This is a genomic window from Citrobacter sp. Cpo065, from assembly GCF_030332805.1.
Lineage (GTDB): Bacteria > Pseudomonadota > Gammaproteobacteria > Enterobacterales > Enterobacteriaceae > Citrobacter > Citrobacter portucalensis.
In genome coordinates this window covers 57672-288357 of record NZ_JAOWHC010000020.1, presented here as the reverse complement: position 1 = coordinate 288357, position 230686 = coordinate 57672, and the positions used below count along the sequence as shown (strand labels likewise).

The window sequence follows — 230686 nt, the reverse complement described above, 5'->3', positions numbered from 1 at the left end:
CTGAATCGAAAAGGAAAACGCGAACCGATCAGCATTGAACAGCACGTTTTTAAATACCACATCACCATTCAATACCTGGGTGACTGAGATGATCTACATTTCTGCCGTTGGCATGATTAATGCGTTGGGCAATAACACTGATGAAATCGCAGCCAATCTCACTCGTGGCATAGCGCCGGGAATGCGCCCGCGCACGGGCTGGCTGCAAGGACACCCATCCGCCGTGTTAGCAGGCGTTGACGGTGAGCTGCCCGCTATTCCTCAGCACTTTAGCGCTCATCGTTCGCGCAACAACCAGCTATTGCTGGCAGCCCTGATGCAAATCCAGCCGCAGGTGGACGACGCTATCGCCCGATTTGGTCGCGATCGTATTGCTGTTGTTCTCGGCACCAGCACCTCCGGCCTGGATGAGGGTGACGTTCACGTAGATTTGATGCTCAACGGCAAAGAGAGCACTGACTGGCGCTATCCGCAACAGGAACTGGGCGATCCGTCGCGTTTTCTTAGCCACTGGCTGGCGCTGGATGGCCCGGCCTTTACGCTCTCAACCGCCTGCTCGTCCAGTGCAAGAGCTATCATGAGCGGACGTCGTTTGATCGAATCTGGTCTGGTCGATATCGCCATTGTCGGCGGTGCGGATACGCTAAGCCGAATGCCAATCAACGGATTCCACAGTCTGGAATCACTCTCCCCAACGCTGTGTCAGCCGTTTGGCCGCAACCGTTGTGGGATCACCATTGGCGAAGGCGCAGCATTGATGGTATTAACCCGCGAGCCACAGCCTATCGCGCTCCTTGGCGTCGGCGAATCCAGCGACGCGTACCATATTTCGGCTCCCCATCCACAGGGGGAAGGTGCCATTCGCGCCATCGGCCAGGCGCTTAACGACGCAGGAATGACGCCGGAACATGTGGGCTATATCAATCTGCACGGTACCGCCACACCGTTAAACGATCAGATTGAGTCCAACGTCGTGAGCGCGCTATTTGGCGAAACGGTCCCGTGCAGTTCAACCAAACACCTGACCGGGCACACGCTGGGCGCTGCGGGGATCACCGAAGCAGCGATCAGTATGCTGATTCTGCAACGCGAGCTGCCGCTGCCGCCGCAGGATTTTAGCCAGTCGCCACGCGATGAAACATTGCCACCCTGCGGCATCATTGAACAGCCGCAGCCGCTGACTCGCCCGGTTATCTTGTCTAATTCGTTTGCCTTCGGTGGCAATAATGCCAGCATCCTGCTCGGGAGAATCTCATGAGCCACTATTTATCACCGGGCGATTATTTACCGCATGATGCGCCGATGCTGCTTCTTGAAGAGGTCGTCAGTGTGGCGGACGAAACCGCCACCTGCCACGTGACGGTATCAGCAAACAGCGTACTGGCCCCTTTTCTCGACCCTGATGGCAATCTGCCTGGCTGGTTCGCACTGGAACTGATGGCGCAGACCATTGGCGTCTGGTCTGGCTGGCACCGCCAGCAACAAGGTCAGGCGAGTATTACGTTAGGCATGGTACTGGGCGCACGTGAGTTAGTCTGTGCTACAGGTGTTCTGCCTGCCGGGAAGACGCTGAGCATCCATGTCAAATTGCTGATGCAGGATGCACGATTCGGTAGCTTTGAATGTGCCATCCAGGCAGACAACGAGACGCTGGCAACCGGTCGAGTCAACACCTTCCAGCCGACATCAGAAGAAATTAACACGCTATTTCAACAAGGAGCGTCCACATGAGCCGTTCAGTTTTAGTTACGGGTGCCAGCAAAGGTATCGGTCGCGCCATCGCCAGACAACTGGCCGCGGACGGTTTTGTGGTCGGCGTACACTATCATCGCGATGTGCAAGGAGCACAAGAAACGCTGGATGCTATCCTCGCCGCTGGCGGCGCAGGGCGCCTGTTGACATTTGACGTTGCCAATCGCGAGCAGTGCCGTGAAATACTGTCGCAAGATATTGAGGCAAACGGCGCATGGTACGGTATTGTCAGCAACGCTGGAGTCACTCGGGATGCCGCTTTCCCTGCGCTCAGTGATAACGACTGGGATTCGGTGATCCATACCAACCTCGACAGCTTTTACAACGTCATTCATCCGTGCATTATGCCGATGATCAGCGCACGCCAGGGGGGCCGTATCATCACATTGTCTTCGGTTTCGGGCGTGATGGGCAACCGCGGTCAGGTCAATTACAGTGCGGCAAAAGCCGGAATTATTGGTGCCACCAAAGCGCTGGCTATCGAACTGGCAAAACGCAAAATTACCGTAAACTGCATTGCACCGGGACTCATTGATACCGGGATGATCGAGATGGAAGAAGCCGCATTGAAAGAGGCGATGTCGATGATTCCCATGAAACGAATAGGTCAGGCTGAAGAAGTGGCCGGGCTTGCCAGTTATTTAATGTCGGATGTGGCGGGCTATGTAACTCGCCAGGTGATTTCCATCAATGGAGGGATGTTATGACACGTCGTGTCGTGATTACAGGCATGGGCGGCGTCACCGCCTTTGGGGAAAACTGGCAGGCTGTCTCCGCCAGGTTATTGGCATATGAAAATGCGGTACGCAAAATGCCGGAGTGGCAGGTTTATGACGGACTGCACACACTGCTGGGAGCGCCGATCGACGACTTCACTCTGCCGGAACACTATACCCGCAAGCGAATTCGCGCCATGGGGCGCGTATCGCTGATGTCCACCCGCGCAACAGAGCTGGCGCTTGAGCAGGCCGGGCTGATTGGCGATCGGGTACTGACTAACGGTGAAACCGGGATCGCTTATGGTTCATCAACCGGTAGTACCGGTCCAGTGAGCGAGTTCGCGACCATGCTGACCGAGAAACACACCAATAACATCACCGGCACGACCTACGTGCAAATGATGCCGCATACCACTGCCGTTAACACCGGATTGTTTTTCGGTCTGCGTGGGCGAGTCATCCCGACATCCAGCGCCTGCACATCCGGTAGCCAGGCAATTGGTTACGCATGGGAAGCCATTCGACACGGCTATCAAACGGTGATGGTCGCCGGCGGCGCAGAAGAACTGTGTCCTTCCGAAGCCGCCGTGTTTGATACGTTATTCGCAACCAGCCAGCGCAACGACGAGCCGAAAACCACCCCATCCCCGTTCGATGAAAAACGCGATGGTCTGGTCATCGGAGAAGGTGCAGGTACGCTAGTGCTGGAAGAGCTGGAACACGCTAAAGCACGCGGAGCAACGATTTATGGTGAAATCGTTGGCTTTGCCACTAACTGCGATGCAGCCCATATCACCCAGCCGCAGCGCGAAACAATGCAGATTTGCATGGAAAAATCGCTGAATATGGCAGGTATTAGTGCCCGGGATATCGGCTATATTTCAGCGCACGGAACCGCAACCGATCGTGGTGATGTTGCAGAAAGTCAGGCAACCTCTGCAATTTATGGTGATAATGTTCCGCTATCCTCGCTTAAAAGCTATTTTGGACATACCCTTGGCGCTTGTGGCGCACTAGAGGCCTGGATGAGTCTGCAAATGATGCGTGAAGGCTGGTTTGCGCCTACGCTAAATTTGAGTCAGCCAGATGCCAATTGTGGCGCGCTGGATTACATTATGGGTGAAGCCCGCAAGATTGATTGCGAGTTTTTGCAGAGCAACAACTTTGCGTTTGGCGGCATAAATACTTCTATCATCATTAAACGTTGGCCGTGATATGTACCGGATCGTTCTTGGGAAAGTTTCTGTTTTAAGCGCTGGTGCACTGCCTGCCGCACTGAGTGAGCAAGCGCCGCAAGGTGCTCGCCGTGCGCGCTGGCTGGCAGGTCGCGTGCTGCTTTCCCATGCCCTTTCGCCATTACCAGACATCGTCTATGGCGAGCAAGGAAAACCGGCCTTTTCTGCTGACACGCCGCTGTGGTTCAATCTCAGCCACAGCGGTGATGATATCGCCCTGCTGCTCAGCGACGAAGGGGAAGTCGGCTGCGATATAGAAGTCGTTCGCCCGCGCGATAACTGGCAAACGCTGGCAAATACGGTATTCAGTCTTGGTGAGCATGCCGAAGTCGAGGCCGAACGCCCGGAACAACAGTTGGCGGCGTTCTGGCGCATCTGGACGCGTAAAGAAGCGATCGTGAAGCAGCGCGGCGGCAGTGCCTGGCAAATCGTCAGCGTCGACAGTACCGCGTTAACTTCCTCACTCTCCGTCAGCCAGTGCCAGCTCGATACCCTGAGCCTGGCGGTGTGCACCCCCACGCCGTTTACCCTGACCGCAGACGCCGTGCAGCGACTGGAAGCCTTAGCGTAAATTTTCCGGGAAGTTTTTCGGCAGCTCGCTCGCCGCACAGGCAATAACGTCATCATTGTTCGCGCCGCAGTCACGTACGAAAGTGATGGTCGCGAACTCATCAATCACCTCGGTGGGATACGCCGGGCCGGCATCGCGGTACGACATCATCAGCGGAATATGGTCATTCTGGAAGCAGACCGTTTTTTCCGGATTATTGATCACCCAGCGAGGGAAAAAGATGGTGCCGTGAAAGAGTTTGTCACCCAGGTTTACGATCAGACTGACGTCGGTCCCGGTCGGTTCGGTCCACGAAATTTTATAAACGCTCTCCCCGACCCGCACAATATAGGCCCGCTGATCTTTCACCCAACGATTCCCCACAATACCGCTGTGAATGCGGTAGTCCAGCGTAGTGTCGTTTTTCACGTAGATCTCGTAATTCCAGCCATTATCGTAGGTATAGACCAGATGTTTGCCGACAAATCCGCTTAAATCATGTTTATCAAACGCACTCATATTCGTTCTCCTCTTACTTGATGCGAGGATCTTAACGCTTCAAAAATTGGATGAATAACGCTATGTTTGCATCAAATTCATTCAATTATTAGATGAGTTATGCACAAAACAACCCTCGAGCAGTGGGCCCTATTGGAGAAAGTGGTGGAGCTGGGCAGCTTCGCTAAAGCGGCGGAAGAGACCAACCGTAGCCAGTCTTCGGTAAGCTACAATCTGGCACTGTTACAGGAGCGACTTGGCGTAACGCTGCTGACCCCGGAAGGGCGCAGGGCTGTCCTGACACCGGCCGGAGAGCTATTGCTCAATCAGGTCAAACCGCTACTGAAGGCTTTTTTATGGGTGGAAACCCGGGCCGCAACGTTACAAAACGGTACGCGAACGCGGCTGGATTTGATGGTAGATAGCATCTTCCCACGCAAACGCCTGTTTGCCATTCTCAAACAGTTTCAGCAGGCCTGGCCGCAAACGCAGGTGCGTCTGACCGAAGTCCTGGAGAATGGTGATGCTCGACTGGCAGCACATGCCGATGCGGACGTAATGGTCCTGACCCGGCGTCAGGATGTCACCGGACGCGGCGAATGGCTGATGAATATTGACTTCGTGGCCGTGGCCCACCGCGATCACCCACTCTGCATGCTGGATGCGCCGCTGAATGAAGACGCATTACGCGCCTGGCCGCTGATTCGCATTGCCGATCGCGATAACCCACAACAACCGGCGCGTGATGCCTGGACCTTCTCGACCATTGATGCCGCGATTGATGCGGTGATGTATCAGGTCGGTTACGGCTGGCTGCCCGAGGAACGTATTCAGACGCAGCTTGATCAGGGGCTTTTACGCCCACTGCCGTTAAGCCATGGTGCTCGTCGCGCCACGCCTTTGCATCTGATCGTTAAAGATACTCTCGCTCCGCTGGATGAACAGGTCAGTACCCTGCTGCGTTTATTGCGAGAGCATTAACCTTTTCCCCGGATGCCGGACGTGTGTTACAAAATACGCTATTCCCCTTACCCCCTGTGCGCCAACGCGCCACATGAAAGGTTAACTGCAGATGCAACGAGTCACCATTACCCTCGATGACGATTTACTGGAAACGCTCGACGGCCTGAGTCAGCGCCGTGGCTACAACAACCGTTCCGAAGCGATCCGCGATATTCTGCGTGGCGCACTGGCGCAGGAAACTACCCTTGAACACGGCACTCAGGGCTTCGCGGTGCTCTCGTATGTTTATGAGCATGAGAAGCGTGATCTGGCCAGCCGCATTGTTTCTACTCAACACCACCACCACGATTTATCGGTCGCCACGCTGCACGTGCACATCAACCATGACGACTGCCTGGAAATCGCCGTGCTAAAAGGCGACATGGGCGATGTACAGCATTTTGCCGATGACGTGATTTCCCAGCGCGGCGTGCGCCACGGCCATCTACAGTGCCTGCCGAAAGAAGAGTAATTGCCTGTTTCGTTGCCGGATGCCGGATGGCGGCTACGCCTTATCCGGCCTACGTCCGTTATCGTTTGTAGGCCAGGCAAGCGAAGCGCCCCCGGCAATAATGATTACGCCATCGTGCCAATCGTCTTTCTGAAACGCAGCAGTGCAATCAGGAAGAACGCGCTACCAATCGCCAGTAGCGTCAGAAACTGCGGCCAGACAATGCTAAACCCGGCTCCGCGATAAAGTATCGCCTGCGCGAGACTGACGAAATGGGTAGTCGGCATGGTCAGCATAATGTCCTGCACCGCCTGCGGCATGCTTTCACGCGGTGTGGAGCCACCTGAGAGCATCTGTAACGGCAGCAGCACCAGAATCATCAGCAGCCCCAGCTGCGGCATAGAGCGCGCCAGCGTCCCCATAAAAATGCCGATCGAGGTGGTGGCGAACAGGCTCAGCGCCACGCCCAGCATAAACAACGGTATCGAACCTTCAATCGGCACCCCGAGCACGCCTTTTACCATCAGCATCAGCGACAGACCGGAAACCACCAGCACCACCAGCCCCATCGACCAGATTTTTGCCATCATGATCTCAAACGGCGTCACCGGCATCACCAGCAGATGTTCAATGGTCCCGTGCTCGCGTTCGCGGATCAACGCCGAACCGGTCAGCACAATCGCCAACATAGTGATGTTGTTGATAATCGCCATCACCGCGCCAAAGCGGGCGGGTTCCAGATTAGGGTTAAAGCGCATGCGCATTTCCAACGCCACCGGCGGCTCATTGTTATCGCGGTAACGCGCCACAAAGCTGTTCACCTCGCCGCTGATGATATTCTGGATATAGCTGTTGCCGGTAAACGCCTGGCTCATCCGCGTGGCATCGACGTTAACCTGTATATCCGGTTGTCGTCCGGCCAGCACATCACGCTGAAAATCAGGCGGAATGTTTACGGCGAAGGTATAGCGCCCGGCATCCAGCCCGGCATCCATTTCATCGGCAGTGATCATCTCCGGCGGTAAAAACCACGGGCGATAAAAGCTGTTCACAATCCGATTCGACAACTGCGACTGGTCCATATCGGCAATAGCAATCGGTGCCAGATGCAGCGAACCCGGCAGGACGGTCGCGGAAGAATAAACCGAAATCGTGAAGGCGAAGACGATCAGCGTCAGCATCGCTTTGTCACCCAGCAGGCTGCGCAACTCTTTGATGCCGAGGTTATAAATATTGCGTAATCGGCGCATCACCCCTCCTGTTTTTTCAGCAGTAATACGTTCAGACCAATCACCACCGGAATGGCTACCACCAGCGGAATAAACAGCTGCCAGAGATCGGTCAGATCCAACGCTTTAGAGAACGTTCCGCGCGCGATGGTCAGAAAATGGCTGGTCGGATAAATTTCACCAATCCACCGGCCCGGCCCTTCCAGCGAGGCAACTGGATCGATCATTCCGGAAAACTGCGTCGCCGGGATCAATGTAATAATCGCCGTACCAAAAATGGCCGCGATCTGGCTTTTCATAAACGTGGAGATTAACAGCCCCAGCCCGGTGGCAATGGTGACGTACAGCAGCGCAGCCAGCGTCAGGGTCACAAAGCTCCCCTTATGCGGAACGCCGAACACAAACACCGACAGCGCGCACAACAGCAGGAAGTTCAGCATGCCCAGCACGATGTACGGCAACTGTTTGCCGAGTAAAAACTCGCTGCGGGTCGTGGGCGTAACGTACAGATTGATAATCGACCCCAGCTCTTTCTCACGCACCACGCTGAGGGCGCTGAGCATGGAAGGGATCATCATCAACAGCAGTGGGATCACCGCCGGAACAATTGCCGGCAGACTCTTCACATCCGGGTTGTAACGATAGCGAGTTTCAATGGTCATCAGCCCGTTTTGCTCGCTGGCATTTGGCTGGCGCGCCATCACATCCTGCAGCCAGGTCTGGTGCATCGCCTGCACGTACCCCCTGACCGTTTCAGCGCGGCTTGGCATTGCGCCATCGACCCAGACGCCAATCTTCACCGGCGTTCCACGCGCGATATCGCGGCCAAAATTTGGCGGAATTTCAATTGCTACCGCAACTTCGCCTGAGCGCATCCGTTTGTCCAGCTCGTCATAACTGGTGAGCGGCGGTTGCTCGATAAAATAGCGCGATCCCGCCAGATTCAGCGTCCACGCCTGGCTGCTGACGGTCTGGTCGCGATCGAGCACCGAAAAACGCAGGTTTTCCACATCCATGCTGATGCCGTAGCCCATGATAAGCATCAGGATCACTGTGCCCATCAGCGCCAGCGTTGAACGTACCGGGTCACGTCGCAGCTCCAGCGCTTCACGACGGCTGTAGCTGAACAAGCGCCGCAGGCTAAAGCCTTGCCGCGGCGGCTTACTGTTTTCATGCACTGTCTGGACATTGGCTGGCGCTAACTGAGCTTCCGGCGCCGGGCCTGCCGCTTCCTGCAACCAGGAGATAAACGCCTCTTCCAGACTGGCAGCTCCACGCTGTTTCACCAGTTCCTGCGGCGTACCGCTGGCCAGTACTTTTCCGGCGTGCATCAGCGACATGCGGTCGCAGCGCTCCGCTTCGTTCATAAAGTGGGTGGAGATAAAAATGGTCACTTTGTCCTGGCGCGACAGATCAACCATCAGTTGCCAGAACATATCCCTCGCTACCGGATCGACCCCGGAGGTCGGTTCATCAAGAATGAGCATCTCCGGGCGATGGATCACCGCCACCGCCAGCGACAGGCGTTGACGGATCCCCAACGGCAGCGCACCGGGCAGCGCATCTTCGACATCGGTCAGCGAAAAGCGCTCACTCATCTCCTGCACCCGCCCAGGGATTTCTGCTTCAGGGATATGGAACAGCCGCGCATGTAGTTCGAGGTTTTGCCGGACAGTCAGCTCGCTGTAGAGCGAAAATGCCTGCGACATATAGCCTACCCGGCGGCGGGTATCGATATTTTTCGGGTCAACCGCTTGCCCAAACAGCCACGCCTCGCCTTCGCTTGCGGGCAGCAGTCCGGTGAGCATTTTCATAGTGGTGGATTTACCGCAGCCGTTGGAGCCGAGAAAACCGAAGATTTCCCCGCGCGGAATGCGGAAGTTAACGTGGTCCACCGCCACAAATTTACCGAAGCGCATGGTCAGGTTTTTCGCCTCGATGGCAATCTCTTCCTGCTCAGCGTGATACGGCGGGATCACTACCGGTTTATGCGCCTGGCGCTGGGCTTCAGGTAACAGCGCGATAAACGCCTGCTCCAGCGTGTTGCTGTTGGTTTGCTCACGTAGCTGCTGCGCGCTCCCGGTAGCTAACACCTCCCCGGCGTTCATCGCCACCAGCCAGTCAAAGCGCTCGGCTTCTTCCATATAAGCGGTCGCAACCAGCACGCTCATGTTGGTCTGCCGCTGACGAATACTGTTAATCAGATCCCAGAACTGGGCGCGGGACAGCGGGTCGACCCCGGTGGTGGGTTCATCGAGAATTAACAGTTCCGGGTCGTGGATTAACGCGCAGCACAGCCCCAGCTTTTGCTTCATCCCGCCCGAGAGTTTCCCGGCAGGACGGTCGCGAAACGGTGCCAGTCCGGTGCTATTCAGCAGCTCGGTAATCCGCGCCTCACGCTCCGCTTTGTCATGCCCAAACAGGCGGGCAAAGAAATCGACGTTCTCATATACCGACAGCGTGTGATACAGGTTTTTCCCCAGCCCTTGCGGCATCCATGCAATGCGCGGGCAGACATCCCGGCGATGTTTTGGGTCGCGCATATCGCCGCCCAGCACCATCACGTTGCCGTGTTCAATGACCCGCGCGCCGGAGATGAGCGACAACAGGCTCGATTTTCCGACACCATCCGGGCCAATCAACCCCACCATACAGCGGGCAGGGATATCCAGCGTGATATTGTTCAGCGCTACCGTTTTCCCGTAATGCTGACTCACGCCGTCAAGGTGCGCCACGGGAGGAACGGGAACCAGCGCCAGATGCGTCATTGCGGCAACCTCACCACCAGGTCGTCAGGCCAGGCGCGACTTTCATCAACACGCACCCACGCCATGCCCGGCAGACCGGTTTTCACGTACTCCAGATGCTGCTGCAACAGCTCTGGCGGGATACGCGCTTTGACGCGAAACATCAGTTTCAGCCGTTCATCGCTGGTTTCGACCGTTTTCGGCGTGAACTGCGCGACGCTAGCCACAAAGCTGATGGTCGCCGGAATACGCAGATCCGGCGCAGCATCCAGCACCAGCCGCGCTTCTCCGCCAATCTTCAGTAAACCAGCCTGTTCGGTTGGCAAGAAGAACGTCATGTAGACATCGCTGAGATCGACCATATTCAGCACGCGACCGCCCGCGGAAAGCACCTCGCCAGGTTCAGCTACGCGGTACTGTACGCGACCATCCCGCGGGGCTTTCAGCTCGCTGTCATCAATATCAGCCGCAATACGACGTTCGGTAGCCTGCGCGGCTTCTACGCGGGTTTGCGCCTGAATGATACTGGTGCGAGCGGCTTCAATGGCGGCTTTTGCCGCAGAGACCTGCGCCTTTGCGGATTCCAGTGCAGCGCGTGCGCTTTCTGCCGCAGCCCTGTCGTCATCCAGCTGTTGCTCAGACACAGCCCCACGCTGAGATAGCGAACGGGAGCGGACGTGGCGTTTAGAGACCGACTGCAGTTCCGCCTCACGCTGTTTTACCACCGACTGCGCGGCGCGCATTTCACTTTGGCGCTGCTCTAACAGCGCCCGCGCCGCCGCCACCGCACTTTCGGCCTCTTTGATTTGGGCTACCGCTTCCAGCCGCTGCTCCTGCAGCACGCGGGTATCCATTTTCGCCAGCACTTCGCCCTGACGAACAAACTGCCCTTCCGACACGAGGATCGTGTCAATTCGCCCGGCAATTTTGGTGGCAATATCCACTTCAGTGGCTTCAATTCTGCCGTTGCTGGCTGCAAACCCCTCCGGTATTCCCGCAGGGCGAAGCATCCACCATGCTATCGCGGCCACCACGACCAGGATGCCCACCACCCACCACATCATATGACGTTTAAACTTATCCATATTCGACCCGCCGTAATCCCTGTTATCAAACGATGCGTGTCACAAAGCCCACTGAACAGCTATTCAGCGGGAGATTCCATCCGGGATAAGAAGGAATGAGAAACAATGGCCAGAGAGCAGACAGGCATGTAAGCAACCTGCGCCGCGAAGGAAGTGAATGATGAAAATGCTGTGATATCGGGTAGTAATGTTGTCATCATCAGCGTTCCTGGCCGGAAATGAAACACGCATACTCATTACTGCTGTCTATTGAATACTAACACCTGGATTCAATATGTCTATTCGGTTGTAGCAGGTATGTTGCAGGCAAAAAACCGTGCCCGGCAATCCATTTACCGGGCAAATTTCACAAGTGAGCTTTATGTAAAACGCAGCGGGTCCACGCTCAACGTATCGTCTTCGCTTATTCAGATACCAAATCCTGCGCACATGCCCAGGCACTCGACCATGCCCACTGGAAGTTATAGCCTCCCAACCAGCCGGTGACGTCCATCACTTCGCCGATAAAGTAGAGCCCTGGCACTTTGCGGGCTTCCATCGTGCGCGATGACAGCTCGTTGGTATCGACGCCGCCCAACGTGACTTCAGCGGTACGATACCCTTCCGTACCGTTCGGCTGCACCCGCCACTCGGTCAGCGTTTCAACCAGCGTTTGCTGATCGCGTACGTTAAGCTGCTTCAGAGACACGTCAGGAATTTGCCCTAACTGTTGCAAGCATTCCACCAGACGCTTTGGCAACAGCATTGCTAAGGTGTTCTTTAAGCTCTGGTTAGGGTGTGCGCTACGTTGTTCGTCGAGGAAACTCGCCAGGTCAACATCCGGCAACAAATTAATGCTGACAAATTCGCCTGGCTGCCAAAAACTGGAAATCTGCAAAACAGCTGGGCCCGAAAGTCCTCGGTGTGTAAAGAGCAGATTTTCGCGAAATACGGTGCCGTCTTCGGCGGTGATAACGGAGGAGACCGACACGCCAGAGAGCACCTGAAGCTGCTCCAGCAGTGGCTTATGCAACGTAAAGGGCACCAGTCCCGCGCGCGTTGGCAACACCTTCAGACCAAACTGTTCGGCAATTTTATAACCAAACGGCGTTGCCCCCAAACCCGGCATGGAAAGCCCACCGGAAGCGATAACCAGTTTTTTCGTGCCGACCGTCATGCCGTTCAGTTCGAGGGTGAAACCTTCATCATCCTGCACCACGCTCAGGACTTCGCTCCGTAACCGCATAGTTACGTTACCTTTTTCACACTCGTCTACCAGCATATCGACAATTTGCTGAGCGGAATCATCGCAGAACAGCTGACCCAGCGTTTTTTCATGCCAGGCAATACCGTGTTTGCCCACCAGGTCGATAAAATCCCACTGCGTGTAACGCGCCAGTGCCGATTTGCAAAAATGGGGGTTTTGGCTCAAATAGGCGGCCGGTTCGACATAAAGATTGGTAAAGTTGCAGCGTCCCCCGCCAGACATGAGAATCTTGCGTCCTGGCTTTTTACCATTATCAATAAGCAGTACTCGACTACCTGCTTGTCCTGCCTGCGCGGCACAAAACATACCCGCTGCGCCAGCGCCTATAATAACGGTATCAAACCTTTCCACGTTGCGATCCTCTCTAAAAAGCGGGTGTGAATTGTAAAGATTCCTCAGTGGTCGCACCAGCACCAAACTACCGATAAAGGGTATTTAACTGAAATATATAGGATAATTCTTTAGTGGTGTAAAACAAAGCAGGAGACAAATCAAAAAAACTCTATATTTCACTTTGCCCGCGCCGCCAAAGTCACTGATAATGCGCCGCGTTCATGTCCTCAAAATGGCGTAACGTCCTATGCTACATTTGTTTGCTGGCCTGGATTTACATACCGGGCTTTTACTATTGCTTGCTCTGGCTTTTGTGCTGTTCTACGAAGCAATTAACGGCTTCCATGACACAGCCAATGCTGTCGCAACCGTGATCTATACCCGTGCAATGCGTTCGCAATTGGCGGTGGTCATGGCTGCGTTGTTCAACTTCTTTGGTGTTTTGCTGGGTGGTCTCAGCGTGGCGTATGCCATCGTGCATATGCTACCAACGGATCTGCTGCTTAATATGGGATCGTCACATGGCCTTGCCATGGTGTTCTCCATGCTGCTGGCGGCAATTATCTGGAACCTGGGTACCTGGTACTTTGGTTTACCTGCATCCAGCTCCCACACGCTGATTGGCGCCATTATCGGTATTGGTTTAACCAATGCACTGATGACCGGTACCTCGGTGGTGGACGCACTTAACATTCCGAAAGTTATCGGTATTTTTGCTTCGCTTATCATCTCGCCAATTGTTGGTCTGGTGGTTGCAGGCGGTCTTATTTTCATTCTGCGTCGTTACTGGAGCGGTACAAAAAAACGTGCCCGTATCCACCTGACGCCAGCAGAACGTGAAAAGAAAGATGGCAAGAAAAAGCCGCCGTTCTGGACCCGTATCGCACTGATCCTCTCCGCTATCGGCGTAGCGTTCTCTCATGGCGCTAACGACGGGCAGAAAGGCATTGGTCTGGTGATGCTGGTGCTGATTGGCGTAGCGCCTGCAGGCTTCGTGGTGAATATGAATGCTTCCGGTTACGAGATTACCCGTACCCGTGATGCAATCAATAACGTCGAAGTCTTCTTCCAGCAGCGCCCTGACCTGCTTAAACAGGCCACAGGCGTAGACCAGCTGATTCCGTCCCCGACGGACGCGGCACCCGCGACGACGACAGAGTTCCATTGCCACCCGGCGAATACCATCAACGCGCTGGAACGTGCGAAAGGTATGCTGGCGAACCTGGAAACCTACGACAAATTAAGCGTCGAACAGCGTGGTCAACTGCGCCGTATTATGCTGTGCATCTCTGATACCACCGATAAAGTGGTTAAGCTGCCTGGCGTAAGCGCTGACGATCAGCGTCTGCTGAAAAAACTGAAAGCTGACATGCTGAGCACCATTGAGTACGCGCCTATCTGGATCATTATGGCCGTCGCATTGGCGCTGGGTATTGGTACGATGATTGGCTGGCGTCGCGTTGCCACCACCATCGGCGAGAAAATCGGTAAGAAAGGCATGACTTATGCCCAGGGGATGTCGGCTCAGATGACCGCCGCAGTCTCTATCGGTCTCGCCAGCTACACCGGTATGCCCGTTTCCACCACCCACGTTCTCTCTTCTTCCGTTGCGGGGACGATGGTTGTTGATGGCGGCGGATTGCAGCGTAAAACGGTAACCAGCATTCTGATGGCCTGGGTCTTCACCCTGCCAGCTGCGATTATTCTTTCCGGGGTGCTGTACTGGCTCTCCCTGAAGCTTATCTAAGCGAATGCACGGTAAAAAAGCGGGTCAGGAAGCTGACCCGCTTTTTTTGTATCTGTTGTTGGCATCAGTGCCAGATAATCAGCGCAACCATGCTGATTAGCACCAGGCCGCATAGCGCGCTGGTGAGAATGAACTGACCGCGAACCCGCTCACAGCGGCGAATAAATTCATCATCATGATGATCGCGGTAACGCTGAGCGTAGATATACCACACCAGACGCATCTGCTTGTTCGGTTGCCCATGCGAGGTAAAAAAGCCCCCTCCATCTACATACTGGTAAAGTAATGGATCGCAACCACGAAGTACCACTAACAGTGCGCGTAGCGAAGAAAAATAGCGCGCCATATTAACAATGCAAACGACACATAAAGCCCAGAATAATGCAATGGTGCTTATCATACCTCCTCCCCGGCGACCCGCCCACGGAACTCCTTTCCGGGACTACCGCTCCCCGATACCCTGCCAAACCATTCAATGAAGAGTGCAGCCGAAACCGTTCGTGTTAGTATCACGCATCCGAACGCCTCTTTAGATAGTGTAGGAGATTAGTTAATTTTTTTGCCATAAGGTTAATCGCTATCAATGCAATTAACTAAAAAATTTGTTTAACTATTTGGCAAGCAAGGCGGATTGACGGATTATCCTGGTCGCTATAATGTAAGGATAGTCCTTATATGGTACGTTTTTTACGACTGGGCTAGCCCCGCGCACAAGGTTCGCAGGACGCGGATGACGCGGCGGCATATAACGCCAGCAGGCTAGTCATCGACAACTTATGGAAGGAGTAACACTATGGCTTATAAACACATTCTTATCGCGGTTGATCTTTCTCCGGAAAGCAAAGTTCTGGTTGAAAAAGCGGTTTCTATGGCGCGACCTTACAATGCTAAAGTCTCCCTTATCCACGTTGACGTAAACTATTCCGACCTGTACACCGGGCTCATCGACGTGAATCTGGGCGACATGCAGAAACGCATTTCTGAAGAAACCCATCACGCGTTAACCGAGCTGTCCACCAATGCAGGCTACCCTATCACCGAAACCCTGAGCGGTAGCGGCGACCTGGGTCAGGTTCTGGTTGATGCCATCAAAAAATACGACATGGATCTGGTCGTCTGTGGTCACCACCAGGATTTCTGGAGCAAACTGATGTCCTCCGCGCGCCAACTGATCAACACCGTCCACGTCGACATGTTGATTGTTCCGCTGCGTGACGACGAAGAAGCATAAAATGCTTGCCGCCGGAAGTTAACCCGGCCCACTGCAAGTCGTTAAGCCTGTAAACGCCCGCCTTCGCGGGCGTTTTTGTTTTTATCATTCGGTCACAATTAGTACATCAATCCAACAAACAAATCATAATTAGTGTGATCAACTAATTGGATCGAAAACTATCTCTATAATACTCTACCCTTGCGGCCAATAACCGCAGTCTATAACAAAATAAGACTTTTTCGGCGCGTTTAAGCATACGCGTTCATACTTTTCGGGATGGCTTTGAAAGGCGATGGAATATGAATAAAACTGCACCTACGGGCTTGCTGCAGCAACCTCGTCCGTTCTTCATGATCTTCTTTGTGGAATTATGGGAACGATTTGGCTATTACGGCGTACAGGGCATCCTGGCGGTATTTTTTGTTAAGCAGCTCGGATTTTCACAAGAACAGGCATTTGTCACCTTTGGTGCCTTTGCCGCACTGGTTTACGGCCTGATCTCGATCGGCGGCTACGTCGGCGACCACCTGTTAGGCACCAAACGCACGCTGGTACTCGGTGCCATTGTGCTGGCAATCGGCTACTTCATGACCGGGATGTCGCTGCTTAAGCCGGATCTAATCTTTATTGCTTTGGGTACCATTGCCGTTGGTAACGGGCTATTTAAAGCCAACCCGGCAAGCCTACTGTCAAAATGCTATCCCCCGAAAGACGCCCGTCTGGACGGTGCTTTCACCCTGTTTTATATGTCGATTAACATCGGTTCGCTGCTGTCACTGTCGCTGGCGCCGGTGATTGCCGATAAGTTTGGCTATGCTGTGACTTACAACCTGTGCGGAGCCGGACTAATCGTCGCGCTGCTGGTCTACTTTGCCTGCCGCGGAATGGTGAAAAATATCGGCTCTGAGCCAGACCATAAGCCACTGAATTTCCGTAACCTGCTGTACGTGCTGGCCGGTACGGTAGTGATGGTATTTATCTGCGCCTGGCTGATGCACAACGTGCAGATTGCCAACCTGGTGCTGATCGTCCTGTCGATTGCCGTGACCATCATCTTCTTCCATCAGGCATTCAAACTGGATAAAACCGGGCGCAACAAGATGTTCGTGGCCTTTATCCTGATGCTGGAAGCGGTGGTGTTCTACGTGCTGTACGCGCAGATGCCGACATCGCTAAACTTCTTTGCGATCAATAACGTACACCATGAAATTCTTGGTTTCGCCATCAACCCGGTGAGCTTCCAGGCGCTGAACCCGTTCTGGGTGGTACTGGCGAGTCCGGTACTGGCCGCAATCTATACCCGTCTGGGCAACAAAGGCAAAGACCTGACCATGCCGATGAAATTTACGCTCGGTATGTTCCTGTGCTCATTGGGCTTCCTGACGGCCGCCGCTGCCGGGATGTGGTTTGCCGATGCACAAGGGCTGACGTCGCCGTGGTTTATCGTGCTGGTGTATCTGTTCCAGAGCCTGGGTGAACTGCTGATTAGCGCCCTGGGACTGGCTATGGTCGCCGCTCTCGTGCCACAACACCTGATGGGCTTCATTCTTGGGATGTGGTTCCTGACGCAGGCCGCAGCCTTCCTGATGGGGGGTTATGTCGCTACGTTCACCGCCGTACCAGAGAACATCACCGACCCGCTGCAAACGCTGCCTATCTATACCAACGTCTTCAGTAAGATTGGCCTTGTCACCCTGGCCGTAACGGTCGTGATGGCGATTATGGTGCCATGGCTGAACCGTATGATTAATACGCCGAGCACCGAGCAATAACCTTCAGTGCCGGATGGCGGCTATTGCCCCTATCCGGTCTACATTCAACATGCCCGGTCGCCTTGCGCTATCGGGCATTTTCACTCACTACCCTTTACGCGCGTCTATCCACTCCTGCACTTCCACCACAAAAGTGTCCGGTGCTTTACGGTACATTTTGCGCGCCAAGTCCAGAATCGTATGCTGGCCGAGCGCTTCTTCCATTCGCTGCTGAGCCATGTCCATTACCGAACGCACGCCACAAATGCCTTCACAGGCCCACTCGGGTGGATGCTCCTCAAATACCGCCAGCCGCTGGCGAATTTCACGACACTCAAAGATGCGCTTATCGCCATCAATAGCATTCACCACATCCAGCACCGTGATGTGTTCAGCGGGTTTAGCTAACTGGAAACCGCCACCTTTGCCTTCAATGCTGCGCACCAGACCCGCTTTGGAAAGACGGGTGAAAATTTTTGCCAGATAGTCATACGGTACGCTTTGCAGTTCGGCTATTTCCCGCACGCTCATATCCCGCGCGTCGCCCTTACTGTCGACCATACACATCAGGCTATGAATGCCGTACTCAACTCCCGAACTGTAGAATGCCATTTTCTTATCTCAGCCAAAATGAATCTGAGTTTATTGTAGCTTTTTCATCTCATTCATTCCAGACAGCAAAGTGACCCCTTTTCACAAAACAAATTTAAACACATATTTATCAAACAGATAATCAAGAAACACCACCCTTTAAGGCAAAAAGGAGCTCGATCGCATTGCAATTCATAACTACGACAAATAAAATCCGAGTAAATAATTCGTAGTCACCAGTGAGAAAACCCCAATGCGTAAACAAATTCTGATCGTGGGCGCCGGCTTTGCCGGTATGTGGGCAGCATTAAGCGCCGCACGACTGGCGGATAAACATCAGCAGGCCATTGATATTACAGTAATTGCGCCACAACCGGAGCTGCGTGTCCGCCCACGCTTTTATGAAAGTGCCGTTCATACGCTGGTCGCACCACTGCAACCGTTGTTTGACGTTACCGGCGTCAACTTCCTGCAAGGTCACGTCGAGCAAATCCTCCCGGACTCTAAAGAGGTGAGCTGGAAAGATGCCAACGGTGACACTCATCTGCGTCGCTATGACCGCCTGGTGCTCGCCAGCGGAAGTCACGTAAACCGCGATACCGTCGCCGGTGCCGCCGAGCACGCGTTTGACCTCGACCAACTCGAGAGCGCCGCCGTACTGGAGCAGCACATTAACAAGCTGGCATTACAACCGGAAAGTGAGGCTCGTAATACCGTGGTGGTCTGTGGTGGTGGTTTCACCGGGATAGAGATGGCGCTGGAATTACCGGGTCGTTTGCGCGAAATATTGGGCGCTGATGCTAAGACCAGAGTTGTCGTAGTTGAACGCGGTGCTCAACCAGGAGGACGCTGGAGCCAGGAATTACGTGACGTGATTATCGAAGCCTCTGCTGAACTAGGCGTCGAGTGGCTGGTCAATGCGGAAGTAGAGTGCGTGGATGCCTCCGGCGTCACGCTGAAAGATGGGCAGGTGATTGCCTCTCAGACGGTTATCTGGACCGTCGGCGTACAGGCTAATAACCTGACAGCACAGATTAACGCCCCGCGCGATCGCCAGGGCCGTCTGCATGTGAATGCTAATCTGCAGGTTGTGGGTCACGATGATATCTACGCCACTGGCGATGTGGCCTATGCCGCCACCGACGACAAAGGCAACCATGCGTTAATGACCTGTCAGCACGCTATTTTGTTGGGTAAATTTGCCGGTAATAACGCTGCGGCAGATCTGTTGGACGTAGCGCCATTGCCATATCGTCAGGAAAACTACGTCACCTGCCTGGATCTTGGTGCCTGGGGCGCAGTGTATAGCGAAGGATGGGATCAGCAGGTGAAACTGACGCGCGCAGAAGCGAAGAAGCTGAAGGTGTCGATTGTCAGCGAGCTGATTTACCCACCGAAAGCAGACCGAGCAGTAGCATTTGAGATTGCCGACCCGCTGGCACCGTTTGTTTAATAGGTTATGCCGGATGCGGCTAACGCCTTATCCGGCCTACAAAGACACGCTGCCGTAGGCCTGATAAGCGCAGCACATCAGGCAGCACAGCGCACCAAGCCGGATGCGGCTAACGCCTTATCCGGCCTACAAAGACACGCTGCCGTAGGCCTGATAAGCGTAGCGCATCAGGCAGTTCAGCGCACCAAGCCGGATGCGGCTAACGCCTTATCCGGCCTACAAAGACACGCTGCCGTAGGCCTGATAAGCGCAGCGCATCAGGCAGCACAGCGCACAGATCTACAAACTATGCTGTCCCAGCGTAGATATCAAACCGATGCCCTTTCGTCACAACCGCATTCGGCGTAGCGACATCCGCCAGCGGCGGCGCGTAGTCTGGGCGCTTCACCACCACACGTTTGGTGGCCAACTGACGCGCAGGCTCCAGCAGCCCATCCGCATCTAAATCCGGCCCCACCAGCGACTGAAACACCCGCATCTCTTTTTTCACCAGCGCGCTTTTCTGCTTATGTGGAAACATCGGATCGAGGTACACCACCTGCGGGCGCGGCGTGATATCGGTTAACGCCGTCAGACTCGACGCATGGATCAGCTGTAAACGTTCCTGCAGCCACGGACCGATTTCCGGGTCGGCATAGCCGCGCGCCAGGCCATCATCGAGCAGTGCCGCAACCACCGGATTACGTTCCAGCATTCGTACGCGGCAGCCTACCGAGGCCAGTACAAACGCATCGCGCCCGAGCCCCGCGGTTGCATCGACCACATCCGGCAGGTAATCGCCTTTAATGCCAACCGCCTTCGCCACCGCTTCACCGCGTCCACCGCCAAATTTGCGCCGATGGGCCATCGCACCGCCCACGAAATCCACGAAGATACCGCCGAGTTTGGGTTCATCACGTTTGCGCAGTTCCAGATGTTCCGGCGTCATCACCAGCGCCATCAGGTTATCTTCATCGTGTTCCAGTCCCCAGCGGGCGGCAAGAACAGATAAGGCGCCGTCTCCGGCGCCTGTTTCATCTACTAAGCAGATTTTCAATTCCGCTTTACCCTAAATAATTCGAGTTGCATCAAGACAACAAGTGAAGGAATCCCTGGGAATGTACAAATAGTACGTGACCAGGGTGAGTAAGCGCAGTTGCCGAAGAGGCAGCTTGAAGTATGACGGGTAAATCAGCCTTTGATCCCGTAATGCTCCAGCATTGCATCCAGCTGTGGCTCGCGGCCACGGAAGCGCTTGAACAGTTCCATCGGCTCTTCAGAACCGCCACGGGTGAGGATGTTATCGAGGAACGATTGTCCGGTCTGACGGTTGAAAATCCCTTCATCTTCGAAGCGAGAGAAGGCATCAGCCGCCAGTACGTCTGCCCACAGATAGCTGTAGTAACCCGCTGCGTAGCCACCAGCAAAAATGTGGCTGAAGGCATGCGGGAAGCGGCCCCACGTTGGGCCCGGCACCACGGCGACCTGTTTTTTAATTTCCGCCAGCGTCTCGAGGATTTTAGCCCCTTGCTGCGGGTTAAACTCCACGTGCAGACGGAAATCAAACAGACCGAACTCCAGTTGACGTAGAATAAACAGCGCTGCCTGGTAGTTTTTCGCCGCCAGCATTTTATCCAGCAGTTCCTTCGGCAACGGCTCACCGGTCTCAAAGTGACCAGAGATAAACGCCAACGCTTCCGGCTCCCAACACCAGTTCTCCATAAACTGGCTCGGCAGTTCGACCGCATCCCATGGCACACCGTTGATACCGGAAACGCCCGCGGTTTCGACACGGGTCAGCATATGGTGCAGACCGTGGCCGAACTCGTGGAACAGGGTGATCACTTCGTCGTGGGTGAACAGCGCCGGTTTGCCGTTCACCGGACGGTTAAAGTTACAGGTCAGGTAAGCGACCGGCTTTTGCAATGTGCCGTCTGTCTTACGCATCTGGCCGACACAGTCGTCCATCCACGCCCCGCCGCGTTTGTGTTCACGGGCATACAGATCAAGATAGAAGCTGCCGCGCAGCTCGTTGTTTTCGTCGTACAGCTCGAAGAAACGAACTTCCGGATGCCAGACGTCAACATCGGTGCGCTCTTTGGCGGTGATGCCATAAATACGTTTAACCACTTCAAACAGACCGTTAACGGCTTTGTTTTCCGGGAAGTAAGGACGCAGCTGCTCGTCGCTGATGCTGTAGAGGTGCTGTTTTTGTTTCTCGCTGTAGTAAGCGATATCCCACGGCTGCAGCTCATCAACACCAAATTCCGCTTTCGCGAAGGCGCGCAGCTGAGCCAGCTCTTTCTCACCCTGCGGACGGGCACGTTTCGCCAGGTCAGTCAGGAAGTCGAGTACCTGCTGCGGGTTCTCCGCCATTTTGGTAGCCAGGGATTTAAAGGCGTAGCTTTCAAAGCCCAGCAGTTGTGCCAGTTCGTGGCGCAGCGCGAGGATCTCTTCCATTATCGGGCTGTTGTCCCATTTGCCCGCGTTTGGCCCCTGGTCAGATGCGCGCGTGGAGTATGCACGATACATCTCTTCACGCAGCCCCTGGTTATCACAGTAGGTCATCACCGGCAGGTAGCTTGGGATATCCAGGGTTAACAGATAGCCTTCCTGCTCTTTGGCTTCAGCCTGCGCTTTTGCGGCGGCCAGCGCGCTTTCCGGCATCCCGGCAAGTTCCGCTTCGTCGGTCACCAGCTTGGTCCAGCCCATCGTAGCATCGAGGACGTTATTGCTGTACAGGTTGCCGAGCTCAGACAGGCGGGTGGCAATCTCACCATAGCGCTGCTGTTTTTCCTTCGGCAGACCAATACCAGAAAGCTCAAAATCGCGCAGCGCGTTATCAACCGCTTTTTTCTGTGCGGTGTTCAGGGTGGCGTAATGATCGCCATCACGCAGGTCGCGGTACGCTTTGTACAGGCCTTCATGTTGTCCAACCCAGGTACTGTATTCAGACAGCAGCGGCAGCGTTTGTTCGTAGGCTTCACGCAGTTCCGGGCTGTTTTTCACCGAATTCAGGTGACTAACCGGAGAGAAAATACGCCCCAGCACATCGTCGACTTCTGCCAACGGCTGGCAGAGATTTTCCCAGGTGTACGGCGCGCCCTGCGCAACCACGCGCTCAACATTTTCACGGCAATCGTTCAGCGCCTTAGTGACGGCAGGCACAACGTGCTCTGGCTGAATTTTAGAAAACGGCGGCAGTTCGAAGGGAGTCAGCAATGGATTGGTCATTAGCACGGTCCTGTTGAAAAGAGTGAATGAAGCGCGTATCCGGCGCTGTGCATATTAATTTGTACAATGGGGTTAAGTGTAGAGGATTTCAATGCTAACCGTGATGGAAAGACGCCCGGTGACGCTACGCTTACCGGGCCTACGGGTAATCCGTGTCGATCTGCTGTAAACTGTGGCAAATCGTCATTTCAGCGGAATTTCATTACCCATGCTCAGTTATCGCCACAGTTATCACGCAGGCAACCACGCCGACGTCCTTAAACACACCGTTCAGAGCCTGATCATTGAATCGCTCAAAGAGAAAGAAAAACCGTTTCTTTATCTGGACACCCATGCTGGTGCTGGCCGTTATCAGCTGAGCAGTGAGCATGCCGAACGCACCGGTGAATACCTGGAAGGGATCGCCCGCATCTGGCAGCAGGACGATTTGCCTGCCGAGCTGGAACCCTACATTGGCGTGGTGCAACACTTCAACCGTAGCGGTCAGCTGCGCTACTACCCGGGCTCTCCGTTAATTGCTCGCCAGCTGCTGCGCGAACAGGACAGCCTGCAATTAACTGAACTGCACCCGAGCGACTTCCCTCTGCTGCGCGGCGAATTCCAGAAAGATGAGCGCGCTCGCGTGGCCAAAGCCGATGGTTATCAGCAGCTGAAAGCAAAATTACCGCCGGTTTCCCGTCGTGGGTTGATCCTTATCGATCCACCCTACGAAATCAAAAGCGACTACCAGGCAGTAGTGACCGGTATTAACGAAGGCTACAAACGTTTCGCGACCGGCACCTATGCGTTGTGGTATCCAGTGGTTCTGCGCCAACAAATCAAGCGCATGATCCACGAACTGGAAGACACCGGCATCCGCAAAATTCTGCAAATTGAGCTGGCAGTACGCCCGGACAGCGATCAGCGCGGCATGACGGCATCCGGCATGATTGTGATTAACCCACCGTGGAAGCTGGAGCAGCAGATGAACAACGTCCTGCCGTGGTTGCACAGCAAACTGGTTCCGACAGGAACCGGGCATACTTCCGTAAGCTGGATAGTGCCGGAGTAATCGCAGCCATCGGTGGAACCTTTTAATATCAGGTATACAATCGCGAATATTTTGGCGGATGGCGTAACGCTTCTCCGCCCTACAATGAACATAAAGGAGCGGTCATGACCAAGCACTATGATTACATCGCTATTGGCGGCGGCAGCGGCGGTATTGCCTCCATTAACCGTGCAGCAATGTACGGTCAAAAATGCGCACTGATTGAAGCCAAAGAGTTAGGCGGCACCTGCGTTAACGTTGGCTGCGTACCGAAGAAAGTGATGTGGCATGCCGCACAGGTCCGCGAAGCGATCCACATGTACGGTCCAGATTACGGTTTCGACACCACCATCAATAAGTTCGACTGGGATAAACTGATCGCCACGCGTACCGCTTATATCGATCGTATTCATACCTCGTACGACAACGTGCTGGGCAAAAATAATGTCGATGTGATCAAAGGCTTTGCGCGCTTCGTTGATGCAAAAACCGTTGAAGTGAATGGTGAAATCATCACTGCCGATCATATTTTGATTGCCACTGGTGGTCGCCCGAGTCGCCCGGCTGTCCCTGGCGCGGAATACGGTATTGATTCTAATGGTTTCTTTGAGCTGCCAGCGTTACCAGAACGCGTGGCTGTTGTTGGTGCAGGCTACATTGCCGTTGAGCTGGCTGGTGTGATTAACGGCCTGGGTGCCCAAACGCACCTGTTCGTACGCAAACACGCGCCGCTGCGTAGCTTTGATCCGATGATCGTCGACACGCTGGTTGAGGTGATGAACGCCGAAGGCCCGACTCTGCATACTCACGCGATTCCAAAAGCGGTTGTTAAAAACGCTGACGGCAGCCTGACCCTGCAACTGGAAGATGGTCGTAGCGAAACGGTAGACTGCCTGATTTGGGCGATTGGTCGTGAGCCAGAAACGGACAACTTCAATCTGGCTGTTACCGGCGTGAAAACCAACGAAAAAGGCTACATCGTCGTTGATAAATTCCAAAACACCAGCGTACCGGGGATTTATGCCGTTGGCGATAACACCGGTGCCGTTGAGCTGACGCCGGTTGCCGTTGCCGCGGGCCGTCGTCTGTCCGAGCGTCTGTTTAACAACAAGCCGGACGAGCATCTGGACTACAACAACATCCCGACCGTGGTCTTCAGCCACCCGCCAATTGGCACCGTGGGCCTGACCGAGCAGCAGGCTCGCGAACAGCACGGCGATGACCAGGTGAAAGTGTATAAATCATCATTTACCGCAATGTATACCGCTGTCACCACACACCGTCAGCCATGCCGCATGAAGCTGGTTTGCGTCGGTCCGGAAGAGAAAATTGTCGGTATTCACGGTATTGGTTTTGGAATGGATGAAATGCTGCAAGGCTTCGCGGTCGCGCTGAAAATGGGCGCAACCAAGAAAGACTTTGATAACACCGTTGCGATTCATCCAACGGCGGCAGAAGAATTCGTTACCATGCGTTAAGCAATAAATAAACCGGATGGTGCTTTGCCATCCGGTTTTCTCTTATTTACCCTGCATATATGGCGTATACACGCCGTTTAAGCTTTCGAGGAACGCCACGATATCGTCGATATCTTCCTGCGGCAGTTCTTTACCCACCTGATAACGCAGCATCAGTTTTACCGCGCCATCGAGCGTAGGCACATCACCGCGATGGAAATAAGGTGCGGTCAGCGCAACATTACGCAAGCCCGGGACTTTTTGACGCAGCTTGTCACGTAATTCATTAGTGACGTTCATGCGGCCAATATCTGCGGCAGTGACCTCACCGAAATTAAAGTCCTTTTTCAACCCCAATGGCTCAAATGAGCGCCCGCCTAAAATAATACCGCCATGACAGGTCGCACACTTATTATCTTTAAACAATTGATAGCCATGTTTCTGCTGAGCAGTTAACGCCGCTTCATCGCCGCGTAGCCATTTATCAAACGGCGAATTTGGCGTAATTAGCGTTTTCTCAAACTCAGCAATCGCATCGGTAATATTATCCCCGCTGAATCCCTGCGGATAAACCGCGATAAACTCTTGCTTCAATTGCGGATCTTTATCCAGTTTCTGGATAATTTCATCCCAGGATTTAGACGCCATTTCGATAGGGTTCAACGGCGGGCCGCCTGCCTGCGCCTGCAATGTTGGCGCACGACCATCCCAGAATTGTTCAACGTTGAAGACCGAGTTAAACACCGTCGGCGCATTAATCGGGCCAACGGCGCCGCCTACGCCGATCGACGTTTTCCGGCCATCCACGCCGCCTGCATTCAGGGCGTGGCAATGCGCGCAAGAAATCGTGCTGTCACCTGAAATACGCGGGTCGTGGTAAAGCGTAAAGCCAAGCGCTACTTTGCGGGCATCGGTTGGGATGCTTTCCGGTATCGGTTGTACCGGTTCATTACGATGCTGCGCGGCGGTATCGTTACTGGCGTAATACTGCTCACGCTGTTTCGCAATCCAGCCCAGGATCTCGGCTCGCTCCGTATCGCTGACCTTCCCGGCCCAGTGCAGCGCGGTATATCGCGTTGGCGGCATGGTGTCGTACTGCATCACCCATTCAATTTTATTCAGGTCGCTTTGCGAAACGGGTTTATCTGCGACCAGCGCCGCACGAACGGCTTCAAGATTGAATGATTTGTATCCCAGTTGAATATCATAATTCATCAACTGCTTAGCGACAGGAAAAGAAGAATAGAAAGGTAATTCAGCTGAAGGCGTGTGACAATAATCGCATCCTTTTTCGCGTAAAAATCCTAATACCTTATTATTTTCTTCCAGCGTAGAGGCCTGAACATCAGCCTGTTTGCTACGTTGATTATCGTGATACCACACATAACCGGATAATCCAAAATAACAAATCACGATGCCAGCTATGGCAATCGCGGTAAGACGGGTAATGATTTTCATTATTTTACCCTCACCGTTGTGAGTTATTGTGACCCAGAAAAATTAGAATAATTAATGCACAGTCTTTGTCAGACCTGACCATCATAGGAAATAAGTGGATTACTATTTTGATAAGTATCAAGCAATTACATGGAGGAGAACTATCAATAGAATAGCCTGCGCCTATTATAGAGATAAGGCGTTACCTGTCTCTGTTCACACCTCGTTGCAATCGAATGCTCTGAAAATGGAATATATTCAGATCATGCAGAACTTTGAATTATCCATTATTTTCATTGGGATAGTCTGATTCTTTAAATTTTGCTCAGCATTAAAACGTGATCAACCGCACGCTTTACTCACCCGACACCGAAGCGAATGTCTACGCTTAACTGACGACCGGGCAATAGCCTTAATCTTTCAACGTCCATCGGAGGTCTTTCTCATTATGCTCAACCAGAAACTACCCCACGCCCCTTCTGAAGAAATGACGATCGACATCGATCTGCTTTATGAAATGGATCCGTGCGAGTTAAAGCTGGATGAAATGATTGAGGCGGAGCCTGAGCCGGAGATGATTGAAGGACTTCCCGCTTCAGATGCGTTAACCCCTGCCGATCGTTATCTCGAACTGTTCGAACACGTCCAGTCATCCAAACTGTTTGCGGATAGTAAAACCTTCCCAGATTGTGCGCCCAAAATGGACCCGCTCGATATTTTAATTCGCTATCGCAAGGTTAAACGCCATCGGGACTTCGATCTGCGACGCTTCGTCGAGAACCATTTCTGGCTCCCGGAAACGCCCTCCAGCGAATACGTTTCTGACCCAGAAAGTTCGCTGAAAGAGCATATCGATCAACTGTGGCCGGTGCTGACGCGCGAGCCGCAGGATCACATTCCCTGGTCCTCGCTGCTGGCGTTACCGCAGTCATACATTGTGCCAGGCGGGCGTTTTAGCGAAACCTACTACTGGGATTCCTACTTTACCATGCTGGGTCTGGCAGAGAGCGGCCGCGAAGATCTGCTGAAATGTATGGCAGATAACTTTGCCTGGATGATTGAAAACTATGGTCACATCCCGAACGGCAACCGTACTTACTATCTGAGCCGCTCACAGCCGCCCGTTTTTGCCCTGATGGTGGAGCTGTTTGAAGAAGATGGCGTACGCGGCGCGCGTCGTTACCTTGATCATCTAAAAATGGAGTACGCGTTCTGGATGGATGGCGCCGATTCCCTGGTACTCAACCAGGCCTACCGCCACGTGATCAGAATGTCGGACGGCTCTCTACTTAACCGCTATTGGGACGATCGTGATACGCCGCGCGATGAGTCATGGCTTGAAGACGTCGAGACCGCCAAGCATTCGGGTCGCCCGCCCAATGAAGTGTATCGGGATTTACGCGCGGGCGCGGCTTCTGGCTGGGATTATTCATCGCGCTGGCTGCGCGACGCAGGCCGCCTTGCCAGCATACGCACCACGCAGTTCATCCCAATTGACCTGAACGCATTCCTCTACAAGCTGGAAAGCACTATCGCCAATATTTCCGCGCTGAAAGGTGACAAAGAAACGGAAGCGCTGTTTCGCCAGAGAGCCAGCGATCGTCGTGATGCGGTAAACCGCTATCTCTGGGACGATGAAAACGGCTGCTATCGCGATTACGACTGGCGGCGCGAACAAATGGCCCTGTTCTCTGCCGCCAGTATTGTGCCGCTGTATGTCGGTATGGCAACGCATGAACAAGCCGATCGGCTTGCTAACGCAGTTCGCAGTCGCCTGCTCACGCCCGGTGGCATTTTAGCCACGGAGCATGAAACCGGTGAGCAATGGGATAAACCCAACGGCTGGGCGCCGCTGCAGTGGATGGCGATCCAGGGCTTCAAACTGTACGGTGACGACCATCTCGGGGATGAAATCGCCCGTAACTGGTTGAAAACGGTGAATCTCTTTTATCAGGAACACCACAAGCTTATCGAAAAATACCACATAGCTGACGCCGCGCCGCGCGAAGGCGGCGGCGGGGAATATCCGTTGCAGGACGGCTTTGGCTGGACCAATGGTGTGGTGCGCAGACTCATCGGTTTGTATGGCGAACCCTAGCGGCTGACGGTCTGAGTCATCAGGCTTTCAGTTAATCGCATCGTACAGCTCGGCGTGAATTTTCTGCCATTTCTTGTTCTCAGGGCTTGGCTGGGCGCGAACACGCAGCTCGGCCTGCTCAAGATCATATTGCTGACGCGCAACGACCGCAGGCACGGAACAAAAACTTTGCAGATAACTTTTATGCAGCGAAGTGAGCGATGCCCCATTCGACATCGCATGGCTGAGCGTAGTCATAAACTGTCGGCATGGTTTGCTTTCATCCATCTGCGAAGGGTAACGCAGCAGCAGTCTCAACACCTCTGTATTGCCCGCAGAAAACGCCTGCTCCGTCCACGCCAGCTTCCAGTCCATCCCGCCCTGCAGGAACAGTGACGTCACGCGGGTGTCATTGCGATCGATAGCCGCACGCATGTTAAAGGCATCCCAGGTGATGCCCATTCGGGTCACCGCCTCCCGTGCGCTGGGGGCATCGCGTCGCGGTTCCTCCTGCACAATTTCAACGGATTGTCCGGAAGACGCCTGTGGCGCTGGCGAAGTGAATAACCAGAACGCACCCAGCGAAATCGCCAGCACCATCACGCCGACCGCTACCCACAACATACCGGAAATCAGCTGTTCACGTTCTTCCGCAGTGCGCTTGGCCCGCTTTTCCGGCAGATCAATACTGTCTGCGATTTCATGCTTATCGCCTCCCGCTTGCTCGTCTTTTTGCTTTGCTGTTTCCCAAAACTGGCGGACCATGGCCTCATCAGATTCCAGATACGACGCAGGATTAATGCGCGTACGCCGTTCTTCAAATGCCCGTTGCACAGGATGAGTTATCTGTCGGTACTGGTAGTCCAGCAACATCAGTTGTACCGACGTCAGCGGCTGCTGCGCGATAACGCAGTTACGAGCCAGGCGGCAATCATCCAAAAACATGCGTAGCGTGATACGCGGCTCAACAAATGACATGAGCACCGAAGTATCGTTAAAAATCTGCGTAAAGTGGCGAACGAATAATTTCTTATCGACGACCATCAGCGCCAGCTCGCTAAACATCATACCGTCCAGCGCATCTCGTCCTTCGCCCAACTTTAGCCAGCGACGCAGACGTTCACCACCAAAGTGCTGTTTCAGAAAGCTGTTGAGAGGATGTTGATCCGGCCATACCCGTGCAATCAGAGATTTGAGGGTTAATTCTATTGCGCGAAGTTGACGCTGCGCCCGCATCTGAGCATCCGGCTCCACAGGTGCAATTTCGGTTTGATACTTCAGGATGGGCTGTTGCTGGCGTAATTGTTCCAGAGAAGCCACAAAGCGCAGCGCTGAAATCAGCTGGTTTTCACTGACGTCCTGGCCATTTTCATATTGGGGTACACTCTGTTGAAGATGACGTAGCCGCAGAGTGAACTGGCTCAATTGCGCATCATTCATCTGCAACCGTCTGGCGACAGCCCCCCAGCCGCCCAGATTCAGTCGTGCCTGATCCAGTTGTTCGAGAAACCACCGTGGGTCTTTGCCTTCTGCGGCATGTACGCCTAGCAGCAGTAATATTTCTACCGACGCCTGGCGGATAATCCCCAGACAATGTTCAAAGGGTGTACATGTCGCTTGTAACGCGCTATTGGTCATCATCTTCCCTAAAAGGACCCAAAACGTGCGGCCTCACCATGGTATGTAATTATCTTTTTTAAACGCAACGTTGTGCCGATGTAGACTAGAACACATTCATATAGCAAATAAATAAGTTTTACAGTGACTTCCGCACAATCATTGAAAATTATTCTGGAGATAAGCCTGTGCCTGTACTGCAAACATCACGTCTGCTCTGCCGCCCACTGACAGAAAATGACTGGACGTTCTTCTTAACGCTACAGCAGAACCCAGATGTGATGCGCTTTGTCGCTGACGCACGTACTGAAGAGGAAATACGGACAGCCTTCGACTCCCGCCTGCCTGAATGGTATCCAGGCAGCCCACACTGGCTATGTCTGCTCCTGTGCGATAAGACATCGGGAGCACCGCTTGGCGTGACCGGATATATTCAGGATAACAATGAATGTGCCGAGGTTGGCTTTCTGCTCGCCCCACAGGCACAGGGTAAAGGTTATGGCGCTGAATCTCTGCATGCCGTGTGTGAATACGCTTTTGCCAGCGGCGGTCTGCGGCGGCTAACCGCCTGTGTCACCGCAGGAAACGAAGCCTCACGGCGTCTGTTGGAAAAGGTCGGGTTTATTCATGAAGGCACGCTACGCGCAAGCTATTGGCTACATCAAACCTGGCACGATGACTGGATTTTTGGTCTGTTAAAACAGGAATATCAGCCGCCCACGGCATAGGTCGTTTTGCGGTAAATACTGGCTGTCAGGCAACTAGCGTAACGGCGTGTTTTTTTTAGAATAGATCTCTTTGCACAGAGATGATTATGCCGCTGCGTTCGACGCATTTCACGCCCGCCTGTATTGCATTTATTAAGCAATGGCAGGGCCTGTCGCTGGAAAAGTATCAGGACAAAAAAGGCATCTGGGTCATTGGCTACGGGCACGAAATTACCGCCAATGAATCCTTTGATACCCCAATTACGGTGATGCAGGCAGAAACATTGCTGCTCGCAGATATGAGTATCTGCGAGGCATTCATCCATAAGGAAATGACGCAAATAAAAGACAGGTTTCAGCTGGAAGTATTAATTACGTGGATATTCAGCGTGGGAATTACCCAATTTTGCGCTAAAAATATCTGGCCAGTGTCTATTTCACAGCCAGAAACATTCTGACTGTGAAATATGTTCCTAGTAAATGGTGTTGTTTAACATCATTGCCGCCTGCGTACGGTTTTTTACCTCCAGGCGCTGGTACAACGATTCAAGATGGGCTTTTACCGTTCCGGTACTGATATTTAACAGTCGACCAATTTGTTTATTAGATTCTCCGGCGGCCAGCATGGTCAAAATCTCCCGCTGACGTGCGCTGAGCAATCTGATATTTTGCCCACCGCTTTCGGTAGCGGTTATGCAGTCTCTGGGGATAAACATCATACCCATCGCGACGCTATTGAGGGCCAGCGTAAAGGTTTCCGCGTCAGAATCGCGCGGAACAATGGCCAGCACGTTCAGTTTAGTGACCTCTTGCAGCCATTTTTTACGGCAGTCCGTTGCGGTCACCAGCACCTTCACCATCGCAAAGCGCTCTGCTATCTGTTGCAGCAAGCTACAGCAGAACTCAGCATCAAGGTCGCCATCCAATATAACTAATGCCTCGGGTTTATCTTCCAGCGTCAGCCAAAGTTCATCTGCCTGACTGACACCCTGAACATCCACTCCTGGAATACGTTGCTGCAAACTTACATTCATTCCATGAATAAATATTGACTGCCTGTCAAACATTACTACCTGCATTATTTATCTCCATCCGAATAGGATATTAGCCTTAACATGCGGAAGGGTATTACCCATAGGGTAAAATAAGAAGTCACCATTTGGCAGGGGGCCATTTTACCGATAGACGGAGAAGAAAGAAGCAGAAGTTATGAATAGTTACAGCTCAACCCGAAGGATCATACAAAGGAGCAAAAACAGGTTCGAAAATTAGGGAAAGTCTTAATATTCGACGCTCATGATAAGACAATGAATATTAATTAATATGATTTTATATTTTTAGCTAAAAATAAGATATCTACGACAATGGATAAATCTGTTACAAAATACAATCTAGCATTAAGTGCTTATTCAACGCATGCCGTGACCTGTTGAATAAGCACCTTATGGGTTTACAGGAACATTCCGCCGGATACCTCGATACGCTGTGCCGTCATCCAGGCCAGTTCATCGCTGAGCAGCGCAGCAATGGCATCGCCGATATCATCCGGCAAACCAACGCGTCCCAGCGCCGTTTGCGATGCAATGTACGCATTCAATTGCGCATTATCCCGCACATTTCCGCCGCTAAAATCCGTTTCTATTGCGCCTGGCGCAATAATATTCGCCGTTATACCGCGCTCTCCCAGCTCTTTTGCCTGATAACGGGTTAACACTTCCATCGCACCTTTCATGGCTGCGTATGCGCTGTAACCCGGTAGCGCAAAGCGGGCAAGTCCGGTCGAGACATTGAGGATGCGACCACCTTTATTCATCAGCGGTAGCAGGCTCTGCGTCAGGAAAAAGGGGCCCTTAAAATGGATGTTCAAAAGTTGGTCAAATTGCGCTTCAGTAAATGCCGGATACGGTGCGTTAATGCCGATTCCGGCATTGTTCAATAAATAATCAAACACGTTACTTTGCCACTGCGTTTGTAACGTTCCCTGCACCTGTTGAACAAACTGAGGGAATGTAGAAATATCACCGACATTCAACGGTAATGCCGCCGCTTTACCGCCAGATTGGCGTATTTCATCCACAACCTGCTGCGCTTCTTTTTCATTGCTGTTCCACGTCAGGATAATACCGATTCCTTTACTCGCCAGCTTCAGCGCCGCGTTTTTACCGAGTCCACGGCCGCCGCCAGTCACCAATGCGATACGTTGCGTCATAAGAAACCTCATTTCAGGTGTTGTGAAGATTGAGACAAAGCTTATTAGGTGATAGAAGAACAATAAATACTGCTAACTGCGCATTACTGTTTCATTTAGAACAACAATAGGGCATGAGAATGGATAAAATTCACGCAATGCAGTTGTTCATCCGCGTCGCAGAACTGGAGAGCTTTTCGCGTGCGGCAGACACCCTCGGACTTCCTAAAGGTAGCGTATCGCGCCAGATCCAGGCTCTGGAAAATCATCTGGGCACGCAGTTGTTGCACCGCACAACACGCCGCGTTCAGCTCACGCAAGACGGCATGATCTATTACGAACGCGCGAAAGATCTGTTGAGTAATCTGGATGAGCTGGATGGGCTGTTCCATCACGATCCGTCCAGCATCAGCGGCAAGCTGCGCGTTGATATGCCGGTCGGTGTAGCAAGAAACCTGGTGATGCCCCGCTTACCGAGCTTTTTGCATCAGTATCCGGGCCTGGAACTCGAACTCAGCAGCAGCGACCGTCTGGTGGATTTGGTCCGCGAAGGTTTCGACTGTGTGGTACGCGTGGGTACGCTGAAAGATTCAGGGCTGATTGCGCGCCCGCTGGGGAAACTCACGCAGATTAACTGCGCCAGCCCGCAATACCTCGCCCGCTTTGGTTACCCGGAAAGCCTGGAGGATCTTGCCTCGCATGCAGTGGTGCATTACTCGGTCAATTTGGGAACGCGTGCGCAAGGTTTCGAAGTGGCGACAGAAAACGGCACGCAATGGGTTAAAACCGGCGGCATGCTAACGGTAAACAGTACCGAAACCTATCACGCGGCATGCCTTGCCGGTCTGGGCATTATTCAGGTGCCGCGCGTTGGCGTGCGTGATGCCCTGCGCGCCGGTACGCTGGTCGAAGTGTTGCCGCAATATCGCGCCGAGCCAATGCCAGTCTCTTTGCTTTATCCGCATCGGCGCAACCTCTCCCGCCGGATACATCTGTTTATGGAATGGCTGACTGGCGTGATGAAAGACTATGTGGATTAGTCCATTTTTCAGGATGCGCCCCTGAGCAGGCTATAATGTCATGAGTGAACAAAATAAGGACAACCGATCGGATGACGCAGGAACAAGACGCAAAACACCCTACGCCAGAACATAAATCAGCCTCCGCCGCGCCGGAGAAAAACGCTAAAGCGAACCAGGCGCTGAAAACCGCGCTGACCTTCGCTGATAAAATTCAACGCCAGCCCATCATCGCCCATCTTATTCGTGCCGCAGAGCGGTTTAACGATCGTATGGGAAATCAGTTTGGCGCCGCCATTACCTACTTCTCGTTTCTGTCGATGATCCCAATCCTGATGGTGTCGTTTGCCGCCGCGGGTTTTATTCTCGCTTCGCACCCTACGCTGTTGCAGGATATCTTCAGCAAGATTCTGCTGAACGTCAGCGATCCGACGCTCGCCTCGACGCTGAAAAACACCATCAATACCGCCGTTCAGCAGCGTACGACCGTAGGTTTGGTTGGGCTGGGTATCGCGCTCTATTCCGGCATTAACTGGATGGGGAACCTGCGCGAAGCGATTCGTGCCCAGTCGCGGGATGTTTGGGAACGTACGCCGCAGGATCAGGAAAAAATTTGGGTCAAATATCTGCGTGATTTTGTTTCCTTGATTGGCTTACTGGTTGCGCTGATTGTTACTCTGTCCATTACCTCTATCGCCGGTTCCGCCCAGCAGATGATTATCTCTGCGCTGTATCTCGACGGTATCGAATGGCTGAAGCCCGCCTGGCGGCTGATCGGCCTGACCATCTCTATTTTCGCCAACTACCTGCTGTTCTTCTGGATTTTCTGGCGGCTACCGCGTCACCGACCGCGTAAGAAAGCGCTCATACGCGGTACCTTTATCGCGGCGCTGGGGTTTGAAGTCATCAAAATGATCATGACGTATACGCTGCCATCACTGGTGCAGTCGCCGTCGGGCGCGGCATTTGGTTCCGTGCTTGGACTGATGGCGTTCTTCTACTTCTTCGCTCGTCTGACCCTGTTTTGCGCAGCCTGGATTGCCACGGCGGAATACAAAGACGACCCGCGTATGCCGGGGAAAACACACCGCTAATCTTTGTTAACTGGCCGGATGGGGCTGCGCTGATCTGGCCTACGGGAGAGTTTTGTAGGCCGGATAAGCGTAGCGCCATCCGGCAATTATAATGCCGCCTGCTCTCACTGATTTAGTGAATAAATCCAACCCGTAACTTTTATTTAACCAAAAACCAGTTTTATCATCCAAGTTTTAAATTTTGTGAAGCATTTCATGGAAGTGAAATCTCAAGCCTAAAAATTATCCCCTTTTTGCTCCATTTTTGACCGATCTCAAAGTTTGTTACAGATTGAAATGTCTCTTTTGCTGTGCGTAATATGACCTTTCGTTCGGCCAAAAATAAGAAAATATTATGCAAGCAACAGCCACAACACTCGACAACGAACAGGAACACACCCCGGTCAACTCGCGCAATAAAGTTGTCGTCGCCTCGCTCATTGGCACCGCCATTGAGTTCTTCGACTTCTATATTTACGCCACCGCCGCGGTAATCGTGTTTCCCCATATCTTCTTCCCGCAGGGGGATCCGACCGCGGCTACGCTACAATCCCTCGCCACTTTTGCTATCGCCTTTGTGGCCCGACCAATCGGTTCCGCGGTGTTCGGACATTTCGGCGATCGCGTCGGCCGTAAAGTCACGCTGGTTGCTTCACTGCTTACCATGGGGATCTCGACAGTCGTCATTGGCCTGCTGCCGGGCTATGAAACTATCGGCATTTTCGCCCCACTGCTGCTGGCGCTGGCGCGTTTTGGTCAGGGTTTAGGTCTGGGCGGTGAATGGGGCGGCGCAGCGTTGCTGGCGACGGAAAACGCGCCACCGCGCAAACGCGCGCTGTACGGATCATTTCCGCAGCTGGGCGCGCCTATCGGTTTCTTCTTCGCCAACGGTACCTTTCTGCTGCTCTCCTGGCTGCTGACCGACGAACAGTTCATGAGCTGGGGCTGGCGCGTACCGTTCATCTTCTCCGCAGTGCTGGTGATTATCGGTCTGTACGTCCGCGTTTCGCTGCATGAATCCCCGGTTTTCGCCAAAGTAGCCGCGGCGAAAAAACAGGTGAAAATCCCGCTGGGTACTCTACTGACAAAACATGTTCGCGTGACGATCCTCGGCACGTTCATCATGCTGGCGACCTATACGCTGTTCTATATCATGACCGTCTATTCGATGACGTTCAGTACCGCCGCAGCGCCTGTAGGGCTTGGCCTGCCGCGTAATGAAGTGTTGTGGATGCTGATGATGGCGGTCATTGGTTTTGGCATCATGGTGCCGGTGGCGGGCCTGCTGGCCGATGCGTTTGGTCGCCGCAAGAGCATGCTCATCATCACCACGCTGATCATTCTGTTTGCGCTGTTTGCCTTTAAACCGCTGCTCGGCTCTGGCAATCCGGTGCTGGTGTTCGCCTTCCTGTTGCTGGGCTTAAGCCTGATGGGTCTGACATTTGGCCCGATGGGCGCACTGCTGCCGGAGCTGTTCCCGACCGAAGTGCGCTACACGGGGGCGTCGTTCTCGTACAACGTTTCGTCGATTCTCGGCGCATCGGTTGCCCCATACATCGCTGCATGGTTGCAGGCGAATTATGGTCTGGCGGCTGTTGGTACGTATCTGGCATCGATGGCGGCATTGACGCTGATTGCACTGCTGTTGACCCACGAAACCCGCCATCAGTCGTTGTAATTCTTTTGCCGGATGCGGCATAACCACCTTATCCGGCCTGGGTTGAGCATGAAATCCAGGCCGGATAAACATCCGGCCAGACATCACTTCTTCATCTGTGACAGGATCGTCCGGCACTGATTCGCGTCACCCTCTGACGGCGAAATCAGCGCCAACAAGGCCGCCGCAGGAGTGACTAACGTGGCTAATGCGGCAGCAACCGCACCGCGCGCAATCAGCGGTCCGGCCTTCACGCCAGCCTGTGGATTCTTAAAGGTGCCGCGAACATACAGCGGCGAACGCAGAGTAATAATACGAATCCCTTTGCTCTCCGGATCGATGGTTAAATCCAGTTGCTCCGACGCAAAGCTCGCCGTACCAGTGACATTAATGACTGCGTTTTCCGTGTCGAAAGCAAAAATCTGCGGACGCGCCACGCCGTTAACAATATCCAGATTCGCCGCCGCGCAGTTCACCCGCACTTCGTCATCACCAAATATCTGCCCAACAAGATAATTCCCCAGATTCAAGCCCACAATTTCCATCAGATTCCGGCTGATCAAGCCGTCATTCATCAGCAGTTTCAGGTTGCCATTGCTGTTACCCAGCAGCGCCGCTACCGAGTTTCCACTTCCGCTAAACCGGGCGTCCCCGTTCATTTCACCGAGCGTTTTCTGCATCAGTTCCACATCGGGCATCAGCGCTTTTAGCTTCAGCCGCCGCGCCTGAATATCCGCCTGCCCCCGCATCGGCTTTTTATCCCCTTCCAGATGGATGCTGGAAACAATGCTGCCTCCCGCAAGACCAAATTTCAGCGGTTGCAGGCGCAGGTCAGCATTTTTCAGGATGATATGAGTGGAGAGATCGCTGATCGGCAGGCTACTGCCATGCTCAATACGCCGTCCTTTGAAACGCACGTCAGCGTCCATCACGTTCCATTTATCGGTTTCAAAACGGTCATACGGCAAGACCTTGTCCACTGGCTGAACGCTCTTCTCACCTTTGCGCAGTTCAGATTGTTTTGCCCGTTCCGCCCCTTTGCCTGAATCCACCCCGATTAGCGGCCCCAAATCGGCCAGCCTCAGCTGGCGTGATTCCACATCGCCCTTCAGCATGGGTCGCGGCTTACCGGTGGTATAGGCCAGCGTTCCGTGAATATCGCTGTCGCCAATGCGGCCATTGAAATCGCGATAATCAAAAACAGAGGATTTTTCCGGGTCAATTTTCGCCACCAGACGTCCGTCGGTTTCAAACGGCGGCGTATCCGGGAGCAGTACGCCGGTCAAATCGTACAAATCCCCTAGCGAATCTCCCGAGAATTTAAGCCGCAGATCCGCCCCGCCCATATTCATCGGATCGTTTATCGTGCCGATAAACGCTACGCGCGTATTGCCCGAACGGAAATCAGCCTGAATCGGGAAAGGCGTATCTTCGCCACGCAGCGCCAGCATTCCGCCTATTTTTCCGCTACCGCTTAGCGGTTCGCCGTTATATCGCCCTTGCGCTTTCAGCCCAAACACGTAGTCCTCGACGCGGGCGTTGCTCTCTTTACCTTTTGCGCCGGTCACTTCGCTAAAGGGCAACGGTTTACCCAGCGGATCGACCAGGATCTCAATCTCCGACTTCGTCACCTTATCGTTAATGGCGATACGTCCCTGGTCGAACAGAATGTTATCCAGCCGGAAAGACCATGCTGATGGCGGCGCATCAGGATCGCGGTTTTCGTCCCCAGCTAAGTTAAAGGTCCAGTTATTGTTTTTCTCCGACAGGCGGATCAGCCGCGCATCGGGTTTGACCAGCTTGACCCACGGGAGCCAGACGGTTTTTGTCAGCAGTGCCAGCGGGGCGAGCGTAGCTTCAACACGCGGAAGATGCACCATGGTGACGTCGGGAATGTCCGGCGGGTTGCCGAGGATAATATCTTCAGCATGAACATGCGGCCACGGAACCCAGCTACGCCAGCCAGTTTCCTGCTTCTGGCGTTCCCAAACCACGCCCAGGTCACCCCGTATAGCAAAGGGCCGGTTGAGTTCTGTAGAGACTTTCTGGTTGATGGTCGGTTTGAGCCGGTTCCAGTCAAATGTCGCAATCACAATGATGAGTACGACGATCAACAACAAGAAAAACCCTATTACTGAAGTGGTTATTTTACCTGTTCTCGTCATGTCTAACCTCCTTACTTCCTTCCTTGCCTGTCCTAAAGATAGTCCAGCAGGATGAAAAGGAGGTGCACTACGCCCTCATCAAAGCGACAGGATCACCTCTTCAAGCGTATCCAGAGGCACTGGACGAGAGAGAAAATAGCCTTGCGCAGCGAAAGCCGGTGAGTTTTGCACATCGCGCCACTCTTCCAGCGTTTCAACGCCTTCGACAATGACACCGCGACAATAGCGGTTCATGAGCTGTAATAGTAGTGTGAAGAGATTACGTCCCTCCGGCGTCTTGCGCAGCATGACGAACAGATCCCGCGCCACTTTGATATAGTCATAACTCACTTCACTAAGCGCCGAGAAGTTCGCCATTCCGGTACCAAAGTCATCCAGCCAGAGCGGGCCGAACTCGCACATTGAGGCGAACGACGACCCCTTCGGCAAGCGGATATGTTCCACCAGCTCAAAACGCAGCCACGGCAGGCCTTCAATTATTTTCAGGATTTCGGGATCCTGACGCATCGCAATGAGTGTTGGTCCATCGACATTCACTGAAGCCAGCAGGTTGTTGGCTCTGAAAAAGCCCCCTTTCAGCTCAAGCTGCAGAAGTTGCTCTTTCACTACATCAACACGATGCCGTACAGCCACTTCAGCAAAATAGCGGTCTGGTGCAATACGTTGGGAAGGGTTATCAGGATGGCTCACGACGGTCAGCAGTTCAACGGCCATCAGCCGTCCGTTGGTCTGGTAAATTGGCTGGTAGGTGTAAGCACGCTCGCACTGCAGCCAATAGCGTCTTTCCAGCAAGCTTTCAATACTCGCATCGGGCGTAATGAGCTGCTGGGTAACCTGCTTTATCATCTGAGATGTCCTGTAAATAAGAGTGTGACTGACCGGACTCGTCAAAGGTTATCGGCGCTCAGACGAAGAACTTTACGTTCAGCTGTGCGCAAAAATAAAAACTAAGCGGCAAAAACAACGCAGAACACGTGCTGGCTCAAAAAAATAATGGAACGACGTTTTAATATAGTTGACCACTTAACACCCACAGCGCACACTAACGCTAATTTTTTTCAGAGCAGGTTACGACTATGTCCAGAAAGATTGCCGTGATTGGCGAATGCATGATTGAGCTGTCACAGAAAGGCGCTGACGTTCAGCGCGGATTCGGTGGCGACACGTTGAATACATCCGTTTATATCGCCCGTCAGGTCGATGCGGCGGCACTTTCCGTACACTATGTGACTGCACTGGGTACCGACAGTTTTAGCCAACAAATGCTGGAGTCCTGGCAGGGTGAAAACGTAGACACTTCATTAACCCAGCGCATGGAAAACCGCCTGCCAGGTCTCTACTACATTGAGACCGACAGCACTGGCGAGCGCACCTTCTATTACTGGCGTAATGAAGCCGCCGCAAAATTCTGGCTGGAGAGCGAGCAGTCTGCCGCGATTTGCGAAGAGCTGGCGACATTTGACTACTTGTATCTGAGCGGAATCAGCCTGGCGATTTTAAGCCCGGCAAGCCGTGACAAGCTGCTGTCATTGCTGCGTGAATGCCGTGCCAACGGCGGAAAGGTCATTTTTGACAATAACTACCGCCCACGTCTGTGGAGCAGCAAAGAAGAAACCCAGCAGGTGTATCAGCAGATGTTGGAATGCACCAATATCGCATTCCTGACGCTGGACGATGAAGATGCACTGTGGGGTGAAAAACCCGTTGCCGAGGTGATTGCCCGTACTCACGCAGCTGGCGTTCAGGAAGTGGTAGTGAAGCGCGGCGCAGACTCTTGCCTGGTTTCCATTGCAGGCGAAGAACTGATCGACGTTCCGGCCGTTAAATTGCCGAAAGAGAAAGTGATCGATACCACTGCGGCCGGAGACTCCTTCAGCGCCGGGTATCTGGCGGTCCGTCTGACCGGTGGCGATGCCGCCGAAGCCGCAAAACGCGGCCACCTGACGGCAAGCACCGTCATTCAGCATCGTGGGGCGATTATCCCCCGCGACGCCATGCCGCAATAATTTATTGTTCCTGTAGGCCGGATAAGGCGTTAACGCCGCATCCGGCACTGGGTAAGCCGGGAGCGCTTCACTTGCCCGGCTTACAGGTTACGATACCCTTTACTGTACAGGCGGGATATCCGTCACTTCAGGGTGTGATTCATCCGTTTCAACAGACGTTGCCGCTGCGGTAACGGGCGCCATAATGCTATCCCACGTCGCCTGCAGATCCTTCATATTGAATTCAGGTTCACCCTTCGGCTGCAGCAGAATTAACGCCATATCTTGCGACAGCTGCTGACGCAGGTCCTGATTCAGCATCTCAACGCTCAGGCTGTTGAGGAAGCTCTGGCGTAAACGCTGGTACTGTTCAGGCGCAATATCCACCACCTGATTTTGCAGCGAGCGCAAACGCTGGCTGATCAAAATATCGGTATCGGTACGACCATAGGTGGCAAACAGCTTCTGCAGTTCCAGATTCTTTTGCGCTACCAGCGCATTGAACTCTTCTTCCGGAAGTCCCTTATCACGCACTTTCGCCAGCTCACGCGCAACCGTACCCAGATTGGCGTTCAGCTTATCGTTCGGCGACTCCACGTTAATCGCGCACTGCGCGCGCAGGAACAGCACCCGGCAGTCAAATCCGAGGCCAATGTCTTTGGCATTGTTTTTGGTTAGCTCTTGCTGAATGTGCCAGAACAGCGCCTCACGAGCTAAATCAGCGCGCCAGTAACGTAACAGCGCGGCAGATTCACGGATCGGCTGCCACGGCGTATCCCACATAATAGACAGGCGATCCTGGCGTACCGCATCGGTCATAATACTCACGGCTTCTGCTCGCAGCGGAGAGAGCGTGGGAACCGGTGCAGGCGTTTCGCGTTTTCCTTTTAACTCGCCAAAGGTTTTATTGATTTGCTCAGCTACACTGCGTGCATCAACGTTACCGACGATGATCAGCGTCATCGCGTCCGGGGTATACCATTTCTGGTAGAAAGACTGAATTTTCGACGCGTCTACCGGCGTTTTCAGCGGATCGGCAGGATCGTGCCCCAGCAGGGTCGATCCCTTCAGACGGTAACGCCACCACCCTTCTTTGGTATCTGACGGCCAGGTTGCAACCATGTCTTCGCTACTCAGCGCATGATTGACCGTTTCAGAGGTGATGCTCAGTTTACCGGTGATATTTGCCAGATAAGAAAGTGACTCTTTCAGTAGGTCGTTACGGCTGTTAGGCAGACTGAGGTTATACAGCGTGGAATCATAGGAAACGATAACCGGCGGCATGGGACGTTTGGGATCGAACCCCTGCTGCCACAGTGAACGGGCTTGCGTGGCATCGAGGCCACCGCTTTGCGTCAGCGCGATACGCGGGATCGCATGGCTGAAACCACTCTGTTGCGCACTTTCGGTGAGTGAACCGGTATTGACCAGCAAGCGAACCTCAATACGGTCGCTCGGACGCTGGGGAGTGGCTAACACTTGCCACTGTAAACCATTTGCCAGCGTGCCCTGTTGCCACGCTGGATCAGGCTGGAGCGCATCTGCCTGCACATAGCCGGCAGTGGCCATCATCAGCAAGCCGCCCGCTAAAAGTCGAATTTTTGTGCCCTGCATGTGAACCCCTGATCAACTATCCTGGAAATAAAAAGACAGCCCTCGAAAGGACTCTCTGAATATGACGTTAAAAACACTTCGTGTTAGACCGCGAGAACATAAAAATGTCACGGAAGAAGTGAAAAAATCCCGAGCCGCCGAATCGACGGTTTCAGGCACAGGGGGTAATTATGCGCAAACGCCCGCAGTCCTGGAAGGGACTACGGGCATAAGTGACGAGATTAAGAGGATAAATCGTGCGTTTTGCCATCCGGCGCACGATTATTCAGCGTGTCATCCAGCTTTTTGGTATCCAATTCTTTCACCCATTTAGCCACAACGACAGTTGCAACACCGTTACCAATCAGGTTGGTCAGCGCACGGGCTTCAGACATGAAGCGGTCAATACCAAGAATCAGTGCCAGGCCAGCAACCGGTAAATGACCCACCGCAGAGATAGTCGCGGCCAGAACAATGAAGCCACTCCCGGTCACACCCGCTGCACCTTTTGAGGAGAGCAGGAGCACCACCAACAGGGTTATCTGATGGAAGATATCCATGTGGCTGTTGGTCGCCTGAGCGATAAACACCGCCGCCATAGTCAGATAGATTGATGTCCCATCAAGGTTAAACGAGTAGCCCGTGGGTATAACCAATCCGACAACCGACTTCCGACAGCCCAGTTTTTCCATCTTATCGAGCATACGCGGCAGCGCAGACTCGGAAGAAGAAGTACCCAGAACGATCAGGAGCTCTTCACGGATATAGCGGATGAATTTAAAGATACTGAAGCCGGTTGCGCGCGCAATTGAACCCAGCACCAGCACCACAAACAGAATACAGGTGATGTAGAAGCAGATGATTAGCTGACCCAGTTGCACCAGCGTTCCGACGCCATATTTACCGATGGTAAAGGCCATAGCACCGAAAGCACCGATAGGCGCCAGGCGCATGATCATATTGATGATGCCGAAAATAACCTGCGAGAAACTTTCAATCACGTTGAAAATCATCTGGCCCTTGCTGCCCAGACGATGCAGCGCAAAACCAAACATTACTGCAAACAGCAATACCTGCAGGATGTTACCGCTGGCAAACGCGCCAATGACGCTCGCCGGGATAATATCCATCAGGAAACCTACGATCCCCTGGTCTTTTGCCTGTTCGGCGTAAATCGCAACCGCTTTGGCATCCAGCGTCGCCGGATCGACGTTCATTCCGGCACCGGGTTGCACCACGTTAACAATGATAAGACCGATGATCAGCGCAATCGTACTGACCACTTCAAAATAAAGCAGTGCAACCGCACCAGTGCGGCCTACGGCTTTCATACTTTCCATGCCTGCAATGCCGGTAACGACAGTACAGAAGATGACAGGTGCGATGACCATCTTGATGAGCTTAACGAAGGCATCACCAAGCGGTTTCATTTGGGCGCCTAATTCAGGGTAGTAATGGCCAAGGAGAATACCAATGGCAATCGCTGTCAGGACCTGAAAGTAAAGGCTTTTGAATATAGAGGTTTTCATAGGGTGTCCTTAAAGTAAAAACCACAGGTCTTGTAAGGTTTTGTTTAACCTGCGGCCTTAAAGTAACACCCACACAACTTGACAGAAATGTACCTGGATCATAATTGATACAAAAATGTTAAAAATTTTGAGCTGGCTCGCACAAGCGAGACCTTTTTTAACTTTTGTAATCAGCGCTTTCCGGCGCCAGATAACGTTCTTCGAAGATATTTGCCGGAACCGGTCGGGCAAACAGGAACCCTTGTGCCACTTCCACCCCGGCATGTGATAGCCATTCACGCTGCGCTTCGGTTTCGACACCTTCGGCGATCATCTGCAAATTAAGGCTGTGGGCCAACTGAATGATGGCGGAGATCATGCTGCAATCCTCAGGTACTCCGTCGACAAACATCTTATCGATTTTGAGGACATCCACCGGTAGCGACTTCATGTGCTGCAGCTGTCGCAGGCCCGCATACCCCATGCCAAAGTCATCCAGTGCGATACGTACTCCCGCATTACGCAATGGGCGCAAAATGACCACCGCGGCGTGGGGATCATCGATATGTCGGCTTTCAGTCACTTCCAGGATCAACGTACCAGGCTTGATACGATAGCGGTTTAACAACTCCAGCAGGTCCGAGACCATACTCGGGTGCATCAGCTGTAGTGCGGACAAATTCACCGACAGCGGCAGCATCAGACCCCGTTCCTGCCACGCTGACAGCTGGCGACACGTCTCTTCCAACACCCAGTAACCAACCGTCACCATCAGGCCGCAGGACTCAATCCTGTCGATTAACCCTTCGGGCAGCTCCCAGCTTCCATCCGGCTGCTGCATCCGCAATAATGCTTCTGCGCTCAATACCTTACCGCTGGACATTTCCACCTGCGGCTGCATCCAAAGCGCGAACTGCTGGTTATCCAGCGCGCTGAGAATATCGTTCTCTTCCGTCAAACGCTGCTGCGCCTCTTCCATCTGTAACGGATCAAAGAACTGAATTTGATTTTTACCCTTATGGCGCGAGGTTAACACGGCCGACAGGGCGCGGCGGTAAAGCTGTTCTGCGGTCAAATCACCATAGAACATCGCTACCCCAATGTTGCAGGTAGGACGCAGTTGAATACCCTGAATAGGTAATCGCTCGTTAACGATAGTGAGTACTTGCTGACCTAGAGTAATAGCGTGCCAGGGTTCTTTTACGCCATGGGCGATGATGGCGAAGTCATAGCCACTCACCTGGGAAAGCACCATCCTGGGGGCTAATACCGATTTGAGTTTTTCGACCAGCGTAAGCAACAGGATTTCCCGCTGAGTTTCAGTTAACACACCCGCGGTATCACGTAAGGTTTCGCAGGTGACAATCATCAGCGCCGTCGTCTGCTGGCGGGTAACAACCTGCTCCAGCAACCCCATTAAAAACGACTTATTGGGCAGTTCAGAAACCGGGAAACGCATTGCAAAGTCGCTTTGCTCTTCGCTATGTCGCTGAATCAACTGCTGATTAAGATTGTAGCTACGCACCAGCATACCAATCTCATCATCCTGATGTAGACGCGGCAATGCCAGTTGATAGCCAATCAGATCCTGCTGTTGGATATCGTTCAGCTCACGGGCAATTTTACGTAAGGGGTGCACAATCAAGCGGTTAATGCACCAGGAGATGGCGACGGTCAGTATTAACGACAAAAGTAAGTAAATGGTCACTAACGTCGAGAGCGTACTCATCACGAATTTGTACATGCGGTACGAATCCGCCTGCAGTACCAGATACGCCAGCGGTTGCGGGTTAGCTGAACGCTCAAGAGAATAGATCGGCAGCGAAATTTGTACCGGAAGCTCAAACAGGCGAGTCACCGTAACAGGAACGGGGCGTTCAGGGATAAAACTCATCCGCAACGCCTGAAACTGATTGGGCAGCACCACATCGGCGCGACTGACTACACCCGCTGGCCGAATACTTTTTAAAATGGCTTCCGCTTCGGGAATATCCCCTTTCAGGATAGTGTCCGACAGAGGCTCACGGACGGAGCGAGCGATACTTTCCAGTTGCGTAGCCGTGTTATAGCGGTTTTGCTGGACCAGATGGAACAACAAAACGGTGCAAAAAATAAAAACGAACACCATAACAACGGCCGCAACCATTGCCATCTGCTTAATTGTTAACGAGCGACTGACACGCAAACTGACTCTCCACGGATAGACGAAACTGCCGTCAGAGTATACCCGATCGTAGCGGTATTAAGAGAGGCGGTATCTGAAAACTTCCCAGCGTGCATTATCGCGACAGGATAGGCACCTGGCGACGAGATTTATCTGCATTTAAGCCGAAAAAGGCCGCAAGGTCGCCCCCTGCGGCCTGGTTCGGGCGCATGTTGCCATCACGGCAGGCAGACGCCTACAAAGCGCATTACTTTCTGTTACGCAGCCAGCTCACAATCAGGCTGGCAATGGTGCCAGCGATGATTGGAGCCGCTAAATCGTGCCAGAAGGCCACGCCTAACTGTGCGAGCGTCATATAGCCGCCTGTGTTGCAATGGCAACTGTTCACGGCTATCCTTGAGTTGTTCAGGTTCAAGTCAGCCCCCGTTTTGTTGCCAGGTTTATACCGAACAACGTGCGGGGGTTTTCTCTTTCCAGCAACCGATGCCGCCGGGGATCAAGCCCCCGCAACATTGCGCCTCACCGGGAATTCCCGGCTTGCCGCTGATTCTACGGCAGCCCACTTGCCATATCACTGCGCAATATTGCGCTCTGCGTAGCGCCTCGCAATTCACCCATTTTCTTACCAGCACGCTGGAAAGATTCTTTCCAGTTGGCAACATTCCTGCCGACCATTAGTTCAGACAAAAACATAACACATTGATATCTATCAGTTCATTTTCTGGCGCAGCGATTGCTATTTGACTGTGAGCTGTTCTGTTCCGAATTAAAGGAGATATCATGTCTGACTGTCGTACTTACGGATTCAACACCCAGATCGTTCACGCGGGGCAACAACCCGACCCTTCAACTGGCGCGCTTAGTACGCCTATTTTCCAGACCTCAACGTTTGTTTTTGACAGCGCCGAACAAGGTGCCGCCCGCTTTGCGCTCGAAGAGTCCGGGTACATTTACACCCGCTTGGGTAACCCCACCACCGATGCGCTGGAGAAAAAGCTGGCGGTACTGGAAAGAGGTGAAGCTGGGTTGGCAACCGCGTCCGGTATTTCAGCTATCACCACAACGCTGTTGACGCTTTGCCAGCAGAGTGACCATATCGTTTCCGCCAGCGCGATTTACGGCTGCACCCATGCGTTTTTGTCGCACAGCATGCCGAAGTTTGGGATTAACGTCAGCTTTGTCGACGCGGCTAAGCCTGAAGAAATCCGCGCCGCCATGCGACCAGAAACCAAAGTTGTGTATATCGAAACGCCCGCCAACCCAACGCTGTCGCTGGTCGACATTGAAACGGTGGCCGGTATCGCCCATCAACAGGGCGCATTGCTGGTGGTGGATAACACCTTTATGTCGCCGTACTGTCAGCAGCCTTTGCAACTGGGCGCGGATATCGTGGTGCACAGCGTCACCAAATATATCAACGGTCACGGGGATGTGATTGGCGGCATCATTGTTGGTAAGCAGGAGTTTATCGACCAGGCGCGGTTTGTAGGCCTGAAAGATATCACCGGCGGCTGCATGAGTCCTTTCAATGCGTGGTTAACACTGCGCGGCGTTAAAACGCTGGGCATTCGTATGGAACGCCACTGTGAAAATGCGCTGAAAATAGCCCGCTTCCTCGAAGGGCATCCATCTATTACTCGGGTGTATTATCCTGGCCTGACTTCGCATCCACAGTATGAGTTGGGCCAGCGGCAAATGAGCCTGCCAGGTGGAATTATCAGCTTCGAAATCGCCGGCGGCCTCGAGGCTGGTAGGCGGATGATCAATTCTGTAGAATTGTGCCTCCTCGCGGTCAGTCTCGGTGATACCGAAACCCTCATTCAGCACCCAGCGTCTATGACACATTCGCCCGTTGCACCTGAGGAACGGCTCAAAGCAGGTATTACCGACGGGCTTATCCGTCTTTCTGTGGGTCTTGAAGATCCAGAAGATATTATTAACGACCTTGAACACGCCATCAGAAAGGCAACATTCTGACCAATATGGCCTGAACCGACGTCGTTCGGTTCAGGTTGTTGAGAATCAAGGCACAACAGTCTGGCAATACACGCGATCCTCTTTCGGGGAGAACGTGTATTTTGGGCAGGGGGTTCTATGCAGGACAACACATTACAATTAAGCAACAATACAGCAACCGCCGTACCATTCTCAAAAAAAATACCGTTTACGAAATACGATTTTGGCTGGGTATTACTGTGCATCGGCATGGCCATTGGTGCCGGAACGGTACTGATGCCGGTACAAATTGGCTTAACAGGCATTTGGGTATTTATCGTTGCCTTTATTATTGCTTATCCGGCAACTTATATTGTGCAGGATATTTATTTAAAAACATTATCAGAAAGCGAAACCTGCAATGACTACACGGATATTATAAGTCATTACCTGGGAAAAAACTGGGGCGTATTTCTTGGCGTCATCTATTTTCTGATGATTATTCACGGCATATTTATTTATTCTTTATCCGTGGTTTTTGACAGCGCCTCATATATTAAAACCTTCGGCTTGACCGAGGCTGATCTTTCACAATCGATAATCTACAAAGTGGCCATTTTTGCCGTGCTGGTCGCCATTGCTTCCGGGGGAGAAAAACTGCTGTTCAAAATCTCCGGCCCGATGGTGGTGGTCAAAGTAGGTATCATCATCGTATTTGGTTTTGCGATGGTTCCGCACTGGAACTTCGCTAATATCAGCGCCTTCCCTGAAGCATCGGTCTTCTTTCGTGATGTACTGCTAACCATCCCGTTCTGCTTCTTCTCGGCGGTGTTTATTCAGGTGTTGAACCCAATGAACATCGCCTACCGCAAACGGGTGGCGGACCGGGTGCTGGCTACGCGTATGGCAATCCGTACGCATCGCATCAGTTACATTACTCTGATTGCTGTCATTCTGTTTTTCTCCTTCTCTTTTACCTTTTCCATTAGCCATGAAGAGGCCGTTTCGGCTTTCGAACAAAATATTTCTGCACTGGCACTGGCGGCTCAGGTCATTCCTGGGCAGATTATTCATATCACCTCAACGGTATTAAATATCTTCGCAGTATTAACCGCGTTCTTTGGTATTTATCTGGGATTCCACGAAGCGATCAAAGGTATTATTCTCAACGTTCTGAGCCGCGTCATTGACATTGAGAAAATTAATCCGTTGGTGCTTACGCTGGGTATTTGCACCTTTATTGTTATCACCCTGGTCATTTGGGTGTCATTTCGCGTATCGGTACTGGTGTTCTTCCAGCTAGGTAGTCCGCTTTACGGGATTGTGTCGTGTATTATTCCGTTCTTCCTGATCTATAAAGTAACGCAACTGGAAAAACTGCGCGGACTGAAAACCTGGTTGATCCTGCTGTACGGAATTCTGCTGTGCCTGTCGCCCTTATTGAAGCTGATTGAATAACCCACGTATATCGCGCCGTCAGACGCTGGCGGCGCTTAACTCACACTCTCCAGCTGATAGCCGCGAATTTTATTCAGCACCGTGGTGTGCGACACGCCCAGCGCTTTGGCGATATGCCGTGACGACACATTATCTTCCACCATCTGTTCAATGAGCTGGCGTTCAGCACACAGAACCTGCTCTTTAAAAGGACGTTCTGTCGGGCCCCGCTCAACGGCAGGCAAATTCACCATCCCTAATTCTTCCCGCGTAATAACATCGGATTCCGCCATCAGCATCAGGCGAATAATGGTATTTTCCAGTTCGCGCACGTTTCCCGGCCAGGTGTGATGGTGCAGGGCATCAAAACAGGCTTTATCCAGAATGATCCGCCGCTGGAATTCCTTTGCGTATTTCTGCACAAAGTGGCGAATCAGCAGGCTGATATCCTGTGGACGCTCGCGCAAAGGTGGAATGGTCAGTGAAAGCACGTTGATGCGGTAATAGAGATCGGCGCGCAGCAGACGTTGTTCTACCATCTCTTCCAGATTGGCATTGGTTGCCACAATAATGCGCACATTGACCGGAATAATATGCGCTCCGCCAACGCGCCGAATCCCGCCATCCTGAAGCACGCGCAGGAGTTTAGCCTGTAAGCTCAGCGACATTTCGCCAAACTCATCGAGAAAAAGGGTGCCTTTATCGGCCATTTCAAACAGCCCTTTTTTGCCTTTACAATCCGCGCCGCTGAAAGCCCCTTTCTCATAGCCAAAGAATTCACTCTCCATTAGCGACTCAGGTAGCGCAGAGCAGTTGACCGGAATAAACGGATAAAAACGTCGCTGCCCGGAATTATGGATAGCCCGGGCCAGCAGCTCTTTACCGGTCCCCGTATCGCCACGTATCAGAACGGTATATTTGCTGTCGGCAATTTTTATCGCCTTTTCGATAAGCGCGTGCATGCTCTGGCTGCTGCAAATAATGTCAGAGAAATAGCGCGGGCGTTCCGGTTCCGGCGTTGACAGCTCACTTATCTCCTCACAGAGGTAAGCGACATGAATAATATCGGCGCGCTGGCTTAAACAGGATTGCACACAGGAAATATCCTGTAGCTGGCGGCACCAGGATTTAATCAGGATCCGCCCAGGCGTGACTTTCATGGAGATGATATTGATATCACAGCAGGAAAATTCCTTCAGGACATCCTCAACCATCGACAGACGATCAATTGTTTTAATATCCCAGCGTATCGTGACCACATTTGCTCCTGGTAGTTAGCAACTGCGAAATAGATATTTTTGTGACTAGAGGGAATCTGACTACATTCTAGACGCTGTGGAATAATGTTCTGCCAAAGGACTCACATTGTGGACGTAAAGAGAAAATATAAAAAAACCGGAGCACAAGGCTCCGGTTATCGGGTCATAACCCAGGTTTATTGCTGTGGGTTTTCATCCTGGTCAACGGCAAAACAAGCCACCAGTTGACCGCCGTAATCTTTCAACTGCGGCTGAAGCTGGGTACACGGACCAAAGCGACGACGGCAGCGGGCGTTAAACGCGCAGCCCGGCGGCGGATTCAGCGGGCTTGGCAGTTCACCGGTCAGCTTGATACGCTCACGGCGATCGTCCGGGTTCAGACGCGGCGTTGCGGAGAGCAGCGCTTGCGTGTACGGATGACGCGGATTATTGAAGATTTGGTCCTTCGTCCCTTTCTCCACGCAGCGGCCTAAATACATCACCATCACTTCATCGGCAATGTGCTCAACCACCGACAGGTCGTGCGAGATAAAGACGTATGACAGCCCCAGTTCCTGCTGCAAATCCATCATCAGATTCAGCACCTGCGCACGCACCGAAACGTCCAGCGCTGAGACCGGTTCATCGGCAATCACCACGTCCGGGTCAAGCATCAGACCGCGAGCGATGGCAATACGCTGACGCTGACCGCCGGAGAACATATGCGGATAGCGGTCGTAGTGTTCGGTTTTCAGCCCCACTTTCGCCATCATCGCCAGCGCTTTTTCACGACGCTCCTCTTTGCTGAGCGTGGAGTTGATCAGCAGCGGCTCTTCCAGAATCTGCCCCACTTTCTTACGCGGGTTCAGGGAACCGTACGGGTTCTGGAATACAATCTGGATTTTCTGCCGACGCAGCTTTTGCGCCTGCGGGTCGTGCTTAAGCAGATCCTGTCCCTGGTAATACAGCTCACCGCCGGTCGGGACTTCAATCATCGTCAGCAGGCGGCCAAGGGTGGATTTCCCACAGCCCGACTCGCCTACCACCGCCAGCGTTTTACCACGCTCTAAGGTAAAGGAGACGCCGTCCAGCGCTTTCACCAGGCGCTCCGGGGCGAACATGCCCTTTTTCACCGGGTAGTGTTTTTTCAGATCAATAGCCTGCAACAGCGGCTGTGACAAAGTGGCCTTTTGCGTACTCATAGCCCAGGCCTCCCGGCATCATCAAGTGGGTAGTGGCATTTCGACTGACGACCGCCTTCCAGCAGGTTCAGTTCAGGTTCTTCAGCGCGGCATTTGTCGGTCGCATAGGGGCAGCGTGGGTTCAGCAAACAGCCGCTCGGGCGATCATATTTCCCGGGAACCACGCCCGGCAGCGAGGCCAGACGTGCTTTATCCTGAGCAAACTCAGGCAGCGCGCGCAGTAGCGCCTGGGTGTAAGGATGACGCGGCGCGCGGAAAATATCCTGCGCGGCTCCGGTTTCTACCACCTGGCCGGCGTACATCACGATGATTTTGTGTGCCGCTTCAGCCACCAGCGCCAGATCGTGCGTGATTAAGACCAGCGCCATGTTCTCTTTTTGCTGCAATTCCAGCAGTAGCTCGATGATCTGCGCCTGAATAGTCACATCCAGCGCCGTTGTCGGTTCGTCGGCAATCAGCAGTTTCGGACGACAGGCTATCGCCATCGCGATCATCACGCGCTGACTCATCCCACCGGACAACTGGTGCGGATATACATCAAGACGCGAGGCCGGATCGGGGATCCCCACCAGCGTCAGCAGGTCTATTGCCCGCTGAATACGCGTTTTTTTGTTGCCGCCCTGGTGCACTTTAATGGCTTCCATAATCTGGTAGCCGACGGTGTAGCAGGGGTTAAGGCTGGTCATCGGGTCCTGGAAGATCATCGCCACTTCCGCCCCCACTAACTGGCGACGCTCTTTCTCAGAGATGCGCTTCAGGTCGCGACCATTAAACTCCAGATTTTCGGCCATAACGCGGCCTGGGTAGTCAATCAGTCCCATAATCGCCAGCGAACTGACGGACTTACCAGAGCCGGACTCTCCTACAATGCCAACCACTTCACCCTGATTCACACTGTAGCTAATGCGGTCTACGGCGCGGAATTCGGAACCTACGTCGCCGAAATGCACCGATAATTTATCTACATTTAATAACGCCATCTCGAACCTCTTACTGCTTCAGTTTGGGATCGAGCGCGTCACGCAGACCGTCACCCATCAGGTTAAATGCCAGCACCGTCAACAGGATCGCCAGCCCCGGGAAGGTCACAACCCACCAGGCGCTTTGGGCAAACTGCAGAACGTCAGAGAGCATGGTGCCCCATTCCGGCGTAGGCGGCTGTGCGCCCATCCCCAGGAAGCCGAGGGCAGCCATATCGAGAATGGCGTTAGAGAAGCCAAGCGACGCCTGAACAATCAGCGGCGCAAGACAGTTAGGAAGAATGTTGACGAACATCTGGCGCATCGCGCCGGCTCCCGCCACGCGAGATGCGGTGACGTAGTCGCGGTTAACCTCCACCAGCACGGCGGCGCGCGTCAAACGGACATAGTGCGGCAATGCCACGAACGTCAGCGCCAGCGCGGCGTTGCCAATCGAGGGGCCAAATACAGCCACCAGCACCAGTGCCAGCAACAGGCTCGGCAATGCCAGCATGATATCGACCACACGCATGATGACGTTATCGACAATCCCGCCAAAGTAACCGGCGATCAGCCCAAGAACCACGCCCATCAGCAGGGAGAGTACTACCACCAGACAGCCGACCAACAGCGACAGACGCGCACCGTACATCAGGCGGGACAGCACGTCGCGGCCTACATCATCAGTACCAAACAGATGCGCCATGGTACCGCCTTCCTGCCACGCGGGAGGAGCCAGCAGCGTATCGCGGAACTGGTCTGCCGGGTTGTAGGGTGCGAGGACGTTGGCAAAGACCGCAATCAGGATCATCACCACAACGTACACCAGCCCAACAACCGCACCTTTGTTGCGTTTAAAATAGTGCCAGAACTCCTGCAACGGAGTCATCGGCACCGGTGCAGCAATAACTTTATTTTCAGTAACCTGTGACATGATGGCCCCTTACTTCTTATGCCGAATACGCGGGTTCACCACGCCGTACAGCAGGTCTACCAGCAGGTTGACGAGGATAATCATCGTCGCGACCAGCAGCACCCCGCCCTGCACTACCGGATAATCGCGGCGTTGCAGCGCATCGATCAGCCAGCGCCCCAGTCCCGGCCACGAGAAGATGGTCTCGGTCAGGATCGCCCCGGCCAGCAACGTACCAACCTGCAGGCCGATAACGGTCACCACGGGCAGCATCGCGTTACGCAGAGCGTGAATAATGATGACGCGCATACGAGTCAGGCCTTTGGCGCGCGCGGTACGGATGTAATCTTCACCCAGCACTTCCAGCATCGATGAACGGGTCATACGCACAATGACCGCCAGAGGAATGGTACCCAGCACCATCGCAGGCAGGATCATATGCGCCAACGCATCAATAAAGTTGCCCTCTTCACCCCAGATGGCGGTGTCGATAAGCATAAAGCCGGTTAGCGGATTGGAATCATCAAGGAACACCATGTCGCTCACCCGCCCAGAAACTGGCGTCAGGTTCCACTGCACGGAAACCAGCATGATCAGCATCATGCCCCACCAGAAAATCGGCATGGAGTAACCGGTCAGCGCCAGGCCAACTGCCGTGTGATCGAAAATGGAGCCGCGCTTAACGGCAGCAAGTACACCCACTGGGATACCCACTGCGACGGCGAAAATCATCGCGCAGACGCCGAGTTCCAGCGTTGCTTTGAAGCGAGGTACGAACTCTTCCCACACCGGTAAGCGGCTTTTCAGTGAGATACCTAAATCACCATGCATAACCCCCCAGATATAGTGGAGGTACTGCTGCCACATCGGCTTATCCAGACCGAGTTCAGCCAACAGTTGAGCATGACGCTCAGGGGAGATCCCACGTTCACCCGCCATGATCATAACCGGATCGCCGGGGATCATATGGACAAAGGCAAAGGTGAGAAGAGTGATACCGATAAACGTGGGGATGACGAGTCCCAAACGTCGGAGAATGAACTGCAACATAACCCGGATTCTCTCTAATGACGCACGGCCTGGAACCGTGAGTCTGTATTGCTCACAAATCTTATCCCACGCAAACTGCATCGCGGGTAAAGCATTACGCCGGAGGGCACTGCGCTTATCCGGCCTACACAACACCGGGGCGCAGCGCTTCCTTAATTGCTTTTAATTATTCGACAGAGACGTTTTCGAAGTGGTGTTTGCCTAATGGATCAACCACATAGCCTTTCACTTCTTTACGCACTGGTTCGTACACGGTGGAGTGAGCAACAATCAGAGCCGGAGCCTGGTCGTGCATAACAACCTGAGCTTGCTTGTACAGTTCAATACGTTTGTTGTGATCGTCGGTCGCACGCGCCGGCTGGATCAGGTCTTCAAACGGCTTGTAGCACCAGCGAGAGTAGTTAGAACCGTCTTTCGCTGCCGCACAGCTGAACAAGGTCGCGAAGAAGTTGTCCGGATCCCCGTTGTCACCGGTCCAACCCATCATCACCGCCTGATGCTCACCCGCTTTGGCGCGTTTCAGATACTCGCCCCATTCGTAGGTCACAATCTTGGCCTGAACGCCAATTTTCGCCCAGTCAGCCTGAACCATTTCTGCCATACGACGTGCGTTCGGGTTATATGGACGCTGTACCGGCATAGCCCACAGCTCAACGGTAAAGCCTTTGTCCTGACCAGCTTCCTTCAGCAGCGCTTTGGCCTTCTCAGGATCGTAGGTGTAGTCTTTAACGTCGTCGTTATAGCCCCACATGGTCGGCGGGATCAGGTTTTTCGCGGCAACGCCAGCGCCCTGATAAACCGCTTTGATGATCGCTTCTTTGTTTACCGCGTAGGTCAGCGCCTGACGGACTTTCACGTCATCAAACGGTTTCTTCTCGGTATTGAAAGAGAGGTAGCCCACGTTCAGACCCGCCTGCTCCATCAGGTTGATGTTTTTATCCTGCTTCATGCGCGCGATGTCTGCCGGGTTCGGGTACGGCATCACCTGGCACTCGTTCTTCTGCAGTTTGGCGTAACGCACGGAAGCGTCAGGCGTAATGGAGAAGACCAGACGGTCGATCTGCGGCTTGGTGCCCCAGTAACCTTCGAATGCTTTATACAGAATACGGGAGTCTTTCTGGTACTGCTGCAGCTGGAACGGACCGGTACCAATTGGGTTCAGATCCACTTTCTCCGGAGAACCGGCTTTCAGCATGTTGTCAGCATATTCTTTGGAAAGAATAGAAGCGAAGTCCATCGCCAGGTCAGCCAGGAACGGCGCTTCCGGGCGAGTCAGCACGAACTGAACGGTTTTATCGTCCACTTTTTTCACTTCGGAGATCAGATCCGGCAGACCCATCCCTTCGAAGTATTCATAGCTGCCGCCAGAGACTTTATGGTACGGGTTCTGGGCATTTTTCTGACGATCGAAAGAGAACACCACGTCATCGGCGTTAAAATCGCGCGTCGGTTTAAATTCTTTGTTGTCCTGCCACTTCACGCCCTGACGCAGGTGGAAAGTGTAGGTTTTGCCGTCTTCGCTGATTTCCCACTTCTCAGCAAGGCCCGGGATCACTTCAGTCGTACCGGTTTTGAACTCGACCAGGCGGTTATAGATCGGTACGGAGCTGGCATCATAGGTGGTGCCAGAGGTGAAAAGCTGCGGGTTAAAGCCTTCAGGAGATCCTTCTGAACAATAAACCAGAGTTTTAGCCTGTACGCTTGCTGCGACGGTCATAGCCACCAGGCTCAGACCAAGCTTCAGCATCCCTGACTTCTTCAAGGAAATACTCATTCTTCTGCTCCAATGTGATGTTTGTTGTTTTACCCTTTGCAGTGGGTTTGCACCGCCTGGCCTTTTTTGTTTTTTACCCGGCCGGGTCGGCGTTAAGAGGATGGGGATTCCGTTCACATAAGCGACTGAGTTGCAGTGCGGATTCTCCATGAAATGCCCCTCATACCCTACAATCTGTCAACAGAATGTGAAAACGTCAATACAGGTCACCGTGATTTACGCCAACGGTGAGAATTCACAAACAAAGATTAAAAAAAGTGCGGAAGGACATTTTCAGCAGGGAAATTTGTGCTACGCGCACTATGCCAGAATAAACATCTTCATATTTCGCAACATTTGGTGATTAACATTTATGCAATTTATTCAAACTTTCTAAATTAATGCTGCATATCTGAGCGATTAATACCATGAACGTTAAAGCGCACAGCGGAAAATGCCAGCTTCAGCCATAAGTAGCGCAAAAAAAGTTTCAAGCAAATATAAAAAAAGGCAATGGAATATGTCACAGAATCGTTAACAGTCAGTGGGAAGTGGTGCACAATTTTTGCAGATAAAATGAAGGTCAAACGTGGGGTCGGAAAAACACAAAATACGCCCTGCCAGCGCTTCGCCTGTAGGCCGGATAAGGCGCTTGCGCCGCCATCCGGCAATGTCTGTTATAGCGTGATGTTTTGCCTGATGCCGCTTCGCCTGTAGGCCGGATAAGGCGCTTGCGCCGCATCCGGCAATATCTGTTATAGCGTGATGTTTTGCCTGATGGCGCTTCGCTTATCAGGCCTACAAAAGCCACAAATGCAAAAAGCCCGCTCAGAGAGCGGGCTTTTCTAATTTGGTCGGTGATAGAGGATTACTCGCCACTGCGTGGCTCGCCCTGCGGGCCGTTGCTGACGCAACGTTCTCTCGCTACGCTCGAGTCGAACCTCTTGCCCCCGGAGGTTCTCATCCTCGTGGATTCCGGAAAGCAAAAAGCCCGCTCAGAGAGCGGGCTTTTCTAATTTGGTCGGTGATAGAGGATTCGAACCTCCGACCCCTTCGTCCCGAACGAAGTGCGCTACCAGGCTGCGCCAATCACCGAATGCGGGGCGCATCTTACTGCTCAGCTGCGCGCCCGTCAATCCCTTAGTATCAAAATGCCATTTGATCGGCGAGAAAGTCAGCAGCTCAGTTACTGGGCTGTAGCCTTATTCGCGTCCGGGATACGACACCAGTTGTTATTCTCGTTAATACCGCCATTTGGCGAGGTATAACCGAGGCAACCCAAAATGGTGTCGTACAGTTCCACATGACGACGCGGCACCTTCATATCAGCTTCTTGCTTAAGGTGTGCAAACGCCTTCGCATGGTCGGGGTCTTCCAGATATTTGTCAGACATCCACACCATCATAGGAACGCGGAACTGCTCAGGTGGCGCCATTTTACGCGGCGTACCGTGCAGGTGCTCGCGCTCGTTAATCGACTCACCGTGATCGGCGGCGTAGAACACGATCGCTTTCTTATCACGTAGTTGATCAAATACTTTGGTAATAAAGTGATCAACATAGGTTACCGAGTTATCGAATGAGTTGATCATCTCAGCTTTCGAGCAACCGCTATCAACATTGACACATTCCGGCTTCCACTGCGCATAATCACGGGTATAGCGCTGGGTGTAGTTAAAATGCGAGCCCTTGGTATGCAAAATAATTAGATGCTTGCCACCATCTTCATTATTTTGCAGAGACTGCTGCATCTCGGTAATCAACAGCATATCGTCAACGTTCTTGCCACGGTTGCGCGGCTCTGCGCCAATCTGCTCACGATAGGCGATGTTTTCCGCCATGGTGTTACTGTAGAACCACATCTCGCTTTGCATCGCGTAAAGATCGGTCTTGAACCCTAACTGGCCGAGCACGGAGAAGACGTTTTGTTCTTTCAGAGTACGCTGCGGGTTTTCTTCTGCCCCACCCTCACGCACGAACATGCAACGCAGCGAAAGTTTTGTTGCCGTATCACAGGAATATCCACGGAAGGCGGCCAGATTTTTCTCCTGGGCGAGCCTTGGCGTGGTATTACGCTCATAGCCAAAAATCCCCATATGATCCCAGCGGGTCGTTTCGCCGATAATAAAGACCACATAGGTGTCGTCGAGGTTTTTGGGGGCAACATAGGTAAACTTCTTCGCCGGGTTCATCAACGATTTGTTGTCTGAGGATTCATCCACCTGTGCCCAGGCGTACAGACCCAGCGCGGAGAGCCAGTTTGACGGCAGATAGGAATTCGCCACTACCCCGCCATAGCTGGGTAAATCGATTCCCGTTGCTCGCTCAACGCTTCTCTGTTGCATGCTCAGCAGGCGAATCGGGACCCATACCATCAGACCAGCCAGTAAAACTACCGCCACGCTGCGCCATCTCATGCCAGGCGTACGGATCTGTTTCATCAGGGTATAGCGGCAGCGATTACTCCAAATCAGAACCAACGGTAAAATGCTGACCGAAACCAGCCATACGACAAAATGCCAGCCAACAACTTCTTTCGATAAATCAATATCCGTGGTCATTACGGAGGCAATAATACCGTAACCAATTACCACATTCAGGAAGGTCATGTAATAGCTGGCACCGGCAGAACACAGCACCACTAAGGTTGTCAGGACACGCCAGGCGCGCCGACCAAATAAAGAGAGAAGCCGTAGTAAAAAGAAGGTCACCAGCACAGTGCCGGCTAATTCAACAACCGCAGAGAGTCCTTTCCAGACGGTAAACTCGTGTGCGTATCCGCTAAAGCGCCGGAAAAATACAGCACAGTTCATAAACAAACCGATATAGATTGCCAGCAGGAAACTGAGTTTCTGCTGCGTCATCGACTTAATGTATCTCATGCAAACAAACCCTGGGAATCGGGATTAAAACACCCTGAGCAGTAGTCAAACAGACCAGGCAGGGGAAAATGCGACAACAGCAGAGGTGAAATGTCTACGGGCGCGAGTAAGTAGACCACAGGAGGGTGAAAAAGTGCTTATGGAGAATGCAAATAGCGCATATATTTTTGTAAATATATGCGCCAGGTATTAATCAGACTACTAATAGGTTTAGGCGTGCGCCTCGGTATATACGCTACGCTGTGGCTGGCGGATGGTGGTGGAGAGTGCCAGCGAGATAATTAACAGCGCAAAGATAACGCAGAAGGTCACATAGAAACCGCCGAACAGCGAGGCGATAATGGAACCACAAATGCTGCCGATACCGAAACCTAAGTAAATGACGCCGTAGTTTTTAGCCAGGTTATTCAAACCGAAGAACTCGCTCACCAGTGACGGGAACACGGTGATGGTACCGCCAAAGTTAAATGCTACACAGGCAATCGCCGCGAAGAAGGTCGCATCATTCAGCGGGGCGAACAGCAGTGCCGCCATACCGACCAGCGAAACGACCTGCCCAATGGTGATAACGCGAATACGAGAGATTTTGTCGGACAGAATCCCCAGCACCAGACGACCGGACAAGTTAGCGATAGAAATGACGGTAACCGCATTTGCCGCCGTTGCCACATCCATATGCGCCAGGCTTTGTGCAATATCTTTCGCCACGCCAATCACATACAGCCCACTCATACACGCCGTCAGGAACATCACTGCCAGCATCCAGTACTGCGGTTTACGCATGGACTGCGCCAGGGTGTAGTCATTCTCAACCACGCCATTTTTCGTTTTCACTTCCTGATTCGGCGCGTCTTTCATCAGCGTGGAGCCAAAGACGATCATCACCAGCACAATCGCGCCCCAAATCATGAAGGTTTTTTCCAGACCCACAGTGCTCAACAGTTGGCTGTCGATGAATTTAAAACCGAGGCTGCCAAGACCGTAAGAACCGATGGCAAAGGCGGAAATCAGCCCTTTACGCTCAGGGAACCATTTTACACAGTTGGAAAGTGTTAACAGGTAGCCTGCGCCATCCGCCAGACCAACCAATACACCGGCGCTCAGCCACAGCATAATCAGGCTGTCAGAGTGGGCGGTTAAGAAGAAGCCGACACCCAGTAAAATACCGGAGGCCATGGTGACACGTTTCACGCCAAAACGTTCCTGCAGTTTCCCGGCGACGGAAGAAGAAATCGCCAGCCCGAGGCTCAGCAGGCCAAAGGAAAAGGCAACCTGACTCACTGGCGCATCAAGCTTAGAAGAGAGCGCACCGTTAAACAGGCTCCAGGTATAAACAGAACCTAAAGCAAATTGGGTAATGATGGTGCCGATCAGTGTCAGCCAGCGGGTACGCTGATAATCAGAAGTTTTCATGGCAGTCTTCCTGCATAAACAAAATGGGAAATTCTCTGCCAACAACCATACCGAAGCGCTTTTATGAGCAGGAGAAAACGGCATGAAATGCCGCCAGGACGGAATGAAATGCCTGGAATGCGGAATGAATGACGAGACAAAAAGTCGGGTTACTGAATTTTATCGCATGAGTTAGTACACGCTATCGCTGGAGTGCGTGTGATTGTTGATCTCAACATGTAATCAAGATGTTTATATGCTGATTACTTACGTTAAAATTTGGCGCTCACTCCCATGGTGTACATATAGTCGCTGTTGTTGGTACTGTTTTCCGCCTGCGAAAGCGCCGCGTAAGCCGCCATGTGCGGGTTCAACAGCATATCTGCACCGACGGTGACATCCACCCAATTACCGCCCTGACCCGCTGCTGACATGCGGCTGAGACCCGACTGCGCCTTCCAGATATTCTCGCCAAACTGCTGGTTATAGCTGATTTGCGCCCACGGTCGCACATCACCGAACTGCGAATTGACTCGCCAGCCCAACGAGCTCACGCTGGCATGCCACAGCGGATCGTTCTGCGTTACCGACGTCGCGCTATCGCCAAATTCGTTGTAAGTAGATGTGGTTGAACCGTCATAATGCAGAGCGGCAACCGGACCAGTTGTCACCTGCCCGGAAAGCGGGAAGTTCCAGCCCATACTCATGCCGCTGGTCGCATCCATAGGCGTCTCATCCGCCAGATTCACCACGGGACCCGCCACGTTCTGAGTGGAACGAATACGTTCTTCCAGAATGTCGTTATAACGTGGTTGGTGATCGCTGTCCCATGTATAACGTTCAGCCGTATGCCCTGACATCGCATCAACGATATATTCTTGTTGCCAGCCATATGCTGTATTGATGGACAGCGCACAAACTACAACGCTCACCAGAGTTAACCTCTGATGACCACTACTGTTTCTTATAATCATCAACGCGACTCCAGAAAAGAGCCGAATTCGGCAATATTATTGTCATTGTATGAAGGATATGGGCCCATCAGGCCCTGTATTAAATATTGTCTTTTTAGCTGGCGCGTCAAGGCGGGCCGAATGAAATTTTTACGCCAGTAAAAACAGCGAGGAAGAATATGCAGCGTTGCGGATGGGTCAGCCAGGACCCACTTTACATTGCCTACCACGACAAGGAATGGGGCGTCCCCGAAACCGATGGTAAAAAGCTGTTCGAAATGATCTGCCTTGAGGGCCAGCAGGCCGGGTTATCGTGGATTACCGTGCTCAAGAAACGGGAAAACTATCGCCACGCCTTCCACCATTTTGACCCGGAAAAAGTGGCGGCCATGACCGAAGAGGATGTGGAAAGGCTGGTACTGGATGCAGGCATTATTCGTCATCGCGGAAAAATTCAGGCCATTATCGGCAACGCTCGCGCTTTTCTGACGATGGCGCAAAACGGAGAGTCGTTTAGCGAATTCGTCTGGTCATTTGTTGATAACCAACCGCAAGTGACTCGTGCCGCCAACCTGAGCGATATTCCCACCTCCACGCCTGCGTCAGACGCGCTGTCTAAAGCGTTAAAAAAACGCGGATTTAAGTTTGTCGGCACCACCATTTGTTACTCCTTTATGCAGGCGTGCGGCCTGGTCAACGACCATGTCACCAGCTGCATCTGTTATCCGGGAGAACAACATGATTCGTGAATCCAAGGCTGACGATCTGCCGTCAATTCTGGCGCTGTGGATGGAAAGCACAATCCATGCCCATCCATTTATCGAAGAGCGCTACTGGCGCGAAAGTGAATCCGTGGTGCGGGATGTTTATCTGCCAGCCGCGCAAACCTGGGTTTGGGAAGAAGAAGGCGAGCTCAAAGGCTTTGCCAGCGTGATTGACGACCGCTTTCTCGGCGCGCTGTTTGTCGCACCTGCCGCCATCAGAAGCGGGATCGGCAAAGCGCTGGTGCAGCATGTGCAGCAGCGCTTTTCGATACTCAGCCTTGAGGTCTACCAGAAGAATCAATCAGCGGTGAACTTCTACCATGCGCTGGGTTTTCGCATTGAAGACGGCGCATGGCAGGAAGAGACTCACCACCCCACGTGGATTATGGGCTGGCAGGCGGATCAAACGCCGTAAGCGCCAACGTTGGTCCGCTATATTTTTCAAGCCACGCCAGCGCCGTGTTGCCCGCGCAGCCATTCCCCAGCTTCGAGCTGGGGAGATCTTTGGTCAGTACGTTGACGGCGCCATTTTTACAAATACCGTTCGCTGCGAGATCCAAATCAGGCCAGGCGCCTTCATGAATACAGATGACGCCGGGTTTAATACCCGCCGTCACCACCGCGCCCGCCAGAACTTGCCCGCGCTGGTTCCACACCCTGACCGTATCGCCATCCGCAATGCCGCGCGCGTGGGCGTCCTGCGGATGAATCGTTATCGGCTCACGATCCGCTACCGCGTACTGCTCCCGTAGCGCACTGTAGTTAAGCTGACTATGCAAACGGTGCGCCGGATGGGCGGAAAGCAGCTGTAGCTGGTCCGGTTCGGCGTTACCGAACCACTCATCCGGCTCCAGCCACATCGGGTGTCCCGCGCAGTCCGCGTAGCCGTAACCTGCAATCCTCGCGGAGTAGATTTCAATTTTCCCGCTGTCCGTTTTCAGCGGATGCGCCTGCGGGTCGCGGCGAAAATCCGCAAAACGGATAAACTGCGCGCTGGCGGCGTTTTCCGGCATTTCGATCAGGGCGTTGCGCTGCCAAAACTCGGCGAAAGGCGGCAATGTCACCTGCTGACTGGCCCCACGTTGCCCGGCAATATTGTAAAAAGTCTCCAACCACGCCAGTTCGCTTTTACCTTCGGTGAACCGTTCATATCCGCCCTTTTCCCAGCGCTCACTCAGCTCGGCAAAGACATCAAAATCATTTCGCGCTTCGTCCTGCGGCGGTACGACCTGCTTCATCGGCACCAGGTGCTGGTTGCTGTAATCGCCAGTCATGGTCAAATCATTACGCTCAAAGGAGGTGGTTGCTGGCAGCACGATATCGGCATGCTTTGCTGCGGCGGTCCAGAAACACTCCGAGATGACCACCAGCTCCGGTTTTTGCCAGGCGCGAATTAAACGGTTAGTGTCCTGATGATGGGTGAAGTTAGCCCCGCCCGCCCACCACAGCATACGGATGTCCGGGAAATGACGGTCCATGCCGTTGTGCTGGTAAAAACCGCCGGGATTTTCCAGCGCTTCGACAATTCGCGCCACCGGGATTTTATCTACCGCGTCGGTGCCGCCTTTAACGCTGCCCTGCATTGAAGCCAGCACCGCAGCCCGGCGCGTTGGGTTGCCGCCGTTGGCAAAATGGTACGACAGCCCAAAACCGCCGCCTGGCGTCCCGATTTGTCCGAGCATGGCGGCCAGGGTGACAATCATCCAGTGTTTCTGCTCGCCATACTGTTGGCGCTGCATGCCCCATCCGGCCATCAGCATGGTGGTATTTTGGTGAAATATCGCCGCAAGTTCGCGTATCTTCGCTGCCGGAATGCCACAAATCTCTGCCGCCCATTTTGCCGTTTTTGCAACATCGTCAGATTTACCCAGCAGATAGTCGGCAAAACGGTCATATCCGGTGGTACACCGGGCGAGAAAGTCCTCGTCATGCCAGCCGTTTTCCACCAGCGTATGCGCGATGCCTAGCATCAGCGCTACGTCGGTCCCCATATGCGGGGCAATCCATTCCATCTTATCGCCAAAGAAATCGACGCTTTCCGATCGCATCGGATCGATACAGATCAACCGTTTACCGCTGTCGCGCAATGCCTCAAAGTACGCGAGGCCCTGCTCATCGGACGCGTTCCAGGCAATCTTCAGGGTATTCAGCGGATTGGCGCTCCACAACACCACCACCTCGCTGTTCTCCAGCACCACCGGCCAGCTGGTTTGCTGCTGGTAAACTTCGTTCCCGCCCACCACGTACGGCATGATCGCTTGCGCAGCCCCCGTCGAGTAATCCCCCAGATGCCCGGTATAACCGCCCGCCAGCGCCATATAACGCTGTAACAGGGTCGCCGCTTTGTGTAACACGCCGTTGGAACGCCAGCCGTACGAACCGGCAAAAATTGAGGCCGGGCCGTAGCTGTCACGGATGCGTTTATGCTGCGTATGGATAAGATTCAGCGCGTCGTCCCAACTGACACGAACAAACTCATCCTGCCCACGTACGCCCTGTGGGTTTTCCGGCGAGGCGAGAAACCCTTTACGCACCATCGGAAAACGTACCCGCGTTTTACTGTGAACCTGGTCGCGCACCACGGTTTGCAAAGAGTTGGGATGAGCGGTGGGCAGCGCGCCACGCGAGGAGAAAACCGTCTCACCATCAGTGTCGACGAGGATTGGTCCCCAGTGGGCGGCAGTTAACACCGAGTAATGTGCGGGTGAATTAGCCAAGATGGCGCTCCTGAATGCGATGTGACGGATTATTTATTATGCCGTTCAATGTTACTTACAAATTTCAGAGTCTTCCCTGGAATTTTCTTCATGTTCACACGTCATAATCAACCGCCACGGTCGCTGTGGCAAAGAAGAAAAAGTCATTAAGGAATTAAGATGAAGAAACGTGTATTTGTTATTGCTGCCATCGTGAGCGGCGCCCTGGCGGTTTCTGGCTGCACAACAAACCCTTACACCGGCGAACGCGAAGCAGGTAAATCCGGCATTGGCGCAGGTATTGGCTCTCTGGTCGGCGCGGGCATTGGCGCACTCTCTTCTTCGAAGAAAGATCGCGGCAAAGGCGCACTGATTGGCGCAGCGGCTGGCGCGGCCGTTGGCGGTGGTATCGGCTATTACATGGACGTGCAGGAAGCGAAACTGCGCGAAAAAATGCAGGGAACGGGCGTCAGCGTGACGCGCAGTGGCGATAACATCATTCTGAACATGCCAAACAACGTCACCTTCGACAGCAGCAGTGCCAACCTGAAGCCTGCGGGTGCTAACACCCTGACCGGCGTGGCGATGGTACTGAAAGAGTACAATAAAACCGCCGTCAACGTGCTGGGCTTCACCGACAGCACCGGCAGCCAGGATCTGAATATGCGTCTGTCGCAGCAGCGCGCAGACTCCGTAGCCAGTGCCTTGATCACTCAAGGGGTCGCAGCTAACCGCATCCGCACTCAGGGTATGGGCCCGGCAAATCCGATCGCCAGTAACAGCACAGCGGAAGGTAAAGCGCAAAACCGCCGCGTAGAAATTACCTTAAGCCCGATCCAGTAACGTTTTGTGCCGGATGGAAGCAGACCGTATCCATCCGGCATGAAGCACTTGCCATCGTTGATTTTCGCGTTAAGGTGTTGTCACCAAATTCAGGGAAATCAGCGATGAGCAAATCAACACGGGCAACCATCAGCGATGTGGCGAAAGCTGCAAAAACCGGCAAGACCAGCATTTCACGTTATCTCAACGGTGAAAAGCACCTGCTTTCCGACGCGCTGCTGGCCCGCATTGAACAAGCCATTGCCGATCTCGACTACCGTCCCAGCCTGATGGCAAGAGGCCTGAAACATGGTCGTACCCGCCTGATTGGCCTGATCATCGCCGATATTACTAATCCCTACTCCGTCAACGTGCTAAGTGGTATTGAAGCCGCCTGTCGCGATAAAGGCTTTACCCCGCTGGTGTGTAACACCAACAACGAAGTGGATCAGGAGCTGCATTATCTCGATCTGCTGCGCAGCTACCAGGTCGAAGGGATTGTGGTCAACGCCGTCGGGATGCGCGAAGAGGGGCTGAACCGCCTGCAACAGTCTGCGCTGCCGATGGTGCTGATTGACCGTAAAATTCCCGATTTCGCCTGTGATATGGTCGGGCTGGATAACACCCAGGCGGCAACGGTTGCCACCGAACATCTGGTCGAACAAGGTTTTGAAGCCATCCTGTTCCTCAGCGAACCACTCGGCATGGTGAATACCCGCCGCGAACGCCTGAGCGCTTTTCGCGCCACGCTCGCGCAATACCCCGGCGTTATCGCGCAAAATGCCGAAGTCCCGCTCACGGACAATACGCAACTGGACGACACCCTGCGCCAGTTTCACCAGCAGCATCGTGGAATGCGCAAAGCCGTTATCTCTGCCAACGGTGCCCTCACGCTACAAGTAGCCCGCGCCCTGAAACGCATTGGCCTCAACTGGGGGAGCGACATTGGCCTACTCGGTTTTGACGAGCTGGAATGGGCCGAGCTGGCGGGCGTTGGTATTACCACATTGAAACAACCCACCTGGCAGATTGGTTACACCGCCGTTGAGCAGGTTGTGCGCCGGATTGATGGCGGATCCGCTGCCATTCAGGAACAGGTCTTCTCCGGCGAGCTGATCGTGCGCGGCTCTACCGCCCGTTAAATTACCTTCGTGATGGTGATCATAAATTCGATATCATAGGCTTTCCTTTGGAACCGGTTCCATCTAGCGTTATAACAAGAACGCTAGTCTGGAGTTTCCATGAAAAGAAAAATTATGGTGGTCACCGCCGCTTACGGGCATGACCAGGTACGGGCCGCAGGCGGGCAAACGGCAATGCTGCCCATCATCGCTGAAGCCGGTGCTGACGGCGTCGAAATCCGCCGCGAGCTATTAAGCGACGCCGAGCTGAAGACGCTGTCAACGATGGCTTCTGCGATCGAAATCTTCGGCCTGCTGGCCTGTTACTCAGCGCCTGAACCGTTGTTCCTTGAGGATGGTAACCTCAACCCCCGTCTTCCAGAACTACTTGAGGAAGCGCAGGCCTTGCAGGCACTGTGGTTAAAAGTCTCCCTCGGCCATTTTTCCTATACCGAACAGTTCGACGTTCTACGCCAATGGCTGGACAACAGCGGAATGGAGCTGGTTGTCGAGAACGATCAGACCGACTGCGGACGCCTGCAGCCAATGCAGCGCTTTAACGAAGCCTGTCAGGCGCAAAACCTGCCGATATCTCTGACCTTCGATATGGGCAACTGGCTGTGGGTGGGCGACTCCCCGGAAGAAGCAGCACAAAACCTGGCGTCAACCGTTGGCTATATCCATGTCAAAGCCGCAGTTGCATATCACGACAGCTACCGCGCCGTACCGCCTGATGAAGCCGATCCGCGCTGGCTGGCGCTGCTAAAAACGCTGCCCAACGATGTCCCACGCGGCATTGAGTTCCCCCTGGAAGGGCAGGATTTGGTGGCGGTTACCCGCCGCTACGTTGAGCTGTTACGCGAGGAGTAACGCATGAAAAATTCACTGGATGTGGTCACTATTGGTGAAGCGATGGCGATGTTTGTCGCCACGCAAACCGGCGAACTGGCGGATGTGGAGCAGTTTATCAAGCGCGTTGCAGGCGCGGAGCTTAACGTAGCGACCGGTCTTGCCCGTCTGGGCCTGAAGGTCGGTTGGGTGAGCCGTGTAGGCAACGACAGTTTTGGACGTTTTATCGTTAAGTCGCTGGAAAAAGAAGGGATTGATGCGCAGGGAGTCACCCAGGACGGGCGTTACGCTACTGGCTTTCAGCTTAAATCTAAGGTCGAAAATGGAACCGATCCCATTGTGGAATATTTCCGTAAAGGTTCCGCTGCCAGCCACCTCAGCATTGAAGATTATCACGAGGACTATTTCGCCAGCGCGCGCCACCTGCACCTGAGTGGCGTAGCGGCAGCGCTTTCTGCCAGCTCTTATGAACTACTGGCGCATACCGCCCGCACCATGAAGGCCCAGGGGAAGACCATCTCGTTCGACCCGAATTTGCGCCCGGTGCTGTGGAAAAGCGAAGCCGAAATGGTGGAAAAACTGAACCGGCTGGCATTCCAGGCAGACTGGGTTTTACCAGGGTTAAAAGAGGGCATGATTTTAACCGGTCAGCAAACGCCTGAAGCCATCGCCGACTTTTATCTGCGCCATGGCGTGAAGGCCGTGATCGTGAAAACCGGGGCTGATGGCGCCTGGTACAAAACCGCCAGCGGCGAACAAGGCTGCGTGGCACCGGTAAAAGTCAACAACGTGGTCGATACGGTCGGCGCAGGAGATGGCTTTGCCGTAGGCGTTATTAGCGCCCTGCTGGAAGGCCACTCGTTGCATCAGGCGGTGACACGCGGCAATAAAATTGGCGCACTGGCCATTCAGGTTCAGGGCGACAGCGAAGGATTACCCACACGTGAACAATTAGGGGAATAAACTCCCGGCCAACTCTGTACCCTACATACAGAGGCGGCGTATCAGCATAACCAGAGGGCAGTCTATGAATAGCTCAACTAATGCAGCAAAACGCTGGTGGTACATCATGCCAATCGTGTTTATCACGTATAGCCTGGCGTACCTTGACCGCGCGAACTTCAGCTTCGCCTCCGCCGCCGGTATCAACGAGGATCTCGGCATTACCAAGGGGATCTCTTCCCTGCTGGGCGCGCTGTTTTTCCTCGGCTATTTCTTCTTTCAGATCCCGGGCGCAATTTACGCTGAACGCCGCAGCGTACGAAAACTGATTTTTGTCTGTCTGATCCTCTGGGGCGCATGCGCGTCGTTAACAGGCATGGTCAGCAATATTCCAATGCTTGCCGCCATCCGCTTTATTCTTGGCGTCGTTGAAGCCGCCGTGATGCCGGCAATGCTGATTTATATCAGCAACTGGTTTACGAAATCTGAACGCTCGCGCGCAAACACTTTCCTGATCCTCGGTAATCCGGTCACCGTCCTGTGGATGTCCGTGGTTTCCGGTTACCTGATTCAGGCGCTGGGCTGGCGAGAAATGTTCATCATCGAGGGCTTCCCGGCCATCATCTGGGCGTTCTGCTGGTGGGTGCTGGTAAAAGACAAACCGTCTCAGGTCGGTTGGCTGTCAGAATCTGAAAAAGCCGCTCTTCAGGCACAACTGGAAAAAGAGCAGCAAGGCATCAAAGCCGTACGTAACTATAGCGAGGCTTTCCGCTCACGTAACGTCATCCTGCTGTGTATGCAGTATTTCGCCTGGAGTATTGGCGTCTATGGTTTTGTCCTGTGGCTGCCGTCGATTATCCGCAACGGCGGCGCAAACCTGGGGATGGTGGAAGTTGGTTGGCTGTCATCCGTACCGTATCTGGCGGCAACGGCGGCGATGATCCTCGTCTCCTGGGCGTCCGATAAGCTGCAAAACCGTAAGCTGTTTGTCTGGCCACTGTTACTGATCGCGGCGTTCGCGTTTATCGGCTCCTGGGCCGTAGGCGCAGACCACTTCTGGATTTCTTACACGCTGTTGGTTATTGCAGGCGCGGCAATGTATGCCCCCTATGGTCCCTTCTTCGCCATCATCCCGGAAATGCTGCCGCGCAACGTCGCCGGTGGGGCAATGGCGCTGATCAACAGCATGGGCGCGCTAGGTTCATTCTTTGGTTCATGGTTTGTCGGCTACCTCAATGGCGCTACCGGCAGCCCGTCTGCCTCGTACATTTTTATGGGGGTAGCGCTTTTTGTCTCAGTGTGGCTAACTCTCATTGTTAAGCCTGCTAATAATCAACAGCTACCTATTGGCGCACGCCACGCTTAAATTTTAACTTACGGAGATTCGCATGAAGCCGTCCATTATTCTCTATAAAGCGTTACCTGGCGATTTACTGCATCGCCTGGAAGAACATTTTACTGTGACTCAGGTGCCTAACCTGCGCCCGGAAACGGTCGCACTGCACGCCGACGCTTTTGCCAATGCAGAAGGTCTGCTGGGCTCCAGTGAAGCCGTTAATACCGCTCTGCTGGAGAAAATGCCCAGGCTGCGTGCGACATCCACGATTTCTGTAGGCTATGACAACTTCGACGTCGATGCCCTCAACGCGCGTAAGGTGCTGTTGATGCACACGCCAACCGTGCTGACGGAAACCGTCGCCGATACGGTAATGGCGCTGGTGTTAAGCACCGCTCGCCGCGTAGTGGAAGTTGCTGAACGGGTAAAGGTCGGCGAATGGACCAAAAGTATCGGACCGGACTGGTTTGGTACCGATGTACACCACAAAACGCTGGGGATTGTCGGTATGGGCCGCATTGGGCTGGCGCTGGCACAACGTGCGCATTTCGGCTTTAGCATGCCGATTCTCTATAATGCGCGCCGTCATCATCAGGAAGCAGAAGAGCGCTTCAATGCACGTTACTGCGACCTCGATACGCTGTTGCAGGAGTCTGATTTTGTCTGCCTGATCCTGCCGTTGACCGACGAAACGCATCATCTGTTCAGCACCGAGCAGTTTGCCAAAATGAAGTCTTCCGCCATTTTCATTAACGCCGGACGTGGCCCGGTGGTCGATGAAAAAGCGTTGATTGCTGCCCTGCAAAAAGGCGAAATTCATGCCGCTGGCCTGGATGTATTTGAGCAAGAGCCATTATCGGTAGACTCACCGCTGCTGTCACTGCCCAACGTGGTGGCCGTACCGCACATTGGTTCAGCCACGCACGAAACGCGCTACAACATGGCGGCCTGTGCGGTGGATAACTTAATCGATGCGCTGCAAGGACACGTTGAGAAGAACTGCGTAAACCCGCAGGTCGCATCATAAACAAAAGGCCGGGTAGCGCTTACGCTCACCCGGCCTTTCATGTATTACCGTATCTTAATTACTGAGCGGCATTCACCGCAGCAGTCCAGGCCTGATTAAATGCCTGATGCTGAGCAGCCAACGGGCCAATCAGCGTATTGTACTGACTTGCCTGCTGTGGCGTTGGGAACTGGATACCGTTGGCGACAAAGCTCACCTGCGTATCCTGCTGTGCCACAAAATCACCAACCTGCACCAACTGCTGCGTGAAAATTTGCGCGGCAGGGATCAGCGGCTGTAAGGCCTCTGCTGGTGCAGTAACAACTTTGTTGTAGACCTGATCAAAGACCGGCTTCAGATCTTCGCCCTGCTTCAGCGCGCCATGCGCAGCATCTGCCTGTAGTTTCGCATTCTGCAACTGTTGCCCTAATACACCTAGCGCACCATTTGCCTGACGCAGCGGTTCACGCTGAGTCACATAATCCTGAGGAACACGAATCGCATTTACGCTATCAACCACCGGACGCAGACCGGAGTCCATCGCCTGATTAACCTGCTGCGAATAGCCATACAGAATCGCGTAATCGGACACAAACGGGCCAAACTGTTTTTTCTGATCGGCGGTCAGCGTTGGTAAACGCTCTCCGCTACGCATTGCAGTATTCTGCAGAAAATCGATAAACGCTTTGCGTTGATCGCCTTCTTTATCAAAACACCCACTCAGGCCAACTACCATTAAGAGCGCCAAAACAGGCGCAAACCAGCGAGAGCAGGACTTACCTGTCGCCATTTTAATACTCCTTTCACCCAAAAATGCGCACAACGACACCCGCGTGCCTGACGTTGACAAGGATAGTCCAGGTCAGCCCCGCAAGATACCCTTTCCGCGTAATCTTGTGGGGGAAAATAACCGTTCCCGCCACCGTTCGTTTTGCTAAACAATGCTGCATTTACCACTCGGCGTCATATTTTAGTCATCTTTACAATCGGAATCGATCGTTCGGAGATCCCGACCTTTATCAGTTCGTTAGCCAGCAAAAGATTGTCACCTGCGATCCGCTGAAACGAATCCATCACACAACCCTTAAATCCGGCTTCATTTTTTCCGACTACTCTTAATGAGCTTCGAAGAAATTCACGATCCCGCTGTGTGATTTGTAGGAGTTCTCAATGGAATACAAAGATCCTATGTTTGAACTGCTAAGCAGTCTGGAGCAGATTGTTTTTAAAGATGTATCGCAGACGGTCACTCTGCCGCAAAAAACCAACCCTTTCACCGAATTTGAACAGCTACGACGAGGGACAGGTTTAAAAACAGATGATTTTGCCCGAGTGATGGGCGTGACGGTCGCGATGGTTCATGAATGGGAGTCTAAACGCGTAAAGCCTTCCACTACCGAATTGAAGTTAATGCGCCTGATTCAGGCAGACCCTAGGTTAAGTAAGCAACTGATGGATTGAACTATTTTTCAATTTTGCTTAAGAACGGTCCTGTTTCAGGGCCGTTCTCTTACGAAGGTTATCCACAAAAAAGAAAATAGTAGTTGCATCCACATGCGTAAAATGAGTTAATGCCCTCAACGGTTTGACGTACAGACCATTACAGCAGTTAGTAAGGCAAGTCCCTTCAAGAGTTATCGTTGATACCCTTCGTAGTGAGCATTTCCTTTACTGTTAAAAAATCTGTAAAGCACGCCATATCGCCGAAAGGCACACTTATTTTTTAAAAGGTAATACACTATGTCCGGTAAAATGACTGGTATCGTAAAATGGTTCAACGCTGACAAAGGTTTCGGCTTCATCACTCCTGACGATGGCTCTAAAGATGTGTTCGTACACTTCTCTGCTATCCAGAACGATGGCTACAAATCTCTGGACGAAGGTCAGAAAGTTTCCTTCACCATCGAAAGCGGCGCTAAAGGCCCGGCAGCTGGCAACGTAACCAGCCTGTAAGCTTAAAAAGCTCAAAATTCTGAATCCCTGCCAAACGGCGGGGATTTTTTTTATCTGTACTTCGCAGCACATCCCACCTAAACGCTTCTTTGCATTACTTTACCCGTCGCCCCTTTGACCTTTCCCTAAGGGTAAGCTTTATAGTGAGCCAGTCTATATTCCACAATTTTCACAAGGAATTGAAGCTATGTCGAAATCCTCACTGCTGCTGATTTTAGGTTTGCTCACTACAGGTACTGCGTTCGCGGCAACGCCGGAAGCTACTTTTCTGGCCGAACACGGGCTTAGCGGGAAATCCGTCGAACAAATCGTAGAGACGATTGATCAGTCACCGCAGAGTCGCCCGCTGCCGTACTCCGCGTCCATCACCAGCACCGCGTTGAAGCTCTCTTCGGGCGATCAGGTTTATACCCTGCCGCTCGGTGACAAGTTTTATCTGTCGTTTGCCCCGTATGAATGGCAAACACATCCTTGCTTCAACCACAGCCTTTCTGGCTGCCAGGGCGAAATGCCGGAGAAGACATTCAATGTCAAAGTGACGGATAACAAGGGTGATGTGGTGGTACAAAAAGCGATGAAGAGCGGCCGTAATGGCTTTGTCGGGGTATGGCTACCGCGCAATATGGAAGGCACCATCGCAGTGAGCTACAACGGTAAAACGGCGGAGTATCCTATTAAGACGATGGAAGACAGCCAGACCTGTCTGACAAAATTGCAGTTGCGCTAATAACATAAAAAAATGCCGGATAGCGCAATGCTTATCCGGCCTACTGGTGTTTCTCTCGTAGGCCGGATAAGGCGAAGCCGCCATCCGGCATTTTCTAAGTCAGCGCAGGGTCGTTACTGCAGCAGAGAAATATCTGCCACGCGCAAGAACAGCTCGCGCAGTTTTTCGAGCATAGACAGACGGTTAATACGCAGATCTTTATCTTCTACGTTGACCATCACTTTCTCGAAGAACGCATCAACCGGTTCACGCAGTTCCGCCAACTCAACCAGCGCTTCCTGGTAACGACCGGCAGCGAAGACAGGCTCCAGCTTATCGCGCAGCACAACCACCTGCATCGCCAGCGCAATTTCTTCCGGCTCTTTCAGCGTTGCCGCATTCACGCGGTCATTCAGCGTCTCTTCAGACTTCGCCAGGATGTTCGATACACGCTTGTTCGCGGCAGCCAGCGCGTACGCGGCTTCCAGCGTACGGAAGTGCGAAACCGCCTTCATACGTGCGTCAAAATCAGCCGGACGAGTCGGACGACGTGCCAGCACGGCCTGAATGGTGTCGACGGTATAACCTTCGTCCTGATACCAGGCGCGGAAGCGACCGAGCATAAAGTCGATAACGTCATCCACCACGTTGGCGTTGGTCAGCTTGTCACCATACAGACGAACCGCTTCTTCGGTCAGCGTTTGCAGATCCAGATTCAGGTTCTTCTCAACGATAATACGCAGCACACCCAGCGCAGCACGACGCAGCGCAAACGGGTCTTTGTCGCCTTTCGGATGCTGACCGATACCGAAGATACCCGCCAGGGTGTCCATCTTGTCAGCAATCGCCACGGCACAAGCTACCGGGTTCGACGGCAGATCATCACCAGCAAAACGCGGCTGATACTGTTCGTTCAGCGCAACAGCTACATCTTCCGCTTCACCATCGTGACGCGCGTAGTGCATGCCCATCACACCCTGGGTGTCGGTGAATTCGAAGACCATGTTGGTCATCAGATCGCACTTGGACAGCAGGCCAGCACGCGTTGCGTGGTTAACATCCGCGCCAATCTGACCAGCAATCCAGCCCGCCAGCGCCTGGATACGGTCAGTCTTGTCGCGCAGCGTACCCAGTTGCTGTTGGAACAGCACGGTTTGCAGACGCGGCAGATGGTCTTCCAGACGTTTTTTACGGTCGGTATTGAAGAAGAACTCGGCATCCGCCAGGCGCGGACGAACGACTTTCTCGTTACCGGAGATAATCTGGATCGGATCTTTCGATTCGATGTTGGCAACGAAGATAAAGTTCGGCAGCAGTTTGCCGTCGTTCGCGTAAACCGGGAAGTACTTCTGGTCACCTTTCATGGTGTGAACCAGCGCTTCAGACGGAACTGCGAGGAATTTCTCTTCGAATTTCGCGGTCAGCACTACCGGCCATTCTACCAGCGAGGTGACTTCTTCCAGCAGGCTCTCGCTCAGATCAGCGTTACCGCCAATCTTACGCGCCGCTTCTTCAGCATCGGCTTTGATTTTCGCTTTACGCTCAGCGTAATCCGCAATTACTTTGCCGCGCTCACGCAGGATTTCCGGGTACTGATCGGCAGAATCGATGGTGAATTCCGGCTCGCCCATAAAGCGGTGTCCACGGATCACGCGATCGGACTGAATGCCCAGAATCGTTGCCGGAATCACTTTGTCGCCCAACAGCAGGGTCACGGTGTGAACCGGACGCACGAAGTGGACATCAGACGCGCCCCAGCGCATCAGTTTCGGGATAGGCAGCTTCGCCAGTGACGTGGCGATCATGTTTGGCAGCAGCGTTTCTGCGCTTTCGCCTTTTACATGCGCACGGTACAGCAGCCATTCGCCTTTGTCGGTAGTCAGACGCTCAGCCTGATCAACCGTGATGCCGCAGCCACGTGCCCAACCTTCTGCCGCTTTGCTCGGTTTACCTTCAGCGTCAAACGCCTGGGCAATGGCCGGACCGCGTTTTTCAACTTCGCGATCGGGTTGAGATTCCGCCAGATTCGCGACTTTCAGCGCCAGACGACGCGGCGCGGCGAACCACTCAACGTTGCCGTGCGCGATGCCAGCGTTATCTAGCTCCGCGGTAAAGTTTGCAGCAAAGGACTCAGCCAGGCTGCGCAGTGCTTTTGGTGGCAGCTCTTCAGTGCCGATTTCCACCAGAAAAGTTTTCTCAGACATGGCCGCCTCTTATTTGTCTTTGTTGCACATCGGGAAGCCAAGGGCTTCACGGGAAGCGTAGTAAGCTTCTGCCACTGCTTTGGTCAGGGTGCGAATTCGCAGGATATAGCGCTGACGCTCAGTGACGGAGATGGCTTTACGCGCATCCAGCAGGTTGAAGCTATGGGCGGCTTTCAGAATGCGTTCATACGCAGGCAGCGGCAGCGGATTTTCCAGCGCCAGCAGCTGCTGCGCCTCTTTCTCGTACTGCTCGAAGCAGGTGAACAGGAAGTCCACGTCGGCGTATTCAAAGTTGTAGGTGGATTGCTCCACTTCGTTCTGATGGAACACGTCGCCGTAAGTGGTTTTACCCAGCGGGCCGTCGCTCCAGACCAGGTCGTAAACGCTGTCTACGCCCTGAATGTACATGGCCAGACGTTCCAGACCGTAAGTAATTTCCCCGGTTACTGGTTTACATTCCAGGCCACCAACCTGCTGGAAGTAGGTGAACTGCGTCACTTCCATGCCGTTCAGCCACACTTCCCAACCCAGACCCCAGGCACCCAGCGTCGGGTTTTCCCAGTTATCTTCCACGAAACGGATATCGTGAATGGTCGGGTCCATACCCAGTTCTTTCAGAGAACCCAGGTACAGCTCCTGAATGTTGTCCGGAGACGGCTTAATCACTACCTGGAACTGATAGTAGTGCTGTAAGCGGTTCGGGTTTTCGCCATAGCGGCCATCGGTCGGACGACGAGAAGGCTGCACATAAGCAGTCGCCATCGGCTCCGGCCCCAGCGCACGCAGGCAGGTCATTGGGTGAGATGTTCCCGCGCCGACTTCCATGTCCAATGGTTGAACGATGGTGCAGCCCTGGCGAGCCCAGTAATCCTGTAAGGTCAGGATCAAGCCCTGGAAGGTCCTGGTATCAAACTTTTGCATATTATTTCGTGCTGGATACGTGTGGATTTAAAGGAAGCGGTCAGTATACCCGCTGGCTGCAAGATATACAGTACGAAACGGGAAAAAGGGGGAACTTAGCGCATGGAAAGGTGCAAAAACTGCCCGTCTGCATCAAAAGAGCAGACAAAACTCTCTTTACGGAAGGTAGAACCACGCATCTCATAGCTGCCCTGGAATTGCTCCAGGCCGGAGATATCAATTTTCTGCACGCCAGTGTTGTAGCGTTGCGCCGCCTCATTTTTGCACAATGACTCCATATCCAGCGAACGTGTGGCACTGACCTTAACCTTTTGCGCTTTCTGCGCAGGTGCAGACGATTGTGTGTCAGCGCACGCTACCAGCAAAAGGGCAGCGATCGCGGGAAAGAAATACTTCATCATCATTTTATTACCGCCTGGTTTGCTGGTCAGTCTTATTATTAGTGTCTGGAAACAGATCCTATTTTGAGAATCTCATCAGACCATCTCAAGCTTTAGCGTAAGAACTCGGATTATTCCAGTGAGCTACGTTCGCAAAATATCGGTCAGACTTTTTTTAATGGACACAGAGGAACTGATGCAGCCCAAAATTTTCTGGATTGATAACCTGCGCGGGATAGCCTGTTTAATGGTCGTGATGATCCACACCACAACCTGGTACATCACCAATGCGCAAAGCGTCAGCCCGTTGAATTGGGATCTGGCTAACGTGCTCAATTCAGCTTCTCGCGTCAGCGTTCCGCTGTTCTTTATGATTTCGGGCTATCTGTTTTTTGGTGAGCGTAGCGCCAAACCGCGCCATTTCCTGCGCATCGCGCTTTGCATTCTGTTTTACAGCAGCGTGGCGCTGGCCTATATCCTGCTGTTTACCTCGATCAACGCTGAGCTGTCGCTGAAGAACCTGCTGCAAAAGCCGGTGTTCTATCACCTGTGGTTTTTCTTCGCGATCGCCGTCATTTACCTGGTTTCTCCGCTGATACAGGTGAAAAATATCAGCGGCAAGATGCTACTGGCGCTCATGGTTGTGATTGGGGTGATTGCCAATCCCAACACCGTCTCGCAAAAAATCGGCGGCTTTGAGTGGCTCCCAGTCAACCTGTACATCAGTGGCGATACTTTCTATTACATCCTGTACGGCATGCTGGGCCGGGCGATTGGCATGATGGATACGCAAAAGCGTGCGCTCAGCTGGCTCTGTGCGGCGGTATTTATTACCGCAGTATTTATTATTTCTCGTGGCACATTGCATGAACTGCGCTGGCGAGGCAATTTTGCCGACACCTGGTACCTCTACTGCGGCCCAACGGTATTTATTTGCGCCGCCTCGCTCCTCACGCTGGTCAAAAATACGCTCAGCACACGTACCCTGCCGCTACTGGGCCTTATTTCTCGCCATTCATTGGGCATTTATGGTTTTCATGCGCTGATCATTCACGCACTACGTACCAACGGAATTGAACTCAAAAACTGGCCACCGCTGGATATACTGTGGATTTTCAGCGCCACGCTGGCAGGAAGTTTACTTTTGTCTATTCTGTTGCAGCGTATTGATACGCGTAGGCTGGTGAGTTAGGTGTCTCCAGGCAGCGCCTGATTACGCGAACGCTGCAGTAAAAATTGCCCCATTAAACACACGAAGAATGCTGCCGGGTATAACCCTATTTCGAAGGGCGCCAACGGGGCATTCCACACCCCCACCAGCAACAGCCCTGCCGTGATGAGCGCCACCATCTGACATACGGAAACGAAGCGTTCATCGTTTTGATTGAGATTTACTGCGCGCTGATAGGCATACGTTACGAACATCCCCGTCATCAGCGCCCCCAAAAAATACCCCTTGCCGCTCAATAACGGGCATGCACGCCATAAACCGATACTGTAAGTCAGTATGCCTGAGAGGAATAATATCCATGGCAACAGCCTGGTTGTCTTCATTGGGATCTCCTTATCCATCATGGATACAATATGAATAACCCGCTAAAGACAACACAGAAAAAAGCGACTACACAGGACTTTCAGAATACATCCATACGTGTAACTTATTATTTTCGTGAATATATATATGCAGCAAATTCCCCTCTGCTAGCCAGAGGGGAAAGTGGTCAGGACATCAGCGGTTGTAATTGCTGATAGATACGACGGAAAGTTTCTCGACGCTGTTGATAACGAGCATGACGCTCCGCGTCAGGATAATGCGCCTGCTCCAGCGTAAGCTGAGGCAGTAACTCTGATAACGACGTTTGCGGATTCATGGCAACTTGCGCCAGGCGCGCCGCGCCGAGAGCAGGGCCAACGTCACCGCCGGTACGGTAATCCAACTGCAATCCGCTGATGTCAGATAGCATCTGACGCCAGTATTCACTACGCGCCCCACCGCCGATCAGCGTAATGCTGGCGGGCTGAACGCCACAGGCATGTACCACGTCCATACCGTCAGCCAGCGCAAAACCCACACCTTCCAGCACCGCCTGTGCCAGTTCTGCCGGACCATGCTGATGTGTCAGACCGAAAAATACGCCCTTGGCCTGCGGATTGTTATGCGGCGTACGCTCGCCGGACAAATAAGGTAAAAACCAGACCGGCTCCGCGTGTTCATCCGCCTGTTGCGCAGCGTCAATCAACGCAGGAACGCTCGCCAGTCCGGTTAATTTTGCCGCCCAGTCCAGACACGATGCCGCACTTAACATTACAGACATCAGATGCCATCGCTCAGGCAAAGCATGGCAAAAACTGTGAACCGCACTTTCCGGTTTGCTAAGGAAACCATCACTCACCGCAAAATAGACGCCGGATGTCCCCAGCGAAAGCATCGCCTGACCGGCATTCATCATGCCTACGCCAACCGCGCCCGCCGCGTTATCACCACCTCCGGCAACAACCGCAACCTCCTGCATTCCCCAGGCTTTAGCGACGTCTGGCAATAAGGTTCCGGTAATCTCGCTGCCTTCATAGAGCGCAGGCATATGTGCGCGAGTCAGTTTACAGGCAGCCAGAATGACATCGCTCCAGTCACGCTTCGCGACATCCAGCCACATTGTCCCTGCAGCATCAGACATATCGCTGGCAAAATCACCGGTCATGCGCAAACGCAGGTAATCTTTCGGCAGCAGGACTTTATCAATCTGGTTGAAAATCTCCGGCTCGTGGCGTTGCACCCACAGCAGTTTTGGCGCGGTAAAGCCAGGCATCATCAGGTTGCCGGTGATGGCACGAGACTGCGGAACCTGACTCTCCAGCATCACGCACTCTTCAGCACAGCGGCCGTCGTTCCATAAGATAGCCGGACGCAATACCTTCTGTCGTTCATCCAGTAGCGTAGCGCCGTGCATCTGCCCGGCAATCCCTAACGCTTTCACCTCGCGGAGTGAATGCTGCTGACCCAGTGCTTTTACCGCGCGATCCGTTGCCAGCCACCACTGCTCAGGGTCTTGTTCTGACCATAACGGGTGCGGGCGCGAGACGGTGAGTTTCTCCGTTTTTGAAGCCACCACATCGCCCTGCTCATTGAGCAGAATGGCCTTTACGCCTGATGTGCCAAGATCTATCCCGATATACATAAGGCATCGTTCCTTAAAGAAAGGCCCGGTAGCGCTAGCTGACCGGGCTTACGGACGTTCTCAGAGACCCGTTATTTGTCGAACAAATAATGGTTTACCAGATTTTCCAGCAATTCCTGATGACCGCTCTGGTGCACTGGCGCCAGGTTGTGTTGTTCAGCGTACTGCGCAATTTCTGTCAGCGTCATCTGGCCTTTCAGAATTTGCTGGCCCAGCTCACCATTCCAACCGGCATAACGTTTAGCCACACGCTGATCCAGGCCACCGTCTTCAATCATACGGGCCGCAATTTTCAGCGACAGCGCCATGGTATCCATCGCGCCAATATGACCATAGAACAGATCGTATTTATCGGTGCTCTGACGACGTACTTTGGCATCAAAGTTCAGGCCGCCGGTAGTGAAGCCGCCCGCTTTCAGGATTTCGTACATCACCAGCGCATTCTCTTCTACGCTGTTCGGGAACTGGTCGGTATCCCAGCCCAGCTGTGCGTCGCCGCGGTTGGCATCGACAGAGCCAAACAGACCCAACGCGATAGCAGTGGCGATTTCGTGATGGAACGAATGGCCTGCAAGCGTAGCGTGGTTGGCTTCGATATTCAGTTTGATCTCTTTTTCCAGACCGAACTGCTTGAGGAATCCGTACACGGTCGCCGCATCGTAGTCGTACTGGTGCTTGGTCGGTTCCTGCGGTTTCGGCTCGATAAGCAAAGTGCCCTGGAAACCGATTTTGTGTTTGTGTTCCACGACTAATTGCATGAAACGACCAATCTGCTCACGTTCCTGACGCAGATCGGTATTCAGCAGTGTTTCATAACCTTCACGGCCGCCCCACAGAACGTAGTTTTCACCACCTAACTTGTGCGTGGCATCCATGGCCGTAACCACCTGCGTGGCGGCCCAGCTGAACACTTCTGGATCTGGGTTTGTGGCCGCACCCGCACCGTAGCGTGGGTTAGTGAAGCAGTTTGCTGTACCCCACAGCAGCTTCACGCCGCTCTGTTCCTGTTTTGCCGCCAGCACATCAACCATCTGCGCAAAGTTGTTTTTGTACTCTTTCAAAGACGCGCCTTCCGGCGAAACATCCACGTCATGGAAGCAGTAGTAAGGCACGTTCAGCTTGTGGAAAAACTCAAATGCCACATCCGCTTTGCGTTTCGCCAGCGCCAGAGCTTCACCAGGCTGCTGCCATGGACGATCGAAAGCGCCCATACCGAACATATCCGCCCCGTTCCAGCAGAAGGTATGCCAGTAGCAGGCCGCAAAACGCAGATGATCTTCCATGCGCTTGCCCAATACGATTTCGTCAGGGTTGTAATGGCGAAATGCGAGCGGGTTGGTGGATTGAGTGCCTTCGAAACGAACACGATCGAGTTGGTCAAAATAAGCCGGCATAATAAGCTCCATAATCAGGTAATACGGCAAGTAAACTGCGATATGGCTATACTGGAATTTCCTGATTTATTGCTCAATTACGTTATTTCACACCGCCATTAAGAGAATACCCAAACGTGCGCTGGCTCCCAAAAAAACGCGCTAAATAAAGAAATAAAAAAGCGATCGCGATCGAAGGTTAGTCATTAAACAAAAAACCGTAATGCGCAGATAAAAAATGACAATTGTCATCCCGCGACCAGTATGTAAATTTTGCGTAGCCTCAGGCAATCAGGAATTTTGTCACGCTTCATCAAGCAGTCGTACCTGCGATTTTGCTAGTATCGACAGGCCCACGTTAACCTTTCCAGGACAGGTTCTTATGTTTGATAAACGTCACCGCATCACTCTGCTATTTAATGCCAATAAAGCCTACGACCGCCAGGTGGTAGAAGGTGTGGGTGAATATTTACAGGCATCGCAATCCGAGTGGGATATATTCATTGAGGAAGATTTCCGCGCCCGTATCGATAATATTAAAGACTGGTTAGGCGACGGCGTTATTGCTGATTATGACGATGATGATATTGCGCAATTACTTGCCGATGTTGAAGTTCCCATCATCGGCGTTGGAGGCTCCTACCATCTGGAGCAAGATTATCCACCGGTACATTACATCGCCACCGACAACCATGCGTTGGTAGAAAGCGCTTTCCTGCACCTGAAGGAAAAAGGGGTTAACCGCTTTGCATTCTATGGTCTGCCATCGTCAAGCGGCAAACGCTGGGCCGCGGAACGTGAATATGCGTTTTGCCAGCTGGTTGCCAAAGAGAAGTACCGCGGCGTTGTCTATCAGGGGCTGGAAACCGCACCGGAAAACTGGCAGCACGCGCAAAATCGTCTGGCGGACTGGCTACAAACACTACCGCCGCAAACCGGTATTATCGCCGTTACCGATGCACGAGCACGACACGTCCTGCAAGTTTGCGAACACCTGCATATTCCGGTTCCGGAAAAGCTGTGTGTGATTGGGATCGACAACGAAGAACTGACCCGCTATCTGTCGCGGGTGGCGCTTTCATCCGTGGCTCAGGGAGCCAGGCAGATGGGGTATCAGGCCGCTAAGCTCTTACATCGTTTACTGGCAAATGAAGAGCTGCCGCTGCAACGTACACTGGTTCCTCCGGTGCGCGTCATTGAACGCCGCTCAACCGACTACCGTTCATTAACCGATCCGGCGGTGATTCAGGCGATGCACTTTATCCGCAACCATGCCTGTAAAGGTATTAAGGTTGAACAAGTGCTGGATTCAGTGGGGATTTCTCGTTCGAATCTGGAGAAGCGTTTTAAAGAAGAGGTCGGAGAGACTATCCACGCCGTGATTCATGCCGAAAAGCTGGAAAAAGCGCGCAGCCTGTTGATATCTACCACGCTTTCAATCAACGAAATCTCACAGATGTGCGGCTATCCGTCTCTGCAATACTTTTATTCGGTCTTTAAGAAAGAGTATGACACGACGCCAAAAGAGTATCGCGATGTGAACAGCGAAGTGTTGCTGTGAGGATTATTGCCGGATGCGGCAAAGCCGCCATCCGGCACACAGAATTACATATGCGCGGCGATTAAACGCTGGTTATCCTGATACATTGCGAACAGATAGTTGTTGTAGCTCTGTCCTTTAGTGGAATAACCCTTCAGCTTATGAATCATCGCGGTAGCGGTGACTTCCTGATCGGCTTTACGCAGTTGCGCACGTGACTTACGGAATGAAGAGTAAGCCGGATGCGTGTTCAGGTTGATGACGTAAGCATTCACCGACTCTTTCACCGATTCAAACTGTGAGTAGCCTTTCACCTTACCCGGGGCATTATTACAACGACCTTTGCCACATTTCATGCCAAACAGGTTGTTGTTGCTACGCGCCAGCTTCGACGTACCCCAGCCACTTTCAGCCGCAGCCATGGTTGCCACCATACTGGTCGGGATAATGTCTACGCGCTCAAGCAGCGTATTCCATGGGATTTTACGCGTGTTGCCAGACCAGCTCACCTTGTAGCGCTTCGCGATGACTTTCATACGCGTACGCTCAGTCGGTGACCAGCGGTTCTGGTACTGTTTTGAAATCAGCCAGTTACGGTCCGCCGTAATGGCAGCATTTTGACTGGTAATATAAGGCATAACCGTCCGGAGAAACGCTTTTTTCCTTGGTGTTCCGGAAGGGTATTTTCGCAAATCAGGAAGTGAACTACTCTTTGCACTATTGCGAGAATACTCTTGTTTACTGCTTACCTGTGTATTACTTGTCTTGATTACCTGGGGCTTGTGACTCGTTGTCGCCGTGTGTGTCTTTGCCAGCACCTCACCCGAAAATGCAACGGTGAGTAACATAAGAATCATTGCCCCATATCGTCGAATGGGAGTCAATATCATTAGGTCTCCTGGTCGGATTTATACATTCCAACACCTTATATTTTTCACAAAAATGAGAGATGAATCTCAAATCATATCAAAAATAGCCGTCAAGAGCACCCAAAGGAATAGTCCAATTCTGAAACCATGTCACGCATTAACGGTTCAGGGTGCTATTAATTCGAAGAAAATGTGGAGGTTATCGCAAAATGAGTTCATTTTTTGCGCGCGATCGCTCACCCTCACTTCTCCTCCTGGCGGAATCGACCCAAAGGAGGAGTTTCCGACCTGATTTCACTGGCAAACTGGCGAAAATCGCAGCACCAAGGACAGCATTATGAAACTTGCCGCCGTTGCGCTGGCGCTCATGCCCGGCATTGCCATCGCCTCATCATGGACTTCTCAGGGACTCCCCACCTTCGAAGCGGAAGGTACGGGTAAATTCGTCAGCCATGCAGCGTTGACGAAGGGTACGCGTCCTTTAATCCTAAATTTTGACCAACAGTGCTGGCAGCCTGCTGATGCGATAAAACTCAACCAGATGCTGTCGCTAAAACCGTGTGAAGGCGCCCCGCCGCAGTGGCGCTTATTCAAAGACGGCGATTACACACTGGAAGTGGATACCCGCTCCGGAACGCCAACGTTGATGCTCTCGGTAAAAAGCGCCGCAGACCCTGTCACGACCCAGATTCGCCAGTGCCCGAAATGGGATGGTTCGCCGTTAACACTGGATGTGAGCCAGACCTTTCCGGAAGGTGCCGTGGTGCGCGATTTCTACAGCCAGAAAACGGCAACGGTAAAAAATGGGACAATTACCCTACAGCCTGCCGCAGCCAGTAACGGACTGTTGCTGCTGGAACGGGCGGAAACCGATGCCCCGGCCGCTTTCGACTGGCATAACGCTACGGTGTATTTCGTCCTGACAGACCGCTTTGTAAATGGTGACCCGAGCAACGACCACAGCTACGGTCGGCGCAGCGATGGCATGCAGGAAATTGGCACCTTCCACGGGGGCGATTTACGCGGTCTTGCCAGCAAACTCGACTATCTGCAACAACTGGGCGTCAATGCGTTATGGATCAGCGCGCCGTTTGAGCAAATCCACGGCTGGGTCGGCGGTGGCACCAAAGGCGATTTCCCCCATTATGCTTACCACGGCTATTACACTCAGGACTGGACCACGCTCGATGCGAATATGGGTAATGAAGCTGACCTGCGTGCGCTGGTTGACGGCGCGCACCAGCGCGGCATTCGCATCCTGTTTGATGTCGTCATGAATCATACCGGCTACGCCACGCTGGCGGATATGCAGGAGTATCAGTTTGGGGCCCTGTACTTGTCGGGCGATGAACTGAAAAACACGCTCGGTGAACGCTGGACGGACTGGAAGCCAGCCGCCGGGCAAAGCTGGCACAGCTTTAATGATTACATCAACTTCAGCGATAAAGCAGGCTGGGAAAAATGGTGGGGGAAAAACTGGATCCGCACCGATATTGGCGATTACGACAATCCGGGTTTTGACGACCTGACCATGTCACTGGCTTTCCTGCCCGATCTGAAAACCGAATCCACCACGCCTTCCGGGCTGCCAAACTTTTATCTACACAAACCAGATACGCACGCTAAAGCTATTGCTGGTTACACGCCCCGAGATTATCTGACCCACTGGCTCAGCCAGTGGGTGCGTGATTACGGGATTGACGGGTTTCGGGTCGATACCGCCAAACACGTCGAACTTCCCGCCTGGCAGCAGTTAAAAACACAGGCCAGCGCGGCGCTGGTTGAATGGAAGAAAGCGAACCCGGATAAAGCGCTGGATGACAAACCTTTCTGGATGACCGGCGAGGCCTGGGGTCACGGCGTGATGCAAAGCGACTATTACCGTCACGGCTTTGATGCGATGATCAATTTCGACTATCAGGAGCAGGCGGCAAAGGCCGTCGATTGTCTGGCAAATATGGATGTCACCTGGCAACAAATGGCTGAAAAACTACAGGATTTCAACGTCCTGAGCTATCTTTCCTCGCACGATACGCGCCTGTTCCGCGAAGGTGGAGACAAAGCCGCCGAGCTATTGCTGCTGGCGCCAGGCGCGGTACAACTCTTTTACGGCGACGAATCGGCCCGGCCCTTTGGACCAACAGGTTCAGACCCATTGCAGGGTACGCGCTCAGAAATGAACTGGCCGGATGTGGCCGGGAAATCTGCCGCCAGCGTCACTCACTGGCAGCGCATCAGTCAGTTCCGGGCCAGACATCCCGCCATCGGTGCTGGTAAACAGACCACGCTGACATTGAAGCAGGGATACGGATTTATCCGCGAGCATGGCGACGATAAGGTGATGGTGGTGTGGGCCGGTCAGCCCTGATCCCAACAGGCTTCTCGCTGTGCATACAGCGGGAAGCCCAACACAAAATAAAAAACCAGCCAGGCAAACATCTGTAGCACAAAACATCAATCTAGCTCGTCCCCCCTGATTTGCACCCTGCCATAGGTAGCGCTATGGTTAGCCACTTTACTACTCAGTTCGACAGACCCCCTGCTATGACATTCTCACTTTTTGGCGACAAATTTACCCGCCATTCAGGCATCACCCGCCTGATGGAGGACCTCAACGACGGTTTACGCACCCCAGGCGCCATCATGCTCGGCGGTGGTAATCCGGCGCAAATTCCAGAGATGCAAAATTACTTCCAGTCTCTGCTGACAGATATGCTGGCAAACGGCAAAGCCACTGATGCGCTTTGCAATTATGACGGTCCGCAAGGGAAAACCGAGCTACTGTCTGAACTGGCGAAACTGCTACGTGAGAAGCAGGGTTGGGATATCGAGCCACAAAATATTGCACTGACAAATGGCAGTCAGAGCGCGTTTTTCTACTTATTCAATCTGTTCGCCGGACGCCGCGCTGACGGAACAACGCAAAAAGTGTTATTCCCGTTAGCCCCGGAATACATTGGCTATGCCGATTCCGGGCTGGAAGAAGATCTCTTCGTCTCAGCACGTCCGAACATTGAGCTGCTACCGGAAGGCCAATTTAAGTATCACGTTGATTTTGAACACCTGCACATCGGTGAAGAAACGGGCATGATCTGCGTGTCGCGCCCCACTAACCCGACAGGCAACGTGATCACCGACGACGAGTTGATGAAGCTGGACCGGCTGGCCAACCAGCATGGGATCCCGCTGGTGATTGATAACGCCTATGGCGTACCATTCCCTGGCATTATCTTTAGCGAAGCACGCCCACTGTGGAACCCCAACATTGTGTTGTGCATGAGCCTTTCCAAGCTGGGTCTGCCAGGTTCCCGCTGCGGCATCATTATCGCGAATGAAAAAATCATCACTGCGATTACCAATATGAACGGCATCATCAGCCTTGCACCTGGCGGAATGGGACCGGCGATGATGTGCGAGATGATTAAACGTAACGATCTGCTGCGCCTGTCCGAAACGGTTATCAAGCCGTTTTACTATCAGCGCGTTCAGGAGACGATTGCGATTATTCGCCGCTACTTGTCTGAAGATCGCTGCCTTATCCATAAACCTGAAGGCGCGATTTTCCTGTGGCTATGGTTCAAAGATTTACCGATCACCACCGAACTGTTGTATCAGCGTCTGAAAGCGCGCGGCGTACTGATGGTTCCTGGTGACTACTTCTTCCCGGGGCTGGATAAACCCTGGCCGCATACCCATCAGTGCATGCGGATGAACTACGTGCCAGAGCCGGAGAAAATCGAAGCTGGCGTGAAGATTCTGGCTGAAGAGATCGAACGCGCCTGGCTGGAAGGCTAACGCAAACCCGACCCAAGTGCGGGTCGGGCTCACTTCACAGCGGCTGTGAACGCAGGCGCTGGCGCTGAATACTGACGGCATCAACACACTGCAACGCGCTGGTCGGGCAGGCTTCGACACACGCTGGTCCCGCCTCGCGATGCCAGCACAAATCGCATTTTATCGCCTGCACCCGCGACGAACGGGCAACGACATTCATTGCCCCAAACGGGCAGGCCAGCATACAGCTTTTACAACCAATACAACGTGCCTGTTCAACGAAGATATGCCCATGTTCACGACGAATGGCGTGAGTTGGACAAACATTCGCACAGGGAGCGTCTTCGCATTGATGGCAGGCGACCGCCGTGGTAAAGGCGTCGTCTTTGATGACCCGAATCCTCGGTATAAACGCAGAAGAAGAGACCGAAGCACAGTCCTGATTTTGCTGATGCGCGACGACGCAGGCAACTTCGCAGGTACGACACCCAATACATTTTGCCGCATCCGCCATAATAAACGCGTTCATTGCCCCCTCCCTCTGCGTGAAAACCACAGAGTGCCAGAGAGACCGCCCCTGACGCTTTGATCGGACAGGGGAAACGGTTAAATACTGTCAGGTGCCTGAACGACTTTGGGGATTGCCTGCAATTTTGTAGGCCGGGTAAGCATAGCGCCACCCGGCGATCCTCATTTACGCCGAATTAATATGCTCTTTGCAGTAGCGCCTTTTCCACGCCGCAGGCGTCAGGCTGGTATGCTTACGAAAGATTTTACGAAAGTAACCCACATCATTAAATCCACATTTAATCGCCACTTCGGTAAGCGACAGCGAGTCACTGATCAACAACTTTTCCGCTGCCCTTACCCGCTGGCGATGCAATGCTTCAGTTAGCGTCAGCCGGAAAGCGCTACGGAATACACGCCCCAGATAATCCGCATTGCAATGCAGCTCTTTCGCCAGAGTTGAAGCACTAATCGGCAGGTGGAACTGGGTGTGGATTATTTGTTGCGCTTTCCATGCCAGCGCATTACCGGGGCTATCTGCGGGTTGCTCGCTAGCCGCCGCGGAGATTTGCTGCAAAATCAGCAGTAGGATCAGTTCCAGCGCAACGCTGCGATGAATATTTTCCTGCTCGCGTAAGAACTGGCGAAACAGCGAAATAATATATTGTGGCTCGCTAACCCGCGCATGCTGAGGAATCGCAAGCAACGGTTCTGTAAGTGAAGCATCGTTTTCTGCTGTCACCTCAAAGTGTAGCCAGTAAAATTTCAAATCAGCCGGAAACTGTCCCACACCAATATGCGAACGCTGCGGCCATAACAGCAAACTTTCTCCAGCATTCACGCAAAAAACGGTCTGACCTTCGCGAATCGTTAATGTCCCTTTTTCGACAAAGATGATTTCCCAGGATTGCAATTGCCGCGCCGGATGGCTTCCCACACCTCGGGAAATAAATAGCCCACCATTTTGCACTTTAATCGGAAGAGACATGGATAATTCGAGCATATATATTCAAATTCCCGCTTTTTGCATTATTTAAACTGCTCTTTATTATTGATTATTCACGATAAACTTGCTTTTCGCTGGATCGAAATCACATTTTTATAATGAAGTCGGAATTGTCATCTTTTTATACTTTTCTCTTCCCTTGTTGACCCAAACATTTCGTGCAGAATAAATAACGTACTTTGCAAATTACAACAAATAACCCGCAACGTAGCGGGATACTTTCTGAACATCCTCTCCGGGAGTTATTTATGACTTCGGCTCCGATTACGACATCTGATTTGGCACAGCGTGCCCAGGACGACAAATTATCCCTGCGTGAAAAAATAGGTTATGGGTTAGGCGATGCAGGCGGGACGGTAATTACCTGTCTGATCATGAACTTCCTGACATTTTTCTACACCGATGTCTTCGGGTTAACGCCCGCGCTGGTCGGCACATTGTTTATCGCCCTGCGCGTATTTGATGCGATTTCCGACCCCATCATGGGCGTTCTCGCCGACCGTACGCAAAGCCGCTGGGGGCGTTTTCGCCCATGGCAGCTGTGGGTGGCAATTCCCATTGGCATCATTGGCGTACTCACGTTTACCGTCCCTGACGCCAGCATGAGCGTAAAAATCGCCTGGGCATTCGGCACCTATCTACTGCTTTCTGTCGGCTATACCGCCATCAACGTACCGTATTGTGCGCTGATCAACACCATGACGACCCGCCATAACGAGGTGATCGCCTGTCAGTCCTGGCGCTTTGTGCTGTGCGGCGTGGCGGGATTCCTTGTCTCCGTTGGTCTGCCGTGGATGGTGGATATTCTGGGTCAGGGCAATGTCGCGCAGGGTTATCAGTTCGGCGTGGGCATCCTGTGCGCTATCGCTGTGGTGATGTTCCTGTGCTGCTTCTTCTGGGTTCGCGAGCGTGTGCCGCTGGCGATGATGGGGAAATTTACCCTGCGTGAACACATTGGTGGGCTACGCAAAAATGACCAGTTGCTGCTAATGCTGGTGATGTCTTTCCTGCTGATTAACGTCTTCAATATTCGTGGCGGCGGGTACATGTATTTCATTACCTACGTGCTGGAAGGCAGTACCGCTTACACGTCGCTGTTTTTCACCATGGTGACCTTTGCGTCCATCATCGGTTCAGTGGTTGTCAGCCCGCTGACCCGCCGTATAGATACCGTCAAACTCTATTACTACACCAACCTGGTGCTGGCAGCCCTGGCAGTGATGATGTGGTTCCTGCCGACCGGCCCGGCTTATCAAACATTATGGCTGGCGGTTATTCTCGGCAACGGCATTATTCTGGGCTTTACGCTGCCTCTGCACTTCTCGCTGATGGCCTTTGCAGACGATTACGGCGAGTGGAAAACCGGCGTGCGTTCTTCCGGCATGAATTTCGCCTTCAACCTGTTTTTCATCAAGCTGGCCTGGGCCTCAAGCGCGGGGATCATCAGCCTGTTATTTATTTTTGTCGCCTATCAGCCAGGCGCTGGTAACCAAACCGCCAGTTCGCTGCAAGGAATTACCGCGATGGAGACGCTGCTTCCCGCGCTGTTCCACCTGCTGTTGGCGCTGTCTATCCGCATCTGCAAACTCAATAATCCGATGATGTCGCGCATTGCCACCGATCTGCGTCAGCGTCATGTACAGCCTTAAGGAGCACGAAATGAACGTACTGGAAGTCGACCTGCATAAGCTCACCGTCAGCGATCCGTTCCTCGGACAATACCAACAGTTGGTCCGTGATGTAGTGATCCCCTACCAGTGGGATGCGCTGAATGACCGCATTGCAGAGGCGGAACCAAGTCATGCGATAGAGAACTTTCGTATCGCCGCAGGACTGCAGGATGGCGAATTTTACGGCATGGTTTTTCAGGATAGCGACGTAGCGAAATGGCTGGAGGCAGTCGCCTGGTCCCTGTGCCAGAAACCTGATGCGGAACTTGAGAAAACCGCAGATGAGGTCATCGAGTTGGTGGCCGCTGCGCAGTGTGAAGACGGCTATCTCAATACATACTTTACAGTGAAAGCCCCGGATGAACGCTGGACTAACCTCGCCGAGTGTCATGAGTTGTACTGTGCAGGTCATTTGATCGAAGCAGGCGTCGCGTTCTTTCAGGCGACGGGAAAACGTCGTCTTTTAGATGTAGTGTGCCGTCTGGCAGACCACATCGATAACGTTTTCGGGCTTGGTGATAATCAACTGCGCGGCTATCCGGGACACCCGGAAGTTGAGCTGGCGTTAATGCGCTTATACGAAGTGACCCAACAACCACGCTATATGGCGCTGGTAAATTACTTTGTGGAACAGCGCGGCGCGCAACCCCATTTCTATGACGAAGAGTACGAAAAACGCGGCCAAACCTCTTACTGGCATACTTACGGCCCGGCATGGATGGTGAAGGATAAACCCTATAGCCAGGCTCATCAGCCCATTTCAGAACAGCAAACGGCGATCGGTCATGCAGTACGTTTTGTTTATCTGATGACCGGCGTGGCGCATCTGGCACGCTTGAGTCAGGACGAAGGCAAGCGTCAGGATTGCCTGCGTCTGTGGAAAAACATGGCCCAGCGTCAGTTGTACATTACCGGCGGGATCGGTTCACAAAGCAGCGGCGAGGCGTTTAGCAGCGATTACGATCTGCCTAACGACTCCGTGTATGCGGAAAGCTGCGCCTCAATCGGTCTAATGATGTTCGCCCGCAGAATGCTGGAGATGGAGGCAGACAGCCAGTATGCCGACGTGATGGAGCGCGCCCTGTATAACACCGTATTGGGCGGGATGGCGCTCGATGGCAAGCACTTCTTCTATGTGAACCCGTTGGAAGTGCATCCTAAATCATTAAAATTCAATCATATTTATGACCACGTGAAACCCGTTCGTCAGCGCTGGTTTGGCTGCGCCTGTTGCCCGCCGAATATCGCCCGCGTACTCACCTCTATTGGTCATTACATCTACACACCACGTCAGGACGCGCTGTATATCAATATGTACGTGGGCAATAGCATGGAAGTCCCCGTGGCGGATGGCTCGCTCAAGCTGCGCATTAGCGGGGATTATCCATGGCATGAGCAGGTGAAAATCGCCATCGAATCACCGCAGTCGATATATCACACCCTGGCCCTGCGCCTGCCAGACTGGTGCACCGCACCGCAGGTTTTACTGAATGGTCAGCCAGTTGAGCAGGATATTCGTAAAGGCTATTTGCACATCAGCCGAACCTGGCAGGAAGGCGATACGCTCAGTCTGACCCTGCCAATGCCGGTGCGTCGTGTGTACGGAAATCCATTAGTGCGTCATGTTGCCGGTAAGGTCGCCATTCAGCGTGGACCGCTGGTGTATTGCCTGGAGCAGGCCGATAACGGTGAGGAATTGCATAACCTGTGGTTGCCAAAAGAGAGTGAGTTCAGAGTATTCGAGGGTAAGGGATTGTTCAGCCATAAAATGTTAATTCAGGCTGAAGGCGTGAAGCAAAGTACTGCCGATGCAGCACAACAATCGTTGTGGCACTACGATGTTTCCCCAGCTTCGCGCCAGGCGCATACATTGACGTTTATTCCGTGGTTTAGCTGGGCGAACCGTGGTGAAGGCGAAATGCGTATCTGGATAAACGAGCAGTAATAATAAGGCGGATGGCGGCGGTTAGCCCCCATCCGTCAATGTCTCATGAAAAGATTGCCCTCCTCCCTGAGGACAAACGGGTGAGAATCAGAAACGCCAGGTCAGACCGGACATAAAGGTGAAGCTGTCATCACGATCAACCATCGGACTATTTTTAATGTCATCCGGCAGTGCGCTATAGTTGGCGCTTGCCAGCAGCGTCAGGTTAGTGGTTAATGCGTATTTAGCGGACAGGCCAACATACGGTGTCCAGCTATCGCCTGGGGAATAGCTTGATAAACCACTACGACGGGACTCATTACCCGAAATGCCGTAGTAGTATTCATTGAATTTTTCGTCATAGTAGAGCACGCCAATTGATGGCGTCAGCGTCAGCTTGCCCATCGGCATTGGACGGAACAGTGAAACTTCCCCTACCCAGCCATTACTGTTGTCCAGCACATCCGCAGCGGCGGAGACTTTCACGCTACCCCATCTTTCATGGTGATACCACGCAGCACCCGCCATTGCAGTTGCGTCACGCTTATCCAGCGTTTTCATCGCGTGATCGTCATTGTCGCCGGGATCAAACTCCAGCGGCATATAAGAGGCAGTAATACTAAATTCATTACTTTCACTCTTAGACAAAATATAACCTAGCGTTGTTTGCCTAAAATAAAATGATTCACTTTCATAACTGACAAGCGGTACTGCGTGAACATTATCATTATACCCGCGATAAGGTGATTCATTATATACAGCGCCAGCGCCAATAGAAAATTCTGCGGCAGTTGCACTCGCCATAAAAGAAAAGGCGAGCAGCGCCACAATATTGTGTTTAATTAACATGCCAACATTCCATTTTAAAATAAGCTACAAAGCGGGTGCATAATAATGCTTACAATTTCATCGGTGCAAGGTTCATATTTATATAGTAATATATATAAAATTATATATATTGGGCTTGGCGATGAATAAATTACAACTTAAACACCGGGAACTGAAGATTATTTCGGTAATTGCTGCCAGTGAAAATATCAGCCATGCCGCTACTGTTCTCGGCATTGCTCAGGCCAACGTAAGTAAGTATCTTGCTGATTTTGAATCAAAAGTGGGGCTAAAGGTATTTGACCGCACCACCCGACAACTGACCCTCACGCCGTTTGGTATTGCGTTACTTCCTTACATCAATGACATGTTAGACAGAAATGAGCAGTTAAATAATTTCATTGCTGATTATAAGCACGAGAAACGTGGCAAAGTAACTGTATATGCACCAACCGGAATTATTGCTTACTTATCGCAACATGTTATTGCAAAAATTATGGATATTGGCGATATCAGTCTGGTGCTAAAAACCTATAATCTGGATCGCAAAGCATTTTATGAAGGCGTCGACTTTCCTGACGATTGTGATATTTTACTTTCCTATGCTCATCCTAAAGATGAATCACTGGTCGCCAGTTTTATCACTAAATATGCGGTTATTGCTTTTGCCAGTCGGGAATATCTCACCAAGAATCCTATTAGTAGTCCTGATGAATTAGTTAACCATTCCTGCATTCTAATTGATTCTATGATGATTGATGATGCCAACATTTGGCGATTCAATTCTGCTGAAGACAAAAAGATGCGCGACTATCGTGTGACGGGAAATTACATCTGCGACAATACACAATCCGCACTGGCGCTGGCACGTAATCATTTGGGGATTGTTTTTGCGCCAAATGAAAGTGTGCAAAGAGATTGTCGTTCCGAGATGCTGGTCCCGTGTTTCTCGGAGCAACATGAATGGTGGCTGGATTTAGTGGCGATTTTCCGCAAGCGTGAATACCAGCCCTGGCGAGTGCAGTATATTCTCGATGCAATGCTCGCGGAGATACGTCAGCAGCTTGCTCAGGCGATACGACAGCCTGAGCAAGCGAAATAGCCTGCGCTTAGTGGTCGAGATACAGGTAATGCACCCAACTGGTCATCCGCAGCAACACCTTGCGCATTACCGACACATGTTCGAAGTGGTCAGAGTAAACGGCGACCTGCGCGTAGATCCCATCAGGCAACGCATTCACATCCGCATTGTCGTTCAGCTCAATCGTGGCGATTACCCCTTCCGAACCAGGCGTAGAGTTTAAAGATTGCAGTGCCCCGTTCGACTGGTATGTACCACCCGGTACTGCCGGACTAATGGCGGCCAGTTTACCGCTAAACACCTTACCCGGCAGGGCATTAAACACCACTTCCGCTTCATCGCCTGGCTCCAGTCGCAACAACGAGTTTTGACGGAACTGGGCGATAATTTGTCGTTTCTGATCCGGGATGAATACCATGACCGGGCGCATCGGCAGCGCGGCGGCATAGGTTCCTGGGCGCATCAGCACCTGAGTGACGTAACCATCGCTGGGCGCGCGAACCACGGTCTGGTCCAGGTTGAACTCTGCTTCCGCTAGCTGTGCTTTCAGGCTGGCAATTTGCGAATTCTCACCCAGTACCAGGCTGTCCAACTGGCTCTGAATTTGCTGTTGTTCTGCAACGGAGGATTTCACCGAGGCTTCCTGCGCCAGGTAGTTTTGGCGCGCCGCGTCGATATCGCGTTCAGAAAAAGGATTCACCTTCGCCTGACTCCCCTGCGCATAGCGCTGGTAATCTTTTGCCAGTTTGTCACGCGTGGCCTTTGCCCGCTGCGTGTTGGCTTTCATTTCGTCTAACTGCGCAACCAGAGCCTGCTCTTTATGCTGTGCGGTAACAATATCAGCCTTCAGGCGATCGACCCGCGCCTGATAACGCCCTGGATTAAGCTTAAACAGAACCTCGCCTTTTTTGATTAGCGTATTCTTCTTATCCGTCACTTCTGTCACTACACCCGTTACCTGCGGCACCACGGGAATAGAAATTACCGCTTTTTGTGCCTTAAATGTATACGGATGGTTATAATTCATCAGTAATATAAGTCCGCAAACAATGAATATACCGCCTAATGCCGCGGTAGGAACTGTCCATTTATTTACAGGAATTTTAAAAATTTTAAATATTGACCATGCACACGCCACATAGGTCAGAACAATCAGTAAATCCATCGATATTACTCCGCCGGAGAGGTCTTGGCCTCACCCAGTTTCTTTTCCAGATCCGCAACCCTTGCCTGAAGCTGGATCAGGGAAGAATCCGCGCTCTGCATGCCCCACCCGCGTTCCGGGCGATAAAGCGTTGCCCAGATCCATAAAAAGGGCCAAATAACATGTAAGGTAAACAAACTAACCCAACCCGCAACATGTATTGCGTCGGCATGAGGATGGTTACGTTTCTTTGCAATTAGATAGGGAATATCATGCAGAATAATAATCCCGTAAAAAATGACCAGGAATACAAAAATAAGCACTCCTAATGCAAAATAATTAAGGAACATATTTGCCTCAGGGATTTAAATTAAGGAATTCGGATGCAATTTGATTTAAACAATAGAGTTGATAATAGTATTGGAATGACCAGATTGGATGCAATTATCTTATTTATATAACGATATATGGGTTTCTATATACCCGTCGTCTTTCGAGCTGCTTCTTTGTTGGCTGCGTTCGTTCACCCCAGCCACTTACCTGAGGACATAACTTGATGCCCGGTACGCTAAACGCGACCGGGCAGTAGGTGACGTGAAATTAAAACAGCCCCAGTGGTTTATCAGAGTAGCTCACTAACAGGCATTTGGTTTGCTGATAATGCTCAAGCATCATCTTATGCGTCTCGCGCCCGATACCCGACTGCTTGTAGCCGCCGAACGCCGCATGTGCCGGGTAAGCATGGTAACAGTTGGTCCAAACTCGCCCCGCCTGAATCCCACGCCCCATTTTGTAAGCCAGATTTCCGTTACGACTCCAGACGCCAGCGCCAAGTCCATATTGGGTGTCATTAGCGATTTCCAGCGCTTCCTCCATAGTTTTGAAGGTCGTGACGGCCAGCACCGGTCCGAAGATCTCCTCCTGGAAAACCCGCATGTTGTTCTTACCAAACAGAATAGTCGGTTCGAGGTAGTACCCCTCTTTTAACTCGCCATCCAGCTGCTTGCGCCGCCCGCCGGTGAGAACATCTGCCCCTTCTTTTTTACCAATGTCGATGTAATTCAGAATGGTTTCCAGTTGACCATGCGACACCTGCGCGCCCATTTGCGTCACGCTGTCTAACGGGTTGCCGCTACGGATACTTTCCACCCGACGTATGGCTCTTTCCATAAAACGTTCGTAAATGGATTCTTGTACCAGCGCCCGACTCGGGCAGGTACATACTTCGCCCTGGTTGAAGGCAAACAATGCAAAACCTTCCAGCGCTTTGTCAAAGAACGCATCTTCTTCATCCATCACGTCCGCGAAGAAGATATTGGGGGATTTCCCGCCCAGCTCCAGCGTGACAGGGATAATGTTCTGCGTGGCGTACTGCATGATCTGCTGCCCAACTTCCGTTGAGCCGGTAAACGCCACTTTTGCAATGCGTTTTGACGTCGCCAGATACTCACCGATTTCCCCTCCCGCGCCGTTTACCACGTTCACCACGCCTGGCGGGAGCAGATCGCCGACAACTTCCATCAGCAACAACACGGACAGCGGCGTCAGGCGCGCAGGTTTAAGCACGACACAGTTACCGGCAGCCAGGGCGGGCGCCATCTTCCAACTGGCCATCAACAGCGGGAAGTTCCACGGGATAATTTGCCCCACCACGCCAAGAGGTTCATGGAAGTGATACGCCACGGTATCGCTATCAACTTCGCTTATTCCCCCTTCCTGTGCACGAATACAGGACGCGAAATAGCGGAAATGGTCAATCGCCAGCGGCACATCTGCCGCGCTGGTTTCACGGATGGGTTTACCGTTATCCCAGGTTTCAGCCGTCGCCAGCAGCTCCAGATTTTGCTCCATACGATCGGCAATTTTGAACAAAATCGCCGCCCTGTCCTGCACGGAAGTCTGCGCCCATTTATCTTTTGCTTTGTGTGCGGCATCCAGTGCCAAATCGATGTCCTTTTTGCCGGAAGAGGCCACTTCGCACAGTAATTGCCCGGTTACCGGCGTCAGGTTTTGGTAATACTCACCGTCCACCGGTGCGACCCAGTCACCGCCGATAAAGTTATCGTATCGGGCTTTTAACTTCAGAGGGTAACCATACTCGCCGGGATAAATACGCGTTGAAGGGGGGTTATTGGTCATGACCGTCTCCTTGCTGTAGGGGTACTACAAGGGTAGACGGGACTGGCGAATTATTCGCCAGCCTTTTACTGCTTTACGACAGGTATCACGAATTACATGGCAGCACGATAAATCGCCATGATTTCTTCATGTGTCGCCTGAATCGGGTTAGTGAAACCACAGGCATCTTTCAGGGCATTAGTCGCCAGAACGGCAAAATCTTCTTCTTTCACGTTCAGCTCACGCAGCCCAGCCGGAATATTCACTTTCTGCGCCAGTTCGCGGATCGCCGCGATGCAGGCTTCTGCCCCTTGCTCTTCGCTCAGACCAGCAACGTTCACACCCATTGCCGAGGCGCAATCGCGCAGGCGGGCGGCAGCAACTTTGCTATTAAATACCTGTACGTGCGGCAGCAGTACGGCATTACATACTCCGTGTGGCAGATCGTAGAAGCCACCCAGCTGGTGCGCCATCGCATGCACGTAGCCAAGAGAGGCATTATTAAAGGCCATGCCTGCGAGGAACTGCGCATAGGCCATGGCTTCACGCGCCTGAGCATTGCTGCCCTCTTCCACGGCGACCGGCAGGTTTTCCGCAATCATGGTGACAGCTTTAAGCGCGCACGCATCGGTAATGGGGGTCGCAGCAATAGAAACATAGGCTTCGATAGCGTGAGTCAGCGCATCCATACCGGTAGCCGCCGTCAGAGACTTCGGCATACCGACCATCAGCGAGGAGTCATTGACGGACAGCAGCGGTGTAACATGCTTATCCACAATCGCCATTTTAATGTGGCGTACTTCATCAGTGATGATGCAGAAGCGGGTCATTTCAGATGCCGTACCCGCCGTGGTGTTGATGGCGATCATCGGCAGCTGCGGTTTTGCAGAGCGGTCTACGCCTTCGTAGTCACGAATATCGCCACCATTAGCCGCCACCAGCGCAATGCCCTTCGCACAATCATGAGGAGAGCCGCCGCCGAGAGAAATAACGCTATCACAGTCATTTTCTTTCAGCATTTTCAGGCCAGCGGCAACGTTACTGGTCGTGGGGTTAGGATGCGTACCATCGTAAATTACGCTGGAAATATCATGTTCCTGTAGCGCTTTTTGAATATCGCCAGCCATACCTAATTTCGTCAGCATGGCATCCGTAACAATCAGCGTACGGCGAAAACCATATTCCGCCATTGTATTCATTGCGTCTTTTAATGCGTCAGCGCCGATTACATTCACGGAAGGAATAAAAAATGTTGAAGCAGCCATTGTACGATCCTTAATTACTCTAAAGAGGTAGGAAGCATACGAGTGAAATTTCCAACAAAATATGATCGTGGTTGTTATTTTAATAACACTTACAATTAAAAAGCACATTAGGTTCATAATCTAATGTGCTTATTTCAATCAATATCTATTTTGTATTAATTCATTTAATCCATGAATTAATTGTTTCATTATTTTTCAGGGAACAGCAACGCATCGCGTAATAAATGATCATTTCCCCGACGGCGAGTAAAACCAATGCGGTCAAAATATTCCAGAATTTGGATAGCCAATTTGCGCCCAACGTTAAGCCTGTCGCGAAAATCGGCGGCACATGTCGATCCCCTTTCCTGATCCAGTTCGCGGATCATATTGGCAAAGGCCACAATCCGATCGTTACGGTAATAACGATCTTTCACGATCGCGGTAATGATGCCTTGCTGTGCCGCTTGTCGTAACGCCACACGCATCATCTGTTCATCCGTTCCCGTCTGTTTTGCCAAATCGCGCACCCACCACGGCTCATCGCCAAAAAGCGGTTCTACTTTTTGCCAGATTGCCAACTGCTCATCGCTGAAACCCGCCTTATGTTCCGGCAAATGCAACCAGCCATGATGGCTATGGATCGCGCCACTCTCGCGCATCTTTTCAATTAGCAGCAATACCAGCGCTTCGTCTTCCATCGGCAAAGCCATACGGCGCAGGCGCTCGCGCCCGGGCCCTGGTTCATCACGGTGCTGCTCATGGTAGGTCGCCAGCGTATCGAGAACTTTCCGCTGCCAGCGCGCGGCAACGGGGGCATTCAACAGGCTGTATCCCGCCTGAATAAATCCATGTTGCTCAATCAACGGACGCATACCATTGCCATTGAGCTGACGCGCCCAGGCAAAGTCAGGAATATTCACCGCCCCACGCGCCAGGTGCAGCGCCAGAGCGTCACCGTCAGTCTGCGCGTTTTCCAGCGCCGACAGCCACTGTAAATATTCCGGCTTACGCTTTCCGCGTCGCGGCGGATTAAGCGTCACAACACGTGCACCTGCCAGCGTTGTCCGGGCAGAAATATCACGCAGCACCAGACGGTCGTTATCAGCAAGCCAGAGTGGTGTATCAAACACCAGTTCCGCCAGCGTTCCTTCAAGCAGAGAGATGCGCCCGGTGACATGGCTGGCCGCGTGGTGAATATGCAACGGTTGCCACTGCATCAGCGGCACGGCATGTTCTAAAGAAACAATCACGCGGGTAAAAGCCTCTGGCGGCGCATCGGAAAGCAGCCAGTCGCCGCGGTTTAGTTCTTCTTTTTGCGCATCGCCGGCAATATTCAGCGCAATACGTTGTCCCGCTTGCGCGCGGTCGGTGGCCTGGTTTTGTGCATGCAAGCTACGTACGCGCATCGGTTTGTTGACGCCCGTGAGCCACAGCGTGTCACCGACATTCACTTCACCGCTGAGCGCCGTCCCGGTTACCACCAGTCCTGCGCCTTTGACCGTAAAGGCGCGGTCAATCGCCAGGCGGAAGCTGTGATCGCGGGCATGCTCGCGCGACGTTAATTGCAACAAATGGTCACGCAGTTCCTCGATGCCACGGCCTTCACTGGCCGCAGTGACGAAAAGCACCGACTCCGCGAAACCATAATTCCCCAGCGTGGCCTGAATCTCCGCACGCACCTCTTCAATTCTTGCTTCGTCTACGCGGTCGGCTTTCGTGAGTGCCACGGTGATCTGCGGATTGCCCGTCAGCTGCAGAATTTGCAAATGCTCACGGGTTTGCGCCATTACGCCATCATCACACGCCACCACCAGTAACGCGTGATCGATGCCGCCGACCCCCGCCAACATGTTGGACAGAAACTTTTCGTGTCCAGGAACGTCGATAAACCCCAGCACCCGCCCATCCGGCTGCGGCCAGTAGGCATAGCCGAGATCGATGGTCATGCCGCGCTTTTTTTCTTCCGGCAGACGGTCGGCATTCACACCGGTAATCGCCTGTAATAACGTTGTTTTTCCGTGGTCAACGTGTCCGGCGGTTGCAATAATCATTTCAGCATCATCTCCATAAACCGGGTCTCGTCTTCAAGGCAGCGCAGATCCAGCCATAAGCGGCCATCATAAATTCGCCCAATAACCGGCACGGGCAGCGTACGCCAACGGGCTGCCAACGCTTCAAGGCGGCTCCCGCGCCCGTCATGTGGGGTAAAGGTTAGCGCCGCGCTGGGCAGCCTATCAACAGGTAGTGAGCCGCTGCCAATCTGCGACAGGCAAGGCATCACATTCAGGGCGAACTCATCACCATAATGCTCTGCAAGCTGTGCCTGTAATTGCTGTGCCTGCGCGTGGATCGCTTCTTGTGAGCGGGTGAGCTGGCGCAACGTCGGCAACTTCTCCGCCAGTGCTTCCGGGTGCAGATAGAGCCGTAGCGTCGCTTCCAGCGCAGCCAGTGTCATTTTATCTGCCCGTAATGCGCGTTTCAGCGGATGGCTCTGCAAACGAGCGATCATCTCTTTTTTACCGACAATTATCCCAGCCTGCGGCCCGCCCAGCAGTTTATCGCCGGAGAAACTCACCAGACTGACGCCAGCGGCAATCAGTTGCTGCGGCATCGGCTCCTGCGGCAAACCATACTGGCTGAGATCGACCAGCGAACCACTGCCCAGATCCGCCACCACCGGTACATCCAGCTCCTGGCCAATTACGGCCAGCTCCGCCTCATCCACCGACTTTGTGAAGCCTTCAATGCTGTAATTACTGGTATGCACTTTCATCAGCAGACCGGTGTTTTCATTCACCGCCTGGCGGTAATCTTTCGCATGGGTCCGGTTGGTGGTCCCCACCTCGCGTAGAATGCATCCGGCCTGACACATGACGTCCGGAATACGAAACGCGCCGCCAATTTCCACCAGCTCGCCGCGAGAAACAACCACCTCTTTGCCGTTCGCCGTGGCGGCCAGCATCAGTAGAACAGCTGCCGCATTGTTATTGACGATACAGGCATCTTCCGCCCCCGTCAGACGGCAGAGTAAATCCGCCAGGGCCCGATCCCGATGTCCCCGCCCGGCATCATCCAGACTATATTCCAGCGTCACCGGCGTGCGCATCGCCTGTACCACCGCTTCAATTGCTTCTTCGGCCTGCGACGCGCGCCCAAGGTTGGTATGCAGCACCGTTCCGGTCAGGTTAATCACCGGGCGTAGCGCGCTTTGCGATTCTCGTTCCAGCCGGGCGCTGGCTTCTTGCGCCCAGTCCTCACACCATGCCGGGAGCGCGTGCGTGTCGCGAATAGCTTCTCTGGCTTCGTCGAGCATGTGACGCAGCAGGTCAACCACCCGGGTATGGCCGTGAGATTCACGTAAGGCTGGGAAGGCGCTATCGCGCAATAAACGATCGATAGCAGGAAGCTGGCTGTAGAGTGAACGCATGTCGGTTGTCATGAAAGGGCCTGGCTGTTGGTGGCCCTCTCCACCGTGGAGAGGGATATCGATATAGGAAGGATTGTACCGTGACTTTGCTCAGGCGGACATAATACGCATCAAGCCTTTGGCGGTTCTGTACGGGCAAAACTCTCGCGTTGAAAGAGCGTTTCCACCAGTTTGACCAGACGGGGGCGATCAACACACCAACCGGGCGCAACCCGACGGAAATTGAGATAACCGACGGCGCAGGCAATCGCAATGGTTGCCAGGTTAACCGTATCCGTTTTCAGCGTACCATCCGCCAGATAGCCTTCCAGCACATCCAGACTACGGGTGATCTTCTCACGCTGACGTAACAATTCAGTTTCTGACTGCTGCGCGGCAGGGCGAGCCTGTTCGCGCACCGAAACTAAACCGGCATCCATAATGCCGTCTGCCAACGCTTCCAACTGGCGTACCTTCAGCGCAGCCAGCGGATCACGCGGCAGCATGGCTGGTGCAATATCCAGTAGCTCTATATATTCCGCAATGATAGGAGAATCAAACCAATACTCGCCCGCATCGGTGACCAACGCGGGTACTTTACCTAACGGGTTATAGCGCGCCACGCCGCTATCCGCGTTATAGGGGAGTTCATTCACAAATTCGAAGGTGATGCCCTTTTCCAGTAACAGAATAGAAATTTTACGCACAAAAGGGCTGGTATAGCTGCCAATGAGTTTCATGCCGGGTCCTTTTTACCAACAAAAAAGCGGTGCCCAACGATAGTGGGACACCGCTTAGTATGGCTCAGGTCACTGAAAATGGCAGGTGATGGCAGTCTCAATGATCCAAATAAAGGTAATGCATCCAACTGGTCATGCGCAGCAGTACTTTACGCATTACCGACACGTGGGCGAAATGGTCGGAATAGACTGCAACCTGAGCATAGATACCGTCCGGCAGCGCATCCACATCGGCATTCGGATCCAGCTCAATCGTGGCCAGCACGCCATCGGTACCCGGCACCACCGTTAAGGACTGTAATGCGCCCTGCGCCTGATAAGAACCGCCCGGAACGACCGGAAGAATACTGGTCAGCTTGCCGGTGAAAACCTGTCCAGGCAGCGCATTAAACACCACTTCCGCTTCATCGCCCGGCTTAAGGCGCAGCAGCGAGTTCTGGCGGAATTGCGCCACGATTTGCCGTTTTTGTTCAGGAATAAACACCATTACCGGACGCAAAGGTAATGCTGCTGCGTAAGTCCCCGGACGAATTAAAATCTGCGTGGCATAACCGTTGCTGGGGGCACGAACTACCGTCTGTTCAAGATTGTATTTAGCCTCGGCAAGCTGGGCACGTAGGGACGCAACCTGAGATTGCTCACCGTTGACCATACTGTCTAATTGGCTCTGTATCTGCGTCTGTTCTGCAACAGAGCCTTTGACCAGCGCATCCTGTGCCAGATAGTTTTGCCGGGCGTTATCGATATCGCTTTCAGAGAACGGGTTAACCTTCGCCTGACTGCCTTTCAAATAGCGTTGATAATCTTTATACAGACGGTCACGTTCAGCAGATACACGGGTGGTATTGGCGACCGCTTCCGACAACTGTGCTTTCAGGTTGTCGATGTTGTGCGTAGCGGTAACCAGATCAGCCTGCAGCCTGTCGACACGCGCCTGATACCGTACCGGATCGAGCTTAAACAGCACATCGCCTTTTTTAATTAGCTGATTATTTTTATCCGTTACCTCACTAACAATTCCTGTGACTTGCGGAGTGACCGGAATTGAAATAACCGCTTTTTGCGCCGTAAAGGTATATGGGTGGTTATAGTTCATTAATAAAATCAATCCCGCAACAATGAACACCCCACCTAATGCAGCGGTAGCAAGCGTCCATTGGTTTACCGGAATACGGAATATTTTAAAGATGGCCCAGGCAAAGGCCACATAGGTCAGGACTATCAACAAATCCATGATTAAATCTCCGGAAAGGTGGAGTTATCGGTTTTTTTCTCCCCATCCAGTCTTTTTTCCAACTGGGTGATTCGCGCTGCCAGCGCGGCAATCTCAGGGTCTGACTCCTTTCCGGTCGGTGTGATATGTGACTGCATTCCCCATCCCTTTTCAGGCTGGTAGAGCGTGGCCCAGATCCACAGGAACGGCCAAATAACATGAAGAGTGAACAAGCTCACCCATCCTGCAGTATGGATGGCATCGGCATGGGGATGGTTACGTTTTTTAGCCATGTTATAGGGAATATCGTGAATGGCGATGATTCCGTAAAACAGAACCAGAAAAACGAAGATCAGCACGCCCAACGCGAAATAATTTAGAAACATACCTGCCTCGAATTCACGCTAATTAGAGTTTTTTTATGCCGGCAGCCGTATGCACCCTGGCTGATGTTTTGAACATAACTGGAGTTAAGGGTTTTTGCCATACCACAAAATAAATATTTTATCTGGTGAGAAGTTGCTTTGTTTTGCAATAAAAAATGTCGGGGGTAGAACCTGCCGCAGATCACATCTGAAAAATTTCAGATGAAAATACTTTGCGATTCACATCACAAAAATCCAACAAACAAGGAAAGCAAAAATGTGAATCACTTCACATTTAATCCTCATTTTCAGCGAATTATTGCACTGCGATGTTTTTTTGTACCGGTATTTTGTGATGAAAATCACATTAACTAACGCCATACACCCTATATTTACGTGACGAATGTCACATAAAAGGCCGTCGACTGGACAGTTGAACGATTCAGTGCCAGATTTCGCAGTATCTACAGGGTCCGGCTACCTCCTGCCGCTACATTAACAAACCTCGGGCTTTCAGCCTGCGTGATAGCAAACATAAGAAGGGGTGTTTTTATGTCATCCGATATTAAGATCAAGGTGCAAAGCTTTGGTCGATTCCTCAGCAACATGGTGATGCCAAATATCGGCGCGTTTATCGCGTGGGGTATTATCACCGCATTATTCATTCCGACAGGGTGGTTGCCGAACGAAACGCTGGCGAAGCTGGTCGGCCCGATGATCACCTATCTGCTGCCGCTACTGATCGGTTATACCGGTGGTAAACTGGTTGGCGGCGAGCGTGGCGGCGTAGTTGGTGCAATCACCACCATGGGCGTTATCGTCGGTGCGGATATGCCAATGTTCCTCGGCGCGATGATTGCAGGTCCACTGGGCGGCTGGGCGATCAAACACTTCGACAACTGGGTAGACGGTAAGATCAAATCCGGTTTTGAGATGCTGGTGAATAACTTCTCCGCTGGCATCATCGGTATGATCCTCGCCATTCTGGCATTCCTCGGCATTGGCCCATTGGTTGAAGCACTGTCCAAAATTCTGGCGGCAGGCGTTAACTTCATGGTTGTCCATGACATGCTGCCGCTGGCGTCTATCTTCGTTGAACCGGCGAAAATCCTGTTCCTCAACAACGCCATTAACCACGGTATTTTCTCACCGCTGGGTATTCAGCAGTCCCATGAGATGGGCAAATCCATCTTCTTCCTGATTGAAGCAAACCCGGGTCCGGGTATGGGCGTCCTGCTGGCGTACATGTTCTTCGGTCGCGGCAGCGCTAAGCAGTCTGCAGGCGGCGCGGCTATCATCCACTTCCTGGGTGGTATCCACGAAATTTACTTCCCGTACGTGCTGATGAACCCGCGCCTGATCCTGGCCGTTATTCTCGGCGGTATGACTGGCGTATTTACCCTGACTATCCTGAACGGCGGTCTGGTTTCTCCGGCGTCTCCGGGTTCTATCCTGGCCGTGCTGGCAATGACACCGAAGGGAGCTTACTTCGCTAACATCGCTGCTATCTGTGCGGCTATGGCAGTCTCCTTTGTGGTCTCAGCCATTCTGCTGAAAACCAGCAAAGTGAAAGAAGATGATGACATTGATGCCGCAACCCGTCGTATGCACGACATGAAAGCGGAATCCAAAGGCGCATCCCCGCTGGCGGCTGGCGACGTCACCAACGACCTGAGCCATGTGCGTAAAATCATCGTTGCCTGCGATGCCGGTATGGGTTCCAGCGCTATGGGTGCGGGCGTACTGCGTAAGAAAGTACAGGATGCAGGGCTGTCTCAGATTTCCGTCACTAACAGCGCGATTAATAATCTGCCGCCGGATGTGGATCTGGTCATTACCCACCGTGACCTGACCGAACGCGCGATGCGCCAGGTGCCTCAGGCACAGCACATTTCGCTGACCAACTTCCTCGACAGCGGTCTGTACTCCAACCTGACCGAACGTCTGGTCGCTGCGCAGCGCCACAACGTGAACGAGGAGAAAGTTCGCGACCACCTGAAAGACAGCTTTGAAGAGGGTGATACCCACCTGTTCAAACTGGGTGCGGAGAACATCTTCCTTGGCCGTAAAGCGGCTAACAAAGAAGAAGCGATTCGCTTTGCTGGTGAGCAACTGGTGAAAGGTGGTTACGTTGAGCCAGAATACGTCGAGGCGATGCTGGACCGCGAAAAACTGACCCCGACTTACCTGGGTGAGTCCATCGCAGTACCGCACGGTACGGTTGAAGCCAAAGACCGCGTGCTGAAAACCGGTGTGGTGTTCTGCCAGTACCCGGAAGGCGTTCGCTTCGGTGAAGAAGAAGACGATATTGCCCGTCTGGTTATTGGTATCGCAGCGCGTAACAACGAGCACATCCAGGTGATTACCAGCCTGACCAACGCTCTGGATGATGAATCCGTGATCGAACGTCTGGCCCATACCACCAGCGTGGATGAAGTGCTGGAACTGCTGGCAGGTCGTAAGTAAGCGTTATTGCCCGGTGGCGCTCACGCTTACCGGGCCTACAAAATCCTCTCCCTTGTGGAGAGGGTTAGGTTGAGGGAAAAGCCTCACCCCAGCCCTCTTGGGTAAAAACATTAATGAAGGTTAATACTATGAAAGCATTACATTTTGGCGCAGGTAATATCGGTCGTGGCTTTATCGGCAAACTGCTGGCGGACGCGGGGATACAGCTGACGTTCGCGGATGTAAATCAGGTCGTGCTCGATGCCCTGAATGCCCGTCATAGCTATCAGGTTCATGTCGTGGGTGAAAATGAGCAGGTTGATACCGTCTCCGGCGTCAACGCTGTAAGCAGCATCGGCGATGATGTTGTTGAACTGATTGCCCACGTAGATTTAGTCACTACCGCCGTCGGTCCGGTTGTACTTGAGCGTATCGCTCCAGCCATCGCCAAAGGACTGGTTAAACGCAAGGCGCAGGGCATCGCTACTCCACTAAATATCATCGCTTGTGAAAACATGGTGCGCGGAACGACCCAGTTGAAGGGCCATGTAATGAACGCGTTAGCAGATGAAGATAAAACCTGGGTTGAAGAACATGTTGGCTTTGTCGATTCTGCCGTGGACCGCATTGTTCCGCCTTCGGCTTCAGCAACCAACGATCCGCTGGAAGTTACCGTCGAAACCTTCAGTGAGTGGATTGTCGACAAAACACAGTTTAAAGGTGAACTGCCAAATATCCCAGGAATGGAATTAACTGATAACCTGATGGCATTTGTCGAACGTAAACTCTTCACGCTGAACACCGGGCATGCTATAACCGCGTACCTCGGAAAATTGACCGGTCATCAGACCATCCGTGACGCGATTCTCGACGAGAAAATCCGCGCAGTGGTAAAAGGTGCGATGGAAGAGAGCGGCGCGGTACTGATCAAACGCTATGGCTTTGATGCAGCAAAACATGCGGCATACATTCAGAAAATCCTCGGTCGTTTTGAAAACCCGTATCTGAAAGATGACGTTGAGCGCGTGGGTCGTCAGCCGCTGCGTAAGCTGAGCGCAGGCGACCGCCTGATTAAACCGCTGCTGGGTACGCTGGAATATGGTTTGCCGCATACGAATCTGGTTACCGGTATTGCGGCAGCGATGCACTATCGCAGCGAAGAAGATCCGCAGGCACAGGAACTGACCGCGCTGATTGACGAAAAAGGTCCACAGGCCGCGCTGGCGCAAGTTTCCGGGCTGGATGCCAATAGTGATGTCGTGCTTGAGGCTGTTAACGCGTATAACGCAAAGAAATGATGCAGGACCTGGCGCAGGATATCCTGCGCCTGAATAATAGATTGTCAGATATGCAGGCAATAATGGAACAAACGCAGGCCTTTGAAAATCGTGTGCTTGAGCGTCTGAATGCTGGCAAAACCGTACGCAGCTTCCTCATCACCGCCGTAGAACTGCTCACCGAGGCGGTGAATATCCTTGTGCTTCAGGTATTTCGCAAAGACGACTATGCGGTGAAATACGCCGTAGAACCGCTGCTCGACGGCGATGGTCCGTTGGGCGATCTTTCCGTTCGTCTGAAGTTAATCTACGGCCTGGGCGTACTCAGTCGCCCGGAGTACGAAGATGCGGAGCTGCTGATGGCGCTGCGGGAGGAGCTGAATCACGACGGCAACGAATACGCATTCACCGACGACGAAATTCTTGGACCGTTTGGTGAACTTCACTGCGTGACGGCACTCCCGCCGCCACCCCAGTTTGATACCTCAGACTCTGGTTTGCATGCCATGCAGATCCAGCGTTACCAGCAGATGGTACGATCCACCATGGTCCTTTCCCTGACCGAGCTGATTTCTAAAATCAGCTTAAAAAAAGCCTTTCAAAAATAAGACGATGTTTGCTTATTTCTCTTCCTGCTGCGGTCGATACAGCTGCCGATAGTACGCCAGACGTTGCAGATACAGCTGCGCGTTTTCCTGCGGTATTTCTGAAGGGACAACGTTGCGCGGCGGTGTTTTATTCAAATATTCGCGAAAAGCCTGGCTTGAAGCCATAAAATCGACAGTTTTATCAATCAGGATTGAAACGTTCTCACCTATTTTCGCCATAATCTTCCCTCCTCCATGTATTAACCGCGCTCAGCCTGTGCGGTTGATCATTTAAGTTTAGGATCAGTTGGGTGTTTATATTGAGGAAAACGTGCTTCACCACGAACACGCCAATAAAAAGCACCACGGCCGATCTTATCGCTTAAAATTCCTTGTTAATCAATGCAGTAACATTATCATTAGCTAATTAATACTTACGGTATTTGATTATTTATCTTCGAGCAGTTGTGAATAATCCCGCTCTGCGCGCATACTATAGGATATTCATCCTATTTTTATCAGAAGCTATCCTATGAAAGAAGTCGAAAAAAACGAAATTAAACGCCTGAGCGATCGTCTGGACGCTATTCGCCACCAGCAGGCAGACCTGTCCCTTGTTGAAGCCGCCGACAAATACGCCGAGCTGGAAAAAGAGAAAGAAACTCTGGAAGCCGAGATCGCACGCCTGCGTGAAGTTCACGGCCAGAAGCTGAGCAAAGAAGCGCAAAAGCTGACAAAACTTCCGTTCCGTCGGGCCATCACCAAAAAAGAGCAGGCTGACATGGGCAAACTGAAGAAAAGCGTGCGCGGCCTGATCGTCGTCCACCCGATGACCGAGCTTGGCCGTGAAATGGGCCTGAAAGAGATGACGGGCTTCGCGAAGAGCGAGTTCTAATCTCCCACCGGGCAACATCCGCTTGCCCGGTCCTTCATTCTCCCCCTCCTTAATTGGCCCTACCAATTTTAGCCAGATCCTACCAGCACCTCACATTTCATTAAAATGTACGTACAATGCCGTTGCCAATAAATAACATTTGATTAACCATTCATTGTCATTACCCCTACACAACAATATTGGCAGGGCCACTTTTACACATAATGTGACGAAGATTTGAGCAAAGACTCATTCCATTATGTCAGCGGCCCCCAGGAGACCTGCAATGAATCTCTGGCAACAGAACTACGACCCGGCCGGTAATATCTGGCTTTCCAGCCTGATCGCATCGCTCCCTATCCTGTTCTTTTTCTTCGCCCTGATTAAGCTCAAGCTGAAAGGCTATGTTGCGGCGTCATGGACGGTGGTGATCGCTTTGTCGGTCGCCCTGCTGTTCTACAAAATGCCGGTCGATCACGCACTGGCATCCGTAGTGTACGGTTTCTTCTACGGTCTGTGGCCAATTGCCTGGATCATTATCGCCGCGGTATTCGTCTATAAAATCTCGGTGAAGACCGGGCAGTTCGACATCATCCGCTCATCAATACTCTCGATTACCCCAGACCAGCGTCTGCAAATGCTGATTGTTGGTTTCTCCTTTGGGGCATTCCTCGAAGGAGCGGCAGGCTTCGGTGCTCCGGTAGCGATTACCGCCGCACTGCTGGTTGGTCTTGGCTTTAACCCGCTGTATGCGGCAGGTTTGTGCCTGATCGTAAATACCGCGCCGGTCGCTTTTGGCGCAATGGGCATTCCGATTCTGGTTGCCGGTCAGGTTACCGGACTGGACAGCTTCGAGATTGGCCAGATGGTAGGTCGTCAACTGCCGTTCCTGACCATTATCGTGCTGTTCTGGATTATGGCGATTATGGATGGCTGGCGTGGTGTCAAAGAAACCTGGCCTGCGGTGATGGTCGCTGGCGGCTCGTTTGCTATCGCACAGTACCTCAGCTCTAACTTTATCGGGCCGGAACTGCCGGACATCATCTCTTCTCTGGTCTCACTGGTGTGTCTGACGCTGTTCCTGAAACGCTGGCAGCCGGTACGCATCTTCCGTTTTGGCGATATGGGCGCTTCGCAGGTCGATATGGATCTGTCACGCACCCGCTACACCGCTGGGCAGGTGGTACGCGCCTGGTCACCGTTCCTGTTCCTGACCGCTACCGTCACGCTGTGGAGCATACCGCCGTTTAAAGCGCTGTTTGCGCCAGGCGGCGCGATGTACCACTGGGTGGTCAATATTCCGGTTCCGTTCCTCGACAAGCTGGTTGCCCGTATGCCACCGGTCGTACACGAAGCTACAGCCTACGCGGCGGTGTACAAATTTGACTGGTTCTCCGCGACCGGTACCGCAATACTGTTTGCCGCCCTGCTGTCTATCGTCTGGCTGAAAATGAAGCCATCTGCTGCGCTGCAGACCTTTGGTAGCACGCTGAAAGATCTGGCGCTGCCTATCTACTCCATCGGGATGGTGCTGGCATTCGCGTTTATCTCTAACTACTCCGGGCTTTCATCCACCCTGGCACTGGCCCTGGCACATACCGGCAGCGCATTTACCTTCTTCTCGCCGTTCCTTGGCTGGCTGGGGGTATTCCTGACCGGGTCCGACACCTCATCAAACGCATTGTTCGCCGCCCTGCAGGCCACGGCCGCTCAGCAAATCGGCGTTTCGGATGTGCTGATGGTGGCCGCAAATACCACCGGCGGCGTGACCGGCAAGATGATCTCTCCGCAATCTATCGCAATCGCCTGTGCGGCAGTGGGATTAGTGGGGAAAGAGTCTGATCTGTTCCGCTTTACCGTGAAGCACAGTCTGATTTTCACCTGCATGGTGGGTGTGATTACCACGCTGCAGGCCTATGTCTTAACCTGGATGATTCCATGATAGTGATGCCCAGACGCCTGTCAGACGAAGTCGCATCTCGTGTGCGGGCGCTGATTGAAGAACAACAGCTGGAGGCGGGCATGAAGTTGCCCGCTGAGCGCCAACTGGCTGTACAGCTCGGCGTATCGCGCAACTCGCTGCGCGAGGCGTTAGCCAAGCTGGTGAGCGAAGGCGTGTTGATTAGCCGTCGTGGCGGCGGGACGTTTATCCGCTGGCAGCATGAGGCCTGGTCTGAACAAAACATCGTTCAGCCGCTGAAAACTCTACTGGCAGACGACCCTGATTACAGTTTCGATATTCTGGAAGCCCGCCACGCCATCGAAGCCAGCACCGCCTGGCATGCAGCTATGCGTGCCACTGCTGCCGACAAAGAGAAGATCAGACTCTGTTTCGAGGCCACACAAAGCGAAGATCCAGATCTCGCCTCGCAGGCAGACGTTCGCTTTCATCTCGCCATTGCGGAAGCCTCGCACAACGTGGTGCTGTTACAGACCATGCGCGGTTTCTTCGACGTATTGCAGTCTTCGGTGAAACAGAGCCGTCAGCGTATGTACCTTGTGCCGCCCGTATTTTCGCAACTGACGGCGCAGCATCAGGCCGTCCTGGATGCGATTGTTGCCGGAGATGCCGACGGAGCGCGTAAAGCAATGATGGCGCACCTCAGTTTTGTCCACACCACGATTAAACGATTTGATGAAGATCAGGCCCGCCAGGCGCGTATCACCCGCCTGCCCGGTGACCCTGGTGAGAATAGCAGGGAGAACAACACATGATTATTTCAGCAGCCAGCGACTATCGCGCCGCAGCCCAGCGCATCCTACCCCCCTTCTTGTTCCACTATATAGACGGTGGGGCGTATGCAGAGCACACTCTGCGCCGTAACGTGGCAGACCTGTCTGAAGTGGCACTTCGCCAGCGCGTGCTGAAGAATATGTCCGACCTGAGCCTGGAGACAAAGCTGTTCAACGAAACGCTCTCCATGCCGGTGGCCCTTGCACCTGTCGGTCTGTGCGGCATGTACGCGCGCCGGGGCGAAGTTCAGGCCGCCGCCGCCGCTGATGCCAAAGGCATTCCATTTACGCTTTCCACGGTATCCGTATGTCCGATTGAAGAAGTCGCCCCAACCATCAAACGTCCAATGTGGTTTCAGCTATATGTTCTGCGCGATCGTGGCTTTATGCGCAACGCGCTGGAGCGCGCCAAAGCGGCGGGTTGCTCCACGCTGGTCTTTACCGTCGATATGCCAACACCGGGTGCACGCTACCGTGACGCCCATTCCGGGATGAGCGGCCCAAATGCCGCACTACGCCGCTACTGGCAGGCAGTCACCCATCCACAGTGGGCATGGGACGTTGGCCTGAACGGTCGCCCACATGATTTAGGTAATATCTCGACTTATCTTGGTAAACCTACCGGTCTTGAGGATTACATCGGCTGGCTGGCGAATAACTTCGATCCGTCGATTTCCTGGAAAGACCTCGAGTGGATCCGCGAATTTTGGGATGGTCCGATGGTGATCAAAGGGATCCTCGATCCCGAAGATGCCCGAGACGCCGTACGCTTTGGTGCGGACGGCATCGTTGTCTCTAACCACGGTGGTCGCCAGTTAGACGGCGTGCTGTCTTCAGCTCGCGCGTTACCCGCTATTGCCGATGCGGTAAAAGGCGATATCACCATTCTGGCAGACAGTGGGATCCGCAACGGTCTGGACGTCGTACGTATGATTGCGCTGGGCGCGGATAGTGTTCTGCTGGGACGTGCTTATCTGTACGCGCTGGCCACCCACGGTCAGGCCGGGGTGGCGAATCTGCTGAATCTGATCGAGAAAGAGATGAAGGTGGCAATGACCCTTACCGGGGCGAAATCGATTAGCGAAATCAGCCGTGATTCGCTGGTACAGGAACTGGGCAAACAGGTGGCTGACTACCCGATGCAGCCCAAACGTGGAAATGCGGCGTAAACGTTAATTTGCTATGCTGCCCCGTACTTAAGGGGGCAGCATGCTAAACATCGTTTTATTCGAACCAGAAATCCCGCCAAATACCGGCAATATTATCCGTCTTTGCGCCAACACCGGCTTTCGTCTGCATATTATTGAGCCAATGGGCTTTACCTGGGACGACAAGCGCCTGCGTCGCGCGGGGCTGGATTACCATGAATTTACCGCTGTGCTACGCCACCCTGATTACGCCGCCTTCGTCGCCGCAGAAAATCCGCAACGTCTGTTTGCCCTGACCACCAAAGGTACGCCAGCGCATAGCGCGGTAAGCTATCAGGATGGGGATTATCTGATGTTTGGCCCGGAAACTCGCGGTCTGCCAGCCAGCATCCTCGACGCGCTGCCTGCCGAACAAAAAATTCGTATTCCGATGATGCCGGACAGTCGCAGCATGAACCTGTCGAATGCGGTGTCGGTGGTGGTGTATGAGGCCTGGCGCCAGTTAGGTTATCCCGGCGCGATATTGCGTAGTTGATTTTTGTCGGATGGCGGCTGACGCCTTATCCGACCTACGAAAGAATTTACCGTTATTTTTCGAGCGTTATCGGCGTAGTCAGGTTGGACACGGACTGCGCTTGCCGACCTGCGCGTACACGTAGTACGTGAGGATGGCGAGCACAGCCCGGGTTCAAGATGACAAGTAAGATAGCTCGAAATCAGATTCCATCGCCGTATTCGAAAGTATGATGAATCCCGTTGAAATGCTGATCCATATCCATAGACGGCTTATCGCTGTCTGGCTTACCGACGATGCGCGCCGGTACGCCTGCGGCGGTGGTATGCGGCGGTACGGGCTGTAGCACGACCGAACCTGCGCCAATCTTCGCGCCGCGTCCGACTTCAATGTTGCCGAGAATTTTTGCTCCCGCGCCGATCATCACGCCTTCACGAATTTTCGGGTGGCGGTCACCGCCGGCTTTACCGGTCCCGCCCAGCGTGACGGATTGCAGAATAGAGACGTCGTTTTCAATCACCGCGGTTTCACCAACCACAATGCCGGTGGCGTGATCGAGCATAATCCCACGGCCAATTTTTGCCGCCGGATGAATGTCTACCTGGAAGGTAACGGACACCTGATTTTGCAGGAAGATCGCCAGCGCCTGACGCCCCTGATGCCACAGCCAGTGACCGATACGGTAGGCCTGAAGCGCATGAAAGCCCTTCAGATACAGCAGTGGAGTGGAATATTTATCGACAGCCGGGTCACGCGTGCGTACTGCCTGAATATCGCAGGCCGCTGAGGCAATCATTTCAGGATCGGCCGCGTAGGCCTCTTCTACGACTTCGCGAATCGCAATGGCGGGCATAATTGGAGAAGCGAGTTTATTCGCCAGCATATAGCTTAGCGCACTGCCGAGATTTTCATGCTTGAGCAGCGTTGCGTGGTAAAAACTGGCCAGCATTGGCTCACATTCCGCCAGTGCCCGGGCTTCCGCTTTAATGTTTTTCCAGACGATATCCAGTTCTTCACACGGCATTGCGTACTCCAGAAGGTAGCAAAACGACCGATCCGTTCTTCGCGGATCGGGTCGTTATATTCAACAGTTCCTTACAGCTAGTGGCGACTCAGCTCGTCCTTGCGTGCACGGCCTAATAACGTCAATGCTGCCTCGCGCGCGTTTTTTCCGCAATACAATACTTGATAAATTTCCTCGGTTATTGGCATCTCAACACCAAAACGGTGCGCCAATTCACGAACTTCTTTCGTATTGCGATAGCCTTCAACCACTTGGCCAATCTTGTCCTGCGCACCCTGCACGTCCATCCCCTGGCCGAGCATCATGCCAAAACGACGGTTGCGCGACTGGTTGTCGGTACAGGTCAGCACCAGATCGCCTAAACCCGCCATCCCCATAAAGGTGGCAGGATCGGCCCCCAGCGCCGCACCAAGACGAGACATTTCGGTCAGCCCACGGGTGATCAATGCGGTTCGTGCATTCGCGCCAAAACCGATGCCGTCAGACATCCCCGCACCAATGGCAATGACGTTTTTCACCGCGCCGCCAAGCTGCACGCCAATGAAATCCGGGTTGCTATAAACGCGGAAGCTTTTGCCGCAGTGCAGCAACTGCTGGAGATCGTCAGCAAAAGTGTCGTCCGTCGAGGCCAGAGAAATCGCCGTCGGCATGCCCGCAGCCAGCTCTTTGGCGAACGTCGGGCCGGAAATAACCGCCAGTGGAATTGAGTCCCCCAGCGCTTCACGCGCGACGTCCTGCAGCAGACGCCCTGTTTCCGCTTCCAGACCTTTTGTCGCCCAGACCAGTCGTGCGTCAGGACGCATCAATGGTTTGATGTTACGCAGCACTTCGCCAAAGACGTGGCTCGGTACCACCACCAGAATATTACGACTGGCGGCCAGTGCAGTGGCTAAATCACTTTCCAGGCGCAGCGTGTCGGGAAAAGGCACATCAGGAAGGAACGCGACGTTGCAGCGATCGTGCTCGAGAGTCGCGATATGTTTAGGATCATGGCCCCACAGGACAACCTGATGGCCATTTCTTGCCAGGGTGATGGCAAGAGCGGTGCCGTACGAGCCGGCACCAATCACAGTCATTGAAGCATTACTTTGGTTCATCAGGCATCCTGATGTTCTTCAGTACCTTCGCCAGCCTGCTGCTGTAAATAGTTCATGAACAGCGCATCAAAGTTGACCGGCGCAAGGTTCAGTTGCGGGAACGTACCGCGTGAAACCAGGCTGGTGATGCATTCGCGGGCATACGGGAACAGAATGTTCGGGCAGTATGCGCCCAGGCAATGCGCCATCTGAGTCCCTTCGATACCACTGATGGAGAAAATACCGCCCTGCTGAACTTCGCACAGGAACGCAGTTTCTTCACCCAGGGAAGCCGTTACGGTGACACGCAGCACTACTTCATACACGTCATCTGCCAGTTGGGTAGATGCGGTATCAAGATCCAGTTTAACCTCTGGCTGCCAATCTTTCTGGAAAACATGCGGTGCATTTGGCGCTTCGAAAGACACATCCTTGGTATAAATACGTTGGATCTGGAAAGCCATTTCAGTGTTATTTTGTTCTGACATGTTGAGAAAACCCTTTAGTGTTGTCCTTTAAATACTTCGGTACGCCTTAACGCAGCAGTGGATCCAGTCCACCACGCGCATCCAACGCATACAAGTCGTCACAACCACCAATGTGCTGTGCATCAATAAAAATCTGCGGAACCGTAGTACGGCCACTGCGCTTGATCATTTCTTCACGCTTCACGGCATCGCCGTCAATCGGAAGCTCCTGGAAACTCACACCCTTGCTGTTCAGGAGCGCCTTTGCGCGATGGCAAAACGGGCAGGTTGCTTTGGTATAGATCTCAATATTGGCCATGACTTATCTCCAGTGTTCTTTTTACCCTGCGGCATGAAAGAAGACGGGTAAATTATTTGCCGCGAACCAGTGGCAGATTCTCACCACTCCAGCCCGCTACGCCATCTTTCAGTACAGACACCTGCTCAAAACCGGCTTTGATCAGCGCAGTTGCTGAATCCTGGCACTGCATGCCTGAACCATCAACCACAATCACAGGTTTGTTTTTGTGTTTTTCCAGTTCGCCAAAATTATTGGCTTTGATTTCGCTCGGCAGCAGGTTAGTGGAGCCTGCGATATGGCCTTTGCGGAAGTCGTCGCGCTGACGTAAATCCACGACAACGGCGTCTTCTTTATTGATGAGACGTGTGGCTTCTCCGCGCGTAATCACCTTCACTTTGGAAGTCAGGCTCTTAAACGTGGTAAATAATACAGCCGCCAGTAACGCAATCCAGGCGATACTCAATACAGGGTGGCGACTAACAAATTGCATAATTTCTTGCATGGGGGGTAACAACTCCCGACTCAGTGATTAAAAAAACCAGGAAAGGAGTATACCTGCGCGTTGGCGCAAATACAGCCAGAGCGTGCATTGGATTGCATTTTTGCGGGGCGCTACGGAAAAAAAAACCTAAAACCACGCCCTCTGCGGCGCGCTCTGGTCGATTATTTGATCTTCCGGGGCTACTTTATCGATTCAGCTGTAGTAAAATTACGCAATTATTTTTTATCTATTAAGTGTGAGGTTGTCGCAATGTCGGTTTCTAAAAAACCTATGGTACTGGTGATTCTGGATGGCTACGGCTATCGCGAAGACAGCCAGGATAACGCCATTTTTAGTGCTAAAACCCCGGTAATGGATGCCCTGTGGGCAAAACGTCCGCATACCCTGATTGATGCGTCTGGCCTGGAAGTTGGCCTGCCCGATCGCCAGATGGGCAACTCCGAAGTCGGTCACGTCAACCTGGGCGCGGGCCGCATCGTGTATCAGGACCTGACCCGTCTGGATGTAGAAATTAAAGAGCGTACTTTCTTCGCTAACCCGGTGCTGACCAATGCGGTCGACCAGGCAAAAAATAGCGGCAAAGCGGTTCACATCATGGGTCTGCTCTCTGCGGGCGGTGTTCACAGCCACGAAGATCACATCATGGCGATGGTAGAAATGGCTGCTGAACGCGGCGCGGAAAAAATCTATCTGCACGCTTTCCTTGATGGCCGCGATACCCCGCCGCGCAGCGCTGAACATTCACTGCAGAAATTCGAAGAGAAATTTGCCGCGCTGGGCAAAGGCCGCGTAGCGTCCATCATCGGTCGTTACTACGCGATGGACCGCGACAACCGTTGGGATCGCGTTGAACAGGCTTATGACCTGATGACGTTGGCCAAAGGCGAGTTCCAGTTCGCTACGGCGGTTGAAGGCCTGCAGGCTGCTTATGCCCGCGACGAAAACGACGAATTCGTGAAAGCGACCGTGATCCGTGCTGAAGGCCAGGCTGAAGCCGCCATGGAAGACGGCGATACGCTGATTTTCATGAACTTCCGTGCTGACCGTGCGCGTGAAATCACTCGTGCGTTTGTTAACGCTGACTTCGACGGCTTCGCCCGTAAGAAAGTCGTTAACCTCAACTTTGTGATGCTGACCGAATACGCGGCCGACATCAAAACTGCGGTTGCTTACCCACCAGCATCTCTGGCTAACACCCTTGGCGAGTGGATGGCGAAGCACGACAAAACGCAGTTGCGTATTTCCGAAACCGAAAAATATGCGCACGTGACCTTCTTCTTCAACGGCGGCGTAGAAGAGCCGTTCAAAGGCGAAGACCGCATCCTGATCAACTCACCGAAAGTTGCGACCTACGATCTGCAGCCGGAGATGAGCTCTGCTGAGCTGACCGAAAAACTGGTTGCGGCGATTGAGAGCGGAAAATACGACACCATCATTTGTAACTACCCGAACGGCGACATGGTTGGTCATACCGGAGTGATGGAAGCAGCGGTTAAAGCGGTTGAAGCGCTGGATCACTGCGTTGAACAGGTCGCGAAAGCGGTTGAATCCGTTGGCGGCCAGTTGCTGATCACCGCGGACCACGGTAACGCAGAGCAGATGCGCGATCCGTCCACCGGTCAGGCGCACACTGCGCACACCAACCTGCCCGTTCCGCTGATTTATGTCGGTGGTAAGAACGTTAAAGCAGTCGAAGGCGGTAAACTTTCTGATATCGCCCCGACGATGCTGACGCTGATGGGTATGGAAATCCCGCAAGAGATGACTGGTAAGCCGCTGTTCATCGTGGAATAATCCCTCCCCATGAGGGGAAAGGCGATTAATACCATCACTCGGGCCGTGAAACCGCGTAAGTTTTCAGTCAGGCCCTTGTTCTACGCCAGCGCGCTTAGCGCTGGCGTATTGCTGTGCGCCTTTTCCGCCCACGCGGACGAACGCGACCAGCTCAAATCTATTCAGGCTGATATCGCGGCAAAAGAACGCGCGGTACGCCAACAGCAACAACAACGCGCCACCCTCCTCGCTCAGCTTAAAGCTCAGGAACAAGCCATCGCCGTTGCCGCAAGGCAGTTGCGCGAAACGCAAAACTCACTGGCACAGCTGAATGCGCAAATCGCAGAGATGAATGCAGCACTCGCGAAGCTGGAAAAACAGCGGGCCGCGCAAGAACGCAGCCTAGCAGCCCAACTCGACGCAGCTTTTCGCCAGGGCGAACACACAGGCATTCAGCTCATTCTTAGCGGTGAAGAAAGCCAGCGTGGGCAACGCCTGCAGGCCTATTTCGGCTATCTGAACCAGGCGCGACAGGAAACCATCGCGCAGCTGAAACAAACCCGCGAAGAGGTCGACTCGCAAAAAGCCGAGCTGGAAGATAAGCAGAGCGAACAGCAGACGCTACTGTACGAACAGCGCGCTCAGCAGGCTAAGCTGGAACAGGCACGTAACGAACGCCAGAAAACACTTTCGAGTCTGGAATCATCGATTCAACAGGGTCAACAGCAACTGGGCGAAATGCGCGCCAACGAATCCCGTCTGCGCAACAGCATTGCTCGCGCCGAAGCCGCGGCCAAAGCGCGCGCGGAACGTGAAGCGCGCGAGGCGCAGGCCGTACGTGATAAGCAGAAGGATGCGTCACGAAAAGGCTCAACCTATAAACCGACCGAAAGTGAAAAATCACTGATGTCGCGTACCGGCGGTTTAGGTTCGCCACGCGGTCAGGCATTCTGGCCCGTTCGTGGTCCAACTCTACATCGTTATGGCGAACAGCTGCAGGGTGAGCTACGTTGGAAGGGTATGGTTATTGGTGCATCCGAGGGCACCGAAGTTAAAGCCATTGCCGATGGTCGCGTCATTCTGGCGGACTGGCTGCAGGGCTATGGCCTGGTGGTCGTCGTTGAACACGGTAAAGGCGATATGAGCCTGTACGGTTATAACCAGAGCGCACTGGTCAGCGTCGGTACGCAGGTTCGCGCCGGGCAGCCTATAGCACTTGTGGGTAGCAGCGGCGGTCAGGGCAGGCCGGCACTCTATTTCGAAATTCGTCGCCAGGGTCAGGCGGTCAATCCACAGCCGTGGTTGGGAAGATAAGTTTTGCCACAACAATTTCGTCGTCTACTACTCTCTCTCGCCAGTCTGCTGGCCTTCGCAACACCTGTATTTGCTGGCAAACTCGCCATCGTCATTGATGATTTCGGCTATCGCCCACACACTGAAAACCAGGTACTGGCGATGCCTTCTACCATCTCCGTTGCCGTTCTGCCTAACGCCCCACATGCGCGTGAAATGGCAATCAAAGCGCATAACAGCGGGCATGAAGTCTTAATCCATCTGCCAATGGCGCCGCTGAGCAAGCAGCCGTTAGAGAAAGACACGTTACGCCCTGAAATGAGCAGCGAAGAGATTGAGCGGATTATTCGCGACGCGGTAAGCAAAGTACCGAATGCGGTCGGTCTGAACAACCATATGGGCAGCGCGATGACCTCCAGCCTGTTCGGCATGCAGAAGGTGATGCAGGCGCTGGAACGCTACGACCTCTACTTCCTGGACAGCATGACCATCGGTAACAGCCAGGCAATGCGCGCAGCGTCAGGAACCGGTGTGAAGGTCATCAAACGCAAAGTCTTCCTGGATGACACGCAAAACGAAGCCGATATTCGCCGTCAGTTTAATCGTGCCGTCGAGCTTGCGCGCCGCAACGGTTCCGCAATCGCCATTGGCCACCCTCACCCGTCTACGGTTCGCGTCCTGCAGCAGATGCTGTATAGCCTGCCAGCCGACATCACGCTGGTTCGCCCAAGCAGTTTGCTCAATGAACCACAGGTGGATACCTCCAGACCAAACCTCACACCACCGAAGAACGGTACGCCTGATGCGCCGCGTAATCCTTTCCGCGGGGTGAAATTATGCAAACCGAAACAGCCGTTAGAGCCGGTGTACGCCAGCCGCTTCTTCAGCGTGCTCGGCGAAAGCATCACCCAAAGCACGCTGGTGCAGTATATGCGCCTGCAGTGGCAGGGCTGGCAATAATCAGTCTTTACTATCCAGCGTTAAATGGGCCAGGCGGCGCGGCGTCAATGATTTATCGCGCCACTGGCTAAAACGGATAGCCCACAACAGCACCTGATAACCCAGCTTAACGCTGCAGATATTACTCACCATACGCTTGAACATACCCGATACAAATACTTCAGCAATCATGCGCTGGCGGATCTGTGGATCGGGTTCTTTACGAATACAATGACATACTCGCAGTCCCTCATAAATCACTTGTTGCTTAAACTCAGGATGGATAGTGATGCGGTTAGCATAGCTATGATTAAGTTCGTCCAGCAGGCGAGTGATCTTTATATAGTGCCGTTGATAGTTTAAATTCGCTTCACCCTGCCGCTTCATGTGGCTAATTGAGCCATCGTGTTGGTAGTATTTATATAATGGTTTTTCCGTATATTTCACACGAGTGGCATTAAACATAAACACCGTACTCCACATGACATCCTGATGATGTAACCCAGGGATAAATCTTATATTGTGTTCTTTAATGAGGTCATTTCTATATACCCCCATCCAGAGAACATGCGTCCAGCGGCGCGAAGCAAGCCCCATACGCAACCAGTCTGGGCCGGAGAGAATACCGGTAGAGCGCAGACGATCTGTTGGAATGGATACCCAGACTCGGGATGTTTCCCGCGAACTCCAGTCTGCGTTGCTTTGTACAACGTCAAGGTTGTCATGCAAGGCCATTCCCATCAATGTCTCATACATCTCCGGATAGACTTCATCATCGGCATCAACGAATGCGATGTAATCCCCCACAGCGACATCCAGGCCAAGGTTTCGCGCGACAGAGACACCCTGGTTGGCCTGATGCAGCAGCCGAACATGGGGATATTTTTCCGCATAGTATTGCGCAATATCGACTGAACAGTCCGTAGAACCATCATTTACAATAATGATTTCAAGATCTTTCCAGGTCTGCGCAATTAATGACTCCATACAGTCACGAAAGTAACTACCGGCATTATATAACGGGATAATAACGCTTAATTTATATTTACTTTTCATCGTAGGGTAATCATCTAATCTATGGGATTGTCGTTACTCTATCACCCGATTATTAAGATATTATTAAGGCTTAGCAAGAGGTACAATTTCCAGAGAAATAGGCCAGCATTCCTATAAATTTATATTAGCTAGATTGATAACCTATTTACTTACACGTCCGAGAAACAAAAAACAGCACAAATAGCTAACTTAGTTGTTACCTGTGTATGACAAAGGATTTTGTTATACTAACTTGATCTCTATCACAAAATGAACAGTGCAAATGTAATGATGACCAAAGCACTCTTACTACATTGATGCTTTAAGTCATGAAATTTTCATAACGTAAAGCAATTAATCAATTACTTTCAATTAGATAGAACATAACACTGTTTTTTGTGTGCCTTTTACATAAAAGCATGTATTAACTAACCACCGTCGATACAATTTTGTATAATACAGAGCATAACTATCCACAACAGATTAATATACGAAGGCGAATTTAATGAACATTAGTAAGGCTGAATTAAATGACTTTAATGTTTATTTCAAGAAAGAAAAAATTAATTTCCCTTTGTTGATGGAAAAAGTATCAAATAATGAAATAAAAGGGAAACAACTGAATGCTGAAAATGGCTTTCGCAGCGTCCATCTTGTCGAATATGAAAATAAAAAGTTTATTGTCAAGAACGACCGTGAAATAGACAATCGCTTTGAAAAAAAAGCGCTAAACTTTATTTCCGGGCCCTTTTATTCACATATGATTAAACGACTGGCACGCTTAACTCCAGAGCAACGCGCCTGTACTGCAGACCTGTACTACGTTGCCGAAAAATGTCACTTTCGTCAATGTGTTGAAGTGTCAACCGTGCATGAATACATTGATGGTAAACCCCTTGCCGATATCAATGAAAGTAATGCCGAAGAGGTGAAAGACTGTATTATTAAGCTTCACAATGCAGGTCTTGCATCGAATGATATTCACCCTGGGAATTTTATTAGAACGTCATCAGGTGAACTTAAAATTATCGATCTTTCATGCAAAGGCATTATGAAAATATGCCAGGCGAACGATATCCTCACGCTCCGGAATAAATACAATATCGATATTCAGGGTCATGGCTTCGTTTATAACCTGATTTTATTGAAAGAAAAGCTTCGCCGACTTTCACGAAAAATTCGCGGCAAGTAAAAAATAGCCAGATATTAATCATATCTGGCTATTCATTCTTACCGGCTTAATACTAACCCCAGCTCAGGATCACTTTCCCTGACTGGCCTGAACGCATCGCGTCAAAGCCCTGCTGGAATTCATCGATGGAGAATCGATGGGTGATGATCGGCGACAAATCCAGACCAGACTGGATCAGTGCAGCCATTTTGTACCAGGTTTCAAACATCTCACGACCGTAGATACCTTTAATAAACAGCCCCTTAAAGATAACTTTGGTCCAATCGATTGACATATCAGATGGCGGAATACCCAGCATAGCAATACGGCCACCGTGGTTCATGGTGTCCAGCATGGCGCGAAACGCTGGCGGCGCCCCGGACATCTCCAGGCCCACATCAAACCCTTCGGTCATACCCAGTTCAGCCATCACGTCGGTCAGATTCTCTTTCGACACGTTGACCGCGCGGGTGATACCCATTTTGCGCGCCAGCTCAAGGCGATACTCATTAACGTCGGTGATCACCACGTGGCGTGCGCCAACGTGCTTCGCGACCGCCGCCGCCATAATACCGATTGGACCCGCACCGGAAACCAGCACATCTTCCCCAACCAGATCGAACGACAGCGCCGTGTGCACTGCATTACCAAACGGATCGAAGATAGACGCCAGGTCGTCGGAGATATTGTCCGGGATTTTAAATGCGTTAAATGCCGGGATCACCAGGTACTCCGCAAAGCAGCCAGGGCGGTTTACACCGACACCGGTCGTATTGCGGCACAGGTGAGTACGTCCACCGCGGCAGTTACGGCAATGCCCGCAGGTGATATGACCTTCGCCTGAAACGCGATCGCCGATTTTAAAGCCTTTAACTTCCTGACCGATGCCAACAACTTCGCCGACATATTCATGCCCAACGACCATCGGTACCGGGATGGTTTTTTGCGACCATTCATCCCAGTTATAAATGTGAACGTCAGTCCCGCAGATGGCTGTTTTACGGATTTTAATCAGCAAATCGTTATGACCGACTTCCGGTTCAGGAACGTCGGTCATCCAAATGCCCTCTTCCGCTTTCAGTTTGGATAACGCTTTCATTTCACATCCTCAGGCAATAACGCCCAGTTGTTTACCAATGCGTGTGAACGCCTCAACAGCACGCGTAATCTGCTCAGGGGTATGCGCCGCAGACATCTGGGTACGGATACGCGCCTGGCCTTTTGGAACCACCGGATAAAAGAATCCGGTAACGTAAATCCCCTCTTTTTGCAGTTCGCGGGCGAATGCCTGCGCCACTACTGCATCACCCAGCATAACCGGGATGATCGCGTGATCCGCACCGGCTAACGTAAAGCCTGCGGCAGACATTTGCTCGCGGAACTGACGTGCATTCGCCCACAGGCGATCGCGCAGATCGCTGCCAGCTTCAACCATTTCCAGCACTTTAATGGAAGCCGCAACAATCGCCGGTGCCAGTGAGTTGGAGAACAAATAAGGGCGGGAACGCTGACGCAGCCACTCAACAACTTCTTTGCGCGCTGCGGTGTAACCACCGGATGCGCCGCCGAGTGCTTTACCCAGCGTACCGGTGATGATGTCCACGCGACCCATCACGTCACAGTATTCATGGGAGCCACGACCATTTTCGCCGACAAAACCGACGGCATGGGAATCATCAACCATGACCAGCGCGTCGTATTTATCCGCTAGATCGCAAACGCCTTTCAGGTTAGCGATTACCCCATCCATAGAGAACACGCCATCAGTGGCGATCAGGATATGACGAGCGCCCGCTTCACGCGCTTCTTTCAGGCGAGCTTCCAGTTCCACCATATCGTTGTTGGCGTAACGGAAACGTTTTGCTTTACACAGACGCACACCATCAATGATAGAAGCGTGGTTCAGGGCATCGGAAATAATTGCGTCTTCTGCGCCCAACAGCGTTTCAAACAGGCCACCGTTGGCGTCGAAGCAAGAAGAGTAAAGGATGGCATCTTCCATACCGAGGAATGCCGCCAGTTTTTGCTCCAGTTGTTTATGGCTGTCCTGGGTACCGCAAATAAAGCGAACCGAAGCCATACCAAATCCGTGAGAATCCATACCCGCTTTTGCCGCTGCAATCAGTTCCGGATGGTTAGCCAGTCCCAGATAGTTGTTCGCACAAAAGTTAATAACGTGGCTTCCATCCGCCACGGTGATATCCGCCTGCTGGGCAGATGTAATAATGCGTTCTTCTTTAAACAATCCTTCCGCACGTGCGGTTTCGAGATCGTTCGTTAACTGTTTGTAAAAATCCCCACGCATTTCAATTCTCCAGACTGGGCAAATTTCAGCACATATTACCCAAAGCTATACGTTGATACGAGATGACGCATCATCACTTCTTCAAAATGAAGCATAAATCACGTGTACCCGCACGGCTTATCGGTGAATGGCTGAAGCCTAAGCCATGTAGTGATATGATAGAAGTATTCGTGTCTGAGATTGTCTCTGACTCCATAATTCAAAGGTTACATTTATGATCATCGTTACCGGCGGCGCGGGCTTTATCGGCAGCAACATCGTTAAAGCCCTGAATGATAAAGGTATCACCGACATCCTGGTGGTGGACAACCTGAAAGACGGTACCAAGTTTGTTAACCTGGTGGATCTGAATATTGCTGACTACATGGACAAGGAAGACTTCCTGATCCAGATTATGGCCGGGGAAGATTTCGGTGATATCGAAGCGATTTTCCACGAAGGCGCATGCTCTTCCACCACCGAGTGGGACGGCAAGTATATGATGGACAACAACTATCAATACTCCAAAGAGCTACTGCACTACTGCCTGGAGCGTGAAATCCCGTTCCTGTACGCGTCCTCTGCCGCCACCTACGGCGGTCGCACTTCTGATTTCATCGAATCCCGTGAATATGAGAAACCGCTGAACGTCTACGGCTACTCAAAATTCCTGTTCGACGAGTACGTGCGTCAGATCCTGCCAGAAGCCAATTCTCAGATTGTTGGCTTCCGCTATTTCAACGTTTACGGACCGCGTGAAGGCCACAAAGGCAGCATGGCAAGCGTTGCTTTCCACCTCAACACCCAGCTTAACAATGGCGAAACGCCAAAACTGTTTGAAGGCAGTGAAAACTTCAAACGTGATTTCGTTTATGTAGGCGACGTGGCTGCGGTAAACCTGTGGTTCCTGGAAAATGGGGTTTCCGGCATCTTTAACCTCGGTACAGGTCGTGCGGAATCTTTCCAGGCCGTTGCCGATGCTACGCTGGCGTACCACAAAAAAGGCAGCATTGAGTACATTCCATTCCCGGAAAAACTGAAAGGCCGCTACCAGGCATTTACCCAGGCAGATCTGACGAACCTGCGCGCAGCGGGCTATGACAAGCCGTTTAAAACCGTCGCCGAAGGCGTCACGGAATATATGGCCTGGCTGAACCGCGACGCGTAAGTATGAAAATTTTGGTGGTTGGCCCGTCTTGGGTGGGCGACATGATGATGTCGCAAAGTCTCTATCGCACGCTCAAGGCGCGCTATCCCCAGGCGATAATCGACGTGATGGCACCTGCCTGGTGCCGTCCGTTATTGTCGCGCATGCCAGAAGTCAACGAAGCTATCGCCATGCCGTTGGGGCACGGCGCGCTGGAGATCGGCGAGCGCCGTAAACTCGGCCACAGTCTGCGTGAGAAGCGCTATGACCGCGCTTATGTGCTGCCTAACTCGTTTAAATCCGCTCTGGTGCCGTTCTTTGCGGGTATTCCCCATCGTACCGGTTGGCGTGGCGAGATGCGCTACGGTCTGCTGAACGATGCGCGCGTACTGGATAAAGACGCATGGCCACTGATGGTCGAGCGCTATGTGGCTCTGGCTTATGATAAAGGCGTGATGCTGACGGCCAAAGATTTGCCGCAGCCTCTGCTATGGCCACAGTTGCAGGTCAGTGAGGGTGAAAAATCGCTAACCTGTAGCCAGTTCTCCCTTTCAGCCGAACGCCCCATCATCGGTTTTTGCCCAGGTGCGGAATTTGGTCCAGCAAAACGCTGGCCACATTACCACTACGCAGAGTTGGCGAAGCAGTTGATCGATGAAGGCCATCAGATTGTGCTGTTTGGCTCAGCAAAAGACCATGAAGCTGGCAATGAGATCCTGGCAACGCTGAGCACTGAACAGCAAGCCTGGTGCCGTAATCTGGCGGGCGAAACACAGCTGGAACAGGCCGTCATTCTGCTCGCCGCCTGCAAAGCGGTCGTCACCAACGATTCTGGATTAATGCACGTGGCCGCAGCACTGAACCGTCCACTGGTCGCATTGTATGGTCCAAGCAGCCCGGATTTTACGCCCCCGCTTTCCCACAAGGCACGTGTCATTCGCCTGATTACGGGGTATCACAAAGTGCGTAAGGGCGATGCGGCAGAAGGCTATCACCAGAGTCTGATGGACATCACACCCCAGCGCGTACTGGAAGAACTCAACGACCTGTTGTTACAAGAGGAAGCCTGACGGATGCGGGTTCTGATCGTTAAAACGTCGTCTATGGGCGATGTACTGCATACGTTGCCCGCATTAACTGATGCGCAGCAGGCTATTCCGGGTATTCAATTTGATTGGGTGGTGGAAGAAGGGTTCGCTCAAATCCCCGCCTGGCATTCAGCTGTTGACCGGGTTATTCCAGTAGCGATCCGTCGCTGGCGTAAAGCCTGGTTTTCAGCGCCGATTAAAGCCGAGCGTAAAGCGTTTCACGATGCGGTGCGTTTACAGCATTATGACGCAATAATCGATGCTCAGGGTTTAGTTAAAAGCGCCGCGTTGGTGACACGTCTGGCACGTGGCATCAAGCATGGTATGGACTGGAGCACAGCCCGCGAACCGCTGGCAAGTCTGTTTTATAATCGCAAACATCACATAGCCAAACAGCAGCACGCGGTGGAACGTACCCGTGAATTGTTCGCCAAAAGCCTGGGGTATGCTAAACCGCAGTTGCAGGGTGATTACGCGATTGCGCAGCATTTTGTAAAACAGCAAACGTCTAATTCGCAGCCCTACGCTGTATTTTTACATGCGACCACGCGAGATGATAAGCATTGGACAGAAGCGCACTGGCGGGACCTTATTACGCTGATACCGAAGACAGGGATTCGCATTAAACTTCCCTGGGGAGCAGCGCATGAAGAGGAAAGAGCAAGAAGAATTGCGGAAGGATTTGATAATGTCGATGTATTGCCAAGGATGAGTCTTGAGGAAATTGCGCGTATCCTCGCCGGTGCTAAATTTGTAGTTTCGGTTGATACAGGCCTTAGTCATCTGACCGCCGCGCTCAATCGCCCAAACGTTACGCTGTATGGTCCCACCGACCCAGGGCTCATTGGTGGCTACGGTAAGAATCAGTTAACGTGCATTGCTCCGGAAGGAAAACTGTCGTTACTCACCGCTCAGCAAGTACTAACACACCTACCGTCCGACGTATAATCCCCCGACTCGGGACGGGTGCTCTGCACGCTTATCAGAACATGCAGAGCATCGGTAAGCTTACTGCAGGAATGGTTTTACATGCGCCATGATCTCTTCGCAACTCACCTTCTCTAGCGCTGAACGATACTTAATTTCATCCAGCGTCGTATAGGCTTTGTAAACCACCTTGTGCAATTGAGGGTCCTGATAGGGGCCATAAAGATAGGGTGAGGTGATCACATACATACTCACCGTCGGTACCCGCATTGCCACGGCAAGGTGCATAGGGCCTGTATCAGATGTTACCAGCAGGTCCATATTCTTCACTTCCTGAATCAACCCTTTAAGCGTCGTTTTACCGATAAGTGGCTTTACGCGGTCATGAAAGCGGCTATCCAGCTTTTGCAAAAATTCGTCCTGCAGAGGCACTTCATTCGGCGCGCCAATCAGGACGACACGCACATCATCATGGGCAAAAAGTTGGTTTGCGAAAGTGACAAATCGCTCAACAGGCCAGCATTTCTTAAAGGATGATGCTCCCATTTGAAAACCAATCCAGCGCAGCTTTGAATCTTCCTCGCTCACCGTACGTTCGACAGGAAACGGCAGGTGCATACTGTTGTCTGGCTTTTCATTCAGCAACGGCATGATAAGCTCCAGCTTTCGCTGAATAGTATGCCCAACGAATTTACTGATTCTGTTGGTTGCCCATTTACTTACGAGTGGGATGTCCTGCTTATCGTTATCCACAAAGACATACTTTGTGCCAGCAATAATGGCGCTAAGGAAATCGTAAGGTGTATGTGAGTGAAGAATTACCGTCAGGTCTGGCGTTCCACGTTTCTTGATCTCTTTAACCAATGCCGGGAGGGTGGTGAGTTTATTATCCCATGAGATAAGATCGTCCCAGTCACTCCCCCCTTTGAGGAAGTCATACATCTTTTTGTGGCAAATCAGGGTGATTGTCGCAGAAGGATATGTCTGGCGGAGCGCATGAATTGCTGGAGAGTTCATCATGAAATCACCCAGCGCCGTTGAAGAATAAATCAGGATATTCTTCAGCTGATTTTTATCCTGATTTTCAAATTCTTGCTGACTAAAAGAAAAATCTTTCTTACGGGTGTATATCATTAAAAAAAGATTAACCAGTAATAGCTGAATTTTTTTTCTCAATGCTCTAATCATTAAATAAAACCCATTTAATCTATCGCCAGACAGGCATCAATATATCAACTTATCTATAGCAATAAGTAAACTTATGCTTCATCCATTGCGGTATTTTTACGCACTTGCTCCTGCAGACTTACAAACCGCGTAAATACATCATCGACGCTAATATTGCGAGCATCATAATCTTTTCCTTGCAGCATTTCGTACGGCACACCCCATGGCGTCCATAGCCATGCAGCCTTGTTGCCGAACAGCGCCACCACTGGTTTGCGCACCCCAGCAGCAATATGCAAGGCACCGCCGTCACTGGTCACAATCTGATCGCATAGTGACATACCGGCCATCAGCTCACGAACGCTATTCGTTCTTACTGGAATAATCGGCAGATCGGCACATTGCGCGCTGATAAAATCAGCCTTATCATCATCACCGGGATGTAATTTATTATCTGATTTTCCTGGAGACCAGAATAACATAATATGGCACGCCTGTATGGCTGCAAGTTTATGCGCAAGCTCAACAAACTTTTCTTTTTGCCATTGTTGTTCTTCTCTTCGGGAACTTATCTGCAACCCATAAACAGGTAAATTATCCTGTGGAAATTCTATCTTTGCTTTTATATCAGCCAGTTCTTGGGGTGTGACATACAGCTCCAGCGGACCTGGTTTAGAAGTACAGCCTAGCGGTCCCGTTAATCTATTCAATAAATTGACCAGATGAAGCTGCTCCTGAGTTTCAGGAATGGCATCGGTGACAATGTCCGGGCAGTCATTACCAATAGCGATAATTCTTTTAGCACCCGCTAATTTTGCCCACTGTAAAGGTCGTTTATCCCAATGCTCTTTGGCAATAATCGCGACATCATATTTAGCACGACGCAGATCGATAATCGTCTTCAGGCGCTGAAACAATACCTTAAGGCTAGATGTACCTTTAGAACGGTGGTGCAGCTTGCTGTATAAGAAAACTTTACCTACATGAGGATTATTTTCGATAATCGATTGATTGTAGGTGTTAACCAACAAATCAACTTTACAATTCATGTCTTTTGCAATAGTCGAGATCAGCGGCGTTGTCAGTATCAAGTCACCAATATTATCTCTACGAATAATTAAAACTTTCATTTTTTAGCCCGTGATATTTTATTACTCGTAAAGATCAGTCCCAGCATTAAACCTGATAACGCAAGGTTTTGCTCAAGATAGTGATCGCGCATCATGTTATCTACACCACTACGGAACAAGAAGCTCACCGTGAAAAGAGACAAGTACAGACCCGGAATTATTAAATCACGAGAGAATGCGCGCCAGCCAATAAGGATCATCAACATGACGAATGCCACCCAGTTGATAAGCCCAAGGATACCGTTCTGAAGCGCGACATCAATCAACCCGTAATGGCTGTTAGATTGCTGAATAATAGGGTCGTGATATTTTTCCTGCAGAAGCACTAAGAATGCATCTTTTCGCGGACCCGCACCAAACGGATATTCAGCGATCAGTTCGCTCCCCTGACGGAAGAACGATGCCCGGCAACTATTCGAGTCATCCATTATGCGGCCAGTGCTGTCCTGCATCAACGGGCCATCAAAACCGTTATAACAACGACTGTGCATACCCAGATCCCAGCCAGCAACCATATCCATGCTTAGGCTTTTCCAACGGGAGTCCTGATGCCAGGAAGTGTAGCCTATAATGCCTACTACCATCGCAACGACCAGTGCAGCCAGACAGAGCTTCGGCAAGTTCTTTCGGCTAATCGCTTTTAAGGCAATAAATACGCAGATAGAAATCGTACTACCAATCAGACCAATAGTTCCCCAGCGGGTCTTCGCTAATGCTGAACAGATGAAGCACAGCAAAATAAAGGCAGCCATCAATTTGTTGCTGAAAATTAGATACTTACGGCCCAGGAACAGTCGACAGGCAAGTTCTGCCAGTAAAATTCCCGAAACCATGTTTATCTGAAAGCTCATCTCGGTGCGAGTTGGTACAATCCACGTCTCACCCCAGAGTATCGTTCCCGTCTTGATATAAAAATAGATATTCTGCAGCAGGTGAATAAATATCACCCCTAGCGAACACAGAACAACTAAAGACAATACCTTATTGGCTGTTATATATTTAAAATGATACTTACAGATTGGATACAAAAAGAGTCCAACAAAGAATAATAGCCCCGCACGCAGGTACTGTCCCTGCCAGCTGCGCAGCATTTTCCCCACATCAACTGCAACAAATAATCCATTGATCAGTGTAAACACGAGAAAAATAAGAATTAAAGCGACAGCATATTTCGCCAGTTGACTAAGCTCAATAGATACATATTTTCTACAAACGCAAAAGTATAAAGTTAGAGCTGCACTTAAATATATGAAGAAATTCCTATTGGCTGGCAAGATAGAATTCTGTATAGGCCAAACAAAACATAGAACACAAAATGAAATTAACAACAAATAAACTGCAATACCTTTACATGAGGCTTGCGTTTGTGTATTTGAATTCATATAAACCCTATTGAAACAAAACCTGACACATATTTATAAATAAAAAATGCAAGAAGAGACATAGTATGAGTTCATTCCATGAAATACAAATTCCATTTACAACATATTTTTTCAGTTAATATTATAATGATTTGCGAATTGTTCTTTCGCGAATAGATCTGGCTTTTCCTTCAACCTGTTCAATGAACACACCCTCATTCTTAATAATATCTTTCAGGCTACGATTGAAGTATATTTTTAAAAATCTATAATAATCTCGGGCCGTCAATCCAATATTGTCGGACGAAAAATAAAGCCCGATAAGATCCTTATTACGCCAACGTAAAGGCACTTTATTTCTAATTTGTGCCCGATGCAGATCGATCACCGAAATTTTTAGACTATCTTCATTTTTATCATCAAATGGAAGATGAAGTAAGAAATGGCAAATATAACAATCACGATGGTTAACACCGCCAAGATGCATCGCGCGAACCATATCGGCTACACGTTGAATCAGCATTCTTTTTACGTGCGGATGCGGGGGTTCAACACACCAATTCGCACAATAATCTTCCAGGCTAATAGTTGGCGTTAAATCTTCGGTAATGATAAAAGAGGTTTTCTTTACCGGATTCCAACCCGTTTCGCCAAATGCAACGCCATGCATCGTATCAACGCCTAAGGAGGCTAAACGGTGTATGGCATTCCACTCACGGTCGGCACCCAGTACCGGCATACGAAGTGACAGTAGATTTTTAATGACTTCTTTATAAGTGGTACCTCGGTGCCACTTCAAAAAATAGCTCTTATTAGCAACGCTAAAACGAAGTGTGCGACGGGTTTCTAGTTCCCGAAAGACCTCACCCTGAAGCTTTCTAACCTCGATGAATGGGTCTTTTCCCTTCCACAATGTGGCAAAGGGTTCATTTAACTCAACCATGCAATTCACCTGTAATAATATCCGCTACATGTTCTGGCAAACTATAAAGATCCTGCGTATCCGCATAATGCCGCGCATTTTTCGCCCACTTTTCACGAAGAGAACTATCCGCCAGGACCTTATGCAAATCGTCATCAAGCGCATGTTGCTCAAAAGGTTCACTCAATACAACACCGCATCCTGCCGCCGCTACGTGAGGTGCGTACCCGCAGACCTCCGTCACGAGCACAGGCAAACCCGCCGCGATAGCTTCAACCAGTACAATTCCCGCAGCTTCCTGCTTCGCCGGATGTAATAACACGTCCGCAGCCGCCATCAGATGTGCAACATCATCACGCCCAGCAAAGAAATGGACGTTCTCTTTCACACCCATTCTTTCTGCCTGCGCAGCGAATGCGCGAGGTTTATCCTGACCAACAACAAAGAGCTGGGTTTGACGACGGAGAGCCTCAGGCAGTGCGGCGACAGCGGCAATTGAGCGGCCGACTCCTTTTCGTGAAAAATCAGAACCAACCTGCAACAATAAGAAGTGATCCGGAGTGATGCCGTTGGCTTCACGGTAGCGTTCACGGCTACCGGGGGCCTGGCTACTGTATTTTCTATCGGGATAGATGCCGGGCGGAAGAAGCTGAAAGCGCTCGTCTTCCGTATGGTAATACATTTTAAAATCAAGGATTTGTTTTGTAGTCAGCATCAGCAACTTTGTCTTCATCCCTGGTTTAAACACAGCTTGCTCAAAGGCTGAGTAGTGACGGTATCGCGCCGTTAAGCGATACAAGACCCCCTTTTCTTTCGCTACCTTCGCCGCATAACACACATCCGCTGCGTAGTAATAATCCAGCCCCGGCATTTTATTAAAACCCAGGACACGGTCTGCCGGGTACTGAGATAAATGCTGCTGAACCCACGTCTGATACTGTTTATCTCGTCCATGGTTGGAATGTGCGGTAACCGGGACATCAACGCACTCAAATTCCGCCGGGCGCTCCCCTTGCCAGGATCGTGTATAGACTCGGACATGATGCCCGCGCGCCGCGATCGTTTTAGCGATACGCATAAAGTCACGCTGTAGCCCACCATAGGGAAAATATTTGTACAGACAGAGGGCAACAATCATTGTGCATTCACCTCAATTTCTGGCGCGTCGCCATTGAGCACTTGCCAGGCGGCGTTAATAACATCTTCCGCAGGGATCACTGACGGATATTTATAACTGCGGTCCAGCTGCTCTCTTGGCGGTACTGGCTGATAGTTTCCAGCCCATAGCAGCGTGACATTTTCCGCCCATGGCCGCCACGCAATATGATCCGTCGCGCCAAACAAACAAATGATAGGGGTCTTCACCGCTGCGGAAATATGCATAGGCGCGGAGTCAACACCGATAAACAACGCAGCATGATCAATGAGAGCAGCCAATTCAGGAAACGTCGTTTTACCCGCAAGCGCGGTGACGGGAGATAATTTGCATCCCTCAGCAATATCATGGATACATTCCTGGTCTTCCTTCCCTGGTCCAGAAGTCAGCACAACCGGATAACCTTGTTCCTGTAAGGCATCAATAACCTCGCAAAATTTCTCGTTATCCCAACATTTAAAGATCTGACGTGCGGTTGGCTGAATAACCACATAGCGCTCACCCACGTTGAGCTGTTTTAGCTGTTCATGGATATTTTTCCAATGGGAAGGAGCGTAGTGCATGGACAGTTCGTGATTGAGTGTTTTAAGCCCAAGTGGATTCAGAATCGACAGGTTACGCTCGACGATATGGTCGCCAGTAATCGGCACAAGATGCGTAAAGCTCTTCTGCCAGAAAGGCTTCTGACGGTGCGGGAAATCAGGGGAAAGTTTTGTATCCGCGGACAAAAAGCGGACCAATAGTGCAACCAGCCACTGATCGGTCAAGTTGATTACTAAATCATATTGGTTTTGGCGTAACTTTTTTATTAATGAAATGAAATTAGCGATTTTCTTTTTTGTCGTGGCGTTTTTCTTACTGATTCCATATAGCGCATTAATTTCCGGATTTTCAGATAAAATCGGCTTTGTGTCTTCGTAAAGGAGCACATCGATTTTGGCATCAGGATAGTTACGTTTTAATGTACTTATGACGGGGGTTGTCAGCAGCATATCGCCATGAAAACGCATTTTAATGACTAGGATATTTCTGAATAACTTTTCCACAAGCGGCTCTTTTGTTGAGAGTGTCCGATACCGTTAAGCAAAAAAAAGCACGCTACCGCCCCAAGCTCAACAGTTGCCTGATTACTGATATCGCACTAAAATTTTGCGCGCTAGTGTACCACTTCTTTAGTGGCAATCCGATACGAATAAAAGTTAAGCACATTTTTCTTTTCGTCTTTCCAATCAATTCATTAGCGCAGATTGATGCCAACTTTAAAACCAATTTTGTTATCTTCTCTAGCCCCTGACTTTAATTTCAAAGAGTTACACCAGAATGTAACTTAATGGTCTATCACACGTCAGATTGACCACTTTAGCGTCTAATTGGTCCCTGAATGGCAAAAGTAATAGCAAAGCACCGGGTAAATACATAGAATCCACAGCACATCCATTAGCCAGCTAACGCCCATGCTTGAGTTGCTTTACACCACATTGCTCTATCTTATTCAGCCTCTGATCTGGATACGGCTTTGGGTGCGCGGACGTAAGGCTCCGGCCTACCGTAAACGCTGGGGCGAACGCTACGGCTTTTATCGCCGCCCGCTAAAACCTGGCGGCATCATGCTTCATTCGGTTTCTGTGGGCGAAACGCTGGCTGCAATCCCATTAGTTCGCGCTCTGCGACATCGTTATCCCGACTTGCCGATCACGGTAACCACCATGACGCCAACCGGTTCCGAGCGCGTACAATCTGCTTTTGGTACTGACGTTCAGCACATTTATTTACCATACGATTTACCGGATGCCCTGAACCGTTTTCTGAATAAAGTTGACCCCAAACTGGTGTTAATTATGGAAACCGAGCTGTGGCCAAATCTGATCGCGGCACTCCATAAGCGCCACATTCCTCTGGTCATTGCCAACGCACGTCTTTCTGCTCGTTCAGCCGCTGGTTATGCGAAATTAGGTAAATTTGTTGGCAGACTACTGCGTCGAATTACGTTGATTGCCGCACAAAACGAAGAAGATGGCGCACGTTTTATTACGCTTGGCGCCAGAAGCAATCAAGTCACCGTTACTGGCAGCCTGAAGTTTGATATATCCGTCACACCGCAACTGGCCGCAAAAGCGGTGACATTACGTCGTCAATGGGCGCCTCACCGCCCGGTATGGATTGCAACCAGCACCCACGACGGTGAAGAAAGCATCGTCATTGCCGCTCATCAGGCGTTATTAAATCAGTTCCCGAATCTTTTACTGATTCTGGTCCCCAGACATCCAGAACGGTTCCCGGATGCCATTAACCTCGTACGCCAGGCTGGACTAAGCTATACCACTCGTTCTTCGGGTGAAGTTCCATCATCAGGTACTCAGGTTGTGATCGGCGATACCATGGGTGAGCTGATGTTGCTGTATGGCATTGCCGACCTTGCTTTTGTCGGCGGTTCACTGGTTGAACGTGGTGGACACAACCCGCTGGAAGCGGCAGCACATGCTATTCCGGTGTTGATGGGACCACATACGTTTAATTTTAAAGATATTTGCGCCCGTCTCGAACAGGCAAGCGGATTGATCACCGTCACCGACGCAACTACGCTGGTGAAAGAGGTCTCTTCTTTACTGACCGATGCAGATTATCGTAATTTTTATGGCCGTCACGCAGTTGAAGTTCTGTATCAAAATCAGGGCGCGCTACAGCGTCTGCTGCAACTGCTGGAACCTTACCTGCCACCCAAAACGCATTGAGGCAAGTCATGCAAAAACGGGCGATTTATCCAGGAACCTTTGATCCTATTACTAACGGCCACCTCGATATCGTGACGCGTGCGACAAGCATGTTTGATCACGTGATTCTGGCGATTGCCGCAAGCCCCAGTAAAAAGCCGATGTTTACTCTGGAAGAGCGCGTTGAGCTGGCACAACAGGCAACGGCGCATCTTGGCAATGTGGAAGTGCTGGGATTCAGCGATCTGATGGCAAACTTTGCCCGTGATAATCAGGCGAATATTCTGATCCGTGGCCTGCGCGCGGTAGCCGATTTTGAGTATGAAATGCAGCTGGCCCATATGAACCGCCACCTCATGCCACAGCTGGAAAGCGTTTTTCTGATGCCATCTAAAGAGTGGTCTTTTATCTCATCGTCACTGGTGAAAGAAGTTGCCCGCCACCAGGGTGACGTGACGCACTTTTTGCCGGAAAACGTCCATCAGGCGTTAATGAGTAAACTGAAGTAATGCACCAGGCCGGATGCAGCATCCGGCCAGCAATGAAACTATTTCTGACAGCGACGACAATAGAACGTTGTACGCTGGGCGTGTTTTGTCGCAACAATCGGTGCGCCACATGCGTGGCAAGGTTCACCTTCTCTCCCATAGACCTGCAGCTCCTGGGCAAAATAGCCAGGCTTACCGTCACTTTGCAGAAAGTCCTTCAGCGTCGTCCCGCCCTGCTCGATAGAGCGCAGCAACACCGCCTTGATTACGCGTACCAGCAATTCACACTCATCTTTCGACAATGATGACGCAAGACGGTCAGGATGAATCCCAGCCGCAAATAGCGACTCGCTGGCGTAGATATTACCCACACCCACCACCAGCTTGTTATCCATCAGCCAGGGTTTAATCGCCGTTTTCTTCTTCGCACATTTCTGCTGTAGATAATTGGCGTTGAAATCGTCGCTCAGCGGCTCAGGGCCAAGATGAGCGAGTACATTATGTCCATCCAGTTCTTTAGCCCACAGCCAGGCGCCAAAGCGACGGGGATCGGTATAACGCAGAACTTTGCCGTTGCCCATCACTAAGTCAACGTGGTCGTGCTTGTCTGCCGGAAGCTCTTCAGGAAGGATACGCAAGCTACCCGACATCCCCAGATGAATGATTATCCAGCCATCCGCCAGTTCTAGCAGCAGGTATTTCGCGCGCCGCTGTACGCTGAGGACAGGTTGATCACTCAGACGATAGATTTCCTCAGATACTGGCCAACGCAAACGACCGTTACGCACCGTCGCGTGCATAATCGTTGCCCCCACCAGATGCGGCTCAATACCACGGCGGCTGGTTTCGACTTCAGGTAATTCAGGCATAGTATCTCCGGCGGTATGTGAGGTCTCATTAATATGGGGACGGCCAGAAAACAAAAAACCCCGCCGAGGCAGGGTTTTTCTTTACATCAAAACGAAAATTATTTGATTTTCGCTTCTTTGTATAAAACGTGCTGACGAACAACTGGATCGAACTTTTTCAGTTCCAGTTTTTCCGGCTTAGTACGTTTGTTCTTCGTAGTGGTATAGAAGTGACCAGTACCAGCAGAAGAAACCAGCTTGATTTTCTCACGAATACCTTTAGCCATGATTTATTTCCTCTTAGTACTTAGTACTTTTCGCCACGGGCACGCAGTTCAGACAGAACTGTTTCGATGCCTTTCTTATCAATAACACGCATACCTTTAGCAGATACACGCAGGGTGACAAAACGCTTCTCGCTCTCAACCCAAAAACGGTGAGAGTGCAGGTTAGGCAGGAAACGGCGTTTAGTCGCGTTCAGTGCGTGGGAACGGTTGTTACCGGTCACCGGACGCTTGCCAGTAACTTGGCAGACTCGGGACATGTCTATTCTCCAAAAATCAAATTAGCTCGAGCTTCGTATGGGGTATTGGCGCCTCGTCAGGCTTCTCAGCCCGGTTATCGCAGTTCAATACACTTAATCTTTCAATGTTGCCTCGTCATTGGACGCAACAAGAATGATTTTGCGTATTTGCGAACTCTCGATTGCCAGGCCCAAATGCCAAACCCGAGATTCTCAAAGGTGGCGTAGTATACGCTGAGTCAGCGATGTGCTCAAGTCCCGAACAGACAAAGATCCCGATGGATCGCGTAAAGTGCGTTAAATCCAACCGCGTTCCGCAAAAGAAACGTACTCTCCGCGCCCAATGACCAGATGATCAAGCACCCGGATATCCATGAACTGACAGCATTTCACAACACGCTCGGTGATGAGTTTATCTGCTTTACTCGGCTCTGCACACCCCGAAGGGTGATTATGCGCAAGGATCACCGCAGAAGCATTCATTTTTATCGCTTCACGGACAATTTCTCTCGGATGCACCTCGACATGGCTAAGCGTACCGGAAAAAAGTTTGCTGTGTTTAATCACGCGATGTTGAGAATCCATAAAGATCACCAGAAAGATCTCACGTTCCTCTTGCGAAAGCTGGCTTTGCAGAAATTCACGCGCCATTTCCGGACTAAGTAGAGCACGCTCCTCTATCACTCGCACGTTGTAGTAGCGTCTTGCCAGCTCAGCAATCCCCTTCAACTGCGCGTACTTCGCGATACCGATTCCCTGAACATAGCTAAAATCCATGTAATCAGCAGACAACAGGCCATACAGCGACTCAAAATGCTGAAGCATCTCTTTCGCCAGCGTAAGCACATCTTTACCCTGCATGCCGGTACGTAAAAAAAGAGCCAAAAGCTCAACATCGGTCAGAGAACTGGCCCCCTGCGCCAATAGCTTTTCCCGGGGCATCATACTTCCTGTATTTTCCATACTTCTCCCTCCTCTCGCGTCCGCATAGTGGCATAACACCGACGGTGATTCGACGCGTTGTTTTCACTTCTTCGTAGCGCCTCGCAAAGTGGAGCACGGTCAAAAGCACGACAAATTGCGGATTGTGATAAAATATCCGCCTTCTGGTGAAACCCAACAGGAAAGATCATGATGAGCCTGGCCGGTAAAAAAATCGTACTTGGCGTCAGTGGCGGTATTGCTGCGTACAAGACCCCTGAGTTGGTGCGTCGTTTACGGGAACGCGGCGCTGACGTCCGCGTGGCGATGACCGAAGCGGCAAAAGCATTTATTACTCCCCTGAGTTTACAGGCGGTTTCAGGTTATCCCGTTTCCGACAGCCTGCTTGACCCCGCAGCCGAAGCCGCGATGGGCCACATTGAGCTGGGGAAATGGGCCGATTTGGTCATCCTGGCGCCCGCTACAGCAGACCTGATTGCTCGTGTCGCCGCAGGTATGGCCAACGACCTGGTGTCAACGATTTGTCTGGCAACGCCTGCTCCTGTTGCTGTACTGCCAGCCATGAACCAGCAGATGTATCGCTCTGCCGCGACCCAGCACAACCTGGGTATTCTTGCCTCACGCGGTTTACTCATTTGGGGTCCTGACAGCGGTAGTCAGGCATGTGGTGATATCGGCCCTGGGCGCATGCTGGATCCGTTAACGATTGTGGATATGGCGGCAGAACATTTTTCACCTGTCAACGATCTGCAACATCTCAACATCATGATTACGGCGGGTCCGACGCGTGAACCGCTTGATCCCGTGCGTTATATTTCCAACCACAGTTCCGGGAAGATGGGGTTTGCGATCGCGGCCGCTGCCGCAAAGCGCGGGGCAAACGTCACACTGGTATCGGGTCCGGTTTCGTTATCCACACCACCATTTGTTCAACGGGTTAATGTGATGACCGCGCTGGAAATGGAAGCCGCTGTGCAGTCTACGGTGCAACAACAGCATATTTTTATCGGCTGCGCTGCAGTCGCTGATTATCGCGCTGAAACTGTCGCCCACGAAAAAATAAAAAAACAAGCGACGCAGGGCGATGAATTAACAGTAAAAATGGTCAAAAATCCGGACATTATCGCCGGTGTTGCCGCACTGGATGTTAACCGTCCTTTTGTCGTTGGGTTTGCCGCCGAAACAAATAATGTGGAAGAATATGCCCGGCAAAAACGCATCCGCAAAAACCTTGATGTGATCTGTGCGAACGACGTTTCGCTGTCAACTCAAGGGTTTAACAGCGATAGCAACGCATTACACCTTTTTTGGCAGGATGGAGACAAAGTCTTACCGCTTGAGCGTAAAGAACTCCTGGGCCAATTATTACTCGACGAGATCGTGACCCGTTATGATGAAAAAAATCGACGTTAAGATTCTGGACCCGCGCGTAGGGCAACAATTTCCGCTCCCGACGTACGCCACTTCTGGTTCTGCCGGACTTGACCTGCGTGCTTGTCTTGATGACGCCGTAGAGCTGGCGCCGGGCGCAACAACGCTGGTGCCAACCGGGTTAGCTATCCACATTGCCGATCCTTCTCTGGCAGCGGTAATGCTCCCGCGCTCCGGGCTGGGCCATAAGCACGGTATCGTGTTGGGCAATCTGGTTGGTTTGATTGATTCCGACTACCAGGGCCAACTGATGGTGTCCGTCTGGAACCGTGGTCAGGACAGCTTCACTATTGAGCCGGGCGAACGTATCGCGCAGATGGTATTTGTACCGGTCGTGCAGGCTGAATTTAATCTGGTGGAAGAGTTTGAAGCCACCGATCGTGGCGAAGGTGGCTTCGGCCATTCCGGGCGCAAGTAACCCGCAGAAAAGCATCCCATAGCGTAATAACGCAATAACACACCGCAAACAACAGTTTGCGGTCGCTGTGTGGATGCCTGCCTGGCAAGAGCTTATTTTCAGGGGTATTTTGTAACATGGTAGAAAAGCAAACTGCGAAAAGGAATCGTCGCGAAGAAATACTTCAGTCTCTGGCACTGATGCTTGAGTCCAGCGATGGTAGCCAACGCATCACCACAGCAAAGCTGGCAGCCTCAGTTGGCGTATCCGAAGCGGCATTGTATCGCCATTTCCCCAGCAAGACCCGTATGTTCGATAGCCTGATTGAGTTTATCGAAGATAGTCTGATTACGCGTATCAATCTGATTTTGAAAGATGAAAAAGACACCAACGCGCGTCTGCGTCTGATCGTTCTGCTGATTTTAGGGTTTGGTGAGCGTAATCCAGGCCTGACACGAATTCTGACCGGACACGCGTTGATGTTCGAGCAAGACCGTCTGCAAGGTCGCATTAACCAACTTTTTGAGCGCATTGAAGCGCAGTTGCGCCAGGTTCTGCGAGAAAAAAGAATGCGTGAAGGTGAAGGCTACACCGTGGATGAAACGCTGCTGGCCAGCCAGTTACTGGCTTTCTGCGAAGGTATGCTGTCCCGGTTTGTACGTAGCGAATTTAAATACCGCCCAACGGATGATTTTGACACCCGCTGGCCGTTGGTTGCCGCTCAATTGCAGTAGCGATTTCGTCTTGTCCGGCCTACGGGGTTACGTAGGCCGGATAGGCGCAGCGCCATCCGGCAGTTCTTAAACGCCGTACGCTTCGCGATAGGCCCGTACTGCCACCAGATGCTCCGCCATCTCTGGTTTCTCTTCCAGATACGCAATCAGATCTTTCAGGGTAATGATAGAAATCACCTTGCAGCCATAATCGCGTTCCACTTCCTGAATCGCGGAAATCTCGCCGCGACCGCGTTCCTGACGATCGAGAGAAATCAGTACCCCCGCCAGAGTGGCGCCATTCGCCTGAATAATCTCCATCGACTCACGAATCGCCGTACCTGCGGTGATAACATCATCTACCAGCATGACACGCCCCTCAAGTGCGCTACCTACCAGATTACCGCCTTCGCCATGGGTCTTCGCCTCTTTGCGGTTAAAGCAGTACGGCATATCTTTATCGTGATGTTCCGCAAGTGCTACAGCCGTAGTAGTCGCAATCGGAATACCTTTGTAGGCAGGGCCAAACAGCAAATCGAACTCAATACCGGAATCCACCAGCGCTTCGGCATAAAAACGGCCTAACAGTGCCAGGTCGCGCCCGGTATTAAACAGCCCGGCGTTGAAGAAATAGGGGCTTTTGCGCCCGGATTTCAGCGTAAATTCGCCAAACTTTAGTACCTGCTTGCTAAGCGCAAACTCAATAAACTGGCGCTGATACGGTTTCATGGATTCGCTCCTCATCTCACTTTATTACAGACAAAAAAAAGGCGACTCATCAGTCGCCTTTAAAATCAATTTTCTAACGCCGCCTTCTGCGTCGCTACAATGGATTCGATTCCCCCTCGGGCCAATGCCAGTAGGGTGAGAAGTTCTTCATGGCTGAACGGTTCGCCTTCCGCCGTACCCTGAACCTCTATAATGCGACCGTCCTCAGTCATCACTACGTTCATGTCGGTTTCAGCAGCAGAGTCCTCAACGTACTCAAGGTCACAGAGTGCTTCACCGTTCACAATGCCCACGGAAACCGCGGCAACCATCCCTTTCATCGGGTTAGTTTTCAGCTTACCGCTCGCCACCAGCTTGTTCAGCGCATCCGCCAACGCAACGCATGCGCCAGTAATCGATGCAGTACGCGTACCGCCATCTGCCTGAATAACATCACAGTCCAGCGTAATAGTGAATTCACCGAGCGTCTTCAGGTCAACGGCGGCGCGCAGCGCACGAGCGATCAGGCGCTGGATTTCCATGGTACGGCCGCCCTGCTTACCTTTCGCCGCTTCACGGGCGTTACGGGTGTGCGTGGCGCGTGGCAGCATGCCATATTCTGCGGTGATCCAGCCCTGGCCCTGACCTTTCAGAAAACGCGGTACGCCTTCATCAATAGAGGCGGTACACAGCACTTTGGTATCACCAAATTCGACCAGCACGGAGCCTTCAGCGTGTTTTGTATAATTACGGGTCAGGGTGACGGGACGCACCTGATTGGCACTACGACCTGCTGGACGCATGATAAAATCTCCGGCTTGAAACGAATGTGGCTGCGCATTATACGGACTTCCGACTGTTATTCCTATCCTGACAAGACGCGGATGGCTATAATCCTCCCATCTCATCTTTAAAAACAGGAACGTCTATGATCCGCAGCATGACCGCCTACGCCCGGCGTGAAATCAAGGGTGAATGGGGTAGCGCCACCTGGGAAATGCGCTCGGTAAACCAGCGTTATCTGGAAACCTATTTTCGCCTGCCGGAGCAGTTCCGTAGTCTCGAACCCGTTGTTCGCGAACGTATTCGCACGCGTCTGACGCGCGGTAAAGTCGAATGTACCCTGCGTTTTGAGCCTGATGCCAGCGCGCAAGGCGAGCTGATTCTGAATGAAAAACTCGCTAAACAGCTCGTTAGCGCTGCTAACTGGGTCAAAATGCAGAGCGATGAAGGTGAAATCAACCCGGTTGATATCCTGCGCTGGCCAGGCGTAATGGCTGCCCAGGAGCAGGATCTGGACGCCATTGCCGCCGAAATCCTCGCCGCGCTTGACGGTACGCTGGATGACTTCATCGTTGCGCGTGAAACCGAAGGTCAGGCGCTGAAAGCGCTGATCGAGCAGCGTCTGGAAGGCGTCAGTGCTGAAGTCACAAAAGTGCGTGCTCATATGCCAGAAATCCTGCAATGGCAGCGCGAGCGTCTGGTAGCCAAACTGGAAGACGCCCAGGTGCAGTTGGAAAATAACCGCCTTGAGCAAGAGCTGGTGCTGATGGCGCAACGTATCGATGTGGCGGAAGAATTAGATCGTCTGGAAGCCCACGTCAAAGAAACCTACAACATTCTGAAGAAAAAAGAGGCGGTTGGCCGTCGTCTGGACTTTATGATGCAGGAATTCAACCGTGAGTCGAACACTCTGGCATCGAAGTCTATCAATGCCGAAGTGACGAATTCCGCGATTGAACTGAAGGTACTGATCGAGCAAATGCGCGAGCAAATTCAGAACATCGAGTAAGCGACCATTCTACGTAGCCCGCCAATAAATGGCGAGGCTACGTATTTTTCCCGACGCTTTGATACTCCCTTGTTCAATTCGAATTATATTTTCTCATCATTCTTTATTGAAGGTCATAATACAAAGCGCATATCACCACGCATTTTCAGCAAACTCGCATTAGCTGTAGTTATTAAAATCACTTCACCTTAGAAAATCTCAATCGTGACAAGGCGCACAAATCGTTAACCTTAGCCCCCAGCAAATCAGGGGGAATACATGCTGTTACACGTTTTATATTTAATTGGTATTACTGCCGAAGCCATGACCGGTGCGCTTGCTGCTGGGCGTCGTCGTATGGATACATTTGGCGTCATTATCATTGCCACCGCGACGGCCATTGGCGGCGGATCGGTACGCGACATTCTTCTCGGCCACTATCCGCTTGGCTGGGTCAAGCATCCCGAATACGTCATTATCGTGGCAGCCGCTGCGGTACTCACCACCATTATTGCTCCTGTTATGCCCTACCTGCGTAAAATATTCCTTGTACTGGATGCGCTGGGCCTGGTGGTCTTTTCTATTATTGGCGCACAGGTGGCGTTGGATATGGGTCACGGGCCGATTATCGCCGTGGTCGCTGCGGTCACGACCGGCGTCTTCGGTGGCGTGTTACGCGACATGTTCTGCAAACGCATTCCGTTAGTGTTCCAGAAAGAGCTGTATGCTGGGGTTTCTTTTGCCGCTGCCGTGCTTTACATCGTGCTGCAACATTACGTCTCCAGCCACGATGTGGTGGTTATCTCTACCCTACTCTTCGGTTTTACCGCCCGCTTACTGGCGCTACGCCTGAAGTTGGGCCTGCCAGTATTTTATTATCGCCATGAAGGTCATTAAGGCATAAAGCCCGTAATACGCTGGGCAGCCAGCCAGTTGCTCAGCGCTATGACCTCCCTGGTCTCCAGCCACTGAATGATCTGTCGTGCCCGCCGTTCCCCCATGAAAGGGAGCTGCCGCCAGCTTTGCTCATCACGGTCCTGCAATTGTTGCCACGAAGCATCCCGACTGGCATTCAGGGTTGCCTGTGTTAACGGTATTCCCATGGCAATAACCCAACGTGTGAACGGGAGATCGCGCGACAGGTTGAACTGATGCCACAGCTTCTCCCCTTTGATTACACCAAGTGCAGACTCTAACTGTTCCTGAGTTAACCCAAGCCAGGAAAAGATATGTTCAAAGCGATACACCTGGTTGAGCTCTCGCCATCCCGCCTCGCCGATCCCCTCCAGCCCCAGCACCTCTTTGCCGCCCAGCCAGACCAGTCTGGCAACAAACTGTTCCTGGCACTCCGCTGTAGCATAAAAACAGGTTAATGAATTGAAGCGCCCCTCGGGGGGTATTGGCTTAGTACGCTGAGTGCTGCGCCAGACCACCTCGTCTATACGGGGTATCCCTTGTCCAGCCAGGCGCACCAGAATCTGATCGCCAGGCGCGATATCCCATTCATTCCAGCGTCGGACGGAGCCAATATTGACGCGCTGTACGCGTTTATCATCCAGCATGACGGGAGTCAGCAATGCAACCACCGCAATTTTCCCGCTTTTACCAACGGAGAACTGAATACCAGTAACCTCAGATACCCTCGTCACGGGAGGATATTTCCACGCCGCCAGCCACTCACCCTGCCCGGGTAGCCAATACTTTGCCCGTGGCTCTTTTGCCGTTCGCACCACGACACCATCTGTCACAAAAGGTAATGCTGAACTCCACCACCTGGCGCGCAACTTTTCGACTTCATCCGCATTCTTCACGGCGTGAGTATAACGTTGCGTGTAACTGAACCCGGCAGCCGTGAGCTGCTCCAGTCTTTCAGGCATGACCGCCGGACCATCAGGCCAGGCCCAGATAAAAATTGCCAGCGAGCGTAACATTTCCGGATTGCCCTGGCGCATCATTAATCCAGCAACCTTCGAGCGGGCGTTCATTCCCCCTCTCTGCTTCTGAATATGCCCCTCTTGCTGCAAAAATATCTCACCCTGCAACGTACTGTTAGCGAGTTTCCCCTTGGTGGAATGTGGTACGGAAGGGATCTGCAGAACCTTTTGCGTCCAGTCTTCGCCTTTCAGGCCATTACCACGGCTAATCGCCCGTACCAGATTGCCATTGCGATAGACTAACGTCACCGCCACACCATCCACCTTCGGTTGCACCCAGAGATCGCTGCGAGCGAGCATCCATTGCTGTAGCGCTTGCTTATCAGCAAGTTTTCGAACGCCCGTGTGGGGAACTGGATGCGAGACGGTGCCACTTATTGGGGGCACAGACAGATCTGGTGGGACTTCATCGCCAAAACAGCGCTGCCATTGAATTAGTTGCGCATTGAGCTGGTCATAAACGCCGTCGTCTACGGCACTTTCCCCTTGCTTCCAGTAACTGTCATTCCACTGTGTAATCTGCTGCTGTAGTCGTGAAATTTCCTCGTTTGCCCTGGCAGGCGACCAGACGGGGCATACCGCCCACGCAGGTAAATGCCACACCAGTAAAACCAGCCCTATGCATTTCCATAATCCCATGCTATCTCCGCTGAACGATACGTTTCCCGGCAGGTATAGCGCGAAGTGAAATAGAAACAGAGCGGCAAAAATTCATCCTGCGAACAGCTTTCCGGACATTTGCATGTATTGCTGCAAATCACCGATAAAACAGGAAACTGGTACGCAAAACGCAATAAACATGCGCAAAAAGTGTGACAAGGGCTACGTCACATAGCGGCTACGTGTATAATAAGCCCGTATGTAGGCTCTCTTTCGACAATCACATACATTAAGATACTCATGGCTCAAGGCACGCTTTATATTGTTTCTGCCCCCAGTGGCGCGGGTAAATCCAGCCTGATTCAGGCTTTATTAAAGACCCAACCGTTGTATGACACCCAGGTTTCTGTTTCGCACACCACGCGCGCACCGCGCCCGGGGGAAGTGCACGGTGAACACTATTTCTTTGTGAACCATGATGAATTCAGAACCATGATTGGCAGAGACGCGTTCCTGGAACACGCGGAGGTTTTCGGTAATTACTACGGCACCTCGCGTGAAACCATTGAGCAAGTATTAGCATCCGGCGTAGACGTCTTTTTAGATATCGACTGGCAAGGTGCGCAGCAAATTCGTGAAAAAATGCCGCATGCGCGCAGTATTTTTATTTTGCCACCGTCTAAGATTGAGCTGGACCGCCGCCTGCGTGGCCGCGGTCAGGATAGCGAAGACGTGATCGCGAAACGTATGGCGCAAGCTGTTGCAGAAATGAGCCATTACGCCGAATATGATTATCTTATTGTGAATGATGATTTCGACACCGCCCTGGGCGATTTGAAAACCATCATTCGCGCCGAACGTCTGCGCATGAGCCGCCAAAAGCAGCGTCATGACGCTTTAATCAGCAAACTGTTGGCAGACTGAACCCACATTCAGTATCATGCCCAGTCATTTCTTCACCTGTGGAGCATTTTAAGTATGGCACGCGTAACTGTTCAGGACGCTGTAGAGAAAATTGGTAACCGTTTTGACCTGGTACTGGTCGCCGCGCGTCGCGCTCGTCAGATGCAGGTAGGCGGAAAGGATCCGCTCGTACCGGAAGAAAACGATAAAACTACCGTTATCGCGCTGCGCGAAATCGAAGAAGGTCTGATCAACAACCAGATCCTCGACGTGCGTGAGCGCCAGGAACAGCAAGAGCAGGAAGCCGCTGAATTACAAGCCGTTACCGCTATTGCTGAAGGTCGTCGTTAATCACAAAGCGGGTCGCCCTTGTATCTGTTTGAAAGCCTGAATCAACTGATTCAAAACTACCTGCCGGAAGACCAGATTAAGCGTCTTCGGCAGGCGTATCTCGTTGCACGTGACGCTCACGAGGGCCAGACACGTTCAAGCGGTGAACCCTATATCACGCACCCGGTAGCGGTAGCCTGCATTCTGGCCGAGATGAAACTCGACTACGAAACGCTGATGGCTGCGCTGCTGCATGACGTGATTGAAGATACCCCAGCCACCTATCAGGACATGGAACAGCTTTTTGGTAAAAGCGTTGCAGAGCTGGTAGAAGGGGTATCGAAACTTGATAAGCTTAAGTTTCGCGATAAGAAAGAGGCGCAAGCTGAAAACTTTCGCAAGATGATTATGGCGATGGTGCAGGATATCCGCGTCATTCTCATCAAACTTGCCGACCGCACCCACAACATGCGCACGCTGGGCTCATTACGCCCGGACAAACGTCGCCGCATCGCCCGTGAAACCCTCGAAATCTATAGTCCGCTGGCACACCGTTTAGGTATTCATCACATTAAAACCGAGCTGGAAGAGCTGGGTTTTGAAGCGCTGTACCCAAACCGCTATCGCGTGATTAAAGAAGTGGTTAAAGCCGCTCGCGGCAACCGCAAAGAGATGATCCAAAAAATCCTCTCGGAAATCGAAGGACGTTTGCAGGAGGCAGGTATTCCGTGTCGCGTAAGCGGGCGTGAGAAGCACCTGTACTCTATTTACTGCAAAATGGTGCTCAAAGAGCAGCGTTTTCACTCCATCATGGATATCTACGCATTTCGCGTCATCGTTCATGATTCCGATACCTGCTATCGCGTACTCGGCCAGATGCACAGCCTGTACAAACCACGCCCTGGTCGCGTGAAAGACTATATCGCCATTCCGAAAGCGAACGGATATCAGTCTTTGCACACCTCAATGATCGGCCCTCATGGCGTCCCGGTTGAAGTACAGATTCGTACTGAAGACATGGACCAGATGGCAGAGATGGGTGTCGCAGCGCACTGGGCTTACAAAGAGCACGGCGGCGAAAGCAGCACCACTGCGCAAATCCGCGCTCAGCGCTGGATGCAAAGCTTGCTGGAACTGCAGCAGAGCGCCGGTAGCTCGTTTGAATTTATTGAAAGCGTCAAATCTGATCTCTTCCCAGATGAGATTTATGTTTTCACACCGGAAGGGCGCATTGTCGAACTGCCCGCCGGTGCAACGCCTGTCGACTTCGCCTACGCTGTGCATACCGATATCGGTCACGCCTGCGTCGGCGCGCGGGTCGACAGACAGCCTTACCCGCTTTCACAACCGCTCTTTAGCGGCCAGACCGTTGAGATTATCACCGCGCCGGGCGCACGTCCGAACGCAGCGTGGCTAAACTTCGTCGTCAGTTCGAAAGCGCGCGCCAAGATTCGCCAACTGTTGAAAAACCTCAAGCGCGATGATTCCGTCAGTCTGGGTCGTCGACTGCTCAACCATGCCCTGGGCGGTAGCCGTAAACTGGCTGAGATCCCGCCAGAGAGCATCCAGCGTGAGCTTGAGCGTATGAAGCTCGCCACGCTTGACGATCTGCTCGCAGAAATCGGTCTGGGTAACGCCATGAGCGTGGTGGTAGCGAAAAACCTCCAGCAGGGCGAAGCAACAGCGAACGTACCAGCACAATCTGGCCATGGTCATCTGCCGATCAAAGGCGCTGACGGCGTGCTGATCACCTTCGCGAAATGCTGTCGTCCAATTCCAGGCGATCCAATCATTGCCCACGTCAGTCCGGGTAAAGGTCTGGTGATCCACCATGAGTCCTGCCGTAATATTCGTGGCTACCAGAAAGAGCCAGAGAAGTTTATGGCGGTGGAATGGGATAAAGAGACGGAGCAGGAATTCATCACCGAGATTAAGGTGGATATGTTTAACCACCAGGGTGCTCTGGCGAACCTGACGGCGGCAATCAACACGACCACCTCCAATATTCAAAGTTTGAATACGGAAGAGAAAGATGGCCGCGTTTATAGCGCCTTTATTCGCCTGACCGCTCGTGATCGCGTGCACCTGGCGAATATCATGCGCAAAATCCGCGTCATGCCGGACGTGATAAAAGTCACCCGTAACCGAAACTAGTCTTATGAATGAACAGCGCTATGCACGTATCCGCGAGATGCTCGCACGTCGTCAGCCCGATCTGACCGTCTGCATGGAGCAGGTTCACAAACCTCATAACGTTTCTGCGATTATTCGTACTGCAGATGCGGTCGGCGTGCATGAAGTCCACGCCGTCTGGCCGGGTAGCCGTATGCGCACCATGGCCTCTTCTGCCGCAGGCAGCAACAGTTGGGTGCAGGTGAAAACTCACCTTACCATTGGCGATGCGGTCACACATTTAAAAAGCCGGGGCATGCAGGTCCTGGCAACCCATCTGTCAGATAAAGCCGTGGATTTTCGCGAGATTGATTACACGCGCCCCACCTGCATCCTGATGGGCCAGGAGAAAACCGGCATCACTCAGGAAGCGTTGGATCTGGCTGATCAGGACATCATCATTCCCATGACTGGCATGGTGCAGTCACTGAACGTTTCTGTCGCCTCCGCGCTGATTCTGTACGAAGCACAGCGCCAGCGGCAAAACGCGGGGATGTACCGACGAGAAAACAGCATGCTGCCACAAGAAGAGCAGCAGCGCTTACTGTTTGAAGGCGGTTATCCGGTGCTGGCGAATGTCGCTAAGCGCAAAGGTCTTCCCTACCCTCACGTAAACACGCAGGGCGAAATTGAAGCCGATGCAACGTGGTGGGCCACTATGCAATCTGCGAGATAAACGCGATGAAAGGCCGTTTACTGGATGCCATCCCACTCAACTCTCTGACCGGCGTTGGCGCAGCGCAAAGCAGTAAACTGGCGAAAATTGGCCTGCACACCGTGCAGGACCTCCTGCTCCACCTCCCTCTGCGTTACGAAGACCGTACCCATCTGTACCCAATTGGCGAACTGCTGCCGGGTGTCTATGCCACCGTTGAAGGCGAAGTGCTGAACTGCAATATTACCTTCGGCGGCCGCCGGATGATGACCTGTCAAATCAGCGATGGCTCGGGGATTCTCACCATGCGCTTTTTCAACTTCAGCGCAGCGATGAAAAACAGCCTCGCTACCGGGCGTAGGGTACTGGCCTACGGCGAAGCCAAACGCGGGAAATACGGCGCAGAGATGATTCACCCGGAATACCGCGTACAAGGCGATCTCAGCACGCCAGAATTGCAGGAAACACTCACACCAGTGTATCCAACCACCGAAGGTGTGAAGCAGGCCACGCTGCGCAAGCTGACCGATCAGGCACTGGATCTGCTCGATACCTGCGCCATTGCCGAACTGCTGCCGCCAGAGCTGTTACAGGGCATGATGAGCCTACCCGAAGCACTGCGCACATTGCACCGCCCCCCACCGTCGCTGCAACTCAGCGATCTGGAAACCGGACAACATCCGGCGCAGCGACGTCTGATTCTCGAAGAACTGCTGGCGCATAATCTCAGCATGCTGGCACTACGCGCCGGGGCACAGCGTTTTCACGCCCAGCCGTTAAGTGCTAACAACGCGCTAAAAGATAAGCTGCTGGCAGCATTGCCGTTCAAACCTACTGGCGCACAGGCCCGTGTTACCGCTGAGATTGAACGCGATATGGCACTGGATGTGCCGATGATGCGCCTGGTACAGGGTGATGTCGGCTCCGGTAAAACGCTGGTTGCCGCGCTGGCCGCGCTGCGGGCTATCGCACATGGTAAGCAGGTTGCGCTAATGGCTCCTACCGAACTATTGGCTGAACAACATGCAAATAACTTCCGCAACTGGTTCGCGCCACTGGGCGTTGAAGTGGGCTGGCTGGCGGGCAAGCGGAAAGGTAAAGCGCGTCTGGCGCAACAGGAAGCTATCGCCAGCGGTCAGGTGCAGATGATTGTCGGCACGCACGCGATTTTCCAGGAACAGGTGCAGTTCAGCGGGCTGGCGCTGGTTATCATCGACGAACAGCACCGCTTCGGCGTTCATCAGCGCCTGGCGCTGTGGGAAAAAGGTCAGCAGCAGGGTTTCCATCCACACCAGCTAATCATGACCGCCACGCCGATTCCACGTACCCTGGCGATGACGGCCTATGCTGACCTCGACACGTCGGTCATTGACGAACTCCCTCCGGGGCGTACGCCGGTCACTACGGTCGCCATTCCGGATACCCGCCGCAGCGATATCATTGATCGCGTGCACAACGCCTGTACCCACGAAGGACGTCAAGCATACTGGGTCTGTACGCTGATTGAAGAGTCTGACTTGTTGGAAGCTCAGGCGGCAGAAGCGACGTGGGAAGAGCTTAAACTGGCGCTGCCAGAACTCAATATTGGCCTGGTACATGGGCGCATGAAGCCCGCCGAGAAGCAGTCAGTAATGGCGGCCTTTAAGCAGGGTGAACTGCATCTGCTGGTTGCCACCACGGTGATTGAAGTGGGCGTGGACGTGCCAAACGCCAGCCTGATGATTATTGAAAACCCGGAACGCTTAGGTCTGGCCCAGTTGCACCAGTTGCGTGGTCGCGTAGGCCGTGGCGCGGTGGCTTCCCACTGCGTTCTGCTCTACAAATCACCGCTGTCTAAAACCGCGCAGAAACGCCTGCAGGTTCTGCGAGACAGCAACGACGGGTTCGTAATTGCGCAAAAAGATTTAGAGATTCGCGGACCCGGCGAGCTGTTAGGTACTCGCCAGACCGGAACGGCAGAATTCAAGGTCGCAGATTTACTGCGCGATCAGGCGATTATCCCGGAAGTTCAGCGCATTGCCCGCCATATTCACGAACGTTATCCGCAACAGGCCGCGGCACTGATAGAGCGCTGGATGCCGGAAACCGAACGCTACTCCAACGCGTAGTTAATTCATAGCGGCGGCGGATGTTACCCCGCCGCACAGCCGTTATTGCGCGAAAATCGGTAACAGCAGATACAGCTTAATTACCAGCGCGTTGACGATATCGATAAAGAACGCCCCCACCATCGGCACCACCAGAAACGCCATATGGGATGGTCCAAAACGTTCGGTAATCGCCTGCATGTTGGCAATCGCCGTCGGCGTCGCGCCGAGGCCAAAACCGCAGTGTCCGGCAGCCAGCACGGCGGCATCGTAGTTCTTACCCATCATGCGCCAGGTGACGAATATCGCGTACAGCGCCATGAAAATAGTCTGCACAACCAGGATTGCCAGCATCGGCAAGGCCAGTGAAGCCAGTTCCCACAACTTCAGGCTCATCAGCGCCATCGCCAGAAACAGCGACAGACTAACGTTACCCAGTACAGAAACCGCACGTTCGAACACCCGATAAAAGCCCAGTAGCGCCAGACCGTTACTGAGGATCACCCCAACAAACAGGACGCAGACGAAGGTCGGCAATTCCAGCACTGTTCCAACCAGCATTTGCGCAACGATTTTACCCACCGTCAGACAGATAGCGATCAGAGCAATGGTTTCAATCAGCACCAGCGAGGTGATCATGCGCCCAACGTCCGGCTTTTCAAATGCGGTCGGCACGGCCTGATCGTCCGGCATACCGTCTGGCGTGGTGGAGTGTTTGACCAGATAGCGTGCCACCGGGCCGCCAATCAGCCCACCCAACACCAGACCAAACGTTGCGCAAGCCATCGCCACTTCAGTCGCATTGGTGAAACCATAACGTTCAATAAACAGCTTGCTCCACGCGGCCCCGGTTCCGTGTCCACCAGAGAGGGTGATCGAGCCAGCGATCAGACCCATCAGCGGGTCCAGACCCAGCAGGGTCGCCATACCAATACCGATGGCGTTTTGCATCAGCAACAAGCCAACAACCACAATCAGAAAAATACCCACCACGCGGCCACCAGCACGCAGACTGGCGATATTGGCGTTCAGACCGATAGTGGCGAAAAAGGCCAGCATCAGCGGATCGCGCAGGGTCATATCGAAGTTCACTTCCCAACCCATGCTTTTTTTCAGCACCAGCAGCGCAATCGCCACCAGCAATCCGCCTGCAACAGGTTCGGGAATGGTGTATTTTTTCAGGAAGGAAACAGACTGGACGAGCTTACGTCCCAGCAGCAACACAAGGGTTGCCGCAACCAGCGTTGATAACGTATCGAGATAAAACATTTACAGCTCCATTAGTGCGTTTAGCACAATCACGCACGATGCATTCCAGACCGATTTTTAGCTCTTATTGAGTTTTCGGAGTGGATTTTAAGCAGAAAATGATGAAAAGTTATATAAAAATGTTTGTTTATCCGTTTTAAATATTAAGAATACCTGCTAGCAAACGTTTGCTTTTCTGCCCTGGTCAGATAAAATCACCGCTTTTCCACCATGGGATTGCCTCTGATGTCCGTTAACGCCGTAGAGTCAACAAATGCGCAACCGGTTGCGCAGACTCACAACAGTGAACTGATTTACCGTCTTGAAGATCGCCCCCCGTTAGCCCAGACCCTGTTTGCCGCCTGCCAGCATCTGCTGGCCATGTTCGTCGCGGTGATCACCCCTGCTCTGTTAATTTGCCAGGCGCTTGGTTTACCGGCTCAGGATACTCAACACATTATCAGTATGTCGCTGTTCGCCTCCGGCGTGGCTTCTATCATTCAGATCAAAGCCTGGGGGCCGGTCGGCTCAGGGCTGCTATCCATTCAGGGCACCAGCTTTAACTTTGTTGCGCCACTGATTATGGGCGGTACGGCGCTAAAAACCGGTGGCGCAGATGTCCCAACCATGATGGCGGCGCTGTTCGGTACGCTGATGCTGGCAAGCTGCACCGAGATGGTTATCTCGCGTGTCCTGCACCTGGCGCGTCGTATTATTACTCCGCTGGTCTCAGGGGTGGTGGTGATGATTATCGGCCTGTCGCTGATTCAGGTAGGTCTGACATCGATTGGCGGTGGCTATGCCGCAATGAGCGACAACACCTTTGGTGCGCCGAAGAATTTACTGTTGGCAGGCGTGGTGCTGGCGCTAATCATCCTGCTTAACCGTCAACGCAACCCGTACCTGCGCGTTGCGTCATTGGTGATTGCGATGGCGGCAGGCTATCTGCTGGCCTGGTTTATGGACATGCTGCCGCAAAATACCGCACCGGTAAGCCAGGACCTGCTGATGGTGCCAACGCCGCTGTATTATGGCCTGGGCATCGACTGGAGTTTACTGCTGCCGCTGATGCTGGTCTTTATGATTACCTCACTGGAAACCATCGGCGATATTACGGCCACCTCTGATGTCTCCGAGCAGCCGGTTTCGGGTCCGCTGTATATGAAGCGCCTGAAAGGCGGCGTACTGGCGAACGGTCTGAACTCGTTTGTTTCCGCCGTGTTCAACACCTTCCCGAACTCCTGTTTTGGCCAGAACAACGGGGTGATTCAGTTAACGGGCGTCGCCAGCCGCTACGTTGGTTTTGTGGTGGCGCTGATGTTGATCGCGCTGGGCCTGTTCCCGGCAGTCAGCGGTTTTGTACAGCATATTCCTGAGCCGGTACTGGGCGGCGCAACGCTGGTGATGTTCGGTACTATCGCAGCATCCGGTGTGCGTATCGTGTCCCGCGAGCCGTTGAACCGCCGCGCGATTCTGATTATCGCGCTGTCGCTGGCCGTTGGTCTGGGTGTTTCCCAGCAGCCGCTGATTCTCCAGTTCGCCCCGGATTGGGTGAAAAACCTGCTCTCTTCTGGTATCGCCGCTGGCGGTATTACCGCAATCGTTCTGAATCTGGTATTCCCGCCAGAAAAGCAATAAGCAAAATGCGGCGTTGGTTCTGAATCAACGCCGCTGTAACGCTCTTTCACCATTCCCGCCTTGAGCATTGCGCCTAAATCGTGCATAACTTGACTATGTGCACTTCGCGGGATGGAAGACCATGAAATTTATTGGAAAGCTGCTTCTTTACGTGCTGATCGCCCTTGCAGTGGCGATTCTCGGCCTTTATTTTCTACTGCAAACCCGCTGGGGGGCAGAGCACGTCAGCGCCTGGGTTTCGGAGAACAGCAGCTACCATCTGGCGTTTGATGCCATCGATCACCGGTTTTCCTCCCCTTCCCATATTCTGCTGGAAAACGTCACCTTTGGCCGGGATGGTCAGCCCGCAACGCTGGTCGCTAAAACGGTCGATATTGGGCTGAGCAGCCGCCAAATCACCGATCCGCTGCACGTAGACACCATTTTGTTGCAAAACGGCACGCTGAATCTTTCCCAGCAAACCGCGCCGCTACCGTTCCAGGCCGATCGCCTGCAATTGCAGGATATGGCGCTTAACAGCCCCGGCAGCGAGTGGAACCTCAGCGCCCAGCGCGTTAACGGCGGCGTCATTCCCTGGAGCCCTGAGGCAGGTAAAATTCTCGGGAGCAAAGCGCAAATTCAGCTCAGCGCCAGTTCGTTGACGCTCAACGATGTTCCAACTACCAACGTCTTGATTGAAGGCAGCATCGACCATGACCGGGTGACGCTAAGCAATATTGGCGCTGACGTGGCGCGTGGGGCATTAACCGGCGTAGCGCAACGCAATGCAGACGGAAGTTGGGTTGTGGAGAATCTGCGCCTGAACGATATCCGGCTGCAAAGCGACAAATCGCTGGCCGACTTTTTTGCCCCGTTAAGCACTATTCCTTCCCTGCAAATTGGTCGTCTGGAAGTGACGGATGCCCGTCTGCAAGGCCCCGACTGGGCGGTGACGGATCTCGATCTGAGCTTGCGCAACATGACCTTCAGCAAGGACGACTGGCAAACTCAGGAAGGCAAACTGTCGATGAATGCCAGCGAGTTTATTTACGGCTCTCTGCACTTCTTCGATCCGATTCTGAACGCCGAGTTCTCACCGCAGGGCATTGCGCTGCGCCAGTTCACCACCCGCTGGGAAGGCGGTATGGTCAGAACATCCGGAAACTGGATGCGCAGCAACAAAGCGCTGGTCCTTGACGATGCCGCTATTGCTGGTCTGGAATACACGCTGCCGGAAAACTGGAAGCAGCTGTGGATGAAACCCCTGCCAGCGTGGCTAAACAGCCTGACGCTGAAGAAATTCAGTGCCAGCCGCAATCTGGTGATAGATATCGACCCCAATTTCCCGTGGCAGCTCACCGCGCTGGACGGCTACGGCGCTAACCTCGGGCTGTTACAGAACAATCAGTGGGGGATCTGGAGCGGGAGCGCCACCCTCAACGCTGCCGCAGCCACCTTTAACCGTACGGATGTGCGTCGTCCTTCGCTGGCGCTAACGGCAAACAGCAGCACCATCAATATCAGCGAACTGAGCGCCTATACGGAAAAAGGACTGCTGGAGGGCACTGCCAGCATTTCGCAGCTACCTCAGCGCCAGACGCAGGTCAGCCTGAACGGGCGCGGCGTGCCAATGACGATCCTGCAGCAGTGGGGCTGGCCCGCACTGCCGCTTTCCGGCGATGGCAACATCCAGCTTACCGCCAGCGGCAATATTCAGGCCGATGCGCCTCTCAAGCCAACGGTCAACGGTCAGCTGCATGCGGTGAACGTGGAGAAACAGCAGGTAACGCAAACCATGCAGGCTGGCGTGGTTTCGGGGAGTGAAGTCACTGCACCACCACCTGCACAATGATTTATTGCCCGGTGGCGCTTCGCTTACCGGGCCTACTCACGCTCATAAGCGAATATATTCACTGCACAACAGCCATTTCACCGGCTCGTCTTCTTCAATCACCGGGAAGCGATCGCCAGGTTCCAGAAAGTGGTTGTCATGCTGGTCGTCATTGACCATCGAGATTTCCCAGCCCAGCACAAACGCCTTCTCCGCCCAAAAGCGATGATACAAGCGCGGCGGCAGACACACTCCTTGTCCCGGTTTCAATACCAGCGTCTCGCCAGCGTTAATTGTACGCCGCTGACCATCCACGCTAACCTCAACAACGCGTCGGGCGTCATACTCATCATCAGGCGTGGCCCACGCCAGCTGCATACATAAATCACCGCCGCCGCGATTAACGATATCTTCCATTTTATGGCGATGAAAATGCCATGGCGTTTGCTGATCCTGCTGAATTTGCAGCATCTTTTCGGCATACGGTTTGGGGTAATCCGCTGACCCCATCAGACCATTGCGCAACGTTAGTAACGTCAGCCCTGTTTGCGCAAAATCTCCGTGCCCGAAGTCGGTAATATCCCAGCCCAACTGGAGATCGCGCACTTCACGCCACAGAGTTTGATCCTGTTGCCGCCAGGCATCGACCGTAAAATACGCAAAATCAGGCAGACAGACCCGAAAAGTCTCAGCGATGGCATGCGCTTTATCGACGGCATAATTAATGTGTGAACGCTTCATTCCACTTTTCCTTGTTGCGAAAGAGGCGGGTCGCCCCGCCTGCATGCCGTTAGTAAAGTGATGCTTTGCCGGTTGAACCGAACAGTTTCATTTTGTGGCGGATCACGTCCCGCGCGGCGCTAATGGCTTCCGGGTAGATTACGTTCGGGTCCCACCAGGTTTCTTTCGCCAGGATTTCGCGGACTTTCTGGAAGTAGGCGTATTTCATATCGCTGGAAATGTTGATTTTGCCAACGCCCAGCGTCACGGATTCGGCAATTTCCGCATCCGGGTTCGCGGAACCACCGTGCAGCACCAGCGGAATATCCACACGTCCAGCGATATCGCGCAGGATGTTCATTTGCAGCTCTGGCTGCATCCCTTTCGGGTAGATCCCGTGCGCGGTTCCAATCGCCACCGCCAGCGTGTCTGCACCCGTTCGGGCGATAAAATCCTCTGCCTGAGCAGGATCGGTATAAGTAACCTTCGACACGCCGCCTTCCACTGACGTCCCGGTCTGGCCAATCGTTCCCAACTCCCCTTCCACCGAAACACCTACCGCATGCGCCAGTTTGACCACTTCGCGGGTCAGCGCCACGTTCTCTTCATATGGTAGCAGCGAGCCATCAATCATCACCGAGGTAAACCCACACTGAATCGCCCGCAGGACATGCTCAACCGAAGCGCCGTGGTCCAGATGCAGAGTAAAGGGAACCGGGCTGCGCAGGGTGATATCACGGACATAGCTAAAAAACGCATCGCCGACAAAATCATGTTCGCTGGGGTGAATGGAGATAATCGCCGGGGTATTGGTCGCTTCCGCTTCTTCCACTACTGCGCGTACAAAGCAGCTGTCCGCCACGTTGAATGCGCCGATGGCAAAACCGTGCTGACGGGTAGGTTGCAGTAATTCTTTCATCGAAACTAACATGTTAATTCTCCAGTTTCAGGGTGTAGAAAGCCCTGCCAGTGCGTCATCGCAGAGGCATAGAAGGCGTTACAGAAAATGAATCAGGCTTTGCCGATAGCGCCGCTGGCCTGCAGGTACGGAATAATGGCTTCCTCGCAGGCCTGCTCCATCAGGGCCAGGGCATCAACGAGTTCACCGGATGTGTCGCGACACAGGGTATGCAGTAGCGCAGCCTTTCCGGCTTCGAAAACCGCCGCACCAACGTTTATCTTGGCGACACCAAACGTCGGACAGCGCTGTAGCTGGTCAAACGGCGTCCCGCTGCCGCCATGCAGCGCCAGCGGCACCGTTGATAACCGGGCTATTTCCTCCAGCCGCTGGAAATCAATAGCAGGAGTGATACCCGGCGCGTACATGCCGTGTGCCGTACCCACCGACACCGCCAGCAAATCGATCCCGGTCTGTTGGATAAAGGGTTCCACGTCGGCGGCCTGGGTCATCAAATCAGCGTTAGCGGCGTGGTCATAGCACGGAGCATCGGCCAGATGGCCCAGCTCGCCTTCCACGCACAGAGAAACGCTGGCGGCAAGCTCAACCACCGCCCGGGTCTGGCGAATGTTCTCCTCCAGCGCAAAGGCGGAGGCGTCGATCATTAAGCCGCTGAATCCGGCGCGAAAAGCCTGGCGAATGCGTACAGGATCCTTTCCATGATCCAGCGCCAGCGCGACCGGAACCGAGGCTTCCTCTGCCAGCGTTTTGACCACCGCTGCCGCTATCGGGGCCGGAAAATGCTCCAGATGCCCCTGATACAAATTCAGAATGATGGGCGCACGGTGTTTCTCCGCCACTCGCACTGCTGCGCGGGCGCTTTCCAGGTTCATACAGTTGATGGCCAGCAGCGCGTACTGCTCGCGCCAGGCTTTGGTCACCATGCTTTTCATATCGGCAAACATACGGCCTCCGGTTATTCCAGGGTGAAGGTGATTTCTTCGTCTTTCAGCTTTTGATCGCTGAGTTCGTCAAACTCTTCATCACGCTCGGTTACCGGTTTCTTCCACAGCGACAGCATGACGCCACAAATCACCGTACCGATCCCCAGCGCCAGGCAAAACAGCAGCGGATGCGTAAAGAGCGGAACCACAAACATGCCGCCGTGCGGTACCGGGCTTTCAACACCCCACACCATAATCAGGCCACCCGCAATCGCCGAGGCCACCACGCAGGAGCCCACCACGCGCAGCAGGTCGCGCGCCGCAATCGGAATAACCCCTTCGGTAATCATGCAGATCCCCATCGGGAATGCAGCCTTCAGCGCCTCACGTTCCGCACGGGTGTACTTGTGACGCGTCAGCAGGAAAGAGAGCGTAATGCCAAATGGAGGGATCATCGAACCAACAAACTTCACCGCTTCCGGACCGTACACGCCGCTGACCAGCATGCCGTCAGCAAACAGCGACATGGTTTTATTCACCGGCCCACCGAAGTCGAATGTCGCCATCGCACCGAGGATAGCGCCCATCAGAAAGCGGGATCCGCCCTGCATGGACTCCAGCAGATGAATCAACGCGTCCTGCAGCCAGGCAATCGGCTTGCCAATCAGCGTCATCATCAACAGACCGCCAATGACGGTACTCAGTACCGGCAGCACCATAATGGGCATCAACCCCTGCATCGACTGCGGCAAACGGATATAGCGCTTGAGCAGCAGGACGGTATAACCGACCAGAAATCCGCCCAGCATCCCACCGATAAAACCGGTATGAATTTCTCCGCAGACGAAGCCGACAATCAGACCCGGCGCGAATCCCGGACGGTCAGCAATGGAGTACGCAATCGCCGCACTAATCAGCGGTACGATTAACCCCATCCCCCAGCCGCCAATCTGGTTGAGCATCCAGGGAATAGTTCCTGTTTTTTCACCGACGTTAGTGCCGCCAAGTATTTGCCCGAGAGCAATACAGATCCCGGCGGCGACAATTAACGGGATCATCCACGAAATTCCCGTTAATAAATGTTTTTTTATTTCCTGAGATAGCGGAATTTTATTTTCACTCATGTGAAACCCCTCCAGAATGAGGATCGCTACTGGTTATTATTAACTAATGATTTTTCGACCTTTTCAAGAAACTGAATGGGCGATTTTATGACGATTTCAGTTTTTACTCGCACAATGCGTTTGTTTGAAAATCGCTCCTCCCCTTTTATTTTTACATCGACGGCAAGAATCACGACATCAGCCGCAGAAATATCTTCTGTTAGCAGTTCATTTTCTGTGCCAATGGTGCCCTGGGTTTCAACTCTTATATTATGACCAAGTGCTTTGGCACCTTTAATTAACTTCTCACGGGCAATATAGGTGTGCGCAATACCCGCCGTACAGGCGGCAACACAAACAATATTCATAACATGCTCCACATTTTATTTAGCAGACATTGGATTCAGCATATTGGCTAAAAAGCTCAATAATTTTTTGTGGACTACTTTCAACTAATAGTTGTTCAATAATGTCGTCATCTGCCAACGCGCCAGCAACCTGCGAAAGCAGACGAATATGGGTGGTGTTTTGATCTTCAAGACGTACGGCAAACAGAATAATGCAGCGCACGTTGCTGCCGTCCAAGGTTTCCCAGGGAATATCCTGGCGGGTACGCCCAATCGCCAGCGTGGTATTGACCACCGCCGAGGATTTCCCGTGCGGGATCGCAATATGGTTTTCGAAGCCGGTCGAGCCTTCTGACTCACGTTGCCAGACATCCTGAATAAACGTTTCGCGACAGCTAATTGCTCCATCTTTTTGCAGAATATCCGTCAGTTCCTCAATAGCCTCCGTTTTGCTTGTAGCCTTCATGTCCAAAATAACGCGATTTGTATTGAGTATTTTCGTGATGTCCATCAATCATACCTCATGGAGTTCAGACATTAATTTTCAACGACCAGCGACGTCGCCCGATGTAATTTTTCCGTAATAACCGTTTCTGTTACCCGCTTAATATCCGCATCATTGAAGAAGGCAGTGACATACACGACCGGCATGGCAACCGCGGGTAAATTAATCGTCGATACCACCAGTTCAATATCGTCCGTCAGTACAGAGGGCAGGCTGCCTGCCGACACCACGCCGACGATAGTCCAGTCCGGAAAGGCGCGCAGAATACGGCTTTTGAGTAAGTGAGAAGTACCGATACCCGTTGAACAGACCAGTAGTACGCGTTTACGCGCTATCTGACGCTCCATTGCGGCCTGAAAATGCACGGTTAAATATCCCACTTCATCTTCCGACACGGCCCGCTCGCCCCAACCGCTAAACACCCGATTCACCGCACACTGGGTCAGACGCCACACGTCCTGCAACTCGCCTTTGATATCCTCCAGCAGCGGATTACGAATGCGGATCTGGTAGTTCAGTCGGTTAATCAGCGGCTTAATGTGGATCAGCAATCCGTCATACAGCGCCGTGTCCTGGCTAAGATCGCTGTCGACCATCTCGGCGAAGGTGGCAATCAACCGATGGGTAATCAAGCGCGCTTCGTCGCTGGAGTGCATATGGCCAATCACACTCACGTCATTATGCTCTTCAATCACCACACCCGAGGAGATAATGTATTGATATATAAACCAGACTTCGTCTTCCGGCAGCGGGTGGGCAATGCGCTTTTCGATATGCTGAATCATGCGACTGGCAATGGAAAATATGTTCTCATCACAGGTAGTGATGCTCTCTTCTTTTCTCGGAAGCGCATTGCCCCGCGTGATGCGGTACATCATGATCAGAATATGGGTAAAGATATTGACGTAATAAGGCTCGCCCAGAGACCAACACAGGTCGTTCTCCATTTCCTGCAATAACGTCTGGACAAATAAAACGTCTTCTTCGCCAAAGTAATGCACTAACGCTTTATAACTGCCCGGATCCAGGCGTGAATAAATCACGCTGCCGGGTTCATTATGGTTAATCACGCCGTTAATCAACGATGCCATCGCCTGGCGCACACCGCTCTCGCTACCTTCAATGTGCGTGCCGCTCTGACTACGAATCAACGACAGGCCCAACGGGGTAATCCAGGATTCAATTACTTTCAGATCGTTCACAATCGATGCGCTACTAATGAAATAACGTTCGGATAATTTACTGATCGACGTTTCATGCGGCGTTTCGCTTAATAACTGTGAAGCTATCTTGACTCGCCGTGAATTATTCATCATGCCGTCAGCATCATCACCCTCCGTTCCTAATAACTGGTCCATATATAAAAGGTCTGTAATATTATCAGCACTTAATATCACCCCAGCACCAGCACGTTTATCGATGGCTATTTTCCATTCTGATAACCATGGTTCCAGTAAGCGCAGATCGCGCTGCACAGTTTTCTCTGAAACAGATAAATATTCGGCAATTTTCAGCAGCGTGACATATTCCTTCTTAGACAGAAGAAATTTTAATAATCTGTTTTGTCGCGAGGTAATCATTTGCATTATTTACCCTTATTACATACCAGATTAAATATCTATACCCGTCATACTTCAAGCTGCATGTGCGTTGGCTTTCCTCGCTCACCCCAGTCACGTACTTATGTACGTTCAGGGGATTCGCTGCGTCGCCGCCTTCCTGCAACTCGAATTATTTAGGTTATAAAGAAGCATTGATGCTCCACGTGTAATCCGTGATGATAAATATAAGAGGACTACGATGCGCCAACAATACTAAATCGTGTCCTGTATTCCGGACAGAAATAAGACAAAAACGGGAAATAGTGAAATATTTACGGCGCAGATCACATTTTTCGTGGGATTCAGAGTGATATCGCTCGCAAATATGGGGAGATAAAAATTTAATTCAGGATGTTTTGGATTTTCAGATCTGGAATGCTGCTCGCAGCGTGGGCCGGATAAAACGCATTGCGTCGCCATCCAGCCCACGTTGAGATTTACTTACAGGGTAATCGTCAGCACATCCGCATCCGGCGTGACAACCGTTCCCCACTCACTGCCCACAGACGAGCCGCCCTTCACGCCGCTAACCTGCGTAATATTACGCAGACACAGCGTCCAGTTACGCGCTTCGCCACTTCCTTGCACGGTGATGGTATTATCCGTGCGCGTCGCTTTCAGCGTGAAGATAACCGAGCCGTCAGCCGCCGGGACTTCACAAATCGCCTCCCGACCCTCCTGCAGATGGAACAGCTGGAACGCCGTCCCTTCGTGCCAGGCGTAGTCCGGCTTCTGGTTGTTGCAGCCCAGCGCCAGCAGTGTATTGTCGCGCACATAAACCGGCAGACTCAGGAAGTCATGCTGCTGCTTATGCCAACGGCTGCCCACCACCTCGTCGTTACGCCACAGATGCGTCCAGCGTCCTTCCGGCAGATAGAACTGCACATCACCCGCCTCGCTAAACACCGGCGCAACCATCACGCTATCGCCCAGCATGTACTGGCGGTCGAGATAATCACATGCCGGATCGTCCGGGAACTCCAGCATCATTGCGCGCATCATCGGTGTTCCGAGTTCATTGGCGCGCGCCGCTTCGCGATACAGGTATGGCATCATGCGGCATTTCTGCTCAGTGAAGTAGCGTACCACGTCGCAGGATTCATCATCGTACGCCCATGGCACACGGTAGGATTTACTACCGTGCAGGCGGCTGTGGCTGGAGAGCAGCCCGAACGCACACCAGCGCTTGTAGACGTGCGCCGGGGCGGTATTCTCAAAGCCGCCAATATCGTGACTCCAGAAACCAAAGCCGGACAGACCAATGGACAACCCGCCACGCAGGCTTTCGGCCATCGATTCATAGTTGGCGTAGCAGTCGCCGCCCCAGTGCACCGGGAACTGTTGCGCACCCACTGAGGCCGAACGGGCGAACAGCACTGCCTCTTCTTCACCGACGGTCTCTTTCAGCACGTTCCATACCAGTTCGTTGTAGATGTACGCATAATGGTTGTGCATTTTCTGCGGATCGGCACCGTCAAACCACTGAACGTCAGTAGGAATGCGTTCACCAAAGTCAGTTTTGAAGCAATCAACGCCGATATCCACCAGACCTTTCAACTTGTTGGCATACCACTCGCAGGCTTCAGGATTGGTAAAGTCATAAATCGCCAGGCCCGGCTGCCATTTATCCCATTGCCACAGGGAGCCGTCCGGGCGCTTGAGCAGATAACCTTTCTCTTTCAGTTCATTGAACAGTGGGGATTTCTGGCCGATATAAGGATTTATCCATACGCAGACCTTCAGCCCTTTCTCTTTCAGGCGGCGGATCATACCTTCCGGGTCAGGGAAGGTCACCGGATCCCACTCAAAGTCGCACCACTGGAAGGCTTTCATCCAGAAGCAGTCGAAATGGAAGACGTGCAGCGGCAGATTGCGCTCGGCCATCCCGTCGATAAAACTGTTCACCGTCGCTTCATCGTAATTAGTGGTGAACGATGTAGTCAGCCACAAACCGAATGACCAGGCTGGCGGCAGCGCCGGACGACCGGTAAAGCGGGTATAGCGATCCAGCACCGCTTTCGGCGTAGGGCCGTCGATGACGAAATATTCCAGATACTCGCTTTCAACGCTGAACTGCACTTTTGACACTTTCTCAGAGCCAATTTCAAACGACACGCACTGCGGATGGTTTACCAGCACGCCGTAACCACGGTTGGTGAGATAAAACGGGATGTTCTTGTAAGACTGCTCGGTACTGGTGCCGCCATCGCGGTTCCATGTTTCCACCGTCTGGCCGTTACGTACCAGCGCAGTAAAGCGCTCGCCCAGACCGTACACCGTTTCGCCAACGCCCAGATCCAGGCGTTCAAACATATAGTTTTTCCCGCTGTTGGTGTCCTGCACGTAGCCGTTATTTTTCAGCTGGCTGCCGGTAATACGTTCGCCGTTACGCAGGAAATCCAGCGACCAGAACTCGCCTTTAGTGACCCGCACGCTCAAATTTCCGCTTTTCAGTTCGGCAAATTCAACGGTGTTTTGTATCTCTACGTTGACGTCCTGCAGCACGTTCAGCGGATAGTGCGGACCGTTATCCAACGCACCCTGGAAGTGTTCCATACGCACCCCAACCACGCCTTCCTGTGGCGAGAAAAAGCGCAGGGTGAAGAGTGGAGTATCCAGTTGCCAGGTACGTTCACGCACATCGCGCGGCGCAACGTAGACAATCATCTCGTTACCCTGCTGTTCGACCTCGAATACCTGAATCGGGTGAGTTAAATTCAGGCCAGGCTGCGTCAGCCAGTTTCCGTCGCTAATTTTCATCATTGGTTCCTTAGTTCTGTAATTCTTTCGTCGAAAAATCCTGCTGATTGCGGTGCGCACCCTGAGCCAGCTGACTCATGATTTCCGTCAGATACGGCGTTTTCAGGGTATAGAAGCGTTTGGCAATCACGGCACTCAACAGGTAACAAATAGCCGGGACAATCGTGAACAATGCGATAATGATGCTAATGGTGGCGCTATTCTGGGTTTTCGCTGCGGCATCGTAACCGCCGCCCGCCAGCATCCAGCCGATCATCGCCCCGCCGAGCGCCAGACCCAGCTTGAGCACGAACAGCGTGCCCGCGAAGCTGATCCCCGTCAGACGTTTTCCGTTACACCACTCGCCGTAATCAACGGTGTCGGACATCATCACCCACTGGATTGGCGTCACGAGCTGATGCAGTACGCCAATCACGAAGATGAAGGCGAACATGGTGAGATTTGCGTGCATCGGCACAAAGAACATTGCCAGACTGACGACCGCCAGCAGGGCGTTCGTCCACCAGAAGACGCTGACTTTGCATTTCCAGTCAGTCAGCGGTTTTGCCAGCGCAGAGCCGATAAGATTGCCGACGCAATAGGTGGTGAGGAAGGCGACAAACACTTCCGGGGTACCCAGAATCCAGGTGACGTAATACATCATCGCCCCGCCGCGAACGCAGACGGCAAGGATGTTGAGGATGGTCAGCAGGCCGACGATACGCCATTGGTCGTTCTGCCAGATGTCGCGCAGGTCTTCACGCATTGAGTTGCTGCTCGGCGGCGCTTCCACACGTTCTTTGGTAGTAAAGAAGCAAAACGCCAGCATCAGGAACGCCACAACCGAAAGCACGGCAATCCCGCCCTGGAAGCCCAGCGCTTTATTTTCACCGCCAATCAGATTCACCAGCGGCATCATCAGCACGGTGGAGAGCATGCCGCCCGCCGTCGCCAGCACAAAGCGCCATGACTGCAGGGAGATACGCTGCGTTGGGTCATTGGTTATCACACCGCCCAGCGCGCAGTAGGGAATATTCACCACGGTATAAAGCAGGGTCAGCAGCGTGTAGGTGATTGCGGCATAAATCATTTTGCCGTGCAGGCTGAGATCCGGCGTGCTGTAGGCGAGCACACAGACCAGACCAAATGGCAGAGCGCCAAACAGCACCCACGGGCGGAATTTCCCCCAGCGTGAACGGGTGCGGTCGGCGAGCAGTCCCATGCAAGGGTCTGAGATAGCATCCAGCGCGCGAGCCAGTAAGAACATCGTGCCGACAAAACCGGCCGGGATACCAAAAATATCGGTATAGAAGAACATCATATATAACATAACGTTATCAAAGATGATGTGGCTGGCGGCATCGCCCATGCCGTAGCCAATCTTCTCTTTAACGGACAAAATCTCACTTTTCATTACGCATCCTTGTTAGCACTTTCACACGCACTGATACCGGTTACAGTTCTTGTAAACCATCCCTGTGAGCGCGGGTATTCCGATATCTCGTTATCAAATTACGATTCTTGTTTTCTGTGATCAGAGTAGCGTCAAAAAATGTGTCTAAGTGTAAGTAATGGATTTTGCGGGGATTTATTTGAAACTGGTCATGGTATGGAGAAACGGAAGTTAAAAAAGTGAGTGAGGGGGTGTGGAAACGTTTGGAAGTAGCTATAATGCGCCCCGCCTCCATGTAGCAATCGAGGCGCGGAAGATCGTCATCTCCGGTGAGGTGGCTGGACTTCAAATCCAGTTGGGGCCGCCAGCGGTCCCGGGCAGGTTCGACTCCTGTGATCTTCCGCCAAAATTCTCATATCATCCCAGCCGTTTGCCATATATTCTCAGCATATGCATGCTTTTATAATTCTCGCCCACAATATCTATTTTCATTTATGATTAACGAGAATCCCATATGAGCACTGCCCTTACGATCATGGCCATTGCTGCTACTGTAATTAGCCCATTATTAGCCATTCAGACACAGAAATTTATAGAAAGGTATTCTCAGAAAAAATCATTAAAAATTGATATATTCAAGCAACTTATGGCTACTCGATCTCAGAACTCTCGACTGTCTAATGAACATGTTCGCGCATTAAATATGATCGACTTAGCATTTTACGGAAAAATAAAAAGAGGAAGAACCAAGAGAAGCGATTCTGAAAGTAAAGTATTATCTTCGTGGAAACTTTACTTTGCACATTTAAATACATCTTACCCTGATAATGATAATGCATCTGGCACCATATGGAACCAAACAAGCAACAATCTTTTTCTAGACTTGCTATCAGAGATAGCGACAGATATTGGCTATGATTTTGAGCGAGTTCAATTACAAACAGCCATATATTCATCTATGGCCCACGGGGAAATAGAAAACGATAAATTAAAAATTAGACAGGGGTTGGCTGCAATATTCTCAGGAGAAAATGCCCTAAAAATGGAAATTATAAATATTCCCGCAAGACAGGGCAATTAATCTATTCACTATTTATCCTGTGGCTCAATACCTAACCGTTCCAACTCCTTTCTCCCTAAAGTTTTGAGCCAATTCCCCAAACTCATCCCTTCGGCCTTTGCCGCAGCCTCGAACTGCGCCTTTAACTCGGGTGTGATGCGAATCTGGAAAGTTGGTGCTTTTCCGGATTTAGACTGATTTGGATCGCGTTTAGCTGTTGACATGTACGTACCTATAAGAGCAGTATACCACCAACCAGGTACGTACCTTTTATATCTGACGACCTGATTTATAACGCCCTCGCCTGGTATTCGCAGTACCCGACGAGAGCTAACCTCATCAACTATCAAGGAGTTGATTATGGCTGATTCGCATTCTACCCCAGACACCGACCAATCCGGAACCGAGCGTTCGGTAATTGTGGGATACCGCCCTAATGTTTTCGACAAATCTACACCCAAAATTATTCTTTCCGGCAAGTGGCTACGCGAAGCGGGGTTTGATACCGGGCAACAGATTACCGTAAAAGTGATGAATGGCTGTATCGTCCTGATGGTCTATGGCGAGCAGGAGCAACGGTTGCAGGATAAGCTGAAAGAGGCCAATCAGAAGTTAAAAAGAATTGAGAGCACGCTGGCGACTCTTCAGTGAAGTACGGCTGAACCTGCAAGCGGTACTTACAGGTTCACCTGGTGCCGGATGGCGATAACGTTTATCCGGCCTACGCTATCAAATGAATCACCGAATAGAGCCATCGGGATAAAGGTACATCCCCCCTTCCAGATAAACAGGCTCACCGTCACTTATCTTCAAATCATCGTATAGCGATTGCATTTCATTATCTTCTGGCTCTGGCTCTGACTCTGACTCTAGACGATAATAGGTATCTACATCATATTTCTCATTGCGTAAATCATCATCATTATAGATACCTAAATGTTTCTTTAGCCCTACAATAGTAAATATCCATTTCAGACCATCTTTAATATAATATGCACCGCCATAAGCATTCTCATCTGGAAATTCCTCATATCCCAGGCGTAGCGCGTGTACACGTGCATGTTTTCCTGTTGTTAGACTATTCATATACACTCATTTTAATTGTCTCATACCATACACTGAACATCATATTCAAAACACTCTCCTGATAGCCTATGCCACAAGGTATAAATGACATCACAGTGAAACACGCATTATAATGTCAATTAAATTGACAGGCACAATACCATCTCAGCTTAAATGATATGTGTATTTTTATTTATAAATAATTGCAACAATGGACGACTAATGAAAAACGTATTTATGGCGATGATTATCGCTCTCGTCACTATCACCGCATCATCCACTGTTTTCGCATGCCCGAAAGGAGAACACCCGCACGGCGGTACTGGCTCACACCATAAGGGCGGCTGGTGCTCATATGATCAGTAAAATTGCCATTCCTGTCTTGTTATTGCTCTGTTTTTCAACACCTGTGCTGGCAAAATCGACATTGAATATCGACGGCAACTCGCTATATCACGGCTATCAGTTGTATGAGAAAGGTTTTGATTATTTGAACGTTCGGGATGAACAGACAGCAGTGATGTATATGTCTTTTGTTGCCGGTGTAGCGGGGACACTGTCAAAAGAAAAAATCATCTGTAATGAGAGCATAACCATTGGACAGGAAGCTGATATTGTTGGTAATTACCTCCAGACCCATCCAAAAGAACGGACAAAATACAGTCCTTCTGAGTTGGCCATGATCGCTTTAGGCAAAGAACTTGCTTGTAGCAAAAATAGTAATAGCTAGCGCTGCACTTTGCTTGTGTTGCCGGATGGCGCTAACGCTTATCCGGCCTACGATTCCCAGAAAAAATAAAGCCGCCGATCGGTTAATCAGCGGCTTTTACATTACTGCATTACATTAGAAGTTATATTTCACGCCGAGCATACCGCGGGTATCGCTGTAGCCTTTATCACCGACCTGTTGGGCCACGTTGCTCCACACGTTGAGGCGCGGAGTGATTTGACCTTCAACGCCGACTTTCAGCTCGCCGATGTTTTTGGTGCCGCGCATGTCGTTGCTCACATCGTCCATCTTCACGCTGGTTGTCTGCGTATTGTGGATCCAGTTGGCTTCAACAAACGGCTGGAACTCGCGAGATTTACCGTCGTCGATGGCGTTGTGCCCGTTGATAAAGGCTTTCACACCCAGACGGGTCATCAGGTTGCCATCGGTGTTGTCCTTCACGCGGGTACCGTTCGCTTCGCGGTGACTGTCGGCTTGCACGTCCATCCATACCACTTGCGCTTTCGGTTGCAGCCAGTAGCTGTTGCGCTCGCTTTCGCCCAGTTTGAAGCTGTAACCGGCTTCAACCGAAGCGGTTATCCCGCTGGATTTGTATTTCTCTGCTGCCTGCTCCTGGCCCATCACTTTGTTATCAAACCAGTTGTACAGCGCCCAGGTATCCACGTAGGTGCCGGTCTTGTCGGCGTCATTGGCATACCATGTGCCATACAGCCCCACGCTGTAACCGGTGACCTGGCCACGTGAATGGTAGCCGGTCAGGCTGGACTGCGTGCGGTTCTGGCTGTTGGCATAACCGGCCATCGCGCCGAGGTGCCAGCGGTCAAGACCGTCGCTACTCCACTGCGCCAGGTCGCCGCCTAGCTGCATCACATAGCTGTTGCTTTGGGTTTTCAACTGCCCGCTACCGTCTTTGAAGCGGGTATGCGCCCCAACGTTACGCATCCACAGGCTGGTAACTTTCTTCTCGCCTGTCAGCATATCGACGTACTGCGTTTCACCCAGACGATCGTGCAGTCGGGTCATAAACAGCGTGTTAGCCGCATAGTTGTTCGCCAGATAACTGCCTGCTTCCGGACGGTATTGCTGCTCAGTGACAGGAGGCGCAACAGGTTCTTCCGGCTCAGGGATAATCGGGTCTACAGGATCGACCGGGTCTGGATCAATAGGGTCAACCGGGTCCGGATCAACAGGGTCCGGGTCATGCGGATCGACGGGGTCCGGGTCTTCCGGATCCGGCGGAGCAGGAATAAAGCTGGTCAGATACCAGTTACTGCCTTTCTGCACCACGTTATAGTCGTACGCTCCGGCAACAATACGGCCCGCTTTCTCAAAAGTACCATCAGAATTACCGGCCACTTCGATGATCTCAATACCTTCAATGGTCTGCGCCCCGGTTCCGCCAATGTTATTCACCGCCACAAACGCATTACCCGCGGTGTTGCCGAGCACTTTCAGCTTGTCGGTTTCGGAGGTATCGTCATTCAGGACAGTATTGAAAACCAGTTTGCCGCCGTTCCCGGTAAAATCTTCATTGATGGTAAGCGTCTGCCACGGTTCGCCGTCAGCATGCCCAAAGTTCACCACTGACCCGCCGTTCAGCGTCAGGTCGGTGAGCGTTGAACTGTTAGTCATGTTCCAGGTCGCGTCGCTCATTTGCAGCGAGATAACGCCCGTCCCGGCAGTGGCGCTGGTGATGTATGACGCACCGCTCCACAACGAGTTGTCGGTCATGTTGAGCTTAATGGTACTGTTTTGCTGCGGCAGGCTGCTGGTTGCAGCAGTCGCGCCAGCGGCATGAAGATCGCCGTCGATAAGAAAACGCCCGCCAGTAGAACCGTCTACGATGCCGCCCGTTTCAGTACTGATGGCATAACTTTCGTTGCTGTGATCGCCCGCCATGGTAATGGCGGCACCGCCTGCCAGGTTTATCGCCCCGCGTGAAGTCGCATACAGGCCGCGTGGCGCTTTGCTGTATGACGCCGCTTTCGCCGAACTGTTCACGTTGATCGTTGCGTTTTCACCGAGATTCACGGTCGCGTTGGTGGAATAAACCGCATGAGCGCTGACGCCGTTGACCGTAATCGTCGCGTTGTTGCCCAGTTCCGTTTTGGACGATGAGGCGGCATAAATCCCCGTTGAAGAAGCACCCGAAGTCTCAATGGTGGCGTCATTGCCAAGCAGTATCGAGGAACCGCTCTGCCCGGTGCGAAGACCCTCTGAACTGTCACCTGTCGTCACAATGTGTGCCCGGTCGCCGACCACAATTGTATTTTTGGCCTGCGTGGCGTCTTTCATCGCGTTTGCCGTGATACCACGTCCCTGGGAACCGGTGGTTTGAATATACAGATCGTCGCCGACGTAAATGCTGGCCGAGCCCTTCCAACCCTGGCTATAGGAGTTGTAACCTGCGTTAATACCGTCACCATCCTGACCGTCCACATAAATACTGGTGCGATCCCCGGTGATGATAAAGACCGGGTTATCCGGCGTATTGGCCCCGTGCGTGCGGATACCGTCAACATCTTTACCATTATTGGCGGCATTCTTCGACTGCGTGCGAATCGTCAGGTCATCCCCAAAAATAACGCCCGGACTACCCGTTGTACTGTTCTGAATAACGGTAACAGAGTGCTCAAAAGCTTCAGCGCCGGGTCCATTAATCGTTAATCCATTGCCATAAACGGGAATCGTGCCCGCACTCCATTGATAAACATAATTCGGCATGGCGCTGGTTTTAGCGAAACTGGCATTTGCCTGCGCTGGAATTATTGCCTGCAATTCCGGGGGCAGACTGCTAACCAGTCCGGTGGAGGGTAGACTATCAACGTCAACCCATGCCGCTTGAGCTGAAAATACCATAGAGGTTAATGCGGCTGAAACCGCTACGGCAATACGAGAATAAGATTTGGGATTTGGCATATTAGCCTCCTGCTTTCAGGCGTAGAGCGTCCACCACATCACAAGGATGTGAAAATAATAAAACTCAAAAATACGCTATAAAATATTCGACAATATTTGATGAATACTATGGCCTAACTTATCTTCAAGCCTGAGCTTGTAGACATATATTTTCTTAATATCGATATTATCTATTTTGGTAATTTGCTGAATACTTTTCCCTGACACAAAACGCTTCAGTAATATCATTTCAGTATAGTTAAGTGAGCGTCCACGTTTGCTGTTAGCGAGATGACCAGTAAAGAGTCGCCTAATTTTCTGATGTTGAACTTCGTCATCATCATCAGAATATATAATCCCTTGTATTTTATTGCTTTTGGACAGCCAGTAGTTGGCTAACGGCGCCAGGTTCCTGTCTGCTATCAACACAATATGCATACCGCTGTAGGCAAGCCGGTCAACCCATTGCGGGTCGGCAAACAGGCGCAGATTCGGGAAAGAAAAGTCCACAAAAATAAACCCACGCGACAAATGGTTTTGATTATTAAGCAGAAGTTTTTCAATAATTCCTTTTTGCAGAAAGCCATTCCCCTCAGGCCAGATCGCAAATGCGGCACGGTGACAGTAACTGGCACGAACCGCAGTATCCGGAAATAATTGACAGGATAATTCACAGCTTATGCAACGAACAGTCTGTGACGGTGATCTCTTCATCAAAAATGACTCCTGTTATTTTTCCATAAATATTTCATTGGTAAATAAATGTGTCAATCCAACACGTAGTACGTTCCTTGTCAGTTAATAACAGTGGCGCTAATAAAATGTAATAAACTCCTGATGCACTAATATGTATGGTCTGTGAGTAATACGATTGCGCTAAGCTTATTTACGCTTTATCTCAGAATAACAACCTATGCATTAGGAATTTTATGCATAAATTCAGATTCCAGGATAAGCAGTAAAAAAGCACTATTTGCTAAAAAATAACCTGCGTAAAAGTTACTTACTAATTACGTAATTCTGATAACTCAATCACCCTTGTCATGTTGTGGACAAATATAAAGATAATTCAGATAAAACTGTAATGAATTCTCATTATTTAACCTTAGTTAATTCTCACCTAAGAAATAAGATTGCTAACATGTTGTATTTAAAGATGTTTTAATGAACTGGTGAAATTCTTATCTTCGTTCATGAACAAAGAGTGAGGCGCATTTTCGATTTGGATGTAAAATTTAAAGGATGCGTTAGCACACGCTGTGATTCGTTTTGGTTACTGAGGGCTGGGCAATTGTACCTTATCAATCAGTTGGTCGAATTTAATCCTGATAGCAAAAGTCTGGTCAATCGTCAGACCGGGCGAGCAATTCAGCTCCAGCTCCCTGCCTCGCTCTGTTTTCTCTATTTAATTACTCACGCAAGTGACATTGTTTCCCAGAACACGTTGATGACAATTGGTTGGGGTGAAAGAAATAATGTGACCACCACCAACACATTTTACCAGGCTATTCTGACGCTACGAAACGCGCTGGCGGACGTGGGGTTACCTCGTGATACGGTGAAAACTATTTCCCGACGCGGGCTCAGATTAAATGAGAATACGCAAGTAGAGACAATAACGCTTCAACAGAGTGAAGTTTCCCCGCCGCCGGTTATTGAAGAAATCCCCCCCGCAAAGATAATTCCTTCGACACCACAACAAACGACGCAGATACCCTGGTTTGAGGTTTTATTTAGCGCCAGTGTCGTGATTGCCACGTTGATCATCTGGCTGGTGTGGTATCAAACGCGCCCTGTTATGCCGTTTAGTAAATTTGTCCAGGCTTCCATGCAGACGCCATCGCGGCAAAATTGCAAAATCTATTACTCACCAAATGAACACGACCAGCAAGGCTATTTCAATCTGATGCAGTTACATCCCTATCTCTGTGAAAACAACAAGCACGTGTTTCTTACCGGTTACAGCAAAGCGGAAAGGATCGTGGCATTTGTCTGTGATAAAGATGCACGGGTGGATGCTAACGCATTTTGTACTACTCATTATTACTGGATGCGCGGGCAATGAAAAAAACACGCCACCTTATAGTGCTCGTGGCCGGGCTGGTTACTGTGCTCGGTTCAGGCGGATGGTTATGGCATTCACGCTATGCCGACAAACCGCTGAATTGCATCGGTAACATGGAATGGAATATTGGCAGCAACCGCTTTACGGGTACGTTATCGTTTCGGATGTACAACAGTGAAGGCCTGGCCACTATTACCGGCAAACTGTACGGGCGTAATACCTCAGACATTAGCAGGAACATCTATTTTAACTACACCCAAAAGCGCGATGCCCGAGTGCTACAGGCGATGCAGGTCGTCAAAACCTTCGCTGACACCGCTGATGAAGCGGATATTAACGACACATTACCTGGATTTTACCGCCAAAGCGGACGAAGCCTGAGCCTGGTCATGGAGGAGTATAAAGGTGCATGGATTTTTGCCAGCTCCAATGTGCCCTCGCTGTATTGCCGCAAAAGGTAGCGTCATATCCGGAAACAAAAAGTACGGCCCCTCAATGAAATTCACATTTGTCATCATTGACTTACGCGACATGGGTCACTGAATCCACACATAACCCATTGCTATTCTTCATCGCGAATCAGGAAACATCCTGAATATCATAATATCCGTTGCGTAATAATTAAGCGAAATGGGCGTTATATTTTGCCCAGAAGACTTCAACCTACGGATGGATATTTGGAGAAGACGTGGGCAGGGGCGTTTATCTCTCTCGCGAGCAATGTCTGAGCGTTCAGGCGTTATCGCATTTCAGGAAACGGTGTGTTTCCGGTGTATTTTTGGCGTACATATGAGGGATACGTAATGTTTACTTTTAAAAAGTGCCTGATTGCACTTTCTATAAATTTGGCCATTGTTTCATCAGGTTTTGCTTGTACGACCCTGCTGGTCGGCAACGAAGCATCAGCGGACGGCTCCATGCTGGTCGCCCGTAGCGCAGACAGCGATGCCCTGAAAGCACAGCATTTTGTCATTCATCCGGCAAAGCAAAATCAGACCGGGGTATACAGCACCAAAGCACATAATGGTGCGAATGATTTTACCTGGCCACTGCCGAAAAACTCTCTGCGTTATACCACTGTCCCAAACTGGAAAACCCAACTGCACGGCGCGACCGGATTTAACGAGCTGGGTGTCGGCGTGAGCGGTACAGAATCCATTTTTGCCTCACCGAAAGCACTGGCCGCCGACCCGTACGTTGAGGATAAAGGGATCACCGAAGACGATATCCCGGATATTCTGCTGTCACAAAGTAAAACCGCACGTGAAGCTGTGGCGCTGTTGGGCCATATCGTTGAGACCGTCGGCGCAGGCGAAGGTTTTGGCGTTGCCGTCGTCGACGATAACGAGATCTGGTACCTGGAAACCGGTAGCGGCCACCAGTGGATGGCGCAGCGTCTGCCGAATAACCAGTATTTTGCCACCGGTAATCAGGGCCGCTTACAGGATTACGATCCTAAAAGTCCGGACATGATGGCGTCAAAAAACCTGATTCAATTTGCGACTGAAAAAGGGCTGTACGATCCGGCGAAAGACGGTAAATTCAACTTCTCCAAAGCCTATACCCGTGATGACGAGCGTGACCGCACGTATAACGACCCTCGTGTATGGACCATCCAGAAAGAATTCAATCCTTCCGTAAATCAGGATATAGCCAAAGGGCGCGAATTCCCGGTCTTCATGACGCCAGAGAAGAAAATGACGCTGGACGATGTGAAGGCCGTGTTGCGTAGTCACTATGAAGGGACCAGCCATGACCCGTACACCAACGGTCTGAACGGCAAAGAGCCATGGCGTCCGGTCAGCGTTTTCCGTACCTATGAAGCGCACGTTATGCAGGTCCGTCCGTGGTTGCCAAAAGAGATTGGTGAAACGACCTACATTGGCCTGGGCATGGCTGACCTCACCGCCTTCGTTCCGTACTACAGCGGTCTGAAAGCGTATCCGGCTAACTACACGATGGGTACCGATAAAGCGGACGATCAGTCTATCTACTGGAAATATCGTAAATTACAAACGCTGACGATGACCGATTATCCGAAGCTCGCACCAATCGTCAAAAAAGCCTACAAAGCGTGGGAAGACAAAGTGGCGAAGGAGCAAAAAGAGGTCGAAGCAGAGTATCTGAAGATGGCGAAAACCGATAAACCCGCCGCGGATAAGATGCTGAATGACTTCAACCTGCGCATCATGGCCGACGCCGAGAAGCTGACGGAAGATCTGACTAATCAGCTCTTTACCATCCGCACTAAAGACATTCAGTCTGATATTTTCTTTGCGAATGCAACGAAAAAAGACTGAGTAACGACGCGATAGTATTCTGGCGTAAAGCGCTTATTAGCTTTGCGCCAGCATTTCACACCGTGCCTTCACCGCCTCGTGCAGAAGGCGTACCGCGGTTGAAAGCTGCTTCCTATGCGGGCAAATCATATTCAGCGGGACTTTCTCTCCCTGATAATCCGGCATCAGCAGTTGTAATCGACCGTCACGCACATCCTCGCTGACATCCAGCCACGACTTGTACGCCACACCTTCTCCGGCAATCGCCAGGCGCCGGATCACTTCCGCATCGTCACTCATAATGGTGCCGTTAACCTGCACACTGCTGACCTCGCCGTTGCGCGTAAACGTCCAGCGATCGTGCAGGCGGCCGCGTAATACGAAAGTCATGGCGTTGAGCTGTGTTAAATCATCCAGTTTTTGCGGCGCGCCGTTTTGCTCAACCCATTCCGGTGATGCCACCAGCACGCGTCGGTTACCCGCTGCAACGGGCAGCGCAATGTAGGACGCGTCTTCGGTGTTGCCATAGCGAAACGCAACATCGACGGGGTCTTTAAAGACATCCGTTACCTGGTCGGAGAAAAAAATCCGCAGGCGCAGCGCGGGATAGCGGCGTCGAAACGACTGAAAGACCGGCAGCAGCAGGTTACGACCGAGATCGGAAGGCACGGCGATTTGCAGCGTGCCTGACACTTCATCTTCCGGGGTCTGAATTTTTTGCAGCCCGGCATGCATTACGTCCAGCATCTGGCGGGCATAGGGTAACCAGACTTCACCTTCTGGCGTCAGGCGCAGGCTGCGCGTGGAGCGGGCGAACAAGCGGATAGCCAACGTAGACTCCAGGCGCTTGATAGCTGAACTGACCTGAGCAGGCTGAACGCCGACTTCGCGCGCAGCATCACTAAAACTATTCAGCGCCGCGGCGCGGACAAACAACGTGAGATCTTCAAGCCGGAACATTTTCACTCCCCGAGTATAAGTCCTGTCGCCATAGGGCTATTTTTCCCGTTCTGTTACCGGTTTACCATCAAATTATATCAACAGATATACCCTAAATAATTCGAGTTGCATGAAGGCAGCAAGAGAGTGAATCTCCAGGAGCATAGCAAACTATGTGACTGGGGTGAGCGAACGTAGCCAACGCACATGCGGCTTGAAGTATGACGGGTATAAACTGATTCCTGTGACCGGAGATAATATGAAAGCCATCGCCATTACCCGCGCCGCGACCGACGGCAATAACATTGAATTTTTACAAGAGATTGACCTGCCCATGCCAGTTGCTACCGGGCACGATCTGCTGGTTGAAGTGAAAGCCATTTCCGTCAACCCCGTTGATACCAAGGTCCGCGAAGGTTTTAACGCTGATGTGCCGCGTGTGCTGGGCTGGGACGCCGTTGGCGTGGTGAAGTCCGTGGGCGAAGCCGTCACCCTGTTCGCACCCGGTGATGAAGTCTGGTACGCCGGAGCGCTCGGCCGCGCTGGCAGTAACAGTGAATTTCAGCTGGTTGATGAACGTATTACCGCGCTGAAGCCAAAAACACTGGATAATGCTTCTGCTGCGGCGCTGCCACTGACCGCTATCACCGCCTGGGAAATGCTGTTCGACCGTCTGGGCGTTGAGGAAAATGGCAATGAAGATGATGTTTTATTGATTGTTGGCGCGGCTGGCGGCGTCGGTTCTATTCTGACGCAACTGGCCAGTAAGCTGACCAAAATGACCGTCATCGGTACCGCATCGCGTCCGCAGAGCCAGAAATGGGTACGTGAAGCGGGCGCTCATCATGTGATTGACCACAGCAAGCCGTTGACGGAAGAGCTGGCACGGATAGGCATTAAAGAGGTGACGCACGTTGCCAGCCTGAACAATACCGAGCAGCACTATTCGCAAATTATTGCCGCACTGGCGCCGCAGGGCAAACTGGCGCTGATTGACGATCCTCAATCTCTCGATGCGCGCCCGCTGAAGGCCAAAAGCATTTCGCTGCACTGGGAGTTTATGTTTACCCGTTCGATGTTTACCACCCACGACATCATTGCGCAGCATCAGTTACTGACCCGCGTGGCGCAGCTGATCGACGACAGCACCCTCCGTACCACGCTGGGCAAACATTTTGGCGCGATTACCGCGGCAAATCTGCAAAAAGCCCACACGCAAATTGAAACCGGTCGCTCGGTCGGCAAGATTGTGCTGGAGGGGTTTTAACATGTCTGATTCTGACGTGATTTCAATTATTGCGGTACTGAAAGCCAAACCGGGGAAAATCGACGCACTGAAACAGGCGCTACAAGCTCTGCTGCTGCCCACGCGCCGGGAGCCGGGCAATATTGAATATGCCCTGTTCCAGTTACGCGACACGCCGGATGTGTTCTACGTGCGCGAATCCTGGCGCGGTCAGGCCGGTCTGGATGAGCACATCGCTCTGCCACATTTCCAGGCGTTCATTCTACAAATGAACGATCTGCTAGCCGAACCGCTACGGCTGGATTATCTGACGCCGATTGAGCCTTAATGTCTCGACGCTCCCCCGCAGCTATGCGGGGGATTTACATCAGCCATTACGTCCGGCCATAACACCGCCATCCACATCCCAGATAGCGCCAGTTACCCATTGCGCTTTGTCTGACAACAGGAACGCGACGGATTCAGCCACATCACGCGGCGTACCAACCCGACCAATCGGATGGAAGCTGTCAAAGCTGCTCATCACACCTTGTACGTCTTCTTTCGGGATAAATCCTTCGTAGATAGGTGTATGCACGACTGCTGGCGAAACGGCATTGACGCGGATCCCATTCGCCCCCAGCTCGATGGCCAGATTTTTAGTTAATGCATGCAGGCCCGCTTTTGCCATTGAGTACGCTGAAGAAGGTGTTGCGCCAATTGCCTGTTGCGCCCACATCGAACCAATATTCACGATGGCACCCTGGATGTTAGCCGCCACCATATTACGCACGACATCGCGGGTGATAAAAAACGTCGCGCGGTTGAGACTCATGTACAGTTCATAATCTTCAACTTCATGATCAGTGAAAGGTTTTGGGAAGAAAACCCCAGCTGCATTTACTAACAGGTTGATGTCTTTGTGCTCAGCATTCACCGTTGCCATCACCTGCTTAACGCCCGCTTCTGACATCAGATCCGCCACAATGACAGAGACGTCACCCAGCTCCACCAACGCCTGACGGGCCCGTTCCGCTTTCTCGGCACGATTGCCAACCAGCACCACTCGACCACCACCCCGGAGGATCAGTTTTGCGGTTTCAAATCCGATACCACTGGTACCGCCCACCACTAACAGTTTTTTGCCGACAAATAATGTGTTCATCGCTAGCCTCGTTTCAAGTATTCGTTAATGCGCTAACAATGCCACTCCCCTGAGGCGCTGACGAATGAGAAGAAATAGCGAACCGAGAAAGAAAATCTATCTCGATGGCATATACTGAAGATATTCACAAAACGGGAAATGACCTGATGCGCTCGCTTAATCGACTTAAATGGTTACACGCTTTTGAGGCCACAGCCCGCCACGGCAGTTTTACTGGTGCGGCGCAGGAACTGGGGGTCACTCCGGCTGCCGTTGGGCAACTGGTTCGTGCGCTGGAAGACTGGGTTGGCCACCCGCTGCTGCATCGAACCCGTTCAGGCAAAGAGCGTCTCACGCTGGTCAGCGAAGCACAGGACGCGTTGCGCGAGATAACCCAGGGACTGGATAGTCTGGAATCTGGGCTGAACAAGTTACGCGGCCGACGGGCGCGCTCGGTGGTGATCATCACGGCCTCTCAGGTACTGGTGATGAACTGGCTGATGAGCCGCCTCAATCGTTTCTCACAAGCGCATGAAAACATAGAATTACGCTTGAACGTGACGGAAAAGCTGATGGATGTTGCTCATGGCGAAGCGGATCTGGGCGTACGTTGCGGTAAAGGCGACTGGCCTGGGGTAAATAAAACCTGGCTGATGGATGAAGAAGCGGTTCTGGTTTGTAGCCCACGTATTGTGCCAGTAGATAAAATATCCTGTGGAGAATGGTTGGCCGCACAGAAGCTTATCCATGATGACACTCCCCACCCCGGCGCCAATTTCCCGGGCTGGAATGATGTCCTGACCGCCACCCGGGCACCTGCCGTTCGCGACAGTGGATTGCACATCAACTCTACCTCTGCAGTGATTCTGGCGGCGCTCAGCGGTCAAGGTGTCGCCATTGTGCGTAGGGCATTGGTGCAGCAGCTACTGACAGACGGACAACTGGTTCAGCTTCATCCCAACACCCGCTGGCCTCTGGCATGGTCTTACTACATTGTTACGCCACAGCACGCGGTAATGCGCCCGGAGGTAAAAGTCTTTAATGACTGGCTGATTGCGGATGTGCTGGCAGAAATCACAACCATCTCTGCTATGATGCCTGCACACAAATAAAACAAAACAACATGCCGAGGGAAAGATGAGTTCCACCAGAAGAGGGATGATGAACGTCCTGATTGCCGCCGTATTGTGGGGAAGTTCAGGCGTTTGCGCGCAATACATCATGGAGCAAAGCCAGATGTCGTCGCAGTTTTTGACCATGACGCGCCTGATTTTTGCCGGGCTCATTCTGCTGATGCTCTCTTTCGTTCACGGCGACAAAGTGTTCTCCATTATCAAAAACCGCAAAGACGCCATCAGCCTGCTGATTTTTTCCGTGGTTGGGGCGCTCACCGTACAGCTAACCTTTCTGCTGACTATTGAAAAATCCAACGCCGCCACCGCGACGGTGCTGCAATTTTTGTCACCGACCATAATCGTGGCGTGGTTTTCCGTGGTGCGCAAAGCACGACCGGGGATTTTAGTGCTGACTGCGATCTTCACCTCGCTTATCGGCACCTTCTTGCTGGTCACCCACGGTAACCCGACGTCGCTGTCTATCTCACCTGCCGCGCTGTTCTGGGGAATTGCCTCGGCGTTTGCCGCCGCGTTCTACACCACCTACCCCTCAACGCTTATCGCGCGCTACGGCACGCTGCCGGTCGTCGGCTGGAGTATGTTAATCGGCGGCATGATCCTGCTGCCGTTTTATGCCGGACAGGGCACTAATTTCGTGGTGAATGGCAGTTTGATTCTGGCGTTTTTCTATCTGGTGGTCATCGGCACGTCGCTGACGTTTAGCCTGTACCTGAAAGGCGCGCAGATGATTGGCGGACCGAAAGCGAGCATTTTAAGCTGCGCGGAACCGTTGAGCAGCGCGTTGCTGTCCCTGCTGCTGTTAGGTATTACCTTTACCCTGCCAGACTGGCTGGGCACGCTTTTGATCCTCTCTTCGGTAATACTTATCTCAATGGACTCACGTCGCCGCGCCAGAGCGGTTTAACACCAACCGGCGCGGCAAAAGGTCATGATTACCAGCCCGGAACCGCGCCACCGTTAAAGATAGTTTCTGCCGCCTTCGCCACTTCAGGTGACTGATAAGATTGCAGGAACTCTTTCACATTCTCGGCATCTTTGTTGTCTTCTCGCGCCACCAGAATGTTCACATACGGTGAGTTTTTGTCTTCAATAAATACGCTGTCATGTACCGGGGAAAGCCCGGTTTGCTGGATGTAGGTGGTACTGATAATCGCCACATCCACTTTCTGATCGTCCAGCACACGCGGCAACTGCGCACCTTCCAGTTCCATAATTTTCAGATGCCGAGGATTATCAGTGATATCCAACGCTGTTGGCAGCAGGCCGGTATCCGCTTTCAGCGTAATTAACTTCTCTTTTTGCAGCAGCAACAGCGCCCGGCCCAGATTGGTTGGATCGTTAGGTATCGCAATCGTTGCACCGTCTTTTAGTTCAGCGACAGTTTTGATTTTCTTCGAATAACCAGCCATCGGGAACACAAAGGTATTGCCCACCGCAACCAGCTTATAGCCGTGTGCTTTATTATCTTGTTCAAGGAACGGGCGATGCTGGAAGACGTTGGCATCCAGCTCACCATGATTGGTGGCATCGTTGGGCAACAGAGAACCGCTAAAACCCACCAGTTCTACCTCCAGACCATATTTTTCTTTAGCGACTTTCTTCGCGACCTCCGCTACATCCTGCTCAGCACCGTTAATTACACCCACTTTGATATGCTTTGCATCACTGCTCTGTTGATCGCATCCTGCCAGCAATAATCCCGCCAGTAATACCGCCGCCCCTGCCCCGAAATAAGGTATCTTCAGCTTCACGTTTTATCCTTTTGCAATAACCGCCTGATGAGTAATGAAATGACTATAGCGGGAAGGCCGCTGCGGTTTAAAAAACGAAAAAGCATCAGCAAGAAGAAAAAAGCATAAAGCAGACATATGGACAAAAATGCCCGATAGCGCTTACGCTGACCGGGCTGGTGACATGAGGTTATCTGTAGGCCGGATAAGCGAAGTGCCATCCGGCGATAGCAACATCACACCAGGGCTTTGACTATCTCCATCAGCCTGATGACATCTGCAGGCCGGGTATTACCGGTCTGTGGGTCGATAATCGAGCTGTAAACATGCGGCATGACGCGCGGTACTCCCGCCTCCAGACAGGATTGCAGGATAACGCCGAAGTTATCGAGATCGATACCGCCGGTCGGTTCAATCAGCGTCATGCCGTTTCGTGCTGCAGTCGTCGCCAGTGCGTATAGCTCAGGCAGCGACTGTTCACCGCCCATTGGGAAGAACTTCGCCGCATGGGCTCCTGAATCCAACATCATACGGACCGCTGCCTCGCAGGAAACGCGGGCTGGCGTGCCTTGGCTGCTTCTGACGCCGGTCGAGATCAACACGTCCCCCGGCGTGCCAGTGGGACTGACTAACGCGTTGATATGGGTCTGTTCACCGCCCGTTGCCGCCAAGGCGCCTGCCGCAAACCCGCAACCGGTAAAGGTCTGGTTGACGTGTGCTGGATGTACCTGTGAGGCAATCATCGCCGCTTTGTAATACTGCGCCGGGTCACCGGCCCCCAACCCCACAGAAATCGACGGCACGTCGTTCATCCAACGTTTTACTTCCAGAACCCCTTCCTCAACCGAGGAAAACTGCGCCGAAAGAATGCCAATCACCGCGTGGCCTTCGGCAGCATCATAGATTTCCCGCGCATTGGCGATATCCTTCGCCAGCACGTTAATAGCCACTTTATTACGATAAAAATTAATGTGCTGCATGTTCTGCAATCTCCTTTAATCGGGCCACGATCAGCGCCATTTCCCCTTCTGCGACCGTACGCGGGTCAAGACTAAAGACGCCCTGATGAAGGTTGTAACGGCGAGCGTAGATCGCGATATCGCCCTCACGCAGGTGCGCTTCTACAGCGTAAGCATCCATTCCCAGCACCTGCGCATTCACCCGAATACGAATCCGCCAGATGGCGCGTCCGGCCTCATCCTGCTCTATATCCGCATCCAGTCCGCGAATCTCTGAAATCGCCTGCGCCACGGGGCGGAGCTCTTCGGCAGTGACTACGGTTTGTCCCTGATGGTAGTTTTCCAGGGCATACACCAACCCAACCATATTCTCTTTGCCAATTTTCATCGCCCGGGCAATCCCGTGGTGCTGCGCTTTACACGCGGCAATCCACTGTTTCTTCCCGGTGATAAATCCGGAGGTCGGCGCGTTAAAAGCTTTTGCCCCGCTGTAGAGCACCATATCCGCCCCGCTCGCCACCCATGCGTGTAAATCCTCCTCGGCGGCAGCATCGACAATCAGCGGCAGGTTGTGAACCTGCGCGATCTGCACAAAATCCGCAATGCTCAACATCCCCTTCTGCACGCAGTGGTGCGATTTCACGTACAGCAGCGCGGCGGTGCTATCGGTAATCGCGCTCTCCAGCTGCCAGCGGGCCGCCAGATTACTTGAGCCAACCTCCACCACCCGCCCGCCGCCCAAACGGATGGCGCTGGTGATGGGCGCACCGTAGTCAACGTTATGCCCGCGCAGCATGACCACTTCATTGGCCATACCTGCGCTGTCCGGCATCAGCGAGACTCGCGCCTGGTCACCACGGGTAATGGCGGCGGCAACAGCGATAGCAATGCCCGCCGATGCACAGGAGGTGACATAGCTGTCTTCAGCCCCGGTGTAGCGGGAAACCAGTTCTCCAGTTCTGTCCACCAGCCGATCAATTTCAACAAAGGCTGAAGCAGCCCGCGCGGTGGCCTGCATTACTTCCGGCGCTACGCTGGAAACCCCCAGAATCGTCATCTTGCCGCAGGCGTTAATGACCTGTTTTAGCCCCAATTGTTGGTAGATATTCTGTGTCATGGCTTACAGCACTCCCAGCAGCGAACAGACCACGCTGAGCGCGACAATCGACAGTAAAATCGTGGTGTAACGCGGCCCTTTCTTCACCAGATAGAAATAGATGGCGAACACCGCCGCCAGCGGCAACAGGCCGGGGGCAATAGAGTCGAGGATTTGCTGGACCACCACTTCAGAGCCTTTCAGGGCGCTAAGTTTTAACGGCGTGGTGATCTTGACGTAGCTTGCAGAAAGCGCGCCCATCATGATCAAACCCAGCACGTTAGCGCCGTAGATAAGTTCCTTTATTCGCCCTCCCTGCAGCAGCCCAATTATCGAGTCACGCCCCAGCGTATAGCCTTTGTGAACCATGCCATAGCTGATTGCCAGCGTAATAGCAGGATAGAGAATTAACGGTACAATTCCGCCCATCGCGCTGCCATTCGCCGCAAACGGGATGAATATAGCAATTAACAGCGGCATCACGGCGGCCCAGATGATGGAGTCCCCCATCCCGGCCAGTGGTCCCATCAGCCCGGTTTTAATCCCGGTAATTGAGGCGTCGCTGATCGGCTCGCCGCGGGTTTTCTGTTCCTCCATCGCAATGGAGATCCCCTGAATCACCGCCCCGAACGTCTGCTCCGAGTTGAAGAAGTTCAAATGGCGTTTCAGCGCTTCAACCTGCTCCTCTTTTTGCGGGTAGAGTTTTTTGATGATCGGCGTCATTGAGGCGCAGAAAATAAGGCTTTGCAAACGTTCATAGGAGCTGGAAACTTCCGCGCCTAGCCAGTAGATAAACCAGGCTTTGGTGATGTCTGCTTTGGTCAACGTGCCGCTTTCACGCGCGCGCTCCACCAGTTCATGCTGCATTACATCGCTGCTCATCATGCTGCTCCTTCATTTTTCGCCAGACCTTTAATGAGGAAGGCCACACAGGTACCAAAGATTGCCATCGCCATGATGTCTACCTTCAGGTACAGCACCGCAAAGAAACCGCCGATAAACCATGGCAGCAGGCTCTTTTTACCGATCACCATAATGGTGATGGCGAAGCCCAGCGCCGGCAGAATGCCGCCCATAATTTCAAAGGAGTGCGTCAGCCAATGCGGCATCAGCTTAAGGAAGCTTTCCACAACGTCCTGACCAAAATAGTTGGCGGCGAAGACCACCGGGAAACGCAGTACCAGTCCGAGCAACGCCGGGTAGAGGAACGCACAGCGCATAATGCCCGCCATGTTTGCCGTTTCCGCATGCTTGTCGGCCATATGTACCCACGCCGCGTTTAGCGTGCGGCGCAACTGGTCGAGGAACACGCCGATAACGCCAAACGGGATCGCCAGTGCGATAGCCAGGTTCGGGTCCATTCCGGCCTTCACGGCGATAGGAATTGAAATGCAGGCAGCCAGCGCCGGATCCGACGGGACGTTGCCGCCTGGCGTGGAGGTCACGCCGAGATAAACCAGCTGCATACCTGCACCGATGATCATCGCCGTTTCCATGTTGCCTAACAGCAGACCAACGAATACGGCAATCACCACTGGCTGTAGCAGCATGGCGGAGAAGGTGTAGCCAAGGCGTAATCGGGCAAACCAGTAATACAACCCCATCAGGCTTGCGAAGACTAAAGTATCCATAATTAAGTACCCTGTTATCAAATAATTAGAATTTTTTCAGGATATCGTCCAGCGACTGCGGCTTATCTTCCGGGATAGTCTGGAAGAACACCTGAATCCCACGATTTTTCAGGTCGCTCAGAATGCCGACGTCTTTTTCATCCAGCGTAATGTTCTGGAATACCGCTTTGCGGTTTGGCCCACCGCCCAGCCCACCGACCTGAATGGTGGTGACATCAAAACCCAACTGGACCGCTTCCTGAACCGCCGCCAGAGAGGGGAAAAGCACCAGCACTTTGCCGTCACCAAGCTGGTTTTCTTTCCAGGCAGCCGCAAAACTTTGGTTACCGAAACAATCCACTTTGATGTTCGGCGGCGCGGCCATCAGGTAGATGTTTTTCATAAACGGATCGGCATCCAGCTCATCGCTGACCACTGCAATCCGGTTTGCCTGAGATTGCCCAACCCATTTGGTCACCACTTGTCCATGAATCAGACGGCTATCGATACGACATAAAACGATGTTTGCCATGATGTTTATTCCTTATTGTGATTGTTGTAATTGACGTACGTGGGCAACAACGTCCAGGCAGCTACTACGCCCGGCCTCGACCAGATCGGCCACGCAGGTGGTCAGTTGGCCATGCTCGCGTTTGTCGAGCGCCTCCAGTAACAAAGAGGCGTTGAGCCCTGAAATCACTGCCACTGGGTAATCGGCGCTCAGCCGTGCCGCCACGTTAGACGTGGTGCCGCCAATAAAATCGGTCAGGATCAGTGAGCCTTCCGGCATAGTTTTCACTACGGCTTCGACGCGCTGATAAAATTCGCCGAGCGTATCAACGGGCATTAGCGGAATTTCCGTCACGCCTTTGATTTCACCCATCACCATGCGCAGGCTGTTGCAAAGCTGTTGCCCCCAGCCGCCATGGGTCAGCAGCAGGATCTGGGGCAAGGATTCAGTGGTAGTCAAAATGGCCTCCTGGCTCGATTACATGAAACTTGCAATGCCTGATGGCGCTTCCGCTTATCAGGCCTACGGGAAGTGCTTTTGTAGGCTGGATAAGGCGTTTTATGCCGCCATCCGGCAAACTCATCAAAGTAAGAGCAAAGGCTGTGCCAGAATTTGTGTCACGCGGGGGAATTGTGGGTGTTGGCGGGGCGCAAAGCCCCACCAGACAAGGGATTAGCTATACAACAGTTCGTAGATATAAAAATATTCCGCGTCCGATAACCGAATGGCATAGGCCTCTTCGATCGGCAGGAAAGCAGATTTAATGACACTAAACGCACGAACATCCAGATCCGGCTTGTTCTCCAGCGCCATCTGTAACGGTTTGCGGTTAATCACGATACGCTCGACCATACAGCAGCAATGGATCAGGAAGCGCAGTGTCACCTGACGGCTCGGTTTGAGCGACAGCGCAGCGGTCAGATGATTCAGCACGCCTTCCATCTCTTTCAGAATACGCTGTGGGTTGAGCACCGAAATATGGTTAATGATGCTCTCCATAGTCAACGCGCTGATAAAGCGCATCGCGCTACGCTCCATCTCCAGTCGGCGTTCGCTGCTGGAGAGATCTGGCGTCAGCAGGCTGAGCACCAGCTCAGGGCCTTGCTCAGAGAACAACTCCTCGAGCGAGATAAACGGAATATCCGGCAGTCCTGGCTGGAAAGTACCCACTATGCCCGCCAGACGTTCACTGGCGTTAATCGCCTGCTGAACACGCTCCAGGCTGCGAACTTCGTTGTAATCGAGGATCACCATCCGTGTATCCTGCGACATCAACTCACCGAAGCTCTCTTCCAGCACCTTTTTGATTTTTTCTGCTGTTCCCATCCCGGTGATGCACGAAATGACCAGCACTTTACCGCTGTTTTCCTGCTGTGGCGTACAGAGCTGACAGGGAATATTTTTGCTCTGCATCAACGCCGCCAGTTGCGGCAAGTCGCTGGTTTCGTAGCTTAAATCCAACCCTATTTCCAGCAGACTGGTGAGCGTGATGTTGGGCATCAGCAGAACGTCTATCTGGAATAATTTGCTGATCGTACTGCCAAAATGGACCAGCGAGCCAATATCTACCATCAGGATCAATCGGCGATATTGTCGGGTCTGGATCATCTGTGTCAGGGCTTCCAGCGTGTCATGCACCGACTGCTCGAAAGGCATATCGATAGCGCTGAACACCTCGCGCTCCAGCACGCGATTCACGTACTGCGCCTGGCTTGTGGCGGTCGTCGCGCCGTGGGCAATCAAAATCACCCCGCAGTCAGGACTGGCGTCAATCCGTTGGCGGTAATGGCGACACTCTTTGAGGAACAGGCACAGCCAGACCACCTCCGTCGCCGGACACTGAATATGCAGCAGTTCATTGATTTTTCGGCATAACAGCGTGGCGTTTTCGTATTCATCTTTGCAGCGATCGAGGATCAGGCTGGAAGAATAAAGTTGCGGAATAAGGCCGCGCTGCACGTAGCCAATCAGCGCCAGAAAGTGTTTGCGCAGCGGGTTAACCAGATTTTCCGGCAGCGTAAAACCAAGCACCTGCTCAACGCAGCCGATCAGCAGCGTAACTCGCTCTTCAATCTGATCGCCATAGCGCGGGGGATGCGCCACACTATCGCGGCTGTAGAGACCATATTCAAAAATCGAGCTGAGTTTGTTTTTGAGGATTGCCAGCGTTTCAGCAGGTGGTACGTTGCTGTTACGCAGGTTGATATATTCCCGGGTCAGGAAGCTGTAAAAGAGATCGCTCTCTTCAATTTCAGCTCCGGTGGCCAGCGAATTTTTCAGTGCCGGCAACGTGCGGGCATCGATGCTCAGGTGCTCTTTGCCTTCGAACAGCGCTCCAACCAACAGACGTTGTTCCGGTGTGGCATTAAAGGGGATCTCGGTCAGACGTTTATCCAGCTGTAGAGTATCGCTGTGCTCCGTCATTCCCGAGGCCCAGGCCTGGGCGCAGAGAAACTGAATATCGCTCTTGAGCTGACCAATATTGCCTTCCAGCGGCTTGTTCAGCAGCCAGAGCAGCAGGGTACGGTCGATGCTTATCGTACGCTCGATTTTGCGGCTCTCACGCTGTAAGAAACCAACGATCAGCTCAACCTGCTCTTCCACCGAACGCTGGCGAATGCCGGGGAGATCGATACATACCTGAATACGTCGCTGGAAAGTGCGCAGCAACGCCGAACTTACCGGTTCGGTGGTCGCACATATCAGGCGAACCGAGATTGAACGCGCCACGGCGCTGGAACCCAGCGGCCGGTATTCACCTTTGTCGAGAATAGAGAACAGCTTTTCCTGACCTTCATACGGCAGACGATGCACTTCATCGAGCAGGAGATAGCCGCCATCAGCCTGTTCGACCAGACCGGGTTTATTCTCGTTTGCACCGGTAAACGCTCCCTGTCGATGACCAAACAGGTGCGATGAGAGCAGCTCCGGGTTATGCGCGTATTCCGCGCAGTTGAAATAGACCAGCGGTGGAGGTGTTCCCGGTGCACGTTCGCAGGCGAAACGGTGCATCAGTTCGGCAAAAAAGGTTTTACCCACGCCGGAGGGACCGGTCAGCAGAACATGTAGCCCGTGGGGATACAGCACCGCCGCGCGGCCTTTTTCCACCGCATCGCGCAGGCTGCGATCGTAACCAATCAGGCTGGAAAAGGGATCGTCTGTCGCCTGGTTTTCCTGAACAGGCAACAGGTCGGCAACGGTTTGCACTTCTCGCTCGGACTCATCCAGTTTGCGCCCCAGCAGCGTTTCAATCGCCTGACGATGCAGAAAGAATACCGGGCGCCCACGGCTTTTAATCGCCAGGCCGTCGTTCCAGAGCTGATTGAGATCTTTACTGACCGAGTTGCGCGCCAGCCCGAGGTTGAAGCCGATGGCCTCCGCCGTGAACGCCGTTTCCTGCGCCAGATGGGCAAGATTCAGTCCTCGCGTCAGCCGTTCCAGCTCTCCCAGTATTATCTCAATCCGTCTCATCTCTTTACCGCTTAAGAAATAAATGATTGTTCAGAACATACACTATTATGCTGCGCAAGAAAGTGAGGCGGCATCCAGACCTTCCGGTCATCAAAACGTTTTCGACAAATAATGGCGCGCGGAACCGGTTTCCGGGAAGTTATCGAGGGTCATTTGCAGCTGATAGCCGTTTTTCTGATAAAACGGCAGCGCCTGGAAACTCATGGTATCCACCAGCGCATGCAGGCATCCTCTCTCACGCGCCGTCTGTTCTGCGGCCTGCATCAATTTTGTGCCGTAACCGCCTTTACGCAGCGAGTCATGCATCCACAGAAAATCAATGCACAGCCATTCGCCTTTGATTTTGCCGATCAGCCCACCCAGAATGTCATTGCGCTCATCGCGCCAGTACACCGCCAGGTCGCCAAAATTGGTGGTTCTCAGAAACTGCCGGTTGTAAGCGCGCAATCCGGCAAGCAGGGCATTTTGATCGTCTTCGGTAATCGTATCTGTAATCTGTATTTGCATCCTATCCTCCTGAAATAACTACAACTTCTGGCTGATTTATTTTTAGACATTAACACAGGGTGATGAGTGAGTCGTATGCCGTCTACACTTACTCTTGAGATGATGCGCATAGACAACAAGGATTATTATCATGAAACGAGTCATTTTTCCGATTATTGCCGTCCTTTTCACGCTACCCGGTCTGGCACATGCCGACTCGGCTTATGGCAGTCTGCAGGCTGTACACGAAAAGAATACTGTTATGAAGGATTTACGTAAGATTTGCACCCCGCAAGGGTCGCCATCTGATGATGTGTGGGAAAAAACGATTATGGCTGATACGCGTAATCAGCAGCACATCCGCGAAGCCATTCTGGCAATTCAAAGAAACAATCAAAACAACTACTGGGAAGCGCTTGGCAAAGTTGAATGCCCGGATTTATAGGCGTGAAGCGAAATAGCCCCACGCCAGAGGGAAAGCGTTAACGCTGAGGAATAATTAAGTCGCCGCGCAGCACGTACGACCCCAGCACGCTCTGGGTTTTCTCGTTGAGCCAACTGACGATCCGCGCCGCCATGGCGTCCATGGAATATTCAATCGCCGGGATCGTAGGGATTCCCGGCAGATGCAGCGAACCGGCCAGGCTAAAGACCATAATGTCTTGCGGTACTGATTTATTAAACGCCTGCAACTGCGGGATCACCCGCTGTGCCTGCTGTTCATCCGCCACCAGCAGCGCGTTAAAATTCAGCGTTGACGCGTTGTTCAGCAGCTCCTGCAAGGCCACTGACGATGACGTTGCAGCCATAAATACCAGGTTACGGTTAAACGGCAGGAAGTTTTTTTCCAGCGCGTGTTTATAGCCCAACAGCACCTGATCGGAGAAACCCATCCCGTCCGGATGAATTAAAGCAATCTGGCGTCGGTTCTGACTTATCAGGTAGTTACAGGCGGTTTCGGTAGCGAACTCATGATCGAACTGGATGCTGTTGACGTCATCGCCGGAATCCAGACAATCCACCAGAATGACATTCTCCTGATTGATGTTCAGCGGAAAACGCGCGCCAATAATCAGGACGTCATCGCACAAGCCGCAGCTTAATTCATCAAGAGCGCTCATGACTTCCGCTTTGGTATTGGCAAAACGCAGCAGCAGGTGCTTTTGATGCTGGCTAAGATGCTTTTCCAGCGCGTAGAGATAACCCGTGGTCTGATTAATGTTGTCCTGCGCGCATATCACGCCGATACAGCCCGTAGACTGGCTGAGTAGCGACTGCGCAATCACGTTCGGACGATAATTGAGTTCATCCACCGCTTTCAACACGGCGAGGCGGCTGGCCTCTTTTACGCCACGCGATCCGCTCAACACGCGTGACACAGTGGCTTTTGACACGCCAGCCAAACGCGATACATCGTTGATAGTAGACATCATTCTCCCCTGACAGGACCCGCCTGGCCCTTTCCATCCTGAATTTAACATTGGCTCAAATAATCACCATCCGCAGTATAGCTGTTTCCGTTTTTCATGGAAACCGATTTTCCATTTGGACTCAAAAAGAGATCTTCACAGCTAATTTCGTGAGCTAAATCCAAATAATTAGCCTTATAAGAATAAGATCTTGATGGCCGTCACAGTTCTGTTTTCCATGAATGGAAACCGGTTTCCGTATGATATCAAATCAGACTCGCAATAAGTTTTTACATTTAAAGGATGGTTCACTATGTTCAGGATTATGTTGTGTTGTTCGGCAGGGATGTCCACCAGCTTGCTGGTTCGCAAAATGGTTGAAGAGGCAGAGTCTCGCGGATTGCCTGTGAAGATTGAGGCCTACGGCGTTTCCGAATTTGACATTCAGTTTCCAAATTACCAGGTGGTGCTACTCGGCCCCCAGGTAAAGTACATGCTTAATACGCTCTCCGAAAAGGCTGCCACCCAGGGTATACCCGTAAAAGCCATAGATATGATGGATTACGGTATGCAACGCGGTGACAAAGTGCTGGATTATGCTCTGTCGCTGATTGAAGCGACACACTAGAAAGGTGTCATTATGAGTTCGTTATATCAGTCAATGGTTGCCGTCATTGAACAATCCATCACCCCGCTCGCTGGCAAGTTAGGGCAGCAGAAGTATGTGATTGCAATTCGTGACGGTTTTACGGCGGCGCTGCCGTTTATGATCATCGGCTCCTTCATGCTGGTGTTTATTTTTCCGCCGTTCTCTGCCGATACCACCAACAGCTTTGCCCGGGGCTGGCTCGATTTCTCGGCAACTTATCGTGAACAGCTGATGCTGCCGTTTAACCTCAGCATGGGTGTTATGACGTTCTTTATCTCCGTGGGCATTGGTGCCAGCCTGGGCCGTCAGTTTAACCTCGATCCGGTGATGTCTGGCCTGCTGGCCTTTATGGCGTTTTTACTGGTTGCTGCGCCCTATGCCGACGGTAAAATCTCGACGCAGTATCTTTCCGGTCAGGGTATCTTTACCGCCCTCATCACCGCCATTTACTCCACCCGTATATATGCATGGCTGAAGCAGAATAACGTGACAATCCGCCTGCCGAAGGAAGTCCCGACCGGCGTCGCGCGTTCATTCGAGATCCTCATTCCGGTACTGGTGGTGATTGCGACCCTGCATCCGCTGAACCTGTTTATCGAAGCACAAACCGGGATGATCATCCCGCAGGCGATTATGCACCTGCTGGAGCCGCTGGTTTCCGCTTCTGACTCACTGCCCGCTATTCTGCTTTCTGTGCTGTTGTGCCAGATTTTCTGGTTTGCCGGCATTCACGGCTCATTGATCGTAACCGGCATCATGAACCCATTCTGGATGGCGAACCTGTCCGCTAACCAGGCCGCTCTGGCAGCGGGCGCTGCGCTGCCCCATGTCTATCTGCAAGGTTTCTGGGATCACTACCTGCTGATTGGCGGCGTCGGTTCAACTTTACCGCTGGCATTCCTGCTGCTGCGCAGTCGCGTCGCCCATCTGCGTACTATCGGCAAAATGGGAATTGTGCCTAGTTTCTTTAATATCAATGAGCCTATTCTGTTTGGTGCGCCAATCATCATGAACCCGATGTTGTTCATCCCGTTTGTCTGCGTCCCGCTGGTTAACGCCGTGCTGGCCTATAGCGCCACCAAACTCGGCTGGCTGGCACAGGTTGTTTCACTGACGCCGTGGACTACGCCTGCGCCAATCGGTGCTTCCTGGGCCGCAAACTGGGCATTAAGTCCGGTGGTGATGTGCTTTATCTGTATGGCGATGTCAGCGCTGATGTACCTTCCATTCCTGCGTGCTTACGAACGTTCTTTGCTGAAAACCGAAGAGCAAAAAGCACAGGATGCCGTCTCCGTGGCGAACGCTGCCCGTAGCAACTCATAATGAATCAAGGAGTCAGAACAATGAGATACCGTTTTCCTGAAAACTTCTGGTGGGGCAGTGCCTGCTCAGCGCTGCAAACCGAAGGGGATAGCCTGAACGGCGGCAAAAGCCAGACCACGTGGGACGTGTGGTTCGACCGTCAGCCAGGTCGTTTCCATCAGGGAGTTGGCCCGGCAACTACCTCGACCTTTTATCAGCACTGGAAACAGGACATCGCACTGCTCAAACAGCTGAAGCACAACAGCTTCCGTACGTCTCTGAGCTGGTCGCGCCTGATTCCGGACGGTACCGGCGAGGTTAATCCTGAAGCCGTCGAGTTCTATAACAACGTCATCGACGAGCTGCTGGCACAAGGCATTACGCCATTTATCACCCTGTTCCATTTCGACATGCCGATGGTGATGCAGGAGAAAGGTGGCTGGGAAAACCGTGAAGTGGTCGAGGCGTTTGGCCGCTATGCACAAACGTGTTTTACATTGTTCGGCAACCGGGTTAAGCACTGGTTTACCTTTAACGAGCCAATTGTCCCGGTTGAAGGCGGCTATCTGTATGACTTCCATTACCCTAATGTGGTGGATTTCAAACGTGCAGCCACCGTGGCGTATCACACCGTACTGGCGCATTCGACGGCGGTTCGGGCATATCGTGCCGCAAACCATGACGGTGAAATCGGCGTGGTGCTGAATTTAACGCCTTCCTACCCGCGCTCACAAAATCCGGCGGATGTAAAAGCCGCACACTATGCGGATCTGCTGTTTAACCGCAGCTTCCTCGACCCGGTGCTGAAGGGTGAATATCCGGCGGATCTGGTTGAGCTGCTGAAGGAGTACGATCAGTTACCAACATGCCAGCCAGGCGACAGCCAGTTAATCGCCGAGGGCAAAATCGACCTGCTCGGCATCAACTACTATCAGCCGCGTCGCGTTAAATGTCGTGATAGCGCCATCAACCCGGATGCACCGTTTATGCCGGAGTGGCTGTTTGATTATTACGAAATGCCAGGGCGGAAAATGAACCCCTACCGTGGCTGGGAAATTTATGAGCCGGGTATTTACGATATTATTACCAATCTGCGTGATAATTATGGCAACCCGCGCTGTTTTATTTCTGAAAACGGTATGGGTGTCGAGAATGAGCAGCGTTTTATTCAGCAAGAGCAAATCAACGACAGCTACCGTATTGAATTTGTCTCTGACCATCTTAAATGGCTACATAAAGGAATTAGCGAAGGCTGTAATTGTCTTGGCTACCATATGTGGACCTTTATTGATAACTGGTCATGGCTTAACGGCTATAAAAACCGCTACGGTTTTGTTCAGTTAGATTTAGCAACGCAAAAACGTACGGTGAAAAAAAGCGGCGAATGGTTTGCCCAGACCGCCGAAAATAACGGATTCGATTAGGAAGAGAACAACATGATTGCATTAGAAGAAGCAGTAATGGAAATCATCGTCAATGCCGGGCAATCCCGCAGTCTGTGCTTTGAAGCGCTGCATGCCGCGCGCGCCGGCAATATTGACGAGGCAAAAAGCCTGCTTCGTGAGGCTGACGGTTACGCCCGTCAGGCTCATCACATGCAAACCAAATTGATCGAACAGGACGCCGGGGAAGCCCGGCAACCAATGACATTAATTATGGTGCATGCGCAGGACCACTTAATGACGTCGTTATTAGCCCGCGAACTGTCAGAAGAAATTATTCATCTGTATCAGCGTTAATCGTTAATTACACATTCAACAACGGAGAAAGCATTACGATTAAATAAAGCAGCCCTGTACCCGTTATTAAATAGACAAATCAACTTGTTTTGGTGATAGCAAATTAAACCGAGACGGGATGGTTATTATCTTAAAATAAATTAATGCACACGCTTATTCAGAATGCTCTACGCAAACTGAAGGGTAAAGTGTCGATGAGATAACCATGAACATGATAAAAAAACTTCCAGTCACGCTGGCGGTCGTCGCCGCGCTGTGCCCAATTTCTGTCCTCGCACAGGAATTCACACAAGAACAAATCGATGCCATCGTTGCCAAAGCCGTCGATAAAGCGCTGGCTGAGCGTCAGGCAAAAATGGACGCCGCCGTGGCGAAAAAAACCGATGTCATTAACGAGCCGCAAAGTGCGGCGCAATCGCCGGATATGGCTATTCCGTTCGGTGTGAAATTCAGCGGCTATGCGCGTTACGGCGCGCATTTCCAGAGCGGCGATCAGAAATACGTTGGCGTTGATGGCTCCTACAACGGTGCTTCCGCTATCGGTCGCCTGGGTAACGAAGGCAACGGCGGCGAGTTCCAGCTCTCAAAAGCGTTCAAAAGCGATAACGGCGCCATCTGGGACATCAACGTGATGATCGACCACTGGGGCGACGAAGTTAACCTGAAAAAAGCCTACGCGGGCGTCACCAACGTACTGGAATCCAATCCCAACGCCTATATCTGGGCAGGCCGCGACTTCCACCAGCGTCCGCAACAGGGTATCAACGACTACTTCTGGATGAACCACGACGGCCAGGGCGCCGGGGTGAAGAACTTCGACATCGGCGGCGTACAGTTTGATGTCGCCACCGTTGCCGCAGTTGAATCGTGCAGCCCGGAAGTGATGGAAGACGAAGCCAACCCATCGCGTATTACCTGTACCGGCGGTTCCGGTACCGGCGATAAAGGCAACTACGCTGTGACGTCAAAAATTCACAATATGAAAGTGGGCCCGCTGGATCTGGAGATCTACGCCAACTACGGTTTTGACTCCAAAGCCGTCGAGAGCGATGACCGCCTGAAAGCCTGGCAGGGCGCATTCGTGCTGAGCCACACCAACGACAGCGGCGTGAATAAAGTGATTGCCCGTTATTCTGATAACTCCGACAACAGCGTCTATAACAAAACCGACGACCTGACTACGGTTTACGCCAGCTTCGAGGGAAGTCATAAGTTTACCCGCCAGGCGCAGGTGGAATACCTGTTAGCGTTCCATGATTACGACAACAGCACCGATAAGAGCGATAACCGTAAGAACTACGGCGCGATTGTGCGTCCAATGTACTTCTGGAACGACGTTCACTCCACCTGGCTGGAAGCGGGCTATCAGCGCGTAGATTACGACAACGGCGGGGATAACCACGGCTGGAAACTGACGCTGTCGCAGAACATGTCAATCGCCATGGGACCGGAGTTCCGCCCGATGCTGCGCTTCTACGTCACCGGCGGCAAGGTGGATAACGATCGCACCGCGCGGGTCAACGGCACGCAGGATGAAACGCTGGACGACTTTAACCTTGGTGCCATGTGGGAAGCATGGTTCTGATTAGTGAGTCGTGAAGTGCCGGATACGGCGAGAACGCCTTATCCGGCGAACAACACCGAGATTATTGCATACCTTTTATGCGAACTTTCGCTGCCACCAAAAGCGCCGTCAGCAGCATCAGGCTGCCGGAAAGCATCAGGGGCGACAGCAGTCCGAGGGTATCAAGCGCATAGCCTCCCACCGCTGCCCCGCAGGTATTGGCAAGCTGGATCACGGCGACCTGGACGGATCCGGCTTTTTCTGCCTGATCGGCAAGCGAACGGGTGATCCACGTCGACCAGCCGACCGGTACCAGCGCAAACAACAGCCCCCAAATAATCGCAATACCCGCCGCGACCACTTTGTCGCTACCCCACAGGATCAGGACCAGCGCACTGAGCGCCAGCACCAGTGGCGCACCGGCTAACGCCAGTTTGACCGAACGCTTCAAAATCATCGACGAAAACGACGTACCAACGAAACTGGCAATACCGAAGCTCAGCAGCACCAGCGTCAGGCCATCAACGTCAAAGCCCGCCAGATTCATATAGATCGGGCGAATATAGGTAAAGAAGGCGAACTGACCAGCAAAGGACATGAAGATGGCAATCATCCCGGCCATCACCCCTGGACGCTGCAACAAGCTGAACATGTTTTGTTTCTGATGCGAAGGTTCACCAGGCAGCGAAGGCAACGCTCTCACCACCCAAATCGTGCACAGCACGCCCATTACCGCCGCCGCATTAAACACGTTACGCCAGCCGATAATGCCGCCCAAAAAGCTCCCCAGCGGCGCGGCAATTACCAGCGCGATGGAGACCGCGCCAAAAATAACCGACAGCGCTTTCGGCACCGTACGTGCAGGAACCAGACGCATGGTCAGCGACGCCGACATCGCCCAGAAGCCGCCAAGCGCCAGACCGAGGCAGGCGCGGCCAACGAGCAGCAGCGAAAAAGAATTGGCAAAGGAAACCAGCAGACAGGAAAGCGTCAGTAGCACCGAAAACAGAATCACCACGTAGCGACGATCGGTCGCCTGAATAATTTGCGTCACAAACAGGCTGGCGAACATGGCGACAAATGCCGTCACGGTCACCGATTGTCCGGCCACGCCTTCAGAAATCCCCAAATCCTGCGCCATCGGCGTTAACAGGCTAACGGGGAGAAATTCAACGGTTATCAGGCAGGCAACGCAGAACGCCACGGCAAATACCGCCGACCAGTTAGGTCGGGAATTTGCCTCAGCGCGGGATTTTTGTTCAACAGCTTCACTCATTTTGTTACCTGCGTGGGGTTATTGTAGAAAAGTTACGCAGTGTAACATTAAATTTGTGACGTATTTAACGTTTTGACAACTATTCACCAGAGATCGGCTGCGCCTTATCCGGCCCAGGACAGAGTGCCCTTTCTGGCTCAATTAAGCGTCACGCGCAGCCCGGGCCAGGCCGGTTATCCACTCCTGATGACCGTTTATCATCGGATTGGGCAGCGTACGTGCCAGTTCTTGTGCCGGAACGCCAATTTGTGATTCCTGGGTCAGAATACGTACGCGCCCGCCGGGTAAATCCTCAAAGAGCCAGGCGTGGATCACATCCAGACGTGTAGTGGCGTCGCCTTCCGCCCAGCCATGCCAGGCAACACGCGCGGCCTGGCCGTCAACCGGCGGCACATACTCGGTGATTTGCGCTTCGATGGGGAAACCAAAAGTCGTAAAACGAAAACGGGCATCCATGCTTAACAATGGACCGGAACCGCCGTGAAAACGGATATCCGCCACGTTGCTGTAATACGTCGGCCAGCGCGTTGTGTCATTAAGCTGCGCCCAGACGGCACGGACGCTCAGTCCGGCAACGATAATTTCATTTGAGGCAAAGTTATCAGTCGTCCCCGGCAGATAAGCTGCAGGCCAGATAATTGCACGTTGTTGAGTCGCTTGATTCATGATGTACCTCGTCGTGTGAGTTAACGAGGTACATCATGCTTTCGCGTAAGATATAAAGATAATGACGATTCAAAATAGTCGTCATCATAAATTTTGATATCAGTGCAGCCAGTGCACGCCATCCTCGGGCTGGAAAAAGGCGTTATAGCGCATCTGGAACGCATTAAGCTCCTGTATATCCGGCTCCATCTCGCGCAGAAAACCGAGCGCCAGACGCACCTGCGCGTCGGTAATCGGTGCAGCCAGCCGGGCTTTTTGCAGCCAACGGTGCCATTGCAACAGGTTCTGCTCACTGCCGTCGACAATAACGATTTGCCAGATCAACAGCACCTGGGCAGCATTTTGTAGATGCGATTCATCAGGACGGTGGAGGTACTGTAAAAAAGCCTCACCCTGTACTTTTCCCATCTGATCGATCATCGATTCTACCGGCACGACATCAATGTTCAGCCGCTCGCTCAGACGGCGAATTGCCCGCCGCGACCCGGACGTTAGCACCCGAAATCCCACCACAAAAACAACCACCAGCGTGGCCAGCATTATCCAAATCATGCGCACATCCATTACCAGACAGGACGCCCATCATAGCGGCAAATTCACCTCTGTCGACGACTGAACGTGTCATAATGTGACTTATCGAACTCGCAGGCAGACATCATGAAATCTGATATCAGAACGCTCGATCTCAATCTGTTAAAAACGCTGGATGCCCTGCTGGATGAACGCAGCGTAACCCGGGCGGCGCAGCGGCTGTCGCTCACTCAGCCTGCGGTAAGCGGTATGCTCAACCGCCTGCGCGACTATTTTGACGATCCGCTGTTTAGTCGCACACCGCATGGCATTGTTCCGACGCTGCGTGCCCAACAGTTGGCCGCCCCGGTCAAACAGATCCTCAGCGATATCGATATACTGCTTAAACCGACACAGTTTGACCCGCTCACCGCAGCGCTCACCTTTACCGTCGCCGCTACGGATTACGCGCTCAAAGCGGTTATCGTGCCATTTATTGCCGCGCTTCGCGTGCGCGCACCGGGCATTCGTGTACGAGTGATCCCGGTTGAGCCAGTGCTGCTCACCACACAGTTTGAGCAGGGGAAAATCGACCTGGCGTTGCTGACGCCGGATTCCACGCCCGACAACCTGCATAGCCGGGCGTTATATGATGAAGAGTACGTTTGTCTCATGCGTCATGCGCATCCTGATGCGGGGCAACCGCTGACGCTCGATCGCTTCTGCGCGCTGGAGCATGTGCTGGTTTCTTATGAGGGTGAAAGTTTCTGGGGCGTCACCGATGAGGCACTGGCAAGCGTCGGACGCCAACGGCAGATTGGTTTGTCGGTTAGCAGCTTCCTGGTATTGCCGGACATCCTCGCCATCAGTGATATGATTGCCGTTGTTCCTGCCCGTCTGGCGTATGACGACACCCGTATGCACGTTTTACCGCCCCCGCTGCCCATAACCGGTTTTACAAAAAGCATGGCCTGGCATGAACGCACGCATCGCGATGCCGCTCATCAGTGGCTGCGCAATCTGGTACATGAAACCAGCCAGTTTAGAGCATAAAAAAGCCCGCCATTAAGGCGGGCAAAAGTTACCAATGCACACTTAACTCAAGCAACTTTCAATTGTTGAATCTTTTTCTCGCGGCGAATTTTACGTTCTTCAAACACGGCCACGATGGCCATCAGGCAGATACAGCCAATGGCGGCGGTATCCAGCGCAGCAAAGGTGCCTGCCCAGCCGGTCAGCCCGAAAATCGGCGTGCCGTCGGCAATCATCCCCAGACCGAGCTTGGCGAAGCTGTCACCAATCAGATAAGCGAAAGTGCCTTTAATCCCATCGGCTGCGCCGATCGCTTTTTTCGGCACAAATCCGACTGCCGCAACGCCGATTAACAGCTGCGGGCCAAACACCAGGAAGCCCAGCGCAAACAGCGAAGCCAGATAAACGTACTGGTTGCTGGCGTGCTGATAAACGCCCAGGGTGGCGATAATCAACGCCAGCGCTACACAGGCCACCAGCGCACGACGACCGTTCGCCAGGTCAGAGAGCCAGCCCCACAGCAGCGTACCGACCAACGCGCCCACTTCGAACAGGGTAAAGCCCTGAATCGCCACTTCTTTGGAAAGCTTCAGCTCCTGGAAGGCGTAGACTGTGGACCACTGGTCGATACCGATACGCACTACGTACAGGAAGATGTTCGAGAAACATAACAGCCAGATCACTTTGTTTTTCAGCACGTACTCAACAAAGATCTGCCATTTGGTCATCTCGTTTTCTTCGGTCTCTTTGTCTTCTTCGCTGATCTCCTCACCGAACAGCTCTTCGGCTTTACCGAGGCCATAAGATTCCGGGGAGTCGCTGCCGTAGCGCAGGCCGATAAAGCCGACAATCAGAGCAATAATCGACGGGAAGATAAACATACCGATGACGTGACCGTCGAACAGATAGTTAGCGCCAAACAGCGCCACGCCCGCCGCACCCGCACCGCCGAGGTTGTGGGAGATATTCCACATGCCGAGGTAAGAACCCCGTTTGCGACGCGGCGTCCATTTAGTAATGGTGGAATAGCTACATGAGCCGCCAGTACTCTGGAAGAAACCGCTCAGCGCGTAGAAAGCGATCATCAAAAACAGGCTGGTTGAACCCGCGCCCATGCTAGCGCTGAAGCCAAGCATACAGATGGCGGAGAGGATCAGCATAAACGGCAGGAACTGCTTGGTGTTTTTGCCGTCCGCGTAGTAGGAAACCAGCGTTTTACCCACGCCGTAGGTGATGGAGAAGCCCAGGCCAATCATCCCCAGCTGCGTCATGCTCAGCCCGTAGGTGGAGATCATGTCGTTCTGCGCGATGTTGAAGTTTTTGCGGATCAGGTACATGGTCAGGTAGCCGATAAAGACCACCAGATAGGACTGCATGAATGGTTTGAACCACATTTTGCGCCGCACATCGAGCGGCAGATCCAGGGTCGGCTTGCGCACCTGGTTTAGAAAGGCCAGCATTTGACACTCCCGAGCTAATTTTTATACCTGCGAATGGCAGGCATTGTAAAAATCAGCCGGAAGACGCGCCTGAGACAGCGTCCAGGTGAAACCGGGAAAATTTCTTAGTTTTGCTCCACTCGGGGCAAAAAGGTGAGGTACATCACGCTTCGTTGAGTTCGCGCGGAGCCTGGGCGTTTAAAAACGGCAGCAGCAGCAGCGCGGAAATTCCCGCCGCAATGGCGATCACCACAAAGAATCCGGTCCAGTGCCAGACCTCCATCACCTTCGCCAGCGGCCAGCCGGAGAGCGATGCCCCCAGATAAGCAAACAGCCCGACAAATCCGGTTGCCGCGCCCGCCGCCTCTTTGTGCGAACACTCCGCCGCCGCCATGCCGATCAGCATCTGCGGGCCGAAGACGAAGAATCCGGTGGTGAAGAAGCACGCGGCCTGCATCACATAGCTGGCGAACGGCATTAGCCACAGCGAGCCAACGGAGAGCAAAATTCCGGCGGCGAAAATCAGGTTCATTGGACCGCGGTTGCCGTTAAACAGCTTGTCCGAGCCCCAGCCCGCGACCAACGCGCCGATGAAGCCGCCCAGTTCGAACATGGTCACGGCGGTATTGGCAGTCACCAGATCAACGCCAAGTGTCTCCGACATATACAGATTGCCCCAGTCGTTAATCGCGGCACGGACCACGTACACCAGCACATAACACAGTGACAGCAGCCAGATATAAGGATTCAGTAGCACATAACGGGTGAGGATCTCTTTGCGGCTTAGCCCAGCGCCTTCCTGCTGTTGGGCAATTTCCAGTTCATCATGCCGCCAGTCGCCAATTGGCGGCAGACCAATCGCCTGCGGCCTGTCGCGCAGCCGCCAGCAGAGAAAAATCCCCACCACAATCGCCAGCAGACCGGCGATCATCATCCCGGCGCGCCAGCCGTAGTGCAGCGCTGTCGCCGCCATCACGATAGGGATCAGCGCCCCGCCGACGTTGTGCGCGGTGTTCCACAGCGCCCACCAGCCGCCGCGTTCAGTACGCGAATACCACGCGGTCAATAAACGCGCGCAGACCGGCGATCCCCAGCCCTGGAAAAAGGCGTTCAGCGCCCACAGCACCGCAAAGGCCCATAGCGAGGTGGAGAATCCAAACAGAATGTTTACCACGCCGGTGGCAATCAGTCCGATGCCCATAAAATAGCGAGCGTTGGATCGGTCACTGACGATACCGGAAACAAACTTCGACAGGCCGTAGGTGATGTAAAACAGCGTCGCCAGCAGCCCAATGTCGCTGCGAGTCAGCACGCCGCTGGTGAGGATATCCGGTACGGCGGCATTGAAGCTTTTGCGTGTGAAATAGAACAGCGCGTAGCCGAGCCAGATGGTGGTCAGGATATGCCGCCGCCAGTAGCGGTAGAGGGCATCCACTTCACGCTTATCAGTAATGAGCGGCGCACTGGCCGGAGCTTTTAAAAACGAAAACATGACCGCGCCTTACACATATCGCTGGGGTAACGACACGCTGACCCGCGTGCCATGCGTACAGGAAATCGAGAGCGATCCGCCGAGGGCGCTAATCCGTTCACGCATCCCAGTGAGGCCAAATCCCTGTTGATTCGACCCAGGCGGCAGGCCGCTGCCGTCATCCTCAATCACCAGCATTAGCCGTTCATCCTGTTGCCAGCCCTGAAGCGTCACCGCGCTGGCGTTGGCGTGCTTAACGATGTTGTTCAGCCCTTCCTGACAGACGCGAAACAGCGTCACCCGCTGGCTTTCGCTGAGTGCAGATTCATCAATTCGCCAGTCGAGATGGCTGACGATACCGCGACTTTCCAGCTCCATTTCGCGCATCAGTGAGCGGATGGCCTGCTCCAGCGTGAGATCGTCCAATTGACGTGGTCGCAGACGGCCTAACAGGCGACGCACCGAATCGTACACGCCGAGAGAAAGTTGTTCAATGTGCGCCCCGCTGCGCTTCACCCCTGCGTTTTCCGGCGCCAGGCGCTGGACAATACCCGCCTGGGTGCGAATGGCGGTGATGGTCTGGCCGATATCATCATGCAGTTCGCGCGCCACATCACGGCGCACGCTCTCTTCGGTTTCCAGCAGACGTTCCGCCAGACGATGGTTGCGCGCTAATTCATTTTGCAGCGACTGGTTAAGTTCGCGCAGACGCTGAATACCCGCACCGAGCAGCAGCCCGGTCAGGCTTTGCACCAGCAGCGAGAGCAACAGGTCAACGGGATGATCGTGCCAGGTCTGGCTGGCAATCAGCGCGATGGCGTTCATCAGCGTCGCAATCAGCGCCCCCTGCCAGCCGTAGTGCCAGGCCAGCGCAATGATCGGCAACGCGAGGCAAAACGGCGTGAAGCGCGAAAGTTCGGCGGGTAAACCGAGCTGTAGCCACAGGCTGACGCTAAACAGCAGCAGGTACCAGACCAGATGTCGCCCGCGCCAGTTCACCGGCTGCGACACCACCGCCGGGCCCAGCGGCAGCCAGGTCGTGCTGGTCAGATAGTGCCAGAACACCAGGCAGATCGGCGCCAGCGTTAATCCGCCGGTGAGCGTCAGCAGCAGCGCGTTCCACGCCTCTTCACCTTGCCCAAGCCAGGGCAGCGATTGCAGCAACGCCGCCGCCGTGAGCGCCGCGCCCTGCAACAACAGCGTGCGCCAGTCGCGCTGATGGCGGTATCGCGAAATCAACATCACCGGGAGTAACGTGAGGAAGCTGCCGATCATCAAAAGTGGTAAATGGGCCAGCGCCACTTCCTGCGCCAGCCAGAAAAGAAGCAGCCATTCCGCGCCCAGCAGCACCGGCCAGTAGCCGCGCGGACATTGCAGCATCAACCCCAGACGCAGGCCAAACGGAAACAGCAGTACCGCCAGCTCCGGGCGCTCAACCAGATGCAGGCTGATGCTCCACAAGCAAAACCACGCGGCGGAGAAGATAAAAAAGCAGGCAACAACGGTGATTAACCGGGAACAGAGCGTGTTCATTGCCAGCCGTCAAACATCCGGCGGGCCAGTTCGACGTCGTTGCTGACCCCCAGCTTTTCCATCAAGTTAGCGCGATGCACGTGCACCGTTTTCGGCGACAGACCCAGTTCAGCGGCAATCTCTTTGACCGCCATACCTTGCGCCAGTTTTTCCGCCACCTGACGTTCACGTTTGGTGAGAGGATCCTGACGACCGGCCGCCAGTTTGACGGCGATGTCCGGCGTCAGGTAACAGCCGCCAGTCGCCACGGTATGCACCGCCGCGATCAGCTCATCCGGGCTACAACGTTTAGAAAGGAAACCACGCGCGCCCGCGTTGAGCGCCTGCTCCACCAGCGCCGGGCTGTCGTGGACAGAGAGCATGATAATCGCCATTCCTTTTGGCAACTGGCTTAACAGTTCAAGACCGGAGATATCAGGCATAGAGATGTCGCAGATACACACCTGCACGCCGCGTCCCGGTAATCCCGCCAGCGCCTCACTGCCTGAGCCAAACTCAGCGACCACCTGCAAATCAGGTTCCAGCCCCAGCAGTTGGGCAAAGCCGGAGCGGACGATGAGGTGGTCGTCAATAAGGGCAACGGTAATCATGGGTTCATCCTGGCGCTAAGGCATGCCTGATGGCGCTACGCTTATCAGGCCTACGGGCGGGTGCCGTTGTAGGCCGGATAAGGCATTAATGCCGCCACCCAGCAAAAGCGCTTACCTTAACGATAAGTGCTTTGGTGTTCAAGCCTTGAGCGATCAGGCTATGCCAGTTGTGACTGTAAATGTCCGGGTGTGCTGCGGTTCTATTTCAATCAAGGTGCCATTGCGTTGTGCTGCCAGGAATCCTTCAGGTCGACAGGTTGCAGGCAAGGCGAATGCCGCAACCTGCTGATCGCCGTTATAGAGGATCCAACGCGTCACATAATTCAGCTCCGTGCTGGAGAAACGCGTAACGAACGTGGTGCCATCAGGCGCGATCATGCTAAATTCCGGCTTATCGGTGTATCTGTCCAGTTGGTCAGCAAAGAAGACAATTTCCGGATCGTAAAAATGCGGTTCATTGAGCCGCGCCAGAGAAGCCTCGCCCTGAACAATCCGCTGATTAAACGCCAGCCACTGCTCAGTCGGCTTAACATGCGCGGGTATCGACTCACGCAGCTTCATGGCCTCATCCGGAATATTCTGGCTGAAGGTGGCTTCCGGTACGTAGGCATAGTTCATATGGCACATGTACTGCAACGGCATTGCCACTGAGGCGAGGTTGGTAACCGCCATCTGAATATCAAACAGCGCGCTCGCTTTGTGCATTACCACCGCAGGATGCGCCTGATAATGATGACCGAACCCCATCACATACTCATAGCGTCCAGCCACGCGCAAATTCTCACCCTCCAGCTCCAGCCAGGCTTCATCCATCGCGGCACAAGCCATTTCACCGTGCAAAGGATGTGAATCCTCTGGTGATGGGCAGCCATTTGCCAACAGACCTGAGTGGAAGGCAAAACAGCCGTAGGTCGCCACCACTTCCGCCGCCGGTTTCGGCTGACTGAACATGTTACGCATGGTCAGGTCATGGCCATCAAACTGAGCATCCCAGATCATCTGCCCCATCCAGGGCAGAATAACCAGATGTCCACGACTGTTTTCTACCTTCAGCCCTTCCACTCCGCTGGCGTAACGAAATGCGGTAACCGTGAAGTCGTTATTCTTCAGTAAGATTCGCGGATGCTCTGCAAAGAGTTCTCGCCACAGCGTTATACGTGTTGTCATGATCGCTCTCCTCAGGAAACTGTCGCTTCAGCCAGGTTGTTGCGCACTTTGCTTTCACGCCAGAAGTAGATACCGACGTACACGAAGCACAGCATGGAAACCAGGAACGAAAGTTGCAATGAATGGAACATATCGGCCACATAGCCCTGAATCGCCGGAACCACCGCCGCGCCGACAATCGCCATGACAATGACGGCACCCGCCATTTCGGTATGCTCGTTATCCACGGTATCAAGCGTACCCGCATAGATTGTCGCCCAGCAGGGTCCAAACAGGACACTCACCAGCACTGCGACATACACAGCGCTGAAGCTTGGCGCCAGTGCAACATAGACGAGGAACAGCGCACCAATAATGGAATAGATAATCAGCACTTTTTCCGGATTGAAGCGCGTCATCAAAATGTTGGCGATAAACTTGCCGATAAAGAAGCAGGCGAAGCTATAGACCATGAAGGTTGAGGCGTCGCGCTCGTTGATATCACCTAATTCCAGTGCCAGACGGATGGTGAATGACCACACCGCGACCTGCATCCCCACATAAAGAAATTGCGCCACAATTCCACGACGGAAACGGGCATTGCTGGCCAGATAACGCAGTGTATCCATCGCTGACGGGCGTTTATGACTCGTGGTTTGCGCGACTTTACAGGTCGGGAAGCGAGTCAGCAGGAATAACACCATCACCACAACCAGTACCATAATCATGTACTTGTATGGCTCAAGGGTATTTTCCAGCATCAACACTTTAAAGTTATGGATCTGCTCAGCGTTCATCCCGGCCATCTGTTTTTCCAGGCTTTCACCTTCAGAGAAGACCAGATATTTACCTAGCAGAATGCCAGCAGCCGCACCAATAGGATAAAAAGTCTGACTGATGTTCAGGCGTAAAGTGGCATACGCTTTTGGGCCGATCATTGAGCTGTAGGTGTTGGCTGCTGTTTCCAGGAAGCTCAGACCAATCGCAATCGCGAAAATCGCCGCAAGGAACATGGTGTAGGTGGCCATGTGCGATGCCGGGAAAAAGAGCGTACACCCAACGATATAAAGGGTCAGCCCCATTAAGATGGCGACTTTATAACTGGTCTTTTTAATCACCAGAGATGCTGGAATCGCAATTAAAAAATAACCGCCATAAAAGGCACTCTGAACTAATGCCGAGGCAAAGTTGCTGAGTGAAAATACGCTTTTGAATTGCGTAATCAGAATATCATTTAATGCGGCTGCGCATCCCCATAATGGGAATAAACAGGATAACAAAATAAACTGGAACAGAGGGGTCTTATTCAAATAGCCGTCAGGCATCTGAATGATGTTTTTATCGTTCATAGTGCTACCTTTTACAGTGCAGGAGTATTATTCGTTTAAGGTAAGAAACTCATTAAATTGTTCGATGCTTGGATAAGATGATTGAGTGCCTTTCCCGGTAACGCTGAAAGCAGCGAAGAGAGCGGCTTTTTTCATGGCGGCTTCCACATCACCGCTTTGAACGTAATAGTGAGCAAAACAACCGATGAAAGCATCGCCTGCGCCACTGGTATCGACAGCGTTCACTTTAAACGCTGGAACATGGACTTCCTGGTCACGCGTCATCCACAGCGCACCTTTCTCACCCATGGTGACGATAATATTGTTCAGACCTTTATCAACCAGAGAACGTGCCGCTGCGCGAATATGGTCATAAGTATCTACTGGCATACCGGTTAATATTTCCAGCTCGGTTTCATTCGGCACAAAAAAATCACATTTACAGGCATAAGACATATCTAATTCCCGTAATGCAGGGGCGGGATTTAGTAACACTTCAATACCGTGTTTTTTGCCAAATTCAATCGCGTGATAAACGGTTTCCAGCTGCACCTCCAGTTGCAGGACAATAAGCTGACATTTTTTCAGATCTTCCGCCGCACGATCGATATCTTCCGGGGAGAGAAATTTGTTCGCTCCTTTAATAATCAGAATACTGTTGCTGGAGTTCGCATTAACAAAGATCGGTGCGACACCGCTGCTGGTGCAGGGTACCTTTTCGACATAGGTGGTATTAATTCCCCAGGATTCGAGATTGCGAATAGTGTTATCCGCAAAAATATCATCACCGACTTTTGTCAGCATCAGCACTTTGGAATTGAGCTTAGCGGCCGCAACGGCCTGATTTGCGCCTTTGCCCCCGCAGCCAATTTTGAACGCCGGTGCTTCCAGCGTTTCCCCTTCTTTGGGCATCTGGTTGATGTAGGTGATGAGATCCACCATGTTGGAGCCAATAACCGCGATATCCATTTTACTACCTCTCAGAAACAATCACACAACAATGATATTAAAATAACATTATCATGTTACTTTCGTATCATTTGTGACTAGGATCGCGATTGGAAGATCATTTTATTGTTTATTTATTGCACTAAATGTTACACCCACATCACAATACAAATGATGAAGTTGCTTACAATTGACTGAAAATTAACTGGTTATAATCAATAAAACGTGAAAAAACACGCTTTTATTTCCGGATAGTCAGACGTATAGTAATGCGGCAATGTCATGTTCTCAGAAACACAAAAATGTTACTGAAGGAACATGGGAACATGATTCGTGGAGAAGCACATGGAAACTAAGCAAAAAGAACGTATTCGACGTCTGATGGAATTGTTGAAGAAGACCGACCGAATCCATCTGAAAGAGGCGGCACGAATGCTGGAAGTTTCCGTGATGACTATTCGTCGGGATCTCAGTCAGGATGACGAACCGTTACCACTCACGCTGCTCGGTGGTTACATTGTGATGGTGAACAAACCTGCTGCCATCGTTAACGCGCCACTCCCCGCGCAAAAACAGTATCACCGCGACGATTTACCGGTTGCCATTCTGGCTGCGGGACTGGTGAGTGAAAATGATCTGGTCTTTTTTGATAATGGTGCGGAAATGCCGTTGGTGGTCAGCATGATCCCGGACGATATTTCCTTTACCGGGATTTGCTACTCGCACCGGGTGTTCGTAGCGCTAAATGAAAAGCCCAACGCCACAGCGATTCTTTGCGGGGGGACCTACCGGGCGAAAAGTGACGCCTTTTACGACACCAGCAATCCCTCCCCGCTGGATGCACTCAACCCACGGAAAGTCTTTATCTCCGCCAGCGGAGTCCATGAGCATTTCGGCGTTAGCTGGTTCAATCCGGACGATCTGGCCACAAAACGCAAAGCGATGGAACGCGGATTACGCAAAATTCTGCTGACGCGCCACGCCCTGTTCGATGAGGTCGCCCCCGCCAGCATTGGTCCACTCTCCACCTTTGACGTACTGATAAGCGACCGTCCGTTACCGGCAGATTACGCAACCCACTGCCGGAACGGCTCTGTCAAAGTGATCACCCCGGATTCAGACGGCGACTAACTCACTCAAAGAACACGGTAATTTTGTTAAACATCGACGGATCGGACTGGTTGCGGGCCACTTTCACCACATCTTCCAGCTTGTCGATCTGGCTTATCATCTGCTCAAGACGTTGATCGTCGTTGACCAGTAGCCAGATGCGGCTCTTATCGCTGTCCTGAATCGGTAGACAGAGAATGCCTTCTACGTTGAACGCGCGGCGGGCGAACAGCCCGCAAACGTGAGTCATTACGCCCGGATGGTTGCGTACGGTGAGTTCCAGGATTACGTTGTCATGTGTCTGCTGTTGCATGGCTTATTCCCCCACCATTTCTGTGTTTGCCGCACCCGGCGGCACCATCGGGTACACTTTTTGTTCGGCATCGATGCGCACGTGGATCAGCGCAGGCCCAGGGCGATTAATAATCTCCTGCAACGCTGCCTGTGGGTCCGCTTCGTTATTCAGATCGCAGGTTTCGAGACCAAACCCGGCGGCTATCTGCATAAAGTTAATCATCCCCGGATAGGTCGCGGCAAAAACACCCTGCTTATAGAACAGACTCTGCTGCTGATATACAAGACCCAACGCTTCGTTATTCATCAGGATGATTTTAATATCCAGCTGATTTTCGCTGGCTGTCGCCATTTCCTGAATATTCATCATCAGGCTGCCGTCGCCGGAGAAGCACAGCACTTTCTTGTCTGGATTGGCCAGCGCTGCACCGATTGCCGCTGGCAGGCCAAAGCCCATAGTTCCCAGACCGCCGGAGGTCAGCCACTGACGCGGACGGTTCAGCGGATAAGCCTGTGCCGCCCACATCTGATGCTGGCCTACGTCGGTGGTGATAATAGCGCTATCGTCTACGCAGGCAGCCACGGCGTTGATCAATCCATAGTGGCTGAGCGGGTCGCTTTCCTGCGGAATAGTGCAAGGGAATTCACGTTGTAAATCGGCCACCGTCTGATGCCACGACTCTCGCGGCTGCGCGTCAATTAATGGGATCAATTGCGCCAGAACCTCATCGACATCCGCCTGAATCGCCACGTGCGGTTGTTTGATTTTACCCAGCTCCGCGCGGTCGATATCTACGTGAATGATTTTGGCGTTCGGGCAGAACTGCTCCGTTTTACCAATCGCCCGGTCATCAAAACGTGCGCCCAGAACAATCAATAAATCCGCTTCTTGCAGAATAAAGTTAGTGCTACGCGCGCCGTGCATGCCCAGCATGCCTAACGACAGCGGATGGGCTTTCGGCAACATACCGAGCGCCATTAAGGTCATAGTGGTGGGCAGCATCGCTTTTTCCGCCAGTTCACGCACGCGCTCAGGTGCGTTAATCACGCCGCCGCCGAGGTACAGCACCGGACGCTGTGCGGCGTTAATCATGGCTGCGGCATCGCGAATGCTGTCCTGGCTGAACGCTGGTGCCGCCATTTTCTGCGCAGGCTCCGGCATCTCTTCAATGTCAAAAACGGCGGTTTGAATATCCTTAGGAATGTCTATCCACACCGGGCCTGGACGTCCGGACTGTGCAATGCGGAACGCATCGCTCATGACCTGCGGTAATTCACTGATATGGCGGACCAGATAGTTGTGCTTAGTGATGGGGATAGAGATGCCGTAGGTGTCGACTTCCTGGAAGGCGTCGGTGCCAATCATTGAGGCCGGAACCTGCCCGGTGATACACACCAGCGGGATGGAATCCAGACGCGCATCGGCAATGGCGGTCACCAGATTGGTTGCGCCCGGTCCGCTGCAGGCCATACAGACGGCGGGTTTGCCATCGGTTCTCGCCATTCCCTGAGCGATAAACCCTGCTCCTTGCTCGTGGCGCGCCAGGATATGACGGATTTGCGTGCTTTGACTTAAGGCGTCATAGACGGGAAGAATCGATCCGCCGGGAATACCGGTAACAACCTGAATTCCCTGGCGTTCCAGGAAATGAACGATGAATTCTGCGCCCGTAAAACGCGTACGCTTGGATGTTATGCCCGAACTTGCCATGCTCCAGTCCTTTTATTCTGGGCCTTTGCTCCGGGCAGGTCTCTGAAACGAAAAACCCCGCCCGGTTTGCGCCGGCGGGGTTTTGGAATCGTGTGTTGATTCGGACCCTACGGCGCATTGCCGACGACCACCACCACACGCACGACGACCGCTGCGCGAGATGGCGCAGTTTTTAGTAGGGTCGCAGTCAGCATGGAAGGGTTCATTAGGGACCTGTCTGTTTGTTGATTAACTGGATTTATACAAACACAGGTTTTTCAGCGTGACAATGGAAAAATTTTCATCTGCATAAAAATGCGTCAACGATCACATTTCGTTGTGCATTGCTGAAAAACAAAAAACCCCGCCGGAGCGAGGTTTTTTTCAATGCTGTGCGGTTGGTAGCCGCCGAACACACTGTGTTATGTCAACGAAAAAAGTATACGCGTTCTGCGAAGAACACGCAATTTCGGCACGAATTTTGATGGTTTTGAGTATGGAACATGAATAGCGTAACGTCCATAAAATACTGTTAATTTATACAGTATTTATCTATAATGTCTCGGTACGCAATGTGTTATGCGGGGGCCGCATCGTAAACCGGCGCATCAAAGTCCTGGCTGAAACGGGTGGTGCCGTCAGCGCCTTAACCCCCGTGTGAGCACACTGTGTTATGTCAACAAAGGTGCTGGCAACAGGCAGCGGCGAGGTACGTCAGCACCGTGCTCCTTGTACCAAAAGGAGAGCGTATGAGCCTCGTGGATATCGCTATTCTTATCCTCAAACTCATTGTTGCAGCACTGCAACTACTTGATGCTGTTCTGAAATACGTTAAGTAATTCGGATTCAAGTCGCACCTAAGGGGGGCGGGTAACACTCCGCTCCCCTTTCACCTTCTCCCTGGTGCTTGTGTCGCGCCAATATGTTACGTTTTTATGACATTCTCAGGGAAGAATTCCACCATGACGCTTTCTGTTTTCTGCATTTTGCTGTTCGCCGCGCTGCTGCATGCCAGCTGGAATGCCATTGTTAAAGCTGGAAACGATAAACTGTACTCAGCGATCGGTGTCAGCGGTTCTGCTGCAATTATGGCATTGATTTGCTTACCCTTTGCGCCGCAACCTTCCGCCGCCAGCCTGCCGTTTTTAGCCGTCTCAACTGCGTTGCAAATTGTATATACCGTCCTGGTCGCCAAAACCTATCAGGTTTCGGATATGAGCCAGACCTATCCGTTAATGCGCGGCACAGCGCCACTACTGGTCGCAATTATCAGCGTCCTGTTTCTTGGCGATAGCCTCTCTGTTCTAGCCTGGGTGGGGATTGCCACGATCTGTCTGGCGATCCTCGGCATGGCGTTTAACGGACGCAGCAGCTCGCAACGCGGGATCGTGCTGGCGCTCATTAACGCCTGCTTTATCGCCGGATATACGCTGGTTGATGGCACCGGCGTACGTTTATCTGAAACCGCGCTGGGTTATACGCTGTGGACCTTCTTTCTGAACGGCTCCTGCCTGCTGGGCTGGGCGATGATTGCCCGACGCCGGGAAGCGTCACGTTATCTGGTACAACAGTGGAAAAAAGGTATTCTTGGCGGGATTGGCACAATGGGTTCTTACGGTCTGGCGCTGTGGGCCATGACTCAGGCTCCGTTGGCGGTAGTCGCTGCGCTGCGTGAAACTTCCATCCTGTTTGGCGCGCTGCTCGCGTGGCTGCTACTGAAAGAGAAGGTTGCCGGAATACGTCTCGTTGCGGCTGGAGGCATTGCCATAGGCGCAGTTTTGCTACGCTTATCATGACCTCTGTAAACCCGATGCAATCCGGCAACATTTGTTGCCGCTTTTTGTTTACATTTCCTGCCGTCCATCGTTTAAACATTCCAGCCCACTATCTGGTCTTCTTTTTCTGTTGTGGTAGATTCCACGCGCATTTACGGGAAAGTGCAGCACCTTATTCTTATTTTTTCACTTTTTTAAAAGTAATCAGCGAAATGAAAAGGCATAGAAGCGTCAATTTGTTGTTGATGTTGGTATTACTGGTGGCGGTAGGTCAGATGGCGCAAACCATTTATATCCCCGCGATTGCTGATATGGCGCGTGAACTGAACGTTCGCGAAGGGGCGGTGCAAAGCGTGATGGCCGCCTATCTGTTGACCTATGGCCTGTCACAACTGATTTACGGCCCACTTTCCGATCGCGTTGGCCGCCGCCCGGTGATCCTCGCCGGGATGTCCATTTTTATGCTGGCTACGCTGGTCGCCATAACCACTCACAGCCTGACGGTATTGATTATCGCCAGCGCAATACAGGGGATGGGAACGGGCGTCGGTGGTGTGATGGCGCGAACGTTACCGCGCGATTTGTATGAAGGCACGCAGTTACGCCACGCTAATAGCCTGTTAAACATGGGGATTCTGGTCAGCCCACTGCTGGCGCCATTGATTGGCGGTATGCTGGATACCCTGTGGAACTGGCGTGCCTGTTACATCTTTCTGCTGGTGCTGTGCGCAGGCGTCACGTTTAGCATGGCGCGCTGGATGCCAGAAACGCGCCCCGCAGGTGCGCCGCGTCCACAGCTTATCGCCAGCTACAAAACGCTGTTTGGCAACAGCTCTTTCACCTGTTACGTGCTGATGCTGATCGGCGGCCTGGCGGGCGTTGCGGTCTTCGAAGCCTGTTCCGGGGTGTTGTTAGGCGCGCGTCTCGGCTTAAGCAGCATGGTGGTCAGTATCCTGTTTATTCTGCCCATTCCGGCGGCGTTTTTTGGTGCCTGGTTCGCCGGTCGCCCGAATAAGCGTTTCTCGACGCTAATGTGGCAGTCGGTTATCTGCTGTCTGGTCGCCGGTTTGATGATGTGGATCCCTGGTCTGTTCGACGTGATGAACGTCTGGACACTGCTGGTTCCCGCCGCACTGTTTTTCTTCGGCGCCGGGATGCTGTTTCCGCTGGCAACCAGCGGCGCAATGGAGCCTTTCCCGTTCCTGGCCGGTACTGCTGGTGCGCTGGTTGGTGGATTACAGAACATTGGTTCCGGCGTGCTGGCGTGGTTCTCTGCCATGCTGCCGCAGACCGGGCAAGCCAGTCTGGGCCTGCTGATGACCCTTATGGGGCTGTTGATTTTTGTTTGCTGGCTTCCGCTGGCGTCACGCGTGTCGCATCAGGGACAGGCGGTTTAAGCGTATGATGGCCCGGCTTCTCGCCGGGCTTTTCACACTCAGGGGCAATCATGGTATTCAACAACGGCTCCAGCGCCGGTCTCCATGCCCCTTCCTCACCATCATAGAACTGCGTATCCGCATTGATAGCATAGGGAATTTTCGCTTTCTTCAGCTCGCAAGCCATAAAGCGGGCAAACGCCATTTGCGAGGCAGAAGGCGCATTCCTGATGGTTTCTCCCGGCGACCAGCCTCCTACCCAACTAACATGACCGGTTTTCTGCTGCCAGTGAATGGCGGTATTGATACGGGCGCGAATGGCGGCCTTTTCTGCCGCTGTCCCTGAGGTCCACGGGTATTTACCGTTATTTTTCAGCGGCCCCCACGGGAAAATATGCCATTGGGCCAGCACGGTATTCTGACTTTGCGGCGGCAACTTTAGGTTGGGCAAATCTTCAGGAGCGGCATGCAGTTTCGGCGCGATAAATATCATTCGCTGTGGATCGATGGCATGGATGGTACGGATGGTTTTGTCATACACCCTATTGAGCGACGCCTGATTATGGTTGAGCTTATCGGCAGGTTCATAAATCAGGTCGAAACCCAGCAACGGCGAGCTTTGGCCAAAGTAATGCGCCACCGCCACCCACCAGTTAACCACCTCTTTTTCGTTACTGGCACTGGGGTCTTTTTTATACTCGTCAGCCTGATAGGCGATTATCGGGATCACGCCATACTGCTCGCAGGCTTCCACCAGCTTGCGCAGATGAATGAGCCGCGCCTCCGTAGGCTCACCCGCCACGCGAATGCGCACGTGGGTCAACCCTTTCGCCTTATAATCCCGCACCACCAGCGGCTCGAATTCACGGATGCCCCGATCGGTACGCGCCCAATCTACGTTCATCCCAACCCCAAGCTGCTGCACATACTGCGCCGCCGTCAACACAGGTTGCGCGGCACACACGGTGGCGCTGGCCAACAGTAAAAGGGAAACAATCGGCTTTAACACGGTCGTCCTTACGCAAATCATCAGGAGTGATATCACGTATTTAGCACGCTTTTTCACTTTCCGTGTAGAGCGAAAGCGTAAAAAATATTCGCGACCCGCTTATTTAACCTGCTCCTGTAGCCAGCCAATAAACGCCTCGATTTTCGGCCACTGCCTGCCGGGCAGCGTGGTGATGTAGTAATGCTGATGACATTTCAGCGCCATATCGCCAAAAGGCGCAATCAATTCTCCGCTGTCGAGGCGTTTTTGCACCAGCCGTTTTCGGCCCATCGCTACGCCGATATGGTTCATTGCCGCAATCACTGCTAAATCAGAACGATCAAAACCAATCCCCGACGATGTCGGCAAATTCGCCGCAAAATTCTGCGCCCAACTGTGCCACTCATCGGTCCCGGAATCGTTACTCCACGCCTGTCTGTCGTGCAGCAACGTACAGTGCGGCAAATTCACCAGCGAACCGGTAAGGTCATGGCGGCGGGCGTAGTCCGGGCTGCACACCGGCAGGATCTCTTCATCCATCAGGAAGTGATGCGTGAGTTGCGCGGAGGGTGCATCGTCAAAATAGATGGCGAGATCGATACCCGCACGCTGTAGATTGACGTTGTCGTTCCCGGTCAACATGGTTAGCGAAATTGACGGGTAGCGACGGGTAAAGTCGCCGAGCGCCGGAACCAGCCAGCACTGGGCGATAGAAGGCCGTGAGTAGACGGTGAGCGTCCCCGAGAGCTCCTGATTCTTAATATCAAGAATCTCCTGGTTGAGCGTGTCCAGTGACGACTTCAGCGCCCAAAATACCCGTTTGCCCTCATGAGTGAGTTCCACTTTGCGATGAGAACGAACAAATAATTGGATGCCAAGCTCATCTTCAAGCTGATTTATGCGATGGCTGACGGCGCTGGGGCTCAATGACAGCTCGTCTGCCGCCAGCGCAAACGACTGATGCCGGGCCGCCACTTCAAAAGTATACAGCTTTGACAGCTGCCAGCCGTTGAGCAGCCGGTTTCTGACTTCGCGTAGGGGATCCATTCTCACCTCCTTTCCTTCTGATTCATGCGCTGGAGTGTAAAAAAGTTCGCTGCAAAAATCAGCTCAAAGGTGAACCAGAGTGAACCATATCGCATAAACAAAGCACAATTAGACATAAATCACTCATTTGATGCAATCTGGCTCATGTGAATGGGGATTTATATCGTTTGTCAGACCATGCCTTATTTTTGTCCAATAACCCTATATTAATCACAGGGCAAGGTGAGTTATGCACTCTCAAATCTGGGTTGTGAGCACGCTGCTGATAAGCATCGTGTTAATCGTTTTGACCATCGTGAAGTTCAAATTCCACCCGTTTCTGGCGCTACTGTTAGCCAGCTTCTTCGTGGGTACGATGATGGGCATGGGGCCGTTGGATATGGTCAATGCCATTGAGAGTGGCATCGGCGGTACGCTGGGCTTCCTCGCCGCGGTTATCGGCCTTGGGACCATTCTGGGCAAAATGATGGAAGTGTCCGGCGCAGCCGAACGCATTGGCCTGACGCTGCAGCGCTGCCGCTGGCTATCCGCCGACGTCATTATGGTTCTGGTTGGACTGATTTGCGGGATCACGCTGTTTGTTGAAGTCGGCGTGGTGCTGTTGATTCCACTGGCCTTTTCAATTGCCAAGAAAACCAATACTTCATTACTGAAGCTGGCGATTCCGCTGTGTACGGCGCTGATGGCGGTGCACTGCGTGGTACCACCGCATCCGGCTGCCCTGTTCGTGGCGAACAAGCTGGGCGCAGACATTGGCACCGTGATTGTCTACGGCTTACTGGTCGGCTTGATGGCCTCGCTGATAGGCGGTCCTCTGTACCTGAAATTCCTGGGTAACCGTCTGCCGTTTAAACCGGTTCCGGCTGAGTTTTCTGACCTTAAAGTGCGTGACGAAAGTACGCTACCGTCGCTGGGTGCTACGCTGTTTACCGTTCTGCTGCCGATTGGCCTGATGCTGGTAAAAACCGTCGCTGAGCTGAACATGGCGAAAGGCAGCACGGTATATACGCTGCTGGAGTTTATTGGTAACCCGATCACCGCGATGTTTATTGCCGTTTTCGTTGCCTATTACATTCTCGGCCTGCGTCAGCACATCGGTATGGGTACGTTGCTGACCCACACTGAAAACGGTTTTGGCTCCATCGCTAACATTCTGCTGATTATCGGCGCAGGCGGCGCGTTCAACGCTATCCTCAAGAGCAGTGGGCTGGCGGATACTCTTGCGCTGATCCTCTCGAACATGCATATGCACCCGATTCTGCTGGCGTGGCTGGTGGCGTTAATCCTGCATGCCGCGGTGGGTTCCGCCACGGTGGCAATGATGGGCGCCACGGCAATCGTTGCACCGATGCTGCCGCTCTATCCCAACGTCAGCCCGGAGATCATCGCCATTGCTATCGGTTCCGGCGCTATTGGCTGCACGATCGTTACCGATTCCCTCTTCTGGCTGGTGAAGCAATACTGCGGTGCCACCCTGAATGAAACGTTTAAATACTATACGACCGCGACATTTATCGCGTCCGTGATTGCACTGGCTTGCACATTCCTGCTTTCCTTTATTATCTAAGCGCAAAGAGACTGACTATGGAAAACATTCAAACACTTATCGCCCAGTATCCTTTAGTGGAAGATCTGGTTGCTCTCAAGGAGACAACCTGGTTTAACCCTGGCACCACCTCTCTTGCGGAAGGTTTACCGTATGCTGGCCTGACTGAACACGATGTTCAGGATGCTCACGCCCGTCTGACGCGCTTTGCGCCGTACCTGGCAAAGGCATTCCCGGAAACCGCGGCCACCGGCGGCATTATTGAATCTGAGCTGGCCGCGATTCCGGCCATGCAAAAGCGGCTGGAGAAAGAGTACGGGCAGCGCATCAATGGCGAAATTCTGCTGAAGAAAGACAGTCACCTGCCAATTTCTGGCTCGATTAAAGCCCGTGGTGGCATTTATGAAGTACTGACCCACGCGGAAAAACTGGCGCTGGAAGCCGGTCTGCTGACCACACAAGACGATTACAGCGTTCTGCTTTCGCCCGAATTCAAACAGTTCTTTAGCCAGTACAGCATCGCGGTAGGCTCCACCGGTAATCTCGGCATGTCGATTGGTATAATGAGCGCCCGTATCGGCTTTAAGGTGACGGTGCATATGTCGGCCGACGCCCGCGCATGGAAAAAAGCCAAACTGCGCAGCCACGGTGTAACGGTCGTGGAGTATGAAGAAGATTACGGCGTGGCGGTTGAACAAGGCCGTAAGGCGGCGGAGTCCGATCCAAACTGCTTCTTTATCGATGATGAAAATTCCCGCACGCTGTTTTTAGGCTATGCGGTGGCCGGACAGCGCTTAAAGGCGCAGTTTGCCCAGCAGGGACGCGTGGTGGATGCAGACCATCCACTGTTTGTTTACCTGCCATGCGGCGTCGGCGGTGGCCCTGGCGGCGTGGCGTTTGGCCTGAAGCTGGCGTTTGGCGATAACGTGCACTGCTTCTTCGCAGAACCAACCCATTCACCGTGCATGCTGCTGGGGATTTATACCGGACTGCACGATACGATTTCCGTGCAGGATATTGGCATCGACAACCTGACGGCGGCTGATGGGCTGGCTGTCGGCCGTGCGTCTGGCTTTGTTGGCCGGGCAATGGAACGTCTGCTCGACGGTCTGTACACCCTGGACGATCAGACGATGTACGACATGCTGGGCTGGCTGGCGCAGGAAGAAGGTATTCGCCTCGAACCGTCAGCGCTGGCAGGGATGGCCGGTCCGCAACACGTTTGCGCCTCTGCTGACTATCAGCACATGCACGGCTTCAGCGCGGATCAGCTCAATAACGCCACTCATCTGGTGTGGGCGACCGGCGGTGGAATGGTCCCGGAAGATGAAATGGCGCAGTATCTGGCCAAAGGACGTTAAATACAGCTGAGCTTAACGCAGCATCGCCATCAGTTCCATCGGTGAGCGATGTTGCTTAAGCAGGTCACGCATCACGCGCATATGCGGCGCGGTATGGTTGAAGAAAGCCTGATAGCCTGCACACAGCACGCCCTTTCCATTTTCCTCGCAGTACGCAGGACAATCACCGTGGTAATATTGAAACAATGAGCATGTCTGGCAACGCGTATTCATTGATGACATGGTCTGTCGTTCAATCTGTGCCGTCAGACCACACCACTGGCGAAGCGTTTTATCGAAAAGCTGGATAGATATCTGATTAATATCTTCACGTACCCAGATATCAAATATCGTAATTAAAAATCGGCCCCACGCCTCAGACGTAACCGATTCGTCTGTCAGATGACCTGAACCATCGTGCTTAACCAGCGGAATAAACTGTACCAGGCGAACATTTCCTTGTTGCAAACCACGGTACACTTCAACCGGTTGTAAACACTTCTGATGGTCAATCACCACGTTTAAAACATCATCACTAACATCCATGTTCTCACATCCTGTCATGCAAAATTCCCGATAAATACGATAAGTTGGCGAACATGCGTTACAGCAAACAGCATTGCGAGGGATAACACCGCGAGGGAGATCATAAATTTGTCACGCACCGCGCGAGATTCAGAAAAATCGCTATGACTCACATCCATCAGATTACGGCTACGGGTGTAGCGCCAGAGGATAATCGCCACTATCGCCAGCACAACTATCGATATCCAGAACAGCACTCCCGCCTGGTGCCAGTTGTGCTTAATCGCCAGCGCCATTAACGCGCCATAGCCCAACAACGTGCGAAACCAGGCCAGTGAAGTCCGCTCCGGTTGTAACCCCGGGTCAGCGATGCGTCGCGATTTGCGGCTATCCGGCATACAGCACCAGCGTCATGACAATCACCGCCACAATAGTCAGCATGACGCTGATAATCAGCAGGCTGTGGGTGTAGGGCAAGTCTTCTTTCAGTCGCATCGCCTTTTCGTTACGTAGCCAGCGCAGATAGCCGTAGATCGCCAGACCGCCGGCAAACAGACACAGCAACAAGGCAAGCGCCTCACGGATGACCGGCGTGGCAAAATCCGGGGCCAGTTGATCAAGGCCAACCCCCGCCGCCAGAAACCCGAGCGCGGTGCGGATCCACGCCAGAAAGGTACGTTCATTTGCCAGCGAGAAGCGATAATCCGGTGCTTCTCCAAGGCGAGAAATCTTCATGACAGCTCCTTAAATATTGTTGTCTGGTCGTTATACCGGAACAGTTAAGGAGTATGAACCTGATTCTCAAACGAGAGGGCGAGTCGGGTGATGAGACAATGGGAAAGAGAGAGGGTGTTTGTAATGCCGGATGGAGAGTTGCGTTTTATCCGGCCTACAGGAGATGCAGGCCGGATAAGTCAGTTTTAACCTAATCCCCAGAAGAGCACCGCCAACAGTTGCGGGGTGATAATCCTCAAGAACATGACCAGCGGATAAACGGTAGCGTAGGAGAGCGCTGCTGCCCCGCTGGTGGCATGCAGGTTATTAGCAAACGCCAGAGCCGGGGGATCGGTCATTGAGCCAGCCAACATACCGCACAGCGTCAGATAGTTCATTTTGGCAAAGATTCGCGCCAGCAAGCCCACGGTAATGAGCGGAATCGCGGTAATGAAAATACCGTAACCCACCCAGCTCAGACCATCTCCCTGTGTTAGGGTATCGACAAAATCACCGCCTGACTTCAGACCCACCACCGCAAGAAACAGCACGATACCCAACTCTCGCAACGCCAGGTTAGCGCTGGGAGGCATAAACCAGTACAGCTTACCGATGCTACCAATACGCCCCAGGATCAGGGCCATAATCAGCGGCCCGCCGGCCAACCCCAGTTTCAACGCCACCGGGAACCCCGGGATGAACAGCGGGATTGAACCCAGTAGAACACCCAGCCCGATACCGATAAATACCGGCAGCATCTGCACCTGCTGCAGTTTTTGCTGCGCGTTACCCACAACATTGGCAACGGCATCAATGGACGCGGGACGCCCCACCAGATTGAGGATATCCCCGAATTGCAGGCTGGCGTCACTGCTGGCTACCAGCTCAACACCCGCACGGTTCAGGCGGGAAATCACCACGTCGTAACGTTCTTTAAAGTGCAGGTCGCGGATACGTTTACCCAGCACCTGTTCGTTGGTCACCACCACGCGTTCGACGCGTAAATCGGTACCTCGCGTAGACAGCGATGTGTCTACCTCCTGCCCAATCACCACCTGCGCGTTATGCAGGTCAGCAGGCTGTCCGACCAGGTGTAGCAGGTCGCCCATCTGGATAACAGTCCCTGGCGACGGCACCATCAATGTCTCGTCACGTTTCAGACGCGAGCAGATGATTTTGTCGCTGTTCAGAATCGGGACATCCTGAATCGCCATATTGTTGATGTTTGGGTTTTCCACGCGGATGTTCATCGTCTGAATCAGTGCGTGCCCGTTGGTCAGCGTGGATTCATGCTGCTGGGCTTCAGCATCGACGTTAACGCGGAAAATAAGGCGCATCAGCCACATGGTCAGTAAAATTCCGCAGATGCCGAAAGGATAAGCCATGGCATAGCTCATCCCCATCTGGTCAACCACATCGCCAGGCGTACCTAAATCGCGCAGAATTTGCTGCCCCGCACCTAACGCCGGGGTATTGGTGACCGCTCCAGAGAATATTCCCAGCACCACAGGGAGAGGAATGGCAAAAATCTTATGCAGGATCGCGGTGACCAGGCCACCCATGATGACAATCAGCACAGCAAACAGATTCAGCCGCAGGCCCGAAACGCGCAGAGAAGCAAAAAAGCCCGGCCCCACCTGAATACCAATGGTGTAGACGAAAAGAATCAGGCCAAATTCCTGAATAAAATGCAGCATGTCGCCGCTCAGGGTCATCCCTGCCTGATCGACAAAATGCCCGACGATAATACCGCCGAACAGCACGCCTCCAATGCCAAAACCCACGCCACGTATTTTTATGTTGCCGATCCATAACCCGACAACTGCCACTAATGCCAGAACGCTGACCGTCAATGCTATATCACTCATATCCTGTTCCCTGTGAATAACATCATTAAGTAAATGGATTCTCGCAGAGTACAGTCGCAATGTATGGGTGGTAAAGCACAAAAAAGCCCCGTCATTTCTGGCGGGGCAAAGGCATGGAGCTATTTAACTATCTAATGCAGGACGTTCGCTGATGGCGATACGTTGTGGAGCAATGGTTTCAGGTTCATTCCGGGTCAAATCAATATGCAGCAAGCCGTTAGTGAAGCTTGCGCCGGAGACCTCCATATTTTCAGCCAGCGTAAAGCTCAGGCTGAACGGCTGAGTGACCAGCCCCTGATGCAACCATTTGGTCTCTTTTTCCGGCTGCTGCGGCGTGCCTTTCACGGTCAGGCGCGTGCCTTCCAGTTGAATATCCAGATCTTCCTGGCGGAAACCGGCTAACGCAAGGGTAATGCGGTAGTGGTTATCATCGCTCTTTTCGATGTTATAAGGCGGGAAGCTCTGGCTTTCACCGGTGTTTTGCAAGGCATTGGCCAGTTTGTCAAAACCGATCCATTGACGCAGCAGTGGGGATAAATCGTAGTTACGCATAATAATCTCCTTCTAAGAAGCGAGTAGGTACCTTTCGGCTCCCTGACGGCAAGCCGATGACTTAGCAAGGCCGCCTGAAGCGGCCTACAGAATTAGTTAATTTCGATGCGGCGCGGTTTGTTCGCTTCAGGAATCACGCGCTCAAGATCGATATACAGCAGACCATTTACCAGGTTTGCGCCGCGAACATGAATGTTCTCCGCTAACTGGAACTTGCGTTCAAAGTTGCGCTCGGCAATACCCTGATACAGGTAAGTACGTTCTTTTTGATCGTCCGCATGGGCGCCTTTTACCACCAGCAGATTGTCCTGGGCAGTAATTTCCAGTTCGCTTTCAGCAAAACCGGCAACGGCAATTGCAATGCGGTAATGGTTTTCGTCTACCAGCTCAACGTTGTACGGAGGGTAGCCGCCATTGCTCTGGCCCTGATTGTTTTCCAGCAGGTTAAACAGACGGTCAAAACCAATAGCAGAACGGTACAGCGGGGATAAATCAAAGTTACGCATAATCAATAGCTCCTGAAATCAGCGAGAATAATTGACCTTCCATCATGGACAGGTCAGGTAGCCAGGACACCCATCAGGCATGCCCTTCATTTGTCTACACTCTAAAAATGGGTCTTAATACAAACTTTTCAAGCGTATTCATCTGACTTTTTTTGCAGTTTGTTGTCTATTGCATACACTGGGGGGAGCAGTTGTTCTCGTTAAATCGCGATGGCCGCCACAGTGCGACGAAATGGTGATGTTATTTTCGCAACGGATCGCTTTAACTCACCATGCAAACACGATAAATACAGATGAATAAATGATGATTAAAAAAATGTTGGTAACACTGACGATGTGTAGTGGGATGGCGTTTGTAAGCGGTTGTTCCAGCATCATGTCGCATACAGGTGGCAAAGAAGGGACGTATCCTGGCACGCGAGCCAGTGCCACAATGATTAGCGAAAGTGATACAAACTGGGGAACCAAGTCGCTGGCGATTCTGGATATGCCTTTTACCGCGGTGCTCGATACGGTATTGCTACCTTGGGATCTCTTTCGCAAAGATAACTCGGTGAGATCCCGCGTAGAAAAAAGCGAGGAGAGAACTCAGGCCACGAACGCCGTTATTCCCCCGGCAGAAATGTCTGCTCCATAAATTAACGCCCGGTTTCAGTCACCCACAGCTGGCGGAAACCCTCGACGTCTTCCATCCACGCAACCTGTCGACCATCAGGGGAGAAGACGATCGCATCGGCCGACGGAGGGTTATCATGACGTTCCGTTAAAAAATCAATCTCGCCCGTTTGAACATCACAACAGGCAATTCTGTTCTCCAGTACAAATCCCAGCCATTTCCCCGATGGGTGCCAGTTAAAGGCTGACTGAATATTCGTAGCGCACTGGGTAAGCTGACGCAGCGATCCACCCTGTGGGGAAATCAGCCACAGCTGTACAATACCGTTGTCATCACGCATTAAAAACGCAATCTCAGCTGCCTTTGGATTACTGCGTACCCAGTGGCGAGGCTGATTCACCAGCCCCGGGAAGGCGCGCTCATGGGTAAACGTCAGACGGCGTTGGCGAATACCGGATGGTGGCGCAGGCATGGTCATGTCAGTCCCCTCCAGAGGCGCGTCCCCCGGCTGTTTCCAGCCGCTTTCATTCTGTGGCAAATCAACAATAAACAGCTCCGGTACTTTCTCGCCAGTGGCTGATAGCGTATCACCGATAAACGCCAGCCTGTTTTCTCCAACCCAGCCCTCTTCATAGGCGCGGTTAATCTCATCGCTACCCGGTTTTGGCGTTGGTGTCGTCTGGCTCACCAGCACGCACCAATGGCTGCCACTGTATTCACGCGGATGCTGCGCGGAGACCTTCACCGGGCCATACGGTGCGGCCACACCGACGTTGCGTAAATCGAGCGCCGGAGAGCGCTCATGCAAAACATGGTCGTTATAGGTGAAACTGACAAACTCACCGTTCGGGCTAAAGACATGCACATGACTCCCGCCGCGCAGCGCACCTGGCGTATAGGGCGCGGTAATATCCATTGCATCCAGATTCTCCACCCCAGCCTGCGTAACAATCACCCCACGACGATGATGGAAGTCGTAATGCCATGTTTCATCAGGATTTTCAGGCCCGTGAATGAAGACATATTTTTCCAACTTTGGATGAACGGTCACCACGCCAACGTGCGATCCCTGAGTAGCCCGGTAAATCACTTCCAGCTCGCCAGTATGGATATTGACGCGCTCAATTGCTTCACCGGTAAAGGAAGCGCCGGAAGGGCGCACATCAAAGACCAGCCACTGGCTGTCCGATGTCCAGGTGTTGATATTGGTAAGCTGATGATTACGCGGCGTAAAGGTGATTTGCTTCATGAGATGCCCTGATACAAGACGATTAAAACAATCATACTTCACAAGCACTTCACTTTCAGGCTTTAGCGTATCGCCATCTTCATTTTTGCGGACAGAAA

213 protein-coding genes, 2 tRNA genes, 1 other RNA gene and 1 other annotated feature (1 of these 217 running past the window's edge) are annotated in these 230686 nt (G+C 52.5%); of the genes, 95 read left to right on the top strand and 121 right to left on the bottom strand.

The window, feature by feature from the left end; translation table 11 throughout:
* The 6 genes in view from OGY68_RS04215 to acpT are tightly spaced (at most 1 nt apart) and all read left to right on the top strand, a layout consistent with a single transcriptional unit that may run on beyond the window.
* Positions 1-87, top strand: the final stretch of a protein-coding gene (locus OGY68_RS04215; RefSeq protein ID WP_057067184.1) for a DUF3261 domain-containing protein. It extends 498 nt beyond the left edge of the window; the window shows 87 of its 585 coding nt (coding positions 499-585); its start codon lies off the left edge, out of view; it ends in the stop codon at positions 85-87.
* 1 nt (position 88) lies between these two features.
* Positions 89-1258, top strand: a complete 1170-nt coding sequence (locus OGY68_RS04210; RefSeq protein ID WP_020996069.1) for a beta-ketoacyl-[acyl-carrier-protein] synthase family protein — start codon at positions 89-91, stop codon at positions 1256-1258.
* Positions 1255-1731, top strand: a complete 477-nt coding sequence (locus OGY68_RS04205) for a hotdog family protein (protein WP_057067185.1) — start codon at positions 1255-1257, stop codon at positions 1729-1731. The genes OGY68_RS04210 and OGY68_RS04205 overlap by 4 nt, the downstream gene beginning before the upstream one ends.
* Positions 1728-2459 (top strand): 3-ketoacyl-ACP reductase FabG2, encoded by a 732-nt coding sequence (locus OGY68_RS04200; RefSeq protein ID WP_008786386.1) that lies wholly within the window; start codon positions 1728-1730, stop codon positions 2457-2459. Before OGY68_RS04205 ends, OGY68_RS04200 begins: the two co-directional genes overlap by 4 nt.
* Positions 2456-3685 (top strand): beta-ketoacyl-ACP synthase, encoded by a 1230-nt coding sequence (locus OGY68_RS04195; RefSeq protein ID WP_003827516.1) that lies wholly within the window; start codon positions 2456-2458, stop codon positions 3683-3685. The genes OGY68_RS04200 and OGY68_RS04195 overlap by 4 nt, the downstream gene beginning before the upstream one ends.
* A 1-nt stretch (position 3686) precedes the next feature.
* A complete protein-coding gene (acpT, locus tag OGY68_RS04190) occupies positions 3687-4277 on the top strand; it encodes a 4'-phosphopantetheinyl transferase AcpT (RefSeq protein WP_003827514.1) in 591 nt (196 codons plus the stop codon).
* Here the strand turns inward: acpT and OGY68_RS04185 are convergent.
* The gene (locus OGY68_RS04185) at positions 4269-4775 is read right to left on the bottom strand and encodes a phenolic acid decarboxylase (RefSeq protein ID WP_008786388.1); all 507 of its coding nucleotides are present in this window, start codon (positions 4773-4775) and stop codon (positions 4269-4271) included. The genes acpT and OGY68_RS04185 overlap by 9 nt on opposite strands.
* Positions 4776-4874: 99 nt before the next feature.
* Here OGY68_RS04185 and OGY68_RS04180 point away from each other — a divergent pair, with 99 nt between their 5' ends.
* Together OGY68_RS04180 and nikR are read left to right on the top strand one after the other, a co-directional pair.
* Positions 4875-5735 (top strand): LysR family transcriptional regulator, encoded by an 861-nt coding sequence (locus OGY68_RS04180; protein ID WP_003827509.1) that lies wholly within the window; start codon positions 4875-4877, stop codon positions 5733-5735.
* A gap of 91 nt (positions 5736-5826) precedes the next feature.
* A complete protein-coding gene (gene nikR, locus OGY68_RS04170; RefSeq protein ID WP_003827507.1) occupies positions 5827-6228 on the top strand; it encodes a nickel-responsive transcriptional regulator NikR in 402 nt (133 codons plus the stop codon).
* 104 nt (positions 6229-6332) lie between these two features.
* On the opposite strand, the gene OGY68_RS04165 is transcribed toward nikR, so the two are convergent.
* From OGY68_RS04165 to OGY68_RS04150, 4 genes are all read right to left on the bottom strand, one after another.
* The gene (locus OGY68_RS04165) at positions 6333-7457 is read right to left on the bottom strand and encodes an ABC transporter permease (RefSeq protein WP_020996068.1); all 1125 of its coding nucleotides are present in this window, start codon (positions 7455-7457) and stop codon (positions 6333-6335) included.
* A complete protein-coding gene (gene rbbA, locus OGY68_RS04160; protein ID WP_057068428.1) occupies positions 7457-10204 on the bottom strand; it encodes a ribosome-associated ATPase/putative transporter RbbA in 2748 nt (915 codons plus the stop codon). The genes OGY68_RS04165 and rbbA overlap by 1 nt, the downstream gene beginning before the upstream one ends.
* Positions 10201-11268 carry an HlyD family secretion protein gene (locus OGY68_RS04155; protein WP_057068426.1) on the bottom strand — a complete coding sequence of 356 codons (1068 nt, stop codon included), beginning with the start codon at positions 11266-11268 and terminating at the stop codon, positions 10201-10203. The genes rbbA and OGY68_RS04155 overlap by 4 nt, the downstream gene beginning before the upstream one ends.
* A gap of 403 nt (positions 11269-11671) precedes the next feature.
* Positions 11672-12865, bottom strand: coding sequence for a BaiN/RdsA family NAD(P)/FAD-dependent oxidoreductase (locus tag OGY68_RS04150; RefSeq protein WP_057068424.1), 1194 nt, complete (start codon positions 12863-12865; stop codon positions 11672-11674).
* A 229-nt stretch (positions 12866-13094) separates the two neighbouring features.
* On the opposite strand from OGY68_RS04150, the gene pitA reads away from it, so the two are divergent.
* Positions 13095-14594, top strand: coding sequence for an inorganic phosphate transporter PitA (gene pitA, locus OGY68_RS04145; protein WP_003827471.1), 1500 nt, complete (start codon positions 13095-13097; stop codon positions 14592-14594).
* A 64-nt stretch (positions 14595-14658) separates the two neighbouring features.
* Here pitA and uspB read toward each other — a convergent pair whose 3' ends face one another.
* Positions 14659-14994, bottom strand: a complete 336-nt coding sequence (gene uspB, locus OGY68_RS04140; protein WP_003023371.1) for a universal stress protein UspB — start codon at positions 14992-14994, stop codon at positions 14659-14661.
* 393 nt (positions 14995-15387) lie between these two features.
* Here uspB and uspA point away from each other — a divergent pair, with 393 nt between their 5' ends.
* A complete protein-coding gene (gene uspA, locus OGY68_RS04135; RefSeq protein ID WP_003023368.1) occupies positions 15388-15825 on the top strand; it encodes a universal stress protein UspA in 438 nt (145 codons plus the stop codon).
* Between the two features lie 281 nt (positions 15826-16106).
* The gene (dtpB, locus tag OGY68_RS04130) at positions 16107-17579 is read left to right on the top strand and encodes a dipeptide/tripeptide permease DtpB (RefSeq protein WP_286616850.1); all 1473 of its coding nucleotides are present in this window, start codon (positions 16107-16109) and stop codon (positions 17577-17579) included.
* 87 nt (positions 17580-17666) lie between these two features.
* Here dtpB and OGY68_RS04125 read toward each other — a convergent pair whose 3' ends face one another.
* Positions 17667-18170, bottom strand: a complete 504-nt coding sequence (locus OGY68_RS04125) for an RrF2 family transcriptional regulator (RefSeq protein WP_003023361.1) — start codon at positions 18168-18170, stop codon at positions 17667-17669.
* Positions 18171-18402: 232 nt separating this feature from the next.
* Here OGY68_RS04125 and OGY68_RS04120 point away from each other — a divergent pair, with 232 nt between their 5' ends.
* Complete coding sequence (locus OGY68_RS04120) at positions 18403-19602, top strand: NAD(P)/FAD-dependent oxidoreductase (protein ID WP_057068419.1); 1200 nt, start codon at positions 18403-18405, stop codon at positions 19600-19602.
* A 286-nt stretch (positions 19603-19888) separates the two neighbouring features.
* Here OGY68_RS04120 and rsmJ read toward each other — a convergent pair whose 3' ends face one another.
* Positions 19889-20638, bottom strand: coding sequence for a 16S rRNA (guanine(1516)-N(2))-methyltransferase RsmJ (rsmJ, locus tag OGY68_RS04115; RefSeq protein WP_003827462.1), 750 nt, complete (start codon positions 20636-20638; stop codon positions 19889-19891).
* Between the two features lie 134 nt (positions 20639-20772).
* Positions 20773-22815 (bottom strand): oligopeptidase A, encoded by a 2043-nt coding sequence (prlC, locus tag OGY68_RS04110; RefSeq protein ID WP_057068836.1) that lies wholly within the window; start codon positions 22813-22815, stop codon positions 20773-20775.
* Between the two features lie 208 nt (positions 22816-23023).
* Between prlC and OGY68_RS04105 the strand changes: the two genes are divergently transcribed.
* Complete coding sequence (locus OGY68_RS04105) at positions 23024-23866, top strand: 23S rRNA (adenine(2030)-N(6))-methyltransferase RlmJ (RefSeq protein WP_048236971.1); 843 nt, start codon at positions 23024-23026, stop codon at positions 23864-23866.
* Positions 23867-23970: 104 nt separating this feature from the next.
* Positions 23971-25323: a glutathione-disulfide reductase gene (gene gorA, locus OGY68_RS04100; RefSeq protein ID WP_057068834.1), complete on the top strand. Its 1353-nt coding sequence runs from the start codon at positions 23971-23973 to the stop codon at positions 25321-25323.
* A 42-nt stretch (positions 25324-25365) separates the two neighbouring features.
* Here gorA and OGY68_RS04095 read toward each other — a convergent pair whose 3' ends face one another.
* Positions 25366-26760 carry a cytochrome-c peroxidase gene (locus OGY68_RS04095; RefSeq protein ID WP_008786400.1) on the bottom strand — a complete coding sequence of 465 codons (1395 nt, stop codon included), beginning with the start codon at positions 26758-26760 and terminating at the stop codon, positions 25366-25368.
* Between the two features lie 427 nt (positions 26761-27187).
* Between OGY68_RS04095 and OGY68_RS04090 the strand changes: the two genes are divergently transcribed.
* Entirely contained in the window at positions 27188-28837 is a 1650-nt protein-coding gene (locus OGY68_RS04090) for an alpha,alpha-trehalase (RefSeq protein WP_057068832.1), read from the top strand.
* Between the two features lie 27 nt (positions 28838-28864).
* On the opposite strand, the gene OGY68_RS04085 is transcribed toward OGY68_RS04090, so the two are convergent.
* Positions 28865-30454: an STY4199 family HEPN domain-containing protein gene (locus tag OGY68_RS04085; protein WP_057068830.1), complete on the bottom strand. Its 1590-nt coding sequence runs from the start codon at positions 30452-30454 to the stop codon at positions 28865-28867.
* A 167-nt stretch (positions 30455-30621) separates the two neighbouring features.
* Here OGY68_RS04085 and OGY68_RS04080 point away from each other — a divergent pair, with 167 nt between their 5' ends.
* Together OGY68_RS04080 and OGY68_RS04075 are read left to right on the top strand one after the other, a co-directional pair.
* Positions 30622-31161 (top strand): GNAT family N-acetyltransferase, encoded by a 540-nt coding sequence (locus tag OGY68_RS04080; protein ID WP_057068829.1) that lies wholly within the window; start codon positions 30622-30624, stop codon positions 31159-31161.
* An 86-nt stretch (positions 31162-31247) separates the two neighbouring features.
* Entirely contained in the window at positions 31248-31598 is a 351-nt protein-coding gene (locus tag OGY68_RS04075) for a glycoside hydrolase family protein (RefSeq protein ID WP_020996066.1), read from the top strand.
* 15 nt (positions 31599-31613) lie between these two features.
* Here OGY68_RS04075 and OGY68_RS04070 read toward each other — a convergent pair whose 3' ends face one another.
* Positions 31614-32219, bottom strand: coding sequence for a helix-turn-helix transcriptional regulator (locus OGY68_RS04070; protein WP_003827446.1), 606 nt, complete (start codon positions 32217-32219; stop codon positions 31614-31616).
* A gap of 371 nt (positions 32220-32590) precedes the next feature.
* A complete protein-coding gene (locus tag OGY68_RS04065; RefSeq protein WP_032945309.1) occupies positions 32591-33349 on the bottom strand; it encodes an SDR family NAD(P)-dependent oxidoreductase in 759 nt (252 codons plus the stop codon).
* A gap of 119 nt (positions 33350-33468) precedes the next feature.
* Between OGY68_RS04065 and OGY68_RS04060 the strand changes: the two genes are divergently transcribed.
* The 3 genes from OGY68_RS04060 (at position 33469) to OGY68_RS04050 (ending at position 37098) form a co-directional block, all read left to right on the top strand.
* Complete coding sequence (locus OGY68_RS04060) at positions 33469-34368, top strand: LysR family transcriptional regulator (RefSeq protein ID WP_057068523.1); 900 nt, start codon at positions 33469-33471, stop codon at positions 34366-34368.
* A 71-nt stretch (positions 34369-34439) separates the two neighbouring features.
* Positions 34440-35441 carry an inner membrane protein YhjD gene (gene yhjD / locus OGY68_RS04055; RefSeq protein WP_048215344.1) on the top strand — a complete coding sequence of 334 codons (1002 nt, stop codon included), beginning with the start codon at positions 34440-34442 and terminating at the stop codon, positions 35439-35441.
* Between the two features lie 334 nt (positions 35442-35775).
* A complete protein-coding gene (locus OGY68_RS04050) occupies positions 35776-37098 on the top strand; it encodes an MFS transporter (RefSeq protein WP_048236977.1) in 1323 nt (440 codons plus the stop codon).
* An 83-nt stretch (positions 37099-37181) separates the two neighbouring features.
* Here OGY68_RS04050 and OGY68_RS04045 read toward each other — a convergent pair whose 3' ends face one another.
* Positions 37182-39242 (bottom strand): AsmA family protein, encoded by a 2061-nt coding sequence (locus OGY68_RS04045; protein ID WP_057068521.1) that lies wholly within the window; start codon positions 39240-39242, stop codon positions 37182-37184.
* Between the two features lie 78 nt (positions 39243-39320).
* On the bottom strand, positions 39321-40088 hold the full coding sequence (pdeH, locus tag OGY68_RS04040) for a cyclic-guanylate-specific phosphodiesterase (RefSeq protein WP_008786408.1): 768 nt from the start codon (positions 40086-40088) through the stop codon (positions 39321-39323).
* 230 nt (positions 40089-40318) lie between these two features.
* Here pdeH and kdgK point away from each other — a divergent pair, with 230 nt between their 5' ends.
* Complete coding sequence (kdgK, locus tag OGY68_RS04035; RefSeq protein WP_008786409.1) at positions 40319-41248, top strand: 2-dehydro-3-deoxygluconokinase; 930 nt, start codon at positions 40319-40321, stop codon at positions 41246-41248.
* A 99-nt stretch (positions 41249-41347) separates the two neighbouring features.
* Here the strand turns inward: kdgK and OGY68_RS04030 are convergent, their stop codons facing one another.
* The 4 genes from OGY68_RS04030 to OGY68_RS04015 form a co-directional block, all read right to left on the bottom strand.
* The gene (locus tag OGY68_RS04030) at positions 41348-42841 is read right to left on the bottom strand and encodes a M16 family metallopeptidase (RefSeq protein WP_057067480.1); all 1494 of its coding nucleotides are present in this window, start codon (positions 42839-42841) and stop codon (positions 41348-41350) included.
* A gap of 221 nt (positions 42842-43062) precedes the next feature.
* A complete protein-coding gene (gene dctA / locus OGY68_RS04025) occupies positions 43063-44349 on the bottom strand; it encodes a C4-dicarboxylate transporter DctC (protein WP_008786411.1) in 1287 nt (428 codons plus the stop codon).
* A 157-nt stretch (positions 44350-44506) separates the two neighbouring features.
* Positions 44507-46513, bottom strand: coding sequence for a biofilm formation regulator HmsP (gene hmsP, locus OGY68_RS04020; protein WP_071941292.1), 2007 nt, complete (start codon positions 46511-46513; stop codon positions 44507-44509).
* Between the two features lie 226 nt (positions 46514-46739).
* Complete coding sequence (locus OGY68_RS04015; RefSeq protein WP_003827426.1) at positions 46740-46847, bottom strand: type I toxin-antitoxin system toxin Ldr family protein; 108 nt, start codon at positions 46845-46847, stop codon at positions 46740-46742.
* 425 nt (positions 46848-47272) lie between these two features.
* Between OGY68_RS04015 and megL the strand changes: the two genes are divergently transcribed.
* Together megL and OGY68_RS04005 are read left to right on the top strand one after the other, a co-directional pair.
* A complete protein-coding gene (megL, locus tag OGY68_RS04010) occupies positions 47273-48469 on the top strand; it encodes a methionine gamma-lyase (protein ID WP_048236980.1) in 1197 nt (398 codons plus the stop codon).
* Between the two features lie 117 nt (positions 48470-48586).
* Positions 48587-49885, top strand: coding sequence for an SLC5/6 family protein (locus OGY68_RS04005; RefSeq protein ID WP_008786415.1), 1299 nt, complete (start codon positions 48587-48589; stop codon positions 49883-49885).
* Between the two features lie 35 nt (positions 49886-49920).
* Here the strand turns inward: OGY68_RS04005 and OGY68_RS04000 are convergent, their stop codons facing one another.
* The 11 genes from OGY68_RS04000 to OGY68_RS03950 all read right to left on the bottom strand — a co-directional run bounded on the left by OGY68_RS04000 (position 49921) and on the right by OGY68_RS03950 (position 62226).
* A complete protein-coding gene (locus OGY68_RS04000; RefSeq protein WP_057067482.1) occupies positions 49921-51123 on the bottom strand; it encodes a sigma-54 interaction domain-containing protein in 1203 nt (400 codons plus the stop codon).
* 176 nt (positions 51124-51299) lie between these two features.
* A complete protein-coding gene (gene dppF / locus OGY68_RS03995) occupies positions 51300-52304 on the bottom strand; it encodes a dipeptide ABC transporter ATP-binding subunit DppF (protein ID WP_008786417.1) in 1005 nt (334 codons plus the stop codon).
* Positions 52301-53284: a dipeptide ABC transporter ATP-binding protein gene (gene dppD, locus OGY68_RS03990; protein WP_003024317.1), complete on the bottom strand. Its 984-nt coding sequence runs from the start codon at positions 53282-53284 to the stop codon at positions 52301-52303. Before dppD ends, dppF begins: the two co-directional genes overlap by 4 nt.
* A gap of 10 nt (positions 53285-53294) precedes the next feature.
* Positions 53295-54197 (bottom strand): dipeptide ABC transporter permease DppC, encoded by a 903-nt coding sequence (gene dppC, locus OGY68_RS03985; RefSeq protein WP_003024315.1) that lies wholly within the window; start codon positions 54195-54197, stop codon positions 53295-53297.
* 9 nt (positions 54198-54206) lie between these two features.
* Positions 54207-55226: a dipeptide ABC transporter permease DppB gene (gene dppB, locus OGY68_RS03980; protein WP_003827415.1), complete on the bottom strand. Its 1020-nt coding sequence runs from the start codon at positions 55224-55226 to the stop codon at positions 54207-54209.
* Between the two features lie 166 nt (positions 55227-55392).
* Positions 55393-57000, bottom strand: a complete 1608-nt coding sequence (gene dppA, locus OGY68_RS03975) for a dipeptide ABC transporter periplasmic-binding protein DppA (RefSeq protein WP_003827414.1) — start codon at positions 56998-57000, stop codon at positions 55393-55395.
* Between the two features lie 830 nt (positions 57001-57830).
* Positions 57831-57963: non-coding RNA, RtT sRNA (locus OGY68_RS03970), on the bottom strand.
* Positions 57964-57997: 34 nt separating this feature from the next.
* Positions 57998-58074 (bottom strand) — tRNA-Pro (locus OGY68_RS03965).
* Positions 58075-58165: 91 nt separating this feature from the next.
* Positions 58166-59860, bottom strand: a complete 1695-nt coding sequence (gene eptB, locus OGY68_RS03960) for a kdo(2)-lipid A phosphoethanolamine 7''-transferase (RefSeq protein WP_032945323.1) — start codon at positions 59858-59860, stop codon at positions 58166-58168.
* A 210-nt stretch (positions 59861-60070) separates the two neighbouring features.
* The gene (locus OGY68_RS03955; protein WP_020996062.1) at positions 60071-61273 is read right to left on the bottom strand and encodes an L-lactate MFS transporter; all 1203 of its coding nucleotides are present in this window, start codon (positions 61271-61273) and stop codon (positions 60071-60073) included.
* 251 nt (positions 61274-61524) lie between these two features.
* A complete protein-coding gene (locus tag OGY68_RS03950; RefSeq protein WP_057067483.1) occupies positions 61525-62226 on the bottom strand; it encodes an autotransporter outer membrane beta-barrel domain-containing protein in 702 nt (233 codons plus the stop codon).
* A gap of 158 nt (positions 62227-62384) precedes the next feature.
* On the opposite strand from OGY68_RS03950, the gene tag reads away from it, so the two are divergent.
* The gene (gene tag / locus OGY68_RS03945; RefSeq protein WP_003846107.1) at positions 62385-62954 is read left to right on the top strand and encodes a DNA-3-methyladenine glycosylase I; all 570 of its coding nucleotides are present in this window, start codon (positions 62385-62387) and stop codon (positions 62952-62954) included.
* On the top strand, positions 62944-63384 hold the full coding sequence (locus OGY68_RS03940; RefSeq protein WP_008786424.1) for an N-acetyltransferase: 441 nt from the start codon (positions 62944-62946) through the stop codon (positions 63382-63384). The genes tag and OGY68_RS03940 overlap by 11 nt, the downstream gene beginning before the upstream one ends.
* Here the strand turns inward: OGY68_RS03940 and OGY68_RS03935 are convergent.
* The gene (locus tag OGY68_RS03935) at positions 63353-65686 is read right to left on the bottom strand and encodes a molybdopterin guanine dinucleotide-containing S/N-oxide reductase (RefSeq protein ID WP_057067484.1); all 2334 of its coding nucleotides are present in this window, start codon (positions 65684-65686) and stop codon (positions 63353-63355) included. The two genes, OGY68_RS03940 and OGY68_RS03935, sit on opposite strands and share 32 nt — an antisense overlap.
* A 159-nt stretch (positions 65687-65845) precedes the next feature.
* Between OGY68_RS03935 and OGY68_RS03930 the strand changes: the two genes are divergently transcribed.
* From OGY68_RS03930 to ghrB, 6 genes are all read left to right on the top strand, one after another.
* Positions 65846-66508 (top strand): OmpA family lipoprotein, encoded by a 663-nt coding sequence (locus tag OGY68_RS03930; RefSeq protein WP_003827397.1) that lies wholly within the window; start codon positions 65846-65848, stop codon positions 66506-66508.
* A 104-nt stretch (positions 66509-66612) separates the two neighbouring features.
* Positions 66613-67629, top strand: a complete 1017-nt coding sequence (locus tag OGY68_RS03925) for a LacI family DNA-binding transcriptional regulator (protein ID WP_005133828.1) — start codon at positions 66613-66615, stop codon at positions 67627-67629.
* Positions 67630-67728: 99 nt separating this feature from the next.
* A complete protein-coding gene (locus tag OGY68_RS03920; RefSeq protein ID WP_057067485.1) occupies positions 67729-68478 on the top strand; it encodes a sugar phosphate isomerase/epimerase family protein in 750 nt (249 codons plus the stop codon).
* Between the two features lie 3 nt (positions 68479-68481).
* A complete protein-coding gene (locus OGY68_RS03915; RefSeq protein WP_057067486.1) occupies positions 68482-69420 on the top strand; it encodes a sugar kinase in 939 nt (312 codons plus the stop codon).
* A 64-nt stretch (positions 69421-69484) separates the two neighbouring features.
* A complete protein-coding gene (locus OGY68_RS03910) occupies positions 69485-70765 on the top strand; it encodes an MFS transporter (RefSeq protein ID WP_003827389.1) in 1281 nt (426 codons plus the stop codon).
* A 22-nt stretch (positions 70766-70787) separates the two neighbouring features.
* Positions 70788-71762 carry a glyoxylate/hydroxypyruvate reductase GhrB gene (ghrB, locus tag OGY68_RS03905; protein WP_057067487.1) on the top strand — a complete coding sequence of 325 codons (975 nt, stop codon included), beginning with the start codon at positions 70788-70790 and terminating at the stop codon, positions 71760-71762.
* 58 nt (positions 71763-71820) lie between these two features.
* On the opposite strand, the gene OGY68_RS03900 is transcribed toward ghrB, so the two are convergent.
* Entirely contained in the window at positions 71821-72531 is a 711-nt protein-coding gene (locus OGY68_RS03900; protein ID WP_057067488.1) for a DUF3053 domain-containing protein, read from the bottom strand.
* A gap of 380 nt (positions 72532-72911) precedes the next feature.
* Here OGY68_RS03900 and OGY68_RS03895 point away from each other — a divergent pair, with 380 nt between their 5' ends.
* From OGY68_RS03895 to cueP, 3 genes are all read left to right on the top strand, one after another.
* Complete coding sequence (locus OGY68_RS03895; RefSeq protein WP_003827383.1) at positions 72912-73202, top strand: HTH-type transcriptional regulator; 291 nt, start codon at positions 72912-72914, stop codon at positions 73200-73202.
* Between the two features lie 279 nt (positions 73203-73481).
* A complete protein-coding gene (gene cspE / locus OGY68_RS03890; protein WP_000014594.1) occupies positions 73482-73694 on the top strand; it encodes a transcription antiterminator/RNA stability regulator CspE in 213 nt (70 codons plus the stop codon).
* Between the two features lie 187 nt (positions 73695-73881).
* Positions 73882-74421: a copper-binding periplasmic metallochaperone CueP gene (gene cueP, locus OGY68_RS03885; RefSeq protein WP_032945331.1), complete on the top strand. Its 540-nt coding sequence runs from the start codon at positions 73882-73884 to the stop codon at positions 74419-74421.
* 113 nt (positions 74422-74534) lie between these two features.
* On the opposite strand, the gene glyS is transcribed toward cueP, so the two are convergent.
* The 3 genes from glyS to OGY68_RS03870 all read right to left on the bottom strand — a co-directional run bounded on the left by glyS (position 74535) and on the right by OGY68_RS03870 (position 77929).
* Positions 74535-76604, bottom strand: coding sequence for a glycine--tRNA ligase subunit beta (glyS, locus tag OGY68_RS03880; RefSeq protein ID WP_057066847.1), 2070 nt, complete (start codon positions 76602-76604; stop codon positions 74535-74537).
* A 9-nt stretch (positions 76605-76613) separates the two neighbouring features.
* Positions 76614-77525, bottom strand: a complete 912-nt coding sequence (glyQ, locus tag OGY68_RS03875) for a glycine--tRNA ligase subunit alpha (RefSeq protein ID WP_001168551.1) — start codon at positions 77523-77525, stop codon at positions 76614-76616.
* Between the two features lie 95 nt (positions 77526-77620).
* Positions 77621-77929, bottom strand: coding sequence for a YsaB family lipoprotein (locus OGY68_RS03870; protein WP_057066849.1), 309 nt, complete (start codon positions 77927-77929; stop codon positions 77621-77623).
* Between the two features lie 172 nt (positions 77930-78101).
* Between OGY68_RS03870 and OGY68_RS03865 the strand changes: the two genes are divergently transcribed.
* Entirely contained in the window at positions 78102-79097 is a 996-nt protein-coding gene (locus OGY68_RS03865; protein ID WP_057066851.1) for an acyltransferase, read from the top strand.
* On the opposite strand, the gene yiaB is transcribed toward OGY68_RS03865, so the two are convergent.
* From yiaB to xylA, 3 genes are all read right to left on the bottom strand, one after another.
* On the bottom strand, positions 79094-79459 hold the full coding sequence (gene yiaB / locus OGY68_RS03860; protein ID WP_057066853.1) for an inner membrane protein YiaB: 366 nt from the start codon (positions 79457-79459) through the stop codon (positions 79094-79096). The genes OGY68_RS03865 and yiaB overlap by 4 nt on opposite strands.
* A gap of 167 nt (positions 79460-79626) precedes the next feature.
* Positions 79627-81081 (bottom strand): xylulokinase, encoded by a 1455-nt coding sequence (xylB, locus tag OGY68_RS03855; RefSeq protein ID WP_057066855.1) that lies wholly within the window; start codon positions 81079-81081, stop codon positions 79627-79629.
* 71 nt (positions 81082-81152) lie between these two features.
* Positions 81153-82475 (bottom strand): xylose isomerase, encoded by a 1323-nt coding sequence (gene xylA, locus OGY68_RS03850; RefSeq protein ID WP_048236992.1) that lies wholly within the window; start codon positions 82473-82475, stop codon positions 81153-81155.
* Between the two features lie 361 nt (positions 82476-82836).
* Between xylA and xylR the strand changes: the two genes are divergently transcribed.
* Positions 82837-84015, top strand: a complete 1179-nt coding sequence (gene xylR / locus OGY68_RS03845) for a D-xylose utilization transcriptional activator XylR (protein ID WP_003827365.1) — start codon at positions 82837-82839, stop codon at positions 84013-84015.
* A 44-nt stretch (positions 84016-84059) separates the two neighbouring features.
* Here the strand turns inward: xylR and OGY68_RS03840 are convergent, their stop codons facing one another.
* The gene (locus OGY68_RS03840) at positions 84060-84884 is read right to left on the bottom strand and encodes a protein bax (RefSeq protein ID WP_286616847.1); all 825 of its coding nucleotides are present in this window, start codon (positions 84882-84884) and stop codon (positions 84060-84062) included.
* 316 nt (positions 84885-85200) lie between these two features.
* Here OGY68_RS03840 and malS point away from each other — a divergent pair, with 316 nt between their 5' ends.
* The gene (malS, locus tag OGY68_RS03835; RefSeq protein WP_057066857.1) at positions 85201-87231 is read left to right on the top strand and encodes an alpha-amylase; all 2031 of its coding nucleotides are present in this window, start codon (positions 85201-85203) and stop codon (positions 87229-87231) included.
* A 176-nt stretch (positions 87232-87407) separates the two neighbouring features.
* Entirely contained in the window at positions 87408-88658 is a 1251-nt protein-coding gene (gene avtA, locus OGY68_RS03830) for a valine--pyruvate transaminase (RefSeq protein WP_003837697.1), read from the top strand.
* A 34-nt stretch (positions 88659-88692) separates the two neighbouring features.
* Here avtA and OGY68_RS03825 read toward each other — a convergent pair whose 3' ends face one another.
* Together OGY68_RS03825 and OGY68_RS03820 are read right to left on the bottom strand one after the other, a co-directional pair.
* Complete coding sequence (locus OGY68_RS03825) at positions 88693-89166, bottom strand: 4Fe-4S dicluster domain-containing protein (protein WP_008786443.1); 474 nt, start codon at positions 89164-89166, stop codon at positions 88693-88695.
* A gap of 165 nt (positions 89167-89331) precedes the next feature.
* Positions 89332-90147 (bottom strand): helix-turn-helix domain-containing protein, encoded by an 816-nt coding sequence (locus tag OGY68_RS03820; RefSeq protein ID WP_003827350.1) that lies wholly within the window; start codon positions 90145-90147, stop codon positions 89332-89334.
* A 251-nt stretch (positions 90148-90398) separates the two neighbouring features.
* On the opposite strand from OGY68_RS03820, the gene OGY68_RS03815 reads away from it, so the two are divergent.
* Positions 90399-91799, top strand: coding sequence for an MFS transporter (locus tag OGY68_RS03815; RefSeq protein ID WP_111464529.1), 1401 nt, complete (start codon positions 90399-90401; stop codon positions 91797-91799).
* A 10-nt stretch (positions 91800-91809) separates the two neighbouring features.
* Positions 91810-93765, top strand: coding sequence for a glycoside hydrolase family 127 protein (locus OGY68_RS03810; protein ID WP_111464527.1), 1956 nt, complete (start codon positions 91810-91812; stop codon positions 93763-93765).
* 87 nt (positions 93766-93852) lie between these two features.
* Here OGY68_RS03810 and OGY68_RS03805 read toward each other — a convergent pair whose 3' ends face one another.
* On the bottom strand, positions 93853-94593 hold the full coding sequence (locus OGY68_RS03805) for a MipA/OmpV family protein (RefSeq protein WP_032945338.1): 741 nt from the start codon (positions 94591-94593) through the stop codon (positions 93853-93855).
* A 121-nt stretch (positions 94594-94714) separates the two neighbouring features.
* Between OGY68_RS03805 and OGY68_RS03800 the strand changes: the two genes are divergently transcribed.
* The gene (locus tag OGY68_RS03800; protein WP_057066862.1) at positions 94715-95674 is read left to right on the top strand and encodes a LysR family transcriptional regulator; all 960 of its coding nucleotides are present in this window, start codon (positions 94715-94717) and stop codon (positions 95672-95674) included.
* A 7-nt stretch (positions 95675-95681) separates the two neighbouring features.
* Here the strand turns inward: OGY68_RS03800 and OGY68_RS03795 are convergent, their stop codons facing one another.
* From OGY68_RS03795 to OGY68_RS03755, 9 genes are all read right to left on the bottom strand, one after another.
* Positions 95682-96818, bottom strand: coding sequence for an HlyD family secretion protein (locus OGY68_RS03795; protein WP_003827345.1), 1137 nt, complete (start codon positions 96816-96818; stop codon positions 95682-95684).
* A 5-nt stretch (positions 96819-96823) separates the two neighbouring features.
* A complete protein-coding gene (locus OGY68_RS03790; RefSeq protein WP_003024200.1) occupies positions 96824-97147 on the bottom strand; it encodes a DUF3302 domain-containing protein in 324 nt (107 codons plus the stop codon).
* Positions 97148-97397: 250 nt separating this feature from the next.
* A complete protein-coding gene (aldB, locus tag OGY68_RS03785) occupies positions 97398-98936 on the bottom strand; it encodes an aldehyde dehydrogenase AldB (protein ID WP_048215318.1) in 1539 nt (512 codons plus the stop codon).
* Positions 98937-99028: 92 nt separating this feature from the next.
* Positions 99029-100180, bottom strand: a complete 1152-nt coding sequence (gene yiaY / locus OGY68_RS03780; RefSeq protein WP_057066864.1) for an L-threonine dehydrogenase — start codon at positions 100178-100180, stop codon at positions 99029-99031.
* A 188-nt stretch (positions 100181-100368) separates the two neighbouring features.
* The gene (selB, locus tag OGY68_RS03775; RefSeq protein ID WP_057066866.1) at positions 100369-102213 is read right to left on the bottom strand and encodes a selenocysteine-specific translation elongation factor; all 1845 of its coding nucleotides are present in this window, start codon (positions 102211-102213) and stop codon (positions 100369-100371) included.
* On the bottom strand, positions 102210-103601 hold the full coding sequence (selA, locus tag OGY68_RS03770) for an L-seryl-tRNA(Sec) selenium transferase (protein WP_008786452.1): 1392 nt from the start codon (positions 103599-103601) through the stop codon (positions 102210-102212). Before selA ends, selB begins: the two co-directional genes overlap by 4 nt.
* Before the next feature lie 98 nt (positions 103602-103699).
* A complete protein-coding gene (locus tag OGY68_RS03765; RefSeq protein WP_008786453.1) occupies positions 103700-104308 on the bottom strand; it encodes a glutathione S-transferase in 609 nt (202 codons plus the stop codon).
* A 97-nt stretch (positions 104309-104405) separates the two neighbouring features.
* Positions 104406-105542, bottom strand: coding sequence for an HlyD family secretion protein (locus OGY68_RS03760; RefSeq protein ID WP_003827339.1), 1137 nt, complete (start codon positions 105540-105542; stop codon positions 104406-104408).
* A 2-nt stretch (positions 105543-105544) separates the two neighbouring features.
* Positions 105545-105907 carry a DUF3302 domain-containing protein gene (locus OGY68_RS03755; RefSeq protein WP_003827338.1) on the bottom strand — a complete coding sequence of 121 codons (363 nt, stop codon included), beginning with the start codon at positions 105905-105907 and terminating at the stop codon, positions 105545-105547.
* A gap of 531 nt (positions 105908-106438) precedes the next feature.
* Between OGY68_RS03755 and mtlA the strand changes: the two genes are divergently transcribed.
* From mtlA to mtlR, 3 genes are all read left to right on the top strand, one after another.
* Positions 106439-108352: a PTS mannitol transporter subunit IICBA gene (mtlA, locus tag OGY68_RS03750; protein WP_008786455.1), complete on the top strand. Its 1914-nt coding sequence runs from the start codon at positions 106439-106441 to the stop codon at positions 108350-108352.
* Positions 108353-108480: 128 nt separating this feature from the next.
* Entirely contained in the window at positions 108481-109629 is a 1149-nt protein-coding gene (gene mtlD / locus OGY68_RS03745) for a mannitol-1-phosphate 5-dehydrogenase (protein ID WP_286616845.1), read from the top strand.
* The gene (mtlR, locus tag OGY68_RS03740; RefSeq protein ID WP_003024179.1) at positions 109629-110216 is read left to right on the top strand and encodes a mannitol operon repressor MtlR; all 588 of its coding nucleotides are present in this window, start codon (positions 109629-109631) and stop codon (positions 110214-110216) included. The genes mtlD and mtlR overlap by 1 nt, the downstream gene beginning before the upstream one ends.
* A gap of 12 nt (positions 110217-110228) precedes the next feature.
* Here mtlR and OGY68_RS03735 read toward each other — a convergent pair whose 3' ends face one another.
* On the bottom strand, positions 110229-110435 hold the full coding sequence (locus OGY68_RS03735) for a hypothetical protein (protein ID WP_032945348.1): 207 nt from the start codon (positions 110433-110435) through the stop codon (positions 110229-110231).
* A gap of 292 nt (positions 110436-110727) precedes the next feature.
* Between OGY68_RS03735 and OGY68_RS03730 the strand changes: the two genes are divergently transcribed.
* From OGY68_RS03730 to trmL, 5 genes are all read left to right on the top strand, one after another.
* A complete protein-coding gene (locus OGY68_RS03730) occupies positions 110728-111090 on the top strand; it encodes a YibL family ribosome-associated protein (RefSeq protein ID WP_008786458.1) in 363 nt (120 codons plus the stop codon).
* A gap of 265 nt (positions 111091-111355) precedes the next feature.
* Entirely contained in the window at positions 111356-113011 is a 1656-nt protein-coding gene (gene lldP, locus OGY68_RS03725; protein ID WP_003827332.1) for an L-lactate permease, read from the top strand.
* Positions 113008-113784 (top strand): transcriptional regulator LldR, encoded by a 777-nt coding sequence (lldR, locus tag OGY68_RS03720; RefSeq protein ID WP_003024170.1) that lies wholly within the window; start codon positions 113008-113010, stop codon positions 113782-113784. The genes lldP and lldR overlap by 4 nt, the downstream gene beginning before the upstream one ends.
* A complete protein-coding gene (lldD, locus tag OGY68_RS03715) occupies positions 113781-114971 on the top strand; it encodes an FMN-dependent L-lactate dehydrogenase LldD (protein ID WP_008786460.1) in 1191 nt (396 codons plus the stop codon). Before lldR ends, lldD begins: the two co-directional genes overlap by 4 nt.
* Before the next feature lie 40 nt (positions 114972-115011).
* Positions 115012-115485 carry a tRNA (uridine(34)/cytosine(34)/5-carboxymethylaminomethyluridine(34)-2'-O)-methyltransferase TrmL gene (trmL, locus tag OGY68_RS03710; protein ID WP_048237006.1) on the top strand — a complete coding sequence of 158 codons (474 nt, stop codon included), beginning with the start codon at positions 115012-115014 and terminating at the stop codon, positions 115483-115485.
* A gap of 181 nt (positions 115486-115666) precedes the next feature.
* Here the strand turns inward: trmL and cysE are convergent, their stop codons facing one another.
* The 5 genes from cysE to OGY68_RS03685 form a co-directional block, all read right to left on the bottom strand.
* Positions 115667-116488, bottom strand: a complete 822-nt coding sequence (cysE, locus tag OGY68_RS03705) for a serine O-acetyltransferase (protein ID WP_003024160.1) — start codon at positions 116486-116488, stop codon at positions 115667-115669.
* A gap of 77 nt (positions 116489-116565) precedes the next feature.
* Complete coding sequence (gene gpsA / locus OGY68_RS03700; RefSeq protein ID WP_008786462.1) at positions 116566-117585, bottom strand: NAD(P)H-dependent glycerol-3-phosphate dehydrogenase; 1020 nt, start codon at positions 117583-117585, stop codon at positions 116566-116568.
* Positions 117585-118052 (bottom strand): protein-export chaperone SecB, encoded by a 468-nt coding sequence (secB, locus tag OGY68_RS03695; protein WP_003024155.1) that lies wholly within the window; start codon positions 118050-118052, stop codon positions 117585-117587. Before secB ends, gpsA begins: the two co-directional genes overlap by 1 nt.
* 46 nt (positions 118053-118098) lie before the next feature.
* The gene (gene grxC / locus OGY68_RS03690; protein ID WP_003024152.1) at positions 118099-118350 is read right to left on the bottom strand and encodes a glutaredoxin 3; all 252 of its coding nucleotides are present in this window, start codon (positions 118348-118350) and stop codon (positions 118099-118101) included.
* 52 nt (positions 118351-118402) lie between these two features.
* The gene (locus tag OGY68_RS03685; protein ID WP_003024148.1) at positions 118403-118834 is read right to left on the bottom strand and encodes a rhodanese-like domain-containing protein; all 432 of its coding nucleotides are present in this window, start codon (positions 118832-118834) and stop codon (positions 118403-118405) included.
* 249 nt (positions 118835-119083) lie between these two features.
* Between OGY68_RS03685 and gpmM the strand changes: the two genes are divergently transcribed.
* The 3 genes from gpmM to OGY68_RS03670 are packed head-to-tail and all read left to right on the top strand — an operon-like array spanning position 119084 to position 122860.
* A complete protein-coding gene (gpmM, locus tag OGY68_RS03680; protein WP_057066896.1) occupies positions 119084-120628 on the top strand; it encodes a 2,3-bisphosphoglycerate-independent phosphoglycerate mutase in 1545 nt (514 codons plus the stop codon).
* Between the two features lie 33 nt (positions 120629-120661).
* Positions 120662-121921: a murein hydrolase activator EnvC gene (gene envC / locus OGY68_RS03675; RefSeq protein WP_231587333.1), complete on the top strand. Its 1260-nt coding sequence runs from the start codon at positions 120662-120664 to the stop codon at positions 121919-121921.
* Positions 121922-121924: 3 nt separating this feature from the next.
* On the top strand, positions 121925-122860 hold the full coding sequence (locus tag OGY68_RS03670; protein WP_003024138.1) for a divergent polysaccharide deacetylase family protein: 936 nt from the start codon (positions 121925-121927) through the stop codon (positions 122858-122860).
* Here OGY68_RS03670 and OGY68_RS03665 read toward each other — a convergent pair whose 3' ends face one another.
* Complete coding sequence (locus OGY68_RS03665; protein ID WP_032945363.1) at positions 122861-123895, bottom strand: glycosyltransferase; 1035 nt, start codon at positions 123893-123895, stop codon at positions 122861-122863.
* Between the two features lie 484 nt (positions 123896-124379).
* Here OGY68_RS03665 and OGY68_RS03660 point away from each other — a divergent pair, with 484 nt between their 5' ends.
* Positions 124380-125066 (top strand): lipopolysaccharide core heptose(II) kinase RfaY, encoded by a 687-nt coding sequence (locus tag OGY68_RS03660; protein WP_008786466.1) that lies wholly within the window; start codon positions 124380-124382, stop codon positions 125064-125066.
* 52 nt (positions 125067-125118) lie between these two features.
* Here OGY68_RS03660 and tdh read toward each other — a convergent pair whose 3' ends face one another.
* Positions 125119-126144 carry an L-threonine 3-dehydrogenase gene (gene tdh / locus OGY68_RS03655; RefSeq protein ID WP_032945365.1) on the bottom strand — a complete coding sequence of 342 codons (1026 nt, stop codon included), beginning with the start codon at positions 126142-126144 and terminating at the stop codon, positions 125119-125121.
* Between the two features lie 9 nt (positions 126145-126153).
* Positions 126154-127350, bottom strand: a complete 1197-nt coding sequence (gene kbl / locus OGY68_RS03650) for a glycine C-acetyltransferase (protein WP_003827313.1) — start codon at positions 127348-127350, stop codon at positions 126154-126156.
* Between the two features lie 214 nt (positions 127351-127564).
* Between kbl and rfaD the strand changes: the two genes are divergently transcribed.
* The 3 genes from rfaD to rfaC are packed head-to-tail and all read left to right on the top strand — an operon-like array spanning position 127565 to position 130512.
* Positions 127565-128497: an ADP-glyceromanno-heptose 6-epimerase gene (gene rfaD / locus OGY68_RS03645; RefSeq protein WP_032945367.1), complete on the top strand. Its 933-nt coding sequence runs from the start codon at positions 127565-127567 to the stop codon at positions 128495-128497.
* A gap of 2 nt (positions 128498-128499) precedes the next feature.
* On the top strand, positions 128500-129546 hold the full coding sequence (gene rfaF, locus OGY68_RS03640) for an ADP-heptose--LPS heptosyltransferase RfaF (RefSeq protein WP_032945368.1): 1047 nt from the start codon (positions 128500-128502) through the stop codon (positions 129544-129546).
* Between the two features lie 3 nt (positions 129547-129549).
* Positions 129550-130512 carry a lipopolysaccharide heptosyltransferase RfaC gene (gene rfaC, locus OGY68_RS03635; RefSeq protein ID WP_286616843.1) on the top strand — a complete coding sequence of 321 codons (963 nt, stop codon included), beginning with the start codon at positions 129550-129552 and terminating at the stop codon, positions 130510-130512.
* Between the two features lie 60 nt (positions 130513-130572).
* On the opposite strand, the gene OGY68_RS03630 is transcribed toward rfaC, so the two are convergent.
* From OGY68_RS03630 to rfaQ, 6 genes are all read right to left on the bottom strand, one after another.
* Positions 130573-131679: a glycosyltransferase family 9 protein gene (locus OGY68_RS03630; RefSeq protein ID WP_057066870.1), complete on the bottom strand. Its 1107-nt coding sequence runs from the start codon at positions 131677-131679 to the stop codon at positions 130573-130575.
* A 71-nt stretch (positions 131680-131750) separates the two neighbouring features.
* Positions 131751-132788, bottom strand: coding sequence for a glycosyltransferase family 9 protein (locus OGY68_RS03625; protein ID WP_003827303.1), 1038 nt, complete (start codon positions 132786-132788; stop codon positions 131751-131753).
* Positions 132785-134170, bottom strand: coding sequence for an O-antigen ligase family protein (locus OGY68_RS03620; protein ID WP_125363607.1), 1386 nt, complete (start codon positions 134168-134170; stop codon positions 132785-132787). Before OGY68_RS03620 ends, OGY68_RS03625 begins: the two co-directional genes overlap by 4 nt.
* Before the next feature lie 121 nt (positions 134171-134291).
* On the bottom strand, positions 134292-135092 hold the full coding sequence (rfaP, locus tag OGY68_RS03615) for a lipopolysaccharide core heptose(I) kinase RfaP (protein ID WP_008786473.1): 801 nt from the start codon (positions 135090-135092) through the stop codon (positions 134292-134294).
* Positions 135085-136209, bottom strand: coding sequence for a glycosyltransferase family 4 protein (locus OGY68_RS03610; RefSeq protein ID WP_057066874.1), 1125 nt, complete (start codon positions 136207-136209; stop codon positions 135085-135087). Before OGY68_RS03610 ends, rfaP begins: the two co-directional genes overlap by 8 nt.
* Positions 136206-137273 carry a lipopolysaccharide core heptosyltransferase RfaQ gene (rfaQ, locus tag OGY68_RS03605; RefSeq protein WP_020996054.1) on the bottom strand — a complete coding sequence of 356 codons (1068 nt, stop codon included), beginning with the start codon at positions 137271-137273 and terminating at the stop codon, positions 136206-136208. The genes OGY68_RS03610 and rfaQ overlap by 4 nt, the downstream gene beginning before the upstream one ends.
* Positions 137274-137681: 408 nt before the next feature.
* On the opposite strand from rfaQ, the gene waaA reads away from it, so the two are divergent.
* Both waaA and coaD read left to right on the top strand, forming a co-directional pair.
* Positions 137682-138959: a lipid IV(A) 3-deoxy-D-manno-octulosonic acid transferase gene (gene waaA, locus OGY68_RS03600; RefSeq protein ID WP_057066876.1), complete on the top strand. Its 1278-nt coding sequence runs from the start codon at positions 137682-137684 to the stop codon at positions 138957-138959.
* An 8-nt stretch (positions 138960-138967) separates the two neighbouring features.
* The gene (gene coaD / locus OGY68_RS03595; RefSeq protein WP_003024099.1) at positions 138968-139447 is read left to right on the top strand and encodes a pantetheine-phosphate adenylyltransferase; all 480 of its coding nucleotides are present in this window, start codon (positions 138968-138970) and stop codon (positions 139445-139447) included.
* A gap of 38 nt (positions 139448-139485) precedes the next feature.
* On the opposite strand, the gene mutM is transcribed toward coaD, so the two are convergent.
* From mutM to radC, 4 genes are all read right to left on the bottom strand, one after another.
* Positions 139486-140295 (bottom strand): bifunctional DNA-formamidopyrimidine glycosylase/DNA-(apurinic or apyrimidinic site) lyase, encoded by an 810-nt coding sequence (mutM, locus tag OGY68_RS03590; RefSeq protein WP_057066878.1) that lies wholly within the window; start codon positions 140293-140295, stop codon positions 139486-139488.
* A 98-nt stretch (positions 140296-140393) separates the two neighbouring features.
* Positions 140394-140561 (bottom strand): 50S ribosomal protein L33, encoded by a 168-nt coding sequence (rpmG, locus tag OGY68_RS03585; RefSeq protein WP_003024094.1) that lies wholly within the window; start codon positions 140559-140561, stop codon positions 140394-140396.
* Positions 140562-140581: 20 nt separating this feature from the next.
* Positions 140582-140818 (bottom strand): 50S ribosomal protein L28, encoded by a 237-nt coding sequence (rpmB, locus tag OGY68_RS03580; RefSeq protein WP_003024071.1) that lies wholly within the window; start codon positions 140816-140818, stop codon positions 140582-140584.
* A gap of 276 nt (positions 140819-141094) precedes the next feature.
* Complete coding sequence (radC, locus tag OGY68_RS03575; protein WP_032945377.1) at positions 141095-141760, bottom strand: RadC family protein; 666 nt, start codon at positions 141758-141760, stop codon at positions 141095-141097.
* A gap of 171 nt (positions 141761-141931) precedes the next feature.
* On the opposite strand from radC, the gene coaBC reads away from it, so the two are divergent.
* The 3 genes from coaBC to slmA all read left to right on the top strand — a co-directional run bounded on the left by coaBC (position 141932) and on the right by slmA (position 144301).
* Complete coding sequence (gene coaBC / locus OGY68_RS03570) at positions 141932-143152, top strand: bifunctional phosphopantothenoylcysteine decarboxylase/phosphopantothenate--cysteine ligase CoaBC (RefSeq protein WP_100247204.1); 1221 nt, start codon at positions 141932-141934, stop codon at positions 143150-143152.
* On the top strand, positions 143130-143588 hold the full coding sequence (dut, locus tag OGY68_RS03565) for a dUTP diphosphatase (RefSeq protein WP_003827259.1): 459 nt from the start codon (positions 143130-143132) through the stop codon (positions 143586-143588). Before coaBC ends, dut begins: the two co-directional genes overlap by 23 nt.
* A 116-nt stretch (positions 143589-143704) precedes the next feature.
* The gene (slmA, locus tag OGY68_RS03560; RefSeq protein ID WP_003827257.1) at positions 143705-144301 is read left to right on the top strand and encodes a nucleoid occlusion factor SlmA; all 597 of its coding nucleotides are present in this window, start codon (positions 143705-143707) and stop codon (positions 144299-144301) included.
* A gap of 66 nt (positions 144302-144367) precedes the next feature.
* On the opposite strand, the gene pyrE is transcribed toward slmA, so the two are convergent.
* Complete coding sequence (gene pyrE / locus OGY68_RS03555; protein ID WP_020996052.1) at positions 144368-145009, bottom strand: orotate phosphoribosyltransferase; 642 nt, start codon at positions 145007-145009, stop codon at positions 144368-144370.
* 65 nt (positions 145010-145074) lie between these two features.
* Positions 145075-145791 carry a ribonuclease PH gene (gene rph / locus OGY68_RS03550; RefSeq protein WP_003024054.1) on the bottom strand — a complete coding sequence of 239 codons (717 nt, stop codon included), beginning with the start codon at positions 145789-145791 and terminating at the stop codon, positions 145075-145077.
* Between the two features lie 125 nt (positions 145792-145916).
* Here rph and OGY68_RS03545 point away from each other — a divergent pair, with 125 nt between their 5' ends.
* Together OGY68_RS03545 and OGY68_RS03540 are read left to right on the top strand one after the other, a co-directional pair.
* A complete protein-coding gene (locus tag OGY68_RS03545) occupies positions 145917-146780 on the top strand; it encodes a YicC/YloC family endoribonuclease (RefSeq protein WP_003024052.1) in 864 nt (287 codons plus the stop codon).
* Positions 146781-147038: 258 nt separating this feature from the next.
* The gene (locus OGY68_RS03540; protein ID WP_038635410.1) at positions 147039-147656 is read left to right on the top strand and encodes a trimeric intracellular cation channel family protein; all 618 of its coding nucleotides are present in this window, start codon (positions 147039-147041) and stop codon (positions 147654-147656) included.
* Here the strand turns inward: OGY68_RS03540 and ligB are convergent.
* Positions 147653-149332 (bottom strand): NAD-dependent DNA ligase LigB, encoded by a 1680-nt coding sequence (gene ligB, locus OGY68_RS03535; protein ID WP_057066882.1) that lies wholly within the window; start codon positions 149330-149332, stop codon positions 147653-147655. The genes OGY68_RS03540 and ligB overlap by 4 nt on opposite strands.
* Before the next feature lie 261 nt (positions 149333-149593).
* Between ligB and gmk the strand changes: the two genes are divergently transcribed.
* The 5 genes from gmk to recG are packed head-to-tail and all read left to right on the top strand — an operon-like array spanning position 149594 to position 155461.
* A complete protein-coding gene (gmk, locus tag OGY68_RS03530) occupies positions 149594-150217 on the top strand; it encodes a guanylate kinase (RefSeq protein WP_003024042.1) in 624 nt (207 codons plus the stop codon).
* A gap of 54 nt (positions 150218-150271) precedes the next feature.
* Positions 150272-150547, top strand: a complete 276-nt coding sequence (gene rpoZ / locus OGY68_RS03525; RefSeq protein WP_000135058.1) for a DNA-directed RNA polymerase subunit omega — start codon at positions 150272-150274, stop codon at positions 150545-150547.
* An 18-nt stretch (positions 150548-150565) separates the two neighbouring features.
* Positions 150566-152680: a bifunctional GTP diphosphokinase/guanosine-3',5'-bis pyrophosphate 3'-pyrophosphohydrolase gene (gene spoT, locus OGY68_RS03520; RefSeq protein ID WP_003024038.1), complete on the top strand. Its 2115-nt coding sequence runs from the start codon at positions 150566-150568 to the stop codon at positions 152678-152680.
* A gap of 4 nt (positions 152681-152684) precedes the next feature.
* Positions 152685-153374, top strand: a complete 690-nt coding sequence (gene trmH / locus OGY68_RS03515) for a tRNA (guanosine(18)-2'-O)-methyltransferase TrmH (protein ID WP_032945382.1) — start codon at positions 152685-152687, stop codon at positions 153372-153374.
* Positions 153375-153379: 5 nt separating this feature from the next.
* Positions 153380-155461 (top strand): ATP-dependent DNA helicase RecG, encoded by a 2082-nt coding sequence (recG, locus tag OGY68_RS03510; RefSeq protein ID WP_057066883.1) that lies wholly within the window; start codon positions 153380-153382, stop codon positions 155459-155461.
* A gap of 42 nt (positions 155462-155503) precedes the next feature.
* Here recG and gltS read toward each other — a convergent pair whose 3' ends face one another.
* A complete protein-coding gene (gene gltS, locus OGY68_RS03505) occupies positions 155504-156709 on the bottom strand; it encodes a sodium/glutamate symporter (RefSeq protein WP_003024029.1) in 1206 nt (401 codons plus the stop codon).
* Between the two features lie 225 nt (positions 156710-156934).
* Here gltS and xanP point away from each other — a divergent pair, with 225 nt between their 5' ends.
* Complete coding sequence (xanP, locus tag OGY68_RS03500) at positions 156935-158326, top strand: xanthine/proton symporter XanP (RefSeq protein WP_003024026.1); 1392 nt, start codon at positions 156935-156937, stop codon at positions 158324-158326.
* 121 nt (positions 158327-158447) lie between these two features.
* Complete coding sequence (locus OGY68_RS03495) at positions 158448-160157, top strand: AsmA family protein (RefSeq protein WP_057066886.1); 1710 nt, start codon at positions 158448-158450, stop codon at positions 160155-160157.
* A 42-nt stretch (positions 160158-160199) separates the two neighbouring features.
* Here the strand turns inward: OGY68_RS03495 and OGY68_RS03490 are convergent, their stop codons facing one another.
* The 9 genes from OGY68_RS03490 to OGY68_RS03450 all read right to left on the bottom strand — a co-directional run bounded on the left by OGY68_RS03490 (position 160200) and on the right by OGY68_RS03450 (position 170407).
* A complete protein-coding gene (locus tag OGY68_RS03490; protein WP_057066889.1) occupies positions 160200-160877 on the bottom strand; it encodes a D-lyxose/D-mannose family sugar isomerase in 678 nt (225 codons plus the stop codon).
* A gap of 49 nt (positions 160878-160926) precedes the next feature.
* Complete coding sequence (locus tag OGY68_RS03485; RefSeq protein WP_003024018.1) at positions 160927-161787, bottom strand: ketose-bisphosphate aldolase; 861 nt, start codon at positions 161785-161787, stop codon at positions 160927-160929.
* 80 nt (positions 161788-161867) lie between these two features.
* Positions 161868-162719, bottom strand: a complete 852-nt coding sequence (locus tag OGY68_RS03480) for a class II fructose-bisphosphate aldolase (protein WP_032945395.1) — start codon at positions 162717-162719, stop codon at positions 161868-161870.
* A gap of 11 nt (positions 162720-162730) precedes the next feature.
* Positions 162731-163822 carry a PTS fructose transporter subunit IIC gene (locus OGY68_RS03475; RefSeq protein ID WP_003827232.1) on the bottom strand — a complete coding sequence of 364 codons (1092 nt, stop codon included), beginning with the start codon at positions 163820-163822 and terminating at the stop codon, positions 162731-162733.
* A 26-nt stretch (positions 163823-163848) separates the two neighbouring features.
* Positions 163849-164169 carry a PTS fructose transporter subunit IIB gene (locus tag OGY68_RS03470; RefSeq protein ID WP_003844521.1) on the bottom strand — a complete coding sequence of 107 codons (321 nt, stop codon included), beginning with the start codon at positions 164167-164169 and terminating at the stop codon, positions 163849-163851.
* Between the two features lie 19 nt (positions 164170-164188).
* Positions 164189-164659 carry a PTS sugar transporter subunit IIA gene (locus tag OGY68_RS03465; protein WP_008786490.1) on the bottom strand — a complete coding sequence of 157 codons (471 nt, stop codon included), beginning with the start codon at positions 164657-164659 and terminating at the stop codon, positions 164189-164191.
* 26 nt (positions 164660-164685) lie between these two features.
* On the bottom strand, positions 164686-166239 hold the full coding sequence (locus OGY68_RS03460) for a BglG family transcription antiterminator (protein ID WP_057066891.1): 1554 nt from the start codon (positions 166237-166239) through the stop codon (positions 164686-164688).
* A gap of 456 nt (positions 166240-166695) precedes the next feature.
* On the bottom strand, positions 166696-169014 hold the full coding sequence (gene yicI, locus OGY68_RS03455) for an alpha-xylosidase (RefSeq protein ID WP_057066893.1): 2319 nt from the start codon (positions 169012-169014) through the stop codon (positions 166696-166698).
* A gap of 10 nt (positions 169015-169024) precedes the next feature.
* On the bottom strand, positions 169025-170407 hold the full coding sequence (locus tag OGY68_RS03450) for a glycoside-pentoside-hexuronide family transporter (RefSeq protein ID WP_048215282.1): 1383 nt from the start codon (positions 170405-170407) through the stop codon (positions 169025-169027).
* A 290-nt stretch (positions 170408-170697) separates the two neighbouring features.
* On the opposite strand from OGY68_RS03450, the gene OGY68_RS03445 reads away from it, so the two are divergent.
* Together OGY68_RS03445 and OGY68_RS03440 are read left to right on the top strand one after the other, a co-directional pair.
* A tRNA-Sec gene (locus OGY68_RS03445) sits at positions 170698-170792 on the top strand.
* A gap of 108 nt (positions 170793-170900) precedes the next feature.
* Positions 170901-171467 (top strand): DUF6680 family protein, encoded by a 567-nt coding sequence (locus tag OGY68_RS03440; RefSeq protein ID WP_057095090.1) that lies wholly within the window; start codon positions 170901-170903, stop codon positions 171465-171467.
* A gap of 8 nt (positions 171468-171475) precedes the next feature.
* On the opposite strand, the gene OGY68_RS03435 is transcribed toward OGY68_RS03440, so the two are convergent.
* A complete protein-coding gene (locus tag OGY68_RS03435) occupies positions 171476-171670 on the bottom strand; it encodes a toxin-antitoxin system HicB family antitoxin (protein WP_008786495.1) in 195 nt (64 codons plus the stop codon).
* A 136-nt stretch (positions 171671-171806) separates the two neighbouring features.
* Here OGY68_RS03435 and OGY68_RS03430 point away from each other — a divergent pair, with 136 nt between their 5' ends.
* Positions 171807-172097 (top strand): SymE family type I addiction module toxin, encoded by a 291-nt coding sequence (locus OGY68_RS03430; RefSeq protein ID WP_057066443.1) that lies wholly within the window; start codon positions 171807-171809, stop codon positions 172095-172097.
* Between the two features lie 87 nt (positions 172098-172184).
* On the opposite strand, the gene OGY68_RS03425 is transcribed toward OGY68_RS03430, so the two are convergent.
* Positions 172185-172532 carry a hypothetical protein gene (locus tag OGY68_RS03425; RefSeq protein ID WP_286579988.1) on the bottom strand — a complete coding sequence of 116 codons (348 nt, stop codon included), beginning with the start codon at positions 172530-172532 and terminating at the stop codon, positions 172185-172187.
* A 334-nt stretch (positions 172533-172866) separates the two neighbouring features.
* On the opposite strand from OGY68_RS03425, the gene OGY68_RS03420 reads away from it, so the two are divergent.
* The gene (locus tag OGY68_RS03420; RefSeq protein WP_057066445.1) at positions 172867-173241 is read left to right on the top strand and encodes a Rap1a/Tai family immunity protein; all 375 of its coding nucleotides are present in this window, start codon (positions 172867-172869) and stop codon (positions 173239-173241) included.
* A 114-nt stretch (positions 173242-173355) separates the two neighbouring features.
* Here OGY68_RS03420 and misL read toward each other — a convergent pair whose 3' ends face one another.
* Positions 173356-176160, bottom strand: coding sequence for an intestinal colonization autotransporter adhesin MisL (misL, locus tag OGY68_RS03415; protein ID WP_057066446.1), 2805 nt, complete (start codon positions 176158-176160; stop codon positions 173356-173358).
* 75 nt (positions 176161-176235) lie between these two features.
* On the bottom strand, positions 176236-176853 hold the full coding sequence (locus OGY68_RS03410) for a helix-turn-helix transcriptional regulator (protein WP_032945410.1): 618 nt from the start codon (positions 176851-176853) through the stop codon (positions 176236-176238).
* A 577-nt stretch (positions 176854-177430) separates the two neighbouring features.
* Between OGY68_RS03410 and OGY68_RS03405 the strand changes: the two genes are divergently transcribed.
* The 3 genes from OGY68_RS03405 (at position 177431) to OGY68_RS03395 (ending at position 180504) form a co-directional block, all read left to right on the top strand.
* Positions 177431-178204 (top strand): winged helix-turn-helix domain-containing protein, encoded by a 774-nt coding sequence (locus OGY68_RS03405; RefSeq protein WP_020996049.1) that lies wholly within the window; start codon positions 177431-177433, stop codon positions 178202-178204.
* Positions 178201-178665 (top strand): YqeJ family protein, encoded by a 465-nt coding sequence (locus OGY68_RS03400; protein ID WP_003827183.1) that lies wholly within the window; start codon positions 178201-178203, stop codon positions 178663-178665. The genes OGY68_RS03405 and OGY68_RS03400 overlap by 4 nt, the downstream gene beginning before the upstream one ends.
* A gap of 342 nt (positions 178666-179007) precedes the next feature.
* On the top strand, positions 179008-180504 hold the full coding sequence (locus OGY68_RS03395; protein WP_149617768.1) for a C69 family dipeptidase: 1497 nt from the start codon (positions 179008-179010) through the stop codon (positions 180502-180504).
* A 36-nt stretch (positions 180505-180540) separates the two neighbouring features.
* Here the strand turns inward: OGY68_RS03395 and OGY68_RS03390 are convergent, their stop codons facing one another.
* Positions 180541-181443 carry a LysR family transcriptional regulator gene (locus tag OGY68_RS03390; RefSeq protein ID WP_020996048.1) on the bottom strand — a complete coding sequence of 301 codons (903 nt, stop codon included), beginning with the start codon at positions 181441-181443 and terminating at the stop codon, positions 180541-180543.
* Between the two features lie 238 nt (positions 181444-181681).
* On the opposite strand from OGY68_RS03390, the gene OGY68_RS03385 reads away from it, so the two are divergent.
* Together OGY68_RS03385 and OGY68_RS03380 are read left to right on the top strand one after the other, a co-directional pair.
* Entirely contained in the window at positions 181682-182689 is a 1008-nt protein-coding gene (locus tag OGY68_RS03385) for a zinc-binding alcohol dehydrogenase family protein (RefSeq protein ID WP_057066448.1), read from the top strand.
* A gap of 16 nt (positions 182690-182705) precedes the next feature.
* Positions 182706-182996 (top strand): putative quinol monooxygenase, encoded by a 291-nt coding sequence (locus OGY68_RS03380; RefSeq protein ID WP_162623446.1) that lies wholly within the window; start codon positions 182706-182708, stop codon positions 182994-182996.
* A 39-nt stretch (positions 182997-183035) separates the two neighbouring features.
* Here the strand turns inward: OGY68_RS03380 and OGY68_RS03375 are convergent, their stop codons facing one another.
* Positions 183036-183812: an SDR family NAD(P)-dependent oxidoreductase gene (locus OGY68_RS03375; protein WP_057066449.1), complete on the bottom strand. Its 777-nt coding sequence runs from the start codon at positions 183810-183812 to the stop codon at positions 183036-183038.
* A gap of 146 nt (positions 183813-183958) precedes the next feature.
* Between OGY68_RS03375 and OGY68_RS03370 the strand changes: the two genes are divergently transcribed.
* A complete protein-coding gene (locus OGY68_RS03370; protein WP_057066458.1) occupies positions 183959-184903 on the top strand; it encodes a LysR substrate-binding domain-containing protein in 945 nt (314 codons plus the stop codon).
* A 25-nt stretch (positions 184904-184928) separates the two neighbouring features.
* The gene (locus OGY68_RS03365; RefSeq protein ID WP_003827166.1) at positions 184929-185831 is read left to right on the top strand and encodes a carboxylate/amino acid/amine transporter; all 903 of its coding nucleotides are present in this window, start codon (positions 184929-184931) and stop codon (positions 185829-185831) included.
* A 28-nt stretch (positions 185832-185859) separates the two neighbouring features.
* Here the strand turns inward: OGY68_RS03365 and nlpA are convergent, their stop codons facing one another.
* The 9 genes from nlpA to OGY68_RS03320 form a co-directional block, all read right to left on the bottom strand.
* The gene (nlpA, locus tag OGY68_RS03360; protein ID WP_032945419.1) at positions 185860-186678 is read right to left on the bottom strand and encodes a lipoprotein NlpA; all 819 of its coding nucleotides are present in this window, start codon (positions 186676-186678) and stop codon (positions 185860-185862) included.
* A 215-nt stretch (positions 186679-186893) separates the two neighbouring features.
* Positions 186894-187637, bottom strand: a complete 744-nt coding sequence (gene dagF / locus OGY68_RS03355) for a 2-dehydro-3-deoxy-phosphogluconate aldolase (RefSeq protein ID WP_057066450.1) — start codon at positions 187635-187637, stop codon at positions 186894-186896.
* A complete protein-coding gene (gene dgaE / locus OGY68_RS03350) occupies positions 187624-188733 on the bottom strand; it encodes a D-glucosaminate-6-phosphate ammonia lyase (RefSeq protein WP_057066451.1) in 1110 nt (369 codons plus the stop codon). Before dgaE ends, dagF begins: the two co-directional genes overlap by 14 nt.
* A gap of 3 nt (positions 188734-188736) precedes the next feature.
* Positions 188737-189597: a PTS system mannose/fructose/sorbose family transporter subunit IID gene (locus tag OGY68_RS03345; RefSeq protein ID WP_005121522.1), complete on the bottom strand. Its 861-nt coding sequence runs from the start codon at positions 189595-189597 to the stop codon at positions 188737-188739.
* Positions 189594-190343 (bottom strand): PTS mannose/fructose/sorbose/N-acetylgalactosamine transporter subunit IIC, encoded by a 750-nt coding sequence (locus tag OGY68_RS03340; protein ID WP_003023960.1) that lies wholly within the window; start codon positions 190341-190343, stop codon positions 189594-189596. The genes OGY68_RS03345 and OGY68_RS03340 overlap by 4 nt, the downstream gene beginning before the upstream one ends.
* A 25-nt stretch (positions 190344-190368) precedes the next feature.
* The gene (locus tag OGY68_RS03335) at positions 190369-190854 is read right to left on the bottom strand and encodes a PTS sugar transporter subunit IIB (protein ID WP_003023959.1); all 486 of its coding nucleotides are present in this window, start codon (positions 190852-190854) and stop codon (positions 190369-190371) included.
* 12 nt (positions 190855-190866) lie between these two features.
* Positions 190867-191292, bottom strand: a complete 426-nt coding sequence (locus OGY68_RS03330) for a PTS sugar transporter subunit IIA (RefSeq protein ID WP_032945423.1) — start codon at positions 191290-191292, stop codon at positions 190867-190869.
* Between the two features lie 213 nt (positions 191293-191505).
* Positions 191506-194304: a transcriptional regulator DagR gene (dagR, locus tag OGY68_RS03325; protein ID WP_032945425.1), complete on the bottom strand. Its 2799-nt coding sequence runs from the start codon at positions 194302-194304 to the stop codon at positions 191506-191508.
* A 90-nt stretch (positions 194305-194394) separates the two neighbouring features.
* On the bottom strand, positions 194395-194811 hold the full coding sequence (locus tag OGY68_RS03320; RefSeq protein ID WP_003827152.1) for a GNAT family N-acetyltransferase: 417 nt from the start codon (positions 194809-194811) through the stop codon (positions 194395-194397).
* Between the two features lie 130 nt (positions 194812-194941).
* Between OGY68_RS03320 and OGY68_RS03315 the strand changes: the two genes are divergently transcribed.
* Positions 194942-195235 carry a YicS family protein gene (locus OGY68_RS03315; RefSeq protein WP_057066452.1) on the top strand — a complete coding sequence of 98 codons (294 nt, stop codon included), beginning with the start codon at positions 194942-194944 and terminating at the stop codon, positions 195233-195235.
* A 37-nt stretch (positions 195236-195272) separates the two neighbouring features.
* Here OGY68_RS03315 and OGY68_RS03310 read toward each other — a convergent pair whose 3' ends face one another.
* Positions 195273-196220, bottom strand: coding sequence for a LacI family DNA-binding transcriptional regulator (locus OGY68_RS03310; RefSeq protein ID WP_032941556.1), 948 nt, complete (start codon positions 196218-196220; stop codon positions 195273-195275).
* Between the two features lie 292 nt (positions 196221-196512).
* Here OGY68_RS03310 and OGY68_RS03305 point away from each other — a divergent pair, with 292 nt between their 5' ends.
* The 5 genes from OGY68_RS03305 (at position 196513) to OGY68_RS03285 (ending at position 201474) form a co-directional block, all read left to right on the top strand.
* A complete protein-coding gene (locus OGY68_RS03305) occupies positions 196513-196827 on the top strand; it encodes a PTS sugar transporter subunit IIB (RefSeq protein WP_008786511.1) in 315 nt (104 codons plus the stop codon).
* Between the two features lie 12 nt (positions 196828-196839).
* Positions 196840-198171 carry a PTS cellobiose transporter subunit IIC gene (locus tag OGY68_RS03300; RefSeq protein ID WP_008786512.1) on the top strand — a complete coding sequence of 444 codons (1332 nt, stop codon included), beginning with the start codon at positions 196840-196842 and terminating at the stop codon, positions 198169-198171.
* A gap of 20 nt (positions 198172-198191) precedes the next feature.
* Positions 198192-199574 (top strand): 6-phospho-beta-glucosidase GmuD, encoded by a 1383-nt coding sequence (gene gmuD, locus OGY68_RS03295; protein WP_057066453.1) that lies wholly within the window; start codon positions 198192-198194, stop codon positions 199572-199574.
* Positions 199575-199586: 12 nt separating this feature from the next.
* A complete protein-coding gene (locus OGY68_RS03290; RefSeq protein WP_008786514.1) occupies positions 199587-199889 on the top strand; it encodes a PTS lactose/cellobiose transporter subunit IIA in 303 nt (100 codons plus the stop codon).
* Positions 199890-200094: 205 nt separating this feature from the next.
* On the top strand, positions 200095-201474 hold the full coding sequence (locus OGY68_RS03285; protein ID WP_008786515.1) for a carbohydrate porin: 1380 nt from the start codon (positions 200095-200097) through the stop codon (positions 201472-201474).
* Positions 201475-201535: 61 nt separating this feature from the next.
* Here OGY68_RS03285 and nepI read toward each other — a convergent pair whose 3' ends face one another.
* The 3 genes from nepI to OGY68_RS03270 form a co-directional block, all read right to left on the bottom strand.
* Positions 201536-202729 carry a purine ribonucleoside efflux pump NepI gene (nepI, locus tag OGY68_RS03280; protein ID WP_008786516.1) on the bottom strand — a complete coding sequence of 398 codons (1194 nt, stop codon included), beginning with the start codon at positions 202727-202729 and terminating at the stop codon, positions 201536-201538.
* 141 nt (positions 202730-202870) lie between these two features.
* Entirely contained in the window at positions 202871-203395 is a 525-nt protein-coding gene (locus OGY68_RS03275) for an SRPBCC family protein (RefSeq protein WP_057066454.1), read from the bottom strand.
* Between the two features lie 99 nt (positions 203396-203494).
* A complete protein-coding gene (locus OGY68_RS03270) occupies positions 203495-203947 on the bottom strand; it encodes a DUF1198 family protein (RefSeq protein ID WP_048215251.1) in 453 nt (150 codons plus the stop codon).
* Between the two features lie 105 nt (positions 203948-204052).
* Here OGY68_RS03270 and OGY68_RS03265 point away from each other — a divergent pair, with 105 nt between their 5' ends.
* A complete protein-coding gene (locus tag OGY68_RS03265; RefSeq protein ID WP_048227350.1) occupies positions 204053-204958 on the top strand; it encodes a LysR family transcriptional regulator in 906 nt (301 codons plus the stop codon).
* Between the two features lie 47 nt (positions 204959-205005).
* Here OGY68_RS03265 and uhpT read toward each other — a convergent pair whose 3' ends face one another.
* The 7 genes from uhpT to rbsK form a co-directional block, all read right to left on the bottom strand.
* A complete protein-coding gene (gene uhpT, locus OGY68_RS03260) occupies positions 205006-206397 on the bottom strand; it encodes a hexose-6-phosphate:phosphate antiporter UhpT (RefSeq protein WP_003023929.1) in 1392 nt (463 codons plus the stop codon).
* A gap of 142 nt (positions 206398-206539) precedes the next feature.
* Positions 206540-207868, bottom strand: a complete 1329-nt coding sequence (locus OGY68_RS03255) for an MFS transporter (protein ID WP_008786521.1) — start codon at positions 207866-207868, stop codon at positions 206540-206542.
* Positions 207869-207877: 9 nt separating this feature from the next.
* Complete coding sequence (gene uhpB / locus OGY68_RS03250) at positions 207878-209380, bottom strand: signal transduction histidine-protein kinase/phosphatase UhpB (protein WP_057066455.1); 1503 nt, start codon at positions 209378-209380, stop codon at positions 207878-207880.
* The gene (gene uhpA / locus OGY68_RS03245; protein WP_003023923.1) at positions 209377-209970 is read right to left on the bottom strand and encodes a response regulator transcription factor UhpA; all 594 of its coding nucleotides are present in this window, start codon (positions 209968-209970) and stop codon (positions 209377-209379) included. The genes uhpB and uhpA overlap by 4 nt, the downstream gene beginning before the upstream one ends.
* A 153-nt stretch (positions 209971-210123) precedes the next feature.
* A complete protein-coding gene (locus tag OGY68_RS03240) occupies positions 210124-211137 on the bottom strand; it encodes an aldose 1-epimerase family protein (RefSeq protein WP_048215247.1) in 1014 nt (337 codons plus the stop codon).
* A gap of 11 nt (positions 211138-211148) precedes the next feature.
* Entirely contained in the window at positions 211149-212465 is a 1317-nt protein-coding gene (gene fucP, locus OGY68_RS03235; RefSeq protein ID WP_057066456.1) for an L-fucose:H+ symporter permease, read from the bottom strand.
* Positions 212466-212492: 27 nt separating this feature from the next.
* Positions 212493-213413 carry a ribokinase gene (gene rbsK, locus OGY68_RS03230; protein ID WP_003827124.1) on the bottom strand — a complete coding sequence of 307 codons (921 nt, stop codon included), beginning with the start codon at positions 213411-213413 and terminating at the stop codon, positions 212493-212495.
* Between the two features lie 324 nt (positions 213414-213737).
* Between rbsK and OGY68_RS03225 the strand changes: the two genes are divergently transcribed.
* Positions 213738-214523 carry a DeoR family transcriptional regulator gene (locus OGY68_RS03225; protein ID WP_003827122.1) on the top strand — a complete coding sequence of 262 codons (786 nt, stop codon included), beginning with the start codon at positions 213738-213740 and terminating at the stop codon, positions 214521-214523.
* A 1-nt stretch (position 214524) separates the two neighbouring features.
* On the opposite strand, the gene ilvN is transcribed toward OGY68_RS03225, so the two are convergent.
* The 3 genes from ilvN to ivbL all read right to left on the bottom strand — a co-directional run bounded on the left by ilvN (position 214525) and on the right by ivbL (position 216713).
* Complete coding sequence (gene ilvN / locus OGY68_RS03220; protein ID WP_003023914.1) at positions 214525-214815, bottom strand: acetolactate synthase small subunit; 291 nt, start codon at positions 214813-214815, stop codon at positions 214525-214527.
* 3 nt (positions 214816-214818) lie between these two features.
* Positions 214819-216507, bottom strand: coding sequence for an acetolactate synthase large subunit (ilvB, locus tag OGY68_RS03215; RefSeq protein ID WP_048215245.1), 1689 nt, complete (start codon positions 216505-216507; stop codon positions 214819-214821).
* A gap of 107 nt (positions 216508-216614) precedes the next feature.
* Positions 216615-216713 carry an ilvB operon leader peptide IvbL gene (gene ivbL, locus OGY68_RS03210; protein ID WP_003827118.1) on the bottom strand — a complete coding sequence of 33 codons (99 nt, stop codon included), beginning with the start codon at positions 216711-216713 and terminating at the stop codon, positions 216615-216617.
* Positions 216714-217235: 522 nt separating this feature from the next.
* On the opposite strand from ivbL, the gene tisB reads away from it, so the two are divergent.
* The 3 genes from tisB to emrD all read left to right on the top strand — a co-directional run bounded on the left by tisB (position 217236) and on the right by emrD (position 219658).
* Positions 217236-217325, top strand: a complete 90-nt coding sequence (gene tisB / locus OGY68_RS03205; protein WP_003023909.1) for a type I toxin-antitoxin system toxin TisB — start codon at positions 217236-217238, stop codon at positions 217323-217325.
* Between the two features lie 123 nt (positions 217326-217448).
* Positions 217449-218282: an EamA family transporter gene (locus tag OGY68_RS03200; RefSeq protein WP_020996046.1), complete on the top strand. Its 834-nt coding sequence runs from the start codon at positions 217449-217451 to the stop codon at positions 218280-218282.
* 191 nt (positions 218283-218473) lie between these two features.
* Positions 218474-219658 carry a multidrug efflux MFS transporter EmrD gene (gene emrD, locus OGY68_RS03195; RefSeq protein ID WP_057067118.1) on the top strand — a complete coding sequence of 395 codons (1185 nt, stop codon included), beginning with the start codon at positions 218474-218476 and terminating at the stop codon, positions 219656-219658.
* Here emrD and OGY68_RS03190 read toward each other — a convergent pair.
* Together OGY68_RS03190 and dsdC are read right to left on the bottom strand one after the other, a co-directional pair.
* Complete coding sequence (locus tag OGY68_RS03190) at positions 219585-220667, bottom strand: cellulase family glycosylhydrolase (protein WP_057067117.1); 1083 nt, start codon at positions 220665-220667, stop codon at positions 219585-219587. The two genes, emrD and OGY68_RS03190, sit on opposite strands and share 74 nt — an antisense overlap.
* Before the next feature lie 78 nt (positions 220668-220745).
* Entirely contained in the window at positions 220746-221672 is a 927-nt protein-coding gene (dsdC, locus tag OGY68_RS03185) for a DNA-binding transcriptional regulator DsdC (protein WP_057067116.1), read from the bottom strand.
* 229 nt (positions 221673-221901) lie between these two features.
* Between dsdC and dsdX the strand changes: the two genes are divergently transcribed.
* Positions 221902-223239 carry a D-serine transporter DsdX gene (gene dsdX / locus OGY68_RS03180; RefSeq protein ID WP_003827107.1) on the top strand — a complete coding sequence of 446 codons (1338 nt, stop codon included), beginning with the start codon at positions 221902-221904 and terminating at the stop codon, positions 223237-223239.
* A gap of 17 nt (positions 223240-223256) precedes the next feature.
* Entirely contained in the window at positions 223257-224579 is a 1323-nt protein-coding gene (gene dsdA / locus OGY68_RS03175) for a D-serine ammonia-lyase (RefSeq protein WP_008786531.1), read from the top strand.
* A 12-nt stretch (positions 224580-224591) separates the two neighbouring features.
* Here the strand turns inward: dsdA and OGY68_RS03170 are convergent, their stop codons facing one another.
* The 6 genes from OGY68_RS03170 to ibpA all read right to left on the bottom strand — a co-directional run bounded on the left by OGY68_RS03170 (position 224592) and on the right by ibpA (position 228723).
* Entirely contained in the window at positions 224592-225104 is a 513-nt protein-coding gene (locus tag OGY68_RS03170; protein WP_020996044.1) for a radical SAM protein, read from the bottom strand.
* A 14-nt stretch (positions 225105-225118) separates the two neighbouring features.
* On the bottom strand, positions 225119-225481 hold the full coding sequence (locus tag OGY68_RS03165) for a DUF202 domain-containing protein (protein ID WP_008786533.1): 363 nt from the start codon (positions 225479-225481) through the stop codon (positions 225119-225121).
* Positions 225471-225818, bottom strand: a complete 348-nt coding sequence (locus OGY68_RS03160; protein WP_003023888.1) for a YidH family protein — start codon at positions 225816-225818, stop codon at positions 225471-225473. Before OGY68_RS03160 ends, OGY68_RS03165 begins: the two co-directional genes overlap by 11 nt.
* Positions 225819-226003: 185 nt before the next feature.
* Positions 226004-227665 (bottom strand): putative transporter, encoded by a 1662-nt coding sequence (locus tag OGY68_RS03155; protein WP_048227364.1) that lies wholly within the window; start codon positions 227663-227665, stop codon positions 226004-226006.
* A 123-nt stretch (positions 227666-227788) separates the two neighbouring features.
* A complete protein-coding gene (ibpB, locus tag OGY68_RS03150; RefSeq protein WP_003827096.1) occupies positions 227789-228217 on the bottom strand; it encodes a small heat shock chaperone IbpB in 429 nt (142 codons plus the stop codon).
* Positions 228218-228309: 92 nt separating this feature from the next.
* On the bottom strand, positions 228310-228723 hold the full coding sequence (gene ibpA, locus OGY68_RS03145; protein ID WP_003023882.1) for a small heat shock chaperone IbpA: 414 nt from the start codon (positions 228721-228723) through the stop codon (positions 228310-228312).
* Positions 228717-228789 (bottom strand) — a sequence feature (ROSE (Repression Of Heat Shock gene Expression) occurs in the 5'-region of heat shock genes and acts as an RNA thermometer to modulate expression.). Its footprint overlaps the gene before it by 7 nt.
* A gap of 238 nt (positions 228790-229027) precedes the next feature.
* Between ibpA and OGY68_RS03140 the strand changes: the two genes are divergently transcribed.
* On the top strand, positions 229028-229360 hold the full coding sequence (locus OGY68_RS03140; protein ID WP_003023879.1) for a YceK/YidQ family lipoprotein: 333 nt from the start codon (positions 229028-229030) through the stop codon (positions 229358-229360).
* Between the two features lies 1 nt (position 229361).
* Here the strand turns inward: OGY68_RS03140 and OGY68_RS03135 are convergent, their stop codons facing one another.
* Positions 229362-230588, bottom strand: coding sequence for a YidR family protein (locus tag OGY68_RS03135; protein WP_057067115.1), 1227 nt, complete (start codon positions 230586-230588; stop codon positions 229362-229364).
* Positions 230589-230686: the final 98 nt, after the last annotated feature.

What these genes read in the sequence shown, in the direction of transcription:
- OGY68_RS04210 (WP_020996069.1), top strand. Translation starts at nt 89, where the DNA reads ATGATCTACATTTCTGCCGTTGGCATGATTAATGCGTTGGGCAATAAC.
- OGY68_RS04205 (WP_057067185.1), top strand. Translation starts at nt 1,255, where the DNA reads ATGAGCCACTATTTATCACCGGGCGATTATTTACCGCATGATGCGCCG.
- OGY68_RS04200 (WP_008786386.1), top strand. Translation starts at nt 1,728, where the DNA reads ATGAGCCGTTCAGTTTTAGTTACGGGTGCCAGCAAAGGTATCGGTCGC.
- OGY68_RS04195 (WP_003827516.1), top strand. Translation starts at nt 2,456, where the DNA reads ATGACACGTCGTGTCGTGATTACAGGCATGGGCGGCGTCACCGCCTTT.
- acpT (WP_003827514.1), top strand. Translation starts at nt 3,687, where the DNA reads ATGTACCGGATCGTTCTTGGGAAAGTTTCTGTTTTAAGCGCTGGTGCA.
- OGY68_RS04185 (WP_008786388.1), bottom strand. Translation starts at nt 4,775, where the DNA reads ATGAGTGCGTTTGATAAACATGATTTAAGCGGATTTGTCGGCAAACAT.
- OGY68_RS04180 (WP_003827509.1), top strand. Translation starts at nt 4,875, where the DNA reads ATGCACAAAACAACCCTCGAGCAGTGGGCCCTATTGGAGAAAGTGGTG.
- nikR (WP_003827507.1), top strand. Translation starts at nt 5,827, where the DNA reads ATGCAACGAGTCACCATTACCCTCGATGACGATTTACTGGAAACGCTC.
- OGY68_RS04165 (WP_020996068.1), bottom strand. Translation starts at nt 7,457, where the DNA reads ATGCGCCGATTACGCAATATTTATAACCTCGGCATCAAAGAGTTGCGC.
- rbbA (WP_057068428.1), bottom strand. Translation starts at nt 10,204, where the DNA reads ATGACGCATCTGGCGCTGGTTCCCGTTCCTCCCGTGGCGCACCTTGAC.
- OGY68_RS04155 (WP_057068426.1), bottom strand. Translation starts at nt 11,268, where the DNA reads ATGGATAAGTTTAAACGTCATATGATGTGGTGGGTGGTGGGCATCCTG.
- pitA (WP_003827471.1), top strand. Translation starts at nt 13,095, where the DNA reads ATGCTACATTTGTTTGCTGGCCTGGATTTACATACCGGGCTTTTACTA.
- uspB (WP_003023371.1), bottom strand. Translation starts at nt 14,994, where the DNA reads ATGATAAGCACCATTGCATTATTCTGGGCTTTATGTGTCGTTTGCATT.
- uspA (WP_003023368.1), top strand. Translation starts at nt 15,388, where the DNA reads ATGGCTTATAAACACATTCTTATCGCGGTTGATCTTTCTCCGGAAAGC.
- dtpB (WP_286616850.1), top strand. Translation starts at nt 16,107, where the DNA reads ATGAATAAAACTGCACCTACGGGCTTGCTGCAGCAACCTCGTCCGTTC.
- OGY68_RS04125 (WP_003023361.1), bottom strand. Translation starts at nt 18,170, where the DNA reads ATGGCATTCTACAGTTCGGGAGTTGAGTACGGCATTCATAGCCTGATG.
- OGY68_RS04120 (WP_057068419.1), top strand. Translation starts at nt 18,403, where the DNA reads ATGCGTAAACAAATTCTGATCGTGGGCGCCGGCTTTGCCGGTATGTGG.
- prlC (WP_057068836.1), bottom strand. Translation starts at nt 22,815, where the DNA reads ATGACCAATCCATTGCTGACTCCCTTCGAACTGCCGCCGTTTTCTAAA.
- OGY68_RS04105 (WP_048236971.1), top strand. Translation starts at nt 23,024, where the DNA reads ATGCTCAGTTATCGCCACAGTTATCACGCAGGCAACCACGCCGACGTC.
- gorA (WP_057068834.1), top strand. Translation starts at nt 23,971, where the DNA reads ATGACCAAGCACTATGATTACATCGCTATTGGCGGCGGCAGCGGCGGT.
- OGY68_RS04095 (WP_008786400.1), bottom strand. Translation starts at nt 26,760, where the DNA reads ATGAAAATCATTACCCGTCTTACCGCGATTGCCATAGCTGGCATCGTG.
- OGY68_RS04090 (WP_057068832.1), top strand. Translation starts at nt 27,188, where the DNA reads ATGCTCAACCAGAAACTACCCCACGCCCCTTCTGAAGAAATGACGATC.
- OGY68_RS04085 (WP_057068830.1), bottom strand. Translation starts at nt 30,454, where the DNA reads ATGACCAATAGCGCGTTACAAGCGACATGTACACCCTTTGAACATTGT.
- OGY68_RS04075 (WP_020996066.1), top strand. Translation starts at nt 31,248, where the DNA reads ATGCCGCTGCGTTCGACGCATTTCACGCCCGCCTGTATTGCATTTATT.
- OGY68_RS04070 (WP_003827446.1), bottom strand. Translation starts at nt 32,219, where the DNA reads ATGCAGGTAGTAATGTTTGACAGGCAGTCAATATTTATTCATGGAATG.
- OGY68_RS04065 (WP_032945309.1), bottom strand. Translation starts at nt 33,349, where the DNA reads ATGACGCAACGTATCGCATTGGTGACTGGCGGCGGCCGTGGACTCGGT.
- OGY68_RS04060 (WP_057068523.1), top strand. Translation starts at nt 33,469, where the DNA reads ATGGATAAAATTCACGCAATGCAGTTGTTCATCCGCGTCGCAGAACTG.
- yhjD (WP_048215344.1), top strand. Translation starts at nt 34,440, where the DNA reads ATGACGCAGGAACAAGACGCAAAACACCCTACGCCAGAACATAAATCA.
- OGY68_RS04050 (WP_048236977.1), top strand. Translation starts at nt 35,776, where the DNA reads ATGCAAGCAACAGCCACAACACTCGACAACGAACAGGAACACACCCCG.
- OGY68_RS04045 (WP_057068521.1), bottom strand. Translation starts at nt 39,242, where the DNA reads ATGACGAGAACAGGTAAAATAACCACTTCAGTAATAGGGTTTTTCTTG.
- pdeH (WP_008786408.1), bottom strand. Translation starts at nt 40,088, where the DNA reads ATGATAAAGCAGGTTACCCAGCAGCTCATTACGCCCGATGCGAGTATT.
- kdgK (WP_008786409.1), top strand. Translation starts at nt 40,319, where the DNA reads ATGTCCAGAAAGATTGCCGTGATTGGCGAATGCATGATTGAGCTGTCA.
- OGY68_RS04030 (WP_057067480.1), bottom strand. Translation starts at nt 42,841, where the DNA reads ATGCAGGGCACAAAAATTCGACTTTTAGCGGGCGGCTTGCTGATGATG.
- dctA (WP_008786411.1), bottom strand. Translation starts at nt 44,349, where the DNA reads ATGAAAACCTCTATATTCAAAAGCCTTTACTTTCAGGTCCTGACAGCG.
- OGY68_RS04015 (WP_003827426.1), bottom strand. Translation starts at nt 46,847, where the DNA reads ATGACGCTCGCACAGTTAGGCGTGGCCTTCTGGCACGATTTAGCGGCT.
- megL (WP_048236980.1), top strand. Translation starts at nt 47,273, where the DNA reads ATGTCTGACTGTCGTACTTACGGATTCAACACCCAGATCGTTCACGCG.
- OGY68_RS04005 (WP_008786415.1), top strand. Translation starts at nt 48,587, where the DNA reads ATGCAGGACAACACATTACAATTAAGCAACAATACAGCAACCGCCGTA.
- dppF (WP_008786417.1), bottom strand. Translation starts at nt 52,304, where the DNA reads ATGAGTACGCAAAAGGCCACTTTGTCACAGCCGCTGTTGCAGGCTATT.
- dppD (WP_003024317.1), bottom strand. Translation starts at nt 53,284, where the DNA reads ATGGCGTTATTAAATGTAGATAAATTATCGGTGCATTTCGGCGACGTA.
- dppC (WP_003024315.1), bottom strand. Translation starts at nt 54,197, where the DNA reads ATGTCACAGGTTACTGAAAATAAAGTTATTGCTGCACCGGTGCCGATG.
- dppB (WP_003827415.1), bottom strand. Translation starts at nt 55,226, where the DNA reads ATGTTGCAGTTCATTCTCCGACGTTTGGGACTCGTCATCCCCACGTTT.
- dppA (WP_003827414.1), bottom strand. Translation starts at nt 57,000, where the DNA reads ATGAGTATTTCCTTGAAGAAGTCAGGGATGCTGAAGCTTGGTCTGAGC.
- eptB (WP_032945323.1), bottom strand. Translation starts at nt 59,860, where the DNA reads ATGAGATACATTAAGTCGATGACGCAGCAGAAACTCAGTTTCCTGCTG.
- OGY68_RS03955 (WP_020996062.1), bottom strand. Translation starts at nt 61,273, where the DNA reads ATGAAAACTTCTGATTATCAGCGTACCCGCTGGCTGACACTGATCGGC.
- OGY68_RS03950 (WP_057067483.1), bottom strand. Translation starts at nt 62,226, where the DNA reads ATGATTATAAGAAACAGTAGTGGTCATCAGAGGTTAACTCTGGTGAGC.
- tag (WP_003846107.1), top strand. Translation starts at nt 62,385, where the DNA reads ATGCAGCGTTGCGGATGGGTCAGCCAGGACCCACTTTACATTGCCTAC.
- OGY68_RS03940 (WP_008786424.1), top strand. Translation starts at nt 62,944, where the DNA reads ATGATTCGTGAATCCAAGGCTGACGATCTGCCGTCAATTCTGGCGCTG.
- OGY68_RS03930 (WP_003827397.1), top strand. Translation starts at nt 65,846, where the DNA reads ATGAAGAAACGTGTATTTGTTATTGCTGCCATCGTGAGCGGCGCCCTG.
- OGY68_RS03925 (WP_005133828.1), top strand. Translation starts at nt 66,613, where the DNA reads ATGAGCAAATCAACACGGGCAACCATCAGCGATGTGGCGAAAGCTGCA.
- OGY68_RS03920 (WP_057067485.1), top strand. Translation starts at nt 67,729, where the DNA reads ATGAAAAGAAAAATTATGGTGGTCACCGCCGCTTACGGGCATGACCAG.
- OGY68_RS03915 (WP_057067486.1), top strand. Translation starts at nt 68,482, where the DNA reads ATGAAAAATTCACTGGATGTGGTCACTATTGGTGAAGCGATGGCGATG.
- OGY68_RS03910 (WP_003827389.1), top strand. Translation starts at nt 69,485, where the DNA reads ATGAATAGCTCAACTAATGCAGCAAAACGCTGGTGGTACATCATGCCA.
- ghrB (WP_057067487.1), top strand. Translation starts at nt 70,788, where the DNA reads ATGAAGCCGTCCATTATTCTCTATAAAGCGTTACCTGGCGATTTACTG.
- OGY68_RS03900 (WP_057067488.1), bottom strand. Translation starts at nt 72,531, where the DNA reads ATGGCGACAGGTAAGTCCTGCTCTCGCTGGTTTGCGCCTGTTTTGGCG.
- OGY68_RS03895 (WP_003827383.1), top strand. Translation starts at nt 72,912, where the DNA reads ATGGAATACAAAGATCCTATGTTTGAACTGCTAAGCAGTCTGGAGCAG.
- cspE (WP_000014594.1), top strand. Translation starts at nt 73,482, where the DNA reads ATGTCCGGTAAAATGACTGGTATCGTAAAATGGTTCAACGCTGACAAA.
- cueP (WP_032945331.1), top strand. Translation starts at nt 73,882, where the DNA reads ATGTCGAAATCCTCACTGCTGCTGATTTTAGGTTTGCTCACTACAGGT.
- glyS (WP_057066847.1), bottom strand. Translation starts at nt 76,604, where the DNA reads ATGTCTGAGAAAACTTTTCTGGTGGAAATCGGCACTGAAGAGCTGCCA.
- glyQ (WP_001168551.1), bottom strand. Translation starts at nt 77,525, where the DNA reads ATGCAAAAGTTTGATACCAGGACCTTCCAGGGCTTGATCCTGACCTTA.
- OGY68_RS03870 (WP_057066849.1), bottom strand. Translation starts at nt 77,929, where the DNA reads ATGATGATGAAGTATTTCTTTCCCGCGATCGCTGCCCTTTTGCTGGTA.
- OGY68_RS03865 (WP_057066851.1), top strand. Translation starts at nt 78,102, where the DNA reads ATGCAGCCCAAAATTTTCTGGATTGATAACCTGCGCGGGATAGCCTGT.
- yiaB (WP_057066853.1), bottom strand. Translation starts at nt 79,459, where the DNA reads ATGAAGACAACCAGGCTGTTGCCATGGATATTATTCCTCTCAGGCATA.
- xylB (WP_057066855.1), bottom strand. Translation starts at nt 81,081, where the DNA reads ATGTATATCGGGATAGATCTTGGCACATCAGGCGTAAAGGCCATTCTG.
- xylA (WP_048236992.1), bottom strand. Translation starts at nt 82,475, where the DNA reads ATGCCGGCTTATTTTGACCAACTCGATCGTGTTCGTTTCGAAGGCACT.
- xylR (WP_003827365.1), top strand. Translation starts at nt 82,837, where the DNA reads ATGTTTGATAAACGTCACCGCATCACTCTGCTATTTAATGCCAATAAA.
- OGY68_RS03840 (WP_286616847.1), bottom strand. Translation starts at nt 84,884, where the DNA reads ATGATATTGACTCCCATTCGACGATATGGGGCAATGATTCTTATGTTA.
- malS (WP_057066857.1), top strand. Translation starts at nt 85,201, where the DNA reads ATGAAACTTGCCGCCGTTGCGCTGGCGCTCATGCCCGGCATTGCCATC.
- avtA (WP_003837697.1), top strand. Translation starts at nt 87,408, where the DNA reads ATGACATTCTCACTTTTTGGCGACAAATTTACCCGCCATTCAGGCATC.
- OGY68_RS03825 (WP_008786443.1), bottom strand. Translation starts at nt 89,166, where the DNA reads ATGAACGCGTTTATTATGGCGGATGCGGCAAAATGTATTGGGTGTCGT.
- OGY68_RS03820 (WP_003827350.1), bottom strand. Translation starts at nt 90,147, where the DNA reads ATGCTCGAATTATCCATGTCTCTTCCGATTAAAGTGCAAAATGGTGGG.
- OGY68_RS03815 (WP_111464529.1), top strand. Translation starts at nt 90,399, where the DNA reads ATGACTTCGGCTCCGATTACGACATCTGATTTGGCACAGCGTGCCCAG.
- OGY68_RS03810 (WP_111464527.1), top strand. Translation starts at nt 91,810, where the DNA reads ATGAACGTACTGGAAGTCGACCTGCATAAGCTCACCGTCAGCGATCCG.
- OGY68_RS03805 (WP_032945338.1), bottom strand. Translation starts at nt 94,593, where the DNA reads ATGTTAATTAAACACAATATTGTGGCGCTGCTCGCCTTTTCTTTTATG.
- OGY68_RS03800 (WP_057066862.1), top strand. Translation starts at nt 94,715, where the DNA reads ATGAATAAATTACAACTTAAACACCGGGAACTGAAGATTATTTCGGTA.
- OGY68_RS03795 (WP_003827345.1), bottom strand. Translation starts at nt 96,818, where the DNA reads ATGGATTTACTGATTGTTCTGACCTATGTGGCGTGTGCATGGTCAATA.
- OGY68_RS03790 (WP_003024200.1), bottom strand. Translation starts at nt 97,147, where the DNA reads ATGTTCCTTAATTATTTTGCATTAGGAGTGCTTATTTTTGTATTCCTG.
- aldB (WP_048215318.1), bottom strand. Translation starts at nt 98,936, where the DNA reads ATGACCAATAACCCCCCTTCAACGCGTATTTATCCCGGCGAGTATGGT.
- yiaY (WP_057066864.1), bottom strand. Translation starts at nt 100,180, where the DNA reads ATGGCTGCTTCAACATTTTTTATTCCTTCCGTGAATGTAATCGGCGCT.
- selB (WP_057066866.1), bottom strand. Translation starts at nt 102,213, where the DNA reads ATGATTATTGCAACCGCCGGACACGTTGACCACGGAAAAACAACGTTA.
- selA (WP_008786452.1), bottom strand. Translation starts at nt 103,601, where the DNA reads ATGACAACCGACATGCGTTCACTCTACAGCCAGCTTCCTGCTATCGAT.
- OGY68_RS03765 (WP_008786453.1), bottom strand. Translation starts at nt 104,308, where the DNA reads ATGAAACTCATTGGCAGCTATACCAGCCCTTTTGTGCGTAAAATTTCT.
- OGY68_RS03760 (WP_003827339.1), bottom strand. Translation starts at nt 105,542, where the DNA reads ATGGATTTGTTGATAGTCCTGACCTATGTGGCCTTTGCCTGGGCCATC.
- OGY68_RS03755 (WP_003827338.1), bottom strand. Translation starts at nt 105,907, where the DNA reads ATGTTTCTAAATTATTTCGCGTTGGGCGTGCTGATCTTCGTTTTTCTG.
- mtlA (WP_008786455.1), top strand. Translation starts at nt 106,439, where the DNA reads ATGTCATCCGATATTAAGATCAAGGTGCAAAGCTTTGGTCGATTCCTC.
- mtlD (WP_286616845.1), top strand. Translation starts at nt 108,481, where the DNA reads ATGAAAGCATTACATTTTGGCGCAGGTAATATCGGTCGTGGCTTTATC.
- mtlR (WP_003024179.1), top strand. Translation starts at nt 109,629, where the DNA reads ATGCAGGACCTGGCGCAGGATATCCTGCGCCTGAATAATAGATTGTCA.
- OGY68_RS03735 (WP_032945348.1), bottom strand. Translation starts at nt 110,435, where the DNA reads ATGGCGAAAATAGGTGAGAACGTTTCAATCCTGATTGATAAAACTGTC.
- OGY68_RS03730 (WP_008786458.1), top strand. Translation starts at nt 110,728, where the DNA reads ATGAAAGAAGTCGAAAAAAACGAAATTAAACGCCTGAGCGATCGTCTG.
- lldP (WP_003827332.1), top strand. Translation starts at nt 111,356, where the DNA reads ATGAATCTCTGGCAACAGAACTACGACCCGGCCGGTAATATCTGGCTT.
- lldR (WP_003024170.1), top strand. Translation starts at nt 113,008, where the DNA reads ATGATAGTGATGCCCAGACGCCTGTCAGACGAAGTCGCATCTCGTGTG.
- lldD (WP_008786460.1), top strand. Translation starts at nt 113,781, where the DNA reads ATGATTATTTCAGCAGCCAGCGACTATCGCGCCGCAGCCCAGCGCATC.
- trmL (WP_048237006.1), top strand. Translation starts at nt 115,012, where the DNA reads ATGCTAAACATCGTTTTATTCGAACCAGAAATCCCGCCAAATACCGGC.
- cysE (WP_003024160.1), bottom strand. Translation starts at nt 116,488, where the DNA reads ATGCCGTGTGAAGAACTGGATATCGTCTGGAAAAACATTAAAGCGGAA.
- gpsA (WP_008786462.1), bottom strand. Translation starts at nt 117,585, where the DNA reads ATGAACCAAAGTAATGCTTCAATGACTGTGATTGGTGCCGGCTCGTAC.
- secB (WP_003024155.1), bottom strand. Translation starts at nt 118,052, where the DNA reads ATGTCAGAACAAAATAACACTGAAATGGCTTTCCAGATCCAACGTATT.
- grxC (WP_003024152.1), bottom strand. Translation starts at nt 118,350, where the DNA reads ATGGCCAATATTGAGATCTATACCAAAGCAACCTGCCCGTTTTGCCAT.
- OGY68_RS03685 (WP_003024148.1), bottom strand. Translation starts at nt 118,834, where the DNA reads ATGCAAGAAATTATGCAATTTGTTAGTCGCCACCCTGTATTGAGTATC.
- gpmM (WP_057066896.1), top strand. Translation starts at nt 119,084, where the DNA reads ATGTCGGTTTCTAAAAAACCTATGGTACTGGTGATTCTGGATGGCTAC.
- OGY68_RS03665 (WP_032945363.1), bottom strand. Translation starts at nt 123,895, where the DNA reads ATGAAAAGTAAATATAAATTAAGCGTTATTATCCCGTTATATAATGCC.
- OGY68_RS03660 (WP_008786466.1), top strand. Translation starts at nt 124,380, where the DNA reads ATGAACATTAGTAAGGCTGAATTAAATGACTTTAATGTTTATTTCAAG.
- tdh (WP_032945365.1), bottom strand. Translation starts at nt 126,144, where the DNA reads ATGAAAGCGTTATCCAAACTGAAAGCGGAAGAGGGCATTTGGATGACC.
- kbl (WP_003827313.1), bottom strand. Translation starts at nt 127,350, where the DNA reads ATGCGTGGGGATTTTTACAAACAGTTAACGAACGATCTCGAAACCGCA.
- rfaD (WP_032945367.1), top strand. Translation starts at nt 127,565, where the DNA reads ATGATCATCGTTACCGGCGGCGCGGGCTTTATCGGCAGCAACATCGTT.
- rfaF (WP_032945368.1), top strand. Translation starts at nt 128,500, where the DNA reads ATGAAAATTTTGGTGGTTGGCCCGTCTTGGGTGGGCGACATGATGATG.
- rfaC (WP_286616843.1), top strand. Translation starts at nt 129,550, where the DNA reads ATGCGGGTTCTGATCGTTAAAACGTCGTCTATGGGCGATGTACTGCAT.
- OGY68_RS03630 (WP_057066870.1), bottom strand. Translation starts at nt 131,679, where the DNA reads ATGATTAGAGCATTGAGAAAAAAAATTCAGCTATTACTGGTTAATCTT.
- OGY68_RS03625 (WP_003827303.1), bottom strand. Translation starts at nt 132,788, where the DNA reads ATGAAAGTTTTAATTATTCGTAGAGATAATATTGGTGACTTGATACTG.
- OGY68_RS03620 (WP_125363607.1), bottom strand. Translation starts at nt 134,170, where the DNA reads ATGAATTCAAATACACAAACGCAAGCCTCATGTAAAGGTATTGCAGTT.
- rfaP (WP_008786473.1), bottom strand. Translation starts at nt 135,092, where the DNA reads ATGGTTGAGTTAAATGAACCCTTTGCCACATTGTGGAAGGGAAAAGAC.
- OGY68_RS03610 (WP_057066874.1), bottom strand. Translation starts at nt 136,209, where the DNA reads ATGATTGTTGCCCTCTGTCTGTACAAATATTTTCCCTATGGTGGGCTA.
- waaA (WP_057066876.1), top strand. Translation starts at nt 137,682, where the DNA reads ATGCTTGAGTTGCTTTACACCACATTGCTCTATCTTATTCAGCCTCTG.
- coaD (WP_003024099.1), top strand. Translation starts at nt 138,968, where the DNA reads ATGCAAAAACGGGCGATTTATCCAGGAACCTTTGATCCTATTACTAAC.
- mutM (WP_057066878.1), bottom strand. Translation starts at nt 140,295, where the DNA reads ATGCCTGAATTACCTGAAGTCGAAACCAGCCGCCGTGGTATTGAGCCG.
- rpmG (WP_003024094.1), bottom strand. Translation starts at nt 140,561, where the DNA reads ATGGCTAAAGGTATTCGTGAGAAAATCAAGCTGGTTTCTTCTGCTGGT.
- rpmB (WP_003024071.1), bottom strand. Translation starts at nt 140,818, where the DNA reads ATGTCCCGAGTCTGCCAAGTTACTGGCAAGCGTCCGGTGACCGGTAAC.
- radC (WP_032945377.1), bottom strand. Translation starts at nt 141,760, where the DNA reads ATGGAAAATACAGGAAGTATGATGCCCCGGGAAAAGCTATTGGCGCAG.
- coaBC (WP_100247204.1), top strand. Translation starts at nt 141,932, where the DNA reads ATGAGCCTGGCCGGTAAAAAAATCGTACTTGGCGTCAGTGGCGGTATT.
- dut (WP_003827259.1), top strand. Translation starts at nt 143,130, where the DNA reads ATGATGAAAAAAATCGACGTTAAGATTCTGGACCCGCGCGTAGGGCAA.
- slmA (WP_003827257.1), top strand. Translation starts at nt 143,705, where the DNA reads ATGGTAGAAAAGCAAACTGCGAAAAGGAATCGTCGCGAAGAAATACTT.
- pyrE (WP_020996052.1), bottom strand. Translation starts at nt 145,009, where the DNA reads ATGAAACCGTATCAGCGCCAGTTTATTGAGTTTGCGCTTAGCAAGCAG.
- rph (WP_003024054.1), bottom strand. Translation starts at nt 145,791, where the DNA reads ATGCGTCCAGCAGGTCGTAGTGCCAATCAGGTGCGTCCCGTCACCCTG.
- OGY68_RS03545 (WP_003024052.1), top strand. Translation starts at nt 145,917, where the DNA reads ATGATCCGCAGCATGACCGCCTACGCCCGGCGTGAAATCAAGGGTGAA.
- OGY68_RS03540 (WP_038635410.1), top strand. Translation starts at nt 147,039, where the DNA reads ATGCTGTTACACGTTTTATATTTAATTGGTATTACTGCCGAAGCCATG.
- ligB (WP_057066882.1), bottom strand. Translation starts at nt 149,332, where the DNA reads ATGGGATTATGGAAATGCATAGGGCTGGTTTTACTGGTGTGGCATTTA.
- gmk (WP_003024042.1), top strand. Translation starts at nt 149,594, where the DNA reads ATGGCTCAAGGCACGCTTTATATTGTTTCTGCCCCCAGTGGCGCGGGT.
- rpoZ (WP_000135058.1), top strand. Translation starts at nt 150,272, where the DNA reads ATGGCACGCGTAACTGTTCAGGACGCTGTAGAGAAAATTGGTAACCGT.
- trmH (WP_032945382.1), top strand. Translation starts at nt 152,685, where the DNA reads ATGAATGAACAGCGCTATGCACGTATCCGCGAGATGCTCGCACGTCGT.
- recG (WP_057066883.1), top strand. Translation starts at nt 153,380, where the DNA reads ATGAAAGGCCGTTTACTGGATGCCATCCCACTCAACTCTCTGACCGGC.
- gltS (WP_003024029.1), bottom strand. Translation starts at nt 156,709, where the DNA reads ATGTTTTATCTCGATACGTTATCAACGCTGGTTGCGGCAACCCTTGTG.
- xanP (WP_003024026.1), top strand. Translation starts at nt 156,935, where the DNA reads ATGTCCGTTAACGCCGTAGAGTCAACAAATGCGCAACCGGTTGCGCAG.
- OGY68_RS03495 (WP_057066886.1), top strand. Translation starts at nt 158,448, where the DNA reads ATGAAATTTATTGGAAAGCTGCTTCTTTACGTGCTGATCGCCCTTGCA.
- OGY68_RS03490 (WP_057066889.1), bottom strand. Translation starts at nt 160,877, where the DNA reads ATGAAGCGTTCACACATTAATTATGCCGTCGATAAAGCGCATGCCATC.
- OGY68_RS03485 (WP_003024018.1), bottom strand. Translation starts at nt 161,787, where the DNA reads ATGTTAGTTTCGATGAAAGAATTACTGCAACCTACCCGTCAGCACGGT.
- OGY68_RS03480 (WP_032945395.1), bottom strand. Translation starts at nt 162,719, where the DNA reads ATGTTTGCCGATATGAAAAGCATGGTGACCAAAGCCTGGCGCGAGCAG.
- OGY68_RS03475 (WP_003827232.1), bottom strand. Translation starts at nt 163,822, where the DNA reads ATGAGTGAAAATAAAATTCCGCTATCTCAGGAAATAAAAAAACATTTA.
- OGY68_RS03470 (WP_003844521.1), bottom strand. Translation starts at nt 164,169, where the DNA reads ATGAATATTGTTTGTGTTGCCGCCTGTACGGCGGGTATTGCGCACACC.
- OGY68_RS03465 (WP_008786490.1), bottom strand. Translation starts at nt 164,659, where the DNA reads ATGGACATCACGAAAATACTCAATACAAATCGCGTTATTTTGGACATG.
- OGY68_RS03460 (WP_057066891.1), bottom strand. Translation starts at nt 166,239, where the DNA reads ATGCAAATGATTACCTCGCGACAAAACAGATTATTAAAATTTCTTCTG.
- yicI (WP_057066893.1), bottom strand. Translation starts at nt 169,014, where the DNA reads ATGAAAATTAGCGACGGAAACTGGCTGACGCAGCCTGGCCTGAATTTA.
- OGY68_RS03450 (WP_048215282.1), bottom strand. Translation starts at nt 170,407, where the DNA reads ATGAAAAGTGAGATTTTGTCCGTTAAAGAGAAGATTGGCTACGGCATG.
- OGY68_RS03440 (WP_057095090.1), top strand. Translation starts at nt 170,901, where the DNA reads ATGAGCACTGCCCTTACGATCATGGCCATTGCTGCTACTGTAATTAGC.
- OGY68_RS03435 (WP_008786495.1), bottom strand. Translation starts at nt 171,670, where the DNA reads ATGTCAACAGCTAAACGCGATCCAAATCAGTCTAAATCCGGAAAAGCA.
- OGY68_RS03430 (WP_057066443.1), top strand. Translation starts at nt 171,807, where the DNA reads ATGGCTGATTCGCATTCTACCCCAGACACCGACCAATCCGGAACCGAG.
- OGY68_RS03425 (WP_286579988.1), bottom strand. Translation starts at nt 172,532, where the DNA reads ATGAATAGTCTAACAACAGGAAAACATGCACGTGTACACGCGCTACGC.
- OGY68_RS03420 (WP_057066445.1), top strand. Translation starts at nt 172,867, where the DNA reads ATGATCAGTAAAATTGCCATTCCTGTCTTGTTATTGCTCTGTTTTTCA.
- misL (WP_057066446.1), bottom strand. Translation starts at nt 176,160, where the DNA reads ATGCCAAATCCCAAATCTTATTCTCGTATTGCCGTAGCGGTTTCAGCC.
- OGY68_RS03410 (WP_032945410.1), bottom strand. Translation starts at nt 176,853, where the DNA reads ATGAAGAGATCACCGTCACAGACTGTTCGTTGCATAAGCTGTGAATTA.
- OGY68_RS03400 (WP_003827183.1), top strand. Translation starts at nt 178,201, where the DNA reads ATGAAAAAAACACGCCACCTTATAGTGCTCGTGGCCGGGCTGGTTACT.
- OGY68_RS03395 (WP_149617768.1), top strand. Translation starts at nt 179,008, where the DNA reads ATGTTTACTTTTAAAAAGTGCCTGATTGCACTTTCTATAAATTTGGCC.
- OGY68_RS03390 (WP_020996048.1), bottom strand. Translation starts at nt 181,443, where the DNA reads ATGTTCCGGCTTGAAGATCTCACGTTGTTTGTCCGCGCCGCGGCGCTG.
- OGY68_RS03385 (WP_057066448.1), top strand. Translation starts at nt 181,682, where the DNA reads ATGAAAGCCATCGCCATTACCCGCGCCGCGACCGACGGCAATAACATT.
- OGY68_RS03375 (WP_057066449.1), bottom strand. Translation starts at nt 183,812, where the DNA reads ATGAACACATTATTTGTCGGCAAAAAACTGTTAGTGGTGGGCGGTACC.
- OGY68_RS03370 (WP_057066458.1), top strand. Translation starts at nt 183,959, where the DNA reads ATGCGCTCGCTTAATCGACTTAAATGGTTACACGCTTTTGAGGCCACA.
- OGY68_RS03365 (WP_003827166.1), top strand. Translation starts at nt 184,929, where the DNA reads ATGAGTTCCACCAGAAGAGGGATGATGAACGTCCTGATTGCCGCCGTA.
- dagF (WP_057066450.1), bottom strand. Translation starts at nt 187,637, where the DNA reads ATGCAGCACATTAATTTTTATCGTAATAAAGTGGCTATTAACGTGCTG.
- dgaE (WP_057066451.1), bottom strand. Translation starts at nt 188,733, where the DNA reads ATGACACAGAATATCTACCAACAATTGGGGCTAAAACAGGTCATTAAC.
- OGY68_RS03345 (WP_005121522.1), bottom strand. Translation starts at nt 189,597, where the DNA reads ATGATGAGCAGCGATGTAATGCAGCATGAACTGGTGGAGCGCGCGCGT.
- OGY68_RS03340 (WP_003023960.1), bottom strand. Translation starts at nt 190,343, where the DNA reads ATGGATACTTTAGTCTTCGCAAGCCTGATGGGGTTGTATTACTGGTTT.
- OGY68_RS03335 (WP_003023959.1), bottom strand. Translation starts at nt 190,854, where the DNA reads ATGGCAAACATCGTTTTATGTCGTATCGATAGCCGTCTGATTCATGGA.
- dagR (WP_032945425.1), bottom strand. Translation starts at nt 194,304, where the DNA reads ATGAGACGGATTGAGATAATACTGGGAGAGCTGGAACGGCTGACGCGA.
- OGY68_RS03320 (WP_003827152.1), bottom strand. Translation starts at nt 194,811, where the DNA reads ATGCAAATACAGATTACAGATACGATTACCGAAGACGATCAAAATGCC.
- OGY68_RS03315 (WP_057066452.1), top strand. Translation starts at nt 194,942, where the DNA reads ATGAAACGAGTCATTTTTCCGATTATTGCCGTCCTTTTCACGCTACCC.
- OGY68_RS03310 (WP_032941556.1), bottom strand. Translation starts at nt 196,220, where the DNA reads ATGTCTACTATCAACGATGTATCGCGTTTGGCTGGCGTGTCAAAAGCC.
- OGY68_RS03305 (WP_008786511.1), top strand. Translation starts at nt 196,513, where the DNA reads ATGTTCAGGATTATGTTGTGTTGTTCGGCAGGGATGTCCACCAGCTTG.
- OGY68_RS03300 (WP_008786512.1), top strand. Translation starts at nt 196,840, where the DNA reads ATGAGTTCGTTATATCAGTCAATGGTTGCCGTCATTGAACAATCCATC.
- gmuD (WP_057066453.1), top strand. Translation starts at nt 198,192, where the DNA reads ATGAGATACCGTTTTCCTGAAAACTTCTGGTGGGGCAGTGCCTGCTCA.
- OGY68_RS03290 (WP_008786514.1), top strand. Translation starts at nt 199,587, where the DNA reads ATGATTGCATTAGAAGAAGCAGTAATGGAAATCATCGTCAATGCCGGG.
- OGY68_RS03285 (WP_008786515.1), top strand. Translation starts at nt 200,095, where the DNA reads ATGAACATGATAAAAAAACTTCCAGTCACGCTGGCGGTCGTCGCCGCG.
- nepI (WP_008786516.1), bottom strand. Translation starts at nt 202,729, where the DNA reads ATGAGTGAAGCTGTTGAACAAAAATCCCGCGCTGAGGCAAATTCCCGA.
- OGY68_RS03275 (WP_057066454.1), bottom strand. Translation starts at nt 203,395, where the DNA reads ATGAATCAAGCGACTCAACAACGTGCAATTATCTGGCCTGCAGCTTAT.
- OGY68_RS03270 (WP_048215251.1), bottom strand. Translation starts at nt 203,947, where the DNA reads ATGATTTGGATAATGCTGGCCACGCTGGTGGTTGTTTTTGTGGTGGGA.
- OGY68_RS03265 (WP_048227350.1), top strand. Translation starts at nt 204,053, where the DNA reads ATGAAATCTGATATCAGAACGCTCGATCTCAATCTGTTAAAAACGCTG.
- uhpT (WP_003023929.1), bottom strand. Translation starts at nt 206,397, where the DNA reads ATGCTGGCCTTTCTAAACCAGGTGCGCAAGCCGACCCTGGATCTGCCG.
- OGY68_RS03255 (WP_008786521.1), bottom strand. Translation starts at nt 207,868, where the DNA reads ATGTTTTCGTTTTTAAAAGCTCCGGCCAGTGCGCCGCTCATTACTGAT.
- uhpB (WP_057066455.1), bottom strand. Translation starts at nt 209,380, where the DNA reads ATGAACACGCTCTGTTCCCGGTTAATCACCGTTGTTGCCTGCTTTTTT.
- uhpA (WP_003023923.1), bottom strand. Translation starts at nt 209,970, where the DNA reads ATGATTACCGTTGCCCTTATTGACGACCACCTCATCGTCCGCTCCGGC.
- OGY68_RS03240 (WP_048215247.1), bottom strand. Translation starts at nt 211,137, where the DNA reads ATGACAACACGTATAACGCTGTGGCGAGAACTCTTTGCAGAGCATCCG.
- fucP (WP_057066456.1), bottom strand. Translation starts at nt 212,465, where the DNA reads ATGAACGATAAAAACATCATTCAGATGCCTGACGGCTATTTGAATAAG.
- rbsK (WP_003827124.1), bottom strand. Translation starts at nt 213,413, where the DNA reads ATGGATATCGCGGTTATTGGCTCCAACATGGTGGATCTCATCACCTAC.
- OGY68_RS03225 (WP_003827122.1), top strand. Translation starts at nt 213,738, where the DNA reads ATGGAAACTAAGCAAAAAGAACGTATTCGACGTCTGATGGAATTGTTG.
- ilvN (WP_003023914.1), bottom strand. Translation starts at nt 214,815, where the DNA reads ATGCAACAGCAGACACATGACAACGTAATCCTGGAACTCACCGTACGC.
- ilvB (WP_048215245.1), bottom strand. Translation starts at nt 216,507, where the DNA reads ATGGCAAGTTCGGGCATAACATCCAAGCGTACGCGTTTTACGGGCGCA.
- ivbL (WP_003827118.1), bottom strand. Translation starts at nt 216,713, where the DNA reads ATGAACCCTTCCATGCTGACTGCGACCCTACTAAAAACTGCGCCATCT.
- tisB (WP_003023909.1), top strand. Translation starts at nt 217,236, where the DNA reads ATGAGCCTCGTGGATATCGCTATTCTTATCCTCAAACTCATTGTTGCA.
- OGY68_RS03200 (WP_020996046.1), top strand. Translation starts at nt 217,449, where the DNA reads ATGACGCTTTCTGTTTTCTGCATTTTGCTGTTCGCCGCGCTGCTGCAT.
- emrD (WP_057067118.1), top strand. Translation starts at nt 218,474, where the DNA reads ATGAAAAGGCATAGAAGCGTCAATTTGTTGTTGATGTTGGTATTACTG.
- OGY68_RS03190 (WP_057067117.1), bottom strand. Translation starts at nt 220,667, where the DNA reads ATGATTTGCGTAAGGACGACCGTGTTAAAGCCGATTGTTTCCCTTTTA.
- dsdC (WP_057067116.1), bottom strand. Translation starts at nt 221,672, where the DNA reads ATGGATCCCCTACGCGAAGTCAGAAACCGGCTGCTCAACGGCTGGCAG.
- dsdX (WP_003827107.1), top strand. Translation starts at nt 221,902, where the DNA reads ATGCACTCTCAAATCTGGGTTGTGAGCACGCTGCTGATAAGCATCGTG.
- dsdA (WP_008786531.1), top strand. Translation starts at nt 223,257, where the DNA reads ATGGAAAACATTCAAACACTTATCGCCCAGTATCCTTTAGTGGAAGAT.
- OGY68_RS03170 (WP_020996044.1), bottom strand. Translation starts at nt 225,104, where the DNA reads ATGGATGTTAGTGATGATGTTTTAAACGTGGTGATTGACCATCAGAAG.
- OGY68_RS03165 (WP_008786533.1), bottom strand. Translation starts at nt 225,481, where the DNA reads ATGCCGGATAGCCGCAAATCGCGACGCATCGCTGACCCGGGGTTACAA.
- OGY68_RS03160 (WP_003023888.1), bottom strand. Translation starts at nt 225,818, where the DNA reads ATGAAGATTTCTCGCCTTGGAGAAGCACCGGATTATCGCTTCTCGCTG.
- OGY68_RS03155 (WP_048227364.1), bottom strand. Translation starts at nt 227,665, where the DNA reads ATGAGTGATATAGCATTGACGGTCAGCGTTCTGGCATTAGTGGCAGTT.
- ibpB (WP_003827096.1), bottom strand. Translation starts at nt 228,217, where the DNA reads ATGCGTAACTACGATTTATCCCCACTGCTGCGTCAATGGATCGGTTTT.
- ibpA (WP_003023882.1), bottom strand. Translation starts at nt 228,723, where the DNA reads ATGCGTAACTTTGATTTATCCCCGCTGTACCGTTCTGCTATTGGTTTT.
- OGY68_RS03140 (WP_003023879.1), top strand. Translation starts at nt 229,028, where the DNA reads ATGATTAAAAAAATGTTGGTAACACTGACGATGTGTAGTGGGATGGCG.
- OGY68_RS03135 (WP_057067115.1), bottom strand. Translation starts at nt 230,588, where the DNA reads ATGAAGCAAATCACCTTTACGCCGCGTAATCATCAGCTTACCAATATC.